At 73.0% G+C, this 204,993-nt stretch carries 156 protein-coding genes; 77 read left to right on the top strand and 79 right to left on the bottom strand.

Annotated features, from left to right (window positions below; translation table 11 throughout):
• Positions 1-411 precede the first annotated feature (411 nt).
• From ACFYVL_RS15310 to ACFYVL_RS15290, 5 genes are read left to right on the top strand one after another with little or no spacing between them, the layout of a single operon-like run.
• The gene (locus ACFYVL_RS15310) at positions 412-1,713 is read left to right on the top strand and encodes a condensation protein (RefSeq protein ID WP_389244730.1); all 1,302 of its coding nucleotides are present in this window, start codon (positions 412-414) and stop codon (positions 1,711-1,713) included.
• Complete coding sequence (locus ACFYVL_RS15305) at positions 1,710-2,573, top strand: class I SAM-dependent methyltransferase (protein WP_389244729.1); 864 nt, start codon at positions 1,710-1,712, stop codon at positions 2,571-2,573. The genes ACFYVL_RS15310 and ACFYVL_RS15305 overlap by 4 nt, the downstream gene beginning before the upstream one ends.
• The gene (locus ACFYVL_RS15300) at positions 2,573-3,523 is read left to right on the top strand and encodes a hypothetical protein (RefSeq protein ID WP_389244728.1); all 951 of its coding nucleotides are present in this window, start codon (positions 2,573-2,575) and stop codon (positions 3,521-3,523) included. The genes ACFYVL_RS15305 and ACFYVL_RS15300 overlap by 1 nt, the downstream gene beginning before the upstream one ends.
• Positions 3,510-3,713, top strand: coding sequence for a Trm112 family protein (locus tag ACFYVL_RS15295; protein WP_389244727.1), 204 nt, complete (start codon positions 3,510-3,512; stop codon positions 3,711-3,713). Before ACFYVL_RS15300 ends, ACFYVL_RS15295 begins: the two co-directional genes overlap by 14 nt.
• A gap of 51 nt (positions 3,714-3,764) precedes the next feature.
• On the top strand, positions 3,765-4,955 hold the full coding sequence (locus ACFYVL_RS15290; protein WP_389244725.1) for an FAD-dependent monooxygenase: 1,191 nt from the start codon (positions 3,765-3,767) through the stop codon (positions 4,953-4,955).
• 121 nt (positions 4,956-5,076) lie between these two features.
• Here the strand turns inward: ACFYVL_RS15290 and ACFYVL_RS15285 are convergent, their stop codons facing one another.
• The 3 genes from ACFYVL_RS15285 to ACFYVL_RS15275 form a co-directional block, all read right to left on the bottom strand.
• On the bottom strand, positions 5,077-5,460 hold the full coding sequence (locus ACFYVL_RS15285; protein ID WP_389244724.1) for a hypothetical protein: 384 nt from the start codon (positions 5,458-5,460) through the stop codon (positions 5,077-5,079).
• Positions 5,461-5,657: 197 nt separating this feature from the next.
• A complete protein-coding gene (locus ACFYVL_RS15280) occupies positions 5,658-6,644 on the bottom strand; it encodes a fibronectin type III domain-containing protein (protein WP_389244722.1) in 987 nt (328 codons plus the stop codon).
• 163 nt (positions 6,645-6,807) lie between these two features.
• Positions 6,808-7,653: an alpha/beta fold hydrolase gene (locus ACFYVL_RS15275; protein ID WP_389244720.1), complete on the bottom strand. Its 846-nt coding sequence runs from the start codon at positions 7,651-7,653 to the stop codon at positions 6,808-6,810.
• A 678-nt stretch (positions 7,654-8,331) separates the two neighbouring features.
• On the opposite strand from ACFYVL_RS15275, the gene ACFYVL_RS15270 reads away from it, so the two are divergent.
• Complete coding sequence (locus ACFYVL_RS15270) at positions 8,332-10,032, top strand: hypothetical protein (RefSeq protein WP_389244718.1); 1,701 nt, start codon at positions 8,332-8,334, stop codon at positions 10,030-10,032.
• 86 nt (positions 10,033-10,118) lie between these two features.
• Here the strand turns inward: ACFYVL_RS15270 and ACFYVL_RS15265 are convergent, their stop codons facing one another.
• Positions 10,119-10,799 (bottom strand): alpha/beta fold hydrolase, encoded by a 681-nt coding sequence (locus tag ACFYVL_RS15265; RefSeq protein ID WP_389244715.1) that lies wholly within the window; start codon positions 10,797-10,799, stop codon positions 10,119-10,121.
• A 124-nt stretch (positions 10,800-10,923) separates the two neighbouring features.
• Here ACFYVL_RS15265 and ACFYVL_RS15260 point away from each other — a divergent pair, with 124 nt between their 5' ends.
• Together ACFYVL_RS15260 and ACFYVL_RS15255 are read left to right on the top strand one after the other, a co-directional pair.
• Positions 10,924-11,751, top strand: a complete 828-nt coding sequence (locus ACFYVL_RS15260) for a chitosanase (RefSeq protein ID WP_389244839.1) — start codon at positions 10,924-10,926, stop codon at positions 11,749-11,751.
• Between the two features lie 68 nt (positions 11,752-11,819).
• Positions 11,820-12,653 carry a chitosanase gene (locus ACFYVL_RS15255; RefSeq protein WP_389244713.1) on the top strand — a complete coding sequence of 278 codons (834 nt, stop codon included), beginning with the start codon at positions 11,820-11,822 and terminating at the stop codon, positions 12,651-12,653.
• On the opposite strand, the gene ACFYVL_RS15250 is transcribed toward ACFYVL_RS15255, so the two are convergent.
• Entirely contained in the window at positions 12,638-14,116 is a 1,479-nt protein-coding gene (locus ACFYVL_RS15250) for an MFS transporter (RefSeq protein ID WP_389244711.1), read from the bottom strand. The two genes, ACFYVL_RS15255 and ACFYVL_RS15250, sit on opposite strands and share 16 nt — an antisense overlap.
• Positions 14,117-14,199: 83 nt before the next feature.
• Here ACFYVL_RS15250 and ACFYVL_RS15245 point away from each other — a divergent pair, with 83 nt between their 5' ends.
• Entirely contained in the window at positions 14,200-15,192 is a 993-nt protein-coding gene (locus tag ACFYVL_RS15245) for an ArsR/SmtB family transcription factor (RefSeq protein WP_389244709.1), read from the top strand.
• 137 nt (positions 15,193-15,329) lie between these two features.
• On the opposite strand, the gene ACFYVL_RS15240 is transcribed toward ACFYVL_RS15245, so the two are convergent.
• The 8 genes from ACFYVL_RS15240 to ACFYVL_RS15205 form a co-directional block, all read right to left on the bottom strand.
• Positions 15,330-16,691 (bottom strand): nucleobase:cation symporter-2 family protein, encoded by a 1,362-nt coding sequence (locus ACFYVL_RS15240; RefSeq protein WP_389244837.1) that lies wholly within the window; start codon positions 16,689-16,691, stop codon positions 15,330-15,332.
• Positions 16,692-17,116: 425 nt separating this feature from the next.
• Positions 17,117-18,529, bottom strand: a complete 1,413-nt coding sequence (locus ACFYVL_RS15235) for an 8-oxoguanine deaminase (RefSeq protein WP_389244707.1) — start codon at positions 18,527-18,529, stop codon at positions 17,117-17,119.
• 42 nt (positions 18,530-18,571) lie between these two features.
• Complete coding sequence (locus tag ACFYVL_RS15230) at positions 18,572-20,014, bottom strand: nucleobase:cation symporter-2 family protein (RefSeq protein WP_389244705.1); 1,443 nt, start codon at positions 20,012-20,014, stop codon at positions 18,572-18,574.
• A 72-nt stretch (positions 20,015-20,086) separates the two neighbouring features.
• Entirely contained in the window at positions 20,087-21,010 is a 924-nt protein-coding gene (pucL, locus tag ACFYVL_RS15225) for a factor-independent urate hydroxylase (RefSeq protein ID WP_389244703.1), read from the bottom strand.
• A gap of 5 nt (positions 21,011-21,015) precedes the next feature.
• Positions 21,016-21,414: a hydroxyisourate hydrolase gene (gene uraH, locus ACFYVL_RS15220; RefSeq protein WP_389244701.1), complete on the bottom strand. Its 399-nt coding sequence runs from the start codon at positions 21,412-21,414 to the stop codon at positions 21,016-21,018.
• Positions 21,414-21,929, bottom strand: a complete 516-nt coding sequence (gene uraD, locus ACFYVL_RS15215) for a 2-oxo-4-hydroxy-4-carboxy-5-ureidoimidazoline decarboxylase (RefSeq protein WP_389244699.1) — start codon at positions 21,927-21,929, stop codon at positions 21,414-21,416. The genes uraH and uraD overlap by 1 nt, the downstream gene beginning before the upstream one ends.
• 188 nt (positions 21,930-22,117) lie before the next feature.
• On the bottom strand, positions 22,118-22,495 hold the full coding sequence (locus ACFYVL_RS15210; RefSeq protein ID WP_389244697.1) for a helix-turn-helix domain-containing protein: 378 nt from the start codon (positions 22,493-22,495) through the stop codon (positions 22,118-22,120).
• A complete protein-coding gene (locus ACFYVL_RS15205) occupies positions 22,492-22,770 on the bottom strand; it encodes a hypothetical protein (protein ID WP_389244695.1) in 279 nt (92 codons plus the stop codon). Before ACFYVL_RS15205 ends, ACFYVL_RS15210 begins: the two co-directional genes overlap by 4 nt.
• Before the next feature lie 125 nt (positions 22,771-22,895).
• Between ACFYVL_RS15205 and ACFYVL_RS15200 the strand changes: the two genes are divergently transcribed.
• The 3 genes from ACFYVL_RS15200 to ACFYVL_RS15190 all read left to right on the top strand — a co-directional run bounded on the left by ACFYVL_RS15200 (position 22,896) and on the right by ACFYVL_RS15190 (position 26,358).
• Positions 22,896-23,735, top strand: coding sequence for a TIM barrel protein (locus ACFYVL_RS15200; RefSeq protein WP_389244693.1), 840 nt, complete (start codon positions 22,896-22,898; stop codon positions 23,733-23,735).
• Between the two features lie 34 nt (positions 23,736-23,769).
• Entirely contained in the window at positions 23,770-24,660 is an 891-nt protein-coding gene (locus ACFYVL_RS15195; RefSeq protein ID WP_389244691.1) for a 2-hydroxy-3-oxopropionate reductase, read from the top strand.
• Positions 24,661-24,897: 237 nt separating this feature from the next.
• Positions 24,898-26,358 carry a catalase gene (locus ACFYVL_RS15190; protein ID WP_389244689.1) on the top strand — a complete coding sequence of 487 codons (1,461 nt, stop codon included), beginning with the start codon at positions 24,898-24,900 and terminating at the stop codon, positions 26,356-26,358.
• Between the two features lie 323 nt (positions 26,359-26,681).
• Here ACFYVL_RS15190 and ACFYVL_RS15185 read toward each other — a convergent pair whose 3' ends face one another.
• The 5 genes from ACFYVL_RS15185 to gcl form a co-directional block, all read right to left on the bottom strand.
• Positions 26,682-27,359 (bottom strand): response regulator, encoded by a 678-nt coding sequence (locus ACFYVL_RS15185; protein ID WP_389244687.1) that lies wholly within the window; start codon positions 27,357-27,359, stop codon positions 26,682-26,684.
• A complete protein-coding gene (locus ACFYVL_RS15180) occupies positions 27,356-28,657 on the bottom strand; it encodes a sensor histidine kinase (RefSeq protein WP_389244685.1) in 1,302 nt (433 codons plus the stop codon). The genes ACFYVL_RS15185 and ACFYVL_RS15180 overlap by 4 nt, the downstream gene beginning before the upstream one ends.
• A 10-nt stretch (positions 28,658-28,667) precedes the next feature.
• On the bottom strand, positions 28,668-29,876 hold the full coding sequence (locus tag ACFYVL_RS15175) for an acyltransferase (RefSeq protein ID WP_389244683.1): 1,209 nt from the start codon (positions 29,874-29,876) through the stop codon (positions 28,668-28,670).
• Entirely contained in the window at positions 29,869-30,945 is a 1,077-nt protein-coding gene (locus ACFYVL_RS15170) for an alpha/beta hydrolase (RefSeq protein WP_389244681.1), read from the bottom strand. Before ACFYVL_RS15170 ends, ACFYVL_RS15175 begins: the two co-directional genes overlap by 8 nt.
• Before the next feature lie 308 nt (positions 30,946-31,253).
• Complete coding sequence (gene gcl, locus ACFYVL_RS15165; RefSeq protein WP_389244679.1) at positions 31,254-33,038, bottom strand: glyoxylate carboligase; 1,785 nt, start codon at positions 33,036-33,038, stop codon at positions 31,254-31,256.
• A 333-nt stretch (positions 33,039-33,371) separates the two neighbouring features.
• Here gcl and ACFYVL_RS15160 point away from each other — a divergent pair, with 333 nt between their 5' ends.
• Together ACFYVL_RS15160 and ACFYVL_RS15155 are read left to right on the top strand one after the other, a co-directional pair.
• Complete coding sequence (locus ACFYVL_RS15160) at positions 33,372-34,388, top strand: hypothetical protein (protein WP_389244677.1); 1,017 nt, start codon at positions 33,372-33,374, stop codon at positions 34,386-34,388.
• Positions 34,389-34,467: 79 nt separating this feature from the next.
• Entirely contained in the window at positions 34,468-34,989 is a 522-nt protein-coding gene (locus ACFYVL_RS15155; protein WP_389244675.1) for a GNAT family N-acetyltransferase, read from the top strand.
• Here the strand turns inward: ACFYVL_RS15155 and ACFYVL_RS15150 are convergent.
• Positions 34,986-35,630 carry a response regulator gene (locus ACFYVL_RS15150; RefSeq protein ID WP_389244673.1) on the bottom strand — a complete coding sequence of 215 codons (645 nt, stop codon included), beginning with the start codon at positions 35,628-35,630 and terminating at the stop codon, positions 34,986-34,988. The genes ACFYVL_RS15155 and ACFYVL_RS15150 overlap by 4 nt on opposite strands.
• A gap of 33 nt (positions 35,631-35,663) precedes the next feature.
• On the opposite strand from ACFYVL_RS15150, the gene ACFYVL_RS15145 reads away from it, so the two are divergent.
• Positions 35,664-36,989 carry a sensor histidine kinase gene (locus ACFYVL_RS15145; RefSeq protein WP_389244671.1) on the top strand — a complete coding sequence of 442 codons (1,326 nt, stop codon included), beginning with the start codon at positions 35,664-35,666 and terminating at the stop codon, positions 36,987-36,989.
• A 336-nt stretch (positions 36,990-37,325) separates the two neighbouring features.
• Here ACFYVL_RS15145 and ACFYVL_RS15140 read toward each other — a convergent pair whose 3' ends face one another.
• The 5 genes from ACFYVL_RS15140 to ACFYVL_RS15120 all read right to left on the bottom strand — a co-directional run bounded on the left by ACFYVL_RS15140 (position 37,326) and on the right by ACFYVL_RS15120 (position 64,190).
• Complete coding sequence (locus ACFYVL_RS15140) at positions 37,326-38,669, bottom strand: MFS transporter (RefSeq protein WP_389244669.1); 1,344 nt, start codon at positions 38,667-38,669, stop codon at positions 37,326-37,328.
• A complete protein-coding gene (locus ACFYVL_RS15135) occupies positions 38,666-51,142 on the bottom strand; it encodes an amino acid adenylation domain-containing protein (protein WP_389244667.1) in 12,477 nt (4,158 codons plus the stop codon). Before ACFYVL_RS15135 ends, ACFYVL_RS15140 begins: the two co-directional genes overlap by 4 nt.
• Before the next feature lie 29 nt (positions 51,143-51,171).
• A complete protein-coding gene (locus tag ACFYVL_RS15130; protein WP_389244665.1) occupies positions 51,172-61,293 on the bottom strand; it encodes an amino acid adenylation domain-containing protein in 10,122 nt (3,373 codons plus the stop codon).
• A 452-nt stretch (positions 61,294-61,745) separates the two neighbouring features.
• Positions 61,746-63,170 carry a serine hydrolase domain-containing protein gene (locus ACFYVL_RS15125; protein WP_389244663.1) on the bottom strand — a complete coding sequence of 475 codons (1,425 nt, stop codon included), beginning with the start codon at positions 63,168-63,170 and terminating at the stop codon, positions 61,746-61,748.
• Between the two features lie 12 nt (positions 63,171-63,182).
• Positions 63,183-64,190 carry an SAM-dependent methyltransferase gene (locus tag ACFYVL_RS15120; protein WP_389244661.1) on the bottom strand — a complete coding sequence of 336 codons (1,008 nt, stop codon included), beginning with the start codon at positions 64,188-64,190 and terminating at the stop codon, positions 63,183-63,185.
• A gap of 251 nt (positions 64,191-64,441) precedes the next feature.
• On the opposite strand from ACFYVL_RS15120, the gene ACFYVL_RS15115 reads away from it, so the two are divergent.
• From ACFYVL_RS15115 to ACFYVL_RS15080, 8 genes are all read left to right on the top strand, one after another.
• Positions 64,442-64,639: an MbtH family protein gene (locus ACFYVL_RS15115; RefSeq protein ID WP_389244659.1), complete on the top strand. Its 198-nt coding sequence runs from the start codon at positions 64,442-64,444 to the stop codon at positions 64,637-64,639.
• A 47-nt stretch (positions 64,640-64,686) separates the two neighbouring features.
• Positions 64,687-65,664 carry a TauD/TfdA family dioxygenase gene (locus tag ACFYVL_RS15110; RefSeq protein WP_389244657.1) on the top strand — a complete coding sequence of 326 codons (978 nt, stop codon included), beginning with the start codon at positions 64,687-64,689 and terminating at the stop codon, positions 65,662-65,664.
• A gap of 252 nt (positions 65,665-65,916) precedes the next feature.
• Positions 65,917-66,681: a DUF4097 family beta strand repeat-containing protein gene (locus ACFYVL_RS15105; protein WP_389244655.1), complete on the top strand. Its 765-nt coding sequence runs from the start codon at positions 65,917-65,919 to the stop codon at positions 66,679-66,681.
• Between the two features lie 2 nt (positions 66,682-66,683).
• Positions 66,684-67,577: an ABC transporter ATP-binding protein gene (locus ACFYVL_RS15100; RefSeq protein ID WP_389244653.1), complete on the top strand. Its 894-nt coding sequence runs from the start codon at positions 66,684-66,686 to the stop codon at positions 67,575-67,577.
• Complete coding sequence (locus ACFYVL_RS15095; protein WP_389244651.1) at positions 67,574-69,202, top strand: hypothetical protein; 1,629 nt, start codon at positions 67,574-67,576, stop codon at positions 69,200-69,202. The genes ACFYVL_RS15100 and ACFYVL_RS15095 overlap by 4 nt, the downstream gene beginning before the upstream one ends.
• Before the next feature lie 198 nt (positions 69,203-69,400).
• Positions 69,401-70,576 carry a sensor histidine kinase gene (locus ACFYVL_RS15090; RefSeq protein WP_389244649.1) on the top strand — a complete coding sequence of 392 codons (1,176 nt, stop codon included), beginning with the start codon at positions 69,401-69,403 and terminating at the stop codon, positions 70,574-70,576.
• Positions 70,573-71,259, top strand: a complete 687-nt coding sequence (locus ACFYVL_RS15085) for a response regulator (RefSeq protein ID WP_389244647.1) — start codon at positions 70,573-70,575, stop codon at positions 71,257-71,259. The genes ACFYVL_RS15090 and ACFYVL_RS15085 overlap by 4 nt, the downstream gene beginning before the upstream one ends.
• 282 nt (positions 71,260-71,541) lie before the next feature.
• A complete protein-coding gene (locus ACFYVL_RS15080) occupies positions 71,542-72,582 on the top strand; it encodes an ArsR/SmtB family transcription factor (protein WP_389244645.1) in 1,041 nt (346 codons plus the stop codon).
• A 32-nt stretch (positions 72,583-72,614) separates the two neighbouring features.
• Here ACFYVL_RS15080 and ACFYVL_RS15075 read toward each other — a convergent pair whose 3' ends face one another.
• Complete coding sequence (locus ACFYVL_RS15075) at positions 72,615-74,216, bottom strand: AMP-binding protein (RefSeq protein ID WP_389244835.1); 1,602 nt, start codon at positions 74,214-74,216, stop codon at positions 72,615-72,617.
• A 108-nt stretch (positions 74,217-74,324) separates the two neighbouring features.
• Here ACFYVL_RS15075 and ACFYVL_RS15070 point away from each other — a divergent pair, with 108 nt between their 5' ends.
• Complete coding sequence (locus tag ACFYVL_RS15070; protein ID WP_389244643.1) at positions 74,325-75,113, top strand: thioesterase family protein; 789 nt, start codon at positions 74,325-74,327, stop codon at positions 75,111-75,113.
• Here ACFYVL_RS15070 and ACFYVL_RS15065 read toward each other — a convergent pair.
• Positions 75,091-76,632, bottom strand: a complete 1,542-nt coding sequence (locus ACFYVL_RS15065; protein WP_389244641.1) for an MFS transporter — start codon at positions 76,630-76,632, stop codon at positions 75,091-75,093. The genes ACFYVL_RS15070 and ACFYVL_RS15065 overlap by 23 nt on opposite strands.
• 199 nt (positions 76,633-76,831) lie before the next feature.
• On the opposite strand from ACFYVL_RS15065, the gene ACFYVL_RS15060 reads away from it, so the two are divergent.
• On the top strand, positions 76,832-77,446 hold the full coding sequence (locus ACFYVL_RS15060; protein WP_389244639.1) for a TetR/AcrR family transcriptional regulator: 615 nt from the start codon (positions 76,832-76,834) through the stop codon (positions 77,444-77,446).
• 77 nt (positions 77,447-77,523) lie between these two features.
• On the opposite strand, the gene ACFYVL_RS15055 is transcribed toward ACFYVL_RS15060, so the two are convergent.
• Both ACFYVL_RS15055 and ACFYVL_RS15050 read right to left on the bottom strand, forming a co-directional pair.
• On the bottom strand, positions 77,524-77,715 hold the full coding sequence (locus ACFYVL_RS15055; protein WP_389244637.1) for a ferredoxin: 192 nt from the start codon (positions 77,713-77,715) through the stop codon (positions 77,524-77,526).
• 55 nt (positions 77,716-77,770) lie between these two features.
• Positions 77,771-78,985 carry a cytochrome P450 gene (locus ACFYVL_RS15050; protein ID WP_389244635.1) on the bottom strand — a complete coding sequence of 405 codons (1,215 nt, stop codon included), beginning with the start codon at positions 78,983-78,985 and terminating at the stop codon, positions 77,771-77,773.
• A 261-nt stretch (positions 78,986-79,246) separates the two neighbouring features.
• Between ACFYVL_RS15050 and ACFYVL_RS15045 the strand changes: the two genes are divergently transcribed.
• Positions 79,247-79,606, top strand: a complete 360-nt coding sequence (locus ACFYVL_RS15045; protein WP_389244633.1) for an STAS domain-containing protein — start codon at positions 79,247-79,249, stop codon at positions 79,604-79,606.
• A 129-nt stretch (positions 79,607-79,735) separates the two neighbouring features.
• On the opposite strand, the gene ACFYVL_RS15040 is transcribed toward ACFYVL_RS15045, so the two are convergent.
• Positions 79,736-80,308 carry a dihydrofolate reductase family protein gene (locus ACFYVL_RS15040; protein WP_389244631.1) on the bottom strand — a complete coding sequence of 191 codons (573 nt, stop codon included), beginning with the start codon at positions 80,306-80,308 and terminating at the stop codon, positions 79,736-79,738.
• Positions 80,309-80,464: 156 nt separating this feature from the next.
• Entirely contained in the window at positions 80,465-81,655 is a 1,191-nt protein-coding gene (locus ACFYVL_RS15035) for a cytochrome P450 (RefSeq protein WP_389244628.1), read from the bottom strand.
• 185 nt (positions 81,656-81,840) lie between these two features.
• Between ACFYVL_RS15035 and ACFYVL_RS15030 the strand changes: the two genes are divergently transcribed.
• Positions 81,841-82,590, top strand: a complete 750-nt coding sequence (locus ACFYVL_RS15030; RefSeq protein ID WP_389244626.1) for a helix-turn-helix domain-containing protein — start codon at positions 81,841-81,843, stop codon at positions 82,588-82,590.
• Positions 82,591-82,734: 144 nt separating this feature from the next.
• Here ACFYVL_RS15030 and ACFYVL_RS15025 read toward each other — a convergent pair whose 3' ends face one another.
• Positions 82,735-84,510, bottom strand: a complete 1,776-nt coding sequence (locus tag ACFYVL_RS15025) for an AMP-binding protein (protein ID WP_389244624.1) — start codon at positions 84,508-84,510, stop codon at positions 82,735-82,737.
• Positions 84,511-84,649: 139 nt separating this feature from the next.
• On the opposite strand from ACFYVL_RS15025, the gene ACFYVL_RS15020 reads away from it, so the two are divergent.
• Together ACFYVL_RS15020 and ACFYVL_RS15015 are read left to right on the top strand one after the other, a co-directional pair.
• On the top strand, positions 84,650-85,465 hold the full coding sequence (locus tag ACFYVL_RS15020) for a LuxR C-terminal-related transcriptional regulator (RefSeq protein WP_389244833.1): 816 nt from the start codon (positions 84,650-84,652) through the stop codon (positions 85,463-85,465).
• Between the two features lie 152 nt (positions 85,466-85,617).
• Positions 85,618-86,262, top strand: a complete 645-nt coding sequence (locus ACFYVL_RS15015; RefSeq protein WP_389244620.1) for a LysE family translocator — start codon at positions 85,618-85,620, stop codon at positions 86,260-86,262.
• A gap of 83 nt (positions 86,263-86,345) precedes the next feature.
• Here ACFYVL_RS15015 and ACFYVL_RS15010 read toward each other — a convergent pair whose 3' ends face one another.
• Positions 86,346-87,512: a winged helix DNA-binding domain-containing protein gene (locus ACFYVL_RS15010; RefSeq protein WP_389244618.1), complete on the bottom strand. Its 1,167-nt coding sequence runs from the start codon at positions 87,510-87,512 to the stop codon at positions 86,346-86,348.
• A gap of 223 nt (positions 87,513-87,735) precedes the next feature.
• On the opposite strand from ACFYVL_RS15010, the gene ACFYVL_RS15005 reads away from it, so the two are divergent.
• The gene (locus ACFYVL_RS15005; RefSeq protein ID WP_389244616.1) at positions 87,736-88,860 is read left to right on the top strand and encodes a magnesium and cobalt transport protein CorA; all 1,125 of its coding nucleotides are present in this window, start codon (positions 87,736-87,738) and stop codon (positions 88,858-88,860) included.
• 78 nt (positions 88,861-88,938) lie between these two features.
• Here ACFYVL_RS15005 and ACFYVL_RS15000 read toward each other — a convergent pair whose 3' ends face one another.
• The 3 genes from ACFYVL_RS15000 to ACFYVL_RS14990 form a co-directional block, all read right to left on the bottom strand.
• Positions 88,939-90,126, bottom strand: coding sequence for an LCP family protein (locus ACFYVL_RS15000; protein ID WP_389244614.1), 1,188 nt, complete (start codon positions 90,124-90,126; stop codon positions 88,939-88,941).
• A 93-nt stretch (positions 90,127-90,219) separates the two neighbouring features.
• Positions 90,220-92,343, bottom strand: coding sequence for a bifunctional polysaccharide deacetylase/glycosyltransferase family 2 protein (locus tag ACFYVL_RS14995; protein ID WP_389244612.1), 2,124 nt, complete (start codon positions 92,341-92,343; stop codon positions 90,220-90,222).
• Positions 92,340-92,939, bottom strand: coding sequence for a hypothetical protein (locus tag ACFYVL_RS14990; RefSeq protein ID WP_389244610.1), 600 nt, complete (start codon positions 92,937-92,939; stop codon positions 92,340-92,342). Before ACFYVL_RS14990 ends, ACFYVL_RS14995 begins: the two co-directional genes overlap by 4 nt.
• A 320-nt stretch (positions 92,940-93,259) precedes the next feature.
• Here ACFYVL_RS14990 and ACFYVL_RS14985 point away from each other — a divergent pair, with 320 nt between their 5' ends.
• The gene (locus tag ACFYVL_RS14985; protein ID WP_389244608.1) at positions 93,260-93,670 is read left to right on the top strand and encodes a GNAT family N-acetyltransferase; all 411 of its coding nucleotides are present in this window, start codon (positions 93,260-93,262) and stop codon (positions 93,668-93,670) included.
• 85 nt (positions 93,671-93,755) lie between these two features.
• Here ACFYVL_RS14985 and ACFYVL_RS14980 read toward each other — a convergent pair whose 3' ends face one another.
• From ACFYVL_RS14980 to ACFYVL_RS14960, 5 genes are all read right to left on the bottom strand, one after another.
• Positions 93,756-95,828 carry an iron ABC transporter permease gene (locus ACFYVL_RS14980; protein WP_389244606.1) on the bottom strand — a complete coding sequence of 691 codons (2,073 nt, stop codon included), beginning with the start codon at positions 95,826-95,828 and terminating at the stop codon, positions 93,756-93,758.
• Between the two features lie 3 nt (positions 95,829-95,831).
• Positions 95,832-96,815, bottom strand: a complete 984-nt coding sequence (locus ACFYVL_RS14975) for an ABC transporter substrate-binding protein (RefSeq protein ID WP_389244604.1) — start codon at positions 96,813-96,815, stop codon at positions 95,832-95,834.
• Positions 96,812-97,672 (bottom strand): ABC transporter ATP-binding protein, encoded by an 861-nt coding sequence (locus ACFYVL_RS14970; RefSeq protein ID WP_389244602.1) that lies wholly within the window; start codon positions 97,670-97,672, stop codon positions 96,812-96,814. Before ACFYVL_RS14970 ends, ACFYVL_RS14975 begins: the two co-directional genes overlap by 4 nt.
• A 137-nt stretch (positions 97,673-97,809) precedes the next feature.
• Complete coding sequence (locus ACFYVL_RS14965) at positions 97,810-98,865, bottom strand: L,D-transpeptidase (RefSeq protein WP_389244600.1); 1,056 nt, start codon at positions 98,863-98,865, stop codon at positions 97,810-97,812.
• A 191-nt stretch (positions 98,866-99,056) separates the two neighbouring features.
• Entirely contained in the window at positions 99,057-99,605 is a 549-nt protein-coding gene (locus ACFYVL_RS14960; protein ID WP_389244598.1) for a DUF6328 family protein, read from the bottom strand.
• 314 nt (positions 99,606-99,919) lie between these two features.
• Between ACFYVL_RS14960 and ACFYVL_RS14955 the strand changes: the two genes are divergently transcribed.
• Both ACFYVL_RS14955 and ACFYVL_RS14950 read left to right on the top strand, forming a co-directional pair.
• A complete protein-coding gene (locus tag ACFYVL_RS14955) occupies positions 99,920-103,999 on the top strand; it encodes a HAMP domain-containing protein (protein ID WP_389244596.1) in 4,080 nt (1,359 codons plus the stop codon).
• Positions 104,000-104,049: 50 nt separating this feature from the next.
• Complete coding sequence (locus ACFYVL_RS14950) at positions 104,050-106,476, top strand: SpoIIE family protein phosphatase (RefSeq protein WP_389244594.1); 2,427 nt, start codon at positions 104,050-104,052, stop codon at positions 106,474-106,476.
• 48 nt (positions 106,477-106,524) lie between these two features.
• On the opposite strand, the gene ACFYVL_RS14945 is transcribed toward ACFYVL_RS14950, so the two are convergent.
• The 7 genes from ACFYVL_RS14945 to ACFYVL_RS14915 form a co-directional block, all read right to left on the bottom strand.
• The gene (locus tag ACFYVL_RS14945; RefSeq protein WP_389244592.1) at positions 106,525-107,520 is read right to left on the bottom strand and encodes a YihY/virulence factor BrkB family protein; all 996 of its coding nucleotides are present in this window, start codon (positions 107,518-107,520) and stop codon (positions 106,525-106,527) included.
• A 27-nt stretch (positions 107,521-107,547) separates the two neighbouring features.
• On the bottom strand, positions 107,548-108,906 hold the full coding sequence (locus ACFYVL_RS14940; protein ID WP_389244591.1) for a glycoside hydrolase family 6 protein: 1,359 nt from the start codon (positions 108,904-108,906) through the stop codon (positions 107,548-107,550).
• Positions 108,907-109,246: 340 nt separating this feature from the next.
• Positions 109,247-110,398, bottom strand: a complete 1,152-nt coding sequence (locus tag ACFYVL_RS14935) for an XdhC family protein (protein ID WP_389244589.1) — start codon at positions 110,396-110,398, stop codon at positions 109,247-109,249.
• Positions 110,399-110,448: 50 nt separating this feature from the next.
• Positions 110,449-111,915 (bottom strand): NCS2 family permease, encoded by a 1,467-nt coding sequence (locus tag ACFYVL_RS14930; RefSeq protein WP_389244587.1) that lies wholly within the window; start codon positions 111,913-111,915, stop codon positions 110,449-110,451.
• Positions 111,916-112,169: 254 nt separating this feature from the next.
• Complete coding sequence (locus ACFYVL_RS14925; protein WP_389244831.1) at positions 112,170-114,554, bottom strand: xanthine dehydrogenase family protein molybdopterin-binding subunit; 2,385 nt, start codon at positions 114,552-114,554, stop codon at positions 112,170-112,172.
• 5 nt (positions 114,555-114,559) lie between these two features.
• Positions 114,560-115,171, bottom strand: coding sequence for a (2Fe-2S)-binding protein (locus ACFYVL_RS14920; RefSeq protein ID WP_389244585.1), 612 nt, complete (start codon positions 115,169-115,171; stop codon positions 114,560-114,562).
• 2 nt (positions 115,172-115,173) lie between these two features.
• Positions 115,174-116,067 carry an FAD binding domain-containing protein gene (locus tag ACFYVL_RS14915; RefSeq protein ID WP_389244583.1) on the bottom strand — a complete coding sequence of 298 codons (894 nt, stop codon included), beginning with the start codon at positions 116,065-116,067 and terminating at the stop codon, positions 115,174-115,176.
• Between the two features lie 313 nt (positions 116,068-116,380).
• On the opposite strand from ACFYVL_RS14915, the gene ACFYVL_RS14910 reads away from it, so the two are divergent.
• Complete coding sequence (locus ACFYVL_RS14910; RefSeq protein ID WP_389244581.1) at positions 116,381-118,090, top strand: PucR family transcriptional regulator; 1,710 nt, start codon at positions 116,381-116,383, stop codon at positions 118,088-118,090.
• 206 nt (positions 118,091-118,296) lie between these two features.
• On the top strand, positions 118,297-119,103 hold the full coding sequence (locus ACFYVL_RS14905) for a hypothetical protein (protein WP_389244579.1): 807 nt from the start codon (positions 118,297-118,299) through the stop codon (positions 119,101-119,103).
• Between the two features lie 85 nt (positions 119,104-119,188).
• Here the strand turns inward: ACFYVL_RS14905 and ACFYVL_RS14900 are convergent, their stop codons facing one another.
• Complete coding sequence (locus ACFYVL_RS14900) at positions 119,189-119,962, bottom strand: GntR family transcriptional regulator (protein WP_389244577.1); 774 nt, start codon at positions 119,960-119,962, stop codon at positions 119,189-119,191.
• Positions 119,963-120,124: 162 nt separating this feature from the next.
• Between ACFYVL_RS14900 and ACFYVL_RS14895 the strand changes: the two genes are divergently transcribed.
• Positions 120,125-121,000 (top strand): (2Fe-2S)-binding protein, encoded by an 876-nt coding sequence (locus tag ACFYVL_RS14895; RefSeq protein WP_389244575.1) that lies wholly within the window; start codon positions 120,125-120,127, stop codon positions 120,998-121,000.
• Positions 121,001-121,220: 220 nt separating this feature from the next.
• On the top strand, positions 121,221-122,291 hold the full coding sequence (locus ACFYVL_RS14890; protein WP_389244573.1) for a DUF2637 domain-containing protein: 1,071 nt from the start codon (positions 121,221-121,223) through the stop codon (positions 122,289-122,291).
• Between the two features lie 138 nt (positions 122,292-122,429).
• Here ACFYVL_RS14890 and ACFYVL_RS14885 read toward each other — a convergent pair whose 3' ends face one another.
• From ACFYVL_RS14885 to ACFYVL_RS14870, 4 genes are all read right to left on the bottom strand, one after another.
• On the bottom strand, positions 122,430-122,963 hold the full coding sequence (locus ACFYVL_RS14885; RefSeq protein ID WP_389244571.1) for an ATP-binding protein: 534 nt from the start codon (positions 122,961-122,963) through the stop codon (positions 122,430-122,432).
• 271 nt (positions 122,964-123,234) lie between these two features.
• Positions 123,235-124,977, bottom strand: coding sequence for a pyruvate dehydrogenase (locus ACFYVL_RS14880; RefSeq protein ID WP_389244569.1), 1,743 nt, complete (start codon positions 124,975-124,977; stop codon positions 123,235-123,237).
• A gap of 74 nt (positions 124,978-125,051) precedes the next feature.
• Positions 125,052-127,991 (bottom strand): protein phosphatase 2C domain-containing protein, encoded by a 2,940-nt coding sequence (locus ACFYVL_RS14875; RefSeq protein WP_389244567.1) that lies wholly within the window; start codon positions 127,989-127,991, stop codon positions 125,052-125,054.
• A gap of 144 nt (positions 127,992-128,135) precedes the next feature.
• Positions 128,136-131,942 carry a S8 family serine peptidase gene (locus tag ACFYVL_RS14870; protein WP_389244565.1) on the bottom strand — a complete coding sequence of 1,269 codons (3,807 nt, stop codon included), beginning with the start codon at positions 131,940-131,942 and terminating at the stop codon, positions 128,136-128,138.
• Between the two features lie 191 nt (positions 131,943-132,133).
• Here ACFYVL_RS14870 and ACFYVL_RS14865 point away from each other — a divergent pair, with 191 nt between their 5' ends.
• Positions 132,134-133,114: a helix-turn-helix domain-containing protein gene (locus ACFYVL_RS14865; RefSeq protein ID WP_389244563.1), complete on the top strand. Its 981-nt coding sequence runs from the start codon at positions 132,134-132,136 to the stop codon at positions 133,112-133,114.
• 171 nt (positions 133,115-133,285) lie between these two features.
• Here the strand turns inward: ACFYVL_RS14865 and ACFYVL_RS14860 are convergent, their stop codons facing one another.
• Entirely contained in the window at positions 133,286-134,254 is a 969-nt protein-coding gene (locus ACFYVL_RS14860; RefSeq protein WP_389244561.1) for a LysR substrate-binding domain-containing protein, read from the bottom strand.
• A 149-nt stretch (positions 134,255-134,403) separates the two neighbouring features.
• Here ACFYVL_RS14860 and ACFYVL_RS14855 point away from each other — a divergent pair, with 149 nt between their 5' ends.
• The 15 genes from ACFYVL_RS14855 (at position 134,404) to ACFYVL_RS14785 (ending at position 150,188) form a co-directional block, all read left to right on the top strand.
• Positions 134,404-135,849, top strand: a complete 1,446-nt coding sequence (locus ACFYVL_RS14855) for a 2-hydroxymuconic semialdehyde dehydrogenase (RefSeq protein ID WP_389244558.1) — start codon at positions 134,404-134,406, stop codon at positions 135,847-135,849.
• On the top strand, positions 135,846-136,667 hold the full coding sequence (locus tag ACFYVL_RS14850) for a 2-keto-4-pentenoate hydratase (protein ID WP_389244556.1): 822 nt from the start codon (positions 135,846-135,848) through the stop codon (positions 136,665-136,667). Before ACFYVL_RS14855 ends, ACFYVL_RS14850 begins: the two co-directional genes overlap by 4 nt.
• Positions 136,664-137,518: a 2-keto-4-pentenoate hydratase gene (locus tag ACFYVL_RS14845; protein WP_389244554.1), complete on the top strand. Its 855-nt coding sequence runs from the start codon at positions 136,664-136,666 to the stop codon at positions 137,516-137,518. Before ACFYVL_RS14850 ends, ACFYVL_RS14845 begins: the two co-directional genes overlap by 4 nt.
• On the top strand, positions 137,515-137,979 hold the full coding sequence (locus ACFYVL_RS14840) for a RidA family protein (protein WP_389244552.1): 465 nt from the start codon (positions 137,515-137,517) through the stop codon (positions 137,977-137,979). The genes ACFYVL_RS14845 and ACFYVL_RS14840 overlap by 4 nt, the downstream gene beginning before the upstream one ends.
• Positions 137,976-138,578, top strand: a complete 603-nt coding sequence (locus tag ACFYVL_RS14835; protein ID WP_389244550.1) for a 3-hydroxyanthranilate 3,4-dioxygenase — start codon at positions 137,976-137,978, stop codon at positions 138,576-138,578. Before ACFYVL_RS14840 ends, ACFYVL_RS14835 begins: the two co-directional genes overlap by 4 nt.
• Complete coding sequence (locus tag ACFYVL_RS14830; RefSeq protein WP_389244548.1) at positions 138,575-139,621, top strand: amidohydrolase family protein; 1,047 nt, start codon at positions 138,575-138,577, stop codon at positions 139,619-139,621. The genes ACFYVL_RS14835 and ACFYVL_RS14830 overlap by 4 nt, the downstream gene beginning before the upstream one ends.
• A gap of 50 nt (positions 139,622-139,671) precedes the next feature.
• The gene (locus ACFYVL_RS14825) at positions 139,672-140,547 is read left to right on the top strand and encodes an acetaldehyde dehydrogenase (acetylating) (RefSeq protein ID WP_389244829.1); all 876 of its coding nucleotides are present in this window, start codon (positions 139,672-139,674) and stop codon (positions 140,545-140,547) included.
• On the top strand, positions 140,544-141,563 hold the full coding sequence (gene dmpG / locus ACFYVL_RS14820; protein WP_389244546.1) for a 4-hydroxy-2-oxovalerate aldolase: 1,020 nt from the start codon (positions 140,544-140,546) through the stop codon (positions 141,561-141,563). The genes ACFYVL_RS14825 and dmpG overlap by 4 nt, the downstream gene beginning before the upstream one ends.
• Entirely contained in the window at positions 141,563-142,822 is a 1,260-nt protein-coding gene (kynU, locus tag ACFYVL_RS14815; protein ID WP_389244545.1) for a kynureninase, read from the top strand. Before dmpG ends, kynU begins: the two co-directional genes overlap by 1 nt.
• Before the next feature lie 127 nt (positions 142,823-142,949).
• Positions 142,950-144,728 (top strand): hypothetical protein, encoded by a 1,779-nt coding sequence (locus ACFYVL_RS14810; protein WP_389244543.1) that lies wholly within the window; start codon positions 142,950-142,952, stop codon positions 144,726-144,728.
• A gap of 35 nt (positions 144,729-144,763) precedes the next feature.
• Positions 144,764-146,002 carry a branched-chain amino acid ABC transporter substrate-binding protein gene (locus ACFYVL_RS14805; RefSeq protein WP_389244541.1) on the top strand — a complete coding sequence of 413 codons (1,239 nt, stop codon included), beginning with the start codon at positions 144,764-144,766 and terminating at the stop codon, positions 146,000-146,002.
• A gap of 64 nt (positions 146,003-146,066) precedes the next feature.
• Entirely contained in the window at positions 146,067-146,996 is a 930-nt protein-coding gene (locus tag ACFYVL_RS14800; protein WP_389244539.1) for a branched-chain amino acid ABC transporter permease, read from the top strand.
• A 5-nt stretch (positions 146,997-147,001) separates the two neighbouring features.
• Positions 147,002-148,699, top strand: coding sequence for a branched-chain amino acid ABC transporter permease (locus ACFYVL_RS14795; RefSeq protein ID WP_389244536.1), 1,698 nt, complete (start codon positions 147,002-147,004; stop codon positions 148,697-148,699).
• Entirely contained in the window at positions 148,696-149,475 is a 780-nt protein-coding gene (locus ACFYVL_RS14790; RefSeq protein ID WP_389244534.1) for an ABC transporter ATP-binding protein, read from the top strand. Before ACFYVL_RS14795 ends, ACFYVL_RS14790 begins: the two co-directional genes overlap by 4 nt.
• Positions 149,472-150,188 carry an ABC transporter ATP-binding protein gene (locus tag ACFYVL_RS14785; protein ID WP_389244532.1) on the top strand — a complete coding sequence of 239 codons (717 nt, stop codon included), beginning with the start codon at positions 149,472-149,474 and terminating at the stop codon, positions 150,186-150,188. The genes ACFYVL_RS14790 and ACFYVL_RS14785 overlap by 4 nt, the downstream gene beginning before the upstream one ends.
• 96 nt (positions 150,189-150,284) lie before the next feature.
• On the opposite strand, the gene ACFYVL_RS14780 is transcribed toward ACFYVL_RS14785, so the two are convergent.
• Both ACFYVL_RS14780 and ACFYVL_RS14775 read right to left on the bottom strand, forming a co-directional pair.
• The gene (locus ACFYVL_RS14780; RefSeq protein ID WP_389244530.1) at positions 150,285-151,772 is read right to left on the bottom strand and encodes a DNA-3-methyladenine glycosylase 2 family protein; all 1,488 of its coding nucleotides are present in this window, start codon (positions 151,770-151,772) and stop codon (positions 150,285-150,287) included.
• 167 nt (positions 151,773-151,939) lie between these two features.
• Positions 151,940-152,827 (bottom strand): TioE family transcriptional regulator, encoded by an 888-nt coding sequence (locus tag ACFYVL_RS14775; protein ID WP_389244527.1) that lies wholly within the window; start codon positions 152,825-152,827, stop codon positions 151,940-151,942.
• A gap of 77 nt (positions 152,828-152,904) precedes the next feature.
• Between ACFYVL_RS14775 and ACFYVL_RS14770 the strand changes: the two genes are divergently transcribed.
• The gene (locus ACFYVL_RS14770) at positions 152,905-154,107 is read left to right on the top strand and encodes an erythromycin esterase family protein (RefSeq protein ID WP_389244524.1); all 1,203 of its coding nucleotides are present in this window, start codon (positions 152,905-152,907) and stop codon (positions 154,105-154,107) included.
• A gap of 153 nt (positions 154,108-154,260) precedes the next feature.
• Here the strand turns inward: ACFYVL_RS14770 and rsgA are convergent, their stop codons facing one another.
• On the bottom strand, positions 154,261-155,376 hold the full coding sequence (gene rsgA / locus ACFYVL_RS14765; protein ID WP_389244522.1) for a ribosome small subunit-dependent GTPase A: 1,116 nt from the start codon (positions 155,374-155,376) through the stop codon (positions 154,261-154,263).
• A 249-nt stretch (positions 155,377-155,625) separates the two neighbouring features.
• On the bottom strand, positions 155,626-156,264 hold the full coding sequence (locus ACFYVL_RS14760; RefSeq protein ID WP_389244520.1) for a TetR/AcrR family transcriptional regulator: 639 nt from the start codon (positions 156,262-156,264) through the stop codon (positions 155,626-155,628).
• Positions 156,265-156,365: 101 nt separating this feature from the next.
• Between ACFYVL_RS14760 and ACFYVL_RS14755 the strand changes: the two genes are divergently transcribed.
• Positions 156,366-156,788, top strand: coding sequence for a DUF4345 domain-containing protein (locus ACFYVL_RS14755; RefSeq protein ID WP_389244518.1), 423 nt, complete (start codon positions 156,366-156,368; stop codon positions 156,786-156,788).
• On the opposite strand, the gene ACFYVL_RS14750 is transcribed toward ACFYVL_RS14755, so the two are convergent.
• Positions 156,785-157,369, bottom strand: a complete 585-nt coding sequence (locus tag ACFYVL_RS14750) for a CGNR zinc finger domain-containing protein (RefSeq protein ID WP_389244516.1) — start codon at positions 157,367-157,369, stop codon at positions 156,785-156,787. The genes ACFYVL_RS14755 and ACFYVL_RS14750 overlap by 4 nt on opposite strands.
• 56 nt (positions 157,370-157,425) lie before the next feature.
• On the opposite strand from ACFYVL_RS14750, the gene ACFYVL_RS14745 reads away from it, so the two are divergent.
• Entirely contained in the window at positions 157,426-158,772 is a 1,347-nt protein-coding gene (locus ACFYVL_RS14745) for an MFS transporter (protein ID WP_389244514.1), read from the top strand.
• Here the strand turns inward: ACFYVL_RS14745 and ACFYVL_RS14740 are convergent.
• The 3 genes from ACFYVL_RS14740 to ACFYVL_RS14730 form a co-directional block, all read right to left on the bottom strand.
• The gene (locus tag ACFYVL_RS14740; protein WP_389244512.1) at positions 158,756-159,502 is read right to left on the bottom strand and encodes a hypothetical protein; all 747 of its coding nucleotides are present in this window, start codon (positions 159,500-159,502) and stop codon (positions 158,756-158,758) included. The two genes, ACFYVL_RS14745 and ACFYVL_RS14740, sit on opposite strands and share 17 nt — an antisense overlap.
• 327 nt (positions 159,503-159,829) lie before the next feature.
• Complete coding sequence (gene dhbC / locus ACFYVL_RS14735; RefSeq protein WP_389244827.1) at positions 159,830-161,053, bottom strand: isochorismate synthase DhbC; 1,224 nt, start codon at positions 161,051-161,053, stop codon at positions 159,830-159,832.
• Between the two features lie 115 nt (positions 161,054-161,168).
• On the bottom strand, positions 161,169-161,999 hold the full coding sequence (locus tag ACFYVL_RS14730; protein ID WP_389244510.1) for a 2,3-dihydro-2,3-dihydroxybenzoate dehydrogenase: 831 nt from the start codon (positions 161,997-161,999) through the stop codon (positions 161,169-161,171).
• A gap of 206 nt (positions 162,000-162,205) precedes the next feature.
• On the opposite strand from ACFYVL_RS14730, the gene ACFYVL_RS14725 reads away from it, so the two are divergent.
• Positions 162,206-162,850: a phosphotransferase family protein gene (locus tag ACFYVL_RS14725; RefSeq protein ID WP_389244508.1), complete on the top strand. Its 645-nt coding sequence runs from the start codon at positions 162,206-162,208 to the stop codon at positions 162,848-162,850.
• Between the two features lie 126 nt (positions 162,851-162,976).
• Here the strand turns inward: ACFYVL_RS14725 and ACFYVL_RS14720 are convergent, their stop codons facing one another.
• Positions 162,977-163,972 (bottom strand): NAD-dependent epimerase/dehydratase family protein, encoded by a 996-nt coding sequence (locus tag ACFYVL_RS14720; protein ID WP_389244506.1) that lies wholly within the window; start codon positions 163,970-163,972, stop codon positions 162,977-162,979.
• A gap of 315 nt (positions 163,973-164,287) precedes the next feature.
• Here ACFYVL_RS14720 and ACFYVL_RS14715 point away from each other — a divergent pair, with 315 nt between their 5' ends.
• Positions 164,288-164,683 (top strand): VOC family protein, encoded by a 396-nt coding sequence (locus tag ACFYVL_RS14715; RefSeq protein ID WP_389244504.1) that lies wholly within the window; start codon positions 164,288-164,290, stop codon positions 164,681-164,683.
• Here ACFYVL_RS14715 and ACFYVL_RS14710 read toward each other — a convergent pair.
• Complete coding sequence (locus ACFYVL_RS14710) at positions 164,620-165,381, bottom strand: helix-turn-helix domain-containing protein (RefSeq protein ID WP_389244502.1); 762 nt, start codon at positions 165,379-165,381, stop codon at positions 164,620-164,622. The two genes, ACFYVL_RS14715 and ACFYVL_RS14710, sit on opposite strands and share 64 nt — an antisense overlap.
• Before the next feature lie 269 nt (positions 165,382-165,650).
• The gene (locus ACFYVL_RS14705; RefSeq protein ID WP_389244500.1) at positions 165,651-166,877 is read right to left on the bottom strand and encodes a YihY/virulence factor BrkB family protein; all 1,227 of its coding nucleotides are present in this window, start codon (positions 166,875-166,877) and stop codon (positions 165,651-165,653) included.
• Positions 166,878-166,894: 17 nt separating this feature from the next.
• Between ACFYVL_RS14705 and ACFYVL_RS14700 the strand changes: the two genes are divergently transcribed.
• The 13 genes from ACFYVL_RS14700 to ACFYVL_RS14640 all read left to right on the top strand — a co-directional run bounded on the left by ACFYVL_RS14700 (position 166,895) and on the right by ACFYVL_RS14640 (position 179,021).
• Positions 166,895-168,535 (top strand): acyl-CoA dehydrogenase family protein, encoded by a 1,641-nt coding sequence (locus ACFYVL_RS14700; protein WP_389244498.1) that lies wholly within the window; start codon positions 166,895-166,897, stop codon positions 168,533-168,535.
• Positions 168,536-168,674: 139 nt separating this feature from the next.
• Complete coding sequence (locus ACFYVL_RS14695) at positions 168,675-169,253, top strand: GNAT family N-acetyltransferase (RefSeq protein ID WP_389244496.1); 579 nt, start codon at positions 168,675-168,677, stop codon at positions 169,251-169,253.
• A 141-nt stretch (positions 169,254-169,394) separates the two neighbouring features.
• On the top strand, positions 169,395-169,478 hold the full coding sequence (locus tag ACFYVL_RS14690; RefSeq protein ID WP_389244825.1) for a putative leader peptide: 84 nt from the start codon (positions 169,395-169,397) through the stop codon (positions 169,476-169,478).
• Between the two features lie 168 nt (positions 169,479-169,646).
• Positions 169,647-171,353 (top strand): nitrite/sulfite reductase, encoded by a 1,707-nt coding sequence (locus tag ACFYVL_RS14685; protein ID WP_389244494.1) that lies wholly within the window; start codon positions 169,647-169,649, stop codon positions 171,351-171,353.
• Entirely contained in the window at positions 171,350-171,532 is a 183-nt protein-coding gene (locus ACFYVL_RS14680) for a hypothetical protein (protein ID WP_389244492.1), read from the top strand. Before ACFYVL_RS14685 ends, ACFYVL_RS14680 begins: the two co-directional genes overlap by 4 nt.
• Positions 171,529-172,224: a phosphoadenylyl-sulfate reductase gene (locus ACFYVL_RS14675; RefSeq protein WP_389244490.1), complete on the top strand. Its 696-nt coding sequence runs from the start codon at positions 171,529-171,531 to the stop codon at positions 172,222-172,224. The genes ACFYVL_RS14680 and ACFYVL_RS14675 overlap by 4 nt, the downstream gene beginning before the upstream one ends.
• Positions 172,221-172,778, top strand: a complete 558-nt coding sequence (gene cysC, locus ACFYVL_RS14670) for an adenylyl-sulfate kinase (RefSeq protein ID WP_389244488.1) — start codon at positions 172,221-172,223, stop codon at positions 172,776-172,778. The genes ACFYVL_RS14675 and cysC overlap by 4 nt, the downstream gene beginning before the upstream one ends.
• Entirely contained in the window at positions 172,775-173,713 is a 939-nt protein-coding gene (gene cysD, locus ACFYVL_RS14665) for a sulfate adenylyltransferase subunit CysD (protein ID WP_389244486.1), read from the top strand. Before cysC ends, cysD begins: the two co-directional genes overlap by 4 nt.
• Entirely contained in the window at positions 173,714-175,048 is a 1,335-nt protein-coding gene (locus ACFYVL_RS14660; protein ID WP_389244484.1) for a sulfate adenylyltransferase subunit 1, read from the top strand. It begins immediately after the preceding gene.
• Positions 175,049-175,288: 240 nt separating this feature from the next.
• The gene (locus tag ACFYVL_RS14655; RefSeq protein ID WP_389244482.1) at positions 175,289-176,401 is read left to right on the top strand and encodes an aliphatic sulfonate ABC transporter substrate-binding protein; all 1,113 of its coding nucleotides are present in this window, start codon (positions 175,289-175,291) and stop codon (positions 176,399-176,401) included.
• Positions 176,402-176,453: 52 nt separating this feature from the next.
• Entirely contained in the window at positions 176,454-177,278 is an 825-nt protein-coding gene (locus tag ACFYVL_RS14650; RefSeq protein WP_389244480.1) for an ABC transporter ATP-binding protein, read from the top strand.
• The gene (locus ACFYVL_RS14645; RefSeq protein ID WP_389244478.1) at positions 177,265-178,272 is read left to right on the top strand and encodes an ABC transporter permease; all 1,008 of its coding nucleotides are present in this window, start codon (positions 177,265-177,267) and stop codon (positions 178,270-178,272) included. The genes ACFYVL_RS14650 and ACFYVL_RS14645 overlap by 14 nt, the downstream gene beginning before the upstream one ends.
• A gap of 5 nt (positions 178,273-178,277) precedes the next feature.
• Positions 178,278-179,021 carry a sirohydrochlorin chelatase gene (locus ACFYVL_RS14640; RefSeq protein WP_389244475.1) on the top strand — a complete coding sequence of 248 codons (744 nt, stop codon included), beginning with the start codon at positions 178,278-178,280 and terminating at the stop codon, positions 179,019-179,021.
• Between the two features lie 65 nt (positions 179,022-179,086).
• Here the strand turns inward: ACFYVL_RS14640 and ACFYVL_RS14635 are convergent, their stop codons facing one another.
• The 8 genes from ACFYVL_RS14635 to ACFYVL_RS14600 all read right to left on the bottom strand — a co-directional run bounded on the left by ACFYVL_RS14635 (position 179,087) and on the right by ACFYVL_RS14600 (position 187,475).
• Positions 179,087-179,707, bottom strand: a complete 621-nt coding sequence (locus tag ACFYVL_RS14635; RefSeq protein WP_389244473.1) for a DsbA family protein — start codon at positions 179,705-179,707, stop codon at positions 179,087-179,089.
• 66 nt (positions 179,708-179,773) lie between these two features.
• On the bottom strand, positions 179,774-180,805 hold the full coding sequence (locus ACFYVL_RS14630; protein WP_389244471.1) for a ketopantoate reductase family protein: 1,032 nt from the start codon (positions 180,803-180,805) through the stop codon (positions 179,774-179,776).
• 59 nt (positions 180,806-180,864) lie between these two features.
• Positions 180,865-181,416 carry a DUF1697 domain-containing protein gene (locus ACFYVL_RS14625; protein ID WP_389244469.1) on the bottom strand — a complete coding sequence of 184 codons (552 nt, stop codon included), beginning with the start codon at positions 181,414-181,416 and terminating at the stop codon, positions 180,865-180,867.
• A 114-nt stretch (positions 181,417-181,530) separates the two neighbouring features.
• The gene (locus tag ACFYVL_RS14620) at positions 181,531-182,715 is read right to left on the bottom strand and encodes a S8 family peptidase (protein WP_389244467.1); all 1,185 of its coding nucleotides are present in this window, start codon (positions 182,713-182,715) and stop codon (positions 181,531-181,533) included.
• Between the two features lie 312 nt (positions 182,716-183,027).
• Positions 183,028-184,254 carry a macrolide-inactivating glycosyltransferase gene (gene mgt / locus ACFYVL_RS14615; protein WP_389244465.1) on the bottom strand — a complete coding sequence of 409 codons (1,227 nt, stop codon included), beginning with the start codon at positions 184,252-184,254 and terminating at the stop codon, positions 183,028-183,030.
• Positions 184,255-184,312: 58 nt separating this feature from the next.
• Positions 184,313-185,617: an ABC transporter substrate-binding protein gene (locus tag ACFYVL_RS14610; protein ID WP_389244463.1), complete on the bottom strand. Its 1,305-nt coding sequence runs from the start codon at positions 185,615-185,617 to the stop codon at positions 184,313-184,315.
• Positions 185,617-186,456, bottom strand: a complete 840-nt coding sequence (locus ACFYVL_RS14605) for a carbohydrate ABC transporter permease (RefSeq protein WP_389244461.1) — start codon at positions 186,454-186,456, stop codon at positions 185,617-185,619. Before ACFYVL_RS14605 ends, ACFYVL_RS14610 begins: the two co-directional genes overlap by 1 nt.
• Positions 186,453-187,475, bottom strand: coding sequence for a carbohydrate ABC transporter permease (locus ACFYVL_RS14600; RefSeq protein ID WP_389244459.1), 1,023 nt, complete (start codon positions 187,473-187,475; stop codon positions 186,453-186,455). The genes ACFYVL_RS14605 and ACFYVL_RS14600 overlap by 4 nt, the downstream gene beginning before the upstream one ends.
• Before the next feature lie 175 nt (positions 187,476-187,650).
• Between ACFYVL_RS14600 and ACFYVL_RS14595 the strand changes: the two genes are divergently transcribed.
• Positions 187,651-188,517, top strand: coding sequence for a phosphotransferase enzyme family protein (locus ACFYVL_RS14595; protein ID WP_389244457.1), 867 nt, complete (start codon positions 187,651-187,653; stop codon positions 188,515-188,517).
• 121 nt (positions 188,518-188,638) lie between these two features.
• Here the strand turns inward: ACFYVL_RS14595 and ACFYVL_RS14590 are convergent, their stop codons facing one another.
• Both ACFYVL_RS14590 and ACFYVL_RS14585 read right to left on the bottom strand, forming a co-directional pair.
• Positions 188,639-189,379, bottom strand: coding sequence for a 3'-5' exonuclease (locus tag ACFYVL_RS14590; RefSeq protein ID WP_389244455.1), 741 nt, complete (start codon positions 189,377-189,379; stop codon positions 188,639-188,641).
• A 91-nt stretch (positions 189,380-189,470) separates the two neighbouring features.
• Positions 189,471-190,715 (bottom strand): SAV2148 family HEPN domain-containing protein, encoded by a 1,245-nt coding sequence (locus tag ACFYVL_RS14585; RefSeq protein ID WP_389244454.1) that lies wholly within the window; start codon positions 190,713-190,715, stop codon positions 189,471-189,473.
• A 207-nt stretch (positions 190,716-190,922) separates the two neighbouring features.
• Here ACFYVL_RS14585 and glgX point away from each other — a divergent pair, with 207 nt between their 5' ends.
• Positions 190,923-193,055 carry a glycogen debranching protein GlgX gene (glgX, locus tag ACFYVL_RS14580; RefSeq protein WP_389244452.1) on the top strand — a complete coding sequence of 711 codons (2,133 nt, stop codon included), beginning with the start codon at positions 190,923-190,925 and terminating at the stop codon, positions 193,053-193,055.
• On the opposite strand, the gene ACFYVL_RS14575 is transcribed toward glgX, so the two are convergent.
• Positions 193,039-194,403 carry an MFS transporter gene (locus ACFYVL_RS14575; protein WP_389244450.1) on the bottom strand — a complete coding sequence of 455 codons (1,365 nt, stop codon included), beginning with the start codon at positions 194,401-194,403 and terminating at the stop codon, positions 193,039-193,041. The two genes, glgX and ACFYVL_RS14575, sit on opposite strands and share 17 nt — an antisense overlap.
• Before the next feature lie 81 nt (positions 194,404-194,484).
• On the opposite strand from ACFYVL_RS14575, the gene treY reads away from it, so the two are divergent.
• Complete coding sequence (gene treY, locus ACFYVL_RS14570) at positions 194,485-196,902, top strand: malto-oligosyltrehalose synthase (protein ID WP_389244448.1); 2,418 nt, start codon at positions 194,485-194,487, stop codon at positions 196,900-196,902.
• A gap of 53 nt (positions 196,903-196,955) precedes the next feature.
• On the opposite strand, the gene ACFYVL_RS14565 is transcribed toward treY, so the two are convergent.
• Entirely contained in the window at positions 196,956-197,876 is a 921-nt protein-coding gene (locus tag ACFYVL_RS14565) for a LysR substrate-binding domain-containing protein (protein ID WP_389244446.1), read from the bottom strand.
• Positions 197,877-197,983: 107 nt separating this feature from the next.
• Here ACFYVL_RS14565 and lpdA point away from each other — a divergent pair, with 107 nt between their 5' ends.
• Positions 197,984-199,405, top strand: coding sequence for a dihydrolipoyl dehydrogenase (gene lpdA / locus ACFYVL_RS14560; protein ID WP_389244444.1), 1,422 nt, complete (start codon positions 197,984-197,986; stop codon positions 199,403-199,405).
• Between the two features lie 161 nt (positions 199,406-199,566).
• Here lpdA and ACFYVL_RS14555 read toward each other — a convergent pair whose 3' ends face one another.
• Both ACFYVL_RS14555 and ACFYVL_RS14550 read right to left on the bottom strand, forming a co-directional pair.
• Positions 199,567-200,025, bottom strand: a complete 459-nt coding sequence (locus ACFYVL_RS14555; RefSeq protein WP_389244442.1) for an SSI family serine proteinase inhibitor — start codon at positions 200,023-200,025, stop codon at positions 199,567-199,569.
• Positions 200,026-200,187: 162 nt separating this feature from the next.
• A complete protein-coding gene (locus ACFYVL_RS14550; RefSeq protein ID WP_389244440.1) occupies positions 200,188-200,733 on the bottom strand; it encodes an FHA domain-containing protein in 546 nt (181 codons plus the stop codon).
• Positions 200,734-201,023: 290 nt separating this feature from the next.
• Here ACFYVL_RS14550 and ACFYVL_RS14545 point away from each other — a divergent pair, with 290 nt between their 5' ends.
• Complete coding sequence (locus ACFYVL_RS14545; RefSeq protein ID WP_389244823.1) at positions 201,024-201,968, top strand: GNAT family N-acetyltransferase; 945 nt, start codon at positions 201,024-201,026, stop codon at positions 201,966-201,968.
• 827 nt (positions 201,969-202,795) lie between these two features.
• Entirely contained in the window at positions 202,796-204,478 is a 1,683-nt protein-coding gene (gene treZ / locus ACFYVL_RS14540) for a malto-oligosyltrehalose trehalohydrolase (RefSeq protein WP_389244821.1), read from the top strand.
• A 55-nt stretch (positions 204,479-204,533) separates the two neighbouring features.
• Here treZ and ACFYVL_RS14535 read toward each other — a convergent pair whose 3' ends face one another.
• On the bottom strand, positions 204,534-204,890 hold the full coding sequence (locus ACFYVL_RS14535) for a hypothetical protein (protein ID WP_389244438.1): 357 nt from the start codon (positions 204,888-204,890) through the stop codon (positions 204,534-204,536).
• Positions 204,891-204,993 lie beyond the last annotated feature (103 nt).

The following is a 204,993-nucleotide window of genomic DNA, read 5'->3' as shown; positions in this document are numbered from 1 at the left end:
CCCGCCCCCGCCCCCGCCGGGGGGGGGGGGGGGGCGGCGCGCCCCCGGGGGGGGGGCGGGGGGGGGGGGCGCGCGCCCCCCCCCCCCGGGGGGGGGGGGGGGCCCCCCCCCCCCGCGGCCACATACAACCCGCGGACACGCACCCGCCACAGGAGGGCCCGCCACCCGGGGCCCGGGGCAGCGCCCCGGTTTCGGGAAGGGGCGGGGAGGGGCATCGCGCCGCAGGCAGCCCCAACCACCCACCGGCCCGCACCCCGCCGCCGCCCGCCACCCGCCGGCACCCCGGCTCACCCCGCCGGCGCCGGGCACCGTCGGTGCACCAGGCACCCCTGGTGCACCCGCCGCTCCCCGTGCACCCGGCCCCGCCCGCAACGCCCCACACCCACTCCGCCCCGAGGGAGCTCGGACCCCATGACCACCACGCACACCGGCAACACCCGCGGCGCCCGGCCCTCCCCCGCCACCACACCCTTCTCCGTCGTCGACGAGATCACCCGGCACTGCCTCGACCCCCACGAGCCCGAGACCGTGCACATCGAGGTGCACCTCCCCGCCGCCCCGGACCCCGCCCGTCTCCGTGCCGCCTTCCTGGAGGCGCTCCGGCGCCACCCCCGCATCCTGATGCGCGAGGCCCCCGGCCCCTGGTACCGGCGCCGGTACACCTGGGAGCTGACGTCCGGGCCCGACACCGATGCCGTCGTGACGTTCCGGGACCCCACTCCCGACGCCCTCCCCGAGGCCCGCGCCCGCGCCCTCGCCCAGGCGCCGCCCCTCTCGCTCTCCCCGCCGATCCGGCTGGAGGTCATCGGTGACGTCCTCGTGCTGGTGATCAACCACACCGCTCTCGACGGCCCCGCCTGTCTGCGCATCCTGGCCACCGCCGCCGAGATCTACGGGGGCCGGGACAACTCCCCCGCGACCTCCGCCGCCCCGCCGCGCCCCGACGCGCACCCCCGGCAGCCACCCCCGTCGCCGGGGTTCGCGCCGGTCGCCCGGGTGGCGTCCGGCACTCCGCAGGCCGACGGCGACGGCAACGGCATCCTGGTCGCCGACCTCCCGGTGCCGCGCCGCCCGCGGGACGCCCCGTACACCGTCAACGACCAGCTCATGGTGGCCACCGCGCGCATGATCGCCGACTGGAACCGCGAGCGGGGCGGGCCGCCCCGGCCCTTCCGGATCACCATGCCGGTGGACGACCGGCCGCGCGGCACGGACATGCCGATCGGCAACGGCACCCGGCTCGTCGAAGTCCCCTACTCCGTGGCGGAACTGACCGGCGACGACACCGAGACGCTGCTGCGCCGCACGGCCGAGCGCACCCGCGCGCTCAAGGCCCTCTCCCGCCCCCAACTGGGCCACGGCGCACGGCTGCTGACCGCGCCCGTCGTCCCCGTCGCCGTACGTGCCGCGCTCACCCGGCAGATCCGCCGGGCCCTCGCCCCGTGGACGTCGACGACGCTGCTCAGCAACATCGGGCGGGTGCCCTACCCGCTGGACTTCGGCGACGGGGTGGGGCGGGCGAGCGCGGTGTGGTTCTCCGCGCCCGCCCGGATGCCGCGCGGCCTGACCGTCACCACCGCCAGCACCAACGGGCGGCTGCACCTCGCACTGCGCTGGTCGGGTGCCCTCCTCGGCCCCGAGGACGGCGTGCACCTGCGCGAACTCTTCGAGAAGCACCTCAACTCCACAGCCGAGAAGGGTCGTTCCTCATGAAGGCCACGGCCGACGACACCGTCGACGACTCCCGTACCGACGGCACGACCGACCGCACCGGCACGCCGGACGCGCCTCCCGGGCCCGCCCGCCCCGCCCGCCTGCGCGACTTCTACGAGAACCCGGCGGTCCCGGTGGCCTCCGGCGACGCCCGCAGCCTGCGCCAGGCACGGATGCTGGCCGCCGCGCTGGCCGGCACCCCCGGCGCCACCGTCCTCGACATCGGCTGCGGCGACGGCAGGGCGGCCGTCACCGCGGCCCCGTTCCTCACCGGGCACCGCGTCGTGGGCGTGGACTGGTCGCAGGACGCGCTGCGCCGGGCCGCCGCCTCCTTCGCCGCCGCGCCCGGCGAGCTGCGCGCGGTACGGGGCGAACTCACCGACGGGGGGCTGCCGTTCGCGGACGGTGCCGCCGACGCGGTCCTGTTCAGCGAGGTCGTCGAGCACCTGGTCGACCCGGACAGCGCGCTGGACGAGATCCGCCGGGTGCTCGCTCCCGGCGGCCACCTGATGCTCTCCACCCCCAATCTGGCCGCCTGGTACAACCGGGCCCTGCTCCTGGCCGGGGTGCAGCCGGTCTTCTCCGAGGTGAGCCTGCGCGGCATCCACGGCCGCCCCGGCCGCGAGGTCGTCGGGCACCTGCGGCTGTACACGGCGCGCGCCCTCCGCGAGTTCCTGACGGCGTCGGGCTTCGACGTCGTACGCGTCGCGGGCGCGCCCTTCCACGGGGTTCCGCGCCCGCTGCGCGGGCTCGACCGGCTCGCCTGCGCCGCGCCGTCCGCCGCCTCGATCCTGCTGGTGCACGCCCGCCGACGGCGGGAGGCCGGCTCCCGGGCGTCCGACGGCTCCCGGAGCGCGTGATGTGGTGGGGCGTGGTGGCCGCGCTGTTCGCGAACGTCCTCTACAGCGGCGGTTTCGTCCTGGAGAAGCGGGCCCTGACGAGTCTGCCGGGACTGGACATCAGGCGCCCGGCCCGCGCGGTGCGGCTGCTGCTGGGCAGCCCGCTGTGGATCGGCGGTTCGCTCGCCCTCTCGGGCGGGTTCGTGGCACAGCTCGTGGTCTACCGCACGCTCCCGATGACCGTCGCCCAGGCCCTGTTCATCTCCGGTCTCGTCCTGTTGCTGCTGTTCTCCTCCCGGGCGCTCGGCGAACGCACCTCGGGCCGCGAACGCGTGGCCATGGCGGCGATCGTGGCGGCCCTCCTGATGGTCGTGCTCTCCCTCGGCGACGGCTCGGAGTCCATCGGCACCTACTCGCCGCCCGCGCTGATCCTGCTGCTCAGCGGGCTGTCGCTCGGCGCGGGCATGTGGGTGTACGTCACCGCCGACCGCCGGGACGCCCGCCGGGGAGCGGCCGTCGAAGGGGCGGGCGGCGGCGACCCGCCCGACCGTCCCTCCAGCGGGGTTCCCTACGGAGTGGCCGTGGGGCTGGTGTACGGAGTCAGCTCACTCGCCATCAAGGGGGTCTCCGCGCTCTTCGACGCGCACGACCTGCCGGGCACCCTCGCCGCCGTGCTGTCCTCCCCGTACCCCTATCTCCTGCTGGTCACCGGCGCGACCGGTCTGGTCCTCTCGCAGACGGCGCTGCAGCGCTGCCGCGCCTCCCTCGTGGTGCCCGTCTGCACCACCACGTCCTGTCTGTACACCGCCACCCTCGGCAGCGTCGCGTTCGGCGAGTCGCTGCCGGGTGACCCGCTGCACCTCACCCTCCGGGTGGTGGGCGCGGTGCTCGCGGTCGCCGTACTGCTCGCCCTGCCCGCCACCACCCGGCAGCCCACCCCCGAGAAGGAACCGATCCATGAACCCCACTGACCCGCTCCTGCGCATCCTGGCCTGCCCGCTGGACAAGGGCCCACTCACCCTGCACCCGGCGGAGGACATCCTCTACAACCCCCGGCTGCACCGCGCCTATCCGATCGTCGACGGCATCCCGCAGCTCCTCCCGTCCTCCGGCGAACAGGTGGACGAGTCGGAGCACCAGCGCCTGACCGCACGCCCGTAGTGGCCGATCCGCACCACGCGCCCACCCCAACTCCACTGCCACAATGAGCACATGGTCACTGGAGGCAGGGTCGCGGTCGTCGGCGGGTCCATCGCGGGCTGTGCGGCGGCACTCGCCGCGCACCGGGGCGGCGCCGGGGAGATCACCGTGTACGAGCGCACCGGCGGCCATCTGGCCGACCGGGGCGTCGGGGTGGCGATGCACGACGCCAGGTACGCGGAGCTGGCGGCGGCCGGTTTCGTGGACGCGGACATGCCGTGGGTGCAGCTGACCAACCGTCAGTGGTACGTGCGGGACGACTCGGCGCCCTCGCCGCTGGGCCGCAGGCTCGCCGGGACGCCGTTCCCGTTCCGTTCCTACAACTGGGGTCCGCTCTGGCGGGAGCTGCGGGCCCGGGTCCCGGCCTCGGTGGACTTCCGGGCCGGCACGGCGGCCAAGCAGCTCCGGCTCATCACCCGGGGTGTCGAACTGGACGGCGAGGTCTACGACTTCGCGGTCGGCGCGGACGGCTACCGCTCCCTGGTCCGTACGGTCGCCTGTCCGGCCACCGTCCCCGTGTACGCCGGCTATCTGGCCTGGCGGGGCGCCTATCCGGAGTCGGACCTGCCGGACGCGCACCTGTGGCCCACCGACAGTTGTGCCTACGTGGTGTTCGACGGCGGCCACATCGTCATCTACCGCATCCCCGACGCCGCGGGCGGCCACCGCGTCAACTGGGTCTTCTACACCGCCCCGCCTGCCGGGTACACACTCCCGGCGGACGAGCAGCGCGCCCTCACCCCGGCGCTCGCCGCCCACCTCGACTCGCTGACCCGGGACCGGCTCCCGCCGTTCTTCACCGCGCTGATCGAGGCGACACCGCCCGGCGAGCGCTTCGTGCAGCCGCTGTACGACTTCACCGCCCCGCACTACGCCACCGACCGGCTGGCACTGGTGGGCGACGCCGCGACGGTGGCCAGGCCGCACACCGGCGCGGGCGCGGTCAAGGCGCTCCAGGACGCCGCCGCCCTGCGAACGGCGCTGTCCGCCTCCCCCACCTTCGCCGCCGCGCTCGCCGCCTACACCGAGACCCGCGCCCCGGCGGGCCGCACTCTGGTGGACCTCGGGCGCTCCCTGGGCCGGGCGATGGTGCAGGCCACTCCCGCCTGGGACGCCATGACGGAGGGCGAACTGACCGCGTGGTGGCGGACGGCGGACGGCTCCGGCGCGTTCGGCGGCAGCGAACTGGGCCGCCGCGCCTGACCGCACCCGGTCGCCCCCGGAAAACCGGGATTCCGCACCAAGCGCACCCGCACCGCGCACGGTACGACGGCGAGCGCCGGCCCTGGGCGGGGACGGCGCTCGCCGTTGCGCTGCCCGGTCCTCAGCAGGCGGGCACGGTGTTCGTCTCGCTGTAGACGTCGCTGTCCTTCATCCAGCCGCGCTTGCCGTTGTCGGCGGTGGTCAGCAGCCAGCGGTTGGGGTGCGGGCCGCCGCCGCCCGTGGGATCGGCCTCCAGGCGGCAGTCGAACCAGGACGGGTTGCTGTTCATGTAGCCGACGACGGTGACGCTGTCGGCCGCCCAGACCGCCGCGCCGCGCTTGTTGTCACACCACCACTTGCCGCCGCTCGCCCAGCAGGGCGCCGCCGCGGTCTTCTGGGGGGCGACGGCGGGCGCGGCGGCCTGGGCCGCGGTGCCGATGCCGGTGGCCGCGAGGACCAGTCCGGCGCTGAGGGTCGCGGCGGCGACGCGCATGCGGTGACTCATCACGCTGCTCCTTCTGATGACCCGGCAGCCGCACAGGGGCGTGTGCCGGTAGGGAGTTCCTACCGACGACACTGCAACGGCTCGCGGCCCCCGTGCCCTGTTTCCCGGTTGCCCGTGAGCAGGGGCAACGCCGCGCCGCACCGGGAAACACCCTCCGGCTGCGCCCCGGCGGCGCGGGCCTCGGCGCGGCGCGGGCCTCAGCGCGGCGCGACGACCGAACGCGCCGCCGAGAAGTCGCCCCACTTGCCGTCCGGCAGCTTCGCCCGCAGCTTGACGCTGTAGCGGGTGCCGGGCGGATCGGTGACGGTGAAGCTGTACGTGGCGGGACCGGCCGGCGGGGCGGCGCCCCAGACGACGGTGGTGGCGAACTTCCCGTTCAGGTACAGCTCGTACTCCTTCACCTCGCCGCCGGTGCGGGGCTGGGTCCAGCGCAGCAGCACCGTGCGCTCGCCGGAGCCCGAGGTGCGGGCCGTCGCGGTGAGGCCGGTGGGGGCGGTGGACGGGCCCTGTCCGGGGCCTGCCGCGGTCTTCAGGTCGAGGGAGTTGCTGTCCTTGGAGGAGTTCTCGGCGGCGTCCCGCGCCCGCACCGTGAAGGTGTACACGGTGCCCGGCCGCAGTCCGCCGACCCGGGTGCCGGTCTCGGTGCCGGGCACGCTGTGGATGCGGGAGTTCTCCTGGTAGACGTCGTACGCGGTGACGCCGCCGCCCGCGTCGGTGGCCCGCCCCCAGCTCAGGGCGACCGAGCCGGTTCCGGTGGCCCTGCCGCGCAGTGCGGTGGGCGCGGTCGGCGGCTCGCGGTCGTCGGGGGCGGCGGCCGGGGTCCTGGCCGCGACGGCGGCGCTCGGTGCGGAGAGGTTGCCCGCGCGGTCACGGGCCCGGACGGTGAAGGAGTAGGCCTTCGCCGGGGCGAGCCGGTCCACGTCGACCATGGTGTCCGGGGCGGCGACCGACTTGACCTTCGCCCCCTTCTCGTACACCTCGTAGCCCGCCACGCCCGTGTCGTCCGAAGAGGGGCTCCACATGACGTGGACGGAGGTGGCGCTGCCCGCCTGGGCGGTGACGCCGCCGGGCGTGGCGGGTGCGGTGCGGTCGAGCGGGGGCTGCGCCTTGGCGCCGCTGCACGCGGTGGTCGCGAGGAGCAGGGCGCCGCAGGCCAGCACGGCGTACACGGTGGGGCGTTGCACGACTGGACCTCTCATCCGTGGGGGAAGGAAGGAGAGCAATGGTCCAGACCTGTATGCCATGGACGCCCGCCGCGGACAAGAGGCGGGAGCAGGGGAAAGAGCCGGGCCGGGCCGGGGCGGCGGCGACCGCACCGGGCCCCCGCACCGGTGGCCGCCGCCCCGGTCAGCCGGCCGCGCGGTCCGCCAGCCAGTCCAGGGCCGCGGCACCGCCGCCGAGGACGGAGATGTGCCCGTCGGCCGGGCTGAGCCGCAGTTCCGCGGTGGGGCAGTGGTCCGCGAGCCACCGGCCGTGCGCGCCGGGCACGACCCGGTCCTGGCCGCCGTGCAGCAGCAGGACCGGTGCGACGACCTCCGCGGGATCGAACCCCCACGGGTTCACGTACGCCAGGTCGTCGGCGATCAGCCCGCCGGGGCCGGACTCCACGGCCGGGCCGACGACGTCGGCGAACCAGGCCCACTCCCCGGCCAGTGCCGCGTGGTCGGCCGGGGTGAACATCTGCGGGTCGTACACGGCGGACGCCTCGTGGGCCTCCTTGGCGGCACGCCCCTCGGCGGCGGCGCACAGTGACGCCACACCCGAGTCCGACATTCCGGCGAACCAGTCGAGACCCTCGGCCGCGAACGGCGCCGGTCCGGCCACGGACGCCGCTGCGGACACCCGCTCGGGCAGCAGCGCGGCGCACGCCAGCGCGTGCGGGCCGCCGCCGGAGTGCCCGAGGACCGCGAACCGGTCGATGCCCAGGGCGTCGGCGAGCGCGGCGACGTCGGCGGCGGCCGACGCCACGTCCCGGCCGGGAAGGGGGGTGGAGCCGCCGTATCCGGGCCGGTCGTAGGACACCCAGCGGACGCCGCGGCGGGCGGCGGCCGGGGCGAGGGGCAGGGGCGGCGCGCCGATGTTGGGGGTGCCGTGGTGCCAGAGGACCACCGGGCCCGCACCGGAGGGGTCGGGTCCGGTGTCGTAGACGTGCAGCCTCCGGCCGTCGCCCAGTTCCAGATCGGTCTCCCGCATGCCGCCTCCCGACGCCTCCGCCGCCCGGCAGTTCGCCGGATGGCACGAACCTATCGGTCGCCCATCATGGCCTAATCTCGAACAGCTCATCGAACGCGTTCGCCCGAACGTGGAGCGCGGGGCGTACGCCCCTCCTGGCGCTCACTCCAACCGGCCACCCCCGCCCCAAGGGGCGAACACCCGTGTGAGCAGCGGGTCCTGCCCGCACCGCGACCATCCCTGACGAGCGGAAACGTCAACGGGGCCGGACCGCTCCGGCCCCAACCGCCCGCCGGGCCACGGCAGTCCACCGGTGTCCCCGAGCGGCTTCCCGTCGTGGTAAACCTGGTCCGACGACTCCCACGACCGGGAACGTTTGTTCCGCCACGTTTACGGACATCCTTGTGAGCGGGTGTCGACAGCGGCGTGATGCGCCACCTTGGCCTGCCCCCAACAGGCCCTGGTACAGGCGCGATTGTGGTCTATTCGGCCACGGGGACGGTGGTTGTGCGGCCCAGGGGCGACTGCATGGCCTACGCGCGGGAGCACCGCTGCGGGCGCCCTTGACCGGCCGGACCCGCCGCACCGCCCAGCCGTCGTACGGCCCGCCGAAGCCGGGACCCGCGCGGAACACCGCGGGGAGCTGATCATGCAGGTCCTGGGGAATTGCACGACCGGTGACACAGGGAGTCGGGAACGATGCAACGAGACAGGACCAGCGGAGAACTCGCGCGCACCATAGGGGCGAACGTCCGTCACCACGCCGAGGACTACGCGCGTCGCGAGGCGGCCGGGGCGGCCCGGCTGGCCGCGCTCACCGAGGGCTCCGCACCGCGGGCGGACGACACGGCGATCACGCTGCCCGGGGCGCTGGCCACGGACCCCAGGGAGTTCCCCCCGCCCAATGAACAGGGCGCCCGTCGGCTACGGGAACTGGACGAGGAACTGGCCCTCGTCGGAAAGGCGTTCCCCGCCCTGGAGACCGACATCAAGGTCTGCAGGCTGGTCGGCGAGATGCTGGAGCGTGCCTGGCGCGCGCGGGCGGAGAGCCTGACGTCCCCGGAGCCCGGGGACGGCCCGTCGTACCCGGCGGCCGAACCGGAACAGGACGCGCCGTGCGGGTGCCTCTTCTGCTCGCGGCTGCCGAAGCCACCGGCCCGCCGGATCGCCGACTACGCCTTCCGCCGGAGCGACGGGCCGCCGCTCGCCGTGAAGATCTGGCCCTACCGGCAGGAGCTCGACTGCGTCCTGACCGGCGGCTGGGTGTGGAACCGGGCGCTCCAGGACGCCGACACCGGCCTCGACCTGAGGTTCCGGTACGAGGACGACATCCTGACCTTCCCCGAGTACAAGCGCACCGGGATGACCCTGGACATGCAGGGCGCCACCCGGGCCGTGCGCGAGGGCCTCGCCGAGAACTTCGACATCACCGGGGCCCGCGCCCTGATCAGCGGGATCTTCATCAACTACAAGCGGGCGGTGGACGAGTACTGGATAGGGCTGCACCGGCAGGGCAAGGTCGTGCTGCCGCAGTCCACCCCGCTGGACCGGGCCAACTACACCATGCTCCAGACGATGGACTGCCTGTGGTGGCACGTGTCTCCCGACGACCAGCTGTGGCTGGAGGAGAACCTCGCCATCCTGGTCATGTCCCGGCTGGTGGACGACATGGTGGACGTCCGCGCCGACGCGGTCACCGGGGAGATCAACAACTTCTGGCTGTCGGCGATGCCCGCCCACGACAAGACCATGCTGGCCACCAGCGTCATCGCGCTGATCAAGTACGCGTGCATGCCGGAGTCGCGGGGCGTCCTGTGGAACCTCAACCTGGTGGGCGCCACGGCCGTCTGGATGGGACTGAACGGCCGGCACGCCCTGTGGTTCGACGGCATCACCGACGGGCTGCCCCCGGTCGAGGACTGCCTGCTGTGCCGCCTCCAGCCCAACCCCTGCACCGGCCTGGTCACCACGGGCGTCACCCTGCGCACCGGACCCCGGGCCACCGTGAGCGAACTGGGCGAGCGCGCCCGGGAGCTGTCCGAGCGCTGCCGCAGCCAGTACCCCCAGGTCTGGGAGCTGTTCCACTCAGAACTCGCCGGCTTCGAGGCACTGCACGGCGAGTGGCTCGGGGACACCGACACCACCTGGGAGATCCTGCGCCGGACCTATGTCGCGGCGCTCGCGGCGGCGTCGGGCGATGCGGACATCGACGCGATACAGCGCGACTCGGGCAGTGTCGGCGCGGACTTCTGGCACACCCTGAACCTGGGCGGCGCCCCCGGCTGGCGGGAGAACACGGTGCTGCTGGTCTACCTGTTCGGGGCCGCGCACCCGCACTTCCTGTGGAACTGCCTGGGTCACGAGCCGACGGCGCTGGACGGCGACTGGCTGGACGGCTGACCGGGCCGACGGCGCCGGGCGGAGGTGCTGCCTCCGCCCGGCGCCGGGACGGCTCGGCTCGGCTGCCGAAGTGCGGCCGGGGAGGCTCAGCTGCTGAAGAAGTCGCTCACCCTGTCCGCGAACTGCTGCGCGCTCCGCTCGTGGATGCGGTGGCCGCCGGGCAGGGTGACCTGGGTGCAGTCCGGGATGCGGTCGGCCATCTCCGGCAGGCGGGACTGGTCCATCTCACTGTCCGGGCCGCCCGTGACGAGCAGGGTCGGGGCGACGATGTCGCCGAGCCGCTCCAGCCAGTCCGGCGGCGGGTCGGCGAGCTGCGCCTGGATCTCCGGGATCGCGTTCTCGTCGTAGTCGACTGGCCCGTCGGGCGGAAGTACGTCCTCCGCGTCGGCGAAGGGCGCCGGGGTCTCCTCCAGCACCAGCCGCTCCACCCGGTCCGGGTGGTCCTGCGCCAGGAGGTAGGCGACCACGCCGCCCATGCCGTGGCCGACCACCGCCGCGCGGTCGATCGTCGACTCCTCGATGAAGCCGAGCACGTCGTCCCGCATCTGTTCCAGCGCGTACTCGTCGGGCCAGTCGCTCTCGCCGTGGCCGCGCAGGTCGAGCGCGTACACCCGCCATTCCTCGCCGAGCGCCTGCCCGGCCTTCTCCCAGCTCGCGGCGGAACTGCCGATTCCGTGGAGCAGGATGACGGGGGCGCCGTGCTGGTCGCCCCAGGAGCGGTACGCCATGCGTACGTCGCCCACGTCGACGACGGAGTGATCTTCCATGACTCCGACGGTACAGGGGGTGCCCGCGTGCCAGGGTCGTCGGGTGAAGTCCGTGATGCGGGTACTGGGACTGATTGCTGCGGTCTCGGTACTGGTGGGGTGCGTAAGCGTGGATTCGGGCGGGATGGAGGGGGGTGGTGGGGCGCAGGGTTCCGCGGTGCCGTCCGCGCGCGGGGTGCCGTCCGTGTCGCGGCCGTCCCCGCGGGCCTCGCCCCGGGTCCCGTCCGCCGGGGCGGCGGACCTGGACGCGCCCGCGAAGAAGGACCTCGCGATGCGGCTGATCTCCAGCGCCGAGAACTCCACGCTGGACTGGCGCAGGCAGTACCGCTACATCGAGGACATCGGCGACGGCCGCGGCTACACCGCCGGAATCGTCGGCTTCTGCTCCGGCACCGGCGACATGCTGAAGGTGGTCGAGCGCTACACCGCCGCGCGCCCCGGCAACGTACTGGAGAGGTACCTGCCCGCCCTGCGCGCGGTGCGGGGCGGCGACTCGCACGCGGGACTGGAGGAGCCCTTCACCCGGGCGTGGCGCGTCGCGGCCGACACCGACCCCCTCTTCCGGGCCGCGCAGGACGTCCAGCGGGACCGGGAGTACTTCGATCCGGCGGTGGAGCAGGGGAAGGCGGACGGTCTCGGGGCGCTGGGGCAGTTCGTGTACTTCGACGCGTTCGTGATGCACGGATTCGGCGACGGCCCGAACTCCACCGGCTTCGCCACCCTGCGCGCCCGGACGCGCAAGGTGGCCGCCCCACCGTCCGCCGGGGGCGACGAGCGGGCCTATCTGGAGGCGTTCCTCGACGTACGGGCCGACTCGATGCGGCGGGAGCCGCTGCACGGGGACATCAGCCGGGTCGAAACGGCCCAGCGGGTGTTCCTGCGCGCGGGCAACCTCACGCTGCGCACACCCCTGCGATGGAAGGTTTACGGGGACACCTATCAGGTGGGCTGAGGGATCCGTTCCGGGTGCCCGCCCGTCGAAAGGTGGTCAGTGTCCGCTCCCCCGGTCCCGGAGGTCCCATGCGTCTCGCCCGCCGTGCTCAGCTCGCCGCCCGTTCCCTGCTCGGGCTCACCCTGGCCGCCGCGCCGGCCGTGGCCGGCACACCGGCCGGAGCCGCCGAAGCGGGCGACGCCCGGACGAGCGCGTCGGCGGGACTGCGGGACCCCGCGGCGAAGGAGATCGCGATGCGGCTGGTGTCCAGCGCGGAGAACTCCTCGCTGGAGTGGAAGAAGCAGTACCGCTACATCGAGGACATCGGCGACGGCCGCGGCTACACCGCCGGGATCATCGGGTTCTGCTCCGGCACCGGCGACATGCTGGAGCTGGTCGAGCGCTACAGCGCCACCGACCCCGGCAACGTACTGGAGAAGTACCTGCCCGCCCTGCGCGCGGTGAACGGGACCGACTCGCACCGGGGCCTCGGGGCCGGTTTCGAGCGGGACTGGCACAAGGCCGCGGCCGACCCCGGTTTCGAGCGGGCGCAGGACCACGAGCGCGACCGGGTGTACTTCGACCCCGCGGTGCGGCAGGCCCGGCAGGACGGCCTCGGGACGCTCGGGCAGTTCGTCTACTACGACGCGATGGTGATGCACGGGGCGGGCGGCCCGGACGGGTTCGACACCATCCGGGCGCAGGCGCTGCGCGCGGCGAGGTCACCGGCCGACGGCGGCGGCCAGGACGCCTATCTGCGCGCCTTCCTCGACGTGCGGGAGCGGACCATGAAGCGGGAGGCCGCGCACGAGGACACCAGCCGCATCGCCACCGCCCAGCGGGTGTTCGTGAACGAGGGGAACTTCGCGCTGCGTCCCCCGCTGGTGTGGAAGGTGTACGGGGACAGCTACCGGATCGACTGAGTCCGGGGCTCCATCGGCCCGTGCGGCGGTCCGCCGTGGTGCGGCCCGGCCTCGCGGTGCGCCACGGCCTCGCGGTGCGCCACGGCCTCGTGCCGCCCGACGACCTCGCAGTACGGCAGCGGCTCGCGGTAGTGCACCGGCTCGGGGTGCGCCACGGCGTCGCGGAGCGGCAGTACCGGGTCCGGGTGCACCACCGGCTCGTGCCGGGGCTCGGGCTCGTGGGACGGCAGCTCCTTCCGGGTCCGCACCGGCGACAGGAGCACGGGGAGGAAGGCGAGCGCCAGACAGCCCGCCCCCACCCACAGCGTGGTGCGGATCCCGACGAGCTCGCCCAGCAGGCCCGCGAGGGCGGAGCCGATGGCGAGGGAGCCGCTGAGCATGAAGCGGAAAGTGGCGTTCATGCGGCCGAGGAGCGGGGCGGGGGTGAGGCTCTGGCGCAGGCTCACCCCGAGGACGTTGTTCACCCCGATGTCGAAGGTGGTCAGCATCCAGCCGACCGCGGCGAGCGCGAGCAGCGGCCCGCGGTCGACCAGCGGCACGACGAGTGCGGCCGGGGCCAGGAAGAGGGCCGCCATTCCGATGCCGCGCCCGTGTCCGAGCCGGGCGGCGAGCGGGCGCGCGCACCGGGAGCCGAACAGGACCCCGAGGCCGCCCATCGCCCAGAACAGCCCCAACCACCCTGCGGAGAAACCGAGTTCGCGGGCGAACAGCAGCGGAAGCAGGGTGTTCACGAGCTGCGAGCCGAGGTTGCAGAGGGACGCGGTGAGGGCCAGGGCGCGCAGTTCCGGATGGTGCAGGACGTGCCGCAGCCCCTCCGCGATCTGGCTCCCCAGCGGTACCGGGCGGGCCGGACGGGCCGGGGCCGGCGACTCGCCGAGGGAGTACAGGCGGACCGCCGAGCCCAGATAGAGGAAGCCCGTGCTCAGCAGGGCGAACGGCGCGGTGAGCAGCGCCACCAGGCCGCCTCCGGCCCCGCGGCCCGCGACGTTGCCGACCGCCTGGACCCCGACCACCGCGGCGTTGGCCCCCAACAGCCCCGAGCGTCCGACGAGTCGGGGAATGATGCTCTGCGACCCCACGTCGAAGAAGACGGTGGCGCAGCCCTGGAGGAGGGCCACCGTGTACAGCTGTTCCAGCGTGAGCACCCCCAGCGCCCAGGCCGCCGGCACCGAGAAGAACAGCACGGAGCGGGTCAGGTCCGCCGCGATCAGTACGTTGCGGTGCCGCATCCGGTCCACCCAGGCCCCGGCGGGCAGCCCGATCAGCAGGAAGGCGAGGGTGCTCAGGGTGGCGAGCAGCCCGACCTCACCGGCCGTCGCGTCCAGGGAGGACACGGCGATCAGGGGCATGGCCACATATCCGATGTGGGTGCCGAGGTGGCTGAACGCGGTGGCGGTGAAGAGGGTCCGGAAACCCGCATGGTGCCACGGGCCGACGGGCCGGGGAGGTGTCTCAGACGGCATAAGTGGTACAGATGTTTCCGCAGACATGGGGGGTTCGGTGATGGGTCCCCGCAGGGTACTCCAAGGATTTAGCCACAGCTGAAATGACAACACGGCAAACGGTGGACGGCACCCTGAACATCGAGTTCACGGTGGAGGACGTGACGCGCACCAGATTCGCGCTGTCCCCGCTGTGGGAGGTGGTGGCCAGCGTCCGGGTGCTCAAGGGTGCCGACCGCCATGGCCTGCACCGCCGCTGGTCCACTCAGGTGAGACCGATACTGGAGACGGCGAAGCTGGACCTCGGGCCGCTGTTCGATCTGTTCGCCGTGCCGGCGTACGCGATTCCAGGCGTTCTGGTGCCGGCACCGACCACTCCCCAGCCCTCCCTTGAGGTGGAGCTGGCCGTGCTGCGCGCCACGCCGCCCGAGCGGCTGCGCACCCGGACGGCCGGGACGACCGAGGCGATGGCCGCACTCCAGGCCGATCCGGAGCGGCAGCTGGCCCGCCTCACGGACATCATCACGGCGTACTGGGAGGTGGCACTGGCCCCGTTCTGGCCGCGGCTCAGAGCGCTCCTGGAGGGCGACATACAGCACCGGGCGACCCTCTTCACCGAGGGCGGCACGCAGGCACTCCTCGACGGACTCGAACCTCGACTCGCCTGGGAATCGGAGGTGTTGAGGCTGCCGAACCCGTACCCCCGCCCGGCGTGCCGGCTCAACGGCCGCGGTCTGCTGCTGGTGCCCTCCGGATTCACCTGGCCGCGCGTGGTCGCCGCGCTCGCCGACGACGAGGCCCTGCCCACCCTGCGCTACCCGGCGCGCGGCATCGGCTCACTGTGGAACCCGCCCGCCGCCGTGTGCTCGGACGCGCTGGCCGGTGTTCTGGGACGCACCCGCGCACGCCTCCTGAGCGAACTCACCGCCCCCGCCTCCACCACCGAACTCGCCCACCGCCTGGGCATCACGCCGGGCGGCGCCTCCCAGCACCTGACCGCGATGCGCGCGGCCGGCCTGGTGGGGGCGCACCGCACGGGGCGGGTGGTGCTCTATGCCCGCACGGGGCTGGGCGAGGACATGACGCGGGTCAACTGACCCGCGGGCGTGACGCGTTGAAGGGGCCGGCCCCGGGTGTCGCGCGTGTGCGCGACCTCCGGGGCCGACCCCTGCTCCGCACGCGTCGGCGTGCGGGGTGAATCCCTGGTGCGTTGACGCTCCTGGAGGCGCCGGCGTCAGTGCGCGGTCGCCATCGGCTTCCCGCCGCGGTGGGACATCTCCTCGCCGGGCTCCATCGGGGCCGTCACCTCGTCGTCGTCGGCACGCTTGCCGATGTGGTTGAAGACGAGGTTGAGGACGACCGCGGCGAGGCAGCCGGTGGAGATGCCGGAGTCCAGGATGATCTTCGCGGTCTCCGGGAAGTGGTGGTAGAAGGTCGGGGCGGCGATCGGGATGATGCCGACCGCGAGGGAGACGGCGACGATCAGGACGTTGTTGTCCTTCTCCAGGCCCGCCTTGACGAGGGTCTGGATGCCGCTGGCCGCGACCGATCCGAAGAGCACGATGCCCGCGCCGCCGAGCACCGGGCGCGGGACGATCGCGATGAGCGAGGCGGCGATCGGACACAGGCCCATCAGGATCAGGAAGCCGCCGCCCGCCGCGACCACGAACCGGCTGCGGATCTTGGTCATCGCGACCAGGCCGATGTTCTGCGCGAAGGCGCTGCACATGAAGCCGTTGAACAGGGGGCTCACGGCGGAGCCGAGGGCGTCGGCGCGCAGACCCGCGGCGATGGTCTTCTCGTCGGCGGGCCGCTCGACTATCTCGCCCAGGGCGAGCATGTCGGCGGTGGACTCCGTCATCGAGACGAGCATGACCACGCACATCGAGATGATCGCGGCGAGCACGAACTGCGGGGCGCCGAAGTGGAACGGCGTCGGGAAGCCGATGACGCTCGCCTCGGTGATGGGCGTGAAGTCGGTGGCGCCGAACGGGATCGCGATGAGCGTGCCGATGACCAGGCCGAGGAGTACGGCGATCTGCTTGACGAAGCCGCGGGTGAAGCGGCGCAGCACCAGGACGATCACCAGGGTGATGCCGGCCAGGCCCAGGAAGGTCGTCGAACCGTAGTCGTCCGCCTTGGGGTTGGGGCCCTGCGCCCAGCCGAAGGCGACCGGGAGGAGCGAGACACCGATCAGGGTGATGACCGTGCCGGTGACGACCGGCGGGAAGAACCTGACCAGCTTGGAGAAGAAGGGGGCGCCGATGAAGCCGATCGCGCCGGCGACGATGATCGCGCCGAAGATGACCGGGAGCGCGTCCTCCTTCGACTGGCCGCCGGCTATGGCGAGCATCGGGGCGACTCCGGCGAAGGTGACGCCGTTGACGAAGGGGAGGCGGGCGCCGATCTTCCAGATGCCGAGCGTCTGGAGGAGGGTGGCGAGACCGGCCATGAAGAGGCTGGCGCCGGTGAGGAAGGTGAGTTCCTTGCCGTCGAGGCCGATGGCCGCGCCGACGATGAGCGGGGGTGCGACGACGCCCGCGTACATGGCGGCGACGTGCTGGAGACCGGTCGTGGCGAGCTTCAGGGGAGGCATCCCCTGGTCGACCGGGTGCTTCTCGGAGGGGGAAGGGGTGGACTTTTCCTCTTCGGCGGTGCCGTCCGCCTTGGAGCCTTGCGCGGTGAACCTGGGCGACTTGGCCACAGCGTCCTCCTGTCGTTTCCAGTGCCGGGATTGGCACGTGCTTCGGGGAGGTGTTGCGCGGTACAAGGTGCTGGTGGTGCGAGGTATTGAAAGGTGCCCGTGTTGCTGCGGGGTTGCAGCGTTGTTGCTGTGCCGTCGTTCGCGCCCGGATACGCCGGACCGCCCCGGGGGCGTGAAGCATTGGGCCACGCCCCCGGGAACGGCGCCTGAGCAGCCCGCTCGGCTGCTCAGTTCCGGCCGGGAGCCGTCCCTCCCGGCCGGAATTCTCTGCCCCCCGATGGGTGGTGGGGGGTCTTCGGTGGTACGAGGTGGTCGGCCTAGCGGGGCTGCGCGGCGATCCGCGCGAGCCGCCGGGCCTCGTCCCGCGCACTGCGGGCGATGGCGTCCTCGTCCACCGTGATCAGGTGGTTGTCCTCCACGACGGGCTTGCCGTTGACGAGGGACAGGGTGACCGGTGCCGCCGCGCCGAAGACGATGGCGGTGACCGGGTCGGCGATGGTGGAGTGGCCGAGGCCGTCGATCCTCCACATCACCAGGTCCGCGAGCTTGCCCGCTTCGAGCGAGCCGATCTGGTCCGCGCGGCCCAGGACCTGGGCGCCGCCGAAGGTGCCCAGACGCAGCGCCTGGCGGGCGTTGAGGGCCCGCTCGCGGTGCTCGGTGTTGAGGCGGTTGATCAGCAGCGCGTTGCGCAGCTCGGTGTGCAGCTCACCGGACTCGTTGGAGGCGGTGCCGTCGACGCCGAGGCCGACCGGTACGCCGGCCTTCAGCATGTCGGGGACCCGGGCGATGCCCGCGGCGAGGCGTGCGTTGGAGGAGGGGCAGTGGGCGACGCCGGTTCCCGTCCGGGCGAAGGCGGCGATGTCCGAGTCGTTCATGTGGACGCAGTGCGCCATCCACACGTCGGTGCCCAGCCAGCCCGTCGACTCGAAGTAGTCGGTGGGGCCCATGCCGAACAGCTCGTGGCAGAACTTCTCCTCCTCGACCGTCTCGCTGCCGTGGGTGTGCAGCCTCACTCCCTTGCGGCGCGCCAACTCGGCGCCCTGCTTCATGAGTTCGGTCGAAACGGAGAACGGCGAGCAGGGGGCGACCGCGATCTGGGTCATCGAGTCGAAGGAGGCGTCGTGGTGCTGGTCGACGGTCGCCTCGGTGGCGGCGAGCGCGCCTTCCAGGGTCTCCACCGCGAAGTCCGGCGGCAGGCCGCCGTCCTTCTCGCTGCGGTCCATGGAGCCGCGGGCCAGGGTGAAGCGCACGCCCATGTCGCGGGCGGCGGTGACGATGGCGGTGGAGAGGTCGCCCGAGTTCTTCGGGAAGACGTAGTGGTGGTCCATGGCGGTGGTGACGCCGCCGCGGGCCATCATGGCCAGGGAGCCCTGGGCGGCGGCCGTCACCATCGGCACGTCGATCCGCGCCCAGGTCGGGTACAGGGCGACGAGCCAGTTGAAGAGGTTGTGGTCGGTGGCCAGGCCCCGGGTGATCCACTGGTAGAAGTGGTGGTGCGTGTTGACGAGGCCGGGAGTGACGAGATGTCCGGTGCCGTCGATGCGGCGGACGACGTTCTCCAGGCCCTCGGGCGCCGCGCCCGCTCCGATGGACTCGATCCGGTTGCCCGCGACGACGACGTGTCCCGACGCGTATTCCGTGTCGTGGGCGTCGACGGTCGCGATCGCGCAGTTCTCGATGACGATGCGGGTGACGTCGTCGCGCGAAGCTTGTGCTGCCGGTGCTGCCATGGTGCTTCCTTTACCTCTGTGGTGATTGGGCACGGCAGGACCCTAGGAGGATTTGAGTGCCACGGACGCCGCTGGAGTGCGGCGTGCGCGGGTGCCGAGATGGTGGAAGAACAGGTTGAGTACGACCGCGACCAGTGCGCCGGCGCTGATGCCGGAGCCGAGGACGGTCTGCGCCCAGGCGGGGAAGTCCGCGTAGAAGGTGGGTGCCGCGAGCGGGATGATGCCCGCGCCGAGTGCCACCGCGACGAGGATGATGTTGGAGCTGTCGTCGAGTCCGGCCTCGGAGAGGGTGCGGATGCCGCTGACGGCGATCGAGCCGAAGAGGACGATGCCGGCGCCGCCGAGGACGGGCATCGGGACCATGGAGACGACCGCGCCGAGGACGGGGAAGGCGCCGAGGAAGAGCAGCGCACCTCCGGCGACGGCGACGACGTACCGGCTGCGCACCTTGGTGAGCGTGACCACGCCGACGTTCTGGGCGAAGGCGCTGGTGGGGAAGCCGCCGAAGACGGGGCCGACCAGGGTGGCGATGCCGTCGGTGCGCAGACCGCGGGTGATGGTCCGCCCGTCGCAGTCGCGTTCGCAGATCTTGCCGAGGGCGAGCATCCCGGCCGAGGACTCGGTCATCAGGACCAGCATCACGATGCACAGCGAGAGGATCGCTGCGGGCTGGAACTCGGGGGCGCCGAAGGCGAAGGGGGTGGGGAGCGCGGCGATCGGGGCTTCGCGCAGTCCGCTGAAGTCGGCGAGGCCGAACGGGACGGCGGCGAGCGTGCCGATCAACATGCCGAAGAGGAGCGCGACCTGCTTGACGAATCCCTTGCCGAACCGCTGGATGAGCAGGATGACGCCGAGGGTGAAGGCGGCGAGCGCCAGGTACTTCATGTCGCCGAAGTCGGCGGCCTCCTTGTCGCCGCCCTGCGCCCAGGAGACCGGGACGGGCATCAGCGTGACGCCGATCAGGGTGATCACGACGCCGGTGACCAGCGGCGGGAAGAAGCGCAGCAGCTTGCCGAAGAACGGGCCGATGGCCAGGCAGAACACTCCGGCGACCATCACCGCGCCGTAGATCGCGGGGAGTTGGTGTCCCGGTGCGCTCGTCTCGGCGATGGCGAGCATCGGGGCGATGCCGGCGGAGGAGGCCGCGTTGACGAAGGGGAGCCGGTTTCCGGCGAACTTCGCGACGCCGATGGTCTGCAGGATCGTGGCGAGTCCGGCGATCAGCAGGCTCGCGGCGATCAGCCGGGTCATGCCGGCGGCGTCCAGGCCGCAGGCCTGGCCGATGATGAGCGGAGGGGTGACGACGCCCGCGTACATGGCGGCGATGTGCTGGAGCGCGGCGGGGACGAGCCGCTTGGCGGGGAGCTTTTCGTCCACCGGATGCACGGGGTCGAGGAGGTCGACCGGCTTTCCGAGTGGAGTGCTCTCCTCTTTACGGGTGGAACACGGGCCTTCTGCTGCCGGCCCCTTTGCAGGCTGTGCCATGGATGTTCGTTCCCTCCGGTCCATCGGCGCCGCTCCCTACTGCGGGGAGGGAGCGGCGCGGACGTGACCGCGTCAGAGGTTGGTCATGTCGACCGGGATCTGCGGCTCGACTCCGTCCCGCAGGATGGTGGCCTCGATGAGGCCGTACGGGCGGTCGGCGGCGAAATAGACCTCGTTGTCGTTCTTCAGCCCGAACGGTTCGAGGTCGACCAGGAAGTGGTGGTTGTTGGGCAGCGAGAAGCGGATCTCGTCGACCTCGCTACGGCTGTTGATGACCCGCGAACCCATCTGGTACAGCGTCTGCTGGAGCGAGAGGGAGTACGTCTCGGCGAACGCCTGCAGCATGTGCTTCTTGATCTGCGCGTACGACTTCTCCCAGTTGGGCATCCGGCTGTCGTCGCTGGTCCAGTTGTAGCGCCAGGCTGCGGAGACGTCGGTGCACAGGATGCGGTCGTACGCCTCCTTGAGCGTCGTGTACTTGTCCTTGACGTAGCCCCAGAACTCCGAGTTGGTGGAGTTCATGACCGTGAGGTCCTTGAGGCCGGAGATGATCTCCCAGTTCGTCCCGTCGAAGGTGATCTGGGTGGTGCGCAGCTCCTGGCCCTTGCGGACGAAGGAGTGGTTGACCTCGTCGGACCCGATGAACTTGGAGTTGTTGTCCGAGGTGGCGATGCGCTCCCAGGAGTACTCCTCGATCCGGATGCGCGCCCGCTTGATCGGCTCCTGCGACGTCACGAAGTGACGGGCGAGGTGGATGCCGAACTGCTCGGCGGACTCGATGCCGTACTCCTTGGCGAACGCGTACACCGTGTTCTTGGTGGTGTCCGTGGGCAGGACGTTGGCGTTCGAGCCGGAGAGGTGGACCTCGGACATGTCGCCGGAGAGGGCGACCGAGACGTTGAGGTCCTTGATGTGGTGGGTGTCGCCGTCCCGCGTGATCTTGACGACGCGGTTCTCTGCTTTGCCGTACTGGTTCTGGCCGAGAATGGTGGGCATCGGTGCTAGCTCCCTCGGTATACGGAGTAGCCGAACGGGTTGAGCAGCAGCGGTACGTGGAAGTGTTCGCCCGGTACGACGGCGAAGGTGATCGCCACTTCCGGGAAGAACGCGCCGCTGTCCCTTACGCGGGGGGCGTCCTGCTGAGCCTCGGCTTCGGTCTTGCTCTTGTCTGCGAAGTAGGTCTCGGTCTCGAAGTCGAGCCGGACGTGGGTCGTTCCCTCCGGCAGGGCCGGGAGGTCCTTGCAGCGCCCGTCCGCGTCGGTCTTCGATCCGCCGAGCGTCAGCCACTGCGCGTCCGCGCCGCTGCGGGCGGTGAGCGTGATGGCGACGCCCTCGGCGGGGCGGCCGATGCTGGTGTCCAGGATGTGCGTGGACACCGAGGCGGTGGTTGCGGTACTCATCAGTTCTCTTCTTCCGATTCCACGAGGCGGGTCAGCCGGATGCGGTTGATCTTGCCCAGTTCGGTGCGGACGATTTCCCGCTCCTGCTCGGGCGAGTTGCCGCTCCGCTCACGCACCGCGTCGCGCATCTGCTCTCCGGTGGCACCGGTCGCGCAGATCAGGAAGACATGTCCGAACTTCTCCTGGTACGCCAGGTTCAGTTCGAGCATCTCGGCCTTGAGTTCCTCGGAGGCGCCGGCCATTCCGCGCTGTTCACGGGAGGAGGTCGGGTCCCCGGGCTTCGGGCGGCCGATCGGCGGGTGTCCCGCCATTGCCTCGGACAGGTCCTCGGCGGTGAGTTCCGCGAGGGCGGCGTCACTGGCGAGAAACAGATCCTCGGCGGAGGCGTACGGGCGCTGAGCGATGAGCTTGCTCCCCCACGCCGAGCTGGCACACACCTCGTGGAGCTCGGCCTGGGCCGCAGTCTCGGGGAGGGTGTTGAACCGGGAAAGGCCCGGTGTCTGGACCGAAGTCACGGGAGCCTCCGTGGCCTTGTGCTGGACGGGCTGCGCATAGCTAACGCCCTCAACAACTGGACGTCAACAGTTTGTTGAAACTTCGCGAACACAAAAGCCGCCGTCCCCTTGCGGGGACAGCGGCGGCTCAAAATGATCGATCAAACGGGGGGCATTTCGGCCCTCCGGGCGCCCTCAGGACGGGGCGACTAGTCCGTCTTGGAGGCGTTTTCCCTGTTCAGGTAGTTGTAGACGGTGAAGCGGGACACCCCGAGCGCCCCCGCCACCGTTTCCACCCCGTGCCGCACGGAGAAGGCACCGCGTGCCTCCAGGGTCCGCACGACCGACTGCTTCGCCTTGCGGTCCAGCTCGGCGAGCGGCATCCCGTGCCCCCTCTCCAGGGCGGCCAGGATGTGATCGAGGGAGTCCGACAGCTGGGGCAGCCGTACGGCGACGACGTCCTCGCCCTCCCAGGCGAGCACCACGTCGTCCCGGCCCGCCCGGCCGGGCTCCATCAGCTCGGCCCCCATGGCGTCGACGAGCGGCTTGACCGCCGTGACAAGTGGGTGGTCCCCGGGCTCGGTCATTTACCAGCCTCCCCGCTCTCGTCCTTGCCGGTGGCTTCACCGATCACATTGACCTGCAGCGAGACCCGGGTGGCGCCGGCGGCGAGGGACCGACGCAGCAGGGCGTCGACCGCGGTCAGTACCGCGTCCGCGCCGCCCTCCGCCGTATTGCCGAAGGGGCCTACGTCGACCGCGTCCAGCTCGGCCGCCTGGATCACCTCACGGGCCGCCACCGCGTGCGGCGGCGCCTCGTCGAGATCGAAGGGCTCGGTCGTGAACTCCACTCTCAATCGCACGCGCTCAACCTAGCGGGGGATTCACGAAATCCGGCAGCCCCTCTTGACAAGTGCGAAGCTCCGGTTGCAACCTTCCATCAAGCAGAAAACAACTTCCGCAATACGGAAGGAGCGCCGAACGCCTTATGGGCTACACGGACCAGCGCTTCGATGTGAACCTCTCGATCCTCTTCACGGAACTCCCGCTCCTGGAGCGTCCCGCGGCAGCAGCCGCGGCCGGCTTCACCGCGGTCGAGCTGTGGTGGCCCTGGATCGAGACCCCCACCCCCGACCAGGCCGAGCTCGACGCCCTGAAGAAGGCGCTCGACGACGCCGGCACCCAGTTGGTGGGCCTGAACTTCTACGCCGGGCAGCTGCCCGGCCCGGACCGCGGCGCGCTCTCCGTCCCCGGCGAGGAGTCGGACCGCTTCCGCGCCAACATCGACGTGGCGGCCGACTTCGCCGCCTCGGTCGGCTGCAAGGCGCTCAACGCGCTCTACGGCAACCGCGTCGAGGGCGTCGACCCCCAGATCCAGGACAGCCTGGCCCTGGAGAACCTCGTCCTGGCGGCCCGCGCCGCCGACCGCGTCGGGGCGATCCTGCTGATCGAGGCCCTGAACAAGCCGGAGTCGCCGCTCTACCCGCTGGTGAGCGCACCGTCCGCGGTCGCGGTCGTCGACAAGGTGAACGCGGCGACGGGCCTCGGCAACGCCAAGTTCCTGCTCGACCTCTACCACCTGTCGATGAACGGCGAGGACCTGAACGAGGTCATCGACGCCTACGCCGACAAGACCGGCCACGTCCAGATCGCGGACAACCCGGGCCGCGGCGCGCCGGGCACCGGCGACCTCGACTTCGTCGAGCTGCTCGGCCGCCTGAAGAAGGCGGGTTACGACGGCTGGGTCGGATGTGAGTACAAGCCGGGCGACCGCCCGAGCGCGGGCGCCTTCGAGTGGCTCCCCCAGCCGCTGCGCGCGGCCAACTGACGTACCTGACAAAGCTTTTGAGAGAGGCCCCCGAATGAGCACCCTCCCCAAGATCGGTTTCATCGGCCTCGGCATCATGGGCTCCCCCATGTCCGAGAACCTGCTGAAGGCCGGTTACGACGTCACCGGGTTCACCCTGGAGCAGGCCAAGATCGACCGCCTGGTCGCCGCCGGCGGCAAGGGCGCGGGCTCGATCGCCGAGGCCGTCAAGGACGCCGACGTCGTCATCACCATGGTGCCCGCCTCCCCCCAGGTCGAGGCCATCGCCTACGGCGAGGACGGCATCCTGGAGAACGCCAAGGCGGGCGCGCTCCTGGTCGACATGTCCTCGATCACCCCGCAGACCTCGATCGACCTGGCGAAGGCCGCCGCCGAGAAGGGCCTGCGCGTCCTGGACGCCCCGGTCTCCGGCGGCGAGGCCGGCGCCATCGAGGCCGTACTGTCGATCATGGTCGGTGGCGAGCAGGCGGACTTCGACTCCGCCAAGCCGATCCTGGAGGCCCTCGGCAAGACCATCGTGCTGTGCGGTCCGCACGGCTCGGGCCAGACCGTGAAGGCCGCCAACCAGCTGATCGTCGCCGTCAACATCCAGGCGTGCGCCGAGGCCGTGGTCTTCCTGGAGAAGTCCGGCGTGGACCTCGCCGCCGCCCTCGACGTCCTCAACGGCGGGCTGGCCGGCTCCACGGTCCTGACCCGCAAGAAGGACAACTTCCTCAACCGCGACTTCGCGCCCGGTTTCCGGATCGACCTGCACCACAAGGACATGGGCATCGTCACCGACGCCGCCCGCAACGTCGGTGCGGCGCTCCCCGTCGGCGCGGTCGTCGCCCAGCTGGTCGCCTCGCTGCGCGCCCAGGGCGACGGTGGCCTGGACCACTCCGCACTGCTCCGCGCGGTCGAGCGGCTCTCCGGCTCGCAGGTCTGACGAGCGTCGGGCCCACCCGCCCGACCTGCGGCTTCCTCACCGAAGCCGCCCCCAGTCTCCGGGCTGCGGCGGCGCTGACACCTGTCCTGTCGCGCCCAGGCGCCGCCGCGGCCCGGGTCCCTTTCGGGCTCCGCCCCGCTCCATTCTTAAATTCAACAAACTGTTGACGTCGCGTTCTCCGCGTACTTACGCTCCTCACGCCGCCAGCAGATCCCGCAGGAAGGTCCCAAGGTCACCATGTCGAAGCGTGTGCTCACGACCGAGTCAGGCGCCCCGGTCGCCGACAACCAGAATTCCGCCTCCGCCGGTGTCGGTGGCCCTCTCCTCCTCCAGGACCAGCACCTGCTGGAGAAGCTCGCCCGGTTCAACCGTGAGCGCATCCCGGAGCGCGTCGTGCACGCCCGCGGCTCCGGCGCCTACGGCTACTTCGAGGTCACGGACGACGTCACCGGCTTCACCCGCGCCGCCTTCCTGGGCGAGGTCGGCAAGCGCACCGAGACGTTCATCCGCTTCTCCACCGTCGCGGACAACCTCGGTGGCGCGGACGCGGTCCGCGACCCGCGCGGCTTCGCGCTGAAGTTCTACACCGAGGAGGGCAACTACGACCTCGTCGGCAACAACACCCCGGTGTTCTTCATCAAGGACCCGATCAAGTTCCCCGACTTCATCCACTCGCAGAAGCGCGACCCGTTCACCGGCAAGCAGGAGCCGGACAACGTCTGGGACTTCTGGGCGCACGCCCCCGAGGCCACGCACCAGATCACCTGGCTGATGGGCGACCGCGGCATCCCCGCCTCGTACCGCCACATGAACGGCTACGGCTCGCACACCTACCAGTGGACGAACGCCGAGGGCGAGGCCTTCTTCGTCAAGTACCACTTCAAGACGAACCAGGGCATCCGCTCCCTCTCCGCCGACCAGGCCGCCGAGGTCGTCGGCAAGGACGCCAACTCGCACCAGACGGACCTGCTCCAGGCCATCGAGCGCGGTGTGAACCCGTCCTGGACGCTGTACGTCCAGATCATGCCCGCAGCCGAGGCCGCGGACTACCGCTTCAACCCGTTCGACGTCACCAAGGTGTGGCCGCACTCGGACTACCCGCTGCAGCGCGTGGGCCGTCTGGTCCTGGACCGCAACCCGGACAACGTCTTCGCCGAGGTCGAGCAGGCCGCGTTCTCCCCGAACAACTTCGTCCCGGGCATCACCGCCTCGCCGGACAAGATGCTCCAGGGCCGCATGTTCGCCTACGCGGACGCGCACCGCTACCGGCTGGGCGTCAACCACACCCAGCTGCCGGTGAACGCGCCGAAGGCGACCGTCGCGGACAACTACGGCCGGGACGGCGCGCACGCCACCCGCTACGGTTCGCGCCACGACAAGAACTACGAGCCCAACTCGTACGAGGGTCCCGCGCAGACGGACGCCCCGCTGGGTGCTCCGCGCGAGCTGTCCGGCTGGACGGGCACGTACGCGAACGCCGCGCACGTCAAGGACGACGACTTCTTCCAGGCCGGTGAGCTCTACCGGCTGATGTCGTCCGACGAGCAGGCCCGCCTGATCGCCAACATCGCCGGCGGTCTCTCCCAGGTCACCCGCGACGACGTGGTCGAGAAGAACCTCGCCCACTTCCACGCGGCGGACGCGGAGTACGGCAAGCGCGTCGAGGAAGCGGTGCGCGAGCTCCGCGAGGACCAGTAGGCTCCGGCCGCTGTCGACCCACAGACCGCGGCCGGGACGTGACGGGAGGTCATGTCCCAGCCGCTGTCCGTGCCACCGGCCCGAATGAGGGGTGGCCGGGGGCACGGACACGAACGAGGCCCGCGGTGGCCGGCGAGCCAGTGCGGTGGTGAAGGTGGCTGAGCGCTTCTCCTCGACCTGAGCGGAGAGCCTTCGGCCACTCATCGCCCCACCGCGGCCTCATTCACCCGCACATGTGCACATCGCGCCAGGGCGCGGAGTACGGACGGTCCCGTACTCCGCGCCCTTCTCCGTGCGCGCGCGCCGCCCAGGGCGGCGCGGTGTCAGTAGCCGGCGGGCCGGATCAGACCGGACTCGTAGGCGAAGACGGCCGCCTGGGTGCGGTCGCGCAGCGTCAGCTTCGCCAGGATGCGGCTCACATGGGTCTTCACCGTCTGTTCCGCGACGACCAGTTCCGTCGCGATCTCCGCGTTGGACAGACCCTGCGCGACCAGCACCAGCACCTCCGTCTCGCGTTCGGTGAGCTCCCCCACCCGCTCCCGCACCTCCCGCAGCGGGCCCCGCGCCGCCCCGCTCACCCGGGAGAACTCGGCGATCAGCCGTTTGGTGAGGTTCGGCGCGAGCAGCGCGTCGCCGCCCGCCACCACCCGCACCGCACGGGCCAGTTCCTCCGCGGAGGCGTCCTTGAGGAGGAAGCCGGACGCGCCCGCCCGCAGCGCCTCGTACACGTACTCGTCGAGGTCGAAGGTGGTGAGGACCAGGACCTTCAGACGGTTGCCGGGGCGCTCCATCAGGATGCGGGTGGCGTCGATGCCGCCCAGCTCCGGCATCCGGATGTCCATCAGGACCACGTCCGGGTCGAGCTCCGCCGCCCGCTCCACCGCGTCGCGCCCGTTCACCGCCTGGCCCACGACCTCGATGTCCGGCTCGGCGTTGAGCAGGACGCCGAAGCCCTGGCGGACCATCATCTGGTCGTCGGCGATCATCACCCGGATCGTCATGTACGCGTGCTCCCCTGCGGGTCGGTGTGCGGTTCGGCGGTCAGCGGGAGGGTGGCCACGACCTCGTAGCCGCCGTCGCGCAGCGGCCCGGTGGCCAGTTCGCCGCCCAGCATGGCGACGCGTTCGCGCATTCCGAGCAGCCCGTGCCCGGCCCCGGGCGAGGGGGCGACGGGGCGCGCGGGGGCGGTGTTGACGACGCGCAGGGTGAGGGCCGCGGTGTGGTGGGCGACGGTGACCCGCACCGCGGCGCCCGGTGCGTGCCGCATGGCGTTGCTCAGGGCCTCCTGGACGATGCGGTACGCCGACAGCTCCACGCCCGGGGAGAGCCTGCCCCGCGTGCCGGTGGTCTCCGCCGCGACGTCCAGACCGGCCGCGCGGACGCCGGCGAAGAGGTCGCCGAGCCGGTCGAGGGTGGGCTGCGGCGACTGTCCGGCGCCACGTACGCCGTCGCCGGTGTCGGGCTCCGCGCTCCGCAGCACGCCCAGCACCCGGCGGAGTTCGGTGAGTGCCTCGACCGCGTTCTGCCGTATCCCCGCGAGGTTCTCGCGCAGCTCGGGCGACGGGTTCTCGGCCAGGTGCGGGGCGACCTGCGCCTGGATGGAGATCACCGACATGTGGTGGGCGACCACGTCGTGCAGTTCGCGGGCGATGCGGCTGCGTTCCTCCAGGAGGGTGCGGCGGGCGCGCTCCTCGGCCGTCAGCCCCTCCTGCTCGGCGAGCAGGCTGCGGGCGAGCCTGGCCCGGCGCTGGGCGCCCCCGGCGAGCGCGGCGACCGCCAGGACCGTCAGCGGCGCCGCGTGCAGCTGCTCCGGCCGCGAGACGGCCAGGGCGGCCCCCGCGGTGACCACCAGCGCCACCGCCACGGACGCCAGCCGCACCCGCAGCGCGAGCAGGAACACCGCCATGGCCTGCCCGAGGACGCCCGCCGACGACCACGGCCCCATGATCGAGACGTACGCGTCGTCCGCCAGCCACGCGCCGGCCACCACGCCCGCGGAGACGATCCACCAGCACACCGCCGGCCAGGCCAGTGCGGCGGCGAGCGGCACGGTGAGGCCCGCCGAGAGCAGCACCGCGAGGTCCCGGTCGATGCCGAACCCGTAGTGCAGGCTGTTCACGCTGCCGAAGAACACGCCGACCGCGAAGGCCGCCACCAGCACGTGCGGCATCAGCGGCGGCCAGCCGTCCTGCATCCGGGGCATCGGATTCGCCCGCAGCGTCAGCAGGTCCGCGCGCGCCTGCCTCGCCCCCGCCCCGACCAGCTGTTTCGTCCGGCCCATGGCCTTCGCTCCCCCCATGTACGTCACCCTATGCACGGCGCTCCTCCGACTCCCGGGCAGGTGACCCCCGTTGTACGACCAGGCCGCCCGCCGCACGGGTGCGCGCGGCCCCCTGCTCGTACACCCGGAAGGCCCCCCAGCACACCAGCAGCGCGCAGCCGAACGCCGGCAGCCAGCCGAGCCTGGCGAGCACCCAGCCCGCGCCGTCGGGCACGGTGTGCAGTCCGGGCAGCGGGCGGCCCGCGAACAGGCCGAGTGCGGTGACGGCGATCATCGCGGTCTGGTGCCACAGGAAGACGGTCATCGCGGAGAGGTTGACCAGGGCGACCGCCGCCCAGGCGAGCGGTCGCCGCAGCACCCGGCGCAGCGGGCCGAGCAGGAGCAGGGCGGCTCCGCACTGGGCGAGGCCGAAGCAGACGGCGGCGAGGGTGGGCGGGTTGAGGTTGGAGACGGCTGCCCCGGGGACGCCGACCATCGAGGCCGGGTAGCCGCCGAGGTGGACGAGCCCGGCCGTGGCCGTCGCACCGGCCGCGGTGAGGACGAGGCCGGTGGCGCGCCGGTTGCGGGGCTGGATCCGGCCGCGCGCCCACAGGGCGCCCAGGCAGTACGGGACGAGCCAGCCCGCGCCGAGATTGATCCAGCCCAGCTGGTCGGGGCCGCCGAGGCCGAACCGGATCAGGTCCACGTGCATCACCACCGCGAGCGGCCACAGCGGGTGCAGCCTCATGACCAGGGGGGTGGCGGCGGTCAGCCCGGCGAAGACCAGCAGGAACCAGAGCGGCGAGAGCACCAGCTTGAGCAGGGTGCTCACGGTGGCGGGCGCGACCCCGGCCACGAGCATCGCCGCGCCGACGGCCGCCCAGGTGAGCAGGACGGCGGCGACCGGCCGGGACAGCCGGCGCAGGCGGGCGGCCAGCCAGTCCCGGTAGCGCTCGCCCCGGGCACGGGCGGCGGCGTACCCCTGGGCGCCGACGTGACCGCCGACCATGAAGAAGACGGCGAGGGTCTGCAGCACCCAGGAGAGGGGGGCGAGTTCGGGCATCGCGTGCAGCGGGCTGGTGCCGTGGACGGTGCCGGTGTCGACGACGAGTGCGGTGACCATCCAGTGGCCGAGGACCACACCGAGGATGGCCAGGGCGCGCAGGGCGTCGATGCCCCGGTCCCGCCCGGCGGGGGTGGCCGCTTCGACGCGGCGGGCCAGGGTGCGCAGGGCGGTGGCGGGGCCGGTGTCACGCATGGCCGGGCGTCCGTACGTCCTCGTGCGCGGCGGCACGCACGGGTCCGGCACCGCTGCCCGGCCTGTCCGCCCCGGTGCCTGTGGTGCCTGTGGTGCCCGCGACGATGTGTGCCAGGTTCCGCAGGGAGCGGGAGCCCGGCTTCAGGTAGCCGCTGTGGTCGCTGTCGCCCGCGTCGAAGTGGCGGGCACCGTAGGCCGGGTTCATCGGGTCCTCGCCGAAGCCTATGGTCAGCAGCGGGAGTTCGAGGGAGACGTGCGGGACTCCGCCGATCCAGTCGGCGCTGCCCCGGCCTGCCCAGACGGTGGCGCGGGTGCCGAGCGCGTCGGCGTGCGCGACGCCGGTCCCCGGGCTGCCGTACACGACGAGGTTGTCGGCCCTGAGGCCGTACGCGGCGCGGGCGCAGACGACGCTGCCGTAGGAGTGGCAGAGCAGGGAGACCTTGGCCGAGGGGCGGATTCGCGCCAACTCGGCCGTGAAGTCGATGAGTTCGGCGGCCCCGGTGTCGGCCCGGTCCGGGGTCACGGCGTCGGTGCTGACGGTGGCCGGGGTGCGGTAGCCGACCCAGGCGACGACCGCCGCCCCCTCCCCCAGCTCGTCCAGGAGGGCCCGCGCACCGTCGCGCAGCCGGTCGTAGCTGTCCACGGAGGTGTCGGCGCCGGGGACCAGGACGGCCGTGCGTCCGGCCCGCGCGAGGTCGCCGAACACCTCGACGGTGCGTCCGCCCTCGCGCCCGTCGAAGGAGAGGAACTGCCGTGCGGGGTCGGCGAGTCGGCGCAGGGAGGCGGCGCGCCGGTGTGCGCCGGTGTCGTCGGCGGCGCGGGCCGCGGCGCGGATGTCGGCGCGCCGGGCGGCGTACCGTCCGGCCAGTTCGCCCGCGGTCGGGGAGTCCAGCGGGGCGAGTACGGCGGGGGCCGGAGCGGGCACCTCGGTGGCCCCGGCCGCGCCCGCCACCGGTACGGCCACCGACGCGGCGACGAGGGCGGCGAGCAGCGTGCGGCGCAGCCGGCCCCGTCGGGGGGCACGCGGGGTGCCCGCGGGGGTGCCTGAGCTGGGACGGGGCGGCGTCATGGCGTCGGGTGGTCCTTCCGTACCTGGCAGCGTGTGCTGCTGGTACCGAAGTTATGGATCACCCGTCGTCGTCCGCGTCACGCGCGGGAGTGCACCTGACGCGTCCCTCTCAGGTATGACACGGGCTACCCGGCGGGTACCCCGGAGCGGTCCGGGCGGGCGGCGGGCCGCCCCCTACGGGGACATCTGCGGGTACGCCGGAGGGGCCGGCCCCCGCGTGCTGCGGTGGCCGGCCCCTGGTCGCCGCGTGCGGTCGCCTCCCCGGCCCGCCGGACGGGGAGGCGCGATCCGCGGTCGCGGGCGGTGTGCTACTTGGCGGCGAACGGGCGGATCGCGGTGGGCGCGTGGCCGGGCTCGGTCACGACGTCCTCCCACTCGTTGACGGCGTCGATGCCGGCGCCGCTCATCGAGATGTTGGTGATGCGCTCCAGGATCGCCTCGACGACGACCGGCACCTGGAACTCCTGGGCCAGCTTCTTCGCCTCCTCGAAGGCGGGCAGCAGCTGGTCGGGCTCGGTGACCCGGATGGCCTTGCAGCCCAGGCCCTCGACGACCTTGACGTGGTCGACGCCGTAGACGCCCAGCTCGGGCGAGTTGATGTTCTCGAACTCCAGGTTGACCTGGAAGTTGATGTCCAGGTTGCGCTGGGCCTGGCGGATGAGGCCCAGGTAGGAGTTGTTCACCAGGACGTGGACGTACGGGATCCTGTGCTGCGCGCCGACGGCCAGCTCTTCCAGCATGAACTGGAAGTCGTAGTCGCCGGAGAGGGCGACGACCTGGCCCTCGGGGTCGGCGGTGGCGACGCCGAGTGCGGCCGGGATGGTCCAGCCGAGCGGGCCGGCCTGGCCGCAGTTGATCCAGTGGCGCGGCTTGTAGACGTGCAGCATCTGCGCGCCGGCGATCTGGGAGAGGCCGATGGTGGTGACGTAGCGGGTCTCCGGGCCGAACGCCTTGTTCATCTCCTCGTAGACGCGCTGCGGCTTGAGCGGCACGTTGTCGAAGTGCGTACGGCGCTGGAGCTTGGCCTTGCGGTCCTGCGTGGAGGCGGCCCAGGCGCTGCGGTCGGGCAGCTTGCCCGCGGCCTTCAGCTCCTTGGCGACCTCGACGAACAGTTCCAGGGCGGCCTTGGCGTCGGAGGCGATCCCGTAGTCCGGCGCGAAGATCTTGCCGAGCTGGGTGGGCTCGATGTCGACGTGGACGAACTTGCGGCCCTCGGTGTAGACGGCCAGGTCGCCGGTGTGGCGGTTGGCCCAGCGGTTGCCGATGCCCAGGACGAAGTCGGACTCCAGGAAGTTCGCGTTGCCGTAGCGGTGCGAGGTCTGCAGGCCCACCATGCCGGCGTTCAGCTCGTGGTCGTCGGCGAGGATGCCCCAGCCCATCAGGGTGGGGATGACCGGGGTGCCGGTCAGCTCGGCGAACTCCACCAGCAGGTCGGAGGCGTCGGCGTTGATGATGCCGCCGCCGGCGACGATCAGCGGGCGCTCGGACTCCAGGAGGAAGGAGATGGCCTTCTCGGCCTGGGCGCGGGTCGCGGTCGGCTTGTAGACCGGCAGCGGCTGGTACGTCTCGGGGTCGAACTCGATCTCGGTGAGCTGCACGTCGATCGGCAGGTCGATGAGGACCGGGCCGGGACGGCCGGAGCGCATCAGGTGGAACGCCTCCTGGAAGACGCCGGGAACCTGCGCGGCCTCCAGGACGGTGGTGGCCTTCTTGGTGACCGGCGCCGCGATCTTCGCGATGTCGACCGCCTGGAAGTCCTCCTTGTGGAGCTTGGCGACCGGCGCCTGGCCGGTGATGCACAGGATCGGGATCGAGTCGGCGATGGCCGAGTAGAGCCCGGTGATCATGTCGGTTCCCGCGGGACCGGACGTACCGATGCAGACGCCGATGTTGCCGGCGTTGCTCCGGGTGTAGCCCTCGGCCATGTGGGACGCGCCCTCGACGTGGCGGGCGAGCGTGTGCTTGATCCCGCCCCCGACCTGGAGGGCCTTGTAGAAGGGGTTGATCGCCGCGCCGGGCACGCCGAACGCGTGGCTGACGCCTTCGCGCTTGAGGATCTCAACTGCTGCGAGTGCAGCGGTCATACGGGGCATCGGGTCACTCCTGCTTCAGGGCCGCTTTTCCGTAATGCGGAAGTACTGTTCTGCTATGTGGAAGCAACATAGGATGCGGGGGTGGTCACGTCAAGAGAGCTGTCCACGGATCGGGAGAAGCGGGCGGCCGGAACGCGCGCCGGGAGGTGCGCGCGGTGGAGTGCCGCTGGGGCCGCGCGGTACGGGCGACGGAAATGAGCCGAAGTACCTGCAAAGCCTTCACAGTTGGTGTGACCATGGACGACACAGCGCATCGGGCGGTCACCCCACGTCCCGCCCCGTGTGCTCTCCGCTGAACCGTTACTGCCCGGAACCCGCCTGGGAGGTCGCCCGATGGGAAGCAGCGTGCCGGTGCGGTGTCCCGCCTGCCTCCGCGATCACGCTTTCGTGCCGCCGGTCTTCCCCTGCGCGTGCGGCGCGCCGCTGGCTCCGCCGCTGCTGCGCGACGCCGCGCCGCAGCCGATCACCCGCCGGACCTGGACGGACTCCTGGGTGACGGTCCGCTGCCCGTCCTGCGGCCGGCAGGACCAGTGGCCGCAGCCCGAGCTGGGCTGCGGCTGCGGCACGGTGCTGCGGATCCCGGTCCGCCCGGTACCGGCGGCGGGCACGGACGGCCCGGCCGAAACCGTGCGCCCCGCGGGCGAGCGGGAACACCCGGGAACGGCCGGTGACCCGGCGACGCCGCCCGCCCGGGACCCCTCCGTCCACGGCCCGGCGGCGCAGGGGCCGCCCGCCCAGGGACCGCCCGCACCGGAGGTGCCCGCGCACGGACCGGCCGCGTGGACGCCCGCCGCCCAGGCGCCGCCCTCGCACGGACCGGCCGCCGCCGACGGCCCCGACCACGGGCGCGACGACACGCGGCCGGCCCTCCCGGGCGCGGAACCGGCACCCGTTCCGCCTCCCGCAGGAGCGCTCCCACCCGGCCCGCCGACCGTCCCGGACGCCCACGGGGCCACGCCCGCGCGCACCCGGCCGCCGTTCCGGCCGCTCGCCATCCGCAGCGCCAGGGACGCCGTGACCGCCGCCGCGCTCTACCTCAAGTGGCTCGGCTTCCGGGACATCCTCCAGTCCCCGGAGCACCCCGCGTCCGGCATAGACCTGCGCGCCCCCGGCCTGGTCGCCCAGGTGGACCCGCGCACCGAGCCGTCCACCCTGCGGGACGTCGAGACGCTCTGGCTGCACGGGCTGAACTCGTCGGCGCTGAGCGTGTTCTTCTCGCTCGCCGGATACGCCCAGGACACCCGGGCCCGAGCCGACTCGCTCGGGGTGCCGCTGTTCGTGATCGACCGGACGGGGACGCCGCAGCCGGCCAACACCAGCGCGGACTCGCTGGTGCTCAGCGGTGCGTGACGGGTGCCGCCGCGCGGCCGCGGGCCGACGCCCCGGGGCCGCGGCACCCGCCGTCGGCGGGACACGCGATACTCGTGGCATGTCCGTACGCCGTGCGACCGTCGCAGAGCTGCCCCTCCTCCAGGACATCGAGCGCGCCGCGGGCGAACCCTTCCGCGCGCTCGGCATGCCGGAGATCGCGGACGACGACCCGCCGCCGCTGGACCTGCTCTCCGCGTACCAACGCGACGGCCGGGCATGGGTGTTCGCCGACGCGCAGAACCTTCCGGCGGCGTACCTGATCTGGCAGGAGGTGGACGGGGCGGCGCACATCGACCAGGTGTCGGTGCATCCGCGGGCCGCCCGGCGCGGGGTGGGCCGCACCCTGATCGACCATCTGTCGCGGGTGGCCGGACCGACCAGCCTGACCCTGACCACGTTCGCGGAGGTGCCGTGGAACGCCCCCTACTACACACGCCTCGGCTTTCGCGCGCTCGGCGAGGCGGACCTCACCGCCGGACTGCGGGAGATCCTCGTCGAGGAGGCCGCCCTGGGTCTCGACCACTGGCCGCGCGTGTGCATGAGACGCGCGCCCGCGAGAGCACGGCGGGGCGGGTTCTAGGGGCGGCGGGCGCCGGAGTCCCAGACCCAGGCGGCGATGCCGACCCGGTTGCCGGCCTTCAGCTTGCGCTGGATGTGCGTGATGTGGGTCTTGACCGTGCCGGCCGAGATGAACAGGCTCTCGGCGATGCCCGCGTTGGTGAGACCGTCGGCGACCAGCTGGGCGATCTCCAGTTCGCGCGGGGTCAGCTTCTCGGCCGCCGCGGCGGCCTGCGGGCCGGGCGTGGCGAGACGGCGCAGCAGCCTGGTGGTGATCTGCGGGCTGATCAGCGAGTCACCCTCGACCGCCGCCCGTACCGCCTCGACCAGCAGCGGCGCACCGGAGCGTTTCAGCAGGAAGCCGTACGCCCCGGCCCGTAACGCGGAGTGGACGTACTCGTCGACGTCGAAGGTGGTGACGACGACCACCTTGACCTCCGGCGCCTCCTGGCCGAGTCTGCGGGTCAGCTCCAGTCCGTCCATCCGCGGCATCCGGATGTCCGTGAGCAGGACGTCGGGGCGCAGTTTCGTCGTGAGGTCGAGCGCCTCACGGCCGTCGCCCGCGCTCCCGATCACCGTCATGTCGGGCTGCAGGTCGAGGATGGAGGTGAAGCCTTCTCTCACGACTCTCTGGTCATCAGCGATCACGATGCGCGTCGTCATGATGCGATCTTCGCACGGGTAGCATGCAATCACATGACAACCCAAATCGACGGGCTACGACGCCCAGTTGGGGCTGCCGTGCTCGCGGTGGCCGCCGTATCGGTCGGCCTGGCAACGGGCTCGTCGGTGTCGAATCTGATCAAGTGCTCCACGACTTCCGCCGTGCTCGCGGCAATCGTGATGCTGGTCTGGTTACCGGGCCGGGCGCAGCCCCGGATTCTTGTCGCCGCCCCGCTCTACTGCGTGGCCTCCCTCTACGTGACGTTCCGGTACCAGGGGCCCGCCGACAACACCTCGGCACTGTGGATCCTGGCCGAGTCCTTCGTCGCGCTGGCACTGATCGTGCCCGCGGTGCGCAACCAGCGGCCGGTCGCCTCCGCCGGGGTGGCCCTGGCCCTGGTGATGACCGCGTCGCTGCTGCCGCTGCGCATCGCGCTGACCCTGGAACCGCCCTCGGAGCCCCGGCAGGCGGCCGTGCTCTGCCTGGTGTGGGGGCTCGCGGCCTGCGCGGTCGTCGGCGCTTCCTGCTATTTGCGGACACTGGACAACCGCAGGCGGCGCACCCTGGTCGCGGAACGCCGCGCCCATGAGCTTCAAGTCGCCAGGGAACTGCACGACTTCGCGGCGCACGACGTCACCGGGGTGATGGTGTTGGCGCAGGCCGCCCGCATGCTGGCCGAGAGTTCGCCCGACCAGGCCCTTGCGCTGCTTCCGCAGATCGAGGATGCAAGTGTGCAGGCCCTGAAGTCAATGGACCGGACGATCAGGATATTCAGCCGGCTCGAAGGGGAGCGCCGGGCCGACCGGGACAAGGGGGGCGAGCCCGTCGAATCCGCCCCGGGCAACGACCGGAGCGGCCCGGAGGGCGAGGGCGGGCGGGCCCGGCGGCTCAGTCAACTGCCCGCGCTGGTCGAGCAGTTCGAACGCAGTGGGGTGATTCCGGTGCGTACCGTGGTGCCCCCGGGTGCGCTGGAGGGCCTGCCCGAGCCGGTCGACTCGGTCGGCTACCGGGTGGTGCTGGAGGCCTTCACCAACGTCCGCAGACACGCCCCGGCGTCCCCCCGGGTGTCGGTGACCGTGCAGCGGACGACCCGCAACGGCGCTCCCCTGCTGCGGCTCGTCGTGGACAACGAGCCCGCACCGCCCGACGCGGCCCTGGGCACCCCGGAGGTCGAACGCGAGGGGGGCGGCACCGGAATCCCCGAACTCCGCAAGCGGCTGGCCGAGTTGGACGGCGAGCTGACGGCGGAGGAGTCGCCGGACGGCGGCTGGCGGGTGACCGCCCTCCTCCCGCTGCGAACGGAGCAGGTCTCCGCGCCGGTACGCAAGCACGGAAGAACGGTCCGGGCCTCGACGTAGGGACGCGGGGCGGACACGGGCCGCGCCGGGTGCACGGGAGGGCCGGGCGCGCGGGAGGGCCGGGCGCGCGGGAGGGCCGCGACCGGGCCCGTCGTCCGGCGGGTGCGGCGTCTCCCGCCCCGGGGCGGAGGGAGCCCTTCGGGGGAAAGGGCCCTCCTCGGGGGAGGCCCCGGGGCGGGAGAGTTCGTGCGGGGCGCGCGGCCCCCTCTCGACGGGCGGTGGGGATCCCGGCCGCCGGTGGGCGGGCCCGGCCGGCCGCCGGTGCGCGGTGCCCGGCCGCCGGTACGCGGTCCCGGCAGGCCGCCGGTACGCGCTCCCGGCCGAGCACCCGTGGTTTCAGTCGTCCCTCTTGGCCGCTCCCCCGTCGCCGGGCAGCGGCTCCTGCTGCCGTTCCCGCTGTGCCGCGTCGTCCGGTGCCGGCTCCTCGTCCGCCGCTCCGTCGGCGGGCAGCCTGAGCGAGCCCGCGGCCGTTCCCGCCAGACCGAGCAGCACCAGCGCGGCGGCACAGACGAGGATCGCCTGCGCGGTGGTCAGCCACTGCGCGAGCAGACCACCGAGGCCCGCGCCCGCCGCCTGCGCCGCGCCGTTGAAGAGGTTGTTCGCGGAGTTCAGCCGTCCGCGCATGCCGTCCGGGGTGAGCAGGATCTGCTGCGTTCCGATGACGGTGTACGCGGTCGGTGCGAGGAAGGCCATGCCCGCCAGCAGCAGGCCCCAGACCATGACCTCGTCCGTCAGCGCCATCAGCGGGACGAGCAGCGCCATCAGCCAGATGATCCCGGCGATGGCCTGGTGCGCCTTGAACGACCGGGAGATGCGCGGCGCCAGCAGCGCGCCGACCAGCCCTCCCGCGCCGAACATCGCCGCCATCACACCCACCTGCCCGGACCCCGTGCCGCTCTGCTTCGCTGCCACCACGACCACCAGGTAGAGCGCCTGGAAGAGCAGGTTGAGGGCGGTCAGCAGCAGGGTGGTGGAGCGGAGGAAGGGCTGGCGCGCCATGAAGGCGAAGCCGTCCACGACGGTGCGCGGGATGGTGGAGAGCGAGGTGCGCACCCGCGCGCGCACCGGCAGCCTGACGAAGAGGATCACCACGAACGTCAGCAGGTGCGCCACCGCGTCGGCCAGGAACGGCACCGCCCTGCCGAGCCCGAAGAGGAATCCGCCGCCGGACGTTCCGGCGAGCTGGCCCAGGTGCATCCTCGCGGTGTTCACCGAAAGCGCGGTGGGCAGTTGTTCGCGGCTCACCACGGAGGGCAGCGAGGCGCGTTCGGCCGGGTCGAAGAGGCTGGTGGCGGCACCGGACACGCCGGCCGTGGCCAGCAGCAGCCAGACGGGGGCGTGCCCGGCGAGGACGGCGATGCCCAGCACGCCGAGCGTCACCGCCCGTACCAGCGCGCAGCTCACCATGATCTTCTTGCGGTCCCAGCGGTCCACCAGGGCTCCGGCGGGCAGCCCCACCACCACCTGGGCGAGCGCGTTCACCGCGCTCACCGCGCCCGCCACTCCCGGGGAGCCCGTCGCGGCGAGGGCGAGCAGCGGGAAGGCGAGGGTGGAGACGTTGAGCCCGGTCTCGGAGAGGGTGGTGCCCGTCCACAGCAGGTGGTAGGCGCGGTTGCGGCGCAGCGGGACCGCCTGCTGTGCGCGGGGTTCCGTGACGTCCTTCGCGGTGGCTCCGTTCATCGCAGCCGCCCCCGGCACTCGTCGGCGATCGCGCGCAGGCCGTCGGCGAACTCGGCGGCCAGCCGCTCGACGGTCCGCGGCTCGTGCACGGCCGGGGAGTAGTACCAGGTGAACTCCAGCCTGCCGTCCTGGATGCCGCCGACGACCTCCAGGAGGTGGTCCATCCGGTCGTCGGGGCTGTGGTCCTGCCCGATGGCGCCGTGCACGGCGTGCACGAGTCCCTCGCCGCGTCCGCCGGAGCGGCTGCGGCCGAGGAAGTTGAAGACCACTTCCGGGTCGGGTCCGTGCAGCGGGGCGTCGGGGTGCAGGTGGCGCAGCGGCCCGTACCCCACTCCCCTGCCGGGAACGGCGCGCAGCTGCCTGCGGACCGAGCGGGTCAGCTTCTGCCAGTCCGCTCCGGCGGGCACGGTGAGGCCGACGGGGTGCACGGCGGTGAACCAGCCGACCGTACGGGACAGATCGACGCCGTCGAGCGCCAGGTCGCGGCCGTGGCCCTCCAGGTCGACGGTGACCCGCTCGCTGCCCGACCAGCGGGACAGCACCTGGGCGAGGACGGCGAAGGCGACCTCCTCGACCTTGGTGCGGTAGAGGGTCGGCGCGTGCTCGGTGAGCTGCTCCGAGTCCTCCGCGCTGATCCGTACCGCCGCCGAGCGGCTGCCCGCCACGGTGGCGGTGCCTTCGTGGTCGCGGGGCAGCGGGGCGGGGCTGCCGAGCTGCTGCCAGTACGGGAGTTCGTGGTCGAGGCCGCCCGCGCGGACGTGCTCGGTGAGGGTGCGGGCCCACTCCTGGAAGGTGGTGCCGCGCGGACCGAGGTCGGCGCTCCGGCCGGCCGCGGCGGCGGCGAGTGCGACCTGGAGGTCGTCGAGCAGGATGTTCCAGGAGACGGTGTCCACCACGAGGTGGTGCACCGTCAGGAACAGCCGGGGGCAGCGCCGTTGCCCCGAGTCGAAGAGGACGGCGCCGAGCAGCGGGCCCTCTCCCAGGTCGAAGCCGGCCTGGGTCACCGACGCCTCCCGGTCCATGAGGGCGATCAGCTCGCCGTCCGGCACGGCGGAGGTGTCGACCACGCGGAGCGGCCGGTGGCCGGGCCGGTGCGGCGGGTTCTCCTGGGTCCACTCCCCGGCCCGCTGCCGGTAGCGCATCCGCAGCGCGTCGTGGTGGGCGAGGAGCGCGTCGAGAGCGGTGTGCAGCTGGGGTGCGCCGACGGAGGCGTCGAGCTCCAGCAGGGTCGACTGGTTGAAGTGGTGGGGCTTCTCGTGGGTGGCGAAGAACCAGCGCTGTACGGGGGTCAGCAGGACCGGTCCTTCCGCGGGCGGCCGGTGTTCGCTCTCCTGGCCGGCCTCGGTGGCCGCGGCGGCGAGTTCCGCGACGGTCTGGTGCAGGAAGACGTCCTGGGTGTCGAGGCGCAGTCCGGCCCGGCGGGCGCGGGCGGCGACCTGGATGCTGAGGATGGAGTCGCCGCCGAGGTCGAAGAAGCGGTCGTCGACGCCGACGCGGGCGGTGCCGAGAGTCTCCTGCCAGATGCGGGCGAGGAGTTCCTCCTTCGCGTCGCGGGGCGACACGTGGTGCGCCCGGTCCGCGGCGGGCCCGGCGGGGCGCGGCAGCCGCTTGCGGTCCACCTTTCCGTTGGTGCCCAGCGGCAGCCTCTCGAGCACCTCGACGACGGCGGGCACCATGTAGCCGGGCAGGCTGGCGGCGACCGCGGCGCGGAGGTCCTCGGGGGACAGGTCGGAAGCCTGCCGCCGTGCTCCCGGCGCCACGTAGGCGGCCAGCAGTTCGCGGCCCCCGGCGGGCTTCCACACCACCACGGCGGCGTCCGCGACCCCCGGTTCGCGCAGCAGTGCCGCTTCGATCTCGGACGGCTCGACCCGGTGGCCCCGCACCTTGAACTGGTGGTCGGTGCGGGTGACGAATTCCAGTTCGCCGCCGGCCACCCGGCGGACCAGGTCACCGGTGCGGTACATCCGGCTGCCGGGGGCGCCGTAGGGGTTGGCCACGAAGCGTTCGGCCGTCAGTGCGGTCTGCCCGGCGTAGCCGCGGCCCAGTGCGGGCCCGTCGATGTAGAGCTCGCCGGGCACTCCGTCCGCCACCGGCCGCAGGAACCGGTCCAGGACGTGCAGGCCGACGCCGTCGAGGGCGGTGCCCACCGGGACGGCGGCGCCCTCGCGCAGTTCGCCGGGGCTCCACAGGGTGGAGACCAGGGTGGCTTCGCTGGGGCCGTACACGTTGAAGAACCGCCGGCCCGGGGACCAGGTGCGCACCAGGTCGGGCGGGCACACGTCGCCGGCGGCGGCGACCGTGGCGAGCAGGCCGTCCAGCCGGCCGGCGTCCATGACGGCCAGCAGGGCGGGCGGCAGGACCGCGACGGTGGCGCCGGTCCTGATGATCTCCCCGGCGGGGTCGGGGGCCGGGCGGGGGCCGGTCAGGCAGAGGGTGCCGCCCGCGGTGAGGGTGCAGAACAGGTCGCAGACGCCGCCGTCGAAGCTGGCCGGGGCGTACTGCAGCACCCGGCTGTCGCGGTCGATGCCCCATGCCTCGCGCAGGATCCCGGCGGTGCGGGCGATGGCGCCGTGCGGGATGACGACGGCCTTGGGCCGGCCGGTGGAACCGGAGGTGTGCACCACGTAGGCCACGTGGTGGGGCGTCACCCGGTGCGCGGAGCCGCTCTCGCCGGGCAGGGGGGTGTCCGCGCCGCCGTGGGCGCCGTCGGTGCCGTCCAGGACGAGCACCTCGAAGCGGCCCTCGGGCAGCAGCTTCGCGAGGTGCGGCTGTGTGAGGAGCAGCGGCAGGTCCGTGCCGTCGATCATGCCTGCGATGCGGTCGGCCGGGTACTGCGGGTCCAGCGGTACGTACCCGCCGCCCGCCTTGAGCACGGCGAGCGCGGCCACCAGCATCTCCACGCCCCGGTCGGCGAAGACGCCGACGAGGGTGTCGGGCACGACCCCGCGGGCGGCCAGGGTCCGGGCGAGGGCGTCGGACCTGGCGTCGAGTGCGGCGTAGGAGACCTCGGAGCCGTCCGCGGCGAGCACCGCGAGCGCTTCGGGCCGTTCGGCGGCCCTGCGCCGGAACAGTTCGTGCGCCAGGACCGCCGCCTCGGGGCCGGGAGCCTCGTGCCAGCGGCGGGGTTCGGGTGCGGGGGCGGGTGCGCCGGGCACCCAGGGCAGTTCGCGCAGCCGCTCGCCCGGCTGCTCGGCGATCCCGGTCAGCAGGGTGACCAGGGCCGCCACCATGCGCCGGGCGGTGGCGGGGTCGAACAGTCCCACGCTGTACTGGAGGGCCGCGTCGAGGCCGCGGTCGGTCTCCTGGAACTGGAAGGTGAGGTCGAAGGCGGCGCCGCCGGTCGGCAGCCCGAACTCCTCGGTGGACGCCCCGGCGAACGCGACCGGTGCGCCCGGCGCGTCCTGGAGCACGACCATGGTCGAGAACAGCGGGGTCCTGCTCGGGTCGCGGTCCGGGCGCAGCGCCTCGACGAGGCGGTCGAAGGGCACGTCGGCGTGGGCGAAGGCGCCGTTGACGGTCTCCCGCACCTGGTGGAGGAAGCCCGCGAAGTCCTGCTCCCAGTCGATGGTGGAGCGCAGTACCAGGGTGTCGACGAAGAAGCCGACGATGTGGTCGAGTCCGGGCCGGTCGCGGCCCGCGGAGACGGTGCCGACCGCGATGTCGTCCTGGCCCGACCAGTGGGCGAGGAGCAGTTGGGTCGCGGCGACCAGGGAGGCGAAGAGGGTGGTCCCGCCGTCCTGGCTGATCCGGCGCAGCCGCTTGGCGGTGTCCGTATCGACGGTGAACTCCAGTTGCGCGCCGTGCCGGGTGCGCACCGGGGGCATCGGCCGGTCGGTGGGCAGTTCGAGCGGTTCGAGGCCGGCCAGCCGCTCCCGCCACCAGTCGAGCTGCGCGCTGCCCTCCGTCTCCCAGCGTTCGCGCTGCCAGACGGCGAAGTCGGCGTACTGGAGGGGCAGTTCGGGCAGTTGCGGGTCGGTGCCGGTCAGCCGGGCCCGGTAGAACTCGGCGAGGTCGCCGACCAGGACGCCGGCCGAGCGGCCGTCGGTGACGGTGTGGTGCAGGACCAGGGTCAGCACGTGCTCGTCGTCGGCGAGCCTGACCAGGTGGGCGCGGAAGAGCGGGCCCGTGCGCAGGTCGAAGGGGTACGCCCCGTCGGCGCCGACCGCGTGCTCCAGCCGTGCGGCGCGCTCGCTGACGGGGTGGGCGGAGAGGTCGCTGAGGACGAGCGGGAAGGGCTGTCCCGCCGGGGCGATCACCTGGTGTCCCCGGCCGTCCTGCTCGGTGAAGGTGGTGCGCAGGCTCTCGTGCCGGTCGACCAGGTCGGCCAGTGCCCGTTCCAGTGCGTCGGCGTCCAGGGGGCCCCGGACGCGCAGTCCGAGCGGGGAGTTGTACTCGGCGCCCGCCTGGTCGAACTGGCTGAGGAACCAGAGCCGTTGCTGGCCGAAGGAGAGCGGCGGGGCGACGTCGCGGCCGACCGGACGCGGTCCGGTGCCGGGCGCACGGCCCGCCTCCTCGCCGAGCAGGGCGGCGAGGGCGCGGACGGTGGGGGCGGTGAACAGGGCGCGCGGCGAGATGCCCGTGGGGAGGTGGCGGCGCAGCCGGGCGACCACCCGGATGCTCAGCAGGGAGTCCCCGCCGAGGGCGAAGAAGTTGTCCTCCGCTCCCACCCGGGTGACGCCCAGGACTTCGGCCCAGACCTCGGCGAGGAGGGTCTCAGTCGCTCCTCGCGGGGCGGTGTAGGCGTTGTCGGCGACGCGGTCCGGGGGCGGTGCGGGCAGTGACCGGCGGTCGGTCTTGCCGCCCGGCAGCAACGGGATGCGCTCCAGTTGCACGAACGCGGAGGGCACCATCGCCTCCGGCAGGGCCGCCGTCAGTACGGTGCGCAGCAGGGCGGTGTCGAGTGCGGTGCCCGGCGCCGCGGGCACCACGTAGGCGGCCAGGCGGTGCCTGCCCTGTTCTCCGTACGCGGTGACGACGGCCTCGGCGACGGTGTCCAGGGCGGTGAGCGCGGCCTCGACCTCGGCGAGTTCGACGCGGAAGCCGCGGATCTTGACCTGGTGGTCGGCCCTGCCGAGGAACTCCAGCTCGCCGTCGGCCGTCCAGCGGGCGAGGTCGCCGGGCCGGTAGAGCCGGGCGCCGGGGGTGAAGGGGTCGGGCACGAAGTGCCGGTCGGTGAGGTCGGGGCGCTTCCAGTAGCCGGCGCTCACCCCGTCGCCGCCGATGTGCACCTGTCCGGGCACGCCGACCGGCACCGGCCTGCGGTGCTCGTCGAGGACGTAGACGCGGGTGTTGGCGAGGGGGGTGCCGACCGGTACGTACCCGGAGCGGGAGGCCAGCTTCTCGCGGGTGGGGACGAACACGGTGGAGTCGACGGTGGCCTCGGTGGCTCCGTAGGCGTTGACCACCAGGGTGTCGGGGTGGGTGTGCGCGAGCAGTTCGAGGCAGTCGTCGACGCGCCAGCCCTCGGAGCCCACGGACATCAGCTGGAGGGCGGGCAGTCTGGTGCCCCTCCCCCTGACCTCGTCGACCAGCGCCCCGGCCAGCGAGGGCACCAGCTCGATCGCGGTGCCCTCCTCCTGTTCGACCAGGGCGAGCAGCCGGACCGGGTCGGTGATCAGGTCGGTGGGCACGATCAGCATCGAGCCGCCGAAGAAGACCGAGCGCAGCAGGTCGGCGAAGAAGAGGTCCACGGAGAAGCCGGTGACGGAGACGAACCGCAGCCTGCGGTCGGTGAGCCCGTACAGGCCGTCCCAGGCGCCCGCGATGTACAGCAGGTTGCGGTGGGTGACCACCACGCCCTTGGGGCGTCCGGCGGATCCCGAGGTGTAGATGACGTAGGCCGGGTCGTCGGGTCCCGCGGTGGGCGGCGGCGCGGTGTCGGGGCCCGCCGGGTGCGACCGGTCGTCCAGGACCACGACGGCGGCCCGGTGTCCGGGCAGCCGTCCGGCGACGGCCGCGTGGGTGACGACGACCGCGGGTTGCGCGTCGTCGAGCATGAACCGGAGCCGCTCGGCCGGGTATTCGGGGTCCAGCGGTACGTAGGCGGCGCCGGTGCGGAGCACGGCGAGGACGGCGACGGCGAGGTCGGTGGTGCGCTCCAGGTGGAGGGCCACCCGGGTGCCGCGGCCGGCTCCGGCGGCGATCAGCCGGTGCGCGAGCCGGTTGGCCCGCCGGTCGAGCTGGTGGAAGGTGACCGGTTCGCCGCCGCCCGGCTCCAGGAGTGCCGTCGCGTCGGGGCGTGCGCGGACCTGGGCGTCGAAGAGTTCCTGGACCAGCCGCTCGGGGCGGCGCGGTGCCGCGGTGGCGTTGCGTTCGACGAGCAGGTGGTGCGTCTCCTCGGCCGTCACCCAGGGCAGTTCGGCGGGGGTGCGGTCCGGGTCCTGGGCGACGCCTTCGAGCAGGGTGCGCAGTTGCGAGGCGATCCGGGCGACGGTGCCCGCGGTGAACAGTTCCTCGTCGTAGGTGAACCGGATCCGCAGTGCGGTGTCCAGGTGGCCGCTGACGGTGAGCGGCAGGGTGCTGTGGTCCGAGGCGTCGAGCACCCGGACGGTGATCCCGTCGCGGCCGGTGGCGCCTTCCGCGACGGGGTAGTTCTCGAAGACGACCAGGCTGTCGAAGAGCCGCTCGCCCGCGCCCGGCCCGGCGTGGCGCTGGATGTCGGACAGGGCGAGGTGGTCGTGGCCGACGCTCTGTGCCCGGTCCGCCTGGAGGGAGCGCAGCCAGGTGCCGAGACCGGCGTCCGCGTCGGGTCCTTCGAGGTTGGCCCGTACCGGGACGGTGTTGACGAACATGCCGATGCTGCTCTCGATGCCCGGCACCTCCGGGGTGCGTCCGGCGACCACCGCGCCGAAGACCACGTCCCGCTCGCCGCTGTGCCGGCCGAGCAGGATCGCCCAGGCGCCCTGGAGCAGGGTGTTGGGGGTGACGCGGTTCTCCCGGCACCACCGGGTCAGGGTGTCGGTGGTGGCGGGGTCCAGGTCCAGTGGGTGTGTTCCGGTGGCGCGGGGGCGGTGGTCGGCGGCCGGGCTGCGGTCCACGGGCAGCGCGTTGGGTCCGGCGAATCCCTCCAGCGCCTGCCGCCAGTGGGCGAGGCCGGCCTCCCGGTCCTGTCCGGCGAGCCACTGCAGGTAGTCGCGGAACGAGGCGCGGCTGAGCACGGCTGCGGGGCGGCCGTCGACGGCGGCCCGGTAGTGGTCCAGCACCTCGCTGAAGAGCTGGGCGGTGCTCCAGCCGTCCAGCAGCAGGTGGCTGAACGTCCAGATCTGGTGGACGGTCCGCGGTGCGACGCGTACGAGGGCCAGCCGCATCAGGGGGCCGGCGGCCAGGTCGATGCCGGTGCGCCGTTCGGATTCCATCAGCTCCTGCAGGCGCGCCCCGGCGTCCGGCACCTCTTGCCAGTCGAGCTGCTCGACGGGGAGTTCCAGGTCGTTCCTGATCAGCTGTACGGGGGCGGGGACGCCTTCCCAGCGGATGGTGGCGCGCAGCGCGTCCACCCGCCGGAACACCTCGCGCCAGGCGCCGGCCAGGGCCTGGGTGTCGTGCACCCCGTCCAGGCGCAGGGCGAGCTGGTCGACGTACGCGCTGCCCTCCGGGTCGGTGAGGGTGTGGAAGAGCATGCCGTCCTGGAGCGGGGTGAGCGGCAGGACGTCGTCGGTGCGGCGGCCGTCGCCGACCAGCCGGTCCAGGGCCTCCTGGCCGATGTCCACGAGCGGGAAGTCGCCGGGGGTGCGGCCGCCGGCGCCGGGTTCGGCGCAGTGCGCGAGCACGGCGCGCAGGTGGGCGGTCATGGCTTCGCCGAGCCGGCGCACCGTGGCGGCGTCGTGCACCTCGCGGGAGGTGAACCAGGAGAAGGTGAGCCGTCCCCCGCTGACCGAGCCGACCACCTCGACAAGGTGCGCGCGCCGGTGGCCGGGGTCCCGTTGCGGTCCCCCGTCGCCGAGCTGGGCCCGGTAGAGGGAGCCCGCGGAGAACGCCCCGTCCAGCTGCCCGTGGTAGTTGAAGGTGACGGGCAGCACGGCGGCGGGCCCGAACCCGTCCCGGTGGGCGGCCAGCGCCCCGTAACCGAAGCCCTTGCCGGGCACGGCCCGCAGCTGTTCCTTGACGGACTTCAGGCGGGCGGCGACGCCGTCCCCGGCATCGAGGTCGAGGGCGACGGGGTGCAGGGCGGTGAACCAGCCGACCGTGCGGGAGAGGTCGAGGCCCGCGAGGACGTCCTCGCGGCCGTGGCCCTCCAGCCCGACCAGGACGCGGCGGGAGCCGGTCCAGTCGGCGAGGGTGCTGCCGAGCGCGGTGAGCAGGACGTCGTCGATCCTGGTGCGGTAGACCGGCGGGACCTGGTGCAGCAGTGCGTCGGTCTCCTCCTCGGTGAGGGAGAAGTCGGTGCGTTCCACGCTCCCGGCGGTGTTGGGGCCGGTGCGGTCGACGGGGACGCGGAAGGTCTCCGCCGCGGCCTGCCGCCAGTGCGGGAGTTCGTCGTCGAGGCCGCCCGCGCGGACGTGCGCGGCCAGCCGCGCCGACCAGGCGGCGAAGGGGGTGGCCGGGGTGCCGAGGTCCACCGTCCGCCCGGCCCGTACCTGGGCGTGCGCGGTGGCGAGGTCGTCCAGCAGGATCCGCCAGGAGACGCCGTCGACCACCAGGTGGTGGGCCGTCAGCAGCAGTCGGGCCGGTTCGGCGGGGCCGTGGGTGAACAGCACCGCGCGCAGCAGGGGGCCGTGCTCCGGGTCGAGGTCGCCCCTGGCGGCCCCGGCCGCCTCCCGCACGGCGGCGTCGCGTGCGTCCGGTGCCGTCGCGGTGAGGTCCAGGCGGGTGAGGACGGGGGCGTATCCCCGCTCGGCGGCCTCCTGCACCCAGCCGGTGTCCTCCCGGCGGAACCGGGTGCGCAGCGCCGGGTGGTGGGCGACCAGCGCGTCGAGCGCCGTCGCGAGCGCGCCGGGGTCGGCCGCGGGGTCCAGTTCGAGCAGTACGGACATGGAGTAGCGCGGGACGGTGCTGCCGTCCGCGAGCAGCCGGTGCTGCATCGGGGCGAGCGGAGCGGGTCCGCTGTGCCGCGGCGCGGGGGTCCCGGTGTCCCCGGCGGCGGTGACGCCGGGCGCGATGCGGGCGATGGTCTGCTTGACCAGGATGTCCCGGGACTGGAGGCGCAGTCCGGCCGCCCTGGCCCGGGAGACGGCCTGGATGCTGAGGATGGAGTCGCCGCCGAGGGCGAAGAAGTTGTCCTCGACGCCGACCCGGTCGGTGCCCAGCAGTTCGGCCCAGATGCGGGCCAGGGTCCGCTCCACGGAGGTCCGCGGCGGCACGTGGGCGGCCGTTGGCTCCTCGTCCGCCGGGGTGGCGGGCAGGGCCCGGCGGTCGGTCTTGCCGCTCGCCGTGCGGGGCAGTGCGGTCAGGAAGGCGTACGAGGCGGGGACCAGGTGGTCCGGCAGCAGGTCGCGCAGGTGGCCGCGCAGGGCCGCCGCGTCGGGCGCGGGGGCGGCTCCGGCTCCGCCGGGCGCGGCCGGCGCGGGTGCGGCCGTCCGCTCCTCGCGCGGCACCACGAAGGCGACCAGCCGCCTGGCGCCCGCCCTGCCGGTGCGGGCCACCACCGCGCAGTCGTCGACCGCCGGGTGGGTGCGCAGCGCCGTCTCGATCTCGCCGGGCTCGATCCGCACGCCGTTGATCTTGACCTGGTCGTCGCCGCGCCCGTCGTACTCCAGCCGTCCGTCGCGGGTGCGGCGGACCAGGTCGCCGGTGCGGTACATCCGGGTGCCGGGTGCGCCGAACGGGTCGGCGACGTAGTGCGCCGCGGTGAGCCCGGCCAGGTGCAGATAGCCGCGGCCCAGCGGGGGTCCCGCCAGGTACAGCTCGCCCTGGACGCCGTCCGGTACGGGGCGCAGGTACGCGTCCAGTACGTAGGCCCGGGTGTTGCGGACGGGCAGGCCCAGGTGGGGTGCGGTGTCCGCGGTGATGCGGGTGGCGACGGTGTCGACGGTGCACTCGGCGGGGCCGTAGAAGTTGTGGGCGCTCAGGCCGGGGGCCGCGGCCAGTTCCTGCCAGAGTTCCGGGCCGACGGGCTCGCCGCCGAGGACCAGGACGCTCGGCCGGTGCGGTGCGGCGTCGTCGAGCAGGCCCGCGTCCAGCACGGGGCGGGCGAAGGAGGGGGTCAGCTGGAAGAGGTCCACCCGCTCGGTGCGCGCGTAGGCCACCAGGTCGTCGGCGTTCAGCCGGGTCTCGGCGTCCACCAGGTGCAGGGTGTGCCCGTCGGCGACCGCCATCAGCGGGTTCCACGACGCGTCGAAGGTGGGCACGGTGGTCAGCGCCACCCGCAGCTTGCGGCCCAGGGCCCGTTCGGCGGGCGCGAACAGTTCGTCCCGCTGGCGGGCGAACAGGTTGGCCAGGGCGCGGTGTTCCACCAGGACGCCCTTGGGCCGGCCGGTGGAGCCCGAGGTGTGGATGACGTACGCCCCGTGCTGCGGCAGCGGCGGGCGGGCGCCGGTACCGGGCGCGGGCACGGGCGCGGCGGCCGTCGCCGCCCGCTCGCCGGGCTCGTCGAGCACCAGGTGGCGGGTGTCCGCGGGGACGGCCGCGCACAGCTCGCGGGTGGTGAGCGTCAGGGCGGGGCGCACCGAGTGCAGCAGTTCGCCGACGCGTTCGGCGGGTTCCTCGGAGTTCAGCGGCACGTAGACGCCGCCTGCCTTGAGCACGGCCCACAGTGCGACGACGAAGTCCGTGCCGCGCGGCAGCAGCAGGGCCACGGGGCTCTCCGCGGTGACCTGCTCGGCGCGCAGCCGGTGGGCGAGCCGGTCGGCCCGCCCGTTCAGCTCGGCGAAGGTGAGGGTCTCGGCGCGGTGCACGAGGGCGGGGGCGTCCGGGGTGGCCGCGGCCTGTGCCTCGAAGGCGGCGAGGAGGGTGGCCGGTTCCCCCTCGGGGGTGCGGGTGGCGTCCCAGCCGCGCCGCAGCTCCGCCTCCTCCGCGGGGGCGAGCACCGGCAGGGCGCGCAGCGGGGTGCGGGGGTTCCTGGCGACCGCGTCGAGCAGGTCGGTCAGCCGCCCGGCGAGGGCCCGTACGGTCGCCTCGTCGAAGAGACCGGTGCTGTACGAGAGTCCGAAGTCCAGCTCGCCGTCGCGTTCCTGGAACTCCAGGCCGAGGTCGAAGTTGGCCTCCCAGCGGGGCGGTTCCCATTCCTCGGCGGTGAGGCCGGGCAGGGTGAGCGGGGCTCCCATGGCGTTCTGGAGCACCAGCATGGTCTGGAAGACGGGGGTGCGGCTGGGGTCGCGCACCGGTTCCAGCGCCTCGACGAGCTGGTCGAAGGGCACCTGGTCGTACTCGAAACCGTCCAGGACGTCGTCCCGCACCCGGGCGAGCAGATCGGCGAAGGACTCGCTCTCGTCCACGGTGGTGCGCAGGGCGACGGTGTTGGCGTAGAAGCCGACCGCGTCCTCCAGGCCCGGCCCGCCGCGTCCGGAGGTGACGGTGCCCACGGTGATGTCGGGCTGTCCGGACATACGGGCGAGCAGCAGCTGGTAGCCGGCCATCAGCACCGGGAACAGCGTCGTGCGCTGCTGTGCGGCCAGGTCCTTGATCCGGCCGGTCAGGTCGGCGGGAACGGTGGTCCTCAGGACGGCGCCCGCCGTGCGGCGGACGGCGGGGCGGGGCCGGTCGGTCGGCAGGTCGAGCGGCGCGGCACCGCTCAGCCGGCCCTTCCAGTGGGCGAGTCCGGCGTCCGGTCCGGGTCCGGCGAGCCACTGCCGCTGCCACAGCGCGTAGTCCGCGTACTGGACGGCGACCGGCGGCAGCTGCGGCGGGCGGCCGGCCGTGAACGCCGCGTACGCGGTGCCGAGTTCGCGGAAGAGGACGCCCGACGACCAGCCGTCCAGCACGCTGTGGTGGGCCGTCAGCAGCAGGACGTGCTCCTCGGGTGCGGCGCGCAGCAGCAGTGCCCGCAGCAGGGGGCCGCCCGACAGGTCGAAGGGGGTGGCGAGTTCGGCGCGGGCCGCGGCTTCGAGGTCCGCCCCGCACTCGACGACGCGCAGCAGGCCCGGCTCGGGCGGGTGCACCACCTGGTGCGCCCGGCCCCCGGTGACCCGGTAGCTGGTGCGGAGCACTTCGTGCCGCTCGGCCAGCAGGTCCACGGCGCGGGCCAGGGCGGCCCGGTCGAGGGGCCCGGTGAGGCGGGTGCCGAAGGAGCTGGTGTAGTCGGTGCCGTCCGGGTTCAGGCTGCTGAGCAGCCACAGCCGCTGCTGGCCCGAGGAGAGCGGGAGCTCGTCCGGCCGGGCGACCGTGCCGACGGCGCTCGGGGTGCCGGACGGGTCGGAAGTGCCGTACGGGGCTGCCGTGTTCGGCGCATCGGCAGGGCCGGGGGCGGTGTCCGGCGTGTCCGGGGTGCCGGGTGCGGTGGCCGGGGACGCACCTCGGCCCGCCAGCCTGCGCAGGACTTCCGCGCGCGCCTCGGGGGACAGCGCCGCCAGCCGGTCGGCCCGGGGGGTTCCACCACTCATGCTCGTACTCCTCATGCCTCGCTGCCCGTTCATTCGCTGCCCGTTCCTTCGCCGGTGGTTCCCCCGGCGGTCGTTCGTTCGGCGGTCGCTTCCTCGCCGGTCGCCTCTTCGGCGGTCGGCTCTTCGCCGGTCGCCTCTTCGGCGGTCGTGCCCAAGGTGCCGAGGACGTCGGCCAGCACCTTTTCCTCGATGACTTCCGCCAGTTCGGCGACGGTCCTGGCGGTCATCACGTCCCGGGGCGACAGGGAGACCCCGAAGGCCCTGCGGACGTTGGCCGTGACGCTCAGGCTGCGGATGGAGTCACCGCCCAGGGCGATGAAGTCGTCGTGCGCGGCCACCTCCGGCACCCCGAGCACCGTCGCCCAGATACCGGCGAGCGCCTCCTCCGTGGGGGTCCTCGGGGCCGGGCGCTCCGGCGGGGCAGCGGGCCGTCCCGCGGGCCGCACCAGCGCGGCACGGTCGACCTTTCCGTTGGTGGAGAGCGGCAGCCGCGGCAGGAGGGCGAACTCCGCGGGAACCATGTGCTCGGGCAGCAGCCCGGCCAGGTAGCGGCGCAGCTCCGCCGCGTCCGGGGCGTGCGGCCCGCCGCGGGTCACCACGTGCGCGCCCAGCACCCCGTCGAACACCGCCGCGGCTGCCGCGGCGATCTGCGGGTGGCCGGCGAGCGCGCTCTCCACCTCGCCGAGTTCGATCCGGAATCCTCGTACCTTCACCTGGTCGTCGGTGCGGCCGAGGTACTCGACGACGCCGTCCGCGCGGCGGCGGGCCAGGTCTCCGGTGCGGTACAGCCTGCTGCCGGGCGCGCCGTGGGGGTTGGCGACGAACCGTTCGGCGGTCCGGCCGGGGCGGCCCCGGTAGCCGCGGGCCAGGCCCCGGCCGCCGAGGTACAGCTCGCCCGTGGCACCGTCCGGCACCGGCTGGAGGGTGTCGTCGAGGAGGTGGACCTGCATGTTGCGGATGGGCACCCCGATGGGTACGGCTCCGGCGGCCACCGGCTCGGCGGGGTCCGCCCGGTGCACGACACAGCCCACGGCCGCCTCGGTCGGGCCGTACTCGTTGAAGACCGCGCTGTCCGGGTGGGCGGTGCGCCAGTCGGCCAGCGTCTCGCCGAGCAACTGCTCGCCGCCCACCACCAGGTCGGCGGTGCCTGCCGCGACGTCCGGCAGCCCGGCGAGCAGCGGCAGGTGGCTGGGCGTCGCCTTCACGAACCCCACCGCCGTCCCCGTGTCGGCCAGTTGGGCCAGCGCGTCCGGTTCCAGCGGCGCCACCACGACCGTGCCGCCCACGGTGAGCGGGGTCCACAGCGCGGTGACGGTGAGGTCGAAGGAGATCGAGGAGTGCAGCAGGGAGGAGGTGCGCAGCCCCGGGTAGGTCTCGGCGGCGTGCGCCAGGTAGTGCGCCAGCGCCCCGTGCTCGACGACCACGCCCTTGGGGGTGCCGGTGGAGCCGGAGGTGTGGAGCACGTAGGCGGCGTGCCCGGGGGCGGGCGGCACGGGTGCGGTGACCTCGGTGTCCGGGCAGGTGTCGTCGGGGATGTTCAGCCGGCAGCCGGGCGGCAGCACTCCGTGCAGCAGGTCCGCGCCCTCCCGGTCCGCCAGCAGCCGGCCCGTGCCGCAGTCGGCGAGCAGCATGCCCAGTCGGGCGGGCGGGTGCTGGAGGTCGAGCGGTACGTAGGCCGCGCCCGCCTTCCAGATCGCGAGCAGGGCCACCACCAGGCGGGCCGACGGCCGCATGGCGACCGCCACCAGGTCCTCGGCGCCGATGCCGTCCGCCCGCAGCCGTGCGGCCAGCGCGTCGGAGCGGCGGGCGAGTTCGGCGTAGTCGAGACTCTCGCGTACGTCCCGCAGGGCGACGGCGTCGGGGGTGCGCCGGGTCTGGGCGGTGATCCGCTCGACGGCGGTGTGCCCGTCCTCGGCGACGGCGGTGTCGTTGCGGGCGGCCAGCCGGGCCCGTTCGTCCCCGGTGAGCCAGGGCAGGTCCATCAGCCGGGTGCCGGCGCCGCGGGGCGGGGCCGCGATCCCGCCCAGGAGCAGCCCGAGCCTCTCCGCGAGGCCGGCCACGGTCGGCCCGTCGAAGAGGTCCGGGTCGTAGGCGAAGGAGAAGGTCAGTTCGTCGTTGGGGTAGATGCCCACGGACAGCGGGTAGTTGGTGGTTTCCGCGTCGGCCTGGATGTCGCGCATGGACAGGCCGCCGACGGTGAGGGCGTCGTCGTCCACCGGGTAGTTCTCGAAGACCAGCACGCTGTCGAAGAGCCGGGCGGGGGCGGCGATGGCGCCGGCTGCCTGGATCGCGGGCAGTGGCAGGTGCGCGTGGGCGCGGGCCTGGGCCTGCCCGTCCTGGAGGTCGCGCAGCCACGGGCCGAGTTCGGCGCGCGGGTCGGCGAGGGTGCGTACCGGCAGGGTGTTGATGAACAGCCCCACCATCTCCTGTGCGCCGTCCAGGTCCGCGGGGCGGCCCGAGTCGGTGGCCCCGAAGCAGACGTCGTGCTGTCCGGCGAGCCGGGACAGCAGCACCGCCCAGGCGCCCTGCACGAGCGTGTTGACGGTGACCTTCCGCTCGCGCGCCGCCCGGTGGACGCGGGCCGAGAGCCCGGCCGGAAGGCCGGTGCGCAGCCGTGCGGAGGACCGGGCGCGGTGCTGGGCGGTGGGCCTGCGGTCGAAGGGCAGCGCGGTGGGCGCGGTGAAGGTGCGCAGCCGCTCCTCGAAGTACCGCTTGGCCTCGGTCGCGTCCTGGCCGTCCAGCCAGGCCAGGTAGTCGCGGTACGGCGGCCTGGTCGCGGCCCGTCGCTGCGGGCGCCCGGTGCGCAGGGCGGTGTACTCGGCGAACAGGTCGCAGAGCACGTGGTAGAGGCTCCAGCCGTCGAGGAGCGCGTGGTGGAAGGACCACAGCACCTGAAGCGGACCGCCGGGGAGGCGTGCCGTCGTCAGCCGGGTGAGCGGCCCGTGCGTCAGGTCGACGCCCAGCGCGTGGTCGTCGGCGAACAGCTGCTTCAGGCCGGCGGCCCGTCCCTCGTCGTCGAGTTCGGTCCAGTCCAGGCGGGTGAGCGGCGTCCGCAGCTCGCGCAGCACCCGCTGGACGGGCTCGCCGAGTTCGGACTCGGCCATCGTGGTGCGCAGCACGGGCGTGCGGTCGACCACGTGCTGCCAGGCGTCCGCCAGCAGCGCGTCGTCGTCCACACCGTCCAGGACGAAGGCGAACTGGGCGAAGTAGGCGTCCTGCCTGCCGGTCTCGACGGTCGCTTCCAGCGAGTGGAAGAGCATTCCGGCCTGCATCGGGCTGAACGGCAGCAGGTCCTCCACGGTCCGTCCGTCGCCGGTCAGCCGGTCCACGCCCGGCTGGTCGAGGCGCAGCAGCGGGAAGTCGGACGGGGTGTGCCCGTGGGCGGCCGGGTCGGCCGCGTGGGCGGCCAGGGCGCGCAGCGCGTGCGCGGTGGCCTCGGCGATCCGGCGGACGGTGGCCTCCTGGTGCACGTCGGCGGAGTACTGCCAGAGCAGTTCGAGTCCGTGCTCGCCGTGCACGGCGACGACGTCGAGAAGGTGCGGCCGTACGTTCCCCGGTGCCTGTCGCAGCGCCATCCGGGGCCGGGTGGCGGCGGCGAACAGGGTCCCGGCGGGCGGCTCCTCGAAGCGGCCCAGGTAGTTGAAGCTGATCTCGGCGCCGCGGTCGCGCTCGGCCCGGTGGTCGGACGCGGTGCGCAGCGCGCCGAACCCGATGCCGTCGCCCGGTACCGCACGCAGTTGCTCCTTGACGCTCTTGAGCAGGGCGGACCAGTCCGTGGCGGGCGTCGTGGCGGGCGTCGTGGCGGCGGCCCCGGCGGGGACGTCCAGGACGACGGGGTAGAGGGAGGTGAACCAGCCGACGGTGCGCGACAGGTCCGTGCTGCCGCTCTCGGTCCTGCCGTGCCCTTCGAGGTCGATCCGCACCCTTGGGCCGCCGGTCCACCCGGCGAGCGCGCCGGCCAGCGCGCTCAGCAGCACGTCGTCGGGGCTGCCGTGGTAGTGGGCGGGGAGGTCCCGCAGCAGTGCCTCGGTCTCCTGCGGCGTGAACCCCACGGTGAGGGTGCGCGACGATCCCGCGGTGGCGCTGCCCGGCAGGTCGCGGGGCAGCCGGGGCACGTCGGCGTCCAGGACGCCCTGCCAGTACTCCCGCTCCTTCTCGAACCCGCCGGCCGCGGTGCGCTCGTCCAGCTCCCGGGCCCAGGCCCGGAACGAGGTGGTCTTCGGGCCGAGGTCGACCGCGGTGTCCGCACCGGGGCCGGCGGCCCGGTCGTAGGCGGTCGCGAGGTCCGTGAGCAGTACCCGCCAGGACACTCCGTCGACGACCAGGTGGTGTGCCGCCAGCACCAGTACCGGCGGCCTGCGCGCACCGCGCAGGAACAGGGTGGCGCCGAACAGCGGGCCCCGGGCGAGGTCGAACTGCTCCTCGTGCCCGGCCGCCGCGTCGATCCTGGTGTCCTGCTCGGCGCGGGAGAGCACCCCGAGGTCGACCGTGCGCAGCAGTGTGCCCGGCAGGTCGGGCACCTCGGCGTGGTGGCCGGTGCCGTCGGTGAAGCGCAGCCGCAGCGCGTCGTGCTGCGTCACCAGGCCGTGCAGCGCCCGCTCCAGCGCGGCGCCGTCCACGCCCGGGATCAGGTCGATGCGTACCGTCTGGTCGAAGTGCCCCGGCCGGGCGGGGTCGGTGCCGTGGAACCAGCGCTGGACGGGGGTGGGCGGCAGTTCGCCCTCGACGGGGCCCTGTTCGGCGGTGGCGGCCGGGTCGGCGGCCCACTGGGCCACGGCGGCCAGCGCGGCGACCGTCTGGTGGCGCATCACGTCGCCGGAGCGGATCAGCAGGCCCTCGGTGCGGGCGCGGGCGGCGACCCGCATCGTGAGGATGGAGTCCCCTCCGAGGTCGAAGAAGTTGTCCTCGACCCCCACGCGGGCGACGCCCAGCACGAGGGCCCAGATCCCGGCGAGCAGTCGCTCCTTCTCGTCCCTCGGCTCCAGGTGGACGCGCTCGGAGACCACTTGGGGCGCGGGCAGCGCGGCCCGGTCCAGCTTCCCCGACGTGGTCAGCGGCAGCGCGCCCAGCACGACGAACGCGGACGGCACCATGTACGAGGGCAGGGTCTCGCGCAGTACGGTGCGCAGCCAGGCGGTCTCCGGCCGGTGGCCGCCGGGCCGCGGCACCACGTACCCGACGAGCCTGCGGGAGCCGGCGCCGTCCGGCAGGGCCAGCACGACGGCGTCGGTGATCTCCGGCAGCCTGAGCAGCGCGGCGACGATCTCCCCGGGCTCCACCCGGAAGCCGCGCACCTTGATCTGGTCGTCGGCCCTGCCGAGGAACTCCAGCACCCCGTCCGGCAGCATCCGGGCCAGGTCGCCGGTGCGGTAGAGGCGTTCCTCGGGGTCGAAGGCGGCGGGTGCGAAGGCGGCGGCGGTCTCCTCGGGCCGGTTGAGGTAGCCCTGCGCCAGGCCGTCGCCGGCGATGTGCACCTCGCCCGGCACCCCGTCGGCCACCGGCCGGCCCGCCGGGTCGAGCAGGTGCACCCGGGTGTTGGCCAGCGGCCTGCCGATCGGCACGGAGGCCCGCTCCAGGTCGCGCGCGGTGATCCGGTGGCTGGTCGCGAACACCATGCTCTCCACCGGGCCGTAGCCGTTGACCAGCCGCAGGTGGGGGTGGGCCCGCAGGACCCGGCCCGCGTGCTCGACCGAGACGGCCTCGCCGCCGGTCATCACCTGGCGGAGCTTGCCGAAGACCTCGGGATGGTCCTGTGCCATGACGTTGAAGAGGCTGGAGGAGAGCCAGCAGGTGGTGACGGAGTGCCGGGCGACGAGTTCGGCGATCGCTTCGGGTTCCGGGGTCGGCGCGGGCTGGAGGACGCACCGGGCACCGTGCAGCAGCGCGCCGAACAGCTCCAGCGAGAAGGCGTCCCAGGAGATCGGCGCCGTCTGGAGGAGCACTTCGCCGGGGCCGAAGTGCGCGAAGTCGGTGCCGACGAAGGTACGTACGGTGGCGCGGTGCGGGGCGACCACTCCCTTGGGGCGGCCGGTGGAGCCGGAGGTGAACATCACCGTGGCGGGGTCGTCCGCGCTGCCCGGGAGCGCCAGGTCGTCGCTCTCCTCGTGGCCGGCCGCCGGGTCGGCGGTCGACAGGAGCACGGGGGCGCTCGCCCCGGGCAGGGCGGCGCGTACGGTCTCCTCGTGGCCGGGCTGGACGATCACCAGCGGAGCGTCGAGGTCCTCGAACATCAGCCGCAGCCGCTCGGCGGGCAGGCCGGTGTCGAGCAGCGCGTAGGCGCCGCCCGCCTTGAGCACCGCGAGCAGTCCAATGATCAGTTCGGGGCTGCGGCGTGCGCAGACCGGGACGAGCGTGCCCCGGCGGACGCCGTGCGCGACCAGGCGCCGGGCCAGCCGGTTGGCGGCCCGGTTGAGCTCGCCGTAGCCGAGGGTGGTGTCCTCGTGCACCAGGGCCACCGCGTCGGGGGCGGCCCGTACGGTCGCCTCGAAGAGTTCGTGCACGCGGGCGGTGCGCGGGTAGTCCACCGCCGTGTCGTGCCAGTCGGCCCTGGCCCGCCGGGCCGCCTCGTCCCCGGGGCCGGTCAGCGCGAGCGCACCGGCCGGTGTGCTCGCGTCGGCGACGGCGGACCGCAGCAGTCCCGCCAGGTGGCCGGCGAGCCGGGCGACGGTGGCGGCGGTGAACAGCTCGGTGCTGTACTCGATGCCTCCGGTGAGGGTGCCGCGGTCGTTCCAGAACTCGAAGAGCAGGTCGAACCGGGTGCTGGTGCGCGGCAGTCGGGCCTCGGCCACGGCGAGGCCTGCCACGGTGCGGGGGCACACCAGTGCATCCTGGTAGGTGACCACGGCCTGGAGCAGCGGCATCCGGCCGGGCTCCCGGGGCGGCCGGAGCGCGTCCACCAGCCGGTCGAAGGGAACGTCGCCGTGCTCGACGGCGGCCAGCGCGGACTCCCGTACGGAGTCCAGGAACGCGGTGAACGGCCGCTCGGGATCGAGGACTCCGCGCAGCGGCACCAGGTTGGCGAAGAACCCCTGGGTCCGTTCGTAGCCGCCGTCCGGCCGGCCTGCCGTGGCGATGCCCAATGCGAAGTCGTGCTGGCCGCTGTGCCGGGCCAGCAGGGTGTGCACGGCCGCGGTGAGCGTCATGAAGACCGTGGCCCGGCGGCTGCGGGACAGCGCCCGCAGGCCCTGGGCGACGTCGGCGGGCACCTGGAACCTGTGCAGCGCGCCCGTGCCGCGCCGCACGGCCGGGCGGGGCAGGTCGGCGGGGAGGTCGAGGGGCGGCAGGCCGGCCAGCGCGGTCCGCCAGTGGTCGAGCCCGGCGTCCCAGGCACCTTCCCCGGCGTGCTGCCGCTGTGCGGTGGCGTACTGGTGGAAGGGGGCCGGTGCGGCGGACCCGGCGGACTGGGCGGACTGGGCGGACTGGGCGGACTGGGCGGATGTGCTGCCGGTCGCCGTCCGCTCGTACAGGTCGAGGAGTTCCTGGACGAGGGCCCGGGTGGACCAGCCGTCGGTGATGATGTGGTGCTGGTTGAGCACCAGGACGTGCCGCTCGCCGGGGAGCCGGAGCAGCAGGGTGCGCAGCAGCGGGCCCTCGACCAGGTCGAACGGGCGCGCGGTCTCGGCGGCGAGCAGCCGCTCGCGCTCGGCCGCCGCCGCGTCGTCGTCGAGGGCGCGGAGGTCCGCCGTTTCGAACGCGGGCTCGCCGGGTTCGTGGATCACCTGGAGGCCGCCGTGCTCGCCGGGCCTGAAGGTGGTGCGCAGGGCCTCGTGCCGGGCGATCAGGGTGCGCAACACGGCCCGCAGCACGTCGGGGTCGAGCGGGCCGGTGAGTTCGACACCGACGGCGGTGCCGAAGCGCCCGAGGTCGGGCGAGCTTTCGTGGAGGAACCAGAGGCTCTCCTGGGCGAAGGACATCGGCGCGGTCCGCCCGCGCGCAGCCTCGTGCGCGGGCCCGTGCGCGGGCCCGTCCGGGCGGGGGGACGGCGCGACGGCACCGGCGGCTTCCGGAGCATCCGGGCCGGTGGCCGTGTTCGCATCGGCGGCCGGGACCGCGCCCATGGCTGGGGTCTCACCGGTGGCCATGTCCGCACCGACGGCCCGAGGCTCTCCGGTGGCCATGTCCGCACCGACGGCCGGGGCCGCGCCCGGGGCCGGGGCCGCGCCCAGGGCCGTGCTCGGGGCCGGGGCTTCGAGCAGGGCCGTGCCCGGGGCCGGGGCTTCAAGCAGGGTGGCGAGTGCGGCCACGGTGGGGGCGTCGAGCAGTTCGCGCAGGCTCAGCGCGCCGGGGTACGTGCGCTTCAGCCGGCTCAGCACCCGGGCGGCGAGCAGCGAGTCGCCGCCGAGGTCGAAGAAGTCGTCGGTGGTCCCGACGTCCGGGGTGCCGAGCACTTCCGCCCAGACCCGGGCGACGGCCCGCTCCGCCGGGGTCACCGGCGGAACGTGGACCAGGTGACGGGCCGACCAGTCGGGGGCCGGCAGCCGCGTCCGGTCCACCTTGCCCGAGGGGGTGAGCGGGAAGCACTCCACCGCGACCACCGCGGCGGGCAGCAGGTGCTCGGGCAGCGACTGCCGCAGGTGCGCGACGAGTTCGGCGCGGGTCGGGGCGAGCGCGTCGGCGACGGCGCGTACGTGGACCACCAGCCGCCGGTGGCCCTGTGCGTCCTCGGGCGCGCTCGCGGCGGCCTCGGCCACCAGCGGGTGGGTCAGGACGGCCGCCTCGACCTCGCCCGGTTCGATCCGGAAGCCGCGGATCTTGACCTGGTCGTCGCTCCTGCCCCGGTAGCGGAGCACCCCGTCCGCGGTCAGTTCGGCGACGTCGCCCGTGCGGTAGAGACGGCTGCCGGACGGGCCGAACGGGTCGGCCACGAAACGTTCGGCCGTCAGCCCGGGGCGGTTGAGGTAGCCCAGGGCCAGGCCGTCCCCGGCCACGTACAACTCCCCCGGTACGCCCACGGGTTGCGGCCTGAGCCGGTCGTCCAGGACGTGCACCCGGGTGCCGACGACCGCGCGTCCGATGTCGGGCGCGGTGCCGTCGCCCGCGATCGGGTCGCTCATCGTCGCGCAGACGGTGGACTCGGTGGGCCCGTATCCGTTGACCATCAGCCGGCCGGGTGCCCAGCGCGCGGCGACGTCCGCCGAACAGGCCTCCCCCGCGGTGACGAGGGTGACTCCGGCCGGTATCGCGTCGTCCGGCAGCGTGGCCAGTACGGCGGGCGGCAGGGTGACGTGGGTGATGCGCTGCTCCCTCAGCAGCCGGGCGAAGTCCGGTCCCGGGACCAGCCGGGCGCTGTCGGCCAGCACCAGCGCGCCGCCCGTGAGCAGTGCCATGGACAGCTCGAAGACCGAGGCGTCGAAACTGGGGCTGGCGAACTGCAGGACCCGGGAGCCGGGCCCGGCGCCCAGCCTCGCCACGTGCTGGGCGGTCAGCGCGGCGAGACCGTGGTGCGGCACGGCGACGCCCTTGGGCCGGCCGGAGGAGCCGGAGGTGTAGATGACGTACGCGGTGTCCAGCGGGTGGCCCTCGGGCAGCGGCGGCCGTCCGTCGCGGGGGGCGGTGAGGGCCTGGGCGACGTCCGCGGAGGCGAGGTCAAGGACCTGGGTGGGACCGGTCGGGCCGACGAGTTCACCGAGGCCGGAGGTGACGGTGATGCCGGAGGTGTCTGTGCGGTCCGCAGTGTCTGTGCGGTCCGCGATGTCCGTGCGGCCGGCGCCGTCGCTCGGCCCGCCGGTGCCGTTCACCAGGAGCAGCTGCGGCGCCGCGTCCGTCAGCATGTGGGCGATCCGCTCGGCCGGGTAGGCCGGGTCGACCGGCAGGAAGGCCGCACCCGCCTTGACCGTGGCCAGTGCCGCCTGGACGAGTTCGGGCCCGCGGGCCATGCCGAGGGCCACGATGCTGCCCGGTCCGGCGCCCCGGTCGGCCAGCAGGTGCGCCAGCCGGTCGGTGCGGGCGTCCAGTTCGGCGTACGAGAGCGTGGCCTGCTCGTGCACCAGAGCGGGCGCCTCCGGGTGGCGCTCCGCCCGGCGGCGCAGCAGCCGGGGCAGGGTCTCGGCGGTGGGGGCCGCTGGGACCGGCTGCCGCGGGGTGCGGCCCGTCGCCGTACCGCCGGTGGCGTGGGGATGACGCGGGTCCGGGGTGGCCGCCTCGTGCGACATGCTGGTGTCTCCTGCCTCGGTTGGCTCGAAGGGCCCGGGGTGACGCGAAGGGCCTGGGGTGGCTCGGGCGCCCGGGTGGGCCTCGTGGGCCCTGGGCGGATCAGTGGGGTTCGGCGGGTCTTGGGCGTGGGGCGGGGACTTGGGTAGGGACCCGGGGCGCGGAACCCCCGGAAGGGCTCCGGGTGCGGGCGCCCGGAAGGGCTCCGGGTGCGGGCGCCCGGAAAGGGCGAGCGTGGTACGGGCGCCGGGGCGCGGGCGGCCAAAGAGAGCGGGCCGGGGTGCGGGCGCCCGCAAAGAGCGGTCCGGGACGCCGACGCCCGCAGAGGACGGTCCTGGTGCGGGCGCCCGGAAGCGGCCGGGCCCGATGTCCGGAAGGGACGGGCCCGGCCTCCGTGCGCGAGCGGCCGGGGATGCGCCCCGCTACCGGCGCGCCCCGCTCCCGGCCGCCCTTCTCAGGCCGCCCTCCCGCTCCGTACGGCGAGTCGGCCGCTGATCTGCAGCCGGTCGATGCGCCCGGTGCCCGCCGACTCGACGAAGCGGCCCACGTAACAGGTCCTCTCCGTCGTCAGTTCGATCACGGAGAACGTCAGGTCGGCCCGGACGGCCAGCCGGGCAAAGGGCCGGCCGCCCTGGTCGAGCCGCACCCCTTCGGAGTCGCGGACCAGGCGGTACTCGGTGGCGCCGTTGCGGTAGGTGCCCAGGCATCGCTCCAGAACCTCGTCGGGGGCCTCGGGGACCTCGCCGCGCAGCCTGGTGAAGGGGTGGCTGGCGACGTCGAACCCGGCTTCGCCCAGTTCGGCGACGAGGTCGTCCCAGAGCGCGAGCCCGGTGCCCGCGTTGGTGGTCAGGGCTACCCCGGTGCCCTCCCGCGGCTCGATGCGCAGATGGCAGGAGGTGCCGTCGCCGGTGCCGTCGTGGCCGACCCAGGTCCCGCCGCCGGCGGCCAGGTAGTGCGCCGGCCCGAGCCCCCAGGCGTCGGCCAGGCCGAAGGCGTCCGTGTGCGGCTGGACCCGGCGCATCCCCTCGGTGATCCGGGGCGCGGGCAGCAGCGGGGCGAGCGGGCGCACCGGGGCGTCCGCGAACAGCGTGCCGAAGCGCAGCAGGTCGGGGGCGCTGAGCGCGAGTCCGCCCGACGGGGCCTCGACCGGCGGCAGCAGTTGCGCGACCGGGCGGGCGGTACCGAGGCGGGGTGCCGCGGCGTGCCCGGACACGTGGTGCGCCGCCGCCCCCGGAGCGGTGACGAACACCGGGCGCAGCCCCAGCGGGCGGCACAGGACGGAGTCGACCGCCTCCTCCCAGTCCATGCCGAGCACCAGCTCGGCCACCAGACCCGCGGCCACCGGGCCGATGTTGGAGTACGAGAAGGCCGTGCCCGGCGGGGACAGGGGGCCCTGTGCGCAGGCGTCCCTGACGTACCGGGCCCGGTCCGCGGGCGGCCGGGCGGCCGGGTGGCTGCCGGGCAGGCCACCGGTGTGCGAGAGCAGATGACGCAGCGTCAGAAGAGAGCCGAACGCGCCGACCACGGGGGCGAGTTCGGGGAACTGCTCGCCGAGCGGTTCGTCGGGTTCGATCTCTCCCTCGTCCACGAGGGTCATCAGGAGCGTCGCGGTGAAGGGCTTGGTGAGCGATCCGAGCGGGAAGCGGGACTCCGGGGTGACCGGCTGCCCGCCGCCGAACAGTTCCTCACCGGCCGTCACCACGGAGGTGACGCCCCGGTGCGTGACGGCGAGCTGCGCGCCGGGTACGGCATGACGGCGGATCAGCCGGTCGAGCAGCGGTCCGAGCAGGCCCGCGTCGACCGGGGCCGGGTGGACCGAGGGGGCGACCGGGGCCGGGTGGGCCGAGGGGGAGACGGAGGGGGAAGCGGCGGTCGTCATGGGGGTTCCTGGTCACTCCAGTTCGAAGACGACGGAGGCGGCCGGGGAGCCGATCGGCACTTCGCCGACGAGGGTCCAGCCGGTCTCCGAGAACAGTCCGTGCCACTCGTCGATGGTGGGGATGTACTGCCCCATCAGGTCGTGGGCGGACTCGAAGCCGAGGTTGAACAGCGGGATGTCGCGGTCCTGGTAACCGACGGTGCGGGTGGTGTCGCCGAGCAGGAACCGGCGCACGTTGGGGAAGCGCTCGCGCAGCGTGCGCAGCGACTTCACCGCGTTCTCCCGGGGCCAGAAGTCGTGGCCCATCATGAAGCAGGTGAGGAGCTCCACCTCGTCGAACTCGGCGTGCGCGGCGAGGTCGCGGGCGTCCGCCTGGAACGCCGTGATGCGGTCGCCGAAGCCGGCCCTGGCCGCCTCGCGCAGTGTCATCTCCACGGCGGGCCGGCCGATGTCGAGGCCGATGCCACGGGTGTGGGGGTACTTGCGGGCGATCTGGATGAGCCGCTCGCCGCTGCCGCAGCCGAGGTCGGCCGCGACCGCGAAGTCGGTGGGCAGCCGGTCCATGGCGGCCCAGAAGGCCGGGTCGAAGGAGAACTCCGACAGCTCGCGGCAGGCGTAGCTGATGGCCGCGCCGTCCCGGTGGTAGAAGGCCCCGAGCCGGTTCTCCTTCTTGAGCACCGAGGGCATTTCCGTGTAGAGGCCCGAGCAGCCGCGGCTCAGCCAGTGGAAGTAGGAGCGGTAGCTGTTCACCTCGTCGAACAGCGGCCCGGGGCCGACGGTGTCGCCGTCGCGCGTCACGATCTCCACCGAGGCGAGCGCCTGGAGCATGCCCCGGGTGGCGATCGGGTCGAGGCCGAGTTTCTCGGCGAGCTCCACGACGTCCAGGTTCGCGGCGCCGTTCAACTCGTCGAGAACGCCCACCTCCCAGGCGGCGGAAATGGCCCACGACGCCACGGCCGAGTTGTAGATGTCAGTTGCGGTGAGTTGTCCTCCGGACCTCACCACTTCAGCAATCGACATGGATGCCTCCGGTTCGTTTCCAGCGGGTCGACTCAGTGTTGTCCGGCGCACCCCGACAACACCAGCCGATTAAGCAGCGCCTGATAATCGCAGCTCAGAAGCACTATTCAGGCTGCTGAACTGTGTTCAAAAAGCCGAATGCAGCATTCCGAATGTCAAGATTAAGACGTGCCTTAATGAACTTGCCCCGCCGCACGGACCGCCTCAACCATGAGCGCTGCCCCCGCCCGTCACGAAGCAGGGAGAGATCCGTGAGCAATCCTTTCGAAAATCCCGACGCATCATTTCTCGTACTGGTCAACGAGGAGAATCAGCACAGCCTCTGGCCGGACTTCATGGAGGTGCCGTCGGGCTGGGAAAGCAAATACGGTCCGCACGCGCGCCAGGAATGCCTTTCGTACATCGAAGAGCATTGGACCGATATTCGCCCGCGCAGCGTCTCGGTATGAATACGAACACGGCCGGCAGGAGCGGGCCTGTACAGAACTCCGGAACAATGGAAAGGGAATCGGTGTCCACGCTGCGGTTGCACGAAGATGAACGACTTGCCGTCGGAACTCTCGCCGACGAGTTCCTCGCTTCGCTCGACGGCGACGGGGACCCGACCCGCATGTCCGCCGCGGCCTCGGTCGCTGCCCAGCGGCTGCCGGAACGGCTCCGCACGTTCCTCGCCGGGGTCCGTACGCAGAGCCCGGCGGTCACCGTGCTCGCCAACCTGCCGATCGCGGCGGACCTGGCACCCACCCCGGTCGGCTGGGAGCTGTCCGCCGAACGACGGGCCGGCCTGCGCGAGGAGGCCGTACTGGCGCTGTGCGGGGCGGGTCTGGCCGAGCCCTTCGGCTGGACCAGCCAGCAGGCCGGCCGGCTCGTCCACGACGTCTGCCCCACCCCCGAGGCCGGCGACTCGCTCACCAGCGCCAGCAGCACCAGGGAGCTGAACTTCCACACGGAGGACGTCTTCCACCCCTGCCGCGCCGACTACGTGGCGCTGCTGTGCCTGCGCAATCCCACCCAGGTGGGCACCACGTACGTACGGGCCGACGCGCTGGAGCTGACGGACGAGGTGCGCGAGGTCCTGTTCCAGGAGCGCTTCCGCTTCTTCCCCGACGACTCCCACCAGATCGACGCGGGCAGCGGCGACGACCCGGCCGAGGCACCCTCCGGCGCCGTGCTGTACGGCCCGCGCGAGGCTCCGTACCTCCGCTTCGACCTGGACTTCATGGAGCCGCTGCCCGACGACGGCCCCGCCGCGGCGGCGGTGGACGCGGTGCAGAAGACGCTCGGCCGGCACATCGAGCGGGTCGCGCTCGCCCCCGGCGAGCTGGTCTTCATCGACAACCACCAGGTGGTGCACGGCCGGGAGCCGTTCCACTGCCGCTTCGACGGCACCGACCGCTGGCTCAAGAGGGTCAACCTCACCCGTGACGCGCGGCGGATCAGCGCCCTCACCGGGCAGCGCTCCGTCCTCGTCTGACGCCCCGCCCGCACCACCGGACACGGCGCCCCGACCGCCCCGCCCCCGGCTCACCCCCTCCCCCCGCCTGCCCCGCGCGCCCTCACCGGCACGCGGGGCGGGCTCCTTTCTTTTCACGCCCGGTCACGCCCGGCCACCGTCCCCCGGCCGGAGGGACGAGGTGTGTGCCCCGGCCGAAAGGACCAGAGGCCCCGCGCATCTCTACCTATCGGGAGATGTGGCCGTCCCGCCCTCGCAGAGAGCATGAATCGCATGAAGAAGCCGAATACCCGGTCGGTCGTACTGGCCGCCGTCTGCACGCTGTCCCTCGCCCTCACCGGCTGCGGCGCGGGCAACGACCTCTCCGCCGACCCCGTCAACGACGCCAAGGACTTCCCCTTCCAGGGAGAACGACTGACGGTGGAGACGGACAAGGACCTGGTCCTGCTGCCCGCCGAGGGCAGCACCCTGCGCGTCTCCCGCAAGCTCGCCGGACAGGCCGCCAAGGAGGGCAACGCCTCATGGGACCTGAAGGGCAGCACCCTCTCCCTCGCCGGGAAGTGCAGCGGCCTCGTGCTCAACTGCAAGGCCGAGTACACCGTGTACGTCCCCAAGGGCACCGCGGTCACCGTGCAGGGCAAGGGCTCGGCGGGTGTCGCGGCCAAGGGCCTGGACGGCGCCCTGGACCTGAACCTGGGCCGGGGCACCGCGGACGTCGAGAACGCCTCCGCCCCGCTGAAGATCCGTACCGATTCGGGCCGGATCAACGCCGGCGGTCTGACCTCGCCCTCCGTCGACGTCGGCAACGACAACGGCAGCATCGAACTCGCCTTCGCCAAGGCCCCCTCCGAGGTGAAGGCGGACTCCAACACCGGCAGCATCACCGTCCGGGTCCCCCAGGACGCCACCCGCTACCGGGTGTCCGCCAAGGCCGGCTCGACCAACCCGCACATCGAGGTGCACGAGGACGCCGGCTCCCCCCGCACCATCACCGCGGCCACCCAGGCCGGCGTCATCCGCGTCAACACGAAGGCCTGACCATGGAACTCCAGATCAACGAGCTGACCAAGGTGTACCGCGGCGGCAAACGCGCGGTGGACTCCTTCAGCCTCACGCTGCGCCCCGGGGTCCTCGGGCTGCTCGGCTCCAACGGGGCGGGCAAGTCGAGCCTGATGCGCGTCCTGGCCACGGTCACCAGGCCCACGTCGGGCCAGGTGCTGTGGGAGGGCGTGGACATCGCCGCGAACCCCGGCCCGCTGCGCCGGACCATCGGCTACCTGCCGCAGGACTTCGGGGTGTACCCGCAGCTGACCGCCCGGGAGTTCCTGTCGTACATGGCAGCCGCCAAGGGACTGCACGGCCGCTCCGCCGGAGCGCGGATCGAGGAGCTGCTCGACCTCGTCAACCTCTCCGGCGCGGCCAAGCAGCGGCTCGGCTCGATGTCCGGCGGCATGCGCCAGCGGGTGGGCATCGCCCAGGCCCTGCTCAACGACCCCCGGCTGCTGATCGTCGACGAACCCACCGTGGGCCTCGACCCGGAGGAGCGGATGCGGTTCAGCAACCTGCTCACCGGCCTCGGCTCCGAGCGGATCGTGATCCTCTCCACCCACATCGTCTCGGACGTCGCCACCAGCGCCGACCACATCGCCGTCATGGGGCAGGGCCGGCTGGTCAGGCACGGCACCCCGGAGGAGCTGCTGCGGCTCGCCGAGGGCTCGGTGTGGCAGGTCACCGTGGACTCCGACCGGCTCGCCGCCCTGCGCTCCCGGTACGTCCTCAGCGGGACGGTGCGCACCCCGCAGGGCGTGCAGGCCCGGGTGCTCGCCGCGCAGCAGCCGCTGCCCGGCGCCGACCAGGTCAGGCCCCGGCTGGACGACGCCTACCTGCTGCTGTCCTCCGTCTCCGCCACGGCACCCGCGGCGGGTGTGCGGTGAGCGGGGGAACCGTCGCGGCGCTCGCCGTCGCCGACTTCAGGGACCGCAGGCGGCGGCCGGCCTATCTCGTGGTCCTGCTCGGGGCCCTGGCACTGGGGCTCCTGGCGGCTCCGATCGGGTCGTCGACCTGGCAGATCTTCCAGATCAGCGGCTACCGCGGCATCTACACCAGTGGATACGTGGGGACCGTCACCGCGCTCGGCGGCGCGGTGTGGCTGGCCCTGGCGGGTTTCAACATCACCCGCGGCACCGTCGCCAAGGACGAGCAGAACGGTGTGGGGCAGATCCTCGCCGCCACCCCGATGAGCCGGATCTCCTATCTGGCCGGCAAGTTCTGCAGCAATCTGCTGTTGCTCGGCTCGATGCTGCTGGCGCTCGCCGTCACCTCGCTGGCCGTCCAGCTGATCAAGGGCGAGTCCACCCAGGTGGACGTCGTGCGGCTGCTGCTGCCCTTCGTGGTGATCGCGCTGCCGCTGCTGGCGTTCGTCGCGGGCTGCGCGGTCCTCTTCGACACCGTGCCCGGTCTGCGCGGCGGCCCCGGCGCCCTGGTCTGGTTCGTCGTCTGGCTCGGCGGCATCATGGCCGCCCAGGCGTCCAGCGGCTACGACCTGCTGGGCATGGGGCGGATCAGCGAGTCGATGGTCCGGGCGATCGAGGCGTCCGGGCACCCCGCGGGCGCCCTGCGCTTCGGCGTGGGCCTCACCGCCAGCGACCGCCCGCTGACCGCCTTCGACTGGGACGGGCTGGGCATCGGGGACCTCGGCGGCGGCCTGCTGGCCAACGCCGTCCTGCTGCTCGTCGGCGCACTCGTGGTGGGCCTGCTGGCCGCCCTCTGGTTCCGCAGGTTCGACCCGTCCGGCGCCCAGTGGCCCCCGGCGGGCCGCCGCGCGGACAAGGGCACGGCAGGGACCGCGGAGCGGACGGACGGTGCCGTGGCCCCGTCCGGCGGGCAGGTCCCGCCCGCGGTCCCGGAGCCCTCGGGCAGCACCGCCTTCAGCCGTACCCTCGCGCAGACCACCGCCCCGCGCACGGGTGCCGCCCTGCTGCCCACGTTCGTCGGGGAACTGCGCGTGCTGGTGCAGGGGTTGCGCTGGTGGTGGCTCGGCGTTCCGGTGATCACGCTGACCGCGGCCCTGGTCCCGATCGAGAACGTGCACCATCCGCTGCTGGCGGTCGCCATGCTCTGGCCCGTGCTGCTGTGGTCGCGGCTGGGCCACCACGCGGGGGCCGGCAGCCTCGTCGACCTTCTCGCGGCCTGCCCCGGCGGCCTGCGCAGGCTGCTGGCGGGACTGCTGGCCGGTATCACGGTCGCGCTGGCGATGACCGTGGTGCCGCTGGTCAGGCTGGCCGTCGCCGGGGACACCGCCGCAGTGACCGCGGCGCTCGCGGGCGTCCTGGTGGTGCCCGCGCTGGCGCTGCTGTGCGGCATGGCGAGCCGGGGGCCGCGGCTCTTCCAGTCGCTGTACCCGCTGCTCTGGTACGCGATGTTCAACCGCGTCTCCGAGGTGGATTTTCTCGGGGTGGTGCCCGACGGCGGCCCCCCGGCCGGAGCCGTCGCGACCGTCGCCCTCCTCCTGGCCCTGGCCGCTTTCGCGGTGGCCGCGGTGCGCGGCGCCCGCCGCTGAGCAGTCCCCCGACCGCAGCCCCGGCGGGCGGCGACGGGGCGAGGGGCCGGTCGGACCGGTCCCTCGCCCCGTTGCCCCCGCGCGATCCGAAAGGCCGGCCCCCGGCAGATGCGCCTCCGCCGCCCGCAAGACGTCAACGACCTCCCTCCGTCCACCGCCGGCTCCCCCGCGCCGCTCCCCAAGCCCCCGCCGTCCGCAATGTCCACCGCCGTGCGGATCTGTCTGGCCGTAGCCTTCGGGGTGCTGGCTCTGGTCGACCTCGTGATGAGCCTCGACACCAGCGGGCCGCTGCTGCCCACGGCCGGTCTGGTCCCCGCCGCCCTGGTGCTGTCCGCGCCGTACGGTTCCCGGCACGTGCGGACCGCGGCGGCCTCGCTGTGGTCGCTGCTGTGCACCGGCTTCCTGGTGGTGCGCGGCGGCGAACCGGACACCCCCGGGCTGGTGGAACTGCTCGCCCTGAGCGTGCTGCTGGCGACCTCCGTCCGCCGCTTCCGGGCCGGGCCGCGGGCGTTCCTCAGCTGCGCTGCTCCCCTGCTCGCCCTGGTCCTGCTCGGCGCCCGGGTGGCCAGGAGCGCGTCCGGCATCGTCCTGAGCATGCTGCTCCTGCTCCTGGTGGCGGCGTGCGTCATCGCCCTGGGCGTGTACGTCCGCGCGGCCGACACCCGCCGTGCGTACGACAGGGAACAGGTCCGCCAGGAGGAGCTGCAGGAACTCGCCAACGACCTGCACGACTTCGTGGCCCACCACGTCACCGGGATCATCGTGCTGGCCCAGGCGGGTCAGGCGATCTGCGAGTCGGGGCAGCGCGACGTGGTGCCGGTGCTCAACGACATCGAGCGGGCGGGCATCGAATCGCTGGACTCCATACGCCAGTTGATCTCCTTCCGGCGCGAGGAGTCCGGGCAGCTCGCCTCCTCGCTGCTGCCCGCCCAGAGCCTCGCGCACATACCCGCCCTGGTGGACTCCTTTCGCCGCGGCGGGCACGAGGTGCTCCTCGAACTGGCGGAGCCGGCGCTCTCCACCCAGCTCGCCCCGGAGATCGTCACCACCACCCACCGGTTGATAACCGAGGGGCTGAGCAACGTCCGGCTGCACACCCCGGACGCCACGGACCTCGCCGTGTCCGTCGTGCTCGGCCCCGAGGGGCTGCGGGCCACCGTGCGCAACGGTCCGCCCGCGGGCGGCAGGCCGCCCCGGACACGGCACATGCCCCAGTCGCGGCAGCGGGGCAACGGACTCCTGCGGCTCCGCGAACGCGTGCGCGCGGTCGGTGGCACACTCACCCATCGGGCCGACGCGGCAGGGGGATGGGAACTGACCGCCCTTCTGCCCGTCCGCGACGCACACCCCGAGGCCTGGAGGCCGCAGCCGTGACGATCAAGGTACTCATCGCCGACGACCAGAACATGGTCCGCACCGGCTTCCGGCTGATCCTGGACAGCCAGAGCGACATCGAGGTGGTGGGCGAGGCGGCGGACGGCGCCGCCTGCGTCGAGATGGCCCGGCGGCTGCGGCCCGACGTCTGCCTGGTCGACATCAGCATGCCGCGGCTCAACGGCCTGGAGGTCACCCGGCTCCTGGCGGGCCCCGAGGTGATCGACCCGCTGCGCGTCGTGGTGGTCACCACGTTCGACCTGGACGAGTACGTCTACGGCAGCCTGCGCGGCGGTGCCCAGGGCTTCCTCCTCAAGGACAGCGGCCCCACGCTCCTGATCGAGGCCGTGCGGGCAGTCGCGGCCGGCGACGCGATGGTCTGTCCCTCGATCACGGTCCGGCTGCTGAAGCGCTTCTCGGCCGGCTCCCCCGAGGTGTCCGCCCCGCGTCCCGTCGCGCCGTCGGTGCTCACCGAGCGGGAGACCGCGGTGGCCCGGCTGGTCGCGCGAGGTCTCACCAACCAGGAGATCTCCCGCTCGCTGGCCGTCTCGCTCTCCACCACCAAGTCGCACCTCGCCAACATCCAGACGAAGTTGGGGGTACGCAACCGGGTCGAGATCGCGGCCTGGGCCTGGGAGAGCCGAACGGCGCACCCGGGCGGGGCCACCGAGTACGAGCGCTGAGACCGAGCTGCCGCGCGGTCACCCGGCGGACACCTCCACCTCACCCGCCCGCCACCCGCGACCCGGGGAAAACTCGGTCCACTGTCCAACTTTCCGTCACTCACACCTCAAAACGCCGCTCCCGCCCCTGCTTTCAAAGATCTCCCGAAAGGGGGATACCCCCGACCGCCCCTCCCGGGACAAGCTTGCCCTACATCGAACGGGGTTTCGATCGTCGTCGCACCTGGTCGAACCCCCGAAGGCGGAGGGGGAGAAAGACCGTTGAGCCGCATCGTTCTTTCCATGCAGGACCTTGCACGCGTCCGTATCGGCGGGCCACCGACCACGGGAACCGAGGCGGTTTTCGCCCTGGAGAGCTGGCTGAACAACTCCGGCGGACACTTCCGCCGGTGGCACCAGGCCGTCACCAACGTCATCCGCGGTAAACAGGACCTCCACCGGCGTCTGCTCCGGTTCGCGGACTCCGGGCTCTCCCCGCGGGAACTGCGCGGCACCCCGGCCCCGGCGCGCCCGGCACGCACCGGTGCGGGCGGCGAACCGGGCGATCTGGTCGACGAGTTCGCGGCGGTGGCCGTCCTGCCGTACTGGGAGTACATCAGCGGCAGGCTGCTGCGCGACACCGACGCCTACCGGCAGATCGTGAGCAGTTCCGGGGTGGAGAACCTGCTGCGGACGCTGCACCCGCGGGTGCACTGGAGCGCCCCGGTGCTCGAAGTGGAGGACGACGACGACACGACGATCGATTTGCAGGGCCGCGGGCTCTTGATCGTGCCGTCCCTGTTCCTGGCCGCCCCTCTCGCCACCGCCCCGCACTCCCGGCCGGTCGACCACAGCCCCACGCCGAGCCTGCTGTTCCCGATACGCCCGGACTCCCGGGTGCAGCACCTGCTCGGCGCGCCCCGGCACGAGCGGGCGTCCGACACCGACCGGGGGGAAGCCCTGGCCAGTCTCGTCGGCCGCACCCGGGCCGCCCTGCTGGAAGCCCTGCTCAGCGGAACCACCAGCACCAACAGTGAGATCGCCGACCGGATCGGTGTCTCCAACGCCGCCGTCAGCCAGCACACCTCGGTGCTGCGCGCCGCCGGGCTGATCGCCACGCTCAGGACCCGCAACCACGCTCTGCACACCGTGACGCCGCTCGGCCGCTCGCTGCTCAGCGGTGTCCAGACCCCGGCCGAGCCGCCGCAGGAACCCCGGCGGCAGCGGCTGGTGGACGGGGTGCCCCAGCAGGTCGGCAGGGCCGGGGGCCGCTCCGGCGGAGCGAACGTCCCCTCCCGGCGCGGGCGTCCGGACAACCGCAGGACGCTCTCCGACATCTGGTGAGACCGCCGCGGCCGGGAAGCACGCGCCGCCCGTCAGCTCCCGTACCGCTCACGCAGTTCGACCTTGCGCACCTTCCCGCTGACGGTCAGCGGGAACGCTTCCATGATCTCCACCCGGCGCGGCACCTTGTAGTGCGCCAGGGCGCCCCGGCAGTGGTCGGCGATCTCCTCGGCCGTCGGCGGGTCCGCCGGGTCGCGGGGGACGACGCAGGCCAGGATCTCCTCGCCGTACCGTTCGTCGGGGACGCCGACGACCTGCACGTCCGCGATCTTCGGGTGGCCGTACAGGAACTCCTCGATCTCGCGCGGGGAGATGTTCTCGCCACCGCGGATGATCATGTCCTTGATCCGGCCGACGATCCGGACGTAGCCGTCCTCGCCCATCTCGGCGAGGTCCCCGGTGTGCATCCACCGTGCCGCGTCGATGACCTGGGCGGTCTTGAGCGGCTCGTCCCAGTAGCCGAGCATCACGCTGTAGCCGCGGGTGCACAGTTCACCGCTCTCGCCGCGCGGCAGGGTGGCCCCGGTCGAGGGGTCGACGACCTTGATCTCCAGGTGCGGCAGCACCCGCCCCACGGTGCCGGTGCGCCGCTCCAGGTCGTCGTCGCGCCGGGTCTGGGTGGACACCGGGGAGGTCTCGGTCATGCCGTAGCAGATGGCCACCTCGGCCATGTGCATCTCGGCGACGACCCGCTTCATGACCTCCGTGGGGCACGGCGATCCGGCCATGATGCCGGTGCGCAGGGAGGCGAGGTCGTACGAGCCGAAGTCGGGCAGTCCCAGCTCCGCGATGAACATCGTCGGTACGCCGTACAGCGAGGTGCAGCGTTCCTCCGCGACGGCGCGCAGGGTGGCGGCGGGCTCGAAGGACGGGGCGGGGATCACGACGCAGGAGCCGTGGGTGAGGGCGGCGAGGTTGCCCATGACCATGCCGAAGCAGTGGTAGAAGGGCACCGGGACACAGATCCGGTCATTCTCCGTGTAGCCGACCAACTCGCCCACGAAGTATCCGTTGTTGAGGATGTTGTGGTGGGAGAGGGTGGCGCCCTTGGCGAAGCCGGTGGTGCCGGAGGTGTACTGGATGTTGATCGGGTCGTCGCAGCTCAACTCGGCCGATCGGAGCGCCAGTTCCTCCTCCGTGGCGAGCCGCTCGGTCAGTTCCCGCCAGCTCGGGTCGCCGATGTGGTGCACGGAGCGCAGCGCCGGGCAGTCGGCCGCGACCGACCCCGCGAGCGCCCGGTAGTCGCTGCCCTTGTGGGTGAGCGAGGCGACGAGCAGGCTCACGCCCGACTGGTTGAGCACGTAGGCCAGCTCGTGCGACCGGTAGGCGGGGTTGATGTTGACCATCACCGCGCCGATCCGGGCGGTGGCGTACTGCACGAGCACCCACTCGGGGCAGTTCACCGCCCAGATCCCGACCCGGTCGCCCTTGGCGATCCCGCGCGCGAGCAGCCCGCGCGCCAACTCGTCCACCTCACGGCCGAGTTGCGCGTAGGTCCAGCGCCGGCCCGAGACGACGTCGACCATCGCCTCCCGGTCCGGGAAGGCTGCCACCGCCCGGTCGAGAGCGCTGCCGACGGTGTCGCCGAGGAGCGGCGTCGTGCCTGTTCCGTGGGTGTACGAGAGCGCGGCCATGGAGGTCAGCATGCCGTGTGGATCACCGGGCTGACTAGGGTCTGTCCGTGGGATCGTGATCGTTCACCGTCGTCGCGACCGCGCCCCGGCCCGAGAGGAAGGACCTTGATGAGCAACGGCAGCTACTACGAGGCCATCGACGAGCACCGCTACAAGCCCACCGCCCACGCGGGCGGCGCGTGGAACACCGCGGAGGTGCACTTCAGCCCGTTCGGCGGCCTGCTCGTGCACGCCATGGAGCGCCATCTGGCCACGGCCCGGCCGGACGACGACCTGATCATGTCCCGGATCTCCTTCGACATCCTCGGCCGGATCGCCCTGGACGAGTGCGAGATCCGGGTGGAGACCGTCCGGCCGGGCCGCACCATCGAGCTGGTGGAGGCGGTCGCGCTGATAGCGGGGCGCCCCGTGGTGCGTGCCAGGGCCTGGCTGCTGGCCGCGGTCGACACCGCCGCCGTGGCGGGCGGCGGCGCCGACCGGCTCGCGCCGCCGGAGGGCCTGCCGTCCTGGGACATGGCCGCCCTGTGGCCCGGCGGGTACATCGCCTCGGTCGACGTGCGCCCGGTCGGGCAGCCGCGTCCGGGGCGTGCGACCGCCTGGCTCTCCACGGAGCTGGACCTCGTCGCCGGGCGCACCGTCGGCCCGTTGGCGTCGTACGTCGCGCTCGTCGACACCGCGAACGGCATCGCCGCACGGCAGTCGCCCGACGAGTGGATCTTCCCGAACGTCGATCTGACGCTGCATCTGCACCGCCGGCCGGAGGGCCGCTGGACCGGGCTGGACACCACGGTCGTCTTCGGCCCCACCGGTCAGGGCATCACCAGCACGGTCCTGCACGACGTCCTGGGACCGGTCGGGCACGCCCAGCAGATGCTCACCGTCCGTCCTTCGCGGTAGCCGGGCGCCGCTCGCCGTCCACCGCCGGCCCGCTCTCCTGCGGGGCGTCGGAGGCCGGGGCGTCGGCGGCCGGGGTTCCGGAGGCCGGGGCGGCCGGGATGACGGCGGCGATGGCCGCCGAGGCGAGGGCGAGCGCGCAGCCGATGACGAGGGCGAGCCGGAAGCCGCTCTCGGAGGTGAAGGTGTGGCCGCCGACGGTGGTGGTCAGCTGGGCCAGTACGACACCCACGACGGCCGCACCGATGGAGGTGCCCAGCGAGCGCATCAGCGCGTTGAAGCCGTTGGCGGCGCCGGTCTCGGTGAGCGGGACGGCGCTCATGATGAGGGCGGGCATGGCGCCGTAGGCGAGGGCCACCCCGCTGTTCATGACCATCATCGCGATCATGAGGCCCCAGGCGGTGCCGGAGAGCAGCAGCGAGGCGAGGTAGCCGGCGGCAAGCACGAGGGCTCCGCAGACCAGGGTGGCCCTGGGGCCCCGGGCGTTGGTGAGCTTTCCGCCGAGGGGCGAGACGGCCATCATCATCAGTCCGCCGGGCAGCATCCACAGGCCGGCGGCCAGCATGGACTGCCCCAGGCCGAAGCCGGTGGCCGCGGGGTACTGGAGGAGCTGCGGGACCACCAGCATGCTCGCGTACATGCCGAAGCCGATGAGGACGGAGGCGATGTTGGTGAGCAGGACGCGGGGCCGGACGGTGGTGCGCAGGTCCACCAGCGGGTCCCGGGTGCGCCACTCGAACCGGGCCCACGCCGCCAGGGTCACCACGGCGACGGCGAAGAGCGCCAGCGTGGTGGCCGAACTCCAGCCCCAGTCGGCCCCCTTGGACACGGCGAGCAGCAGGGACACCAGGCCGACGGCGAGCCCCACGGCGCCCACCGCGTCGAAGCGCTGGCCCTTGGCGCCCGGCGGCACGTCGGGGACGAAGGCGAAGATCATGACAGCGACGGCCGCGGCCAGGGCCGCGGCGCCCCAGAACAGCAGGCGCCAGCTCGTGTACTGGGCGACCGCCGCGGCCACCGGCAGTCCGATGCCGCCGCCGATCCCCATGGAGGCGCTGACCAGCGCGATCGAGGAGCTGAGCTTCTCGGCGGGCACCACGTCGCGCAGCAGCGCGATCCCGAGCGGGATCATGCCCATGCCGACCCCCTGCAGACCGCGCCCGACGATCATCGGTACGACGCCGACGGCGAGCGCGCAGACGACGGACCCCACGATGAGCGGCACCGCGCAGGCCAGCAGCATGCGGCGCTTGCCCAGCAGGTCGCCGAGCCGCCCGCTGACGGGCACGCAGACGCCCGCGACCAGGAGGGTCGCGGTGATGACCCAGGCCGCGTTGGAGGCGGAGGTGTCGAGCAGCCGGGGCAGGTCGGCGAGCAGCGGTGTGACGAGGGTCTGCATCACCGCGGCGGTGACGCCGGCGAGCGCGAGCGTCGCGACCACTCCGCCGGTGCGGGGTGCCGTTTCGCCGGTGCGGGGAACGGCGGCTCCGCCGGGTCGGGGGGCCGTGGACGGATGGGACATGGAGGGGATTCCTCGGATTTCGGCAGGTGCGGCGCGCGGCGGCGGGGCACACGGAGGCGGGTCTCGGAACGGGGAGCCCGGGGCGGTTCGGCCCGGAGGGACGTGCCGCTCCGGACTCAATCAATAGCCAACTATCAGTTCGGCGGGCGGGGCTGTCAACACGAAACGATCGTCGACTATCACTTGCTAGAGTGGAGGCATGCCGACCGAGACCCCCAGGCCCCTGCGCGCAGACGCGGCCCGCAATTCCGAGAAGATCGTCCGGGCCGCCCGTGCGGTCTTCGCCGAGCGCGGGCCCGACGCCCCGCTCGACGAGATCGCCCGGCGGGCCGGGGTGGGGATCGCGACGCTGTTCCGCCGCTTCCCGGACAAGGGCGCCCTGCTGCACGCCATGCTGGACCAGCAGTTCACCGAGCAGGTGCGGCCCGCGCTCGGCCGGGCGCAGCAGGACTCCGATCCGCTGCGGGGGCTGGCGGAGGTGCTGGAGGCCGCCCTGTTCTCCGCCGCCGACAACTACAACGCGCTGACCGCCGCACGGAACGCGGGTGTGCTGACGGCCGAGATCGGCGACCGGTTCTTCGACGCTCTGGACCCGCTCGTCCAGCAGGGCCAGCGGGCCGGGGTGATCCGCCAGGACCTCGTTTCCGAGGACGTCCGCCGGATCATGTTCATGCTGGTCAGCGTGTTGTGGACGATGGAGCCCGGCGAGGGCGGCTGGCGGCGGTACGTCGCGCTGATGCTGGACGGCCTCTCCCCCGCCGCCGCGGGACCGCTGCCCAACGCCGCTCCCCCGCTGCGGCGCCAGGAGCGCTGAGCGGCCCGTCGGCACGGCCGCACCGGGCCCCGGCGGAGCGGACTCCGCCGGGGTGCCGCCGGACCCGCCCACCCGCGCTAGCGAAGGAGGATCGCCGAACCGGGGCACATGGCCGCGGCCTGCCTCGCCCGGCCCTGTTCCGGGGGTGCCGGGGCGGCGTCGAGCACGACCACCGTCCCGTCGTCGTCGCTCTGGTCGAAGACCGCGGGCGCCGTCATGGCGCACTGTCCCGACGCGACACACCGGGACTGTTCCACTTCCACCTTCACGGGTGGCCTCCTTCTTCTCGTAACGGGCGACCGGTCGTCCGGACCGGAGCGACGCTCACCACTCGACCGGGACCTCGGCCACGCCGCCGGTGAGCCGCTCGGAGTGCTCGGGCAGGGAGTGCGGGTCGACCGAGAGCCGCAGCCCGGGGAAGCGGCGGAACAGGGCGGTGAAGGCGATGCGCATCTCGGTGCGGGCCAGCGCGTTGCCGATGCAGTAGTGGCCGCCGTGCCCGAAGGCCAGGTGCGCGTTGGCGGCGCGGGCCGGGTCGAAGGCGTCCGGGTCGGCGAACGCGGCGTCGTCGCGGTTGGCCGCGTTGATCGCGATGATGACGGCGTCGCCGCGGGCGATGGTGGTGCCTCCGACGGGCACGTCCTCGCGCGCGTACCGCAGCAGGCCCAGGCCGCCGGGGGCGGACATCCGCAGGATCTCCTCGACGGTGGCGTGCACCAGGCCCTCGGGGTCGGCGGCGAAGCGGTCCCGGCGGGCCGGGTCGCTCAGCAGGAACAGCGTGCCGAAGTCGATGCGGGTCGAGGTCGTCTCGTGCCCGGCGAAGAGCAGTCCGGCCGCCAGCCGGGTCATCTCGTCCTCGGTGAAGGTGGGGTCCTCGGCCTGCACCGCGAGGATGTCGGTGACCACGTCCTGGCCCGGCCGCTCCCGCTTCTCCTCGGCGAGGCGGCTCATGTACGCCTGGAAGTCCGCCATCGCCCGTTGCCCGTCGGCGCCGCCGTCGAGCATGCCGATGCGCTCGGACCAGTCGCGCAGCAGTTCGCGGTCGGACTGCGGCACGCCCAGGAGTTCGCAGATCACCTGGACCGGCAACGGGAACGAGAGGTGCTCGTGCAGGTTCACGGGTGCCTGCGGGTCGGCGGCGCGGGCCTGCTCCATCTCGTCGAGGCAGCGTTCGGTCAACTCCTCGATACGGCTGCCGAGTCGGCGCATCCGGGGCGCGGAGAAGGCGGGGGCGAGCACCTTGCGCATCCGCGCGTGCTCGCGCTCCTCGTCCTCGAAGCTGCCGGAGGGCCCGGACTGGATCGCGGCACTGGAGATCTTCGTCGCGTCCTCGGGGGCGGGGTGCGCCTTGCCGAAGCGCTTGTCGCCGAGGATCGCGCGCGACTCCTCGTAGGCCGTCACCAGCCAGGCCGGGTCCCCGGCGGGGGTGGTCACCCGCGCCAGCGGCCCCTTCGCGCGCAGCAGCCCCAACAGGGGCGCGATGTCGAGGGCGTTGGGGCGTGCGAAGGGCAGTTGCGGTGCGGAGGTGGGGGCGGTCATGGTCTCTCCTCGCTGGCGTACGCCAAGACGCGTGGTGCGGCCCCGGGAGGGGGCGACGGGCCGACCGCGCGCGACCGCCGGCCGCTGGACGCGGCCGGCCACTCGCTGCCGGCCGCCCGGAACCGGAGCGCCCACCACTAAGTGATACCTGACTATCTCTTGCGCGGAGCGTAACACAACCGATACCCGACTATCGGAAGGAGCGATGGATTCCGGCCGTTCCCCATGGGGTTGGGGAGCGTGGGCCGGTAGGTTGCGGAGATGTCTGAATCGAGAAAGCGCGATGCCGGCGCGCCCGTCACGAAATCCGTCGGCGGGGTGCCGCCCCTGGCCGACGGCGTATGTGTCGTCACCGAGGTCGGCGACCTCGACATCGAGAACCTGGAACCGCTCCAGAACGCCCTGGAGCAGGCCGCCGCCCAGCACGCCGTCGTGGTGCTGGACGCGAGCGGCATCACCTTCGGCGACTCCTCCTTCCTCAACCTCCTGCTGCACGTCAACGGGCTCGTCCGGCTGCGGCTGGTGGCGCCCACCGCGCAGGTGCTGCGCCTGCTGGAGATCACCGGCGCCGACCAGATACTCGACGTCCGCGACAGCGTCGAGGAGGCGTCGCGGATCTGACCGCAAGGAACACACACCCCCGACTACGGACGGAGGAACCCCCCGACGGAAAAGGGAAGTTCCCGCCACGGACACGTCCTGGCGGGAACTTCCCCTGTCACGACCCCTCGCGCGTCGGCGCCCCGGGGGTCAGCGGACGACGTCGAAGACGTTCTTCTGCAGACCGTTGGCGTACGCCTCGTGCTCGACGAGCTTCAGCTTCTGGGTGTCCTTGTCCGTGGCGCTGAAGAGCCGCTTGCCCGCACCGAGCAGCAGCGGGAAGACGAGCAGGTGGTAACGGTCGATCAGACCGGCGTCCGACAGGGCCTGGTTCAGGGCGGAGCTGCCGTGCATGATGATCGGGCCGCCCTCGGTCTCCTTGAGCGCGCGGACCTCGTCGAGCGAGCGCAGGATCGTCTGCTCGCCCCAGTTGTCCACCAGCCGGTCGTCGGTGAGGGTGGTGGAGACGATGTACTTGGGCATCGGCTTGTACTCGGCGAACTCCGCCATGTCCGGCCACACGGGGCTGAACGCCTCGTAGCTGGTCCTGCCGAACAGCATCGCGGTGGCCTCCTGCTGCTCGCGGCCCTTGATCTCGAACGCCTCGGGGACGAACTCGATCTCCTTGAAGGTCCATCCGGAGTTGCGGTAGCCGGGCTCGCCGCCGGGTGCCTCCATGACGCCGTCGAGCGAGACGAAGGCCGTGCTGATCAGGGTGCGCATCGGGAATTCCTCGGTATCGGGTGCCCGGACCACGAGGGTCCGGGCAGGTTGTCGACTGTCATCACTGCGCCGTACGGGAGTGAACCTAACCCCGCCGCGGCGCCTGTTGCCGTATAAGACCGACGGATGTGCGAGAACTCATCGGTCGTACGCCGGTCATGCGTCCCAGGAGACCGGAAGGCTCTTCACCCCGTAGATGTCGGCGCTCTCCGGACGCAGCACCACCTCCCGTTCGGGCACCGCGAGCCGCAGCGCGGGGAAGCGCCGGAGGAGCGCGGGGAACGCCACCCGCATCTCCACCCGGGCCAACTGCTGGCCCAGGCACTGGTGGATGCCGTGCCCGAAGGCCAGGTGCCCGCCCTCCTGCCTGTCCAGGTCCAGTTCCCCGGGGCCGGTGAAGCGCGCGGGGTCGTGGTTGGCGGTGTGGTACGAGAGGACGACGGTGGTGCCCGCCTCGACGAGGTGGCCGCCCACCTCGACGTCCTCCAGGGCCGTGCGCATGAACGACTTGGCGACGGTCAGATAGCGCAGCAGTTCCTCCACGGCCCGGTCGGTCAGCTCGGGCCGGGCCCGCAGCGCGGCCAGTTGGTCCGGGTTCCGCAGCAGGGCGAAGGTGCCGAGCGCCAGCATGTTGGCGGTGGTGTCGAGGCCGGCGGCGAGCAGGATCAGGCTGATGCCGCGCAGTTCCTCGTCGGTGAGGTCGCCTCGGGTGAGTTCGCTGAGCACGTCGTCGGTGGGGTTCGCGCGCTTGGCGGTCACGAGGTGCGCCAGGTACTCCTGGGTCGCGGTGTAGGCCGCCACGAGGTCGGCCTCGTCGCTCTCGCCGCCCATGAACGTGTCGATCTGCTCCTGGAAGGAGCCCCGGTCCGCGTACGGCACCCCGAGCAGTTCGCAGATGACGATGGTGGGGATGGGCTTGGCGAACGCGGTGACCAGGTCGGCGCCCGGCCCCGCCGCGGCCATCGCGTCCAGGCACTGGGCGGTGATCTGCTCCACCCGCTCGGTGAGCAGCCGCATCCGCCGCACGGTGAACCTGCCGATCAGCGGCTTGCGGTAACGCCCGTGCTCCGGCGGGTCCATGAGCAGGAACTCGCCGGGCGGCGCGGGCGGTATGGCGAAGTCGACCACGTTCATCAGCTCCTTGCGGGAGCTGAAGCGCGGGTCGGCCAGGACCGCCCGCACCTCGTCGTACCCGGTGATCATCCAGCCGGGTTTGCCGCCCGGGTGGGTGAACCTGCTGACCGGTCCGTGCGCGCGGGCCTCGGTCAGCTCGGCCGGAGGGTCGAAGGGGCAGCCGGGCCTGCGCTCCGTCGGCATCGCCGCGACGGTGTACGGGGAGTCACCCATGACTCGTCCTCATCTCGCGATATGACGTGTTTTGCCTCTACTGAAAGCTACGTTGCTTTCGCGCGGGGCGTCAATCACGAAAAGGCCGAACTTCCAGCTGAAGAGCGGAATATTGATGCAATGACGATGCGCTCGAATGCAATGAAACGTTGCAATGAGTGGCGCCGAAGGCAATACTGGGCGACATGCCAGGAGGACGTTTGACCCCGCAGGAACGCCGCCGGATCGCGGCGGGTCTCTCCGACGGACTCCCGTACGCGGAGATCGCCAGGCGGCTCGGCAGGCCGACCTCGACCGTCAGCCGCGAGATCGCCCGCAACGGCGGGCCCGGGGACTACCGGCCCGAGCAGGCACACCGGGCGACGGTCCGGCGCGCCCGGCGCGGCGCCCCGGAGCGGCCCCGTACGCACACCGCCGGGCAGCCCGGCCCGGGAGGGACCGCGGGTGCGGGAGGGACCACAGGTGCGGGCGAGGCGCGGGACACGGGAGGCGCGGCCCGCACCGTCGAGGAGGAGATCATCGACCTGGTGGTCATGACCGGGCTGCCGAGGACGACGGCGCGGGTGCACGTCGCTCTGCTGCTGGCGGAGGACGGCAGGCACACCGCCGCCGAACTGGCCGACGGGCTGCGGGTCAGCCCGGCCTCCGTCTCGGTGGCGGTGAACTACCTGCTCCAGCACGGCTACATCCGCCGCGAGCGCGACCACCGGCGGCGCCGGGACATCTACGTGCTCGACGACGAGGCCTGGTACCACTCGCTCGTCGTCGGCTCGCGGCAGACGCTCGCGCTGACCGGGCTGGCGCTGACGGCGGCTCAGCGGCTCGGCCCGGACAGCCCGGTGGGCCAACGGCTGACCCGCGGCGGGACGTTCCTGGACCACGTCATCTCGGACACCATGGACTCGGCCCGCCGCTGGCGGCACCTCCTGTCGTGACGCCACGGGACGCCGGACGGCACGGGGCCACCGACGCGGGGGAGGCCACGACGCACGGGAACGCCGCCGCACGGGGACGCCCACGCACGGGGACACCCACGCACGGCGACGCCGCCGCGCCGGACCGCCGTCAGCCGCCCGGCGTCACCTGAAGTCCTCCTCCGCGTACTCCCCCGCCGACCCCCGCTCGGTCCGCTCGCGCAGTTCGATGCGGCGGATCTTGCCCGAGATGGTCTTGGGCAGTTCGGCGAACTCGATCCGCTTGACCCGCTTGTACGGGGCGAGGACCGAGCGGGAGTGCGCGAAGATCGCCCGCGCCGCCTCGGCCCCCGGCTCCCAGCCCTCCGCGAGGACGACGTACGCCTTGGGCACGGCGAGCCGCAGCGGGTCGGGCGCGGGCACCACGGCCGCCTCGGCCACCGCCTCGTGTTCCAGCAGGGCGCTCTCCAGCTCGAAGGGCGAGATCTTGTAGTCGGACGCCTTGAACACGTCGTCGCGCCGGCCCACGTAGGTGAGATAGCCGTCCGCGTCCCGCGCGCCGATGTCCCCGGTGCGGTAGTAGCCGTCGGCCATCGCCTCCGCGGTGCGCTCCGCATCGCCGTGGTAGCCGGTCATCAGGCCGACGGGGTGGGCGGAGAGGTCGAGACAGATCTCGCCCTCGGCGGCGCCCGGCTTTCCGGTGACGGGGTCGAGGAGTTCGACCACGTACCCGGGGCTGGGGCGGCCCATCGAACCGGCCTTGAGCAGCTGGCCCGGGGTGTTGGCGACCTGGACGCAGGTCTCGGTCTGGCCGAATCCGTCGCGGATGGTGACGCCCCACTCGCGGCGGACGGTCTCGATCACCTCGGGGTTCAGCGGCTCGCCCGCCCCCAGCGCCTCCCTGGGCGGGTTCGCGAGCCGGGTGAGGTCGGCCTGGATGAGCATGCGCCAGACGGTGGGCGGGGCGCAGAAGGACGTGACGCCGGCCCGGTCCATCTCGGCCATCAGCCGGTTCGCGTCGAAGCGGCTGTAGTTGAGGAGGAAGACGGTGGCCTCGGCGTTCCACGGGGCGAAGAGGTTGGACCAGGCGTGCTTGGCCCAGCCGGGCGAGGAGATGTTGAGGTGCACGTCGCCGGGCTGGAGACCGATCCAGTACATGGTGGCCAGATGGCCGATGGGGTACGAGACGTGGCTGTGCTCGACGAGCTTGGGGCGGGCGGTGGTGCCGGAGGTGAAGTAGAGCATCAGCGGATCCGCCGCGGGGGTCTCGCCGTCCGGGGCGAAGTCGCCGGACGCGCCGCGGCTCGCGTCGAGGTCGAGCCAGCCCGCCGGGACTCCGGACGCCTCGAAGCCCCGTACCGCGATACGGGTGTACTCCCCCGGCACCTCGTCGAACTTGGCGGTGTCCTCGTCCCGTACGACCACGTGCCGCGCTCCGCCGCGCTCGATCCGGTCGCGCAGGTCGACCGGGCCGAGCAGCGGGGTGGCGGGGATGACGACCGCGCGCAGCTTCATCGCGGCGAGGGCGGTCAGCCAGAGCTCCTGCTGGTTGCCGAGCATCACGACGATCCGGTCCCCGGCCGAAACCCCCTGTTCCCGGAGCCAGTTGGCGACCTGGGAGGAGCGGTGCGAGACGTCCGCGTAGCTGAGGGTGGTCTCGCGGCCGTCCTCCTCCACGATGTGCAGGGCGGTGCGGGTGTTGCCGTCGGCGATGGCGTCGAACCAGTCGAGGGCCCAGTTGAAGTGTGCCGGGCGCGGCCACCGGAAGCCGTCGTACGCGGCCCGGTAGTCCTCGCGGTGCGCCAGCAGGAAGTCACGGGCGGCCCGGAAGTCCGCCGCGGCGCTCGCGGTCGAACCCCCGATCGGGCTTCCGCTCTGGCTTTCGTCCCGTGCCGTGTCCGATCCCGCGTCGGAGCCCGCTCCTGTGTTCGTCGCCGTCATCTGTCCTCCTCGTACCGACCGTGGTCGCTAGCATCCTGTGGCAATGGCCCGGTTCTCACCACCCCCGTACGGGGGTGGACCGATAAGGAAACCGCACGTGACCGACCACTCCTCGCCGCCTTCCGCCCACGGGGCCGAGATGCGCGCGGCCCTGCTGCGGCTGCGGCGCGCCACCGGTCTGCCGGTGGCGTTCGGCGGTCTGCTGAACGGGCAACGGGAGCTGCGGATCGCCGAGCTGAGCGGCACCTCCACACAGGCGTTGCAGGGGCTGCTGATATCCGCCGGGGTCGGCCTCGGCGGGAAGTCGATCGCCCTGCTGCGGCCGTGCGCGGTCACCGAGTACCTGGCGTCGCGGCACATCAGCCACGAGTACGACGCCGCGGTCCGGGCGGAGGGCCTGCGCTCGGTGCTGGCGGTGCCGGTGATCGTACGGCGCAAGGTGCGCGGCGTGCTGTACGGGGCCCTGCGCACCCCGCAGGCGCTCGGCGACCGGACGGCGGACGCGGCGCTGGACGCCGCCCGGCAGGTGGAACAGGCGCTGACCGTGCGGGACGAGGTGCGGCGGCTGCTGGACGTGACCCGCGACCCCGGCCTCGGCCCGGCCGCCTGGGAGCAGGTCCGCGAGGCCCACGCCGAGCTGCGGGCGCTGGCCCCGCGGCTGACCGATCCGCTGCTGCGCGGCGAACTCCTCGCGGTCTGCGGCAAGCTGGCCGACTCCTGGCGGCCGTTGCGGGAGGGTCCGCCGGTGCGGGAGCACCGGGTGACGCTGACCCCGCGCGAGACGGACGTCCTGGCGTGCGTCGCCTCGGGCGCGACGAACGCGACGACCGCCGAGCGGCTGGGGCTGCGCCCGGAGACCGTGAAGGGCTATCTGCGGTCGGTGATGCGCAAGCTGGGGGCGCACACCCGTGGTGAGGCGGTGGTGGCGGCCCGGCGGGAGGGGCTGCTGCCGTGAGGACGGCGGGCCGCCGGGAGGCCCCAGGGGAAGGCGCGGGCGGGACGCTCTGGCAGGACGCCACCGGCCCCTGTTTGGATGGGCTCCTGGCTCGTCCGGGGACGGGCTCCCGGGCTTGTCGCGCCCGGGTGACGGCAAGGGGTGGTGAGGACATGGTGTCCACCGAGCGCGTACTGGCCTTCGCGGCGATGTCGCTGCTGGTGATCGCGATTCCGGGGCCGAGCGTGCTGTTCGTGATCGGCCGGGCCCTCGCGCACGGCAGGCGCACGGCGCTCGCCACGGTGCTCGGCAACCTGATCGGCTCGTACGCGCTGGTGGTCGCGGTGGCGCTGGGCATCGGGGCGCTGGTGGAGAGTTCGGCCGCGGTGTTCCTGGCGGTGAAGCTGGCGGGGGCCGCGTACCTGGTGTTCCTGGGCGTCCATGCCTTCCGGCACCGCAGGGACATGCGGGCCGCCGACATGGCGGCTCCGGCGGGCGAGCGGCGCGGTGATCTGCGGACGGTGCTGGACGGACTGTTCGTCGGGCTGACGAACCCCAAGGGCATCGTCTTCTTCGCCGCGGTGCTCCCCCAGTTCGTGGACCACTCGGCCGGGCACCTGCCGCTCCAGATGCTGCTGCTGGGGCTGGTACCGGTGACGATCGGGCTGGTGACGGACACGCTGTGGGGGCTGGGCGCGTCGGCGGCGCGGGCCTGGTTCGCCCGCTCGGACCGGCGGCTTTCGATGATCGGCGGGGCGGGCGGCTTCGCGATGATCGGGCTGGGCGTGACGGTGGCGGCGACCGGCCGGGCGGACTGACGGACGGGGCGGGGCGGGTCGAATTGGGCAGGGGCCGGGCCGCGCGTACCGGCCCCGGCCAGGGCCGTACGCGCGTCATGGCCTCACCCGGCCTTCGTCCCGTAGAACTCGCCGAACCGCACGTCGTGGTCCGCTCCGGGGCTCAGCAGCTCCAGTGTGCGTACGGCCTCCTCGGCGATCTCCGTGCGCCGGGCGCGGCCGGCGTCGGCGAAGAGTTCGACGGTGAGGGTGGCCCTGCCGTCCTTCTTCGGCTCCTGCGCGCGCCAGATCCCGGCGAGCAGTCCGTCGACCAGGACGGTGCTGTAGCTGGTGTTGACGTACCAGGTGCGGGAGGCGTGCTCGGGCGGCACGACGCGGCTGCGGTCGGCGTGCGAGAGAAGCAGGTTGTCGAACTCCGGGAGGAGCCGGACCGGGGCGGGGGTGTCCTCGTCGGGGCGGGGCGCGTCGGGGAGGTCGAAGAGTTCGGTGCCCTGTACGTCGCGGAAGGCCAGCAGCCGGGGCCTGAGCCGTTCGAAGGCGGGGCGCAGCCGGGTCAGCCCGCACCAGCTCTGCATGTCCCGTACGGAGGCGGGGCCGAAGGCGCCGAGGTAGCGCAGCACGGTCGCGTCGAGGAGTGCGTCGGTCTGTGCCGGGGAGTACTCGGGCTCCGGCCGGCCGAACCAGGCGCGGGAGGTGGTCAGGGTGACCTGTCCGCTCCGGCCCCAGAGGCCGCGCGGGGTGGTCTGGAGGAGGGGCAGCGCACAGCGGGCGAGGGTGGCCAGGGCCTGCGGGTCGTTGTCCGGCCAGCGCTTCAGGAGGCCTTCGCGGAGCTCCTTGAGCGAGCGGGGCCGCTCCTCGACGAGTTCCCTGGCCAGCGGCGCCAGCTCGGCGATGTCGACGCCGGGCGACCGCTTGAGGAAGATACGCAGTTCGCGGTCGATGACGGGCTGGACCAGCGGGCGCAGGGCGAGACAGTCGTCGGCGGTGAGGGTGTGCAGGGTCGAACGCATGGTGACGATGCGGGCGACCTCGCGGGACTCCATCAGCCCGGACAGCTCCTGCGGGTCGAACCCGTCGAGCCGGGCGGCGAGGGCCAGGTACGGCGGCCTGGTGTTCTGCGCCTGGAGGCCGACCAGGTGCCGCACGGCGTCCTTGGCGGGCATGGCGGTACGGGTGAGCAGCAGCTGGCGGGCGAGGGTGGCGCGGTTGAGGGCGCGCGGGCTGAGGATGGGGGCCGCGGGGGCGGGGCGGGACCTGTCGCTCGTCGTCATGCTCCGCACGGTACGGCAGCTTGCGGACAGCCCCGGTCCGCAATCGGCTTCGCACGGCCGGCCGAAACCGACCGCACCGCTTCGCCCCGGCCCCGCCCCCCTGCCACTCTCCGCTTGACCACTCACCCGTCCCGCACCCACCACTTGCCGCCTTCACCGTGCCAGCGTGTTTTACCCCGTATATCCTGCTTCGTAATTCCGCGGCGGAGGGCGGTCCGTTTTCATGGCAGCGAAGAAGCGCTCGTGGCGCAGGCAGCCCGCCCTGGCGCCCGCCCCTCCTCCGCCGTCCGCCGCACCGTCCGCCCGGCACACCGAGCCGCTCGACGGGGCGAGCGTCGTCAACGCGGCCCTGTACCGCGACGGCGTGCGGGTCGCCACCCCCGACTCCCTCGCCCAGACCTTCCGCCAGCTGCGCGAGTACCCCGACGGCATGGCGTGGATCGGCCTGCACCGCCCGACGGAGCCCGAACTCCACTCGCTGGCCGAGGAGTTCGACCTGCACCCGCTCGCCATCGAGGACGCGCTCGAAGCCCACCAGCGGCCGAAGCTGGAGCGCTACGGCGAGACCCTCTTCGTCGTCCTGCGGGCCGCCCGCTACCTGGACGCCCCGGAGGAGGTCGACTTCGGCGAGCTGCACGTCTTCGTGGGCCCGGACTTCGTGATCACGGTCAGGCACGGCGCCGCCCCGGACCTGACCGCGGTGCGCCGCCGGATGGAGGAGTCCCCCGAGCTGCTGGCGCTCGGCCCGGAGGCGGTGCTGTACGCGATCCTGGACGCGGTGGTCGACGGCTACGCCCCGGTCGTCTCCGGCGTCCAGACGGACATCGACGAGATCGAGACGGAGGTCTTCCGGGGCGACCCCGAGGTGTCCCGGCGCATCTACGAACTCTCCCGCGAGGTGGTCGAGTTCCAGCGCGCCACCCGCCCGCTGATCGGCATGCTCAACGGCCTGATGGCGGGCTTCACCAAGTACCGCACCGACGAAGAGCTCCAGCGCTACCTGCGCGACGTCGCCGACCACGTCACCCACACCAGCGAGCGCGTTGACGGCTTCCGCGGGGCCCTCACGGACATCCTCACCGTCAACGCGACGCTGGTCACCCAGCAGCAGAACGCGGAGATGCGGGCACTGGCGGTGGCGGGCTTCGAACAGAACGAGGAGATCAAGAAGATCTCGGCGTGGGCCGCCATCCTCTTCGCCCCCACCCTGGTGGGGACGATCTACGGGATGAACTTCGACACCATGCCCGAGCTGCACTGGACCCTCGGCTACCCCTTCGCGATCCTGCTGATGGCAGCGGTGTGCGTGAGCCTCTACCTGGTCTTCAAGCGGCGGGACTGGCTGTAGTCCGGGCGGGCGCGAGCGGCTGCGGGCCGCTTGCGCCCGCGGTCCGGACGGCCGGGCTCAGAAGAACCCGCGGCTCGCTCAGGAGAACCTGCGGCTCTTCGTCTCCCGCACCGGACGGTCGTTGCGCAGGTCGTCGAAGAGTTTCGCCGCCTCCTCCTCGTTCCACTTCAGCACGTTGCCCTTGGGAGTGGGGACGCCGATGCCCGACAGCGGGACGTTGACCTGTTTGCCCTGCCCGCCCGAGACGCTCTGCACGGCGCGGAACATCTCGGTCAGGTCGGGCAGGCTCATGTCCTCGTCGACGATGAGCGTGTCGAGTCCGGCCCGGACGGCCGGGCCCATCGCCGTCGGGTCGAGGAGCGTGCCGGGCTGGGCGGCCTGGTGGGCGAGGGTGGAGAGGAACTTCTGCTGGTTCTTCGAGCGGCCCAGGTCGCCCTCCCGCTCCTGGTGGCGCTGGCGGACGAAGGCGAGGGCCTGCTTGCCGGTCAGGGTCTGGCAGCCCTTGCGCAGGTCGGCGCCCGACTTCTCGTCCTTGATGTCCCGCTCCAGGCACATCCGTACACCGCCGATGGCGTCGACGATGTTCACGAATCCGGCGAAGCCGATCTCGGCGTAGTGGTCGATGCGCAGACCGGTGTTCTGCTCGATGGTGTGCACGAGGAGTTCGGGGCCGCCGAAGGAGAAGGCGGCGTTGAGCTTGTCCCGCTCGGTCGGCTTGGTCTTGCCCGTCGTGGTGTCCAGGCGGCCGGGCACCCTGACCCAGGAGTCGCGCGGCAGGCTGACCATGCTGGTGCCGTGCGCCCCGGTGTGCAGCAGCATCATCGAGTCGGTGCGCCGGCCGCCGCCCCCGCCCGCGTGCAGGTCCTGCACGTCCTCCTCGGAGAGCCCGTCGCGGCTGTCGGAGCCCACGATGAGGTAGTTGGTGCCCTCGCCGGGCGGCGGGCGGTCGCCGAACGCGCCGAGGTCCACGTCCCGCTGGAGCCTGGTCTGGGCCCAGCCGTACGTGCCGCCCACCGTGACCACCACGACGGACAGCAGGACGAAGGCGGATCTGCGCAGTCTTCGGCGCTTCTTCGACTGCCGGGCGTGCGCGCGCCGGGGCCCGTAGTGCGAACTGGGGCGCTCGGCGAACCGCTCACGGGCGGCGGCCTCCTCCGGGACCGGGTACGGCCCGGGGGCCGGCGCGGGCCCCGGCGGTGTCCCCGGTCCGGGTACCGGTTCCGGGCGCAGCAACTGGCCGGCCCGCCGGTCGAGCGGGTCTGTCATGGTCAACTCCCTCGGTGCGCGGACGGACTTGAGGTCCGACTCGCGCGACGTGTCTCCGGTTCCGCTCGCGTGGTGCCGCGTCCCGTGCCGGGCTCAGTGCGACGACAGGCTCCGCCGTCCGGGCGGCTGGTCGAGCGGGGCCGGGGACGCCCCGCCGGGCGTCGCTTCGAAGAGGTACGGGTCGGCGGTGCCGGTGCGCTTCATGCTGTGCCACTTCAGGCGGGAGCCCAGCATCGCCGTGGTCACCGAGTGGATGACCACCAGGTACATCAGCTGCCGGTAGACGAACTGCTGGAGCGGCAGCACCCACAGCACGCGCAGGTTCTCCCGGTCGAGCCGCAGCGCGTACGCCGCGGTGACCAACTGGACGGCGAGGAAGCCGAACCAGACGAGGGCCGCCTCCACCGGGTCCCGGAACAGCGCCCCGAACAGGGCGAACATGTCCACCACCGGTGCGCACAGCGGCAGCACGATCTGGAACAGCGTGACGTAGACCAGCACCCGCCTGCCGAAGCGTCCGCCGGGGCCGATCTCGGTCACCGCGTGGCGGTGCTTCCACATCGACTGGAGGGTGCCGTAGCACCAGCGGTAGCGCTGGCGCCACAACTGCCGCAGCGTGCTGGGCACTTCGGTCCAGGCGACCGCGGACTCCTCGTACACGACGCGCCAGCCGGCCCGCCAGAGCGCCATGGTGAGGTCGGTGTCCTCGGCGAGCGTGTCGTCGCTGACGCCGCCGATGCCCATCAGGGCGTCCCTGCGGAAGGCCCCGATCGCGCCCGGTACGGTCGGCATGCACTCCAGGACCTCGAACATCCGGCGGTCGAGGTTGAAGCCGAGCACGTACTCCAGGTGCTGCCACTTGCCCAGCAGCCGGCGCCGGTTGCCGACCTTGGTGTTGCCGCTGACCGCGCCGACCGCCGGGTGGGCGAGCGGCTGGACGAGCCGGACCAGTGCCTCGGGTTCGAAGACGGTGTCCGCGTCGACCATCACCACGATGTCGTGCCGGGCGTGCGCCAGACCGGTGTTGAGGGCGCTGGGCTTGCCGCCGTTGGGCTGCCGGATCACGGTGACCCGCGGGTCGTCGATCGACTCGGCGATGTCGGCGGTGGCGTCGGTGGAGCCGTCGTCGATCACGATGATCTGGAAGTCGGGGTGGGTGGAGGCCAGCAGCGAGTACACGGTGGAGGCGATGCCCGCCTCCTCGTTGTACGCGGGCACCAGGACCGTCACCGGGTCCCGCACCTCGCGCAGCCGTGGCGCGCCGGGCCGGTACCGGTGCAGCCTGCGCACGTGCAGCCGGGCGAACAGGATGAACAGCAGCATCCGCAGCACACCGAGCGCACCGGCCAGCGACAGCGTCCACACCATCACGGTGAGGAAGGCGCCGCCGAGCCGCTTCGACCAGATCAGGCCCTCCCCCATCAGTTCCCGGGCGACCGGGACCTCTTCGAGGAAGGAGAGCCGCCCGAGGCCGCCGCTGAGGGTGGTGAACCGCTTCACGCTGCGGTCCTCCAGCAGGTCCCGGGCCTCGTGGTAGCCGAGGTCGGTCTGGCTGTGCTGGGTCACCGCCCCGCGCCACGGCTTGCGGTCCTTGCGGTCGGAGGCGACCACCAGGTACCCCTGGCCGGCGGCGCGCTGCGCGGCCGGCCACTGGGGGCCGCAGAGGGTGTCCGCCGCGGTGGTGTGCGGCAGCCGCAGCAGGGTGGTGTTGACGCCCGCCGAACCCGCGAGGGCGGCCTGGGTGAGCGACAGTTCCAGCCGGGCGCGCACCGGCGAGGCCACGCCGAGGTCGCCGCCGCTGTAGGTGTACGAGCCGATCTCGTGGCCCTCGCGCTGGATCCGCCGCACCAGCTCCGGGTAGCGGGCCGCCTCCATCCCGTAGACGAAGAAGGTGGCGCGGGCGTGGTGCTCGCGCAGCAGGTCGAGCAGGCGCGGCGTCCACACCGGGTCGGGTCCGCCGTCGAAGGTGAGCGCGACGGTTCCCGGCGGCATGGCCAGGGTGGTGACCTCGCCCCGCGGGCCGAACCTCAGCAGTGGTCTGCCGTCGTCGGCCTCGCGCGGGATCGGCCGGGTGCAGGCGGGTTTGGTGCGCGCGGCGTCGACCTGGTGGGTCGTCCAGCCCTCGAAGAGGAGGGTGACGGAGACCACGGCCAGCACCAGCAGGAGGACGAGCCAGTGTCCGCGCGGCGGGCGGCGGACAGTGGCGCGCCGCCTCACTGCTTCGGGCCTCCGGCCGGCGGGACGGATCTGCCGGACGGCGGCCGGGGCCGGCTCGCGGGATTCTCACGGACCTCGCGTTCCTCACGGGCCCCGCGACCCGCTTGGGTCTCACGGTTCCCGTGGGCCGCACGGTCCTCACGGGTCCCGCGGGCCGCCCGGCTCTCACCCGGCTCGCGGCCGGCGCGGTTCTCGCGGGCCTGTGCGTCGGCCGGTGTGCCGGTGCCGTGCGGGGACTTCGCGGTGCCGGGGTCCCCGGGCGCCGACCCGTTGGTGCTCGGCGGCCGGGTGCCCACGGGCTGGCGGAGTCCGCTGATCAGCGCGCCGACGAAGAACAGATAGCCGAGGCAGGCGAAGCCCACGACGAGGGCCAGGCCCTGGAGGGTACGTCGGCGCCAGCCCGACCGGTCGACGAATATGGGCAGCTCGGGCTCGTCCGGGGCGCGCCGCGCCACCCGGGTCACCCGGGGTGCCGCCTCCCGGTACGGCAGGCCCTGCGCCAGGTCCCGCCCCGGGTGCGGTGCCCTGCGGGCCGAAGGTACGGGCGAGGACCGCCCGTCGTGCGCTGTGCTGGCTATGTGGGGGGTGCCCTGCACTGGTGCTCCTGGTCTGCGGCCGCGCACGCGCGACTCTTTGTGTGGGGGGTTACGGACCCGGGGGCCCGTCGCACTGCTGGTGGGACGTCGGCGACCGCGTTCCGGTGCCCGTCGCGCACGGGACTGCCGTGCGCGCGCATGCCGGGCGCCCTCCCGGGTGGGGCCGGGGGACCGCGCGGGCATGTGCCCCCGAGAGGGCCGGAGGGCCGGAGTGCCGCCGTCACACTGCCCCGACCCTATCCGGGCACCCGGCCGGTCCCGCAACGGGCCGCCGCGCCGGTTCCGCCGCGCGGCGGGCGCCGGTCGGAGAGGGTGGCGGTATGAACACTGCGATCTCCTGTGTGTGGCGCGACCCGATCACCGACGCCGAGATGGTCGACCTCGTCGGGTCCCACGGCGGCAACGCCCAGCCCGGCTGGTGGGACCGGATCAGGGAGTACAGCCTCGGCTGGGTGGGGGCCAGGGACGGGGAAGGGACCCTCGTCGGCTTCGTGAACGTGGCCTGGGACGGCGGGGACCACGCCTTCCTCATCGACACGAAGACACGGGGCTCCTGGCAGCGCCGCGGCGTCGGGACGGCGGTGGTGGAGCTGGCGGCGGAGCGTGCGCGGGCGGCGGGCTGCGAGTGGCTGCACGTCGACTTCCGGCCGGAGCTGGGGGACTTCTACTTCGGGGCCTGCGGCTTCCGCCCCACCGACGCGGGGCTGATCCGTCTGCCGTCGGCCGGGTGACCCGGAGCGGGCGGGCGGCACGCACGCGAGGGGCCCCGCGGACTCGGCCGCGGGGCCCCTCGGACGTATGGCCGTGCGTGCCCCCTCAGCCGCCCCGGCGGCTGCGGACGAGCAGGTAGAGGAAGTACGGGGTGCCGATGACCGCCGTCATCAGGCCCGCGCCCAGCTGGGCCGGGGCGATGACGGTGCGGCCCACCAGGTCCGCCGTACAGACCAGGACCGCGCCGAGCAGGACCGCGACCGGGACCACCCGGGTGTGCCGGCGGCCGACCAGGGCGCGGGCCGCGTGCGGGGCGACCAGGCCGACGAAGCCGATGGTGCCGGCCGCGGCGACCGCGGTGGCGCTCAGCAGGACGCTCAGCGACAGCAGGCCCAGGCGCCCCTTGCCCAGGCTCAGGCCGAGCAGGCGGGGGGTGTCCTCGTCGAGGGAGAGCAGGTCGAGTTCGGTGCGGCGGGCCACCGCGACCGCGATGCCGAGGGCCAGGACGAGGGCCAGCGGGACGACGTCGGGGAAGGTGCGGCCGTAGGTGGAACCGGACAGCCAGGTCAGCGCCTTGATGGCGTTGAACGGGTCGGTGAGGATGACCAGGAGGCTGATGGCCGCGGCGGAGCCGGTGGCGACGCCGAAGCCGACGAGCACCAGCCGGTTCTGCTGGAAGCCGCCGCGGGCGGCGAGGCCGAAGACGAGGCCCGCCGCGGCGACCGCGCCCGCGAACGCGGCTGCGGCCACCCCCCAGGAACCGGCCAGCGGCACGGTCGTGACGAGGAGTACGGCGCCGAGTGCCGCGCCCCCGGACACGCCGAGGGTGCCCGGTTCGGCGAGCGGGTTGCGGGTCACGGACTGGACGAGGGTGCCCGCGAGGGCGAGCGCGGCGCCGGCCAGCAGGGCGGCGGCGACCCGCGGCACCCGGGTGTCCAGGACGAAGGTGACGGCCCGGCCCGCGTTGCCCTGGGCCCAGTTGGAGACGTCGCCGAGCAGGAGCTTGCTGTCGCCGATGAGTACGGCGGCGATGGTGACGGCGACGAGGAGGACGACCAGGACTGCGGTGGTGGCGACGAAGACGGTACGGCTGCGGATGCGCAGCCGGTCCGGGGCCGCGGCGCCGACGGTGTCCTTGGTCCGGGTGGCCATGACGATCAGGAAGACCGCGCCGATGAAGCTGGTGACGACACCGGTCGGCACCGCGACCGCGGTGTCCGACGGCACCAGGGCGCGCAGCAGCACGTCGGAGCCGAGCACCAGGGCCGCGCCGACGAGCGCGGTGAACGGCAGTGCGCCGCGGCTCCTGGTGAGTGCGCGCATCCGGTGGGCCAGCGGGCGCACCAGCGCGGGCGCGCACAGTCCGACGAAGCCGATCGGCCCGGCGAGGGCGACGGCCGCGGCGGAGAGCAGTGCCGCGAGGACGACCGCGAGGACGCGGGTGGAGCGGACGGGGACGCCCAGCCCGCGCGCGGCGTCGTCGCCGAGGGCCAGTGCGTCCATCCGGCGGGCGAGCAGCAGCAGTCCGGCGACGCCGAGCACGGCGAGCGGCAGCATCCGCAGGACGCCGTCGTAGCCGGACTGGGCGATGGCGCCCTGGTTCCACTGGAAGAGGCCCTCGGTCTCCTGGGGGAACAGCAGCAGGAGCGCCTCGGTGAGGGCGTTGAGGCCCAGCAGCATGGCGCTGCCGGCGAGCACCAGGCGTACGGTGCCGGCGCCGAGCCCGGAGAGGCCCAGGACGACGGCCGCCGCGGCGAGTCCGCCGACGAAGGCGACGCCGGTGCCGGCGAACAGCGGCAGGGAGATCCCGGTGACGGAGGCGATGCCGAGCGCCAGGTAGGAACCGGCGTTGACGGCGAGGGTGTCGGGCGAGGCGAGGACGTTGCGGCTGACCCTCTGCAGGGCGGCGCCCGCGACGGCGAGCACGGCGCCGATCAGCAGACCGGCGACCATGCGCGGTATCCGGGCGGCCACCACGACGGAGGCGTCGCCGGGCTGGGCCTGGCCGGTGAGCGCCTTCCACACCTCGGGGGCGCCCACCGAGGTGGTGCCCTGGGTGATGTCGACGAAGGCGAGCACGGCGACGAGGACGAGCAGGGCGGCCGTCACCGCGGCCGCCCCCGTACGGGTCCTGGCCGCCGACGGGCGGGTGGCGGGGGTGGTTGCGGTGACGGCCATGTGCTACTTCTTCAGCGCCTCTACGACGGAGTCGACGTAGCCGTTCATCGACAGCGGGCCGCCGAACATCCAGATGCCGTCGGGCAGCTGGTGCACATTGCCCTTCTTCACGAACGGCAGCGACTTCCACACGTCGTCCTTGGTCAGCATCCCGGTGAAGGGGTTGCTGTCCTTGTCGGTCTTGTTGCTGATGTAGGCGAACTGCACGTCCCCGAGCTTGGTGAGGCCCTCGACGTCGGTCTTGCCGAGGCCGTAGTCCTTGTCGCCCTTGACGGTCCACGGGTTCTTCAGGCCGAGCTTCTCGTTGACCGCGCCGATCAGCGAACCGCTGGTGTACGGGCGGATGGAGACCTGGTTGGAGACGACGTAGCCGTCGGCGAAGGCGAACCGGGCGCCCGCGTGGCCGGCGGCGGCGATCGTCCTGCGGCCGTCGGCGAGCTTGGTGTCGAAGTCCTTGAGGAGCTTCTCGGCCTGCGCGGTGGTGCCGGTGGCCTTGGCGATGGTGTTGATGTCCTCGGTCATCCGGCCGATCGGGTCGGCCGCGTCGGCCGCCTTCAGCTCCAGCACCGGGGCGAACTTGCGCATCTGCTTGACGGCGGCCGGGGGCAGATCGGTGGTGGCGATGACGAGGTCGGGGGCGAGGGCGGCGATGGTGTCCATGCTGGGCTCGCCGCGGGTGCCGATGTCCTTGGCGTCGTTCGTCAGCGGGGCGGCCGTGTCCCAGGCCTTGTACCCCTTGACGTCGGCGACGCCGGCCGGGGCGACGCCCAGCGATATCAGGCTCTCGACGATGTTCCACTCGGTGCCGACGACCTTCTTGGCGGGGCCGTCGAGGACGACCTTGGCGCCGTGGGCGTCGGTGAGGGTGATCTTCTCGGCGGGCTTCTTCGCGGCGGCGGCGTCGGCGGCGGGCTCGGTGGTCCCGCAGGCGGACAGGGCGAGGGCCGCCGCGGCGACGGCCGCGACGGTGGTGAGGATGCGCTTCATGAGGTGGCGCTGAGCCTTTCGCTTCGCGTGTGGTGGCGGCCGATGGCGCGGGTGCGCAGCCTGCCGGTGAGGGTGTCGGTGTCGACTTCGATGCGGATGCCGTAGGTGGCGGTGAGCCGTTCGGCGGTGAGCACGTCCTCGGGGCGGCCGTCGGAGACGACGCGTCCCGAGTCGAGCAGGACGATGCGGTCGGCCACCGCCGCCGCCTGGTCGAGGTCGTGCAGGACGGCGCCGACGGCGATGCCGTGGTCGTCCGCCAGGTCGCGCACCAGGTCGAGGAGTTCGACCTGGTAGCGGAGGTCGAGGTAGGTGGTGGGTTCGTCGAGGAGCAGTACGCCGGTCTCCTGGGCGAGGCAGCCGGCCAGCCAGACCCGCTGGAGCTGTCCGCCGGAGAGGTGCTCGGCGCCCCGGTCGGCGAGTTCGGCGACGCCGGTCATGGCCAGCGCGCGGTCGACGGCCGCGGGGCCCTCGGGGTCTGCCTTGCCCCAGCGTCCCCGGTAGGGGTAGCGGCCGAACTCGACGAGGTCGCGGACGGTCAGTCCGCTGGGTGTGGGGCGGCCCTGGGTGAGCAGGGCGACGTTCCGGGAGAACTCGCGGGCGCTCAGGGCGAGGGCGTCGGTGCCGCCGTCGAGGACGAGTTCGGCGCTGCGGGGGCGCTGAAGCCGGGAGATGGTCCGCAGCAGCGTCGATTTGCCGCTGCCGTTGGGGCCGACGAGGACCGTCACCTCGTGGGGGCGCAGCGTCAGCGCGGCGTCGTGGACGACGTCGACGCCGTCGTAGGCCACGGTGACGCCCGTGGCGCTCAGTTCATGACCACGGGGTTTCCGGGCCGCGGATGTCTCTTCACCTGCTTGCACGCGGCGAAGGTTAGCCTAACCTTACGTTTGGTTGAAAGTGGTCCGTCGTGTTCGTTCCGGCCCTCGGTCCGGGGCGCCGGGGCGGGGCGGCCCGGCACCCCACCCCGGGGGCTGCGGCCGGGGGTTGTCAACTCGGTTCAGGCGGTGGGCTGTTCGCCCAGTTCGCTGCCGGCGAGCCACTGCTCCCAGGTCAGGTTCCAGTCGCCGTAGCCGTTGCCGAAGTGGTCCATCGGTTTGCCGGTGGTGCCGGTGACCTCGACGACGTCGCCGACCCGGCTCTGCCCGTACAGCCACTTCGCGTCGCTGTCGGACATGCCGATGCAGCCGTGGCTGACGTTCTCCTTGCCGAAGGAGGCGGCGTTGTCGGGGGCGGCGTGGATGTACTCGCCGCTGACGGTCTCCCGCATGCTCCAGTCGTACGGGTCGTAGTAGCCGTCCGGGCTGTCGCGCGGGATGCCGATGGTGCGCGAGTCCATGATCACGCGGCCGTCCTTGGCGAGGATCGTCTTGATGCCCTCGCGGGTCTTGAACCGTTCCTCGCCGCCGCTGACCGGGATGACGCGGGCGACCTCGCCGTTGCGTACGACGGTCAGGGTGTGGGCGGCCAGGTCGACCTTGTTGACCATGGAGTCGCCGACGGCGAAGGAGACCTTGCGGTCGCGGTCGGCGGCGGTGCCGTCGGCCAGCTTCACCCGGGCGAGCCGGGCGTCGAGGGTGACCCGGGTGCCGGACGGCCAGTAGGTACGGGGGCGGAAGTGGACCAGGGTGTCGCCCTTGGCCTCCGCCCAGTGCCAGGCGCCGGTGAGCGGGCCGCCGGAGCCGGTGGTGGTGACCTTGAGGCTGCCCTCGATGCCCGCGCGCAGCGTCTTGTCGACCTTCTGCCCCTTGAAGACGACGGCGAGGGGCTGACCGACCCCGACGGTCTGCCCCGTGCCGGGGGCGATCCGCGGGGAGACGGTCCGGCGGGCGGAGCCGGCGGGCAGCAGCACGGCCGGCGGAGCCGCCTTCGGCGCCGGGACGTCCGTCGGCGCGTCCGTCGGGGCGGCGGAGGCACGGTGCACCGCGTCCACCGCCGGGACGTCCTCCGCCGGGGTCAGGGCCCGGGTCCCCTCGCTCCCGCAGGCCGTGGCGGCGAGGGTGAGCACCGCCACGGCGACGGGTATCCGGACGGCGGGCACGGCGGAGCGGCGCATTCTTCCTCGTACTTCTTCGGGCCGGGGCGGACGGTGGGCCCCCGGCCGGGGGCGGGCCGGACCGGCTCCGGGAGGCTGCTCGCCCGGAAGGGGCGGGTCGGTCCTTCAGCCTAGGCAGGGCCCTCCGCCTCCTCGCGGGGGCCGAAGGTCCCGAACCGGGCACCGAAATACCCTTCTGCGGCGCGGCGCGGTCAGTCGGTGGTGTGGCGCCTGCGTGCCCACATCGGCAGCGCGTACCAGCACAGCAGGTACCAGGTGACCACTCCGGCGACCAGCCACGGTGCGTAGGCGTTGTGCGTCACCACCCGCATGACGAGCAGGAGCGAGGAGGACAGCGTGGCCAGCAGCAGGAGCAGGCCGACGAAGGTCAGCCGGGACGCCCAGGTCACGGCCTGCGGTTTGATCTTGCGGCCGGAGACGATGCGGTGGAAGGAGACCGGGCCGATCAGGGCTCCGGTGGCGGTCGAACCGAGGATCACGGTGAGGACGTAGATGTTCTTGTCGGTCTGGGTGAGGTTCTGGAAGCCCGGCTGGAAGACCACGGTGAGCAGGAATCCGAAGAGGATCTGCACGCCCGTCTGGGCGACCCGGATCTCCTGGACCAGCTCGACCCACTGGCGGTCCGCACGCTCCTCCTCGCTCTCGGCCCGGCCCCGGGGGCGCCCCGCGCCCAGCACCGATTCGTCGCCGGCGCCGTCCGCTCCGCCGGCGTCGGGCCCGGTGATGTCCCGCTCGGTCATGTGCAGGTCCTCCTCACCGTCCGTCCACCCGGGCAGCACACGCACACACATCGGGTTCACCCAGGCTTATCGAGCGCACAATCGAGCACATACCCTCGTGAGGGTCAGACATGAGCTCCGCACGCGGTCCCGCCCCGCACCCGGCGACTGCCGTCGCACGGCACGGGAGAGGATTGCGGAGAAAAATTTGCCGTACGGCAACTGTGGCACCATGACCCACGGAACGCCCGTTCGGAAGTGAGCTGGTCGTACCGGTACCGCCCCCTGCGCGGGCCGGTGTCGGGCAAGTCGCGGTGGAGGGGTGGGTCAGGACCATGGGTACGGGTGCGGAAACAGGCAGGCGGCGCTCGCCACAGGGCGGGGCACGGGTGGACGGCGCGGCGCCGAAGACCGGGCCCAAGGTTCCGGCGGGCCGCTCCGACGGGGCCGGTGCGCCCGGCTCGGTGGGCGAGCCCGAGCTGCGGCAGCTCCTCGCGGGGCTGACCGCCGTACGCGACGGCGACTTCGGCACCCGGCTGCCGGACGACCGGGACGGTCTGCTGGGCGAGATCGCCCTCGTCTTCAACGGCATGGTCGACCAGCTCTCGCTGTTCACCTCGGAGGTCACCCGGGTCGCCCGCGAGGTCGGCACCGAGGGCAGGCTCGGCGGACAGGCCGAGGTGCCGGGCGTGGACGGCACCTGGAAGGACCTCACGGACTCCGTCAACGCGATGGCCGGGAACCTCACCACCCAGGTCCGCGACATCGCGCAGGTCGCCACCGCGGTCGCCAAGGGCGACCTGACCCGCAAGATCGACGTGGACGCCCAGGGCGAGATCCACGAGCTGAAGAACACCATCAACACGATGGTCGACCAGCTCTCCTCGTTCGCCGCCGAGGTCACCCGGGTCGCCCGCGAGGTCGGCACCGAGGGAAGGCTCGGCGGGCAGGCCGACGTACAGGGCGTCTCCGGTACGTGGAAGGACCTGACCGAGTCCGTCAACATCATGGCGAACAACCTCACCTCGCAGGTGCGGAACATCGCCCAGGTCACCACCGCCGTCGCCAAGGGCGACCTCTCTCAGAAGATCCGGGTGGACGCGCGCGGCGAGATCCTGGAGCTGAAGGAGACCATCAACACGATGGTCGACCAGCTCTCCGCCTTCGCGGACGAGGTCACCCGGGTCGCCCGCGAGGTCGGCACCGAGGGGAACCTGGGCGGACAGGCGACCGTGCGCGGCGTCTCGGGCACCTGGAAGGACCTCACCGACAACGTCAACGTGATGGCCTCCAACCTGACCGGCCAGGTGCGCTCCATCGCCCAGGTCGCCACCGCCGTGGCCAAGGGCGACCTCTCGCAGAAGATCAACGTCGAGGCGAAGGGCGAGGTCGCCGCGCTGGCCGGGGTCATCAACACGATGGTGACCACCCTCTCCGCGTTCGCCGACGAGGTGACCCGGGTGGCCCGCGAGGTGGGCACCGAGGGCATCCTCGGCGGTCAGGCGCACGTCCCGCACGTGGCCGGGACCTGGAAGGACCTCACCGACAACGTCAACTCGATGGCCAACAACCTCACCGGGCAGGTCCGCAACATCGCCCAGGTGACCACCGCCGTCGCCCAGGGCGACCTCACCCGCAAGATCGACGTCGACGCGCGCGGCGAGATCCTGGAGCTCAAGACCACCATCAACACCATGGTCGACCAGCTCTCCTCGTTCGCGGCCGAGGTCACCCGGGTCGCCCGGGAGGTCGGCTCCGAGGGCAGGCTGGGCGGCCAGGCCGAGGTCGAGGGCGTCTCCGGCACCTGGAAGCGGCTCACCGAGAACGTCAACGAGCTGGCCGGGAACCTGACCCGGCAGGTCCGTGCCATCGCCGAGGTGACCAGCGCGGTCGCCGAGGGCGACCTGACCCTCTCCATCACGGTGGACGCGTCCGGCGAGGTCGCCGAACTCAAGGACAACATCAACTCGATGGTGGAGTCCCTGCGCGAGACCACCCGCGCCAACCAGGAGCAGGACTGGCTCAAGACCAACCTGGCCCGGATCTCCGGCCTGATGCAGGGCCAGCGCGACCTGACCGTCGTCGCCGAACTGATCATGGACGAGCTGACCCCGCTGGTCGGCGCGCAGTACGGCGCCTTCTACCTGGCGCACGACACCGGCCGCTCCGCCGAGCTGGAACTCATCGGCTGGTACGGGCACTTCCAGGGCACCGAGGAGCGCCCGGTGCGCTTCGAGCTGGGTCAGTCGCTGGTCGGCCAGGTCGCCCGCAGCCGCCGCACGATCGCCGTCGACGAGCTGCCGCCGGGTTACGTCACCGTCTCCTCCGGCCTCGGCTCGGCGGACGCGCGCAGCCTGCTGGTGCTGCCGATCGCCGTCGAGGGACTGGTGCTCGGTGTCATCGAACTGGCCTCGGTGGGCGGGTTCACCCCGGTCCACCGGGACTTCCTGGAACAGCTGATGGAGACCGTCGGCGTCAACGTCAACACGATCGTCGCCAACGCCCGCACCGACGAGCTGCTGGGCGAGTCGCAGCGGCTGGCCGCCGAGCTCCAGTCCCGCTCGGAGGAACTCCAGTCCCAGCAGGAGGAGTTGCAGCACTCCAACGCCGAACTGGAGGAGAAGGCGGCCCTCCTGGCGTCCCAGAACCGGGACATCGAGGCGAAGAACCTGGAGATCGAGCAGGCCAGGCAGGAGCTGGAGGACCGGGCGCAGCAGCTGTCCATCGCCTCCAAGTACAAGTCGGAGTTCCTGGCGAACATGAGCCACGAGCTGCGCACCCCGCTCAACTCCCTGCTGATCCTGGCCCAGTTGCTCGCCCAGAACCCGACCCGCAACCTCTCCCCCAAGCAGGTCGAGTACGCCGGCGTGATCCACTCGGCGGGCTCCGACCTGCTCCAGCTGATCAACGACATCCTCGACCTGTCGAAGGTCGAGGCCGGAAAGATGGACGTCAACCCGGAGCCGGTGGGCCTGCGCAAGCTGCTCGACTACGTGGAGGCCACCTTCCGTCCGATGACCGCGCAGAAGGGTCTGGACTTCCGGATCAGCGTGGCGCCCGGCGCGCCCGCCGAACTGGTCACCGACGACTCGCGGCTGCGGCAGGTACTGCGCAACCTGCTCTCCAACGCGGTGAAGTTCACCGAGGCGGGCGCGGTCGAACTGCGCATCGACCCGGCGATCGGCGGCGACCTGCCGCCCCTGGTGCGTCCGCACGGCCCGGCCGTCGCCTTCCGCGTCATGGACACCGGCATCGGCATCGCCGAACAGCAGCTGGAGGCGATCTTCGGGGCGTTCCAGCAGGCGGACGGCACGACCAGCCGCAAGTACGGCGGCACCGGTCTCGGCCTGTCCATCAGCCGGGAGATGGCCCACCTGCTCGGCGGCGCGATCCAGGTGACCAGCACGCCCGGCGAGGGCAGCACCTTCACCCTGTACATCCCGGTGGCCCGCTTCGAGTCCCCGGCCGCGTACGTGGACCCCGCCGACCGGCACCGCGAGGAGTCGGGGCCGGTGCTGCCCTCGGCGGTCGTACCGGCGCAGCAGCGCAGGCTGCTGGTGATCGAGGACCGGCCGCGCGGACTGCTGTCGCTGGTCGCGGAGAGCGCGGTGGCGGAGCTCGCGGAGGGCTCGCTGCCGGACACCCGGGGGCCGGTGCACGTACGCACGGCGGTGGGCCCCGAGGAGGCCGCGGCCGCGCTGGCGGCCGACCCGTGCCACTGCGTGGTGATCGGCCTGGACATGCCCGACGGGTCCGCGATGCGGCTGCTGCAGGCGCTGGACGGCGACCCGGCGCTGCGCCAGGTGCCGGTGCTCGCCCACCACACCCGGCCGCTGGAGCCGCTGCACGAACGGCAGCTCACCGACTGGTCGCGGACGAAACCGCTGGAACTGCTGCCCAGTCTGGACGAGCTGCGCGAGCGGATCGCGCTGCACCTGACGGCCGAACGGCCGGCCGACGTACTGCCGTTGGCGCGTCCGGTCGCCCCGCTCGCCGAGGTGCCGCGGGCACCCGAGCCGGCCCCCGAAGGGGCGCTCGACCTGGCCGGGCGGGTGGTCCTGGTGGTCGACGACGACGCCCGCAACGTCTACGCGCTGACCGGCATCCTCGAACTGCACGGCATGCGGGTGCTGCACGCCGACAACGGCCGCAAGGGCCTGGAGGTGCTCGCCCTGCACGGCGGGGTGGAGCTGATCCTGATGGACGTGATGATGCCCGAGATGGACGGGTACGCCGCGACCGCCGCGATCCGCGCGATGCCCGAGTACGCGGAGCTGCCGATCATCGCGGTGACCGCCAAGGCGATGGAGGGCGACCGGGACAAGTGCCTGGCCGCCGGTGCCAGTGACTACATCACCAAGCCCGTGGACGCCGGCGACCTCGTGGACCGCATGCGCACCTGGCTCTCCAGGTGAGCGGGAACGGCGAACGGCGGACCACGGCGGAAGCGGGAGTGGCACAGAGCGTGACGGAAGAGTGCGGCGGGCCGGTGGAGGCCCGGCCGCTGGACGCCCTCGCGGCGACCATCGAGCAGCTGCGCCGGGACCTGACACTGGCTCAGGAGTCGGCGGACGCACGGGCGTTGATCGGCATCGCGACCGGCATCCTGGTCGAACGGGGACAGGGCGGGCCGGTCGAGGCCGCCCTGCACCTGGAGCGGCTGGCGGAGTCGGCACGGGTTCCGCTGCTCGAACTGGCGGCGGACATCGTGCACGGGGCGGCCGGCGACCACGTCGCCGACACGCTCCCGGTGAACGCCACCACCCCGACGACCGCGTTCGCGGCGCCGGGCGGGGGTGCCGTGCCGGGCGGCAACGGCGCCGCGCGGCCCGCCGTGCCGTCGCCCGCGGGGTCCGGGGACGGGGCGCGGCCCGGCAACGTACTGCGGCTGCGGGCCGCCGAGACCGGGTCGATGACCGGGGACGCGCAGACCGCCGCCCGGTCCCTGTTCGAGCAGGCGCTGGCTCCGCTGGGGGCGAGCGCGCTGGCGCTGTGGGCGGCCGGGCGCGACGGTGCGCTGATACTGGCCGGACACGCGGGCTTCTCGCGCGGCGAGGCGCAGCGCTGGCGGTACGTGCCGCCGGGCGTGGGCACCTGGGCGCAGCAGGTGCTGGGCGAGCGCCGGTCCCGGTGGTACGGGTCGCTGCCCGCGGGCACCCCGGGGATCGGGCTGCGGCACGGCACCGACGGGGCGCGCAGCGTGCTGCCCGCCGAGGTGGGCGGCCGGATCCTGGGCGTGCTGGAGGTGTGCTGGCCGCAGCCGCAGCCGCCGCTGACCACCGCCGCGGCCCGGCAGCTGGACGCCCTGTCGGACCTGTGCGCGCACACCCTGCCGGGCACCGAGGTCTCCGCGCAGGCGGCCGGGACGCCGCCGGACGAGAAGGCGGGCCCGCTGGCCGACCTCGCGGACGGGCTGCTGGATCCGGCGCTGGTGCTGCTGCCGCTGCTGAACGACCAGAACAGCGTGGTCGACTTCCAGATCGCGTACGCCAACGAGCGCTTCACCGACCTCGCGGGCCGCTCCCGGTCCGTGCTCACCGGGATGCGCTGGCTGGAGGCGTACCCGCTGAGTGCCCGTCAGGGGGGCCTGTACGAGCACCTGTTGCGGGTGCACGCGACCGGCGAACCGTTTCGCTCGGGCCGGATGACGCTCGACTCCCAGGTGGACGAGGTGCCGCTGGTGTCGGTGGCGTCGGTGGGCATCGGCCGCTACGGCGACTCGGTGCTGCTGAGCTGGCGGCTGGAGGACGAGGCGTCCCGGCTGGCCTCGCTGCTCCAGCACGCCCAGCGGCTGGGCCGGATCGGCGGGTTCGAGGAGAACACCGTCACCGGCTCCATCCTGTGGAACAGCCAGCTCTTCACCCTCTTCGGGCTGCCGCCCAGCTCCTCGCCGGTCCCGCTGGAGCGGTTGCACCACCATGCGCACGACGACGACTCGGTGGCGATCGGCCGGTTCCTGCGGACCCTGCTGCACCACCGGCACTCGGCGTCCGCCGCGTTCCGGCTGCGCCGGGCGGACGGGGTGATGCGGCACATCCGGATCGTCGCGGAGCCGGTCACCGACCCGGCGGGCAACCTGCTGTCGGTACGCGGCGCCTACCAGGACGTGTCCTCCCAGCACTGGACGGAGGTGGCGCTGGCCGCGACCCGCGACCGGCTCGCCGACTCCGAGGAGCAGGCGGCGGCCCGCAGCAGGCTCGCCCTCCAGCTCCAGCAGGCGATCATGCCGCCGACCCGGGACGCGGTGGAGACGGCGGGGCTGCTGGTCGCGGTGCGCTACCGGCCCGCCGAGGAGGAGCACCTGGTCGGCGGCGACTGGTACGACGCGGTGGCGCTGCCCGACGGGAAGGTGCTGCTGGCGGTCGGCGACGTGGCGGGCCACGGCATCCACGCCGCGACCGGCATGGTGGTGCTGCGCAACGCGCTGCGCGGCCTGGCCGCCACCGGCGCGGGCCCGGCCCAGCTGCTGGGCTGGCTCAACTCGGTGGCCCACCACCTCACCGAGCACGTCACGGCCACCGCCATCTGCGGCATCTTCGACCCCGGCACCCGGCTGCTGCGCTGGGCCAGGGCGGGGCATCCGCCGCCGGTGCTGGTGCGGGGCGGGGCCGCGGCGGCGCTGCCGATGCCGCCGGGCATCCTGCTCGGTGCGATCGGCGAAGCCGCGTACACCGAGAACGAGTTGACGCTGGAGGCGGGCGACCGGCTGCTGATGTACACGGACGGTCTGATCGAGCGCCGGGACCGCACGGTGCAGGAGTCGCTGGAACAGTTGCTCGCGCTGGCGGGGACGGCGCCGCCCGGTCTGGAGAAGCACCTGGACGGGCTGCTGACCCACAGCCGTTCGGACACCGACGACGACACCTGCCTGATCGGGATCGAGGTGCTCTGAGCGTTCCCGGTTCCGGGTTCCCGGTTCCCGGTTCCGGGAGGGGACGGTTCAGTCGGTGGTACGGGCGGGGCCGCCGCCGTCCCCGCCGAAGCCGGGGTCCGGCAGCACCGCGTCCGTGATGCCCGCGCGGGCGGCCTCCAGTTGGGCGGCGAAGGCGATCCCGAGGAAGAGGGCGACGCCGGTGAGGTTGGCCCACAGGAGCAGGGCAACGAACGCGGTGAGGGGCCCGTAGACCGCGCCGAAGGTGCCGCTGCGGCCCACGTAGAAGGCGAGCAGCCAGGTGGTGCCCACCCACAGCACCAGGTGCACGGCGGACCCGAACGCCAGCCAGGTGTAGCCGGGCTGGCGTCTGCGCGGCGACCGGCGCAGGATCACCGCCGAGGCCACCCAGGCGAGCAGCACCCCCGCGGGGATGTCCAGCGCGTGCCAGCCGTTCCGCCAGGACGTGGGCCAGTTCAGGGCCTGGGCGAGCGCGTCGCCGACCGCGTCGCCCGCCACCAGCCACAGGAACCCGAGCACCAGCGGCAGACCGGCCGTCAGTGCGAGCAGCAGGCTGCGGCCGTACTTGTGGGTGAAGGGGCGGTCGCGCTCGATGCCGTAGATCCGGTTGGCGCCGCGCTCTATCTGTGCCATCGCGGAGGTCAGGTTGACGAGGGCGAACAGCAGCCCGGTCCACATGGCCACGGCGGCCCAGCCGCTGGTGGCGGCGGAGCGCCGGGTCTCGGCGAGCGCGTCGGAGACGAGCCCCGCGCTGTCGCCGGGCACGATGTGGGCCAGCGTCAGCTCCACCACCCGTCCGACGCTGTCGGTGTGCACGGTGGCCGCCGCCCCCACCACCGCGATGAGGAACGGCACGATGCCGAGCACCACCTGGTAGCCGAGCGAGCGGGCGTGGCTGAACCCGTCGGCGTACCGGAACCGCGCGAAGGCGTCGAGCAGCAGCTTGCGTCCGCCGTAGTGGCGCAGTGCCGTCAGCGCCTCGTCGCCGGAGAGCTCGTCCCCGATCATGTCCCGGGTCTGCGGCACATGAACAGCAGTTCCCATCCGGCATACGCTACCGCCGCGCGGCAGCTACTCGGGGCGTCCCGGCAGGATCGGCGGACTGGCCAGCCGTACCAGTTCCAGGGCCTGGTCCGGGAACCAGTCTCCCGCCTTGGGGTCGACGGTGTCCCGCTCCGGGTCCTTGGGGCCCTGGGTGCCGCGCAGGCACAGGCCGTCCGACTCCCCCGGCGTCTTGATCCACAGCTTGGCGTCGTGCAGCGGGTCGCCGGTGCGGGTGGTGGGGCGCGCGCCGAGGCCGCGGCCGGGCGGGTTGCACCAGTCCTGCGGGTCGGTGTACTTGCCGGCGGGCGGGGTCCAGGGGCCCTTGCTGTTGCGGCTGGTGTCGGTGATGAAGTGCTTCATCCGCGAGGGGGGTGTGGTGACGTTCTTGTCGATCCAGGCCTGGGCGGCGTCGCGGGGGCCCTTCTGCGAGGGGCAGGACTCGGCCTTGCCGCCGGCCTCGACGTAGGCCAGGCACGAGGAGATGAGCTTGCCGTACCAGGCGTTGGTCTCGTCGGTCTGGTGGTTGGAGGCGTTGGTGTAGAAGCCGGTGGCGGTCTTGATGCCGCCCTTGACCAGACGGGGCACGATGCTGGCGGTGTCGTGCCAGCCGGCGTGGCCGGTGTCGAGGTAGACGCGGGTGCGGCGCAGTGCGGCGAAGGTGTTGACCGCGTGGTTCACCTCTTCGTACCGGGCGGCGGTCTTGGTGCCCTGGGCGTCGTCCTGGCCGCAGTCGGAGGGCACCAGGGCCAGCGAGTCCGGCTCCAGGACGATCAGTGCGTCGTGCTTGCCGATGCCGCGGGCGACCCCGTCGATCCAGGCCTTGTACTCGGCGGTGTTGGCGGCGCCGCCGCCGGAGTAGTTGGAGCAGTCGCGGCCGGGGATGTTGTAGAGCGCGAAGACGGGCATGGAGCCGTCGATCTCCGCGTCCCTGACGACGGCGCGGGCATCCTTCTCGACGGCCTCGGGGCTCTGGTCGCCGTACCAGACGGCGTGCGGGGTGCGCACCATCCGGATGATCCCGGCGGCCTCGCGCAGCGCGCCCACGGTGCCGCTGTTCGTCAGCTTGAGCGCCTGCTTGTACGCGTCCGGGTTGGCGAGCGGGGTGTAGAGGCGCGGGCTGCCGGTCAGCAGGGGTGCGGGCGGTCCGGCCGCCGCGGGGGCGCCGCCCGCGGGCTCGGGCGCGCCGGACGCCGGGGCGGACGTCATGGCCCACACGACCCCGGCGGCGAGCGGCGGCAGGACGGCCAGGGCGAGGGCGCCGCGGCCCAGTGGCCGGGCGGGGCGTTTGAGCCGCCGGGTCCCTCTGGGCCGGGCGTGCTTGACGGGACGCAGGGTCGGCACGGGCTCGGTGTGCCGGGCATGCTGCGCGGGTTCCTCGGGTCGCATGGGTCACTCCTGGGTCGCAAGGACGTGCGGGAGCGGTTCCCGCACGAGAGTTGCCCAGGGCAATGTGCGCGTCAAGAGTGAGGGGACTTCCGATGCTCCCGGGCCGCGAGCCCACGCTGCATCAGGTCGGGGAAACCCGCAGGACGGCGGGCGTCCGGGAGGGCCGGACGGGTGAGGAAAGAGACTTGACGGGTGCTCAAGGGTTTGTCGACAGGGTCTGCCGACCCGGCGCGGGTCACGACAGGGTCTGCCGGGCCGGCGCCGGTCGCGCGCACGGACCCGCGGCCCGCGCACCACGCCCGGCCCCGCTACCCGCTACCCGCTACCCGCTGAGGGAGCGTCAGGCGACGGAGCCTATGCGTCCCGCGGGGCCCGTGGCCGGGTCGTGGTGGATGGGGGTGTGTGCTCCCGTCAGGGAGACCCCGCTGCCGCCGCGGCGGGCCGCGACGATCTCCGCGGCGATCGACAGGGCCGTCTCCTCCGGGGTGCGGGCGCCCAGGTCGAGTCCGATCGGGGAGCGCAGCCGGGCCAGTTCCAGTTCGGTGACGCCCACCTCGCGCAGCCGCTCGTTGCGGTCCAGATGGGTGCGGCGCGAGCCCATCGCGCCGATGTACGCGACGGGGAGCTTCAGGGCGAGTTCGAGGAGTGGTACGTCGAACTTGGCGTCGTGGGTGAGGACGCACAGCACGGTCCTGGCGTCCACCTCGGCCGCCGCGAGGTAGCGGTGCGGCCAGTCGACGACGATCTCGTCCGCCTCGGGGAAGCGGGCCTTTGTCGCGAAGACGGGGCGGGCGTCGCACACGGTGACGTGGTACCCGAGGAACTTACCGACCCGCACCAGGGCCGACGCGAAGTCGATCGCCCCGAAGACGATCATCCGGGGGGCGGGGACGCTCGACTCGACGAGCAGGGTGAGCGGCTGACCGCAGCGGGAGCCGTCCTCACCGATGGTGGTGCCGCCGGTGCGGCCCCCGTCGAGCATCGCGCGGGCCTCCGCGGCGGCGGTGCGGTCCAGTTCGGGGTGGCCGCCGAGGCCGCCCAGGTGGCTGCCGTCGGGGTGGACGAGCAGGGCCCGGCCGAGCAGTTCCCGGGGGCCTTCGGTGATCCTGGCGAGTGCCGCCGCCGTTCCCCGCGCGGCGAGGGCGAACGCCTCGGCGTAGACCTCCCGGGCGGGCGAGTCGCGGCGCACCGGCGTCACCAGGATGTCGATGACGCCGCCGCACGTGAGGCCGACCGCGAAGGCGTCCTCGTCGCTGTAGCCGAAGCGTTCGACGACCGACCGGCCGTCGAGCAGGGCCTGTTGGCACAGTTCGTAGACCGCGCCCTCCACGCATCCCCCGGAGACGGACCCGATGGCCGTGCCGTCGCTGTCGACGGCGAGGGCCGCGCCGGGCTGCCGGGGAGAGCTGCCGCTGGTGGCCACGACCGTGGCGACGGCGAACTCCCGGCCCTGCCGGGACCACCGGTCGAGCTCTTCGGCGATGTCCAGCATGACTGTCTCCTCTGACGTGTCGGGGAAGCGTGGAGGGCTCGCGGGCAGGACTACCCGACGCCGAGCCAGCTCTCGATCGGGTGCAGGGCGAAGTAGACGATGAAGATCGCCGTCAGTGCCCACATGAAGGCGCCCAGCTCGCGCGCCTTGCCCTGGGCCACCTTGATGACGGTCCAGGCGATGACGCCCGCGGCGACACCGGTGGTGATGGTGTACGTGAACGGCATCAGGACGACGGTCAGGAACACCGGGATGGCGGTGCTGCGGTCGGCCCAGTCCACGTGCCGCGCGTTCTGCATCATCATCGCCCCGATGACGACCAGCGCGGCGGAGGCGACCTCGGCCGGGACGATCGTGGTGAGCGGGGTGAAGAAGAGGCAGGCGGCGAAGAAGAGACCGGTGACCACCGAGGCGAGACCCGTGCGGGCCCCCTCGCCGACGCCCGTCGCGGACTCCACGAAGACGGTCTGGCCGGAGCCGCCCGCCACACCGCCGATGGCACCGCCGGCGCCGTCGATGAACAGCGCCTTGGACAGGCCCGGCATCCGGCCCTTGTCGTCGGCCAGCTTGGCCTCCGTGCCGACGCCGATGATGGTGGCCATCGCGTCGAAGAAGCCGGCCAGCACCAGGGTGAAGACGATCATGCCGACGGTCAGCACGCCGATGTCGCCCCAGCCGGTGAACTCGACCTTGCCGAAGAGTTCGAAGTCCGGCATGGAGACCGCGCCGTCGATCTTGGGGGCGACGCCCGCGCTCCAGCTCTTGCCGGGGATGTTCACGACCGCGTTGACGACGACCGCGATCACCGTGCCCGCGACGATGCCGATGAGGATGGCGCCGGGGGTGTTGCGGGCCTGGAGCGCGAAGATCAGCAGCAGGGTGACGGCGAAGATCAGGACCGGCCAGCCGGTGAGCTCGCCGGCCGGGCCGAGGGAGACGGGCACGTTGCCCGGCGCCGTGTTGCGGTGCACGAAGCCCGCCTTCACCAGCCCGATCAGGGCGATGAAGAGGCCGATGCCCATGGTGATGCCGTGCTTGAGCGCCAGCGGGATCGCATTCATGATCATCTCGCGCAGGCCGGTGACGACCAGGAGCATGATCACGACGCCGTACATCACGCACATCGCCATGGCCTGGCCCCAGCTCATCTGGGGGGCCACCTGCGAGGCGAGCACGCCGGAGACGCTGAGACCGGCCGCCAGCGCCAGCGGCACCTTGCCGACGAAGCCCATCAGCAGGGTGGTGAACGCCGCCGCGAGGGCGGTCGCGGTGATCACGGCGGCGGCCGGGAGCTTGTACCCGTTGACGTCCGGGCCGCCGATGAGCACCGGGTTCAGCAGGAGGATGTACGCCATCGCCATGAAGGTCGTGATGCCGCCGCGGACCTCACGGGCGACGGTGGACCCGCGCTGGGATATGTGGAAGTAGCGGTCGAGCCAGGACCGGCCGGCGGGCTGGCGCGTACCGGCGCCGGCGTCCTCCGCCGTGGTCCTGGGCTCGGTGGACTGCTGGGTCATGATGCCTGGTCTCCCAAGGTTCAAAGGGGCATCCGCGAACGGGCTCGCGAGCGAGCGGGGCGCGGAATTCGGGGACGGTGCGAGGGCTGCACGACCCGGAGGACGGTCCGAGACGAAAGCGCAAGGTGCGGGTGACACGTGTCCAACCACCGCTGTGACAGCGGCTGTTGCGTCCCCGGGCGGCGGGGCGGGGAACGGTGGAGTTCCTGGAGGCGGCGCCGCCCGGGGGGTCTTCTGCCGGGACCTGGGGTTGCTCAGGTCCCGGTGAGGTGCTCCGGTCGTACCGGAGTCCGGTCGAGCTCCAGACCCGTCGCCGCCCGGATCGCCGCGATCACGGCGGGGGTGGACGAGAGGGTCGGGGCCTCGCCGATGCCGCGCAGTCCGTACGGCGCGTGGTCGTCGGCGAGTTCGAGCACGTCGACGGGGATGGTCGGCGTGTCGAGGATGGTGGGCAGCAGGTAGTCCGTGAAGGAGGGGTTGCGCACCTTCGCGGTCACCGGGTCGACGACGATCTCCTCCATGACGGCGATGCCCATGCCCTGGATGGTGCCGCCCTGGATCTGGCCGAGCACGGAGAGCGGGTTGAGCGCCTTGCCGACGTCCTGCGCGCAGGCCAGTTCGATGACCTTGACCAGGCCCAGCTCGGTGTCGACCTCGACGACGGCACGGTGCGCGGCGAAGGAGTACTGGACGTGGCCGTTGCCCTGTCCGGTGCGCAGGTCGAACGCCTCGGTGGGGCGGTGGCGCCACTCCTCCTCGACCTCGACGGCCTCGTCCTCCAGCACGTCCACCAGGTCGGCCAGCACCTCGCCGCCGTCGGTGACGACCTTGCCGCCCTCCAGGAGCAGCTCGGCGGTCGCCCACGCCGGGTGGTACGAGCCGAACTTGCGGCGCCCGATCTCCAGCACCTGCTCGCGGACCAGCTCGCAGGAGTTCTTGACCGCGCCGCCGGTGACGTACGTCTGGCGGGAGGCCGAGGTGGAGCCGGCCGAGCCGACCTGGGTGTCGGCCGGGTGGATGGTCACCTGGGTGACGCCCAGCTCGGTGCGGGCGATCTGCGCGTGGACGGTGACACCGCCCTGGCCGACCTCCGCCATGGCGGTGTGGACGGTCGCCACCGGCTCGCCGTTGATGACCTCCATCCGCACCTTGGCCGTGGAGTAGTCGTCGAAGCCCTCGGAGAAGCCGACGTTCTTGATGCCGACCGCGTAGCCCACCCCGCGTACGACGCCCTCGCCGTGCGTGGTGTTGGACAGCCCGCCGGGCAGCGCCCGCACGTCCGCCTGCTCGCCGGCCGCCAGCCACTGCTGCTCGGGCGGCATCGGCATGGCCTTGACCCGGCGCAGCAGCTCCGCCACCGGGGCCGGCGAGTCGCACGGCTGCCCGGTCGGCAGCAGGGTGCCCTGCTCCATGGCGTTGAGCTGCCGGAACTCCACGGGGTCCATGTCCAGCTTCGCGGCGAGCTTGTCCATCTGGGCCTCGTACGCGAAGCACGCCTGGACCGCGCCGAAGCCGCGCATGGCGCCGCAGGGCGGGTTGTTGGAGTACAGCGCGATGGCCTCGATGTCGACGTCCTCGACGACGTAGGGGCCCACGCTCAGCGAGGACGCGTTGCCGACGACCGCCGGGGAGGCGGAGGCGTAGGCGCCGCCGTCGAGCACGATGCGGCACTTCATGTGGGTGAGCTTGCCGTCCTTGGTCGCCCCGTGCTCGTACCAGAGCTTGGCGGGGTGGCGGTGGACGTGGCCGAAGAACGACTCGAAGCGGTTGTAGACCATCTTGACCGGCTTGCCCGTGCGCAGCGCGAGCAGGCAGGCGTGGATCTGCATCGAGATGTCCTCGCGCCCGCCGAAGGCCCCGCCGACGCCGGAGAGCGTCATACGGACCTTCTCCTCGGGCATGCCGAGGACGGGAGCGATCTGGCCGAGGTCGGAGTGCAGCCACTGGGTGGCGACGTACAGGTCGACGCCGCCGTCCTCGGCGGGCACCGCGAGGCCGGACTCGGGGCCGAGGAAGGCCTGGTCCTGCATGCCGAAGACGTACTCGCCGGTGACGACGACGTCCGCCTTCTTGGCCGCCTCGTCGGCGTTGCCGCGCACGATCGGCTGGCGGTGCACGATGTTGGGGTGCGGGACGTGGCCGATGTGGTGGTCGTCGCGGTTCTCGTGCACCAGGATCGCGTCGGGCGCGGTCGCGGACGCCTCGTCGGTGATGACGGGCAGTTCGCGGTACTCGACCTTGATCTTGGCGGCGGCGCGGCGGGCCGTCTCCGGGTGGTCGGCGGCGACCAGCGCCACCGGCTCCCCGTGGTGGCGGACCTTGCCGCAGGCGAGGACCGGGGTGTCCTTGAACTCCAGGCCGTACGTCTTCTGTGCGGCGGGCAGGTCGTCGTACGTCAGCACCGCGTAGACGCCGGACGTGGCGAGCGCCTCGCCGATGTCGATGGAGACGATCTCGGCGTGCGCGACCGTGGAGCGCAGGGTGTGGCCCCAGAGCATGTCCTCGTGCCACATGTCCGAGGAGTAGGCGAACTCGCCGGTGACCTTCAGGGTGCCGTCGGGGCGGAGCGTGGACTCGCCGATGCCGCCCTTGGTCTTGGTGCCCTGGTTGATGTTCGTGGGTGTTCCTGTGACGCCCATGGTGCTCAAACCGCGCTTTCCTGGATTCCTGAGCCGTCCTGGCGGGCGGCGGCGAGGCGCACCGCGTCCAGGATCTTTTCGTAACCGGTGCAGCGGCAGAGGTTGCCGGAGAGCGCCTCGCGGATGTCCGCGTCGGACGGCGAGGGGTTGCGCTCCAGCATCTCGTCCGCGGCGACCAGCAGACCGGGGGTGCAGAATCCGCACTGCACGGCACCGGCGTCGATGAACGCCTGCTGGATCGGGGAGAGTTCGCCCGCCTCGCCGGCCCGGCCGTCGGACGGCCTGGCCTGCCAGCGCTTGGCGGCGTCGACGCTGGTGCCGCACGCCTTGGTGCCGCAGGCGCCGCCCGGGTGCTCGGCGGTGCGGTGCTGGGCGTAGTCGGCGAGGCCCTCGACCGTGACGACCTCGCGGCCCTCGACCTGGCCGGCCGCGACCAGACAGGCGCAGACCGGGACGCCGTCGAGGCGGACCGTGCAGGAGCCGCACTCGCCCTGCTCGCAGGCGTTCTTGGAGCCGGGCAGCCCCATGCGCTCGCGCAGGACGTACAGCAGGGACTCGCCCTCCCAGACGTCGTCGGCCTCGTGCTTACGGCCATTGACCGTGAAATTGACGCGCATGGTCACGCAGCTCCTTCCAGCGTCGTACGGGCGTCTGTGCGGTACTGCTCCCAGGTCCAGCCGAGCGTGCGGCGGGCCATGATGCCGACCGCGTGGCGGCGGTACTGGGCGGTGCCGCGGACGTCGTCGATGGGGTTGCAGGCACCCGAGGCGAGGGTGGCGAACTGCTTGGCGATCGACGGCGTGATGATCTTGCCGCTGTCCCAGAAGCCGCCCTCCTCCAGCGCGGCGTTCAGGAACTCCTCGGCGGCGCGGGCCCGCAGCGGGGTCGGGGCGGCGGAGCCGATGCCGGTCTTCACCGTCTGGGTCCCGGGGTGCAGGGCGATGCCGAAGGCGCACACCGCGATGACCATCGCGTTGCGGGTGCCGACCTTGGAGAACTGCTGCGGGCCGTCCGCCTTCTTGATGTGCACGGCCTTGATCAGCTCGTCGGGCTCCAGGCAGTTGCGCTTGACGCCGGTGTAGAACTCCTCGACCGGGATCAGCCGGGTGCCGCGTACGGACTCGGCCTCGACCTCGGCGCCCGCGGCGAGCAGTGCCGGGTGCGAGTCGCCGGCCGGGGAGGCGGCGCCGAGATTGCCGCCGACGGATCCGCGGTTGCGGATCTGGGGCGATCCCACAGTGTGGGACGCGAGCGCGAGTCCGGGAAGTTCGGCGCGCAGGTGGTCCATGATCTGGGTGTACGGAACGGAGGCGCCGAGAATCACGTTGTCCTGGCCCACCTCCCACTCCCGCAGCTCACCGATGCGGTTCAGGTCCAGAAGGTACTCGGGACGGCGGTGGTCGAAGTTGATCTCGACCATGACATCGGTGCCACCCGCGATGGGGACAGCGGTGGGGTGCTCGGCCTTGGCGGCGAGCGCCTCCTCCCAGCTGGCGGGGCGAAGGAAGTCCATGAGTGGCTCTCTCTTCGTGTTCGGGGGCGACTGTTCAGTTGCAGCCACCACGGGACTTTCGGCCCTTGCTCAAGAGCGCTTCGGCTCTTGCTTAACGTCTTGTTCACGTGGTGGTGGCCCCAGTACACAAGCCGGGGGAAGTCCGGTGCAGTCACCGAAACCATGAAGGAGTTGGCTGGTCGCCCGTCGCGTCTTGTAGATTCGAACGAAAGGCGGGGAACAGCTACCTCTCCGCAATTCACAGTTTTCACCGGCCACACGGCCCCCGGCCGGTCGGCCGGGACCCACGGAAGAGAATGGCGGCGACACGACGATGCGGCTGCGCGCCCTGCTGGAAACCGATGCGCTCGGCCTGCGCCTGCTGGGCGGCGAGGACGAACTGGACCGTACGGTGCGCGGCGTCATGACCACCGACCTGCGCGACCCGAGCCGCTACCTCTCCGGCGGCGAACTGGTCCTGACCGGGCTCGCCTGGCGGCACACCCCCGAGGACTCGGAGCCGTTCGTACGGATCCTGGCCGCGGCCGGTGTGGTCGGCCTGGCGGCCGGCGAGGCGGAGCTGGGCAGTGTCCCCGAGGACCTGGTCGAGGCCTGTCTGCGGCACCGGCTGCCGCTGTTCTCGGTCACCGAGTCCGTCGCCTTCGCGACCATCACCGAGCACGTGGTGCGCCAGGTGTCGGGCGAGCGGGCCGGGGACCTGGCGGCGGTCGTCGACCGGCACCGGCGGCTGATGACCTCGGGCCCGACGGGCGGCGGCCCGGAGGTCGTCCTGGACCTGCTCACCTCCGACCTGGACCTGCACGCCTGGGTACTCTCCCCGGTGGGCCGCCAGGTCGCGGGCTCGGACACCCCGCTGCCGTCCGGCGTGGGCCCCGCGCTGGCCGCCGAGCACCTGGCGGCCAGCCGCACCGGCCGGCGCGGCCCGCACCGGGTGGCGCTCGGCGGGACCACGTACTCGCTCTTCCCGATCCGGGCCGTGAGCCGGGGCGGCGAGGACGCCCTCGCCGGTACGGCCGCCGCCCGTGACGTGCGGGAGAACGTGCTGTCGGACTGGCTGCTGGCCGTGGAGGCCGACGCGGGCGACTGGCCGGCCGCCCGCCTCGACCTGCTCCAGGGCGTCACCCAGCTGATCGCCGTGGAGCGCGACCGCCGCGACGCGGCCCGCACGGTGCGGCGCAGGCTCGCCCAGGAGGTGCTGGAGCTGGTCCAGTCGGGCGCCGCGCCCTCCGAGATCGCCGCACGGCTGCGGGTGGCGGCCCCGGTGCTGCTGCCCGGCCTGGGCGCGGCCCCGCACTGGCAGGTGGTGGTGGCGCGCGTCGAGTGGGACGGCGGGCAGGTGGAGAGCGGTCCGGCGGCGCAGGCGCTGCTGGAGGAGATCCTGGTGGATCCCACGGTGCCGGCCGACTCGATGGCCGCCGCCGCCGAGCCCGCCGACCGGATCGCGGTCGCGCACAGCGGCGAGGAGGCCATCGCGCTGGTGCCGCTGCCCGCGGTCGCCGCCGACCAGCCGGAGGAGGGCGGCAGCCCGGGGCTGCACGCGGAGACGCTGCTGGCCGCCGTGCAGGCGCCGCTGTCCGGGGGCCTGTCGGACGACGGGCGGCTCACCCTGGGGGTCAGCGCCCCGGTGCACTCCGCGGAGGGGCTGCGCGGCGCCCTGGAGGAGGCGCGGCACGCCCGCCGGGTGGCCGCGGCGCGTCCGGGCCGGGTGGCCGCCGCCGGGCACCACGAGCTGGCCTCGCACGTGCTGCTGCTGCCGTTCGTCCCGGACGACGTGCGGCGCGCCTTCACCGCGCGGCTGCTGGACCCGCTGCGGGACTACGACCGGCGCCACCGCGCGGAGCTCATTCCGACGCTGGAGGCCTTCCTCGACAGCGACGGTTCGTGGACCCGCTGCGCGGCCCGGCTGCACCTGCACGTCAACACACTGCGCTACCGCGTCGGCCGCATCGAACAGCTGACGGGCCGTGACCTCTCGCGGCTGGAAGACAAATTGGACTTCTTCCTGGCCCTGCGCATGAGCTGACGCCCGCGCGCCGTTCGAGCGACGGCCCCCGACCGCCAAGCGGGGGCCGTGCTTTGTGAAAAAATTCACTCGGACTCTTGGCCCGATGGTCATTTCGTGCTGTGATGCGCCCACGACCGCACGTCCCACCGACGTTCAACCCGGCGTTCCACGGACGTCCCACCGGTCGCACTTCACAGCTCAATGGCGCGCTCGGGGAGGGCAATGTGGCGGACACCGCCATGTCGGATTCCGGTTCGGGGACAGGGGAGCTCGGTACGGGGGCCTTCGAGGGGGGAGGCGGACCGCTCCAGACGGCCGTGTGGCGGCTGCGCTCCCGCGGGTGCTGGGCGGACGCGGCGGCCCTGCTGGAAGCCCGCCCCGGCGCGGGTGCCGCGCTCCAGCGGGCGGCCCTGCTGGTCGAACGGTGCCTGTTCACCGAACAGGGCTGGCCGGAGGCCGAGGAGGCGCTGCGCGGCGCCGAGGCCCTCGCCAAGGAGGACGACGAACGGGGCGGCGCCGCCTGCGAGCGGGGGCACCTGGCGTACGCCTCGACGGTGCTGGGCGTACGGGACCGGGCGGACGAGGCACGCTCCGCGCTGGGCCGGGCGGCGGCGCTGCTGCACCCCGACTCCGCGAACCGGCCGCTGCTGGACTTCCGCCGGGGGCTGATCGCCGAGCACCTCTCCGACTCGCCCCAGTCGGCGCGGGCCGCGTACCGCCGGGCGCACGAGGGGGCCGCCGCGCACCGCAAGCCGCTGCTGCTCTCCTTCACCTGGCGCCACCTTGCCGGACTCGCCCTGCGCGAGGGGGAGTTGGCGGAGGCCAGGCACGGCTTCGCGGAGTCCCTGCGGATAAGGGAGGAGCTGGGCTACCTGGTCGGCACCGCGCCCGCGCTCGCCGCCCTGGCCGACGCCGAGCCGGAACCGGAGGCCACCCGGCTGCGGGCGGAGGCCTCCCGCCTCTTCCACCTGCTGGACGGCGTCCCCACCTGGCTGGCGAGCCAGCTCTCCCCGCCGGCCGCGGCGGTCTGAGCGACCGGCCGGGGGCGGTCGGGGCGGAACGACCGGCCCCGGCGGCCCGAGCGGGCGGCCGGGGCCGTCCTGGCGGGCCGCCCCGCTACCGGGCGCCCGCGAAGTGTTCCCGTACGAGTGATTCCACCACCGGCAGGTCCTGGGCGATCAGGGCCTCCAGGAGGGCCAGGTGCTCCGCCGCGTCGGCGACCAGGTCCGCCCGGCGTGCGGCGGCGATGCCCAGCGGCGGCCACTGCGCCCGCCGGTGCAGATCGGCCGCGACGGCGACCAGCTGGGCGTTGCCGGAAAGGGCGAGTACCGCGCCGTGGAAGGCCCGGTCCGCGTCCGCGTAGGCCGCCAGGTCGCCGCCGGCCGCAGCGGCGGTGGCCGCCTCCGCGAGCGGGCGCAGCGCGCACCACCGCTCGGGCGCGACGGTCCGGGCCAGTTCCAGCATGGTGGGCACCTCGATCAGCGCCCGTACGGCCGCCAGGTCCGCGAGGTCGGACTCGGCCCGCTCGGTGACCCGGAAGCCCCGGTTGGGGACCACCTCCACCGCGCCCTCCAGGACGAGCTGCTGCATGGCCTCGCGGACCGGGGTGGCCGACACCCCGAAGCGCGCGCCCAGCGCCGGGCCCGAGTGGACCTCGCCGGGGGCCAGCTCCCCGCTGACCAGGGCGGCGCGCAGGGCGTCCAGGATCTGCCCGCGCACCGAGTGCCGCACCACCCTCGGGGCCGTCCTGCGGACCGCCTCCTCGCCGTGGGTGTGCTCGCCGCGGGCGGCGCCGTACCGGCCCTCACCGCCCCGCTGCACGGGGACGCGTTCGGCCGTGTGCGGATGCCCCTGCGGGGTGCTCCCTCGGGGCTGCTCCACCTGGTCCACCTCCGTTGTGCGGGCTTATGTCCCTGTGCAGCCTAGGTGGACCGGGCATGATCCGCCGAACAGGCCCCGTACGGCGGTATCCCGCAGTTCAAACCCGCCGTTGATCGGGTAAGGTAAGCCTTACCTGCACACGCCCCGTGATTCGATTCGGTGGTCCCCTGCATGACCGTCCCCGCCCTGCTCCCCTCCGGCGCCGCGCGCCCCGCCGCCTCCTCCGCCGTGGCGGACTCCTACGCGCGCCTCACCGAGGTCTTCCCGAGTCTGGTCGTGCGGGAGCTGACGGACACGGAGAGCGCCCCGCGCGGCGGCGGCTGGGTCGGCGCGGACGAACTGGCGGCCGGCGGCGCCGCCCTGGAGGCCTTCCTCGACTGGGACGACGCCCAGGTGCTGCGCGACTACGGGCGGCGGGCCCGGCCCGACGTGATCGCCAGCTTCGGCCTGCACCGGTACGCCTGGCCCGCCTGCCTGCTGGTGACGATCCCCTGGTTCCTGCACCGCAGGGTGCCGCGCGTGCCGGTCGCGGACGTCGCGTTCCAGCGGGTGCTGGGCCGGATGACCGTACGGGTGGAGAGCTTCGCGTGCCTGCCGGGCGACCCGGCGGCGGCGCTGCCCGGCGCCCGGGTGGTGGCCGACGAGGAGGCGCTGCGCCAGGAGGTGCGGGACGCGGTGGCCGAGCACCTGGAGCCGGTGCTGGCGGGCTTCGGTCCGCGGATGCGGCGGCGCTCGCACGCGCTCTGGGGCATGGCCACGGACGAGATCGTCGAGGGCCTGTGGTACGTGGCGCACCTGCTGGGCGAGGAGCGGCGGGCCATGGCGGAGCTCGAACTCCTGCTGCCCGGCGCGACGGCCCCGTACCGCGCCGCCGCGGGCTTCCGTGAGCTGACCGGTCCGCAGGGCGAGAAGCTGCCCACCCGGGACCGCGCGGCCTGCTGTCTCTTCTACACCCTGCGCCCCGACGACACCTGCGTCACCTGCCCCCGGACCTGCGACGCGGACCGGGTGCGGAAGCTGCTCGACGAGGCCGTAACCTCCGGCTGATCGCCACGCCACCCGTGCGGGTGGCGATATTCGAACTCAACTCGCCCCGTTGGCGCGGAAGTTCGAGATTTTGCCACCTATCCGCATGGTGCGGAGTCCCGATGGCGTTCTCTTGCCCCGAATCCCCTTGTGCGTCTCACCCGGTGGGCCAATATGTCGCCGAAACGCACTGAGCGCGATCCGCGGTCCGCCGCGTGCGCTGACGCAAAGGGACTCCGCAATGAGAATGACCGACATATCGCTGGACTGGCTGCTTCCTGGCGTCGTGATGATCGCGGGTGTCCTGGCGGCGGTCGCAGTCGTCGCACGCGGCAGGCGGTCGGGCGAGAAGGCCGCCAAGTCCCAGGACGATTCCTGGGAGCGCAGCGAGGAGCGGCGCAGAAGGAAGGAGGCCTTCTACGGAAGTGCTTCCTACGTCCTGCTGTTCTGCTGTGCCGCGGTCGCCGCCGCCCTCTCCTTCCACGGACTGGTCGGTTTCGGACAGCAGAACCTGAATCTGTCCGGCGGCTGGGAGTACCTGGTCCCGTTCGGGCTGGACGGGGCGGCCATGTTCTGCTCCGTGCTCGCGGTGCGGGAGGCCAGCCACGGCGACGCGGCGCTCGGCTCCAGGCTCCTGGTGTGGACGTTCGCCGGGGCCGCCGCCTGGTTCAACTGGGTGCACGCGCCGAGGGGGTTCGGGCACGCGGGTGCCCCGCACTTTTTCGCCGGGATGTCGCTCTCGGCGGCGGTGCTCTTCGACCGGGCCCTCAAGCAGACCCGCCGCGCGGCGCTGCGTGAGCAGGGCCTCGTACCCCGTCCGCTGCCGCAGATCCGGATCGTCCGGTGGCTCCGGGCGCCCAGGGAGACCTTCGGGGCCTGGTCGCTGATGCTGCTGGAGGGCGTACGGACGCTCGACGAGGCGGTGGACGAAGTGCGCGAGGACCGGCGCCAGAAGGAGCAGAACCGTCTCCGCAGGCGGGAGCACGAGAAGCTGGAGCGGGCGCAGCTGAAGGCCATCAACCGCCAGCACCGCGCCTGGGGGCGCAACCGCAACGGCCGTCAGGTCGACGTGCAGTCGCTGGGTTCCGCCGGATCGGGCTCCGCGCCGCATGCCGTCGCGGAGCCCGCCATAGCGGAACCCGGACAACTGCCGCTTCGCTCCCGGCCCTCCCTCCAGGCCGTTAGGGGCGCTGGGAACAAGGGAGTCGAGACGAGAACGGTCGACCTGACCGCCGAGGACGACACCCAGGCGCTGCCCAGGCTCGACTCGCTGGAACAGAAGCTCAAGGACCTTGAGCAGCAGTTCGGCTAGGCACTCCGTGACGGGAGGCCCCGGCCCGGACGGTCCCCCGGCCGTCCCGGCCCCGGCTCGTTCCGTCGTGCCCGGCCGCGTCGTACGCGGTCGCAGCCGCCGGGTGTTCCCGGCGACGGCCACGCGGGGCCGGACCGGTCATGTACCGGTCCGGCCCCCGTCGAGTTCGAACCACACCACTTTGCCGGGATCCCGTCCCTGCATGCGTACTCCCCAGGCGTCGGCGAGCGCCTGCACCAGGAGCAGTCCCCGGCCGTGCGTCCGCTCGTCGCAGTCCGCGAGCAGCGGCTCCGGGAGACGGTCCTGACAGTCGCTCACCTCCACCCGCAGCACCGTCCGGTGCAGCGTCGCGGTCACTTCCGCGTCGCTCTCGGTGTGGATGAGCGCATTGGTCACCAGTTCGCTGGTGAGCAGTTCCGCGACGTCCGCGCAGCCCGGGCGTCCCCAGTGCCGCAGCAGGTCGCGCAGCGCGCGCCGCACTTCGGGTACGGCGGTCAGGTCCGACCGCCCCAGCCGACAGTGCAGGCCAGTTTCTTTCCTGCCCGTCGCTCCCCCCTCATTCGTACCGACCGCCCTTCCCTCAACGGTTCCGGTGCGGCCCGGCCTCGTGTCCCCCGACAACGAGGTTCCGAATGCGACCGGCCCCGTTCCGCTCGGATGCTGTCTGGTCATATCCCCCACCCGTGACCCGGTTCGGCCCTTTCTCCTCGAACACCTTCACGGAATGGATTCCCCGCACGCGAGACGACACTCATGTCCGGTAGGGACGGCGTATGGACCTGACGGCACGTTTGGCCCCATCGCCCGATGCGGGTCTGACGCGGCGGGCGTACGGCATGCGGGGCGCGAAGTGGACGTGGGGAGTCCCGTCCGCCGGTCCCCGCGCCGGGCCCGGACCGGGCGCGGGGCGCGGAGAACCGGTGTTCCCGCCGGTCAGGAGCGCTCAGGGACGCGGTACGTTCCGCAGGTTGGAGCGGGCCATCTGGACCATCCGCCCCACCCCTCCCTCCAGCACGATCTTGCTCGCGGACAGGGCGAATCCGGTCACCATGTCGGCCTTGATGCGGGGCGGGATGGAGAGCGCGTTGGGGTCGGTGACCACGTCCACGAGCGCCGGTCCCTTGTGCTTGAAGGCGTCCTTGAGCGCCCCGGCGAGGTCCTTGGGCTTCTCCACCCGCACTCCGTGGGCCCCGGCGGCGCGGGCGATGGCCGCGTAGTCGGTGGGGTGGTGGCTGGTTCCGTACGAGGGCATGCCGTCGACGAGCATCTCCAGTTCGACCATGCCGAGCGAGGAGTTGTTGAAGACGACGACCTTCACCGGCAGGTCGTACTGCACCAGGGTGAGGAAGTCGCCCATCAGCATCGAGAAGCCGCCGTCGCCGGACATCGAGACGACCTGCCGGGAGCGGTCGGTGAACTGGGCGCCGATGGCCTGCGGGAGCGCGTTGGCCATCGAGCCGTGCGAGAAGGAGCCGATGACGCGGCGTTTGCCATTGGGGGTGAGGTAGCGGGCCGCCCAGACGTTGCACATGCCGGTGTCCACGGTGAACACCGCGTCGTCGTCGGCGAGTTCGTCCAGGACGGAGGCCACGTACTCGGGGTGGATCGGGGTGTGCTTCTCGACCTTGCGGGTGTACGCCTTGATCACGCCCTCCAGCGCGTCGGCGTGCTTCTTCAGCATCTTGTCGAGGAACCTGCGGTCGCTCTTGGCCCGCACCCGGGGCGTCAGACAGCGCAGCGTCTCGCGCACGTCGCCCCAGATCGCCAGGTCCAGCTTGGTGCGCCGGCCCAGGTGTTCGGGCCGCACGTCGATCTGCACGGTGCGGACGTCACCGGGCAGGAAGTCGGTGTACGGGAAGTCGGTGCCCAGCAGGATCAGCAGATCGCACTCGTGGGTGGCCTCGTAGGCGGCGCCGTAGCCGAGCAGTCCGCTCATGCCGACGTCGTACGGGTTGTCGTACTGGATCCACTCCTTGCCGCGCAGCGCGTGGCCGACCGGGGACTTGATCCGCTCGGCGAACTCCATCACCTCGGCGTGCGCACCGGCGGTGCCGGCCCCGCAGAAGAGGGTGACCCGGTCGGCGTCGTCGATGAGCTGCGCCAGCCTGGCGACCTCCGCCTCGCCCGGCCGCACCGCGGGGCGGGAGGTGGCGAGGGTGAGTTCGCCGCCGGCCTCGGGGACCTGCTCGCCGGCCACGTCGCCGGGCAGGGTGACGACGCCGACGCCGCTGAGGCCGACCGCGTGCTGGATGGCGGTCTGCAGGACGCGCGGCATCTGCCGGGCGCTGGAGATCAGCTCGCTGTAGTGGCTGCACTCCTGGAACAGCTGTTGCGGGTGGGTCTCCTGGAAGAAGGTGGTGCCGATCTCGCCGGACGGGATGTGCGAGGCCAGTGCGAGCACCGGGGCGGCCGAGCGGTGGGCGTCGTACAGCCCGTTGATCAGGTGCAGGTTGCCGGGGCCGCAGGAACCCGCGCAGGCGGCGAGCTTCCCGGTGACCTGGGCCTCGGCGCCCGCGGCGAACGCGGCGGTCTCCTCGTGCTTGACCTGGATCCATTCGAGCGAACCGTTGCGCCGGATCGCGTCGACGACGGGGTTCAGACTGTCCCCGACCACTCCGTACAGACGCCGTACACCCGCCTGGACGAGCGTGTCGACGAAGAGTTCCGCCACCTTCTGCTTGGCCATGGCCGGGTCACACCTCTCGGGACGACAATCACACCAGTGTCTCCCGACTCTCCCATAAACCTGGGAATATGCACTTAAAGCTCCCAGGCTGCCACCGCCGTCCTGTCGTCCGCGTACCCCTTGGCACGCAGGGTCACGTCCGCGAGGAACGCCGTGAGCCCCGGCGGGTCCTGTCCGGCCCACCGGGCGGCCAGTTCGTCGGCGAGGGCGCTCTCGCCGCGCAGCGGCTCCGCGAGGCCCGCGCTGCACAGCAGCAGCGTGTCACCCGATCGGGCCACCGAGGCCCGGAACCGGAAGAGCGATCCCGGCGGAACGGTGTCCACGTGCGGGGAGGGCGGCGTGGTGATGCCGAGGTCCATGGTGAGGCGGTCGCCCTGCGCGCTCTCCTCGGGCTCGTCGCCCGCTTCGGCCGCTGCTCCCCCGCCGTCCGGCGCGGTGCTGTCCGCCGGTACGGCGCCGAAGCCGACCACCGGGGCCCCGGCGACCGCGTCGGGGCGCGGCTCCGGCGGTTCGATGTCCTGCCAGACCCCGTCGCGGAGCCGCAGCAGCCCGCCCTCGCCCACCCCGAAGAAGATCCGGGTGCGGCAGTCCGGGTCGGCCGACAGCAGCAGGCAGCGCAGGCCCGCGGTGTACTCGCCCGCCTCCACGCCGAGTTCGGCGGCGCGGGCGCGGAGCTTGCCGAAGGCCCGGTCGGTGAGCCGGTGCAGCCCCGACTTCAGGTCGCCGCGGCGGCCCGCCCTGATGTCCTCGGCGAGCCGGGAGTGGCTGCGGCCCACCGCGCCCGCGATCCACCGGCAGGCGTCGGCGGCGGCGAGGTGGGCCCCCTCGGTGGCGCGGGCGCCGCTGGCGACGGCGACCAGCACCAGGCCCTGCGCCCCGTCGCCGAACCGGGCGGTGAGCAGGGCGTCGCGCCGGGGCTCGCCCCGGTAGCGCGCCGAGTCGCCGCGCACGGAGGCCGCGCGCAGGGTGTACGAGCCGTACCGGGCGCCGTCCAGCACGGTGTCGGGCACGAGTCCGCCGAGGTCGGCCGGGTCGGCGGCGGCGAGGGCGGTGGGCTCGGCGTCGTAGGTGGGCGGCCCGTCGCCGACGTGGGCGCTGGCCGGACGCGGCGTCAGCACCACGGCGGGCTCGGTGGCCTGCGGAGCCTTCCACTCCGCGGTACGGGTCCGCTCGCGCGGCGGTGGTGCGGGGCGCGCGGGTCCGGCCGGCGCGGTCTGCTGCTGCTCCGCGTCCGGCGGCGCGGCCGGTGCGGGTGGCGGGGGCTGTACGGGTGGTGCGGTGGGTGCGGGCGGCGGGGGCTGCGCTTCGCCACCTGCCGCGCCCTCGTCCCAGGCCGGGAAGGAGGTGGGCAGCGGGGGCACGTCCCGGAGGTGCGCCTCCGTGCGGGTCTCCGTGCGGTTCTCCGCGCGGGTCTCCGTGCGGCCGGAAGGCTGTGCGGGCCCGGTGGCGGCGTCGGTGGGGGCGGGGGCTGTCCCGGTCGGCTCTCCGCCTTCGGTACGGGTGGCGGGCTCGGACGAGCCGTTGGGCACGGCGGGCTCGGTGGGCACGGCCGGGTCGGTGGGCACTGCTGGGCCGGTGGGCCCGCCGCGCTCGGTGGACTCCGTATGCGGGGCGCGCTCCGTGCGCGCGGAGGGCTCCGTGCGCTCGGTCGGCTCGTCCCAGAGGCGGCGGGTGCGTCGGCCGCCGCCCGCGCGGGGACCGGGGACGCCCGGCGGACCGGGCGGGGCGGGCGGCGGCGCGGACCACTCGGCCGTCCGCTCGGCGGCGAGGTCCGCCGCGTCCTGCGCGCCCTCGGCGGCACCACCGGAGGCCGGCCCGGGAACCCGATCGGACCGGTCGTCCGGAAGCTCACCCCGAGGAGCACCGGCCGCATCGGCGGCGGGACCGGCCGGCTCCCGCTCCGACGGTGTGCCCGGCGCGGTCCCTGACGGCCCGCTCGGCCCGGCCGGGGCGTCGCCGCCCCGGCCTGCTCCGGTCCTGCGACGGGGGGTCGGCAGCCAGGAGTCCCACTGCCGGGTCGTCGTCCGGGAGGGCTCGCCCGTCTCCGCGCGGGGGTCCGGGCGCGCCTCCGCACGGGGGTCCTGCCGGGGCTCGGAGCGCGGCGGCGCGGAAGGCGGTTCCGTACGAGGTCCCGTGCGCGGGTCCGGGGCGAAGGCGGGGGGCGGCGACTCGGGAACCGGCGGCTCCCACGGCGCGGGCGAGTACTCCCCCCGCGAACCCTCCGCACCGGACGGCGACACCGACGTCGCGCCGGTGCCCGACTCCCAATTGCCGTTCAGGTCAACGGACTTCGTCGCGTCGGGAGCCGCTGTCGTGTCCCAGGCCGCGTCACGCGCGGTGTTCCACGCGGAGTCGCGGGGGGTGTTCCAGGCCGAGTCCTCGTCCGCTCCCCCGGCCGCGTCACGGCCCTGGTCCGGTGCCGGGGCCGGGTACGGATCCGGGGCGGGGGCCTGGTCCGGGTCCGGGTCAGGAGTCCGGTCCGCGTTCCACGGGTTCAGCGCGGCGTCCCAGACGGGGTCGCGCTCCAGATCACGGTCCGGGTCGCGGCCGGGGTCACCCGCCGCGCCGTCGTCCCCGGCCGGGTCCCGTGCGGGCTCGCGATCCGGTTCGACGGACCCGGCGCGGCTCGCGTCCCAGGCCCGGCCCCGGTCCGCGCTCCGGGGTGCGTCGGGGCCCGTGGACCAGGTGTCTCCGGTCGCGTCCCAAGCGGCCGGGCCCTGCCCCGTGTCCCACACCGGAAAGGTGTCGGGGGCGGGCGGCGGCGGGGGTAGCTCCGGTTCCGTGAAAGGGACTTCGTAAGCGGCGGGGCCACCGGCCGGGTCGGCGGCCGGGTGCGTCGCGGGGTCCCGGGGCAACCGCGCGTCGCGCTTCGAAGGCGCCGACGGGGTCGAGTCGAAGTGGTCGTCCAAGGTCTTGCCCGAAGGTTCCGGGCCCGTGTCCGGGGTGGACTCGTCGTACAGCCGGTCCCACCAGTCGTCCTCGGCGTCTTGGCGCCGGTCCCCCTGCTGACTCATGCCCCTATTGTCCACCGCTGGTGCGATTCGGAAACGGGGCAGGAACGAAAAAGTGGTCCGCCGGACAGCCCCACCCCCCACGGGAAGGACGTCCGGCGGACCGTTTCGTGGCCGGCGTAGGCCTTCGTACGGCTTGCCGTCGGGCTAGCGCACGTCGTACGCCCGGACCACGAGCTGAGTGACGGAATTGCCCTGGGCGTCCGTCAGTTCGGTTTTCAGCGTGACCTGCTTGCCGGTGGCGCCGGCGTGGTCGACGGTCGCCGCCCAACTCCCGCCGGAGACGGCCGTCCTGGCGTCCGTCCAGGTCTTGCCCTCGTCGTAGGAGTACGACAGCTTGGCGGACTTGATCGCACCCGGGGTGTAGCCCGCGTGGCCCGTGGCGGTCAGGCCGATCTTCTGGCCGTTCTGCGCGGGGAGGGTCTTCAGGCCGTCCTCCGGGAGCGCGTAGCTCGGGAAGAGGACCGGGAGCGGGGTGGACTCGGCGTTCTCGTCGAGCTGCGAGGCGAACCGCCAGTCGGTGGTGATGGCGGTCGAGCGCTGCCAGTCCTTGGCGTGCCCGCCGATCTTGGTGATGCTCTGGGTGAGTTCGTACGCGCCGCGCTCGGCCGGGACCTGGAAGGCGCCCTTCGGCCAGCCGGTCTCACCGATGACCTTGCCGTCGCGCTTGAGCACCAGCGAGCCGATGTCGCCGAAGCTGCCCGGCATCGCCCAGTGCTCGCGGTCGCCCCACATGGCGTTCTCGAACCCGATCCAGTTGCCCTGGCGTTCGGCGACCAGTACCGGCTCGCCCTTCTCGTCGCGCGGGGCGGTGGGGGCGACGACGCCGCCGTACCAGCTCTCGGTGAGGCGCTGACCGGCCCGGTACTTCCGCTCGGGCGCGACCATCAGCTCGCCGAACGGGAAGCTGCTGCCGACGTAGCGGCCCCAGTCGGAACCGTCGGCGGTGTACAGCTCGGTGCGGGCGCCGGGGACGGGCACCGGGTCGGTGTACAGGGAGGCGAAGATGCGGTTGCCGCTCGGGCGCAGTGCGGAGACCGAGTCGATGAAGTCCCCGCGCACGCCCATCGCCCGGTAGTCGGACTGGACGGCGGCCAGCTTGCGGTCCGAAGTGACGTAGGTGCGGGCCGACTTGAGGGGCCCCTGCTCCTGGAAGCCGAGGTTGTAGACGTACGGGCTGCGTGCGGTGCCCTGCCAGTCCAGGGTGACCTTGCCCCGGGTGAGCCGGGCCTTGAGGTCCTTGGCCTCGACGGCCGGGACGGCGAGGACCGGCACGGCGGCGGCGCCGTATCCGGCACTCGGGTACCAGGTGCCCGCGGACGGGCGGTGGGCCAGGACCGCGACGGCGCCCTCGGTGCGGGCGTTCTGCGCGACCGCGCCGAGGTAGTTGTCGTCGTCGGGTGCTTCGACGAGCGCGATGCCGCCCTTGACGCCGGCGGCCTTCAGCTCTGCCGGGGTGCCCTTGCCCGCGTCGACGAGCGGGGTGGTGCCGCTGCCGTCGAGGTTGGTGGAGCCGACGGTTCCGGCCACCGCGTGCAGGTCGGGGCCGCCGGTCACCCTGAAGCGGTTCAGCAGCGGGGCGTAGGCCCGCCAGTAGCTGCCGAACTCGAAGTCGCCGTCCTCGGCGCGGCCCTGGACGTCGGCGTAGAAGTCGGCGACGGCCCGGCCCGCGTTGACGGTGCCCGAGTGGATCCAGGTGTTCTTCCAGGACCGCTCGAAGGCGAGGGTGGTGTTGCGGGTCTCGATCGGGCGGTCGGTGCGGATGGCGAGCTTGTGCGCCTTGCGGGCGTCGAGGACGACGGTGGTGTCCTTCTTCAGCTCCAGCTGCGGCTGCGCCAGGTAGCTGAGCGACCGGTAGGCCTGGCCGGTGGCGTCGCCCGCGTCGGGGGTGGTGACGTAGGCGGAGAGGAAGTAGGCGCCGGGGCGGACCTCGTAGCGCTGTTCCGCGCTGCCGTTGTTGGGGCGGCTCACGCCGGTGTCGTCGTCGGTGCCGATGACGTCGAGGGTGCTCGCGCCGTCGGCGGGCCTGCCGTCGCGGTCGATCACCTTGACGCGCAGCGTGACGGTCTCGGGCTGGACGTACAGCGAGAACGGGGTGGAGACGGTGGTGCTGCCGCCTGCCGTGGCCAGGACGCGGCCGGTGACGTCGCCGTACTGGGCGCGGTCGAGCCGGGCCGCGGGGTCGAGGGTCAGCGGCACGTTGACGGTGGCGCCGGCCGGGACGGTGACGCGGCTCTTGCCGAGCTGCGCGACCTTGGCGCGGATGCGGGAGCCGTCGTTGCCGGTGGGCTGCTGGACCTTGAGGTCCAGGGTGACCGGCTTGTCCGAGGTGTTGGTGTACGGCAGGTCGACGGTGGTGCGGTCGCTGCTGTGCTGGGGCCAGTCGAAGGTGCCGCCCTGCACGGCGGGCGCGCCGGTGACCCGGGCGTCGACGGCGGCCTTCACGTCGAGCCGTCCGCCGCCGGTCTCCCGCACGTCGCCGGGGACCTGCTTGGCCGCGGACACCAGTGCCGCCTTGACCTGCTGCGCGGTCCAGTCGGGGTGGGCCTGCTTGACCACGGCCGCCGCGCCCGCGACGTGCGGCGTCGCCATCGACGTACCGGACATGGAGCGGTACGCCTGGTTGCCGCGGCCTCCTGCCGAGGCGGCCGAGATGGCCACGCCGGGGGCGGCGATCTCCGGCTTGAGGGTGTGGCTGCCGACGGTCGGGCCGCGGCTGGAGAACTGGGCGGTGCTGTCGTCGCGGTCGACGGCGCCGACGGTGAGCACGCCGGGGGCGCAGCCGGGCGAGGAGACGGAGTTCATCCGCGGGCCCAGGTTGCCGGCCGCGACCACGAACAGCGTCTGCTTGCTCTTGGCGAGTTCCTCGGCGGCCGTGCTCATCGGGTCGGTGCAGTCGGTGGGCTCCTGGCTGCCCAGGCTCATGGAGACGACGTCGGCCTTCTGGTCGACGGCCCACTGCATGCCCGCGATGATCCAGGACTCGGCGCCGGAGCCGCCGTCGTTGAGGACCTTGCCGTTGAGGAGCTGGGTGCCGGGGGCGACGCCCTTCTTCTTGCCGCCGCTCGCCGCGCCGGAGCCGCCGACGGTGGAGCTGGTGTGGGTGCCGTGGCCCTGGACGTCGCCGGTGTCGGCGGAGTCGGTGAAGTTCTGGGCGGCGACGATCCGGCCCTTGAGGTCGGGGTGCTCCGCGTCGGCTCCGGTGTCGAGGACGGCGACCTTGGTGCCCTTGCCGTCGTACCCGGCGGCCCATGCGGCGGGCGCGTTGACCTGCTTCGTCGATCTGTCCAGGTGTGCGGTGACCTTGCGGTCCAGCCACAGCTTGCCGAGGTCGGCGGCGGCGCGCGAACGGGGGTTGCCGATGTCGGCCCAGAAGTCGGCGGCCTTCGCCTTGTCCGCCTTGAGGGCGACCCCGCCGACCGGCGCGAGGACCGGGCCGCGGGTGGCGGCGCGCGGGGTGGCGGGCAGCGCGCGGGCGACGTTCACGGACTTGTCATAAACCGCGATCAGCGGCAGCGTCCCGGTCCGCGCGTCGTCGTAGCCCTGCCGGATCAGGCCGGTGACGTTGAAGAGCTCCCGGTCGACGCGGCCGGCCGCGAGGGCCTTGGACGCGGAGTCGGGGAAGACGTAGAGGTCGGGCTTGCCGCCCTTGCCGACGCTGGAGGTACGGGTCTGCAGGAACGGCACCGTGCCGTCCGCGCCGGGCAGCGCGGTGGCCGTGTCGGGGCCCGAACCCCCTTGCCGTACTTGCACCTTGTCGCCGGTGACCAGGGTGACGACGAAGGACCTCGGCTGCTTTCCGCGGGCCTTCTCGCTGCCGGTGACCGGTTGCCGTGCGGCGGACGGGTCCGTGGGCACTGGCGCCGCCACGGACGGGGTGACCGCGGTGGCGGCGAGGACGGCGGCGGTGGCCGCCCCCAGTGCCGTACGCGATATGCGCGATCTCGGACGCATGCTGCTCCCCAAGTGTGATCGGACCACGGGTTGGTGGCCGGTGGCGACACAGTGGCAGAGGGGCGGGTGGTGCGGGGATGATGTTCTGAGGCGGGTTTGTGCCGTGGCTCTTTCCCGCCATCAGGGGGCTCCGAGTGGGGCTGTGCGATCGGCCGTGTGCGGTCCTGGGTGCGGGAGGGTGTGGGCTTGAGGTGCTGGGTGCGATAGGGCTGGACGAGACGCAGGAGGCGGCCTACCGGACGCTCGTCGCGGTCGGGGCGGCCGAGGTGTCCGACCTGGCACACCGGCTGTCCGCCGACGAGGCGGACACGGAGCGGGCGCTGCGGCGGCTGGAGCGGCAGGGCCTGGCCGCGCAGTCCTCCTCCGGTACGGCGCGCTGGGTGGCGGCCCCGCCCGGGGTGGCGCTGGGTGCGCTGCTCACCCAGCAGCGGCACGAACTGGAGCAGGCGGAACTGGCGGCGGTGCTGCTGGCGGAGGAGTACCGGGCGGAGGCGTCCGAGCCCGCGGTGCACGACCTGGTGGAGGTCGTGACGGGGGCCAGCGCGGTCGCGCACCGGTTCGCGCAGCTCCAGCTGGGTGCGACGGAGGAGGTGTGCGCGCTGGTCACCGGGCAGCCGGTGGCGGTCACCGGCCTGGACAACGTGGCCGAGGAGCGGGCGGCGTCGCGCGGGGTGCAGTACCGGGTGGTGCTGGAGCGGGAGGTGCTGACGCTGCCGCGCGGTGTGGTGGAGCTGACGGCGGCACTGGGGCGGGACGAACAGGTCCGGGTGGTGGACCGGGTGCCGACCAAACTGGTGGTGGCCGACCGGACGCTGGCGATGGTCCCGCTGACCGGCCGGGACGCGGAGCCGGCGGCGCTGGTGGTGCACGCGAGCGGGCTGCTGGAGTCGCTGATGGGGCTGTTCGAGGCGGTCTGGCGGGAGGCGCTGCCGGTCCGGCTGGGGGAATCGGCGGGCCGCTTCGTGGCGGAGGGCGACGCCCCGGACAGCACCGACCTGCGGATTCTCTCGCTGCTGCTGGCCGGCCTGACGGACGCGAGCGTGGCGAAACAGCTGGAGCTTGGACTGCGGACGGTGCAGCGCAGGGTGAAGCGGCTGATGGAGGTGGCGGGGGTGAGTACGCGGATGCAGCTGGGGTGGCACGCGTACGAGCGGGGATGGGTGGCGCGGTAGCGGTGGGGGCGGTCCGGGAGGGGGCGAGGAGAGGGGTACGAGAGCACCGCTCTCGCACTTGATCGGCGCCTCGAATCGTATGCACCGCTCTCGCTCCTGATCGGCACCCCGAGCCGTGTGCACCGCTCTCGCACCTGATCGGTGCACCCAGCTGCGCGCACCGCTCTCTCACTACACCGCCAGTCCCCCCGCGTCCGCACCCACGCCCGCCGCCGGGTTCAGTGCCGCGCGCAGTTCGGCCGCCTCCCGGTCCAGGTGCTGGAGCAGGGCCATCAGTGCCGGGGTGCGGATGCGGGAGGCCGCTTCCGTGGTGCCGACCGTGCGTCCCACCGAGGGGAGTTCGACCGGCAGCGCCACCAGGCGGTCGTCGTCGCGCAGGACGAGTTCCGGCAGGGCGGCCACCATGTCCGTCGACAGCAGCAGTGCCCGCATCGTCAGGATGGATGTGCATTCCACCCGGTTCGCGGGCAGAGCCAGCCCCTGGGTCTCGAAGACGGCCGCCAGTTCCTGGCGGAGCGCGGTCTGTTCGAGCGGCAGGATCCACGGGTGGCCGACGGTGTCGGCGAGGGTGGTCGCCGGGCCCCGGAGCAGCGGGTGGCCGGTGCGGACCGCGAGCCGGATGGGTTCGCGGTACAGGGCCCGTTGGCGGACCCTGCCGGGCTCGGCCGCGGGCCCCACCCGGCCGACGATGACGTCCAGTTCGCCGGTGAGCAGCGCGGGGTGCAGCAGGTCGAAGGTCCCTTCGCGGACGACGACGGTCAGTTGCGGACGCTCCGCCTTGAGCCGGGCGACCGCGCGCGGCAGCAGCAGGTTGGCGCCGGCCAGCAGGGTGCCGACGGTGACGGTGCCCGCCTGGCCCTCCCGCAGTCCGGTGAGGTGGTCGCCGGCCCGGCGGACCTCGGCGATGACGGCGCGGGCGTGGCCGATCAGCGCCTCCCCGTAGACCGTGGGGCGCATTCCGCGCGGCTCCCGGTGGAAGAGCGCCACGTCCGCGAGTTTCTCCAGCTCGCGCAGGGTGCGGGTGGCCGCGGGCTGGGTCAGGTGGAGCGATTCGGCGGCCCTGACCACACTGCCGTGCTCGGCGATGGCGGCGAGCAGGGTCAGATGCCGGAATTTGAGCCGTCCGTCGAGCAGGTCCATCGCTACAACTCCTTGCGCGAGCTGGCCGTATACCGAAGCGGGTATGGCGGATGCCGGTTCCGGCATTGGTTCGACATAGCGGGGCGGCCCCATGATGCAGGGGTGCGGAACAAGACACCAGGGTCCGGACCGGACCGGGTGCTTCTGCCGTGAAATGGGAGGTCTACGAGGTGAGTTCGCCGGTACGGCATTACACGGGTGGCCGATTCCACACCACGGGCGAGCCGTTCCCGCTGATCGATCCGGTCGACGGCCGGACCGTCGGCACGGTCCCGGAGGCGGACCGGGCGACGGTGGACGCGGCGGTACGGGCGGCCCGCGAGGCACTGTCCGGGCCGTGGGCGTCGTACACGGCCGCCGACCGCGCCCGGATGCTGCACCGGATCGCCGACGGCATCGAGGCCCGTTTCGAGGAGTTCGTCGCGGCGGAGTGCGCCGACACCGGCAAGCCGCGCGAGCTGGCCGCCGCCGTGGACGTGCCGCGCGGTGTCGCGAACTTCCGCGCGTACGCCGATCTCTCGGTCTCGCGGGGTGAGCAGGCGTGGCACACCGAGGCCCCGGAGGGCCGGGGCGCGCTGAACTACACGGTGCGCAAGCCGCTGGGGGTCGTCGCGGTGGTGGCGCCCTGGAACCTGCCGCTGCTCCTGCTGACCTGGAAGGTCGCCCCGGCCCTCGCCATGGGCAACACGGTCGTTGCCAAGCCCTCCGAACTCACGCCGTCCACCGCCCATTTGCTCGCCGAGGTGATCGACGCGGCGCAACTTCCCGCCGGGGTCTTCAACCTGGTGCACGGGCACGGTGCCGACGCCGCGGGTGCCTGGCTGACCGGGCACCCGGGGGTGGACGCCGTCGCGTTCACCGGGGAGTCGGCCACCGGCAGCGCGATCATGCGGGCCGCGGCGGACCACCTCACCCCGGTCTCCTTCGAGCTGGGCGGCAAGAACGCGGGGCTGGTGTTCGCGGACGCCGATCTGGAGGCGGCGGTGGCGGGGACGCTGCGGTCGTCGTTCACCAACAGCGGCCAGGTGTGCCTGTGCACCGAGCGGGTGTACGTGGAGCGGCCGGTGTTCGAGGAGTTCGCCGAGGCGCTGGCGCGAGGTGCGCGGGAGGTGGCGTACGGCCCGATGGTGTCGGCCGAGCACCGCGACAAGGTGCTGGGCCATCTGCGCAGGGCGGCCGGTGACGGCAGGGTGCTCGCGGGCGGCGGCGCACCGGAGTTCGGGGACGCCAGGGACGGCGGCTTCTGGGTGCGCCCGACCGTGCTGGCCGGGCTGCCGGAGGACCATCCGGCCGTGCGGGAGGAGATCTTCGGACCCGTGGTGCATCTCGCCCCGTTCGACACCGAGGAGGAAGCGGTCGCCCTGGCGAACGCGGGCCCCTACGGTCTGGCCGCCACCGTGTGGACCGGTGATCTGGCCCGCGCCCACCGCGTCGCGCCGCGCCTGGACGTCGGGATCGCCTGGGTCAACACCTGGAACCTGCGGGACCTGCGGACCCCGTTCGGCGGGGTGAAGGCCTCCGGGATCGGCCGTGAGGGCGGCCACCACTCCCTCGACTTCTTCTCCGAGCCGATGAATGTGTGCGTGCGGATATGAGTGCTGTCGAACCGAACACGAAGGCGGTCGCCGAGGCCGCCGACCGGCTGGAGGAGGCCCACCGTACGGGTGTGCCGGTCGCCCCTGTACGGGACCTGCTGCCCGCCGGTGACGTGCGCGCCGCCTACGCCGTGCAGGAGCTGCGGACCGCGCGCCGGCTCGCCCGGGGCCGCCGGATCACCGGCTGGAAGGTCGGTCTGACCTCCCGGGCCGTGCAGCGTCAACTAGGCGTGGATTCACCGGACTTCGGGGCGCTCTTCGACGACACCGCGTTCTGCGACGGCGCGGAGATCCCGGTGGGCGCGGTGCTTCAGCCGCGCGCCGAGGCGGAGATCGCGCTCGTCCTGGGCGAGGACCTGCCGCACGCGCACAGCACCGTCGCGGACCTGCTGCGGGCGACCGCGTTCGCGCTGCCCGCGATCGAGGTCGTGGGCAGCCGCATTCGGGACTGGGACATCACGCTCGTCGACACCGTCGCCGACAACGCGTCCAGCGGGGCGTACGTGCTCGGGACGCGTCCGGTGCGGCTGGACGCCCTGGACCTGCGGACCGCCGGTGCGGTTCTGGAGCGGCGCGGCGAGGTCGTGTCCGTGGGGGCGGGGGCCGCCTGCCTGGGCAGTCCGCTGAACGCGGCGCTGTGGCTGGCCGACACCCTGGCCGGTCTCGGGCGTCCGCTGCGGGCCGGGGACACCGTGCTGACGGGGGCGTTGGGGCCGGTGGTGGACGTGGCGCCGGGCGATGTGGTGGAGGCGCGGATCGAGGGTCTGGGTACGGTGCGGGCCGCGTTCGCGGCGGCCCGGGAAGGAGCGGGCGCGTGAGTGACGTACGGCTGAAGGAGTTCGCCGCCGCGCTGGACGAGGCGGCGCTGACCCGGCGCGCGCTGGTGAGCGGCAGCAGCGGCCTCACCGGCATCGACGACGCGTACGCGGTGCAAGAGGCCCTGGTGGCACGGAGGTTGGAGCGCGGTGAGCGGATCACCGGGTTCAAGCTGGGGTTCACGAGTGTCGCGAAGATGCGGCAGATGGGCGTGCACGACCTCATCCACGGCCGGATCACGGACCGGATGCGGATCGCCGACGGCGGGACGTTCGACGCGGGGACGCTGATCCACCCCCGGGTGGAGCCCGAGGTGGCGTTCCTGCTGGGCGGCCCGCTGGGGCCCGGCACCGTGGACCCGCTGGACGCGGTCGCGGCGGTCGCCCCGGCGCTGGAAATCATCGACTCCCGGTACGACGGGTTCACGTTCTCGCTGCCGGAGGTGATCGCGGACAACACGTCGGCCGCCGGGTACGCCCTCGGGGCGTGGCGCTCCCCGCTCGAACTCGGCAACCTGGGCGTCCTGCTGGAGCTCGACGGGCGGCTCGCCGAGGCGGGTTCGACGGCGGCGGTCCTCGGGCACCCGCTGCGCGCCCTGGCCGCCGCCGCCCGGCTGGCGCCGCCCGGTGCGCTGGTGGCGGGAACGGTGGTCCTCGCGGGCGCCGCGACCGCCGCCGTACCGCTCGCGGCCGGCGTGCACGTCCGGGCGACGGTCTCCGGTCTCGGCACGGTGGGCTTCGCCACCGTGCCCGAGGCGTCCGGCGGGCGGGCGACCGTACCGGACGAGGACACCCGGCGGTCCGGCGCGACCGGGGACCGGCGGCCCGGCACGACCGGGGAGCCGCTGTCGTGATCGTCGAAGGCGCACCCGCGCCCCGGGGCCGCTTCCCGCACCTGCGCCGCGCCGGTGACCTGGTGTTCGTGTCCGGTACGAGTTCCCGGCGGCCGGACGGCACCTTCGCCGGGGCCCGGGTGGACCCGATGGGCGTCACCGACCTGGACGTCCGTGAGCAGACCCGCGCGGTGCTCGACAACATCGGGCGGCTGCTCGCCGCCGCGGGCGGCACCCTCGGCGACCTCGTCTCGGTGACGACGTACCTCGTGAACATGAACGACTTCGGCGGCTACAACGAGGTCTACGCCGAGTACTTCGACGAGTCCGGTCCGGCCCGCACCACCGTCGCCGTCCACCAGCTCCCGCACCCGCACCTGCTGATCGAGATCAGCGCCGTGGCCCACCTGCCCCGCTCCGCCCCGCACGAGCCCGAGCGCGGGCCGGGGCCCGAGCCCCAGCACGAGGAGACCCCCGCATGAGCAGCACCAGCCCGATGAGGAAGGCCCCGTCCGCGCCCTTCAACTTCCAGGCGTGGATCGACGAGCACCAGCACCTGCTGAAGCCCCCGGTGGGCAACGTCCAGGTCTGGCAGGACGCCGACCTCATGGTGACCGTCGTCGGCGGCCCCAACCGCCGCACCGACTTCCACGACGACCCGATCGAGGAGTTCTTCTACCAGCTCAGGGGCAACATGGTGCTGCGCGTGATGGAGGAGGAGGGCGCGCCGCCGCGCGACATCCACATCCGCGAGGGCGACGTGTTCCTGGCGCCCGCGCACCTGCGGCACTCGCCGCAGCGGCCCGAGGAGGGGTCGATCGGCCTGGTCGTCGAGTTCGCGCGCCCCGAGGGGCAGTTGGACGCCTTCGAGTGGTACTGCGTGAACTGCCACCACCTGGTGCACCGCAGCGAGGTCCAGCTGAAGTCGATCGTGGACGACCTGCCGCCGGTCTTCCGGCGCTTCTACGGCGACGACGCGGCCCGCACCTGCCCGCGCTGCGCGGCCGTGCACCCCGGCAAGGACTGGCCGGACGCGCTGCGTCCGACGACCGTCCTGCCCGGCTCGCGGGAGGGCGCGTGACGTCCGCCGACGGGCCCGTCGTCGACGTGCACGCGCACGTCTTCCCGCGGATCTCCCGTGCCGAGTCGCGTCTCCTCCAGGACGTGGAGGCGCCGTGGCTGCGTGCCGACGGCTCCGACGGCGAGGGCCGGGGCATGATGATGCGCGGCTCGGCCGAGTACCGTCCGGTGCGGCGCACCCTGTGGGACCCGGCGACCCGGGTCGCCGACCTCGACCGGCTCGGCGTCGACGTCCAGGTGCTCTCCAGCACACCGCTGCTCTTCGGCTACGACGCGGACGCGAGCCGTGCCGCCGACTGGTGCCGCATGGTCAACTCCCGGCTGCTGGAGTTCGGTTCGTACGCACCGGACCGGCTCGCCACGCTCTGCCAGGTGCCCCTGCAGGACACCGAGGCGGCCTGCGCGCTCGTCACCGAGGCGATGGCGCAGGGCTTCCACGGGGTGCACATCGGCAACCACATCGGCGAGCGGGACCTGGACGACGGTGCGGTCGTCGAGTTCCTCACCCACTGCGCGCACGAGAACGCCGCCGTCCTCGTCCACCCCTGGGACATGCCGGGCGGCCCGCGGGTCGAGCGGTACATGCTCCAGTGGCTGGTCGGGATGGCCGCCGAGACCCATCTGACGATCCTGTCGATGATGCTGGCGGGCACCTTCGAGCAGCTGCCGCTGTCCCTGCGGCTGATGTTCGCGCACGGCGGCGGCAGCTTCCCCTACCTGCTGGGCCGGGCGGACAACGCCTGGCAGCGTCGGGACCTGGTGCGCGAGGACAGCCCGCGCCCGCCGTCCGCGTACACCGGCCGGTTCAGCGTCGATTCGGCGGTGTTCGACCAGCGGGCGCTGGAGCACCTGGTGCGGGTGATGGGCGCCGGGCAGGTGCTGCTGGGCTCCGACCATCCGTTCCCGCTGGGCGAGGCGGAGATCGGCCGGCTGGTGCGGGAGAGCGTGCTGACGGACGCGGAGAAGGCGGCGGTGCTCGGCGGGAACGCGGTGCGCTTCTTCGGCCTGTCGGGCGTCCGGGCGGGGCGGGAGGCGGTCCGGTGAAGCAGCTGAGGGCAGCCGTGATCGGCTCCGGCAACATCGGCACCGACCTCATGATCAAGATGATCCGGGGGTCCGGCACCGTCACCGCCGCCGCCATGATCGGCATCGACCCGGCGTCGGACGGGCTGGCGCGCGCCTCCCGGCTCGGCGTCGCGACCAGCGCGGACGGTGTCGTGGGCCTCGTCGCCCTGGACGGCTTCGCGGACATCGACGTCGTCTTCGACGCGACCTCCGCCGCCGCGCACCACCGCAACGCCGCCGCCCTCGCCCCGTACGGGAAGCGGCTGATCGACCTCACACCGGCCGCGATCGGCCCGTACGTGGTGCCGTCGGTGAACCTCGACGCCCACCTGGGCGCGCCGAACCTCAACATGGTGACGTGCGGCGGGCAGGCCACCGTGCCCGTCGTCGCGGCGGTCTCGGCGGTGACTCCGGTGGCGTACGCGGAGATCGTCGCCTCGATCGCCTCGCGCTCGGCCGGGCCGGGTACGCGGGCGAACATCGACGAGTTCACGGAGACGACCGCGCGCGCCCTGGAGCAGGTCGGCGGGGCGGCGCGCGGCAAGGCGATCATCGTGCTCAATCCGGCGGAGCCGCCGCTGCTGATGCGCGACACCGTGCACTGCGTGGTCGGCGACTGCGACACGGACGCGGTGGCGGACTCGGTGCGGGCGAAGGCGGCGGAGGTCGCCGCGTACGTGCCCGGGTACCGGCTGAAGCAGGAGCCGCAGTTCCGGAAGCTGGCGGCGGGCGACCCCCTCGCCGGGCTGGCGGGACTGGCCGGGGGCGGGGTGCTGGTCTCCGTGTTCCTGGAGGTGGAGGGCGCCGCCCACTACCTGCCCGCGTACGCGGGGAACCTCGACATCATGACGTCGGCCGCGCTGCGCACCGCCGAGCGCCTCGCCGTCACCGGGAGCGGATCATGACGCGCGTGTACGTGCAGGACGTCACCCTGCGGGACGGGATGCACGCCGTGTCGCACCGGTACACCGTGGACCAGGTGCGGGCCGTCGCCGCCGCGCTGGACGCGGCGGGCGTGGACGCAGTGGAGGTCGCGCACGGCGACGGGCTCGCCGGGGCGTCAGTGACGTACGGGCCCGGCGCGCACACCGACTGGGAGTGGCTGGAGGCCGCCGCGTCCGTGCTGACCCGGGCGAGGCTGACGACGCTGCTGCTGCCGGGCATCGGCACCGCCGACGACCTGCGCCGCGCGCACGGGCTCGGCGTCACCTCGATCCGGATCGCCACGCACTGCACCGAGGCCGATGTCGCGGCCCAGCACATCGCGCTGGCACGGGAGCTGGGGATGGACGTCGCCGGGTTCCTGATGATGTCCCACATGGCGGAGCCCGCCGCACTGGCGGCGCAGGCGAAGCTGATGGAGTCGTACGGCGCGCACTGCGTGTACGTCACCGACTCCGGCGGGCGCCTGACGATGGACGGTGTGCGGGAGCGGGTGCGCGCCTACCGGGACGTCCTCGACGAGGGCACTCAGATCGGCATCCACGCCCACCACAACCTCGCGCTCGGTGTCGCCAACAGCGTCGTCGCCGTCGAGGCGGGCGCGCACCGGGTCGACGCGTCGCTCGCCGGGCAGGGCGCGGGGGCCGGCAACGCCCCGCTGGAGCCGTTCGTGGCGGTCGCCGACCTGATGGGCTGGGAGCACGGCTGCGACCTGTTCCCGCTGATGGACGCGGCGGAGCAGCTGGTTCGGCCGACGCAGGACCGGCCCGTGCGGGTCGACCGGGAGACGCTGACGCTCGGCTACGCCGGGGTGTACTCCAGCTTCCTTCGGCACGCCGAGACGACCGCCGCCCGCCACGGGCTCGACACGCGCTCGCTGCTCGTGGAGGCCGGGGCGCGCCGGATGGTCGGCGGCCAGGAGGACCTGCTGACGGACATCGCGCTCGACCTCGTGGCCGCCCGGAAGGAGAGGGACTGATGGAATTGGCCAGGCAGTTGAAGGAGTTCGGGGCGCGCGCCGAGGCGCTGGACGCGGACGATCCGCTGGCCCACGTGCGGGAGCGGTTCCTGCTGCCCGCGGGCGTCGTCTACCTCGACGGGAACTCGCTCGGCGCGCTCCCGGCCGCCGTGCCGCGGGCCATGACGGACGCGGTGCACCGGCAGTGGGGCACCGACCTGATCCGGTCGTGGAACGACAACGACTGGTGGGGCGCCCCGCTGCGGGTCGGCGACGCGGTCGGCGCGCTGGTCGGCGCGGCCCCCGGGCAGGTCGTGGCGGGCGACTCGACGAGCGTGCAGCTGTACAACGCGCTGGTGGCGGCGGTGCGGCTGCGCCCGGGGCGGAGCCTGCTGCTCACCGACCCGGACCACTTCCCCACCGACCAGTACATCGCCGACTCCGTCGCCCGCCTGCTCGGTGTGGAGGTGCGCCGGGTGCCCGCCCGGGAGGCCGGCTCGGTGCTGGCGGCCGAGGGCTTCGACGTGGCGGTGTGCGCGTACGCGCCGGTGGACTACCGCACGGGCGAGGCGTACGACATGGCGGCGCTGACGAACGCCGCGCACGAGGCCGGTGCGCTGATGCTGTGGGACCTGTGCCACGCGGCGGGCGCGCTGCCCGTCGAACTGGACGCGGTCGAGGCGGACTTCGCGGTCGGCTGCGGCTACAAGTACCTGTCGGGAGGGCCGGGTGCGCCCGCCTTCCTGTACGTGGCCGAGCGCCACCAGGGCTCCTTCGACCAGCCCCTCACCGGCTGGCACGGGCACGCCGACCCGTTCGGCATGCAGGGTACGTACACGCCCGCGCCCGGCATCGCCCGTGCCCGGATCAGCACGCCCCCGCTGCTGTCGCTGCTCGCCCTGGAGGCGGCGCTGACCGCGTACGACGGGGTGGAGATGGCGGCGGTGCGGGCCAAGAGCCTCGCGCTGACCGGGTTCTTCCAGGAGTGCGCGGACGTCCTGCTCGACGGCTTCGGGTTCACGGCGGCGACCCCGCGCGAGCCCGAACGCCGGGGCAGCCAGGTCGCGCTGCGGCACCCGGAGGCGTACCCGCTGGTCGCGGCACTGGTGGCGCGCGGCGTCATCGGCGACATGCGGGCACCCGACCTGCTGCGGTTCGGGGTGAACGCGCTGTACGTGTCGTACGGCGACGTCCTGGACTGCGTACGGCACCTGCACGAGATCGTCAGTACCGGGGAACACCGGGAGCCGCGCTTCCAGCGGCGCTCGACCGTGACCTGATCCCACCTGACACACCCCGCCGGGTCCGGGGAGGCGGCCTCGCGTCCCTCCCCCGGTCCCGCGCACCCTCGCACCATCCCTTTCCTCCGCATATGCACCACCTTGGCCTTTCCGGAAGGACCGTCGGATGCGTCTCCCCACCACCCGCCCCACCGCTGTCAGGGTCGCCCTCGCCGCGACCGCCGCCGCTGCCGTCACCGCGACGCTGCTCGTCCCCGTTCCGGGGGACGCGGTCGCCGCCGCGCCGTCGGACCCGAACATCCCCACCGTCTGCGAGGACCGCCGGCCCGCGCCGGTCGATCCGAAGTCGTACGGGATGCAACTCGACACGAGCTTCCTGCACCCCTCGCTGACCCCGCTCGACGAGGAGAACCCGCACCCCTTCCCCGGCCGCAACGCCGAGTACGACACGAAGTCGTACATCAAGAACATGAAGGTCGAGGCGGCCTACGAGGGTGCGGACTTCACCCCGGACTACTTCCACACCTGGCAGAACATCGTGGACTTCCACGGGCGGCGCTACCTCTTCCAGTACGACCGCTCCGAGGCGCGGGTCTACGACGTCACGGACGTGAAGAAGGTGAAGGTCGTCGAGAAGCTGACCCGCGCGGACGTCGGCGGCGACGAGTCGAGGGCGAGCCGGGACTGGGCCGCCGGGGACTACTGGGGCGGCTCGACGATCCAGTGGAACGAGAAGCTGAACGCCTACGTGATGGTGGTGAGCTTCGAGGACAAGCGGCAGATCAGCGAGCTGACGGACGAGCCGGGCCACGACAAGTACGGCAACCCCGAGGGCGTCGCGAAGCTGCGCGCCAAGAAGGGCCTGAAGGGCTTCAAGGTCTACCGGCTGGACGGTCCGCGCAAGAAGGACTGGAAGCTGCTGGCCACCGTCTCGACGGACTCCACCCAGCGCGACCCGCTGCACAGCGACCTCACCGAGCCGCAGCAGGGCTCCGGGTCGCTGGACGTGCCGTACTGGACGGGCGGGAGGTACATGTTCCTGGCGGTCGCGCCCAACGACCGCTACGCGGGCAACGAGTACCCGACCAACCTCCACTCGGCGGGCTACCAGTCCTGGGACATGTCCGACCCGGCGCACCCGAAGCTGCTGGACACCTGGCACCTGCCGGGACAGGTCACCGGCGAGAGCGCCGCGTACCGGAAGAACCCGAGGTGCGGGAACCGGACCAGCTGGCTGGGTGCGCGGATGCCGCTGTTCGTGCCCAGGCCGCCGGAGCAGGGCGGGCGTTACGCGTTCGCCGTGCAGGGCGGCCTCGGGCTCACCGTGATCGACATCTCGAACCCGGCGAAGATGCGGACGGTCGGACACCTGGACCTGCCGTCGTCGGTGGCGGGCACCGAGGGCGACAACGTGGACGTGTCGCAGTACGAGCGCACCGGCATGGTGTACGTCTCCGGCTACCCCCTCACCGAGGACTGCTACGAGCCGTACAAGGAGATCTTCCAGGTCGACGCGAAGGACCCGGCGAATCCGCGCATCGTGGGCCGGCTGCCCCGGCCGACCCCGCCGAAGGCGTCCGGGATGAGCGACTACTGCCAGCGGCGCGGCAGCTTCGGTCCCAAGCGGACCGGCTACTACACCAACCCGGGCAGCCACGACGCGGGTGTCCTGGGCTACGGGTTCTACAACGCGGGCGTGCAGTTCTTCGATGTGACGAAGCCTCAGAAGCCGGAGATCGAGGCGTACTTCGTGCCGAAGGCGTACGGGAAGGACACCCCGGAGTACGCGTACGGCAACCAGACGCACGGCGTGTACGTCGAGTGGGACCGCAACATCGCGTGGGCGCTCACCAACCACGGCATCTACGCCCTGTCCGCCCCGAAGGTGCTGGGCAGGCCGAACCTCGGGCGGCCGGACGAACCGTTCCGCAACAGCAAGCCGTAGCCCGCCCGCCCCTTTTCGCAGAATCGAGAACTCCCATGCGCAGAACCACCGTTGCCCTGCCCGCGCTCGCCGTCTGTACGGGCCTGCTGCTGACCGCCTGCGGCACCCGCTCCAGCGGCGGGGCCGCCGCCGGGGGCGCCTCCGGCGGCGGGACGACCGTCGTCCTCGGCTTCGACGGCCCGCTGACCGGCGACCTGTCCGCGCTCGCCATCGGCGCGAAGAACGCGGCCCAGCTCGCCGTCGACACCGCCAACAGGAACAAGACCGTGCCCGGGGTGAAGTTCGTCCTGAAGTCCCTGGACGACCAGGGCCAGCCCGGCACCGGCCAGCAGAACGCGACCGTGCTGACCGGCGACAAGCAGGTGCTCGGCGTGGTCGGCCCGCTGAACTCGGGCGTCGCCAAGTCCATGCAGATGATCTTCGAGCAGGCGAAGCTGGCCGTGGTCTCCCCCGCGACCACCAGCCCCGCCCTCACCCAGGGCGACAACTGGGCGAAGGGCACCAAGGAGCGCCGCTTCACGACGTACTTCCGCACCGCCACCACCGACGCGGTGCAGGGCCCGTTCGCCGCCCAGCACCTGCACGACACCCTGAAGCTGACGAAGGTCTTCGTCGTCGACGACAAGAAGGCGTACGGGGCGGGCCTGGCGGCCACCTTCACCGACGAGTTCAAGAAGCGCGGCGGCACGGTCGTCGGCAGCGACCAGATCAACTCCGGCGAGAAGGACTTCTCCTCGGTGGTCAACAAGGTGCGCTCCTCGGGCGCGCAGTTCGTCTACTACGGCGGCGAGTACCCCGACGCCGGCCCGCTGACCGGGCAGCTCAAGAAGGCCGGGGTGAAGATCCCGCTGGTCGGCGGCGACGGCATCTCGGACGCCAACTTCGTCAAGCTCGCGGGCGGCGGCGCGGCCGGCGACTACGCCACGACGGTCGGCGCGCCCCTGGAGTCGGGGGCGGCGGGCAGGACGTTCGCCGCCGCCTACAAGGCGGCGAAGTTCACCGAGCCCTACGGGGCCTACGGCGGCTACGCGCACGACTCGGCGACCACGCTGATCGAGGCCGTGAAGGCGGTCGTCGCGGCGAACGGCGGCAAGCTCCCCGCCGACGCCCGCGCGAAGGTCACCGGGGCGGTGCAGAAGGTCGCCTTCGACGGGGTGACCGGCAAGGTCTCCTTCGACGAGTTCGGCGACACCACCAACAAGCAGTTGACGGTCAATCAGGTGAAGGACGGCGCGTGGGCGCCGGTCACCAGCGGCACCTTCACGGCCAAGTAGCCACCGCTCCCGGCCCGGTAGCGCCCACTTCCGCCCAGTCCACTTCTCCCACGGAGGCGTTGCAGTGCACGAACTGCCGCAAACGCTGGCCAACGGCCTTCTGCTCGGCTCGATGTACGGGCTGATCGCCATCGGCTACACGATGGTCTACGGCATCGTCCAGCTCATCAACTTCGCCCACGGCGAGGTCTTCATGACCGGGGGCTTCGGCGCCCTCACCGCGTTCCTGATGCTGCCGAGCGGTGTGTCGTTGTGGCTGGCGCTGCCGGTGATGCTGCTCGCCGCCGTCCTGGTGTCCACCTCGGTCGCGGTGCTCGCGGAGCGGCTCGCCTACCGGCCGCTGCGCGGGTCGTCCCGGCTGGCCCCGCTGATCACCGCGATCGGGCTCTCCATCGCCATCCAGCAGATGGTGTGGGCCTGGTACCCGGACGCCAAGCAGGCCCGCACCTTCCCCCATCTGCCGGGCGGGCCCTACGAGTTGGGACCGGTCACCGTCCAGACCGGGGACGTGTTCCTGGTGGTGGCCGCCGTCCTGTCGATGCTGGCGCTGATGTGGTTCGTCCGCTCGACACGCACCGGGCGCGCCATGCAGGCCACCGCGCAGGACCCGGACACCTCCCGGCTGATGGGCATCAACACCGACCGGATCATCGTCACCGCGTTCGCCATCGGGGCGGCGTTCGCCGCACTGGCGGCGGTGGCGCACGGGCTGCGGTACGGGCAGGTGGACTTCCGGATGGGGTTCATCACCGGACTGAAGGCGTTCACCGCCGCCGTGCTCGGCGGCATCGGCTCCATCCAGGGCGCCATGCTGGGCGGCCTGGCGCTGGGCCTGGCCGAGGCGCTGGCCTCCGGTTACGTGCAGCACCTGCCGGGTCTGGAGCTGTTCGGCGGCGGGGCGTGGGCGAACGTATGGGCGTTCGTGCTGCTGATCGTGGTGCTGCTGATCCGGCCGCAGGGCCTGTTCAGCAAGCTGACGGCGGACAGGGCGTGAGGGGGATGAACACGGTGACGAGACTGACGAAGGCGGCGCCCGCCGCTCCCGTGGTGCCGGAGGCCGCCCCCGCGCGGCCCGTCGCACCGGGCCGGGCCCTGAGCGTGCTCGGCGGGGCGCTCACCTTCGGTTCCGCTTTCGTGGCGTGGACGTGGACGCCGGAGTTCCCGGGCGACCTCACGGTCAACGGGTGGCCGGGCGGCCTCCAGGTGCTCACGCTGGTGTCCGGGCTGCTCACGGTGCTGGGCGCGCTCGGCGCGTACGGCGTCAGGGGCCTTGGGTGGACGGTGCCGGCCGGGGCGACGGCGGCACTGCGGCTGTTCGCGCTGGGCGGGCTCGCGGTCACGTGGTTCGCGGTCGGCGCGATCTCGTGGACGCTGGGCGGCGCGGTGAACGTGGAGCCGGGCGGCTGGTTCGCGGTGGTGGCGTCGGCGGTGCCGGTGGTGGGGGCCTTCCTGCTGCCGCCGGACGCGCGGCAACCGGACAAGGTCCGTCAACTCCCCTCCTGGGTGGAGCTGTTGCTGCTCACCGCGGCGGCGGGTGCCGGACTGCTGGTCTTCACGTACGGGATCGGGACGGAGGGCGAGCTGTTCGCCGGGTTCCTGATCACCGCCGGGTTCGCGGCGGCCGGTCTGGCCAGGGCGGGGCTGCTCGCGCGGCTGACGGGGCTGACGGCCCGGCACCGTACGGCGGCTGCGGGGGCGGCGTTCGCGGCGGCCGTCGCGTTCCCCTTCACCGGGTCCGACGAGACGTACATGTCGGTGGGCGTCAACATCCTGATCTTCGCGACGGTGGCGCTCGGCCTGAACGTCGTCGTCGGCCTCGCCGGGCTCCTCGACCTGGGCTACGTGGCGTTCCTCGGCGTCGGCGCGTACACGGCGGCGCTGGTGTCCGGGGCGTCCGCCTCCGCGCTCGGCATCCATCTCCCCTTCTGGGCGGCGGTGCTGGCGGGCGGGTTCGCCTCGATGGTCTTCGGCCTGGTCATCGGCGCGCCGACACTGCGGGTGCGGGGCGACTACCTGGCGATCGTGACGCTGGGCTTCGGCGAGATCTTCCGGATCGCCGTGAACAACCTCGACGGGGTGTCGGGGCCGAACATCACCGGCGGCCCCGGCGGCATCCCCAACATCCCCGACCTGTCCCTCTTCGGCTTCGACTTCGGCGCGAGCCACGTGGTGGCCGGCGTGGAACTGGGCCGCTTCGCCAACTACTTCCTCCTGATGCTGCTGGTCACCGCCCTGGTGGTGGTCGTCTTCAGGCGCGTCGGGGAGTCCCGCACCGGGCGGGCGTGGATCGCGATCCGTGAGGACGAGACGGCGGCGACCGCGATGGGCATCAACGGCTTCAAGCTCAAGCTGATCGCGTTCGCGCTGGGTGCCGCCCTGGCGGGCGTCGCGGGCACCGTGCAGGCGCACGTGTCGTACGCGGTGGTGCCCGACCCGTACCAGTTCGCCGGCGCGGTGCCGCCCAACTCGGCCTTCCTGCTGGCGGCGGTCGTCCTCGGCGGGACCGGCACGGTGGCGGGCCCGCTGATCGGGGCGGCGCTGCTGTACCTGATCCCGATGAAGCTCCAGTTCATGCAGGACTACCAGCTGATGGCGTTCGGCATCGCGCTGATCCTGCTGATGCGGTTCCGGCCGGACGGCCTGGTCGCGGACCGCAGGAAGCGCATGCACCACGACGCGGCAGGAGAAACGGCATGAGCAGCGAGTACGTCCTCGACGCGAGCGGCGTCACGATGCGCTTCGGCGGGCTGACCGCCGTGCGCGGGGTGGACCTGAGGGTCGGCGCGGGCGAGATCGTCGGCCTGATCGGCCCCAACGGCGCGGGCAAGACCACCTTCTTCAACTGCCTGACCGGGCTGTACGTCCCCACCGACGGCACCGTCCGCTACCGGGGCACCGTCCTGCCGCCCAAACCGCACCTGGTCACCCGGGCGGGCATCGCCCGCACCTTCCAGAACATCCGGCTCTTCGCCCACATGACGGTGCTGGAGAACGTCCTCGTGGGCCGCCACACCCGCACCAAGGAGGGCCTGCTGTCGGCCCTGGTACGGGGTCCCGGCTTCCGGCGCGCCGAGGCGGAGTCCCGGGAACGCTCCCTGGAACTCCTGGAGTTCACCGGTCTCGCCGCCAAGGCGGACCACCTCGCCCGCAACCTCCCCTACGGCGAGCAGCGCAAGCTGGAGATCGCCCGCGCCCTCGCGAGCGACCCCGGCCTGCTCCTGCTCGACGAGCCGACGGCGGGCATGAACCCGCAGGAGACCCGGGTGACCGAGGAGCTGGTGTTCGCGATCCGCGACCGTGGCACCGCGGTCCTGGTCATCGAGCACGACATGCGGTTCATCTTCAACCTCTGCGACCGGGTCGCCTGTCTCGTGCAGGGCGAGAAGCTGGTGGAGGGCACCGCCGACGTCGTACGGGGCGACGAACGCGTCGTCGCCGCCTACCTGGGCACCACGGAAGGGGCCGCCGCGTGAGCGCGCTGCTGGAGGTCGAGGACCTCCGTGTCTCGTACGGCAGGATCGAGGCCGTGAAGGGCATCTCGTTCCGCGTGGAGGAGGGCCAGGTCGTCACCCTGATCGGCACCAACGGGGCGGGCAAGACGACCACCCTGCGCACCCTGTCGGGGCTGCTGAGGCCGACCGGCGGGCGGATCGTCTTCGACGGGAAGCCGCTCACCGCGATCCCCGCCCACAAGATCGTCTCGCTCGGCCTGGCCCACTCCCCCGAGGGCCGGCACATCTTCCCGCGCCTGACCATCACGGAGAACCTCCAGCTCGGCGCGTTCCTCCGGTCCGACAAGGAGGGCATCGCCAAGGACGTCCGGCGGGCCTACGACCTCTTCCCCATCCTGGGCGAACGCCGCAAGCAGGCGGCCGGCACCCTCTCCGGCGGCGAACAGCAGATGCTCGCCATGGGGCGGGCACTGATGTCGCGCCCCAAACTGCTCATGCTCGACGAGCCCTCCATGGGCCTCTCCCCGATCATGATGCAGAAGATCATGGAGACGATCGCGGAACTGCGGGCGGCCGGCACCACGATCCTCCTCGTCGAACAGAACGCCCAGGCCGCTCTCTCCCTCGCCGACCACGGCCACGTCATGGAGACCGGGAAGGTCGTCCTGTCGGGCACGGGCGAGCGGCTGCTGCACGACGAGTCGGTCCGCAAGGCGTATCTGGGCGAGGACTGACCGGGACACGGCCGGGCCTGTGGCTCGCCCGGCGCACACCGAGCCGTCCGTCCGCCGCCGGCTCTGCCCGGCACCGCCCTGCCAGGCACCGCCCGGCTAGCCGACCGCCGCCGCCCGGCTCGGTGCGGCGGTGGTCAGGTGGCGGGTGGCGTACGAGCGCCACGGCCGCCACTGTTCGTCGTCGGGCCCGCCGGGCAGGGCCACGTCCGGGTCGCCCAGGGCACGCATCCGGATCAGTGCCACGGCCCGCGCGTCCACCCCCGGCACGGCGGCCAGTGCCCGCGCCGCCTCGGCCCGGTCGGCGCCCGCGTCGAGCCGGACCGTGCCGTCGGCGAGCGCGGCGGCCAGCGGCCCGGCGTCGGGTTCGGCGGTCAGCGCGTGCGGCAGCGGGAAGAGCAGGTCCAGGGTGCCGCACGGCTCGGGCAGCGGCTCTCCGTACGCCGCCACCAGCGCGGCGGAGCGCTCCCGGCCCGCCACCGCGCGCACCGCCACCTCGTCGGGGTCGGCCGCGCCCGGCGAGCGCAGCCCGGGACGGGCCTCGACCAGCGGGGCGAGCCGGGGGTCGGCGCCGAGCCGCTCGTCCACCGCGTACGGGTCGGCGTCGAGGTCGAGGAGACGGCGCAGCCGCTGGACGGCGGTGGTCAGGTCGCGCAGATCGGTGAGGCTGATCCGGGCCTCCAGCCAGCCGGGGTGCGGCGCCTCGTCGACGGAGACGACGCCGGAGCCGTACGGGAGGCGCAGGGTGCGCCGGTAGGTGCGGGTCCCCGGCTCGCCGAGGATCTCCTCGACGCGGGGCACGGCGTCGCGGGCGAGCAGGTCGAAGACCTGGCGTGCGGCGTAGGGGCCCCGGTAGGCCAGCCGGAGGGGGATGCCGGCGGCGGGACGGCCGGGGGTGCCGGGCGCGGGCCGGCTGGGGTCATCGGCGGCAGCCGTCTCGCCCTTCGCCTGCTTTCCCTGCTTCGCGTGCTTCGCGGGCTTCGCCTGCGCCCCGGTGACCTTCGTCGTGCCCCTGGCGAGGCCGGTCGCGTTCTCGGCGCGGAGTTCGCTGGGGGTTCGGGCGTAGATCTGCCGCACCGTGTCGTTGAACTGCCGGACGCTGGCGAAGCCCGAGGCGAAGGCGATCTCCGTGATGGGCAGCCGGGTCGTCTGGAGCAACACCCTTGCGGTGTGCGCGCGTTGGGCACGTGCGAGGGCGACGGGGCCCGCGCCCAGCTCGCCCGTCAGCTGGCGCTGCACCTGGCGTGCGCTGTAGCCGAGGCGGCCCGCGAGCCCGGGGACGCCCTCGCGGTCGACCACACCGTCCCCGATCAGCCGTACCGCCCGGCCGACGACGTCGGCGCGCACGTTCCACTCCGCCGAGCCGGGCACGGCGTCCGGGCGGCAGCGGCGGCAGGCCCGGAAGCCGTTGCCCTGGGCGGCGGCGGCCGTGGGGAAGAACCGTACGTTCGCGCGCTTGGGGGTGACCGCGGGGCAGCTCGGTCGGCAGTAGATGCCGGTGCTGGTCACCGCGAAGAAGAACACCCCGTCGAAGCGGGCGTCACGGCTGCTCACGGCCTGGTAGCGGGTGTCCTCGGGCGTGGTCATGCCTCCAGTGTGCGCCCGGCCCCGGCCCCCGGCTCGCGGGATTCGGACATGGAGCCGTCCGCGCGCGTACGGTGCCCGGGGCCGCGGTCGGCACGCTCGCGCGCAGCCGGTCCGTCCGGTTCGTCGCGCACCCCGGGGCGGGCGTCCGGCTCCTCGCCCGCCCAGAGTCAGGCGCCCGGCTCCTCGCCCGCCCCGTCGCGGGTGTCCCGCTCCCCGCCCGCCCCGTCGCCGGTGTCCCGTTCCTCGCGGGCCCGGAGGTAGGCGTCCAGCTCGGCTGCTCCTGCCAGCATCGCCCGGCCGCGCGCGGTCAGCCTGTCGTGCCAGTCGCCCAACGTGGCCTCCAGCGGCGCCAGGCCGCCCGCCGCCCGCACCTGGGCGATCAGCGGGGCGATCTGTTCCAGCCGGTGGCCGCCGCGCCGGAGCTGGTGGGCCAGCCGGGCGTCGCGCACATCGGCCTCGTCGTAGACGCGGTAGCCGGTGACCGGGTCGCGGCGCGGGCTCACCAGCCCGGCGCGCTCCCACTTGCGCAGGGTCGCGGGCCGGATGCCGAGCTGTGCGGCCAGCGGCCCGACGAACGTACCGCCGCTCCCGGAGTCCGAAGCCCCGGAACCCGAACCCGCGGAATCCGGCGTCCCCGCAGCCCTGCGCGGCCCGGCAGCCGTGCCGGTGCCGCGGGCAGCACCGGCCCCCGGCTTTCCCGCGCCGGCGAGGTCCTTGAGTGCCTTCTCCACGGCGCGCAGGGTCCGCCGGTCGTCGAGGAGCTGCGCGTGGCTCTCGTCGAGGAGCCGGTACGCGTCCTCGGCGGCGTCCTCGTTGACCGCCCTCATGACCCCCGTCGCCGTCGGGTGGCCGTGGCCCGGCAGCAGGGCGAGGAAGGCGCGCAGGGCCGCCGCGTGCAGCGGGGTGTAGGTGCGGTAGCCGTGCGCGGTGCGGTCGGCGGGCGGCAGGATCCCGGCGTCCTCGTAGTTGCGGACCGCCTGGGTGGACAGCCCGTGCCCGCGCGCCAGGTCGATGGGCCTCAGCCGTTCCCCGTTTTGAGGGTTGCTTCCCCTCATCTGCCTGCTCTCCAGCACTTTATTGGCCCTTCTCGCGGAAACGTTTCCACCGAAGGTTCAACGATACCGTTGAAGGCATGGCTACTGACATCAAGGAAACCGTCCATGCCGTCGATGCCTCGGCCGTTCTGCGGCTGCTTCCGGCCAGGCCCCGGGTCCTCGCACTGGGTGAGCCCACCCACGGCGAGGACTCCCTCCTCGAACTCCGCGACGACCTCTTCCGCCGGCTCGTCGAGCGGGAGGGCTACCGGACGGTCGCCCTGGAGAGCGACTGCCTGCGCGGCCTGACCGTGGACGACCACGTCACCTCGGGCAGGGGCACCCTCGACGAGGTCATGGAGCACGGCTTCAGCCACGGCTGGGGCGCCTCCGCAGCCAACCGCGCCCTGGTGCGCTGGATGCGCGACTTCAACGAGGGCCGCCCGGCGGCCGACCGGGTGCGCTTCGCCGGGCTCGACGGCCCGCTGGAGCTGACCGGCGTCGACAGCCCCCGGCAGTGCCTCACCGCGCTCCACGGCCACCTCGCGGCCCGGGTGGACGCCGCGCTGCTCCCCTGCACGGCGGAGACCCTCGACGAGCTGCTCGGCGCCGACGAACGGTGGACCGCTCCGGCCGCGATGACGGACCCGGCCGAGGCCGTGGGGCGGTCGCCCGAGGCCGTGCGGCTGCGGCTGCTCGCCGACGACCTCGCGGCCCTGCTCGAAGCGCAGGCGCCGCACCTGGCCGCGACGACCTCGCCGCAGGAGCTGGAGCGGGCCCGTCTGTACGCCCGCACCGCCGTCGGTCTGCTGCGCTACCAGTACGGGATGGCCGACCGGTCGGCCGCCCGCATGAACCGGCTGTGCGCGCTGCGGGACCTGATGATGGCCGAGAACCTGCTCGCCGCCGCCGAGCGCGGCCCGGTACTCGTCCACGCCCACAACTCCCACCTCCAGCGCGAGCAGTCCTCGATGCGGATGTGGCAGGGGAGGCTGGAGTGGTGGAGCGCCGGTGCGCTGGTAGCCGCGCGGCTGGGCGGGGAGTACCGCTTCCTGGCCACGGCCCTCGGCACGATCCGCCACCACGGGGTGGACGCCCCGCCGCCGGACACCCTCGAAGGGCTGCTGTACGCACTGCCCGAGGACCGCTGCGTGGTCGACGCCCGCCGTCTGTCCGACGCCCTCGGCGACAGCCTTCCGGTGCCGCGCGTGTCGCCGTGGTTCGGCTACGCCCCGTTCGACCCGGCGCATCTGGCGGGCAGCGACGGGCTGGTCTTCCTGCGGGACGCGCCCCGGAGCTGAGCACCAACTGCCCCTAGGGGAGGCCCGGTTCACGGCCTCCCCGGGGGTGTGGCGCCGATGGTTCCCCCCTGGACGCGGTGTGTGTATCAAGGGGGCGCGGGGCCGTACGTGGCGGCGTACGGCCCCGTCCTCGCGTGCCCGGCCGACGGCCGGTTACCGGATCCGGCCGCCGCGCTTGGCCGCGTGGTTGGCCCGGCCCTCCGCGTGCTTCTGCTTCCAGTCGCGCCGGATCTCGCCGCGCAGCCGTGCGTCGGTCTTGGCGACGATGCGCTCGTTCTCGCGGATCAGCTTGCGCCAGCTGTCCAGCCGGCGCTCGTGCAGCGTGCCGTCCTCGACGGCGGCGAGCACCGCGCAGCCCGGCTCGGAGACGTGCCCGCAGTCGTGGAAGCGGCAGTCCCTGGCCAGTTCGCCGATCTCCGAGAAGACCTGGCCGACCCCGGACTCGGAGTCCCAGAGCCCGACACCGCGCAGTCCGGGGGTGTCGATGAGCACTCCCCCGCCGGGCAGCACCAGCAGGTTGCGGGTGGTGGTGGTGTGCCGGCCCTTGCCGTCGACGTCACGGATGGCCTGCACCTCCATGGCGTCGGCCCCGTGCAGGGCGTTGGCCAGGGTGGACTTGCCCGCTCCGGACGCTCCGAGCAGGACGCTCGTACCGCTGGAGACGACGGCCGCGAGCACGTCGACGCCGTCACCGGTCTCGGAACTGACCGCGATGACCTGCACGCCGGGTGCGGTCGTCTCGACGTCCTCGACGAGGTACGACAGGCCGGTGGCGTCGGGCACCAGGTCGGCCTTGGTGAGGACCACGAGCGGTGTCGCGCCGGACTCCCAGGCCAGGGCCAGGAAGCGTTCGATCCGGCCGAGGTCCAGTTCGGCCGCGAGCGAGACCGCGATGATCGCGTGGTCGACGTTGGCGGCGAGGATCTGCCCCTCGGACCGCTTGGAGGAGGTGGAACGCACGAACGCGGTGCGGCGCGGCAGCAGCGTACGGATCAGCCGCGGGCTGCCCTCGGGTTCGAGCGCGGCCCAGTCGCCGGTGCACACGACGCGCATCGGGTCGTGCGGGGTGACCAGGGCGGTGTCGGCCCTGACGGTGCCGTCGGGGGTGACGACGTCGGCCTGTCCGCGGTCGACGCGCACCACCCGGCAGGGCAGCAGGCCCTGTTCGGCGTACGGGGCGAACTCGGCGTCCCAGCCCGCGTCCCACCCGTACGGGGCGAGCGGGTGCGACGACGTGGCGGAAGCCTGGTGGAGCGAGGTGGAGAACAAGGGGTGGCCCTTCGGAACAGGGGTGGCCCCGGCAGCGCGCTCGTCGGCGCGGAGAAAGAAGTGGTCAGCCGGTGGCCACGGAGGTGGCGATGATGAGCTTCCGAGTGCGCACGGCACCCATGGTGTTGACACCCATCGGTCACACCTCCTGCCTTGATCGGGCCGACACCGACGGCCGTTGCCGGCCGCCGGAGGAACGTGCACACGATAACCGGGCTTCGGGCGGGCCCGCCAGCCTTTTTCCGCGACTTATGCGCGACCGCCCTCACGGGGCGGTCGAGCCGCTGTTCCCGCAGGTCCGGGCGGTGTGTCGAGGAGCGGGGCGAGGGCGCCGCGCAGCGCGCCGAGGGACACGTCGCGCAGTTCGGTGCGGGTGCAGGTCTCCTCCATGAGCCAGTCCACGCACAGCACCTGGACGAAGACGAGCCAGCTTTTGATCACCTGCGACGCGGCGGCCCGCGTTCCGGGTTCGGTGATGTCGAGGGCGTCCAGCACGCGCTCGCGCAGGGCGTCGAGCTCGCCCGCGATCACGGTCTGCACGAGCCGGTCGCCGGCCAGGGTGCGGTTCGCCGCGATGACGGTGTTCCGGTTCTCGGCGAAGTACGCGAAGTGCGCGTCGAGCCCCTCGGTCAGCTGCTCCTCAAGGGTGTCGGCCGGGTCGAACCTGGCCTTGGCGAGCAGTTGGTCCGCCACCTGCTGGTAGATGGCCACGAACAGGTCGCGCTTGGTGGCGAAGTGCCGGTAGAGCAGCGCCCGGGACACCCCGGCCGCCTCCGCGACGTCCTCCATCAGCACCTCGTCGTAGGGCCGGGCGGCGAAGAGTCCGGCGCCGACGGCCAGCAGCTGGGCACGGCGGTCGGCGGGGGCGAGTCGTCTGCGGGGAGGCATGGGGACCACCCTACTTGACACGCGTCCACTTACCTCCACTAGCTTAGTAGACACACGTCAACCAAGGCTGGACCGAGCAGACGGAAACGGGTGGGTGCGCCGTGGCGAGAACTCTCAAGGTGCTGGCACAGGTGATGGGTTACGCCTGTGTCGCGATCGGACTGCTGCACGTGGTGGGCGGCAACGCGGCGATCCCCGGGGCCGCTTCGGCGGGCACCACGGTCGACAGCCTGGGCCGCTTCTTCGGCGCGATCTTCGCCGGTTACGGGGTGGCCTGGCTGTGGGCGGCCCGCCGCTCCCCCGTACCGGCGGCGGCCGTGCGGTGGCTGTCGGGCATCTTCCTGCTGGGCGCGGCGGGACGGCTGCTCTCGCTCGCCACGGAGGGCCGCCCGCACTCCTTCCAACTGGTCCTGCTGGCCCTCGAACTGGTCCTGCCGCCCGTGTACTTCCTGCTGGCGGACGCGGACGAGAAGCGGTGGGCGGACAAGACCCCGGGGAGCACCGCCCCGGTGGGCGCACCCTAGGCGCCGCCCGGTGCGGCGGTGCGCTCCGCCGCCCGCGCCCTGCGGTGCGCGGCCACCCGCTCCCTGGTGGCACAGCGCCGCGAGCAGTAGCGGCGCTCGGGCCCGGCACCGTGGGCCAGGTAGACGTGCGGGCAGCCGGCGGCGCCGCACAGTCCGCCGGGGGCGGCCCCCCTGTCCCAGAGCAGCACCGTGAGCGCGAGACAGGACGAGGCGAGGAACCACTCGCCCCAGGGCGCCTCGTCGTCGCCGTCCAGGTGGGGGTGCCAGGGGGTGGTGCCGGAGTGGCTGGTCAGCCGGAGCCCGCCCCGGGTGCGGCTCAGCAGGCCGTTCAGGGCTTCGGCGGCCAGGTCGGTGCCGGCGGCGCCTCCGGTGTCCCCGGCGGCGAAGACCTCGCGCAGCAGGAGGGCGGCGGCCCGCAGGTCGGCGAGGTCGGCGCCGGTGAGTACGAACGGCTCGGGCTCTCCGTGTTCCCGGAGCACGGCCGTCACGGCGGCCCGCGCCTCGCCCTCGGCGCCCTCCTCCGCCGCGCAGAGCACATTGATCAGGGCCACGGTCCGCCGGGCGGTGTCCATCGACAGCATCCGCCGAATGTAACGCAACTAGCCCATCTTTGCGTTACCCCTCTACTGTGCGCGGCATGCCTCAGCCCCGCTCCCCGCACCCGCGTCCGCACCGTAGGCAGTGGTGGCGGTACGTCGTCGGTGCGACCGCCGCGCGCACCGGTGACGAGATGTCGGGACCGGCGCTGCTCCTGCTCGCCCTGGCGGTCACCGGGTCGGTGGGCGACGCGTCGTCCCTGCTGGCCGCGGTGAGTGTCGCGGCGGCGGTGGGCGGGCCGGTGTTCGGTGTCCTGCTGGACCGGGCGCACCGTCCCGGCCTGCTGCTGGCCTGGGCGCTGGCCCTGTACGCGGGCGCGCTGCTGGTGATCCTGGCGGCGCTGGGGCGGGCCCCGGCCGCGGCGACCCTGTGCGTGGCGGTCGGCGCGGGACTGCTCGGTCCGGCGCTGTCGGGCGGCTGGACGTCGCGGCTTCCGGACGTCGTACCGGACGAGGAGCTGCCGCGGGCGAACGCCTGGGACGCGCAGACCTTCGGCCTGGCGAGCCTGGTGGGCCCCGCGCTGGCGGGCACGGTCGCCGGGGCGGCGGGGGCCCCGGCGGCGGTCGCCGGTTCGGCCGCGCTGATCGCCGCCGCGGTCCCGGCGACCCGGTCGCTCCCGGCGGTACGCGTCGCCCGCCCGCCCCGCCCACCGGCCGCTCCCCGTACCCCCGAAAGATCGCCGCGCGCCCGTGCCGCACACGCCGTGCTTCCCGTCCTCACGGATCTCGCGAACGGTTTCCGCGCGGTCGTACGCAGCCGGCCGCTCGCCCGTGCCACGTCGCTCTCGGTGCTGTCCTGCGCGGGCGAGGGCGTCTTCGTCGCCGTGACGCCGCTGCTCGGGGCGGTGGCGCTGGGCAGTACCGAGCGGGGGGCGCTCCTGCTGTCCGGCACCGCGCTGGGGGCGCTGGGCGCCAACGCCGTCCTGGCCCGGCTGCCGCGTGCGACGCGCGCCCCGGAGTCCGTACTGGGTCTCAGTACGCTCGTGCTGGCCGCGGCCTGTCTCCTCGCGGCGACGCTGCGGCCCGGCCCGGTCGTCGTGGCGGCGGTACTGGCGGGGGCCGGAGCGGGACCGCAGCTCACCGCGCTGTTCGCGGTGCGGCACCGGTGTGCGCCGCCGGGGCTGCGCGGGCGGATCTTCACCACCGGGGCCAGCCTGAAGCTCACCGGCTTCGCCCTGGGGGCGGCCCTGGCGGGAGCGCTGGCCGCCCGGTCCCTGCCGGTGGCGCTGCTGGCGGCGGCGGGGCTCCAGCTCACGGCCGCCCTGGCCGGCCGCCTGCCGCGGAAGCTCCGGGGCGACGCCAGGGTGGTGCCGGGCAAGGCGGGCAGGCACCCTGGCGGAACCCGGGGGGACGCCGAGGAGGAGGCGGCGGCTAGAGGTGACGGGTGAGCACCTGGGCCACCGTGTCCAGGGCGGTGTGCAACTCCAGGTGGTCGTGGGCCTCCAGGACCGTGTCGAGGAGCGGACTGTCCGAGCCGAGGGTGGTCAGCCCGGTGCCCTCCTCGCTGCCGAGACGGGCGGTCAGGCTCTCGCCGGACGGCAGGGTGAGGGTGACCGTCGCCCCACTGGGCAGCGGCTGCAGCACGGAGATCTCGGCGTCGGTCCGCGCGGTCTGGGCGGCCAGCCGGCGCGGGGTGCTGCGCGAGGCCCGGTAGATGTGCGAGTTGTGCAGTGCGATCTGGAGCCGGTCGGACAGCTCCTCGGCGGTCTCCTCCCGCTCGGCGTCCGGGAGTTCGTCGAGGAGGAGGGCGGCGATGGAGCGGTACGCGATGGCCAGCTGCCAGGTCACGGTGGTGAGCGGACCGGGGTCGTGGGTGTCGTGGACGAGCGGCCCGAAGGCCTCCTCGGCCTGCCGCGCCACCGGCTCCACCAGACCGGCGGTCACCCGCTCGGGGCGGGGCGCGGGGGCGGCGTCGGGGTCCCGGATGTCGATGCCGCGGGCGGTGAGGGCGGCGTGGACGGTGTCCCGGTCCGTACCGGCGGCCGAGGCGAGTTCGGTGATGTTGCGGGTACCGGTGAGCCAGGCGGTGCCGAGGAGTTCGGCGCGGTTTTCCTCGGTGCTTTGGGGGAGCGCGGCGAGGGCGGTCAGCCGGGCTGAATCCGTGTCGGATGCGTTCATAACGGTCACCGTAGGCGGGAAGGGCCGGGCGTCCCGGCAAGCGTGCCGGGACCGCGCCGGGACGGCCCCCCGTGTGGCGGCGGGCATCGGGGGGCGAGGGGGCGGGCGGGGCGAGTGGGCGGGCGGGGCGAGTGGGCGGGGCCAGGGCCTGGGGGTGCGGCTCCGCCGGGGGCCGCCCCCTTGCCCGCCCGTTCCGCCCCCGGGGGGCGGCCCCGCCGCCCAAGGGGGCGGGGGCGAGAGACGCGGCCCCGGCGCCCGAGGGGGCGGGGGTGGGGTGGGAAAGGTGCGGCCCCGGCGCCCGAGGGGGCTCGGTTCGGGGCTCCGCCTCTACGCCTGCACCTCCGCGCCCACCGCGTGCAGGAACGTCCGGAACTTCGCTCCCGTCTCCGCCGTCTCCGCCTCCGCCTCCGAAGCCGCCACGACGCCCGCTCCCGCGTACAGCCGCAGCGTCCGCTCCTCCGCCTCCGCGCAGCGGATCGTGACGACCCACTCGCCGTCGCCGTCCGCGTTGCCCCAGCCGACCATGCCGGTGAAGAAGCCCCGGTCGAACGGCTCGGTCTCCGCTATGACCTGACGTGCCGTCAGCGTCGGCGTGCCGCACACGGCCGGCGTCGGGTGCAGCGCGGAGGCCAGTTCGAGCGCGGAGGTCGTGCTGCCCTCGGGCAGGGTGCCGGTCACGGTGGTGGAGAGGTGCCACATGGTGGCGGTGCGGATCAGGGTCGGCTTGGCCGGGACGTCGAGCGTGGTGCAGAACGGGGCCAGCACCCCGTGCACCGCGTCCACCACGACCGCGTGCTCGTGCAGGTCCTTCGCCGAGGCGAGCAGGGCAGCGGCCCGCCGGACGTCCTCCGCCAGGTCCTCGCTGCGCGGGGTGGACCCGGCGAGCGGGTTGGCGACGACCTTGTTGCCGCGCCGGGAGAGGAGCAGTTCGGGGCTGGCCCCGATGAGGGTGCGCCCGGGGCCGGTGGGCAGCGCGAACGTATAGCCGGACGGGTCGCGCCTGGCCAGCCGCTGGAGCATCACCGGCAGGTCGAGCGGCGCGTCGGCGGTGAGTTCCAGGGTCCGCGCGAGCACGACCTTGCTGAACTCGCCGCGCCACATCCGGTCCACGACCGCCGCGACCCCGGCCCCGTACATCTCGGGCGACGGGACGGGGCGCACCTTCCACTCGGTGGTGGCGGGCAGGTCCGCGGGCAGGGCGATCAGCGGGTCGTTGGCGAGCGGCGGCGCGTCCTGCACGAACTCCGGCACGGCGAGCGCGGCGGGCGCGCCCTGGTCGAACGGCACCGCGCCGATGACCACCGGCTGCGCCTGCCCCTCGCGCCGGGCGGTCTCCAGGGTCTCGGCGACCCGCCGCGCCAACGGCTCGTCCCCGTGCGGGACTTCGCGTGCCGGTCCGTCGGCCAGCAGGGTGCGGGTCGGGGTGGCGAGGAAGCGGGCGCCGGAGGTGTAGGCGTCCAGCAGTCCGGTGGCCGCGCCAACGGCGGGGTGCGCCGCGTCGCCGGAGGGGCTGCGGTGCGTGGCGGTGGCGACTACGGGTGCCGTCGACACGGTGTCCACGGGTTCTCCAATGCTCGTGAGGATGTGGGGGCGGAGCGCGAGAGGTGCGTACGTACGGAAAGGGCGGGCGGGACGGACGGGACGAGAAGGGGCCGGCGGGACCGCGTCAGCGCAGGGTCGCTCCGCCGTCGACGTAGATGTCCTGCATGGTGATGTGCCGTGCGCGGTCGGAGGCGAGGAAGAGCACGGCGTCGGCGATGTCGGCGGGCTGGGCGATCCGGCCGAGCGGTATGCCGGTCCGGTAGGAGGCCAGGTCGCCCTCGATGACGCCCTGTTCGGCGTCCGGGCGGCCCTCCCACATGCCGCGCTGCATGGGGGTGTCGGTGGAGCCGGGGGCGACGACGTTGCAGCGGACGCCGCTGCGGGCGACCTCCAGGCCGAGGCACTTGGTGAACATGGCGGCGGCGGCCTTGGAGGCGGCGTACGCGGCCATGCCGGTGCGCGGGATGCCGGCCGCGTTGGAGGCGACGGTGACGATGCAGCCCTTGCGGCGCCCGGTCATCCGGGCGGCGGCGGCGCGGGAGGTGTGGAAGACGCCGGTGGTGTTGACGGCGAAGGTGTCGGCCCAGTCCTGGTCGGTGAGCGCGGTGGCCGGTGCGGTACGGAGGATGCCGGCGACGTTCACCAGGAGGTCCAGCGGACCGAGTTCGGACTCGACGCGGGCCACCGTCGCGTCCACGGCGCCACTGTCGGTGACGTCGAGGGGGTACGCGACGGCCCTGCCGGGAGGCTCCTCCTTGGCCAGGCTCTCCACGAGCGAGGCGAGGCCCTCGGGCGCCCGGTCGGTGGCGGCGACGGTCGCCCCCCGGGCCACCAGCGCCCGCACCACGGCTTCGCCTATGCCCTGTCCGGCACCGGTGACGAGCGCCACCCGGCCGGCGAACTCGTCCTCCCCGGACGGCTGGTGCGGCAGTTGTGCCGGTATGTGCTCGGGCATGAAAGGTCCTCCCTCGACGTGCTTAGGTGAGCCTAACCTAACGCACACTGAAGATCGAGAGGGGCCAGGTTGCGTTCGAATAGTGGAGCCGGTCCCACCGAGAACCGCACGGGCGTTCCAGTCTTAGCCACCCCGTGGGTGTCAACCTCTCGTCACGGGGCCAACGGCGGCCACACACAAGGCTCTTGATGGGCAAAGCTGACCTCATGGAACAGCTGCCGCACGGTTACACCAACCACACCACCCACCACGCCGGAGTGGTCACCAAGACCTACCGGGGCCGGGACGCGCAACGCCGGATGGAGCGGGAGGCCGCCGCCCTGTGCGGGCTGGAGACGATGGGGGCCGCGCTGCCCGTGCCCCAGCTGATCGGCTGCACCGGCGAGAGCCTCAGCATGACCTTCCTGGCGGGGGTGCACGGCCAGGACCTGATCGAGGCCGGCCGCGCCGAGGACGTACTGCACACCTGCGGCATCGCGCTGCGCACCGTGCACTCGGTCGACGCCTCCGAGGTGTTCCACCGGGCGAGACCGGGGACCGTGCTCGTACACGGGGACTTCGGTCCGAACAACGTCCTGCTCACCGGGGACGGCGCGCGGGTGACCGCGCTGCTGGACTGGGAGTGGGCCCACGCGGGCGACCCTGTGGAGGACCTGGCGTGGTGCGAGTGGATCGTCCGCACCCACCACCCCGAGTCCGTCGGCGCGCTGGAGGAGTTCTTCCACGCCTACGGGCACCGGCCCGACTGGGAGACCCGGCACCGGGCGATGGTCGAGCGGTGCCGCGAACTCGTCGACTTCCAACCGCACCGGATCGACCTGCTGATCGCCACCGAAGGCTGGCTGGAGTAGCCCCGCCCCCCTTGGGCGGCGGATGCCCGCCGCCGCTCCCTTGGGCGGCGGGGCCGCCCCCCGGGGGCGGAACGGGCGGGCAAGGGGGCGGCCCCCGGCGGAGCCGCACCCCTCCGACCCCGCCGCTCAACCCCCCATCGCAGCCAGCACCTTGGCCTCCGTCTCCGGGTCGAGCCCCAGCACCGGACGGTCCGGACGCTGCGGCGCCACCCCACCGAGGGTGCCCAGCCACGCCCACGTGTCCGCGACCGTCTCGCCGACCGGACGGCACCGCAGCCCCGTGGCCAGCGCCTTGGCCACACCGGTGCCGTGGACGGTGTCGTGGTCCTCCCCCGGCGGGATCCACACCGGCAGCTGCATCCAGGGCTCGACACCGTGCGCGAGTACCAACTCCGGTTCTGCCCAGCACAGTTCGGCCTTGCTCGACCCCGTCACCCGTACGCAGGAATCCAGGAACTCGCCCATGGTGGTGTGCCCCGCCGGGGACACCAGGTTGTACGGGCCGGACAGGCCGGACTCCGCCGCGTCCAGCATCCAGACCGCCATGTCGCGGGCGTCGATGTACTGCAGGGTCAGGTCGCGCGGCCCCGGGGCGAGCACCCGGCCGCCGCGGGCGACGCGGTTCAGCCACCACGGGAGCCGGCCGATGTTCTCGCCGGGGCCCAGGATCAGACCCGCCCTGGCGAACACCGTGCGGTCCGCGCCGAACGCGTCGAGGGCGGCCAGCTCACCGCCCCGCTTCATGTGCGGGTAGCCCTCGTCGCCGGGCTCGACCAGCGGGGCGTCCTCGTCGTGCCCGGCCGGCAGCGAGCCGTCGTACACCGAGACGGTCGACACGTAGACGTAGCGATCGGCGTGCGGGGCCAACAGCTCCGCCGCCCGCCGCACGGCACCGGGCACCCCCGACCAGGTGTCCAGTACGACGTCCCAGCGCGCGCCCCCGCGCACCGCGCCGTCGAGCGCGGAGAGGTCGCCGAGCCGGTCGCCGTGCAGGGCGCGCACCCCGGGCGGCGGGGCGTGGTTGCCGCGGTGGAAGACGGTGACGTCCCAGCCGCGGGCGAGTGCCTCCTCGGTCGCCGCGCGACCGACGAACTCGGTTCCGCCGAGTATGAGTAGCTTCATGATCGCCATCATGCCCGAGCGGGCGTCGCGGCGAGCGGGAGTTGAACAGCGCGCTGTTCGCCCCGCGCGAAGCCCTCCCGAAGCCCGGCCGTGGCCCTCCCGAAGCCCCGCGCGAAGCATCCCGAAGCCGCGCGAAGCCTTCCGAAGCCCGGCCGACGGTTTCCGCGAAGCGCCCTGCGCCCTGCGCCCTGCGCCCTGCGCCCTGCGCCCTGCGCAGCACCGCGCGGAGCGCCCCGCCGGGCCCTTCGCGCCGCCCCGGCGAAGACGTCCGTTTTCTTCAAGATCCGCGACGGTGCCCGGTCCTACGCTCGTGCCATGACTCCTCGACTCGACGCCATCGGCATCGTCACCTCCGACATGGCCGCCTCCCTCGACTTCTACCGCCGCCTGGGCATCCCGCTGCCCGCCGACGCCGCCTCCCAGCCCCACGTGGAGGCCGTGCTGCCCACCGGGGTCCGGGTGCTGTGGGACACCGAGGAGGTGATGCGCTCCTTCGATCCGCAGTGGCAGAAGCCGGAGGGCGGCGACCGGGTCGGGCTCGCCTTCCTGTGCGAGAGCCCCGCCGAGGTCGACGCGGTGTACGACGACCTGGTCGCGGCCGGGTACCAAGGGCACCTCAAGCCGTGGGACGCCGTGTGGGGCCAGCGCTACGCCGTCGTGCTCGACCCGGACGGCTGCGGGGTGTCCCTCTTCGCGGCCAGCGAGGCGTAGGCGCTCAGCGTCATCCCCGCCAGCTGCCGTGCCTCGCGGGCCAGATGGGCCTGGTCCGCACAGCCGGAGGCGAGGGCTGCCGCCGCGTACGGGGTTCCCGCACGGACGAGTGCCAGGGCGCGCTGGAGGCGCAGGACGCGGGCCAGCGTCTTGGGCCCGTACCCGAAGGCGTCCAGCGAACGGCGGTGCAGCTGCCGGGCGCTGAGGCCCACCGTGCCGGCCGCGCCCGCGACGGTGCGCCCGGCGTCGATCTCCGCCGCGACGGCCCGCATCAGCGGGTCCGGCGGCCCGGCCCCGGCCGCCCTGCGCAGCACGGCCTCCTCCAGGGCGGCGGCCCGGTCCCGGGCGTCGGAGACCCGTTCCGCGAGCTCCCGCGCGCCGGGCCACAGGTCGGCGAGCGGCACCCGCCGGTCGCGCAGTTCGTGCGCGGGCACCCCGAGGAGGGCGGGCCCGGTGCCGGGGGCGAAGCGGACGCCCGCGAAGGAGGCGCCGGGCCGGTCGGCGGCGGCGTGGGCCCGGGTGTCGGGACCCGCGACGATCAGCTGCCCGTCGGCCCAGAGCAGATCCATGCAGCCGTCGGGAAGCACGGGGTACGGCGCGCCGGGAGCGGGGCCCGGGACGCTGCCGCGCCACCAGACCACGGCACCGTCGAGCCGGGAGGGACGCTCCCGGTACCTGCCGTCGTCGGGCGCTGCCATACGGCCAGGCTAGCCCCTGCCGGAAAAGGACACCCGGCCCCCGAACGGCCGCACCCGGCAGGACCACCGGACCCCGGACGGCCGCCCACGGCAGCCACCGGACGGCCGGACAGCCACACACGGCAAAGCCACCGGGCACCGGACAAGCCACACACGGCAAAGCCACCGGGCACCGCACAGCCGCACGGCACAGGGGAAGGCCGCCGGACACCGAACGGACCTCGCCCTCCCTCGGACAGCCCCCGAACCCGGTCGCCGCGCTCCCCGCGTCACACCTCCGGTGTGCCCTGCGCGTCCGAGGGAAGCGGCTGGTTCTTCTCGCGCGGGGTGTGCAGCCGGGCCTTCACGTCGTCCGGCGGCAGGAACCTCGACCACCGCTCCGGGAACTCCGAGGGCATGTCCGGGTTGGTCCCGGTCCACTCGCCCTCGCCGTCCTCCTCCTCGTCCTCCAGCCCCTCGGCGGCCCGCGCCGCCCGTTCCTCGGCCTCGGCGGCCCGCGCCCGCGCTATCACCTCGGCCGCCTGCGCCGTGCGCAGCCGGTCGTTCTCGGCGCGGGCGGCCGCCGTGGCGACCGACGGCCAGACGCGGTCGATGGCCGCGTTGACGGCGGCCCCCACGAGCACGGCGAAGGCGGAGACACCGATCCACAGCAGAACGGCGATGGGCGCGGCCAGCGAGCCGTAGATGGTGCCGCCCTCGACGGTGCTGGTGACGTAGATGCGCAGCAGGAAACTGCCCAGCACCCACATCCCGAGCGCGATCAGCGCGCCCGGCACGTCCTCCACCCAGGGCGAACGCACCGGCACCGACACGTGGTAGAGCGTCGTCAGGAAGACCACCGACAGCACTATCACCACCGGCCAGTACAGGACGCTGATCACTTCCGTGCCGAACGGCACCAGTTCCACCACCCGGTCCGGCCCGACCACCATCAGCGGCAGCACCACCGCCCCGATGAGCAGCGCGACCACGTACAGCAGGAAGGCAAGCAGCCGGGTCTTGACGATGCCGCGGTGGCCGTCCAGCCCGTACATCACGGTGATGGTGTCGATGAAGACGTTGACCGCGCGCGAGCCGGACCACAGGGCGATGGCGAAGCCGATGGAGATGACGTCGGGGCGGCCCTCCCGGGTGACGTCCTCCAGGAGCGGTTTGGCGAACTCGTTGACGCCGCGGTCGGAGAGGACGGCCTGGGAGGCGCTGAGGATGTTCTCCTCGATGGACTTGACGGTCTCGGTGGCCGTCCAGTTGTCGATGTAGCCGAGCAGGCCCAGCAGTCCGAGCAGCAGGGGCGGCAGTGACAGCAGGGTGAAGAAGGCGGCTTCGGCGGCGAGGCCGAGGATGCGGTACTCGACGCAGCTGTTGACGGTGTCCTTGAGCAGCAGCCAGGCCAGCTTCCGCTTCGATACGTTGCGGTAGAGAACGCGAGCCCGGTGGAGCCGATTCTCCCGTCGGTGTTTCCGGGGCCGTTCGGGTGTTTCCTTTGCTGCCTGCACCTCCTTACCGTAGCCGCATGGCAGCCACCACCCACACAGTCACGAACCAGCCCCCGCCCCTGGTGGGGTACGACGTCTTCGGTGCCGACCGGGCTCTCGGCGAGGCCGTCGAACGGCACACCGACGCCACTCTTCTGGAGGACGTGCGCGAGGAGCTGACGTCGCTCGGCCGGGCCGCCGGATCTTCGCAGGCGCAGGAGTGGGGCGCGCAGGCGAACGAGAACCCGCCGGAGCTGCGCACCCACGACCGGTACGGGAACCGGATCGACGAGGTCGAGTTCCACCCGTCCTGGCACCGGCTGCTGGGCCACGCGGTCTCCGCGGGCCTGACCAACGCCTGGGGCCGGCCCGGCGGCCATGTGCGCCGGGCCGCCGGGTTCCTGGTGTGGACGCAGGCGGAGGGCGGTCACGGCTGCCCGGTGTCGATGACGCACGCGGCGGTGCCCGCGCTGCGCGCCGACCCGTCGCTGGCCGCGTTCTGGGAGCCGCGGCTGACCTCTTCCGTGTACGGGCAGGAGCTGATGCCCGCGGCGCGAAAGCCGGGAGTCCTGTTCGGCATGGGCATGACGGAGAAGCAGGGCGGCAGCGACGTCCGGGCGAACACGACCGAGGCGCTGCCGATCGACGGCGGGGCGGCCGGGGAGTACGTGCTGACCGGGCACAAGTGGTTCTGCTCGGCCCCGATGAGCGACGGCTTCCTGGTCCTGGCCCAGGCGCCCGGCGGACTGAGCTGCTTCCTGGTGCCGCGCGTACTGGAGGACGGCACCCGCAACACCTTCCGCATCCAGCGCCTGAAGGACAAGCTGGGCAACCGGTCGAACGCCTCCTCGGAGGTCGAGTTCGACGGGACGTGGGGCCGGCTGGTCGGTGAGGAGGGACGCGGGGTGCGCACCATCATCGGGATGGTGGCGGCCACCCGTCTCGACTGCGTGCTCGGCTCGGCGGCCCTGATGCGGCAGGCGGTCGCCCAGGCCACCCACCACGCGGCGCACCGCAGGGCGTTCGGCGGCGAGCTGATCGACAAGCCGCTGATGCGCAACGTGCTGGCCGACCTGGCCCTGGAGTCGGAAGCGGCGACCGTCCTCGCGATGCGGCTGGCGGCAGCGTACGACGGCGACAGCGAGCAGGACCGGGCGCTGCTGCGCCTCGCGGTTCCGGCGGCCAAGTACTGGGTGACCAAGCGCTGCACCCCGGTGGCCGCCGAGGCCCTGGAGTGCCTGGGCGGCAACGGGTACGTGGAGGAGTCCGGCATGCCGCGCCTGCTCCGCGAGTCCCCGCTGAACTCCATCTGGGAGGGCTCGGGCAACGTCCAGGCGCTGGACGTGCTGCGCGCACTCCAGCGCGAGCCGATGGCCCTGAACGCCTTCCTCACCGAGGTCGGTCTGGCCCGGGGCGCCGACCACCGGCTGGACGGCGCGATCAAGCACCTGCTGACCGATCTGGCGGACCTGGACGGCATCGAGGGCCGGGCCAGGCGCCTGGTGGAGCGGATGGCGCTGGTGCTGCAGGGCTCGCTGCTGGTGCGCTGGGCGCCGCCGGAGGTGGCGGACGCGTTCTGCGCCTCCCGGCTGGGCGGCGACTGGGGCACGGCCTTCGGCACGCTCCCGTCGAGCCTGGACCTGGGGGCGGTGGTGGAGCGGGCGCGGGTACAGATCTGAGCGGGCCCGTTCCGGGAAAGGGCGGGCCCGGTGGCCGTGGCCGCGGGGAATCAGGGCGCCCCGGCGGTCCGTGGCCGTGGCCGCGGGGGCGGCGCCCCGGTCGCCCGGTCCGCGGTCGCGCCGTGATTCCCTGAGGCCCATGAACAGCCGCGACATCACCGTGACCACCTGGTCGCTGGAACAGACCTCCGCCTTTGACCACACCCCCGTGCCCGCACCGCCCGGTGACACCCTCCGGGTCGTCCGGGCCGAGGTGCCCTCCCCCGAGTTCAGCCGGTTCCTCTACACCGCCGTCGGCGGTGACATCCGGTGGACGGACCGGCTGCCGTGGTCGTACGAGCAGTGGCAGCGGGTCGTGGACCGTCCGGGTGTCGAGACGTGGGTGGCGTACGACCGGGGCACGCCCGCCGGGTACGTCGAACTGGAGGCGCAGGACGAGGGCGCGGTGGAGATCGTCTACTTCGGGCTGGTCCCGGCGTTCCGGGGCCGTCGCATCGGCGGCCACCTGCTCTCGCAGGGGATCCTGCGGGCCTGGGACCTGGCGGAGCGCCACCCGGACCGCACGCCGACACAGCGCGTGTGGCTGCACACCTGCTCCAAGGACGGCCCGCACGCCATGGACAACTACCTGAAGCGTGGATTCCGGCTCTTCGACACCAAGGTCGAGAAGGAGCCGGAGGTCGCCAACCCGGGGCCGTGGCCGGGCGCCCGCACCTGAGCCGATTGGCCCGCCTTTACTCCTTTACGCGCGCTTCGCACAGACGTGACCGGTGACACACTGTCCCATCATTCGGGACAGTGTCGTCCACATCGCGGACAACGGTGGACTGGCCCGAGACGGCCGTGCCACGCTTCCGCCATGGATACCGCTGGAGTTGCCTTGGTGAGTCGACGGCACGTCGACCTCGGCCGCATGTCCAGCGCCATCTGTCCGGCCTGCTGACAGCCCAGCACTGCCGCACTTCCACCGGTTTTCCCGAGTTCCCAGCTTCGCCCTCCGTCTTTGCACGTGTCTGCGCACCACCGCGCCCTTTTTGCGCGAGTGTGCAGGTCAGAGCCGCCTGCCCGCGAGTCCGCCAAACCCGCTCGCACCCCCGAAGGACGTATCGCCATGCCTGCCACCCCAGAGAAGCCCGCCGCGGGTGCTGCTGCCACCGCCCGCCGCAAGGCCGGACGCCACCGTGGCGAAGGCCAGTGGGCCGTAGGGCACCACACGCCCCTCAACGGCAACGAGCAGTTCAAGAAGGACGACGACGGTCTCAATGTGCGGACACGCATTGAGACGATCTACTCCAAGCGTGGATTCGACTCGATCGACCCCAACGACCTGCGCGGGCGCATGCGTTGGTGGGGCCTCTACACCCAGCGCAAGCCCGGCATCGACGGCGGCAAGACCGCGGTCCTGGAGCCGGAGGAGCTGGACGACGCGTACTTCATGCTGCGGGTGCGCATCGACGGCGGCCGGCTGACCACCGAGCAGCTGCGCGTCATCGGTGAGATCTCGCAGGAGTTCGCGCGCGGCACCGCCGACCTCACCGACCGGCAGAACGTGCAGTACCACTGGATCCGCATCGAGGACGTGCCGGAGATCTGGCGGCGGCTGGAGGCCGTGGGGCTGTCCACGACCGAGGCGTGCGGCGACACCCCGCGCGTCATCCTCGGCTCGCCGGTCGCCGGGATCGCGGTCGACGAGATCATCGACGGCACCCCCGCCATCGAGGAGATCTACCGCCGCTTCATCGGCAACCCGGACTTCTCCAACCTGCCCCGCAAGTTCAAGTCGGCGGTCTCCGGGTCGCCGCAGCTGGACGTCGCGCACGAGATCAACGACATCGCGTTCGTCGGCGTCGAGCACCCCGAGCACGGCCCCGGCTTCGACCTGTGGGTCGGCGGCGGCCTCTCCACCAACCCCAAGCTGGGCGTGCGACTGGGCACCTGGGTGGCGCTGGAGGACGTGCCGGACGTGTACGGCGGCGTCATCGGCATCTTCCGCGACTACGGCTACCGGCGGCTGCGCAACCGCGCCCGGCTGAAGTTCCTGGTCGCGGACTGGGGCCCGGAGAAGTTCCGCCAGGTCCTGGAGGACGAGTACCTGAAGCGCAAGCTGGTCGACGGTCCCGCCCCGCAGCAGCCCAAGGGCACCTGGCGCGACCACCTCGGCGTGCACGAGCAGAAGGACGGCCGCTTCTACGTCGGCTTCGCCCCGCGCGTCGGCCGGGTCGACGGCTCCACGCTGACGAAGATCGCCGAGCTGGCCGACGCCCACGGCTCGGGCCGGCTGCGCACCACCGCCGAGCAGAAGATGATCGTGCTCGACGTGGCCGAGGACCAGGTCGACTCGCTGGTCTCCGGCCTGGAGTCGCTGGACCTGCGGGTCACCCCGTCGCCGTTCCGGCGCGGCACGATGGCCTGCACCGGCATCGAGTTCTGCAAGCTGGCGATCGTCGAGACGAAGGCGCGCGGCGCCTCCCTCATCGACGAACTGGAGCGCCGCATCCCGCGGTTCGACGAGCCGATCACCATCAACATCAACGGCTGCCCCAACGCCTGCGCCCGCATCCAGGTCGCGGACATCGGTCTCAAGGGCCAGCTGATGCTGGACGCCGACGGCAACCAGGTGGAGGGCTTCCAGGTGCACCTGGGCGGCGCCCTCGGCCTGGAGGCGGGCTTCGGCCGCAAGGTCCGCGGCCTGAAGGTCACCTCCGCCGAGCTGCCCGACTACGTGGAGCGCGTCCTCACCCGCTTCCAGGACCAGCGCGAGGACGGCGAGCGGTTCGCCACCTGGGTGACCCGCGCGGCGGACGGAGACCTCTCATGAGCGAGCGCGCGGCCCCCTTCCACTGCCCCTACTGCGGCGACGAGGACCTCAGGCCCCACGAGAGCGGGCACGGGGCGTGGGAGTGCCACGCCTGCAACCGGGCCTTCCAGCTGAAGTACCTGGGACTGCTGGCCCGGGGCGTGGCACGCACCGGCACCGAGGAGAGGGAGGGGATATGACGGCCGTTCAGGAAGACCTGCGCGCGCTGGCGGAACAGGCCGGACGCGACCTTGAGGACGCTTCCCCGCTGGACATCCTGAAGTGGGCGACCGCCACCTTCGGCAGCCGCTTCTGCGTGACCTCCTCCATGGAGGACGCGGTCGTCGCCCACCTGGCGTCCCGCGCCCTCCCCGGTGTCGACGTGGTGTTCCTCGACACCGGCTACCACTTCGAGGAGACCATCGGCACCCGCGACGCCGTGGACGCGGTGATGGACGTCAACGTCATCACGCTCACCCCCCGGCAGAGCGTCGCCGAACAGGACGCCGAGTACGGGCCCGCGCTGCACGACCGCGACCCCGACCTGTGCTGCGCGCTCCGCAAGGTCAAGCCCCTGGAGGACGGCCTGGGCGCGTACGACGCGTGGGCGACCGGCCTGCGCCGCGACGAGTCCCCGACCCGGGCGAACACCCCGGTCGTCGGCTGGGACGAGAAGCGGCGGAAGGTCAAGGTCTCCCCGATCGCCCGCTGGACGCAGGACGACGTGGACGCGTACGTCGCCGAGCACGGCGTCCTGACCAACCCGCTCCTGACGGACGGCTACGCGTCCGTCGGCTGCGCACCCTGCACGCGCCGGGTCCTGGCGGGCGAGGACGCCCGCGCCGGCCGCTGGGCCGGACGCGGCAAGACCGAATGCGGGCTGCACGGATGACGACGAACCAGGAGACCACTGTGACCGGAGCCACCGTCTGGCTCACCGGCCTGCCCAGCGCGGGCAAGACCACCCTCGCGTACGCGCTGGCCGAGAAGCTGCGCGCCGAGGGCCGCAAGGTCCAGGTGCTGGACGGTGACGAGATCCGCGAGTACCTCTCGGCGGGCCTCGGCTTCACCCGGGCGGACCGGCACACCAACGTCCAGCGGATCGGCTACGTCGCCGAACTCCTGGCCCGCAACGGGGTGCTGGCGCTCGCGCCGGTCATCGCCCCGTACGCGGACAGCCGCGAGGCGGTCCGCAAGCGGCACCAGTCCGAGGGCACCGCGTACCTGGAGGTGCACGTCGCGACCCCGGTCGAGGTGTGCTCCGTACGGGACGTGAAGGGCCTGTACGCCAAGCAGGCGGCCGGGGAGATATCGGGCCTCACCGGGGTGGACGACCCCTACGAGGTGCCCGTCGACCCGGACCTGCGCATCGAGTCGCACACCCAGTCCGTGCAGGAGTCCGCCGCGGCCCTGCACGCGCTGCTCACCGAGAGGGGTCTGGCATGACGACCACCGCCAGCACTGCCGGCGAAGGGCTCGGCAGCCCTTTCGCACTGAGCCACCTGGACTCGCTGGAGTCCGAGGCGGTGCACATCTTCCGCGAGGTGGCGGGTGAGTTCGAGCGGCCGGTGATCCTCTTCTCCGGCGGCAAGGACTCCATCGTCATGCTGCACCTGGCGCTCAAGGCGTTCGCGCCGGCGCCGGTCCCCTTCTCGCTGCTGCACGTGGACACCGGGCACAACTTCCCCGAGGTCCTGGAGTACCGGGACCGGGCCGTCGCCCGGCACGGGCTGCGGCTGCACGTGGCCTCCGTCCAGGACTACATCGACCGCGGTGTGCTGCGCGAGCGGCCCGACGGCACGCGCAATCCGCTCCAGACGCTGCCGCTGACGGAGAAGATCCAGGCGGAGCGGTTCGACGCGGTCTTCGGCGGCGGCCGTCGCGACGAGGAGAAGGCCCGCGCCAAGGAGCGGGTGTTCTCGCTGCGCGACGAGTTCTCGCAGTGGGACCCGCGCCGCCAGCGCCCCGAGCTGTGGCAGCTGTACAACGGCCGGCACGCGCCGGGCGAGCACGTGCGGGTGTTCCCGCTGTCCAACTGGACCGAGCTGGACGTCTGGCAGTACATCGCCCGCGAGAAGATCGAGCTGCCGGAGATCTACTACGCGCACGAGCGCGAGGTGTTCGCCCGCAACGGCATGTGGCTGACCGCCGGCGAGTGGGGCGGCCCCAAGGAGTCGGAGCCGGTGCAGACCCGGCTGATCCGCTACCGCACCGTCGGCGACATGTCCTGCACCGGTGCCGTCGACTCAGACGCCACCACGCTGGAGGCAGTGATCGCCGAGATCGCCGCGTCCCGGCTCACCGAGCGGGGCGCGACGCGGGCCGACGACAAGATGTCCGAGGCCGCGATGGAAGACCGCAAGCGCGAGGGGTACTTCTAAATGAGCACCGTGGCAGAGCAGTTGAGCACCACCACCCTTCTTCGCTTCGCGACCGCGGGTTCCGTGGACGACGGCAAGTCGACCCTGGTCGGGCGGCTGCTGCACGACTCCAAGTCGGTACTGACCGACCAGCTGGAGGCCGTCGAGCACGCGTCCCGCAACCGCGGGCAGGAGGCCCCGGACCTGGCGCTGCTGACCGACGGCCTGCGGGCCGAGCGGGAGCAGGGCATCACCATCGACGTGGCCTACCGCTACTTCGCGACGGCCCGGCGCCGCTTCATCCTGGCCGACACCCCCGGGCACGTGCAGTACACCCGGAACATGGTGACCGGCGCGTCCACCGCCGAGCTGGCCGTGGTGCTGGTCGACGCCCGCAACGGCGTCGTCGAGCAGACCCGCAGGCACGCCGCCGTGGCCGCCCTGCTGCGCGTCCCGCACGTCGTGCTGGCCGTGAACAAGATGGACCTGGTCGGCTACGCGGAGCCGGTCTTCGCGAAGATCGCCGAAGAGTTCACCGCGTACGCCGGCGAGCTGGGCGTCCCCGAGATCACGGCGATCCCGATCTCCGCGCTCGCCGGGGACAACGTGGTCGAGCCGTCCGCGCACATGGACTGGTACGGCGGGCCGACCGTCCTGGAGCACCTGGAGACGGTGCCGGTCGCCCACGACCTGACCGCCTGCCACGCCCGCTTCCCGGTGCAGTACGTGATCCGGCCGCAGTCCGCCGAGCACCCCGACTACCGGGGCTACGCGGGCCAGATCGCCGCCGGAGCGTTCCGGGTCGGCGAGCGGGTCACGGTGCTGCCCTCCGGCCGCACCAGCACCATCGAGGGCATCGACGCGCTCGGCGAGTCCGTCGACATCGCGTGGGCTCCGCAGTCGGTGACGCTGCGCCTGGCCGACGACATCGACGTCTCGCGCGGCGACCTGATCGCGCCGAGCGCGGACGCCCCGGCACCGACCCAGGACGTCACGGCGACCGTCTGCCACGTCGCCGACCGCCCGCTGTCCGTCGGTCAGCGGGTGCTGCTCAAGCACACCACCCGCACCGTCAAGGCGATCGTCAAGGAGATCCCGTCCCGGCTCACCCTGGACGACCTCTCCCAGCACCCGGCCCCCGGGCAGCTGGTCGCCAACGACATCGGGCGGGTCGTGGTCCGCACCGCGGAGCCGCTGGCGCTGGACTCGTACGCCGACTCGCGGCGCACCGGTTCCTTCCTCCTGATCGACCCGGCGGACGGCACCACCCTGGCGGCCGGTATGGCGGGCGAGTCCTTCGCGGGCGCCGGCGCGACCGCCGACGCCGTCGCGGACGAGGCGGGCTGGGACTTCTGACCATGACGTTCCTCGATGTGTACGCGTCCTTCGCGAAGGAGGGCGGCCGGATCGGCAGCGGCACCCTCGGCAGCGGGCAGGGCGGGGTCGGGCGATGTGCGTGAAGACGTACGGCTCCGGCGCCCGGCGCACCTCCCCCACCCGCACCGCACCCCCCACGCACCCCTTGCGCACGCATCCGCGTGCCCCACGCCGTGCACCCTCGCGTGCACATCGACGAAGACCCGAGGACCGTCTGCCATGACTGCCCACCGCTCCACCCTGCGCCGCTCGCTGGCCGCCGCGACCGCACTGCCCCTGCTGATCGGCGTGCTCGGCGCCTGCGGCTACGGATCCCAGGCCAAGAGCGAGGACAAGACCGCCCCCGTCGCCAAGGGACAGAAGATCGGCGGCCTGGACGAGGTGAAGATCGGCTACTTCGCCAACGTCACGCACGCCACCGCACTGGCGGGCCTCCAGGAGGGCCTGTTCCAGAAGGAGCTGGGCGGCACGAGGATCAAGTCCCAGGTCTTCAACGCCGGCCCCTCGGAGATCGAGGCGCTGAACGCCGGTGCGATCGACATCGGCTGGATCGGCCCCTCCCCCTCCATCAACGGCTTCAGCAAGTCCAAGGGCCAGAACCTGCGCATCGTCGGCGGTTCCGCGTCCGGCGGGGTCTCCCTGGTCGTCAACGGCGACCGCATCAAGTCCCTGGACGACATCAAGGGCAAGCGCATCGCCACCCCGCAGCTCGGCAACACCCAGGACGTGGCACTCCTCAACTACCTCTCCGAGAAGGGCCACAAGGTCGACGCCGCCACCGGCAAGGGCGACGTGACCGTACTGCGCCAGGACAACAAGGAGATCCCGAACTCCTTCAAGTCCGGTGCCATCGACGGCGCCTGGGTGCCGGAGCCGACCGCGGCCCGGCTGGTGGACGCGGGCGGCAAGGTGCTGCTGGACGAGAAGAAGCTGTGGAAGGACGAGAAGTTCGTCATCACGAACATCATCGTCTCGCAGAAGTTCCTCAAGGAGCACCCGGAGGCCGTCGAGGCGGTGCTGCGCGGCTCGGTGAACACCAACGCGTGGATCAAGGCCAACCCCGACAAGGCGAAGGCGAGCATCAACGCCCGGCTGAAGAAGGACTCCGGCAAGGAGCTGCCCGCGAAGGTCCTGGACCGCGCGTTCGCCAACGTCGACGTCATCGACGACCCGCTGGCCGCCACCCTGCGCGACGAGGCCCAGCACGCGGTGAAGGCGGGCCTGCTCAAGGACCCGCTGCTGGACGGCATCTACGACCTGCGCCCGCTGAACAAGGTCCTCAAGGCGGCCGGGAAGCCCGCCGTCGACGACGCGGGCCTCGGCGTCAAGTAAGCCCCGCAACACCGCAGTCCGACACCGCAGCAACCCCCAGGAGGTGAGACCCATGGCCACTGCACTCGTCAAGCAGGACACGACGGACGCCCCGGCAGCCGCCGCTCCGGTCGCCGACGGAGCGTCGTCGTACGCCGCGCGCATCGACCATGTCTCGAAGTCGTTCGGCCGGCCGGGCGCGGGCGGACAGCTCGTGCTGGACGACATCACCCTCGATGTCGCGCCGGGCGAGTTCGTGACCCTCCTGGGGGCGTCCGGCTGCGGCAAGTCGACGCTGCTCAACCTGGTGGCCGGGCTGGACCGGCCGACCGGCGGGACGATCGAGGTGCCCGGCGGACGCCCGGCGCTGATGTTCCAGGAGCACGCCCTGTTCCCGTGGCTCACCGCGGGCCGCAACATCGAGCTGGCGCTGAAGCTGCGCGGCGTGCCGAAGGCGGACCGCCGCCCGGAGGCGGAGCGGCTGCTGGAACTCGTACGGCTGAAGGGCGCGTACGGCAAGCGGGTGCACGAGCTGTCGGGCGGTATGCGCCAGCGCGTCGCCCTCGCGCGGGCACTCGCCCAGGACAGCAGCCTGCTGCTGATGGACGAGCCGTTCGCGGCCCTGGACGCCATCACCCGGGACGTCCTGCACGAGGAACTGACCCGGATCTGGGCGGAGACGTCGGTCTCCGTCCTGTTCGTCACGCACAACGTGCGCGAGGCGGTGCGGCTCGCGCAGCGCGTCGTCCTGCTGTCGTCCCGCCCGGGGCGGGTGGCACGCGAGTGGCAGGTGGACATCCCGCAGCCGCGCCGGATCGAGGACCCCGCGGTGGCCGACCTGTCCGTAGAGATCACCGAACAGCTGCGTGGGGAGATCCGCCGACATGGCCAGCACTGAGACCACCCCGGCCGGCCGGGCCGCCGAGGCCGAACCGGCCGCCGGGACCGAACCGCCCGCCGAACCGACCACCGGACCGGCCGGCCAGGACGAAGGCACCGCGCACCGGGACGGCCCCGCGCCGTCCCGGGACGCCGCGGGCCTCGCCGGGCTCGAAGCGGGCCTGGACGCCCTGGAGTCGGGCCCCGCCCGCGAACGGGTCGGCCTCGGCCGGATCCTGCTCGCCAAGGTCGTCCCGCCGCTCGTCGCGATCGTCCTGGTCCTGACGGTCTGGCAGCTCGCCGCGGCCTCCGACCTCAAGCCGGACTACGTCCTGCCGGGACCGCTCGACGTCTGGAAGGCCGTCGAGACGATGTGGCTCGACGGCACGCTGCTCGGCTACATCTGGACGAGCGTCTCGCGCGGCGCCCTGGGCTTCGTCGTCGCGGTGGCCATCGGCACCCCGCTGGGCCTGCTGGTCGCCCGGGTGAAGGTGGTCCGGGCGGCGATCGGCCCGATCCTCTCCGGCCTCCAGTCGCTGCCGTCCGTCGCCTGGGTGCCGGCCGCGATCATCTGGTTCGGGCTGACCGACGCGACGATCTACGCGGTGGTGCTGCTCGGCGCGGTCCCCTCGATCGCCAACGGCCTGGTCTCCGGCGTCGACCAGATCCCTCCGCTGTACCTGCGGGCGGGCCGCACCCTGGGTGCGCGCGGCCTGCAGAGCGTCCGGCACGTGCTGCTGCCGGCCGCGCTGCCCGGCTACCTGGCGGGGCTCAAGCAGGGCTGGGCGTTCTCCTGGCGGTCCCTGATGGCGGCCGAGCTGATCGCCAACTCGCCGGACCTCGGCACCGGACTGGGCCAGTTGATGGAGAACTTCCGCGTCAACAGCGACATGTCCGGCGTGCTGGCCACGATCATCCTCATCCTGATCGTCGGCATCGGCATCGACCTGCTGTTCTTCTCGCCCCTGGAGCGCCGCGTGCTGCGCAGCCGCGGCCTCCTCGTCAGGAGCTGATCCCCATGACCGCGGCCCCCGTCCTCCTGCTCGTCGCCCACGGCAGCCGCGACGCGCGCCACGCGCGGACCGTGCGGGCGCTGGCGTCACGGGTCCGGGAGCTGCGGCCGTGGACCCGGGTGGAGGTGTCCTTCCTGGACTTCGACCTGCCCTCGGCCCCGGACGTGCTGGACCGGCTCGCGGCCGAGGGGGTGCGCGACGTGATCGCGGTTCCCCTCCTGCTGACCCGCGCCTTCCACGCCAAGGCGGACATCCCCGCCGTGCTGGACGCGGCGGCCCGGCGGCACCCAGGGCTGCGCATCGGCCGGGCGGACGTGCTGGGGCCCTCCCCGCTGCTGCTGACGGCGGTCGAGGGACGGCTGTACGAGGCGGGCCTGCGCCCCGCCGACAAGAGCTCGACCGGGGTCGTCCTGGCCTCGGCGGGCTCCACGGACCCGGAGGCGATCGCAGTGATCGCTGAAATCGCGCGGGAGCTGCGGCACACCGGTTGGTGCGCCGTGCGGCCTGCGTTCGCCTCCGCTGCTCTGCCCCGTACGGAGGACGTCGTACGGGAACTGCGGGAGACCGGAGTACGGAGGGTGGCCGTCGCCCCGTACGTCCTGGCCCCCGGCCGGCTCCCGGACCGGATCGCCCGGGGCGCGGCCGGGGCGGACGTGCTGGCGGACGTGCTGGGCGCCTCCCCGGAACTGGCACGGCTGGTGCTCCAGCGGTACGCCCGGGCGCGGGCCCGGGTGCTCGTCGCCGCGTAGCGGACCGGGCGGGGCCCGCGGCGCGGCGGGCGGCGGGCGGCGGGCGGCGGGCGGCGGGCGGCGGCTCAGCCGAAGTCGAGGGTGCCGCCCCGGGTCCGCTTCAGCTCGAAGAATCCGGCGTGGTTGGCCAGTACCCGGAAGCTGTCGAAGAGCTCGGCCGCCTCCTTCCCGCGCGGGATCGCCTGGAGCACCGGGCCGAACCAGACCGTGCCGTCGACGTGGATCGTCGGCGTCCCGACGTAGCCGCCCGCCTCCGGGTCGAAGCCGGCCTCGTGGCTGCGGCGGACCGCGTCGTCGTACTCCGTCGAGTGCGCCGCCCGCGCCAGTTCGGCGGGCAGTCCCAACTCGGCGAGCGCCTGGGCGACCACCTCGTCGAAGTCCTCGATCTTCTCCTGGTGGATGCGGGTGCCGAGGGCGGTGTAGAGGTCGCGCAGGACTCCGTCCTCGGCCTGCTCCCCCGCCTGCTGCGCCGCGGCGACGGCCACCCGTACCGGGCCGATCGACCTGTCGACCAGATCGCGGTACCAGTCGGGGAGTTCGTTGCCCTCGTTGTGCAGGAACAGGCTCATGGGGCGGAACCGCAGGGCGAGGTCGCGCTCCTTCTCCACCTCCAGCATCCAGCGGGAGGTGATCCAGGCGAAGGGGCACGCGGGGTCGAAGTAGAAGTCCACCGAAGTCGTCGTCATGGGTCGACCCTAGCCAGCGGGCGGCCCTTGGGTCCGGTCCATTCGCGGCGCGTTCCGCTGGGCCATTTACGCCGGTGCGGCTCCCGCCGCGGCCGTCGCCGCGGCCACTTCCCGGGCGATCTCCTCCGCGGGCATCGAACCGGCCGCCCGCCGCTGCCCGGCGAACTCGTTGGCCAGCCGGCACAGGGTGTCGTTGACCGGGGTCGGCACCCCGTGCAGGCCGCCCAGCAGGGACACCTCGCCGTTCAGGTAGTCGGCCTCGACGCTGCCGGTGCCGCGTGCCAGGCTCTGCCAGGACGATCCGGCGCCCGCCCCGCCGCTCTCCAGCCTGGCCATCACGACCCGGCCGTTCCTGGCCTCGGCCGCTTCGGCGTCGCCGACCGCCTCGATGCCCGCGGCCGCCAGGACCGTACGGGCCTCGGCGACCGTGCGCGCGACGAGGTCCCGGCCCGCGGGGGTGGCGAGCCCTTCGGCACCGCACAGGGCGCCGACCGAGTTGGCCGTGTTGCTCAGCAGCTTGGCGTACTTCCAGCGCATGGTGTCGGGCACCACCGGGGCCAGGAAGTACGACTTCTCCAGGTCCGCGGCGACCGCACGGGCCGTGTCGTCGGTGCCCGCCGGGTAGCGGCCGAGGTGCAGGACGCCGGTCAGCGGGTCACCGGCCGCGGACACCGCCCCGTCGTCGAGGAAGGTGGCGGGGAGGTAGACGCACATCGCGTAGACGTGGCGGAAGCGGCGCAGGGCGAGGCGTTCGTTCTCGACGCCGTTCTGGGCGCAGATCACGGGCAGCAGTTCGCCCGCCGTGCCTCCGCCGGCGACCGGGCGCGCGCTCCACGCGTCGAGCGCGGCGACACTGTCCTGGGTCTTGACGGCGAGGACGAGTACGTCGCCGGGGCGCAGCTCCACGTCGTCGGGTCCGGCCGCGGTGGGCAGGCGCAGCGTGCGGGTGCCCTGCGGGGTGGTGAGCCGCAGTCCGCTCTCGCGCAGTGCCGCGAGGTGGCTGCCGCGGGCCACCAGCACCACGTCGTGGCCGCTCTCGGCCAGCCGTCCGCCGATCACGCCGCCGACCGCTCCCGCGCCGATGATGATGTACCGCATGAGGCCCCCTCGTTCTTCGCGTGTCGTACGACGATCATGCCCGACGCGGTGCGGGGCGCTCAGGGGGCGGTGAGTTCGACCAGCTTCACGACGGTGTTCCAGTTGCGGCTGGTGGCGGTGACGCCCTTGTTGAGGGCGGGGCGGGAGAGGGCTTCGCCGAGTTTGGAGCGGCCGAGTCCGTCGGGGGCGTACAGATAGAGGACCCTGTCGCCGAGCCGGAATTCCTCGGGGAGGTACGTCTCCTTCGCGAGTGCGGCGAATCGGCCGGGGTCGGGGAGCGCGGAGTAGAAGGTGGCGTGGAGTTGTCTGCCCTGGAGTTCGGCGGCCGGGAAGGGGCAGGCGTCGGCGACCGCGCGCAGGTAGACGTGGTCGCGCACCAGGCAGGGGATCCTGCTGCCGAAGTGCTTTTCGAGGGCGTCTTCGAGGGCGCGGGCGAGTTCGTCCTCGGGAGTGGCGGCGTCCGCGCGGAATACCGCGTTCCCGCTGTTGAGGTGGGTGCGAATGTCGGTGTGCCCCAACTCCGCGAGCAGGGTGCGCAGTTCCGCCATCGGGACTTTGGCGCCGCCCACGTTGACACCCCGCAGGAGCGCCGCGTACCTCTTCGTCGTCATGGCCGAACGATAGGTGCCGGCACTGACAATCGGCCGCCGCGCTCCGTGGGGGAAGAGCACGGCGGCCGATGGGTCAGCGGTGCCGGGTGGGGCCGGCGGTGCTTCCGGTGGTCCTTACTCGACGACCTTCAGCAGCTTGTTCGGCGTGCCCGCGGACGGGTTGGTGATCTTGTCCGGGGTGGCGCCGCCGGTCAGGGCCTCCGCGACCTGCGCCGGGGTGGCGTCCTTGTGGCCGGCCAGGTAGACGGCTGCCGCGCCGACCACGTGCGGTGTCGCCATCGAGGTGCCGGAGATCGTCTTCGTACCGTCGTCGCTGTCGTTCCACGCCGAGGTGATGTCCGAGCCGGGGGCGTAGATGTCCACGATCGAACCGAAGTTGGAGAAGTCGGACTGGGCGTCGTCCTTGGTGGAGGAGGCGACCGTGATGGCCTCCTTGACGCGTGCCGGGGACTGGTCCTTGGCGTCGCTGGCGTCGTTTCCGGCGGCGACCGCGAAGGTGACGCCGGAGGCGATGGCCTTCTGGACCGCTTCGTCGAGGGCCGGGTCGGCGCCGCCGCCGAGGCTCATGTTGGCGACGGAGGGGCCCTTGTGGTTCTTGGTGACCCAATCGATGCCCGCGACGACCTGCTCGGTGGTGCCCGAGCCCGAGTCGTCGAGCACCCGGACGGCGACGATCTTCGCCTTCTTGGCGACGCCGTGGGCGGTGCCCGCGATGGTGCCGGCGACGTGCGTGCCGTGGCCGTTGCCGTCGTCCGCGTTGTCGTCGTTGTCGATGGCGTCGAAGCCGGAGACGGCGCGTCCGCCGAAGTCCTTGTGGCTGATCCGGACTCCGGTGTCGACGACGTACGCGGTGACGCCCTCGCCCGCGCTGTCTGGGTAGGTGTACTTCTTGTCGCCGGCCGTGTCGGCCTGGTCGATGCGGTCGATGCCCCACGACGGCGGGTTGTCCTGGGTGGCGTCGGCGGTGAACTTCTTGTTCTGCACGACCTTGGCGACGGCCGGGTCGGCGGCCAGGCGCTTGGCCTCGGTCTCGGTGAGGCCGGAGGCGGAGAAGCCGTTGATGGCGGAGTTGTAGTTGCGCTTCAGTTCGCCGCCGTAGTTCTTGGCGAGGGCCTGCTTGTCCGCCTTCTGGTCGAGCATCACGATGTAGCTGCCCGCTACCGCGCCCTGGGCGTTGGCACCGTAGACGATACCTTCCGCCGGAGCCGCACCCGCCGAGGGAGCGGTGAGGGCGGTCATGCCTGCCACAGCGGCAACGGTGGTTATCGCCGCGATCAGCTTGGTCCTGTGTATGGCCATGAAGAGGGGTCTCCTCGCCATTCTTTTGTGGGGGGAATGTGTGGGGGTACCCCCGGCGACCGGAAGTCCTCCGGGGGTTGGCACGAAACACTGGCGGATTGACGGCGACAGATCAAGACCTCCATACGGCCGTAATCCATTAAACAAAAATCCGTAATCAAAAATATGGACAGTGCACCCCGAGTCGGGCACCGGGTCAACCATTCTTACTTCTAAGTCAGTTCACGCCTTCACAAAAAGCCTGGCCCTTGCGAATATCGCAAGGGCCGGGCTCCTTCACTTCTTCTCTTCATCTCCTCAATTGCGAAAGAACTAGGGGAGGATCGACCGGGGAGTGACGGGCAGTTCCGCCTCGATGAGGTCCGCCGCGCGCCGGGTTCCGCCCTCCGTCGCCATGTCCGCCGCGATTTCGGCGAGCTTCCGGGCGACCTCGGGATCGGAGAGAAGCGATTCGCCGGTGGTGCGCAGGAGTTCGGCGGTGGCGTCGGCGGTGTCGATACGCCGGGCCACTCCGAGCCCCTGGAGCACGTCGGCGTTGCCGAACTGGTCGACGGCCTGCGGCACGGCGATCATGGGCGTGCGGGTGGCGAGACCTTCCTGGCTGCCTCCCGCACCGGCGTGCGTGACGAACAGGTCCGCCTGCTTGAGGATCGCCAACTGCGGCACCCAGGAGGACACTTCGACGTTCTCCGGAATCTCTCCCAGTTCACTGACCTCGACATTGCGGCCGATCTGGAGCACCAGGTGCCAGCCGGGCAGGTCGCCGAACGCCCGCAGGCACTCGCGGTAGAAGGCGGGCTGCTTGGTGAACGACGAGCCGAGCGAGACCAGTACGACCTTCTCCGCCCCGGCCGGGCGGTGCCACTCCCCCTGGTCGGAGCGGTCGCCCTGGCAGGCGCCGACGAAGGTGTGGATGTCCGTGTCGACCCGGTCGGCGCTCCACTGGAGGGCCTTGGGGATCAGGACGAGGGAGCGGGTGGGCGCGAGGAACGAGAGGTAGTCGTCCGCCGGCAGGTCGTTGGCCCGCAGCCAGCCGGCGAAGCGGTCGATGTACGCCCGGCCCCGCTCGGTCTTCAGCAGCTCGGCCTGCATGGGCTTGGCGACCTCTTCCTCGTACCCCTCCCAGGCGACCATGTTCGGCGACAGCGAGATCGCGGGAACTCCCCAGCGGTGGGCCAGGACCGGGGCCGGGTAGCCGGTGATGTCGTGGAGGACGAGGTCGGGCTCGTCGCCCTCGAACGCTTCGATCAGTTCGGGCAGGGCGTTGATGCCGTTCTCCAGGAACGGCTCCAGGTTGTCGACGAGTTCGGTGCCCCAGACCTCCGGATCGGCGTTCTCGTCCGGGAGGGACGAGGTGTAGATCACGGGTGTCGCACCGGTGGCGGCGAACCTGTCGGCGAAGGAGGCGGGGATCGCGTAGCTGACCCGGTGGCCCCGCGCGACCAGCTCGCGCACCACTTCGAGGCTGGGGTTGACGTGGCCGGGAAAGGCGATGGAGAACATGGCGATGTGCGCGGCGGCGCGGGGCTCGGCGTTCATGCCCGTACCGTAAGCGAGACGAGACGTCTCGTGCAAGTTCTTTGTGGTGCCGTGCCCCTCAGCGCTGGTAGCGGGCGAGCACCAAGTTGCCGTCCCTCTCCAGGCGTTGGCGCAGCGCGGCCTCGTCGATCGCCCCGCTGTAGTACTCCTGGTAGGCGGGCGTGGCGACCTTGTCCTTCCACTCGGGATAGCCGCGCACCTCCTGCGCGGGGGCCGCCCGCAGGTGCGCGGCGAGTGCGGTGCCGGTGGCCCAGCCGTCCTTCGCCGCGTGCAGCGCGGGGTCCTTGAGTGCCTGGCCGCCGGTCGGCAGCATCCAGTCGCCCTTGGCCAGGCGCACCATGTTCTCCGTCCGCAGGAAGAAGTCGAGGAACTGGACGGCCTCCTTCTTGTACGGGCTGTCCTCGGCCACCGACAGCGTCTGCGGGCTCACCCCCTGGGCGAGCCCGTCCGTGCCCGCCGGGGCCGGCAGCACGGTCCACTCGAAGCCCTCGGGCGCCTGCTCGGCGATCTGCTGGCGGTAGGAGAAGCCCAGCGGGACCATCGCGTACTTGCCGCCGAAGAAGCCGGGCAGGGTGTCGGAGCCGCCCATGCCCAGGGTGGCGGCGGAGGCGGAGCGGTCGGTGTTGACCTGGTCGTGGACGGTGGCGGGCACCACCGCGTCGCCCTCGGTGAACCGTACGGAGAACTTCCCGTCGCCGCCCCTGCGGAACAGCTCGCCGCCCGCAGTGAGACCGAGGTTGAGGGTGGCCGAGACGGGTTCCTTGAGGGGCCAGGCGACGCCGTACCTCTTCGGCCCCATGTCGGCGGTGAGCTTCCTCGTCACCTGCCGGAACTCCTCCCAGGTCCACGGCTTCGCGGGGGTCGGGACGCGGACGCCGGAGGTCCGGAGCAGCTTGGCGTTGGCGATCAGGACGCGCGGCTCCTGGAGGAAGGGGACGCCGTACACCTTGCTGTCGAAGGTGGTGGTCCGCCAGCTGCGCTGCGGGATGTCCTCGCGCAGCCGCTCCAGCGGGCCGGTGAGGTACGGGGTGAGGTCGGCGATGTCCCCGCCGTACGCGAAGTCGGCGAGGTCGTCGGAGGCGTCGTGGATGATGTCGGGCGCCTCGCCGCCCTCGAAGGAGGTGAGCAGCTGGTCGTGGACGTTGTCCCAGCTGCCCTGGACGTACTCGACGCGGACCTTGGGGTGGGCCGCGTTCCACTCCGCCACCAGCTGCTTGTTGATGTCCACGGACTCCTTCTGCCAGGCCAGCGACTGGAAGCGCAGGGTGATCACGCCGTTGTCGTCCGGGCCCCGCCCGGTGGCCGCGCAGCCGGAGAGGAGCAGGACGCCGCACAGCAGGGCCGCGAGCCGGCGGGCGCGCATCAGCTCTTCACCGCCCCGGCCAGCATGCCGCCGGTGATCCGCTTCTGGATGACCGCGAAGATGACCAGGGAGGGCAGGGTGGCGAGGAAGGCCGCGGCGGCCAGCGGGCCGAGGTCGGCGACGCCCTCGGTGCCGATGAAGTGCGTCAGGATGACCGGCAAGGTCTGCTTCTCCGGGGACTTGAGCAGGACGAGCGCGAAGAAGAACTCGTTCCATGCGGTGATGAACGCGAACAGCGCGGTGGCGACCAGCCCCGGCGCGAGCAGCGGCGCGGTGACCGACACGAGGGTGCGCAGCCTGCCCGCGCCGTCCACGGCCGCCGCCTCCTCCAGCTCGCGCGGGACCGCGCGGACGTACCCGACGAGCATCCACAGCGCGAAGGGCAGTGACCAGACGACGTACACCATGATCAGACCGGGCAGCGAGTTGATCAGGTGCAGGTTCTTCAGGATCAGGAACAGCGGGATGATCACCAGGACGAACGGGAACGCCTGGCTGACCACGACCCAGCCGGTCGCCGCGGTGGTCAGCCGGGAGCGGTGGCGGGCGAGCACGAACGCCATGGGGGTCGCGACGACGACGGCGATCAGCGCGGCGGCGAGGGCCGCGGTGAGGCTGTTGAGCGCCGCTTCGAGCAGCGGCTGCTCCGCGAAGGCCTGCCGGTAGTTGTCGAGGCTCGGGTCCTTGGGGATCCAGGTGGGGTGCAGGTCGCCCAGCTCGCGCGGGGACTTGAAGGACGTGGAGATCAGCCACAGGAACGGGAACGCGAGGAAGACCAGATACGCGAGAAGCGCGAGGTACTGGCCGGCCCGCGCGGGTCTGCTGGTACGGAGACTCATCCGTCCTCGCCTCCCTTGAGCCTGCCCACCAGGAACAGGGCGAGCAGTACGGAGACCACCGCGACCATCACGCAGCCCATGGCGGCGGCGTACCCGAACTGGCCGTAGCGGAAGGCCTCCTCGTACGCGAAGAGCATCGGCAGCCGGGTCCGGCCGCCGGGTCCGCCGCTGGTCAGCACGTAGACCAGGGCGAAGGAGTTGAAGTTCCAGATGAAGTTGAGCGCGGTGATGGAGAGCGCGACGGGCTTGAGGGCGGGCCAGGTGACGGTGCGGAACCGGCGCCAGGCACCGGCGCCGTCGAGGGCGGCGGCCTCGTGCAGTTCGTGCGGGGTGTTCTGGAGTCCGGCGAGCAGGGCCACGGTGGTCTGCGGCATCCCGGCCCAGACGCCGACGAGGATCACCGCGGGCAGGGCGGTGGCGAGGCCGGTGAGCCAGTCGCGCCCGTCGCCGAGGCCCAGGTTCCGGATCGTTTCGTTGAGGATGCCCGCGTCGGGGTTGTAGACCAGGCGCCACATGATGCCGACGACGACCTCGGGCATGGCCCAGGGAACGATCGCCAGGGCGCGCGCCAGCCACCGGAAGCGGAGGTTCTGGTTGAGCAGCAGGGCCAGTCCCAGGGCAAGCAGGAACTGGGGGACGGTGACGCCGACCGCCCAGAGAAGGCCGATCCGGAAGGAGTCCCAGAAGAGGGTGTCGTGCAGCAGGTCCTGGAAGTTGAGGAGGCCGGTCCACTGGGTGGGGGCGGTGCGGCCGGACTGCGCGTCGGTGAAGGCGAGGGCGATGCCGTAGAGGAGCGGGCCGACGCTGAGGAGCAGGATCGGGATGAGGGCGGGCAGGACCAGGAACCAGGCGCCGAAGTCGGTGGCCCGCCCGGCCCGCCCGCCGGGCCCGCCCGATCCGCCGGCCCTGCCGCTCCCGCCGGGTCTGCCGGTTTTACCTGTTCTGCCGGTTCTGCTGGTTCTGCCGGTGCGTGGTCGGTCGGGTTTTTCCGACTGCCCCTCGTCGGTCGCCAATCGCACGAATTCGGCTCCTTAGGGCAGTTTGGGTTGTTCATACCGTTCTGGCCGCCCTGGCGACCCCCGTCATCGTGCTGACGCCCTGTCGGTTCGTCAAGCCGAACTGCAGGTCCTGCCTGCGCGGATGCGAGACTTTGACGGATTCACCCCGGAACTATCCGTAACGGAGAGCACGACGATGGACGAGACGCGCGCACGCGAGGTGCTGGAGGCGACCGGGCTCGCCGCCGGTGCGAAGCTGCTGTCCCTGGGCGAGAACGCGGTGTTCGCCGTGGAGGGCGCGGACGGCTCCTTCGTGGCGAAGGTGGGCCGGGGCTCCCCCGACCTGGCGGCCAGGGCCGAACGCGAACTGGCCGTCGGTCAGTGGCTGGCGACGGCCGGGGTGCCCGCGGTGCGCCCGGCGGCGGACAAGCCGTGGCTGGTGGACGGGCACCCGGTGACCCTCTGGCACAGGCTGCCGGAGGCGGTCCGCCCGTCCGAGCCGCGCGACGTGGCCGCGCTGCTCAACCTGGTGCACGCGCTGCCCGCCCCGCCGTTCGTGCTGCCGCCGCGCGATCTGCTCGACGGGGTGGAGCGCTGGCTGCGGCTGGCGGGCGACGCGATCGACCCCGAGGACGCGGTGTACCTGCGCGGGCGCCGGGACGGTTTCGCGGCGGCGGCAGCGGCACTGAACCCGCGGCTCGCGACCGGTCCGATCCACGGCGACGCGCTGCCCCGGAACGTGCTGGTGGGTCCGGACGGTCCCGTCCTGGTGGACCTGGAGACCTTCTCTTCCGACTTCCGCGAGCACGACCTCGTCGTGATGGCCCTGTCGCTGGACCGGTACGGGCTCCCCCAGGAGGCGTACGACGCGTTCGTCGCCACGTACGGGTGGGACGTGCGGGAGTGGGACGGGTGCACGGTGCTCCGGGGAGCGCGGGAGACGGCGAGCTGCGCGTGGGTGGCGCAGCACGCGCCCACCAACCCGAAAGCACTCGCCGAGTTCCGCCGCAGGGTCACCTCCCTCCGCGAGAACAACCCCCAGGTCCGCTGGTACCCCTTCTGACCCCCCGCCGTCGCCTTGGGCGGCGGGGCCGCCCTCCGGGGGCGGAACGGGCGGGCAAGGGGGCGGCCCTCCGGCGGAGCCGCACAACCCCGGCCCCGGCCCGGCGATGGCCGCACAGCCCCTAGGAACCCCCCACCACCGCCCCCGGCGCCCGCACCGGCCACGCCGGATCGACCACCGCGTCCGGCGTCCCCTTGGACCGGAGGAACTCCTGGAAGCCGGTCGCCCAGTCCGCGTACCACCTCACCTGCTCCTGGTGCAGCTCCGGCAGCCCGAGCGCCGCGATGGACGGATGCCGTTCGGCTATCGCGAGGGCCACGTGGACCGCGGCGAGCGCGTCCGCGGACGCCTCGTGCGCCCCGTCCAACACCACTCCGTACTCGACGCACACCGCTTCGAGGGTCCGCTTGCCGCGCCGGTAGCGGTCCACCGCCCGGTCGATGGTGAGCGGATCGACCACCGGGCCGATCCCCCCGTCCCCGGTCAGCGCCGCCATCCGGTCGCCGAGCGCGGGCAGTCCGTGTCTGGCCAGTTCGGCCGAGAGCAGCGTCAGATCGAAGGCCGCGTTGTACGCGACGACCGGGACCCCCCGCGCCCAGTTCTCCACCAGCAGCCCGGCCACCTCGTCGGCCACCTCGCGGGCCGGGCGCCCCTCGGCCGCCGCCCGCTCGTTGCTGATCCCGTGTATCGCCGAGGCCTGGGCCGGAATCCGCACCCCCGGATCGGCGAGCCACAGCCTGGAACCGGCCACCGTGCCACCCCGGACCTCGACGACCGCCGCGGTCACGATGCGCGACTCCAGCGGCTCCGTACCCGTGGTCTCCAGGTCGAAGCCGATCAGCGATTCCCCGTGCCATCCCATGTCCTGGGCCTCCTTCGATGTGCTCCCCCAGTGGAGAACCACCCTCGCACGCAGCACTGACAATCCGGCCGGCCGGATTGGCGGGCCGGAATCAGGAGACCGGCCGGGAGTCCGTCCAGACCGCCTCGAACTCCTCCCGGTACGTCTCGAAGAGGCCGTGCTCGGTGTCCTGCCCGTGCCGCACCACCCCGTCGCGTCCGCCCCGCCCGCCGCCGCGCAGCACCAGCACCGGCGCCTCCATGCCGCGCGCCCTGCGCAGGTACGACTGGACGACGGCCAGGCCGCCCGGACCATCGCCGTCGACGAGGTAGGCGGTGAAGCGCGGCGTCTCGTCGAAGACCTGGATCTGGAAGGCGCCGGGGTCGCGCAGGCTGGCCCGCACCCGCCGCATGTGCAGGATGTTCATCTCCACCGAGCGGCTCAACTCGCCCTTTTTCAGGCCAAGTTCGCGCTCCCGCCGTTTGACGGAGCTGCTCGCCGGGTTGAGGAAGAGCAGCCGCACCCGGCAGCCGCCCTCGGCGAGCCTGACCAGGCGGCGCCCGGAGAAGTTCTGCACCAGCAGATTCAGGCCTATCCCGATCGCGTCGACCCGGCGGGCCCCGCCGAAGAGGTCCTCGGCGGGCAGCTGCCGCTGGAGCCGCACCCGGTCGGGATGGACGGAGACCACGTCCGCGTACCGGTCGCCGACCAGGTCCTCCACGGCGTCCACCGGCAGCCGGTCGGCGGCCGGGGCGCCGGAGCCCGCGCCGAGGATCTCCAGCAGGCGGGCGGAGGCACGCTCCGCCTGGGCGAGGACGGTGACCGACAGCGCCCGGTTGCGGGAGACGACGTTGCGCGCCACCTCCAGCTCGTCCAGGGCCAGTTCGACGTCCCTGCGGTCGTCGTAGTACGGCTCGAAGCACGGCCAGTGCTGCACCATCAGCTCGCGCAGCTGCGGCAGCGTGAGGAAGCTGAGGATGTTGTCGTCGGCGGGGTCGAGCAGATAGCCCTTGCGGCGGCTGACCTCGCGGACGGCGACGGCGCGCTGCACCCACTCCTGCCCGGCGGGACCGGCGGCGGCCACCACCCACTCCTCGCCGTGCACCGGTTCGTACACCGGGCGCAGCACGGCGGCGACCACGGCGCGCATCCGCTGCTCGACCAGGTTGAGCCAGATGTAGGCCCGGCCCGCCCGCTGGGCGCGCGTACGCACCTCGCTCCAGGCGTCCGGGCCCCAGTCCAGTTCCGCGCCGATCTCCACCGGTCGCGCGAGCGAGACCGTACCGGGCGGGATGTCGCCCGAGCCCCCCTCGTGACCCGTGTCACCTGGGGGTAGCTCCAGCCCTCCCGAGCTCACCCACGCACCGCCTTCTGAACGCTTTTCCGACCATCGCCAACGATCAAGGAAGGGTACTCCGCGTGGGGCTGCGGGTGCAGCCGTTCCCCGAGACGGTGCGGAGAAAGCGGCAGAAGCACGGAACGGGTGGGGTGCGGATCCGCATTGCGGGAGGATTCCGGGGAAGATCTGACGCCAGGCCGCCCGCCGAGTGGAAGAGTCGATCGTATGCAGATCTGGCCCGGAGAGGCTTACCCCCTGGGTGCCACGTACGACGGCGCCGGCACCAACTTCGCGGTCTTCTCGGAGTCCGCCGACCGCGTCGAGCTGTGCCTGTTGCAGGACGACGGCTCGGAGATGGCGGTGGAGCTGCGCGAGAGCGACGCGTTCGTACGTCACGCCTTCCTGCCCGGTGTCATGCCGGGCCAGCGCTACGGCTACCGGGTGCACGGCCCCTACGAGCCCTCCCGGGGGCTGCGGGCCAACTCGGCGAAGCTGCTGCTCGACCCGTACGCGAAGGCGGTCAGCGGGGAGATCGAGTGGGGCGAGTCGGTGTACGGCTACCACTTCGGCAGGCCCGACTCCCGCAACGACCAGGACTCCGCGCCGCACACCATGACCTCGGTGGTGATCAACCCGTACTTCGACTGGGGCGACGACCGCCCGCCGCGCACCCCGTACCACGAGACCGTGCTGTACGAGGCGCACGTCAAGGGCCTCACGATGCTGCACCCCGACCTCCCGGACGAGCTGCGCGGCTCGTACGGGGCGCTGGCGCACCCGGCGGTGATCGGCCACCTGGTGGAGCTGGGCGTCACCGCGCTGGAGCTGATGCCGGTGCACCAGTTCGTCAACGACCACCGGCTGGTCGACGCGGGGCTGAGCAACTACTGGGGCTACAACACCCTCGGCTTCTTCGCCCCGCACAACTCCTACGCCTCCTGGGGCGACCGGGGCGAGCAGGTGCTGGAGTTCAAGACGGCGGTCAAGGCGCTGCACGAGGCGGGCATCGAGGTCATCCTCGACGTGGTCTACAACCACACGGCGGAGGGCAACCACCTGGGCCCGACGCTGTCGTTCCGGGGGCTGGACAACCAGTCGTACTACCGGCTGACCGACGACCCGAAGTACTACATGGACACCACGGGCACCGGCAACTCGCTGCTGATGCGCTCGCCGCACGTCCTCCAGATGATCATGGATTCGCTGCGGTACTGGGTGACCGAGATGCATGTCGACGGGTTCCGCTTCGACCTCGCGGCGACACTGGCGCGGCAGTTCCACGAGGTGGACCGGCTGTCGTCGTTCTTCGACCTGGTGCAGCAGGACCCGGTGGTGAGCCGGGTGAAGCTGATCGCGGAGCCGTGGGACGTCGGAGAGGGCGGTTACCAGGTGGGCAACTTCCCGCCGCTGTGGACGGAGTGGAACGGGAAGTACCGGGACACCGTGCGCGACATGTGGCGGGGCGAGCCGCAGACGATAGCGGAGTTCGCGGGGCGGCTGACCGGCTCCTCGGACCTCTACCAGGACGACGGACGGCGACCGCTCGCCTCGATCAACTTCACCACCTGCCACGACGGTTTCACCCTGCACGACCTGGTCGCGTACAACGAGAAGCACAACAGTGCCAACGGCGAGGGCAACCGGGACGGCGAGAGCCACAACCGGTCGTGGAACTGCGGGACCGAGGGCCCCACCGACGACGCCGGGGTACTGGCGCTGCGCGAGCGCCAGATGCGCAACTTCGTGGCCACGCTCATGCTGTCGCAGGGCGTGCCGATGCTCAGCCACGGGGACGAGTTCGGGCGTACGCAGGGCGGCAACAACAACGCCTACTGCCAGGACAACGAGCTCTCCTGGGTGCCCTGGCCGCGCCCCGGGGCAGACGGCGGCGCACCGGAGGAGGGCACGCTGCTGGTCTTCACGCGCGCGATGGTGGCGCTGCGCCGCGAGCACGCCGTCTTCCGGCGCCGCCGCTTCTTCCACGGCCGTCCGGTGCGCGGCACGCAGGACGAGCTGTCGGACATCGCCTGGTTCACCCCGGAGGGCGACGAGATGGCCCAGGAGGACTGGGAGGCTGCGCACGCGAAGGCGCTGACGGTGTTCCTGAACGGGGAGGCGATCTCGGAGCCGGGGCCGCGCGGCGAGCGGATCACCGACGATTCGTTCCTGCTGATGTTCAACGCGAGTGCCGAGGCGCTGGACTTCCTGGTGCCGGCCGACCACGGGCAGCAGTGGCAGGTCGTGGTGGACACCGCGCGCGAGGACGGCGTGCCGCCGGGGACGGGTGCCAAGCACGACGCCGGCGAGCACCTCACGCTGATCGGGCGGAGCCTGACGGTGCTCAAGCGTCCCGCGTGACGGACGAATCCCCGGTCTCCCGCGGCTCCCCCGCCTCCCGCGGCGCTCCGTACTCCCGCGGGGCGGCGGTCGTCGCGGCTGCGGACACGGTGCGGCCCCGGGCGGGCCGGGGGCGCACCGTCCAGGCCAGGCCCGCGCACAGCACCGCCGCGCCGATCGCGACGGCGAACGCGGCGGGCGGGCCGCTGCTCTCGGCGAGCCGACCGGACAGCGCGAGGGCCAGCGCCTGCCCGCCGACCACCCCGCTCATCAGGAAGGCCATGGACTCGGCAAGCCGGTCGGCGGGCACGGCCCGTTCGGTGAGGCCGAAGATCGTGATCATGTGCGGGGCGTAGGCGACACCGAGCACGACCACGACGGCGTACAGGGCCCACAGGCTGCCGACGAACACCAGCGGCACCGAGAGCACCACCAGCGCGGCGGTGGCGGCCCGCCAGCGGGTGGACAGGCCGATCCGGGCGGGCACCGCGGCCATCGAGAAGCCCGCGACGGCGCTCATCACGCCCATCGCCGCGTAGACGAGTCCGGCCTGTTCGGGCCTGCCCAGGTCCTCGGTGAGGGCGGTGATGCCGGCCTGGGAGGCACCGAACATGGCGCCCTGGAGCGCCATCGCGGTGCGCAGCGCGTGGACGGAACCGGAGAGCCTCGTACGTTCGGCGGAGGCGGTGCGCGCGGCGGGGCGTAGCAGGGACGCCGTCGGATGCAGGGCGAACCACGTACCGCATACGGCCAGAAGTGCCGCGGCGGCGAGGAGGGCCGTGGCCGGGTGCGCGACGGCCACGGCGAGGCCGACGAGGGCGGGGCCGAGGACGAAGGTGACCTCGTCCAGGGTGCCCTCGAAGGACAGCACGGTGCCCACGAGCCGTTCGCCGGCGCCCTCGCGGCGGGCCAGCGCCAGGGTGCGGGTGCGCGACATCGGGCCGATCTGCGGTACCGAGGCCCCGGCGGCCAGGGCGATCAGCGCGAGCGGCAGGGTGTCGGCGCGGGCCAGCGCGGCGAGCACCAGGGCGGTCACCGCGACCGCGTTGACGAGGGTCGCGGTGAGCACCACGACGCGCTGTCCGCGCCGGTCGGCGGCCCGGCCCAGCAGGGGCCCGCCGACGGTCTGCCCGGCCGCCAGGGCGCCGCCCACCAGTCCCGCGGTGGCCAGGCTGCCGCTGGTCTCGGTGACCAGCAGCAGGGTCCCGAGCTGGCACATGGCCAGCGGCAGCCGGCCGAGGAAGGAGACGAGCGGCAGGACGGGGCCGGTGAGCGCGATGGCTTCCCGGTAGCTCTGCCGGTAGCCGCTCAGTGCGCCCGAAGTGTTTTTCCCCTTGGCTGTCCTGTTCGCTTCGCTCTCTCCGGCCATGGGGCGAAATTAGTGTCACCTGTGCGCGCGGGTGCATGGGCGGATGACACAGAAGCCCCGAATGCGGGTACGTACGTTCGCATGACGCCGACCTCCACCTACCGCCTCCAGCTGCAGCCCTCCTTCCCGTTCGCGGCGGCCGCGGGCGCGGTGCCGTACCTGGCCGCCCTCGGGGTCTCCCACCTGCACCTGTCCCCGGTCCTGGAAGCCGTGCCGGGCTCGGCGCACGGCTACGACGTGGTGGACCACGCGCGCGTACGCGAGGAGCTGGGCGGCGAGGCGGGGCTGCGGAGCCTCGCGCGCACGGCGCGGGAGCACGGTCTCGGGCTCGTCCTGGACATCGTCCCCAACCACATGGCGCTGCCCGCGCCCGAGCACCTCAACGGGCCGCTGTGGGAGGTGCTGCGGGACGGGCCCGCCTCCCGGTACGCGCGCTGGTTCGACGTGGACTGGGCGGCGGGCGACGGCAAGCTGCTGCTGCCGGTGCTCGGCGGGCGACTCGGCGACGAGCTGGCGCACCTGTCTGTGGCGGACGGGGTGCTGCGCTACTTCGACCACGCCTTCCCGCTGCGCGAGGGCACCGAGAAGCTGCCGCTGCCGGAGCTGCTGGACGCCCAGTGGTACCGGCCCGCCTGGTGGCGGCTGGCCCGCACCGAGCTCAACTACCGCCGCTTCTTCACCATTTCGGACCTGATCGGGGTGCGGGTGGAGGATCCGGAGGTGTTCGCGGCCACCCACGCGAAGATCCTGGAGCTGGTGCGGGACGGGGTGGTGGAGGGGCTGCGGATCGACCACCCGGACGGGCTCGCCGCGCCCGGCGACTACCTGCGGCGGCTGGCGGAGGCGACGACGGAGGCGACGGAGGGGTCCGGGCGCACGGCGTGGACCGTGGTGGAGAAGATCCTCACGGGGCAGGAGCGGTTGCCCGCCGACTGGCCGGTGGCCGGGACCACGGGGTACGACGCCCTTCGGAGGATCGACGGATTGTTCAACGATCCTACGGGGGCCGATGAACTCACCCAGCTCTACCGCGTGTTCGCCGATCCCCCGGGTGACCGCGGCGGCTACTGGGCGGCGACCACCCGGCGGGCCGCGTACCGCGTCCTCAACCACGAGCTGGCCGCCGAGACGGGCTTCCTGGTGCGCACCGCCGGACGGATCTGCGCCGCCGACCCCGCGCTGCGCGACCACGCCCCGTGGGCACTGCGCACCGCCCTGCGCGAACTGCTGGTGCGGATGCCGGTGTACCGCCCGTACGTCGCGGCAGGCGGGCCCACCCCCGAGGAGGCGGAGGCGACGCTGCCGCCCGAGGCGGTGCGGGAGGCCAGGGCGGTGTTCGCCGTCCCCGAGGAAGCCGCGGCGGTGGACGTCGTACGGGAGCTGGCGCTGGGCCGGCTGGGGGCGGGCGAGGACCACCGGGCGTTCTGCGCGCGGTTCGCGCAGACCTCGTCCGCGCTGCGGGCCAAGTCGGTGGAGGACACGGCGTTCTACCGGTACACCCCGCTGCTGTCGGCGGCCGAGGTGGGCGGGGATCCGGGGCGTCCCGCGGTGTCGCCGGAGGAGTTCCACGCCTTCTGCGCCCGCATCGCCCGCGACTGGCCGGCCACCGGCACCGTACTGTCCACCCACGACACCAAGCGCAGCGCGGACGTACGGGCGCGCCTCGCGGTGCTGACCGAGTGCCCGCAGCGGTGGGCGGGGCTGCTGGACCGGGTGGCGGGCACGGCCGCCGCGCCCGACCCGCACGTGGCGTGGGTGACCTGGCAGACGGCGGCGGCGTTCCCCGACGCGGGGACGGAGCGGCTGGTTCCGGCGATGCTGAAGGCCGCCAGGGAGGCCGGGCTGCACACCAGCTGGACGGAACAGGACGCCACCTACGAACAGGCCCTGGAGGGCTTCGTGCGGTCGGGTCCCGGCGGCCCCGCCTGCTACGAACTGGGCCTCTTCCAGCGCGAGGTGGCGCCCTTCGTACGGGCCAACGTGCTGGGCGCGGCGCTGCTGCAGCTGACGATGCCGGGCGTGCCGGAGCTGTACCAGGGGACCGAGCGGGAGTGCCTGACGCTGGTCGACCCGGACAACCGGCGGGCGGTGCCCTTCGAGCCGGCCGCGCTGGAGCGGGCACGGGAGGGGGCGGCCGGCGTCGAGGGCCCGCCGTCCCTGTCGGACGAGAAGCTGGCGCTGACCGCGGCCGTGCTGCGGCTGCGGCGCGAGCGGCCGGAGGTGTTCGGGGAGACGGCGACGTACACCCCGTTGACCGCGAGCGGGGTGGCGGCGCGGCACTGCGTGGCGTTCGTCCGGGCCGGGGCGGCCGTCACGGTGGTGACCAGGCTGTCGCTGCGGCTGGCGGAGGCCGGGGGCTGGCAGGAGACGGTGCTGGAGCTGCCGGAGGGGCGCTGGGTGGAGTGGACGGGGCCGGGCCGGGAGTTCTCCGGCCCGGTGCGGGTGGCGGACCTGGTGGGCGAGCGCACGGTGGGGGTGCTGGTGCGGGCGGGGGACTAGGGCGGTCCCTGGGGACCGGGTCGGCGCCGGGGCCCCGCGACCGGGACAACTCCCTAGGGGGAACAGGGGCCCACGGGGGCGAGCGAGGTTCCGCCGTGTGCCGGGGAGCGCTGGAGCAGGCGGGTGAACTCGGCCGCCGGGCCGACCAGTTCGACCCGGGAGTAGACCGTGAGCGCGCGGCGCCACGGCGGGTCCACCGTCAGGACTACGCAGTCCTCGCCCACCGCTCCCCGGACGACGTGGGACGGCGCGGTGGCCACGCCCACCCCCGCGGCGGCCATCCGCACCGCGGTCGAGGTGTGCTCGGTGCGCACCGCCGTGCGCGGCGCGAAGCCCGCCCGTTCGCAGACCCAGTCGAGGAAGGCGCGCCCCTCGACGACCGCCTCCATGGCGCACCGCACCCAGTAGTGCTCGGACAGCTCCTCCAGCCGTACCGTCGTGCGCCCCGCCAGGGGGTCGTCGAAGGGGACGACCAGCACGATCTCCTCCTGCCCCACCGGCACCACGGGCCCCGGCCAGTGCGCGGGTTCGGGGCCCACGGCCAGGTCGGCGACACCGCGTTCGACGTGGTCCTCCAGGGCGTCGGTGGTGGCGTACTCGTGCAGGTGGAGGGCGACCCCGGGGTGCTCGCGGCGCCAGCGGGCGAAGACGTCGGGGAGGATGCCGACGGCCACCGAGTGCAGGGCGGCGACATGCAGCTCCCCGCCGTCCGCACCGGCCGCCGCACGGGCCGCCCGGCGGGCCTGGACGGCGCTGCGGACCGCGCGTTCGGCGTGCGGGAGGAAGGCGCGGCCCATCACGGTGAGACCGACGCCGCGCGGTCTGCGCTCCAGCAGCGGACCGCCGACGGACTTCTCCAGCGCCTTGATCTGGTGCGACAGCGCGGGCTGGGTGACGTGCAGCAGATCGGCGGCCCGGGTGAAGGACTCCTCCTCGACGACGGTGAGGAAGTACTCCATCTGACGCAGGCTCATGTCTCTCCGCTCCCCCGTGGCCCCTCGGGCCGCCATGAACGATGTGCATCGCAGCCAGACAATTATTGCCTTGGACTCATCACCGCTGGTCGGCGCAGGGTGGAGCCATGAGCAACAGTGACGTGAACGCGACGAATCCGGACCTGATCGTGATCGGCGGCGGCACCGGCGGCTACAGCACCGCCCTGCGCGCCGCCGCCCTCGGACTGACCGTGCTGCTCGCCGAGCGCGACAAGGTCGGCGGCACCTGCCTGCACCGGGGCTGCATCCCCTCCAAGGCGATGCTGCACGCCGCCGAACTGGTCGACGGCATCGCGGAGGCCAGGGAACGCTGGGGCGTGAAGGCGACGCTGGACTCGGTGGACTGGCCGGCCCTGGTGGCGACCCGGGACGACATCGTGGCCCGCAACCACACGGGGGTGGAGGGCCACCTGTCGCACGCGGGGGTGCGGGTGGTGCGCGGCAGTGCGGAGCTGACCGGTCCGCGCACGGTACGGGTGACGGGGCACGGGGAGTTCACCGCCCGGCGGGGCGTCGTCCTGGCCACCGGCTCGCGCCCGCGGACGCTGCCCGGCCTGGAGCCTGACGGGCACCGGGTCGTCACCAGCGACGACGCGCTCTTCGCCCCCGGCCTGCCCGCCTCGGTGCTGGTGCTGGGCGGCGGGGCGATCGGGGTCGAGTACGCCTCGTTCCACCGCTCGATGGGCGCCGAGGTGACCCTGGTGGAGGCGGCCGAGCGGCTCGTACCGCTGGAGGACTCCGACGTCGGCCGCCACCTGGCGCGCGGGCTGAAGAAGCGCGGCGTCGACGTACGGACCGGGGCGCGGCTGCTGGACGCGGAGGTACGGGCGAACGGGGTGCGGGCGACGGTGCGCACCGCGCGCGGCGAGAACCGCGTCGTCGAGGCGGAACGGCTGCTGGTCGCCGTCGGCCGGCTCCCGGTGACCGACGGCCTCGGCCTGGCGGCGGCCGGACTGACCACCGACGAGCGGGGGTTCGTGGCCCCGGCCGACTGGTCGCGGCTGGAGACCTCGGTGCCCGGCATCCATGTGGTCGGGGACCTGCTGCCGCCCCCGTCGCCGGGCCTGGCGCACGCCTCGTTCGCGGAGGGCCTGCTGGTGGCGGAGACGCTGGCGGGGCTGGCGTCGCCACCGGTGGACTACGCGGCGACCCCCCGCGTGACGTACTCCTCGCCGCAGACCGCGGCGGTCGGCCTGACCGAGGCCGAGGCGCGGGCCGGCGACCTGGACGTGGTGGTCAACACCATGCCGCTGACCGCGGTCGCCAAGGGCATGGTGCACGGGAAGGGCGGGATGGTGAAGGTCGTCGCCGAACGCGGGGGCCGGGTCCTGGGCGTGCACCTGGTCGGCCCGAACGTCTCGGAGATGATCGCGGAGAGCCAGCTCGTCGTCGGCTGGGACGCCGAACCCTCCGACGTCGCCCGCCACATCCACGCCCACCCGACCCTGTCGGAGGCGGTCGGCGAGACGTTCCTGACCCTGGCGGGCCGCGGCCTGCACCAGCAGTAGCGGGCGGGGGTACGGAGCCGGCGGGCGCGCGGCCCGGGGACCCGGCCCGCACGGCCCACCCGCACCTCCCCGCACCGCACGCGCCGTACTTCCACGAAGTACGGCGCGTGCGGCAGCGCGGGACGTGGGCCCCGCCGTCGGCCCGTCAGCCTGTCGGCCCGTCAGCCCAGCTTGAAGACCGAGCCCGTCGAGGCGTGCATCACACAGGCGTTGGGGTACGTCTTGGAGAAGACCATCCGCCGCCCGTCCCACCTGCCGAACGCCATGGCCGTCACCGGCCGGTAGATCATCGGGCAGGCCACGTCGGCGCGCTTGATGCGTGCGATGTCGCCGTCGACGGCGTTGAGCTCCTTGCACGCCTTCCTGGCCGCCGGGTGGGCGCCGCCGAGCTCGGGGGCGCGCTTCCACGGCCGCGGACAGCGCAGCAGGGTGCCGTCCAGGCTGCCCACCGCCTCCTCGCCCTCCACCACCGAGAGGTACATCCAGTTGCCGGGGTGCGCCTGGACCGGCACCTGCGGGCGGGTGTCCTGCGCGCTCGCGCCGCCCGCTCCCGCGAGGAGCGCCGCGGCGGCGGCCGTCCCGACGAGTGCCCTGCGTACCGCTGTCCGTACTGCCGACATGTCCGTCACCGTTCTGTGCCCGGGATACGCGCGGACGGTCGCCCGCGCCGGTGCGTTCATCGGCACCGGGGGGCGGGTGACTTGACGGGTAATAGGCCGAACGGCCCATCGGGAAAGCTGCGGCGGGGCCGGTGAGCGGGTGGGGCGTGCGGGGCCGGGCGGTCAGTTCCGGGAGAGCCGGAAGGTCATGTGGCCAAAGCTGACCTGGTCTCCGTCGTTGACCACGGCCACTCCGGTCACCCGGCGCCCGTTCACACAGGTGCCGTTGGTCGAGCCGAGGTCGCGCAGCACCCAGACGCCGTTCTGCAGGGCGAGTTCGGCGTGCCTGCGCGAGACGGTCTCGTGGCTGAGCCGCAGCCCGCTGCCCAGTTCGCGGCCGATCCGCAGCGGCAGCGGGCCCGGCTCCGGGAAGAGCAGCTTGGGCAGCCGCTCGGCGGTCCACGCCCTGCGCAGCCGCACGGTGAACGAGGAGGCGCGGCCGACCGCCGAGAACATCCTGCGGGACCAGCGCCCCTCGCTCTCCAGACCCGCGGTGAGGGCGCTCAGATCGGACGAACTGCGCGCGGAGAGCGCGAGTTCCATCCGGTGCAGGAAGGTGTCGTGGGACAACTTGCCCTGGGCGGCGCCCTCGCGCAGCACGGCGAGCGCGCGGTCCCGTTCGGCGTCGGAAACCCGCGCCGAAGACGTCGGAGGCTCGTAGGAGGGCATCACGGGAAGATTGTCGGGCCGGAGTGGGCGAGGTGTCCAGCAGGGCGTTGACCTGCAGCACGGGTGTTACGTGGGGTGGGTACGCAGCGGGGCCGCCGCGGCCCCTCCCCCGGGCGGGCGCCGGGCGGTCCGCCGGGGCGGGTGGGGCGGTCCGCGGGGTAAATGGCGGGCTCGGGCGCCGGTCGCGGGGTTAAGGTGCCGCGCGGACGAACGCCGCCGCGCGAAGTGTGCGGGGGCGCGTCCGCGGTACGCCACATCACGCCCGCACCATCCTGGAGCACCTTTTGTCCCTGGTTTTCCGTCCGCTGGCCGGCCCCGAGGAACTCGATCTGTTCTGCCGGCTCTCCTACTCCCTCGACCACGAACTGGCCGACGACCTCGCGCGGGGCCGCCGCCGTCCGGACTGGATGTGGGTGGCCGTACGGGACGGCCGCGTGCTCGGCCGGATCTCCTGGTGGACGGGGCAGGCCGGGGGCGACCCCCAGGCCCTCGACTTCTTCGACCTGGACGACACGCTCCCGGCGGACGAACGCCACGCGGTGGGCGCGGAGTTGTTCCGCAGGGCGGCGCAGGCGGTGCTGCCGGAGAAGCGGGAGGAATGGCCCGAGTACGGCCGCTTCGTCCCCGCCGACTGGCGTGAGGACCCGGCGGTCCGGGACGCCGTGGAGGCCAGGACGAAGGTGCTGGAGGAGACCGGGGCCCGGCTGCTGGTGGAACGGCTGCGGCTGGAGTGGCGGCCGGGCACCGCGGTGCCGGCGGCGGACGGCGGCCGGCTGGTCTTCCGGCAGGTACGGGACCGGGAGGACCTGCTGACGCTGATGACGCCGGTGATGGAAGGCACCCTGGACGCGCACGGCCAGGCCGACCTGGCGCGCGGACTGAGCCCCCGGGAGGCCGCCGAACTCCACTACGACGAGGAGTTCGCGCACTTCACGTCACCGCGGGAGTGGTGGCGGATCGCCGAACTCGCGGACGGCGGCGAGCCGGTGGGCTTCGTGGTCCCGGCCCGCAACAGCTACAACGCGATCATCGCGTACCTGGGTGTCCTGCCCGCCCACCGCGGGCGCGGCCACATCGACGAGATCCTCGCGGAGGGGACGCGGGTCCTGGCGTCCCAGGAGGTGCCGCGTATCCGGGCGGCGACGGATCTGGCGAACGTGCCGATGGCGAGGGCGTTCGCCCGAGGGGGATACCTCAACTTCGAACGCGCCCTCAACCTCACCTGGTCCCCCTGACCCCACCGCCCGCGGCACCGGCGCCGCGTCCCTCTGCCCCACCCCTCCCTGAGCGACGGGGCCGCCCGAGCCCCCTTGGGCGGCGGGGCCGCACCTCTCGCTCCCCGCCCCGCCCCCTTGGGCGGCGGGGCCGCCCCCCGGGGGCGGAACGGGCGGGCAAGGGGGCGGCCCCCGGCGGAGCCGCACCCCTTCCGGCCCCGCCCGACCACGCGCCCGCTCCGCACACCGCTGTGCCGGGCACTGGTATGGCGCGTCCGGCGCACGCTTTTCCGGGGCGGGCCGGGAGCGGAGAGCGTGGGCCGGGGTCGGGGGCCGCCCCCCGTGCCCACCCGTTCCGCCCCAGGGGGGCGGCCCCTGTGCCCACGAGGGGCGGGGCGGCCCCCTGTGCCCACGGAGGGCGGGCGGGGCGGGGCAAGGGCGGCTCCTGTGCCGACGGGACGCAGGGCGCGGCAAAGTCGGAAGGTGTTGGTGGCTTCATGCAGGGTTCCGTTGCGATTGCCCGGAATACGGGCGACGAATCCCCGCCCCCTCACGCACCATGGCACCACAAACGACCGCGTCACCGACGAGAGGGGCCGTCAGTGCTGTTCGAGGTGTGGGCACCGCACGCGAAGGAAAAGGTCACCCTGCATCTGCCCGGAACGGGCGAAGACCCGGCGGCGGGGGCCGGCACAGCACCAGAGCCGACACCGGAAGCGGAACCGGCCCCGGAAGCAGAGCCGACACCAGAAGCGGAACCGGCCCCGGAAGCAGAGCCGGCCCCGGGAGCGAAGCCGGCACCGGCAACACCCCCACCCCCCAGCTCCCCCTCCCCCCACACCCTCCCCCTGCACCCCGCCCCCCACCGCCCCGGCTGGTGGTCCGCGCTCGCCGAGGCCCCCGACGGCACCCGCTACGGGTACTCCGTGGACGGCGGGCCCGTACTGCCCGACCCGCGTTCGCGCCGTCAGCCCGACGGCCCCGACGGGCTCAGCGCGGTCGTGTCGCACGACGCCTTCGTGTGGGGCGGCGGCTGGGCGGGCCGCCCGCTGTCGGGCGCCGTCCTCTACGAGCTGCACATCGGCACGTTCACCCGCGAGGGCACCTTCGACGCCGCCGCCGAACGCCTCACCCACCTCGTACGGCTGGGCATCACCCATGTCGAGCTGATGCCGGTCTGCCCCTTCCCCGGGACCCACGGGTGGGGCTACGAGGGGGTGTCGCTGTGGGCCGTCCACGAGCCGTACGGCGGCCCCGCCGGGCTGAAACGGTTCGTCGACGCCGCACACCAACTCGGCCTGGGTGTCGTGCTCGACGTGGTGCACAACCACCTCGGCCCCTCCGGCAACCACCTCCCCCGGTTCGGCCCCTACTTCACCGACACCCACCACACCCCCTGGGGCTCCGCCGTCAACCTCGACGCGCCCGGCTCGGACGAGGTGCGCGCGTACCTGCGCGAGAGCGCCCTGTCCTGGCTGCGCGACTACCGGCTCGACGGCCTGCGGCTGGACGCCGTGCACGCGCTGGCGGACACCCGCGCGCTGCACTTCCTGGAGGAGCTGTCGACGGCGGTGGACGCGCTCTCCGAGGAACTGCGCAGGCCGTTGTTCCTGATCGCGGAGTCCGACCTCGGCGACCCGCGCACCACCACCCCGCGCACGGCGGGCGGCCACGGGCTGCACGCGCAGTGGAACGACGACTTCCACCACGCGCTGCACACCGCCCTCACCGGCGAGTCCCAGGGCTACTACGCGGACTTCGCCCGCGACCCGCTCCAGGCCCTCACCAAGACCCTGACCCGGGCCTTCTTCCACGACGGCACCTACTCGTCGTTCCGGGGCCGCACGCACGGGCGCCCGGTCGACCGCACGACGACCCCCGCGCACCGCTTCCTCGGGTACGCGCAGACCCACGACCAGGTCGGCAACCGGGCGCTGGGCGACCGGCTCTCCGCGTCGCTCTCCCCCGGGCTGCTGGCCTGCGCGGCGACCGTCGTCCTGACGGCCCCGTTCACGCCGATGCTGTTCATGGGCGAGGAGTGGGGAGCGCGTACGCCCTGGCAGTTCTTCACCGACCACACCGACCCCGAGCTGGCGGACGCCGTACGGCGGGGCAGGCGACGGGAGTTCGCCCGGCACGGGTGGGCCGAGGAGGACATCCCCGACCCGCAGGACCCGCGCACCCGGGACCGGTCCTGCCTCGACTGGTCGGAGCCGGACGGCGAGCCGCACGCCCGGCTGCTCGCCTGGTACCGCGACCTGATCGCGCTGCGCCGCTCCCACCCGGACCTCGCCGACCCGGACCTGGCGTCGGTACGGGCCGCCCGCTCGACGAACGGAGCGGGCCGCTGGCTCGCGTACCGCCGGGGCGACGTGCGGGTCGCGGTGAACCTCTCCAAGGACCCGGCGACCGTCCACCTCGGCGGCAACGGCCGCTCCCGGGTGCTGGCCGCCTGGGAACCGGTGGAGGCCCCGGGCGCGGACGGCGTGCTGGTGCTGCCCGCGGAGTCCTGCGTGGTGCTGGGAAGCTGACCGCGCACGGCCGGGGCGGGGCGTCCCACCGGCAGGAGGCCCCCACGGGTGCGTCCTACCGGTACGAGGCCCCCCACGGGTAGTACATCAGCGCCAGCACTCCCACCAGCACCCCCAGGATCACCAGGGTCGCCACCCAGTCGCGGTTCCGGCCGCGCCGCCGGCTCTCGGGCCAGGCCCGCCACGCGTCGGGCCTGGCCCGCACCGGTCCGCGCCGACGGCGCAGGCGCCTCTTGTGCCGCGCTGCCGCCGCCTCGTCCTCACGGCGCAGCCGCTCCGCGACCATCCGGGCGCGGGCGGACGGCTCCTTGGGGGCCTGGGCCCTGATCCGCGCCTCGCTGTCCTGCTCGAACTGCTGCCACACGTCGTCGGGGAGGGAGGGTTCTTCCTCGCCCCGTGGTCTGTCGCCCACCGCACAAAATCCTCTCGGCACACACATCCGTCTTCGAACGTGCGCGCGAGATCCTATAGCCGGTCACCGACAGCGGGCCGCCGAAGGGCCGGAACCGGACACC

Origin of the sequence: Streptomyces sp. NPDC004111 (assembly GCF_042874215.1) — a bacterium.
Lineage (GTDB): Bacteria > Actinomycetota > Actinomycetes > Streptomycetales > Streptomycetaceae > Streptomyces.
Note: the sequence above shows the minus strand (reverse complement) of the source record. Positions and strands in the feature narration are given on the sequence as shown.

Bases quoted from the DNA above. Each gene is read 5' to 3' on its own strand.
- ACFYVL_RS14685 (WP_389244494.1), top strand. From the start codon at position 169,647: ATGCCTGCCACCCCAGAGAAGCCCGCCGCGGGTGCTGCTGCCACCGCC.
- ACFYVL_RS14860 (WP_389244561.1), bottom strand. From the start codon at position 134,254: ATGGACCTGCTCGACGGACGGCTCAAATTCCGGCATCTGACCCTGCTC.
- ACFYVL_RS15075 (WP_389244835.1), bottom strand. From the start codon at position 74,216: ATGGCCGCGCTCTCGTACACCCACGGAACAGGCACGACGCCGCTCCTC.
- ACFYVL_RS15080 (WP_389244645.1), top strand. From the start codon at position 71,542: ATGCAGGACCTTGCACGCGTCCGTATCGGCGGGCCACCGACCACGGGA.
- treY (WP_389244448.1), top strand. From the start codon at position 194,485: ATGACGCCGACCTCCACCTACCGCCTCCAGCTGCAGCCCTCCTTCCCG.
- ACFYVL_RS15195 (WP_389244691.1), top strand. From the start codon at position 23,770: ATGAGCACCCTCCCCAAGATCGGTTTCATCGGCCTCGGCATCATGGGC.
- ACFYVL_RS14910 (WP_389244581.1), top strand. From the start codon at position 116,381: ATGCGGCTGCGCGCCCTGCTGGAAACCGATGCGCTCGGCCTGCGCCTG.
- ACFYVL_RS15230 (WP_389244705.1), bottom strand. From the start codon at position 20,014: ATGGCACAGCCTGCAAAGGGGCCGGCAGCAGAAGGCCCGTGTTCCACC.
- ACFYVL_RS15200 (WP_389244693.1), top strand. From the start codon at position 22,896: ATGGGCTACACGGACCAGCGCTTCGATGTGAACCTCTCGATCCTCTTC.
- ACFYVL_RS14605 (WP_389244461.1), bottom strand. From the start codon at position 186,456: ATGAGTCTCCGTACCAGCAGACCCGCGCGGGCCGGCCAGTACCTCGCG.
- ACFYVL_RS15265 (WP_389244715.1), bottom strand. From the start codon at position 10,799: ATGGAAGATCACTCCGTCGTCGACGTGGGCGACGTACGCATGGCGTAC.
- ACFYVL_RS14720 (WP_389244506.1), bottom strand. From the start codon at position 163,972: ATGAAGCTACTCATACTCGGCGGAACCGAGTTCGTCGGTCGCGCGGCG.
- ACFYVL_RS14890 (WP_389244573.1), top strand. From the start codon at position 121,221: ATGAGAATGACCGACATATCGCTGGACTGGCTGCTTCCTGGCGTCGTG.
- kynU (WP_389244545.1), top strand. From the start codon at position 141,563: ATGGAATTGGCCAGGCAGTTGAAGGAGTTCGGGGCGCGCGCCGAGGCG.
- ACFYVL_RS14630 (WP_389244471.1), bottom strand. From the start codon at position 180,805: ATGCGGTACATCATCATCGGCGCGGGAGCGGTCGGCGGCGTGATCGGC.
- ACFYVL_RS14960 (WP_389244598.1), bottom strand. From the start codon at position 99,605: ATGACCGAGCGGGACATCACCGGGCCCGACGCCGGCGGAGCGGACGGC.
- ACFYVL_RS14590 (WP_389244455.1), bottom strand. From the start codon at position 189,379: ATGGGATGGCACGGGGAATCGCTGATCGGCTTCGACCTGGAGACCACG.
- glgX (WP_389244452.1), top strand. From the start codon at position 190,923: ATGCAGATCTGGCCCGGAGAGGCTTACCCCCTGGGTGCCACGTACGAC.
- ACFYVL_RS14975 (WP_389244604.1), bottom strand. From the start codon at position 96,815: ATGAAGCGCATCCTCACCACCGTCGCGGCCGTCGCCGCGGCGGCCCTC.
- ACFYVL_RS15260 (WP_389244839.1), top strand. From the start codon at position 10,924: ATGGAGGGGGGTGGTGGGGCGCAGGGTTCCGCGGTGCCGTCCGCGCGC.
- ACFYVL_RS15030 (WP_389244626.1), top strand. From the start codon at position 81,841: ATGCCAGGAGGACGTTTGACCCCGCAGGAACGCCGCCGGATCGCGGCG.
- ACFYVL_RS15210 (WP_389244697.1), bottom strand. From the start codon at position 22,495: ATGACCGAGCCCGGGGACCACCCACTTGTCACGGCGGTCAAGCCGCTC.
- gcl (WP_389244679.1), bottom strand. From the start codon at position 33,038: ATGCCCCGTATGACCGCTGCACTCGCAGCAGTTGAGATCCTCAAGCGC.
- ACFYVL_RS15270 (WP_389244718.1), top strand. From the start codon at position 8,332: ATGCAACGAGACAGGACCAGCGGAGAACTCGCGCGCACCATAGGGGCG.
- ACFYVL_RS15065 (WP_389244641.1), bottom strand. From the start codon at position 76,632: ATGTCCCATCCGTCCACGGCCCCCCGACCCGGCGGAGCCGCCGTTCCC.
- ACFYVL_RS14985 (WP_389244608.1), top strand. From the start codon at position 93,260: ATGAACACTGCGATCTCCTGTGTGTGGCGCGACCCGATCACCGACGCC.
- ACFYVL_RS15000 (WP_389244614.1), bottom strand. From the start codon at position 90,126: ATGACAGACCCGCTCGACCGGCGGGCCGGCCAGTTGCTGCGCCCGGAA.
- ACFYVL_RS14825 (WP_389244829.1), top strand. From the start codon at position 139,672: ATGATCAAGATGATCCGGGGGTCCGGCACCGTCACCGCCGCCGCCATG.
- ACFYVL_RS14645 (WP_389244478.1), top strand. From the start codon at position 177,265: ATGGCCAGCACTGAGACCACCCCGGCCGGCCGGGCCGCCGAGGCCGAA.
- ACFYVL_RS14675 (WP_389244490.1), top strand. From the start codon at position 171,529: ATGACGGCCGTTCAGGAAGACCTGCGCGCGCTGGCGGAACAGGCCGGA.
- ACFYVL_RS15190 (WP_389244689.1), top strand. From the start codon at position 24,898: ATGTCGAAGCGTGTGCTCACGACCGAGTCAGGCGCCCCGGTCGCCGAC.
- ACFYVL_RS14810 (WP_389244543.1), top strand. From the start codon at position 142,950: ATGCGTCTCCCCACCACCCGCCCCACCGCTGTCAGGGTCGCCCTCGCC.
- dmpG (WP_389244546.1), top strand. From the start codon at position 140,544: ATGACGCGCGTGTACGTGCAGGACGTCACCCTGCGGGACGGGATGCAC.
- lpdA (WP_389244444.1), top strand. From the start codon at position 197,984: ATGAGCAACAGTGACGTGAACGCGACGAATCCGGACCTGATCGTGATC.
- ACFYVL_RS14980 (WP_389244606.1), bottom strand. From the start codon at position 95,828: ATGGCCGTCACCGCAACCACCCCCGCCACCCGCCCGTCGGCGGCCAGG.
- ACFYVL_RS15275 (WP_389244720.1), bottom strand. From the start codon at position 7,653: ATGCGGGAGACCGATCTGGAACTGGGCGACGGCCGGAGGCTGCACGTC.
- ACFYVL_RS15120 (WP_389244661.1), bottom strand. From the start codon at position 64,190: ATGTCGATTGCTGAAGTGGTGAGGTCCGGAGGACAACTCACCGCAACT.
- ACFYVL_RS15140 (WP_389244669.1), bottom strand. From the start codon at position 38,669: ATGAACGGAGCCACCGCGAAGGACGTCACGGAACCCCGCGCACAGCAG.
- ACFYVL_RS15005 (WP_389244616.1), top strand. From the start codon at position 87,736: ATGGCAGCGAAGAAGCGCTCGTGGCGCAGGCAGCCCGCCCTGGCGCCC.
- ACFYVL_RS15255 (WP_389244713.1), top strand. From the start codon at position 11,820: ATGCGTCTCGCCCGCCGTGCTCAGCTCGCCGCCCGTTCCCTGCTCGGG.
- ACFYVL_RS15100 (WP_389244653.1), top strand. From the start codon at position 66,684: ATGGAACTCCAGATCAACGAGCTGACCAAGGTGTACCGCGGCGGCAAA.
- ACFYVL_RS15185 (WP_389244687.1), bottom strand. From the start codon at position 27,359: ATGACGATCCGGGTGATGATCGCCGACGACCAGATGATGGTCCGCCAG.
- ACFYVL_RS14700 (WP_389244498.1), top strand. From the start codon at position 166,895: ATGGCAGCCACCACCCACACAGTCACGAACCAGCCCCCGCCCCTGGTG.
- ACFYVL_RS14555 (WP_389244442.1), bottom strand. From the start codon at position 200,025: ATGTCGGCAGTACGGACAGCGGTACGCAGGGCACTCGTCGGGACGGCC.
- ACFYVL_RS15105 (WP_389244655.1), top strand. From the start codon at position 65,917: ATGAAGAAGCCGAATACCCGGTCGGTCGTACTGGCCGCCGTCTGCACG.
- ACFYVL_RS15040 (WP_389244631.1), bottom strand. From the start codon at position 80,308: ATGCGCACCCTGATCAGCACGGCCTTCGTCTCGCTCGACGGCGTCATG.
- ACFYVL_RS14635 (WP_389244473.1), bottom strand. From the start codon at position 179,707: ATGACGACGACTTCGGTGGACTTCTACTTCGACCCCGCGTGCCCCTTC.
- ACFYVL_RS14610 (WP_389244463.1), bottom strand. From the start codon at position 185,617: ATGCGCGCCCGCCGGCTCGCGGCCCTGCTGTGCGGCGTCCTGCTCCTC.
- ACFYVL_RS15245 (WP_389244709.1), top strand. From the start codon at position 14,200: ATGACAACACGGCAAACGGTGGACGGCACCCTGAACATCGAGTTCACG.
- ACFYVL_RS14640 (WP_389244475.1), top strand. From the start codon at position 178,278: ATGACCGCGGCCCCCGTCCTCCTGCTCGTCGCCCACGGCAGCCGCGAC.
- ACFYVL_RS14710 (WP_389244502.1), bottom strand. From the start codon at position 165,381: ATGGCAGCGCCCGACGACGGCAGGTACCGGGAGCGTCCCTCCCGGCTC.
- ACFYVL_RS15175 (WP_389244683.1), bottom strand. From the start codon at position 29,876: ATGCGTGACACCGGCCCCGCCACCGCCCTGCGCACCCTGGCCCGCCGC.
- ACFYVL_RS14850 (WP_389244556.1), top strand. From the start codon at position 135,846: ATGAGTGCTGTCGAACCGAACACGAAGGCGGTCGCCGAGGCCGCCGAC.
- ACFYVL_RS14595 (WP_389244457.1), top strand. From the start codon at position 187,651: ATGGACGAGACGCGCGCACGCGAGGTGCTGGAGGCGACCGGGCTCGCC.
- ACFYVL_RS14750 (WP_389244516.1), bottom strand. From the start codon at position 157,369: ATGCTGTCGATGGACACCGCCCGGCGGACCGTGGCCCTGATCAATGTG.
- ACFYVL_RS14745 (WP_389244514.1), top strand. From the start codon at position 157,426: ATGCCTCAGCCCCGCTCCCCGCACCCGCGTCCGCACCGTAGGCAGTGG.
- ACFYVL_RS14660 (WP_389244484.1), top strand. From the start codon at position 173,714: ATGAGCACCGTGGCAGAGCAGTTGAGCACCACCACCCTTCTTCGCTTC.
- ACFYVL_RS14770 (WP_389244524.1), top strand. From the start codon at position 152,905: ATGGCTACTGACATCAAGGAAACCGTCCATGCCGTCGATGCCTCGGCC.
- ACFYVL_RS15050 (WP_389244635.1), bottom strand. From the start codon at position 78,985: ATGACCGCCCCCACCTCCGCACCGCAACTGCCCTTCGCACGCCCCAAC.
- ACFYVL_RS14930 (WP_389244587.1), bottom strand. From the start codon at position 111,915: ATGACCCAGCAGTCCACCGAGCCCAGGACCACGGCGGAGGACGCCGGC.
- ACFYVL_RS15250 (WP_389244711.1), bottom strand. From the start codon at position 14,116: ATGCCGTCTGAGACACCTCCCCGGCCCGTCGGCCCGTGGCACCATGCG.
- ACFYVL_RS14920 (WP_389244585.1), bottom strand. From the start codon at position 115,171: ATGCGCGTCAATTTCACGGTCAATGGCCGTAAGCACGAGGCCGACGAC.
- ACFYVL_RS15295 (WP_389244727.1), top strand. From the start codon at position 3,510: ATGAACCCCACTGACCCGCTCCTGCGCATCCTGGCCTGCCCGCTGGAC.
- ACFYVL_RS15180 (WP_389244685.1), bottom strand. From the start codon at position 28,657: ATGGGGGGAGCGAAGGCCATGGGCCGGACGAAACAGCTGGTCGGGGCG.
- ACFYVL_RS15070 (WP_389244643.1), top strand. From the start codon at position 74,325: ATGAGCAACGGCAGCTACTACGAGGCCATCGACGAGCACCGCTACAAG.
- ACFYVL_RS14875 (WP_389244567.1), bottom strand. From the start codon at position 127,991: ATGAGTCAGCAGGGGGACCGGCGCCAAGACGCCGAGGACGACTGGTGG.
- mgt (WP_389244465.1), bottom strand. From the start codon at position 184,254: ATGAACGCCGAGCCCCGCGCCGCCGCGCACATCGCCATGTTCTCCATC.
- ACFYVL_RS14835 (WP_389244550.1), top strand. From the start codon at position 137,976: ATGAGCAGCACCAGCCCGATGAGGAAGGCCCCGTCCGCGCCCTTCAAC.
- ACFYVL_RS14650 (WP_389244480.1), top strand. From the start codon at position 176,454: ATGGCCACTGCACTCGTCAAGCAGGACACGACGGACGCCCCGGCAGCC.
- ACFYVL_RS14715 (WP_389244504.1), top strand. From the start codon at position 164,288: ATGACTCCTCGACTCGACGCCATCGGCATCGTCACCTCCGACATGGCC.
- ACFYVL_RS14730 (WP_389244510.1), bottom strand. From the start codon at position 161,999: ATGCCCGAGCACATACCGGCACAACTGCCGCACCAGCCGTCCGGGGAG.
- ACFYVL_RS15015 (WP_389244620.1), top strand. From the start codon at position 85,618: ATGGTGTCCACCGAGCGCGTACTGGCCTTCGCGGCGATGTCGCTGCTG.
- ACFYVL_RS15150 (WP_389244673.1), bottom strand. From the start codon at position 35,630: ATGACGACGCGCATCGTGATCGCTGATGACCAGAGAGTCGTGAGAGAA.
- ACFYVL_RS14880 (WP_389244569.1), bottom strand. From the start codon at position 124,977: ATGGCCAAGCAGAAGGTGGCGGAACTCTTCGTCGACACGCTCGTCCAG.
- ACFYVL_RS14655 (WP_389244482.1), top strand. From the start codon at position 175,289: ATGACTGCCCACCGCTCCACCCTGCGCCGCTCGCTGGCCGCCGCGACC.
- ACFYVL_RS15045 (WP_389244633.1), top strand. From the start codon at position 79,247: ATGTCTGAATCGAGAAAGCGCGATGCCGGCGCGCCCGTCACGAAATCC.
- ACFYVL_RS14550 (WP_389244440.1), bottom strand. From the start codon at position 200,733: ATGCCCTCCTACGAGCCTCCGACGTCTTCGGCGCGGGTTTCCGACGCC.
- ACFYVL_RS14885 (WP_389244571.1), bottom strand. From the start codon at position 122,963: ATGACCAGACAGCATCCGAGCGGAACGGGGCCGGTCGCATTCGGAACC.
- ACFYVL_RS14940 (WP_389244591.1), bottom strand. From the start codon at position 108,906: ATGCGACCCGAGGAACCCGCGCAGCATGCCCGGCACACCGAGCCCGTG.
- ACFYVL_RS15305 (WP_389244729.1), top strand. From the start codon at position 1,710: ATGAAGGCCACGGCCGACGACACCGTCGACGACTCCCGTACCGACGGC.
- ACFYVL_RS14895 (WP_389244575.1), top strand. From the start codon at position 120,125: ATGACCGTCCCCGCCCTGCTCCCCTCCGGCGCCGCGCGCCCCGCCGCC.
- ACFYVL_RS14965 (WP_389244600.1), bottom strand. From the start codon at position 98,865: ATGCGCCGCTCCGCCGTGCCCGCCGTCCGGATACCCGTCGCCGTGGCG.
- ACFYVL_RS15310 (WP_389244730.1), top strand. From the start codon at position 412: ATGACCACCACGCACACCGGCAACACCCGCGGCGCCCGGCCCTCCCCC.
- ACFYVL_RS15160 (WP_389244677.1), top strand. From the start codon at position 33,372: ATGGGAAGCAGCGTGCCGGTGCGGTGTCCCGCCTGCCTCCGCGATCAC.
- ACFYVL_RS14695 (WP_389244496.1), top strand. From the start codon at position 168,675: ATGAACAGCCGCGACATCACCGTGACCACCTGGTCGCTGGAACAGACC.
- pucL (WP_389244703.1), bottom strand. From the start codon at position 21,010: ATGCCCACCATTCTCGGCCAGAACCAGTACGGCAAAGCAGAGAACCGC.
- ACFYVL_RS14725 (WP_389244508.1), top strand. From the start codon at position 162,206: ATGGAACAGCTGCCGCACGGTTACACCAACCACACCACCCACCACGCC.
- ACFYVL_RS15170 (WP_389244681.1), bottom strand. From the start codon at position 30,945: ATGACGCCGCCCCGTCCCAGCTCAGGCACCCCCGCGGGCACCCCGCGT.
- ACFYVL_RS15060 (WP_389244639.1), top strand. From the start codon at position 76,832: ATGCCGACCGAGACCCCCAGGCCCCTGCGCGCAGACGCGGCCCGCAAT.
- uraH (WP_389244701.1), bottom strand. From the start codon at position 21,414: ATGAGTACCGCAACCACCGCCTCGGTGTCCACGCACATCCTGGACACC.
- ACFYVL_RS15090 (WP_389244649.1), top strand. From the start codon at position 69,401: ATGTCCACCGCCGTGCGGATCTGTCTGGCCGTAGCCTTCGGGGTGCTG.
- ACFYVL_RS15025 (WP_389244624.1), bottom strand. From the start codon at position 84,510: ATGACGGCGACGAACACAGGAGCGGGCTCCGACGCGGGATCGGACACG.
- ACFYVL_RS14935 (WP_389244589.1), bottom strand. From the start codon at position 110,398: ATGCTGGACATCGCCGAAGAGCTCGACCGGTGGTCCCGGCAGGGCCGG.
- ACFYVL_RS15300 (WP_389244728.1), top strand. From the start codon at position 2,573: ATGTGGTGGGGCGTGGTGGCCGCGCTGTTCGCGAACGTCCTCTACAGC.
- ACFYVL_RS15110 (WP_389244657.1), top strand. From the start codon at position 64,687: ATGGAAAGGGAATCGGTGTCCACGCTGCGGTTGCACGAAGATGAACGA.
- ACFYVL_RS15155 (WP_389244675.1), top strand. From the start codon at position 34,468: ATGTCCGTACGCCGTGCGACCGTCGCAGAGCTGCCCCTCCTCCAGGAC.
- ACFYVL_RS14575 (WP_389244450.1), bottom strand. From the start codon at position 194,403: ATGGCCGGAGAGAGCGAAGCGAACAGGACAGCCAAGGGGAAAAACACT.
- ACFYVL_RS14780 (WP_389244530.1), bottom strand. From the start codon at position 151,772: ATGACCACGCCCGAGGACACCCGCTACCAGGCCGTGAGCAGCCGTGAC.
- ACFYVL_RS14620 (WP_389244467.1), bottom strand. From the start codon at position 182,715: ATGGCCATACACAGGACCAAGCTGATCGCGGCGATAACCACCGTTGCC.
- ACFYVL_RS15010 (WP_389244618.1), bottom strand. From the start codon at position 87,512: ATGACGACGAGCGACAGGTCCCGCCCCGCCCCCGCGGCCCCCATCCTC.
- ACFYVL_RS14565 (WP_389244446.1), bottom strand. From the start codon at position 197,876: ATGAGCCTGCGTCAGATGGAGTACTTCCTCACCGTCGTCGAGGAGGAG.
- ACFYVL_RS14925 (WP_389244831.1), bottom strand. From the start codon at position 114,554: ATGGGCGTCACAGGAACACCCACGAACATCAACCAGGGCACCAAGACC.
- ACFYVL_RS15020 (WP_389244833.1), top strand. From the start codon at position 84,650: ATGCGCGCGGCCCTGCTGCGGCTGCGGCGCGCCACCGGTCTGCCGGTG.
- ACFYVL_RS14760 (WP_389244520.1), bottom strand. From the start codon at position 156,264: ATGCCTCCCCGCAGACGACTCGCCCCCGCCGACCGCCGTGCCCAGCTG.
- ACFYVL_RS15135 (WP_389244667.1), bottom strand. From the start codon at position 51,142: ATGAGTGGTGGAACCCCCCGGGCCGACCGGCTGGCGGCGCTGTCCCCC.
- ACFYVL_RS14790 (WP_389244534.1), top strand. From the start codon at position 148,696: ATGAGCAGCGAGTACGTCCTCGACGCGAGCGGCGTCACGATGCGCTTC.
- ACFYVL_RS14625 (WP_389244469.1), bottom strand. From the start codon at position 181,416: ATGACGACGAAGAGGTACGCGGCGCTCCTGCGGGGTGTCAACGTGGGC.
- ACFYVL_RS14805 (WP_389244541.1), top strand. From the start codon at position 144,764: ATGCGCAGAACCACCGTTGCCCTGCCCGCGCTCGCCGTCTGTACGGGC.
- ACFYVL_RS14945 (WP_389244592.1), bottom strand. From the start codon at position 107,520: ATGGGAACTGCTGTTCATGTGCCGCAGACCCGGGACATGATCGGGGAC.
- ACFYVL_RS14775 (WP_389244527.1), bottom strand. From the start codon at position 152,827: ATGAGGGGAAGCAACCCTCAAAACGGGGAACGGCTGAGGCCCATCGAC.
- ACFYVL_RS15285 (WP_389244724.1), bottom strand. From the start codon at position 5,460: ATGAGTCACCGCATGCGCGTCGCCGCCGCGACCCTCAGCGCCGGACTG.
- ACFYVL_RS15240 (WP_389244837.1), bottom strand. From the start codon at position 16,691: ATGCCTCCCCTGAAGCTCGCCACGACCGGTCTCCAGCACGTCGCCGCC.
- ACFYVL_RS15145 (WP_389244671.1), top strand. From the start codon at position 35,664: ATGACAACCCAAATCGACGGGCTACGACGCCCAGTTGGGGCTGCCGTG.
- ACFYVL_RS15235 (WP_389244707.1), bottom strand. From the start codon at position 18,529: ATGGCAGCACCGGCAGCACAAGCTTCGCGCGACGACGTCACCCGCATC.
- ACFYVL_RS15290 (WP_389244725.1), top strand. From the start codon at position 3,765: ATGGTCACTGGAGGCAGGGTCGCGGTCGTCGGCGGGTCCATCGCGGGC.
- ACFYVL_RS15035 (WP_389244628.1), bottom strand. From the start codon at position 81,655: ATGGGTGACTCCCCGTACACCGTCGCGGCGATGCCGACGGAGCGCAGG.
- ACFYVL_RS14795 (WP_389244536.1), top strand. From the start codon at position 147,002: ATGAACACGGTGACGAGACTGACGAAGGCGGCGCCCGCCGCTCCCGTG.
- ACFYVL_RS14690 (WP_389244825.1), top strand. From the start codon at position 169,395: ATGGATACCGCTGGAGTTGCCTTGGTGAGTCGACGGCACGTCGACCTC.
- ACFYVL_RS15125 (WP_389244663.1), bottom strand. From the start codon at position 63,170: ATGACGACCGCCGCTTCCCCCTCCGTCTCCCCCTCGGCCCACCCGGCC.
- cysD (WP_389244486.1), top strand. From the start codon at position 172,775: ATGACGACCACCGCCAGCACTGCCGGCGAAGGGCTCGGCAGCCCTTTC.
- ACFYVL_RS15130 (WP_389244665.1), bottom strand. From the start codon at position 61,293: ATGTCGCACGAGGCGGCCACCCCGGACCCGCGTCATCCCCACGCCACC.
- ACFYVL_RS14870 (WP_389244565.1), bottom strand. From the start codon at position 131,942: ATGCGTCCGAGATCGCGCATATCGCGTACGGCACTGGGGGCGGCCACC.
- ACFYVL_RS14915 (WP_389244583.1), bottom strand. From the start codon at position 116,067: ATGGACTTCCTTCGCCCCGCCAGCTGGGAGGAGGCGCTCGCCGCCAAG.
- ACFYVL_RS14680 (WP_389244492.1), top strand. From the start codon at position 171,350: ATGAGCGAGCGCGCGGCCCCCTTCCACTGCCCCTACTGCGGCGACGAG.
- ACFYVL_RS14740 (WP_389244512.1), bottom strand. From the start codon at position 159,502: ATGAACGCATCCGACACGGATTCAGCCCGGCTGACCGCCCTCGCCGCG.
- cysC (WP_389244488.1), top strand. From the start codon at position 172,221: ATGACGACGAACCAGGAGACCACTGTGACCGGAGCCACCGTCTGGCTC.
- ACFYVL_RS14955 (WP_389244596.1), top strand. From the start codon at position 99,920: ATGGGTACGGGTGCGGAAACAGGCAGGCGGCGCTCGCCACAGGGCGGG.